This is a genomic window from Bacillus taeanensis, assembly GCF_003318295.1.
GTDB lineage: Bacteria > Bacillota > Bacilli > Bacillales > UBA6769 > Maribacillus > Maribacillus taeanensis.
Map to the genome: position 1 here is coordinate 1 of NZ_QOCW01000006.1, position 184,921 is coordinate 184,921.

Below are 184,921 nucleotides of genomic sequence, written 5' to 3' on the forward strand. Positions count from 1 at the left end.
GCGACAGCTTGAATCGTTTGGCTGTGCAGGGGATATAGACCTTTTACTTCCTTTTGAAGATCGCTTTTGGTGATCCATCCACCGCCAAGCCGGTAATAATAACGGGCGATTTGAACACAATCATTCCGAACAACGGCACAAAGACGGCGGATGTCAAACAACTTTTGAATGGCAGCAGCAGAAGCAGAAAACGGGACTTTCATCGTTCGATACATGGGTTTCACCTCCATGTCTTCATTTTATCATCAAGAACAAATGTTTGTATATGGGAAAATCTTATTATTTTTATTTCTGAATACCAAAACAAAAAAGCGCCATTCATCCCCCACCTAAAATTCCATCGAATTTTTGAGGAAGGGGACTTCTGGCTGAATTTCGTTAAACTGCACTAGTTGGTTGATGAATGGAGTTATTTTTGATCTACTTCTAAAAAAATAACAAGTCTTTTACGTAAAGCATTTATCTAACAAATTACTAACTTCATTTTTGGTTAATTTTTTTAAAAAAACAGATACTATATGTATGTTTTATGATTTCAAGGCTATAAAAGTCAGCATCTTCCCCATGCCCTTAGATTTACTTCAATCTACCTTTCTTCTTGAAACCATTACGAGTCAAAACAACAATCAACATCAACAAAGGAATGATCGCCATTAAAGGCAGGTGAATAGGGTATTGGACAATCTTTAAACCTTCTTCAATATGTTCCGAAAAATCTGAGGCAACTGTCATGGATGAAAAGAGAACAATAATACCGACTGGTAGCACAATTTGCTGATGATTTTTTAATTTGAACAAATCCGCTATTCCAATTACGGCACCATAAAACCAAATCGTTATTTTAAAAAACATGGTAATCAGAAAGGTAAGAACAACAATAGCATCAAGTCGCTGCAAAAACTCTGCGATATTTACCATACCCACCGTGGCTAACAACGGAAAGGTCGATCGCTCCACTCGATCGAGTCCAAGAACAGTAATATTTAAACTTGCTGTATAACTTAAGATAAGCCCACTTGAAAGAATGGCCGACAGCCCAACTTTTTTCACTAATTTAGACCGATTTAAATAAGGAAACAGCATGGTAAAAACAATCGCTTCCCCAAAAGGGTTAAAGGTAGTTAATGGGAAGACTGTCGTTAAGACAGGTTTCCATCCATCTTCAAGAAGTGGTTGCAAATTATGGAGATTAATATTACCTGAAAGATATACTAAAAGATTTCCTGAAAATCCTAAAAAGATCAAAATGACGATAAATACTTCTGCTGTCCTCGCTAATACTTCAATCCCTAGGTAAACTACATAACAAATAGCAAGAACCATCAAGGCATTGATCGCCAATAACGGTGTTTTGGGCATTGTCGATGCTAGCAGCAAATCGCCAAAATCACGTAATCCTCGGGCAGCATCGTATAAAAAAAATATGACGTATAATAGACCTATTATCCACCCAATGTATTTACCGAATATTTTCCGGACATATCCAGTCAACGGCAAGTTGGGATATTGGCGAAATAAAGCGTAATAAATGAAAAATAAAATGATTCCCCCACACATTCCTAAAAGAATCGCAAGCCAGGCATCTTTTTTGGCACCAATGCCATAGCTGACAACAAGCATCGTACCAAGTTCAAATAAAAACATCATAGCAAATAATTGAATAACACTAATCTTTGCTTTCTCCATCGTCTAGGTGTCTTCCCCCTTCACCTATTCTATATTTTTTATCCTACCCCACTTTCCTATTTTCAATACTTTTAAGGGAAGAGGAATGTATACTATATTCATATTTAGTTAACATAATCGCAACTATAAGAAAGCAGCAAAAACACAAAACCTATTAATAATCAAGCTAATAAAATAGACTGTCGAAATTTTCTCGACAGCCTAAGTATAGAGAGGTCATTTCCTCTACATAAATGTTTTTATGGTTTTTATGATGTCCTAAAGGTAAAACTCATTTTTCACAAAATCAACAACTTCTTCTTATTTCGTTTAATGCTTGTCCTTTCTTCCTTAATCGAACCGCTTTTTAAACAGTCGACTTAAAAAGCTTGCTTTAAACGTTCAATTAATTCGTCATATTTTGGACTTGCTAAGAAATTGTCCACTGAAATATGGTTTGCATTCGGCAGTTTTGCTTTCGCTCGGTCTGTTAAGTCTTTATGCGTAATAACGATATCCGCATCACTTGGGAGATTATTAATGGACGTGTTTGCTACCTCAATATCAAGTTCTGCTTTTTTCACTTTGTCTCGTAAGATCGATGCTCCCATTGCGCTTGAACCCATTCCTGCATCACACGCAAACACAATTTTATTTACCTCTGCTGCCGTTACGGTTTCAACAGCGGGAGCTGCTTCTTTATTGCCCATTAATGCGGAAGCTGCTTGGCTTTTCTTGCCTTTCATTTCCTGCATTTTTGCTGCTGCATCACTTAAATCTTCTTCTTCAGCTTTACTAGCTTTTAAAACCACTGCTGAAACTGCAAATGATACGGCTGTTGCAGCAACTACACCTGCAAGGACTGCAAAATAGCCGCCGCGCGGTGTCATCGCCATTAGTGCAAAAATACTTCCTGGTGACGGTGGTGCTACGAGTCCTGCCCCTAATAAGCTAAATGTAAATACCCCGCTTACACCTCCTGCAATAACAGCTAAAAGAAGAAACGGCTTCATTAAAATGTAAGGGAAGTAAATTTCATGAATTCCTCCAAAGAAATGAATGATTGCTGCACCTGATGATGACTGTTTCGCCATGCCTTTTCCAAAATACATATAAGCAAGTAAAACACCTAAACCAGGACCAGGATTTGATTCAAGTAAGAATAAAATCGACTTCCCTGCATTTGCTGCCTGTTCAATTCCTAGTGGACTTAAAATCCCGTGGTTAATCGCATTGTTTAAAAAGAGTATTTTCGCTGGTTCAATAAAGATGCTGGCTAATGGCAGCATACCCGCTCCAACAATCACTTCAACACCTGCTGCAAGTGTTTTGTTTAAACCAAGTACAACTGGACCAATTGCTTTGTATGCAAGTAATGTAAGAATACCAGCAATAATTCCTGCTGAAAAGTTGTTCACAAGCATTTCAAAGCCTTGACGAACTTTTCCTTGAACAGCTTGGTCAAACTTTTTAATTGCATAACCGCCAAGAGGTCCCATAATCATTGCCCCAAGAAACATTGGAATATCTGATCCAACAATTACACCCATTGTCGCTGTTGCACCAACAACCCCACCGCGAACATCATACAACATTTTCCCGCCTGTAAAACCAATTAATAATGGCAATAAGTACGTAATCATTGGACCAACTAATGCTGCTAAACTTTCATTGGGCAGCCAGCCTGTTGGAATGAAAAGAGCTGTAATAATCCCCCATGCGATAAACGCACCGATATTCGGCATGATCATGCCGCTTAAATAACTTCCGAAACGCTGTACTTTTACTTTAAAAACATTATTGTTAGCATTTTGAGCCATTTCATTTCCCCCATTTTAGTTTTAAAAAAAAAAAAAAAGAAAACCCTTACACTTTTATGATAGAACGCTTTCTTTCAGTGCTCAATAAAAGATAAATACAACTTTGTCCCTTGAGATGTTGACATCATTTAATAAGGGAAGATAACACTTCTCTTATTCGTACGCACCGCTTTTGGTATACTCACACAATGACTTTCATTTTGAATTTTCCTGTTTAACTAAATTTATGGTAATATGGATAAAGTTGAATCCTAGCTTATTTTGAATTATTTTATTTAAGAGGTGACATATGAAAAAAGCAACACAAGTATTCTGGTATGCTCTGGCTATTTCATTAATAGTTGTTATATGGGGAGCGGTTGCGCCAGAAAACTTAAACTCGTTTACATCTAACTTAACCAGCCAAATCTTAATGGATTTTGGATGGTTTTATTTACTGGTCGTTATTGCCATTCTTCTTTTCTGTGTTTACTTGATGTTCTCTCGCTTCGGCAATCTGAAATTGGGAAAGAAGGATGACGAGCCTGAATTCAGCCGGTCCTCATGGTTTGCCATGCTCTTTAGCGCTGGTATGGGAATGGGGTTGGTCTTTTGGACAACTGCTGAACCAATATCACACGCATTTATCAACAGCCCTTTAACTGAAGAAGGAACAGATGCGGCTATAAAAGAAGCATTGAAGTACTCATTTTTTCACTGGGGTATACACGCTTGGGCAATCTATGGAATTGTCGGATTGATCCTGGCCTATTTCAAGTTCAACCGCGGAGCTCCCGGCCTGATTAGCGCAACGTTGACGCCTTTGTTCGGTGAGGCACTCATGAGAGGAGCATTCGGCAAGTTGATCGATGTGTTGGCCGTGTTTGCAACTATAGTCGGTGTGGCTGCCACGCTCGGCTTTGGCTCCGCACAAATTACAGGTGGGCTCTCCTTTTTGTTTGGGACCCCAAATAGTTTCTCTATCCAACTGATCGTGCTCGCTGCTGCAACCATCCTGTTCATCTGGTCAGCCTGGTCTGGGATTGGACGAGGGATCAAATACTTGAGTAATATCAATATGGTATTGGCTATACTCTTGCTAATTCTCTTGTTATTTGCGGGGCCAACAATGTATATTCTTAACATGTTTACGCATACGCTCGGTAACTATATCTCTGACTTCTTTAAGATGAGTCTAAGATTAGCTCCTCTAAATGAAGAAAACCGGAGCTGGATTAACAGCTGGACAATTTTCTACTGGGCATGGTGGATCTCTTGGGCACCGTTCGTCGGGATTTTCATCGCCAGAATTTCAAAAGGACGGACAGTAAAAGAATTTTTGTTAGGCGTTTTGCTGCTCCCATCACTTGTTTGTTTCATCTTTTTTGCAGTATTCGGTGTTTCCGCATTGCATCTGGAGCAGCTTGGGATTGCGGCCATTTCCGAGTTCACACTGGAAACGTCAACGTTTGGCGTGTTGGCTGAGTATCCGCTCGGTACGTTTATGTCGATGTTGACTATCTTCGTCATTGCAATTTTCTTTATCACTTCTGCAGATTCTGCCACATTCGTGCTAGGTATGTTGAGCACAAACGGTCTTCTGAATCCTGGCAACTCAGTGAAAATAACATGGGGAATCATTCAGTCAACAATAGCAGCCGTCGTCGTTTATTTTGGTGGAACACAAGGCTTACAAAATATGCTCATTATCGCAGCGCTGCCTTTTGCTATTGTCATTATTCTAATGGCCATCTCCTTTTTGAAGAACATACAGTCAGAAGCCCGCTCTCGTCGCTAATAAAGAAAAGATAACGCGTATCTAATAAAAAAGCACTGTTTCCCTTACTCAATGGAAACAGTGCTTTTTTTGATATTAGCCTTATTCAACAAATTTTTTTATATTAAAGAGGGTAATAATTTCTTTTATACATCAACTTTTTGGCATCGAATTTTTCGCATTGATATAACCTGCTCTATATACGTTTTCATCTTTTTCTTCCCATAAATCAGCACTATTTTTAAATCGTTTTTTCACTTATAATTTTATCTGCTAACTAAAGTAGTTCCTCAATCGATTTATGCGAATCAGTGAAATGGTCTTCCAATATTACTTCAAGCTTTTCTAACTTTTTTGTTTGCAGTACTTCAATAATAAGAAAATGCTTTTCAATCAATATATCAATTTCTTCTCTTCTTTCGGAAAATCTTTTTTCCATTGTAATTAATAGAACAGTTTGTACGATATGCTTGATGTTGTTCCAAAGATACAGGATTCTTTTATGTTCAATGCTTCCAATCAGCAGGTTATGAAACGAAAAATCGAGCATCGCAAACTCAACAACATTTTCATACTTTGCGGCGAGCTTCATTTTATCAATAATTTGAAGCAGTGCTTTTATGACGTCATCAACATCCTGCCTAATAAGCTTTTTTAAAGTAAAATATTCAATTAAATGCCGCACTTCATATAATTCTTTTAAATCGTGTTCATCGAGTCCAGTTACAACCGCACCCATTCTTTCTAATTTAATTAATCCTTCATTTGCAAGCACTTTAAAGGCGTCTCGTACTGGAGAGCGGCTCGTTTTATACTCCTTGGCAATTTGATTTTCTGATAAGACAGTTCCCGGTGCATTCTCGCCGCTGATAATTTTTACTCGAAGTTCATTTGATATTTTTTCCCCTAACGTTTGCCCTTCTGATGACAAATTATATGTACTCATTATACTATTCACCTTTATGACGATAAGTTATTGTGAAGCGTCTCATTTACTATAGAAAAGCTCATTTATTTTGTCAACGCATTACTCTTTGAATTATCGCCCTAACCAGCCACCATCTACTGCTAACAAATGACCGTGAACATAATTTGAAGCATTAGATGCTAAATAAACAACCGCTCCGTTAAAATCAGCAGGATCTCCCCAACGCTCTGCTGGGATTCGATCAAGAATTTGTTTGCTTCTAATCTCATCGTTTATTAAAGCGGTATTCATATCTGTGGCAATATAACCGGGCACAATTGCATTGACATTCACGCGGTGTTTTGCCCACTCATTGGACAGTGCTTTTGTTAGCTGAGCAACCGCTCCTTTAGAAGACGCATAAGCAGGAACCGTAATGCCTCCTTGATAAGAAAGAAGAGATGCCATGTTAATAATTTTCCCGCCGCCTTTTTCTACCATATGACGACCTGCCTGCTGACAAAGAATCCATACCGCTTTCAAGTTTACCTGCATTACATCATCCCAATCTGCTTCACTAAAATCAACAGCAGGTGAACGACGCTGAATACCACCATTATTCACTAATATATCGATTGTACCAAGTTCAGCAATCACTTTAGGAATTGCTTCGTTTAACTGATCTTTATCTTCTAAATTACAAGAAACAATGAGACAGTTTCTTCCCAGCTTTTCAATTTCTTCTTTTACTCCGGTTTGCTCTGGTGACCGTTGTAAAAGCGCAATGTCTGCACCCGCTTCCGCTAATGCTAACGCCATTGAGCGACCAATTCCTCTCGTTGCCCCTGTTATCGCTGCAACTTTTCCATTTAAGCTGAATAAATCTTGTAACATAACTTTTCCCCCTCTACTTATATTGAAGTTTAAAACCGTTTATTCTGTCTTTTCACATTAGCTTTTTCCCTTAAAGAAAACGGTTTCTCTAAATTATATACTAGTCGACAAGTATACTGCAGTCAATCGTTAATATAAATTCTATTAGTTTATTCCATTAAAAAAAGAGACCTTCCATAAAGGAAAATCTCTCATTCACTTAATAAACTGCTTATGAAGCCTTTCGATGCTCTACTCCAGCACTCACTTTACGTTTCGCAAAAATATTAAAGAATAAATTAAGTATATAAGCATCTATTGAAATATCAATTAGCTTGTCTTCTTAACTACTTCTAAATTTCCAGACCGTTTCAATTTATTCCAACCAACTCGTACCCCTTTTAGTGCAGCTAAAAGAGATTTCCAAGAAATCCACAATAACAAGTAACGATAGAAAATTCTTTGCAGAAACAAAGGAATGAGCGGCTTAAGATTTAATTTCTCTAGTCTGAATGCAAATAAACAAATGAGAAAGTCCGTTATAAGATAACAACCATAAAATAATAATGATTGCTCGATATTGCCAGAGAATATTCCTAAAACAAACAAAATATCTATAAATGGCGCAAACAAAGGGAATACATATTGAAACAGAATCATATTAGGGAATGCAATAAAGCCTAATGATTTGCACTTGCTCCTACAAAAAGCTTTTTTATGCTTCCACAAACACTGCAGCGTTCCAAAGGTCCATCGATAACGTTGTTTAAGAAAGTCTCTATTGTTTTCCGGTGCCTCCGTATACGCATATGCTTGTTCATCAATCGTAATTTTATATCCCTCACGTAGTATTCTTAAAGACATGTCTGTATCCTCTGCCAATGTGTCAGCTGTGAAATAACCAAGCTTTTCAATAACGTGTTTACGCCAGGCACCGATCGCTCCTGGAACAACCGTCACACAATTAAGCATGGCATAAGCACGTTTTTCTAGATTAAAACCTGTTACATATTCAACATGCTGCCAAACCGTTAATAAATTGCGTATGTTCCCAACTTTAATATTTCCAGATACAGCAGCCACTTTTTCATCGATGAAATGGCGGACAAGCAATGAAATAGCTTCAGGTGCAATTAATGTATCTGCATCAATGGCAATGATGATATCTCCCTTTGCCCTCTTAATCCCCATATTAATTGCTGAAGATTTTCCGCCGTTTTCCTTACGTATAAGATGAAGCTTTTCATTATTAGAGAAGTTTTTAGAGACAATCATCGCAGTTTGATCGTTTGAACCATCGTCTACAACAATAACTTCAAAATTTTTATAAGTACTTTCTAGAACCGACCGTATAGTCCTGCTTATAACCTTTTCTTCATTGTAGGCAGCAACAACAACACTCACTAAAGGATTAAATGAACGATCTGCACTTACCATTTGAGTACGTACTTTATGTCTCAATGCTAAATAAACAAATATAGAAAGACGAAGAATAAAAATAACTAACACACTGTAAAACAAAATAAAAATAAGATTGTCCAAAACGAATATATTGCCTAAAACAACTTTAACACTCTGTATTAATGGTTTTTCCACGCTTGCAACAGCAGGCATAATGCTAGCTTTATTTTTATCCATCAATTCACTAATTGTTACAAATTTATATCCTTTATTTTGTAACTCTTCAATAATATCAGGCAGCGCTTGAACGGTTGCCGTCCTGTCCCCTCCACCGTCATGAAGTAAAATAATATCACCATTAGATACCTGTTTCGTCACATTGTTAACAATTTCTTTGCTATCAATTGATTTCCAATCCTTGGAGTCAATATCGTAATTGACGGTAATATATCCCATTTGAGCGATATCCATCATTCTTTGAAAATGAGATTTAACATACACATTCTGGTTATCGCCATCATACATATGCAGATCATCTCCATATGGAGGACGGTATAATAAAGGGGTACGTCCCGTAACACCTTGAATGATCCGTTCAGTAGTATTCAATTCCAGCTTTAATTGATTTTCAGAGACTTTGAACATATTTGAATGAGAAAATGTATGATTACCAATTTCATGGCCTTCTTTATAAATTTGCTTCACAAGATCTTGATTAAGCATCGCGTCTTTCCCAACGATAAAGAATGAAGCTTTTATGTGATGCTTCTTCAGAATCTCCAATATTTCTTTTGTATATTCAGGATCAGGTCCGTCATCAAATGTTAAGACAACCTCTTTCTCTTTATTAGACGGTTTGCTAAAACGTTCTATTTCAGATGCTTTTGGAATAGAGATGTATGATTCTCTTTTAATTAAACCCAAATCATCAAAAGCAAGACTGCGTTCTCCCGGGTGTTGATCTGCTTTAGTACGTAGAATACTTCCTTCTCCATAGTTATAGGTAGTATCTCCATTCTTTATAGTAAGTAATTGATTGAGTTTTTGACCTTCCACAACATCCCACACAGATGGATCTTCCGTACCTAACCTCCATAATGCAACTCCTTTAACTCCCTTTGATGCCGCTATTTTCCACTGATTGTAAAATGTCACACTATCTAAAAACCATAATTCATGCGCTCTGTTTTTCTCTCTATATGTAATATAAGGAGTTTTACTCAAATCATCCCACTGGACCTTTAAATTTGCTTTATTTGCCATTCTCATAATCTCTTCAAAGGACATTACTTTTCCAGCTTTGGTACTTTCCCAGTCCCAATCGTATCCGTAATTACCTATACTAACGATAAGCTTGTCGTTAGATATGTTTGATAGATTCTCTTCATACCATGATACCGAAGCAATCGGTCCTGGATTTTGGAAGCTTTCATCATACAGCATTAAAATCATACGATCACAATACTTTTCAAGACTCGTATAATCAAATGCCTCATTCGCCGTGGGGACATCGATTGTGACTAAAAGACCATCTTCATGAAAAGTGTGATAAAGCTCCTTCATAAAGTTTGTCAGTAAGTCTCTATCATTCTTCTTAATATTCTCAAAGTCTATGTTAATTCCATCATAGCCATGCTTTTTAATTTGTTCATGTAAGTTTTTTATTAATTTCGACTGTGCTTCAGGTGAATGTAATAAATTATGAATAACTTCTTGATTCCACTCCCCATTCACCACATTATTAATTAAAGGAAGTACTTTAGTATCATGCTTTTTTGCTAGATTACCTATATCCTTTTGAATCTCGCTTTTTAACTCTAGATTAGAATCTAAATGAAACCACCCTGGGATAAGAACATCTATCTTATCAATATTACGCCTTAATGAACGTTCACTATTTTTATCCCAATTAACATGAAAAGCATAAAAATCACTATTATTGATTAGTTTGTTTTGGGGAAATTTTTCATTTGAATGAGTATCTACAGATGAGATCGTATCCACATTCCTTATTTGTGATGGATGAATATTGGAAAACTCATTGATTTCCTTTGTTTTCCATGAAGGTAAAATGGGATTAAAATATACACTTAAACCTGAAACAAACATGAATAAGAGAGACAATACGATTAATAGAGAAAAAATACATACGAATATGCCCCACCTTTTGTTTGAATGATCTTCAAAAATAAAAGTGTTAACATGATCTTCAATGTATGGATTCGTTTTTTTATTCTTGCGTCTGTACACTTAACCACCTGCTTTATTTCATTTTATGCCGGAATAATTTGTAACCAAAAGTAAAAACAACCATGTAATCCGAGCTACCATCATTACTTTTATAAAAATTAACAATTTCTTTGCATTCTAGCTTTTTAACACAAGAATAGCAGAAGCATTTTTAGCCGTATATATGCTGATTTATCGAATTTTGTAGAATATCCTTGCATTGTAATCGCATTCAAAGAATTTTTTGCGATTTTTTTGATAATATTACCAATTAAGGGGTGCATTCAGTACATAGATTGATTTACTCATATTAGAGACTCGCTGCATTAGTTAGTATTATCTCTATCAAACTATGAGCGTAATTCACCTCACTTTAAATACATCTAATACATAAAAAGACTGCCCTTTTCGACAGCCTTTTCCTCAACCTATAGTTGTCGTTCCTACAATATCCTAGCTACTCTCTAAAACTAGTGCTACAAATTTAACAGGAAATTTCATAAATTTTCTTCCTAAACTATATCTTTCTTTTTTTCTCCTATTATATTACCGTTTTTTTTAGAAGTTATAAAAAGCAATTAAAATTTTCGAATTCTTTGATAAGATTGAGAAGAAATTATGTCCTTCATCACATAACAAAAGAGAAATCACAATCTCAAGCTAAAATTATTGTAAAGGGAGAGTAATATGAATCAAAAACCAAGGCATAAAGAACAGAAAAATAATAAGAAAAGAGGCTTTAAACTTATCATTGGTATTATTTCACTTCTTATTATTGGCGCAAGTATATATGGATTTTCAGTTTACAGATCATTAGAAAATACATTAAATCAGACACACGAACCCTTAGACCGTACAGTTTCAAAAAAGCGTGATGAAAAAGTTACTTTCAGTAAACAAAATCCTATTTCGATTTTATTACTAGGTGTTGACGAACGCGAGTCTGACCGTGGACGTTCAGACTCATTAATTTTATTGACAGTAAATCCTAATGATCAATCAACTAAAATGGTTAGTATTCCACGTGATACACGTACAGAAATTGCTAGTCAAGGAAAAGAGGATAAAATTAACCATGCCTATTCATTTGGCGGATTAGATTTAACCATTGAAACAGTAGAAAACTTCTTAGACATACCTATTGACTATTATATTCAAGTAAATATGGAGAGCTTTAAAGATATTGTAAATGCAGTTGGTGGAATAACCGTCAACAATTCTATTGACTTTACATATGAAGGTGAGCATTTTCCAAAAGGTCAGTTACAATTAGATGGAGTCAGTGCACTAAAATATTCTCGTATGCGATTTAAAGACCCACGCGGGGACTTCGGTCGTCAAGAGCGACAGCGTCAAGTCATTCAAGCGGTTATTAACAAAGGCGCAAATGTAAAATCCCTCGCAAACTATGGCCAAATTTTAGATGTAATCGGTAAAAATGTAAAAACAAACTTAACATTTGATGATATGAAAGAGATTCATACTAACTACAAAAACGCACGTCAGCATTTACAACAGGTACAAATCAATGGCAAAGGAACAGAAATAAACAGCGTCTACTATTACATCGTACCTGAATCAGAGCGTACAGAACTTTCTGCAATGTTGAAACAACATTTAAATATTAACTAAGGAGAAGGTTTAACAGCTTTAAAACTACGTAATAAATAAAAGGGAGTGAACATCTCACTCCCTTTTATTTATTCTTATTGAAAAATCCGGTCAATTTCTTGAATTTCTTCAGCTGTTAAATACACATCTAACGTTTTTAAATTGTCCAGCACCTGCTCTGTTTTCTTTGCGCCTGGTATTATTGCTTAAATCGAATCACATGTTAAATACCAAGCAAGCGCAAGGTGAGCGGTTTCCACATGTTTTGCATTGGCAATCTTACGAATCTCTTCTACTTTTTCTAAGTTTTTTGTAAAAACACCTTCTTGGAAGTATTAGCCTTCATTAATGTTTTACTGTCTTTATTCATGAAAAAACCTGATTACTCTAAAGAAACAATTTTAAATGAATATAACTGATTCTTCACAAAAAATTTAAATTAAAAGCGGTTGGATTAAATAAAATTCAACCGCTTTTCTGTGCTATTTCTATTGTTATTAGTTCGCTATTATCTCTGTAAATGCCGCTGTTATTTTACATTTTTTCTCAGCAATGAGACCCCTTAATAATGAAAGAATCAATTCTTATTTTGCTTCTGTTCCTGTTGAAGGTTCTACAGAAATTTGATTTTTTTCAACAAGCATCTCTTTAACTTCAGAGATTTCCGCTTGAATTTGCGCCATATACTGATCATCAAGCTTGTAAAATTTCATTGCGATTAACGATGCGATCCAGCCAAGCATTGGAATTCCAATGTGGAAGAATAAAGCAAGCACAAACAATCCAGTTGTTAGCGGTGTATCCACTTCCGGGAAAACCGTTTTAAAGCCAATCATTGCAAGCATTAATCCAACAATTGTCGAAGCTAAAGAGGAAATGATTTTATCAACAAATGAAAAGATTGTGGCAATCATACCTGGGACATAACGCCCTGTAATATGTGTTTCATAATCAGATGTATCCGCGATCATTGGAATAACTAAGTTACCAGTTAAGCCCATAAATGAATAACCTAACGTATAAAGAATTAGAAAAATGATTGTCGCTGCTCCTAAATTTGATAACGAGATTGCTGTCGGATCATCAATTACCAGGAAGAACACTAATAGTAGTGTAAAGGAAAGAAGCGCTCCCCATGTTCCTCCAACAAACGTCTTTTTTAGTCCTTTATTACGCGCAATTCCAACACCAATGAATGTAATAATTAATGTAGGAATAATTGTAATCATTGATACCGTACCACTTAATGCATAATCTCCAATTAAAATTCCAAAGAACATAACCGGTACCACAGGTTGTCTCAATACTTGTCCTGCTAATTTATCGGTTGCGGCTGCCACAACAAGCATTTGCAGCGGACGGTTTCGTTTAATAACCGGCCAGTAGTCGCGAAAACTTGTTTTTACTGTTTTTTGTGCAAAACCAAAATATTCTGTGCGATCTTTTTCCCATAATGCGATAACTGCAAGAACAGTAAAGATTGCTGAGGTAATCATCGCAACTGTATTAAATTCAGTAAAAAATCCTTGCGTAAAACCGCCATGTTTTGGTACAAGATAAGAAGCAACATAATACTGACCGCCAACAAATAAAATTGTATTATATGCTGCATCAAATGCTGAGAACACCGGGCGCTGTTTTGGATCATTTGTTAAAACAGTTTGAGCGGCTCTCGTACAAGCAGTTTGGAATGTATAACCAACAATATGAACAATATAAATGGCAATAATAAACGGTAAACGGTATGATTCTGGTACGAGATGAGTTACATTGAACATTAACAGAACCGATATTAATAAAATAATATTTCCAAGAATCATAAATGGTCTGAATTTACCAAACTTTGTATTTGTTTTGTCGATGACATACCCGATAATTGGATCTGTCACACCATCAAATATACGTGCTCCAGTTAAAATAGCACTAATTACAACTACTGCAACCCCTGCAATTCCTGTCGCATAATAGGAAATAAACATCATTGCGAACATGTACAGATTTGTTGCCGTATTATTTAAAGCAAAAAATCCAATTTGCCATAGTTTTGATCTGTTTACGAAGTTATTTTTTTCTACTTGTGCCGTCATAAAATCGCCTCTTTCTTTTGTTGTTTTGAATTTTTATATTAAGGAAGGCGCTTTCAAAATTAAGATTTTAATAATAATCTTTTACTTATTTATTCGCCTTTCTTACATTAATAATTATATTAATTAGTATACCAAACAAATTAAAAAGAAACATCTTCCTATCAACTTATTATATAATGAGTTTTTATAAGAAATCTAAATGAAGATAATCGCTGTGCAACCGTTTATCATTATAAGAAGCTGGTACGTCCATATTCATCGGATCTTTAAGCTTTTCTTCATACCATTTTTCCGTTAATCCATTACCATTATCAAGTTTAAATTTCCAAATTCCATTTAAGTCAATTATTGAGCGCGACTCTGTATAAATTGGATATAGCATCTTTAACACTCCTTTCTACCTCTTGTAAGGGTTTACAATTATGATTATACTTATATTGTCACAATATAAAAAGGATTATAATTGCATTATCATAACTAATTTAACATAGAAAGGATATCCAAAATGACAGCTCAATCCATCCAAGCAGCTTCCGCAAGCATAACAATGTTCCATCTTACCGGTCTTAATACCTTTTTATTAAAGGAGAACGGTTCAATAATGTTTGCATATGAACGTGATAGTTTGCCTGATTTTTTAGCTGAAAAACAGCAGGAAGATTTCCTATTTTTGATTCAGGAAGTGAAGAAACAGAAAAAAAATTGTATAATGTTTACGAACGAATGGGAACTTTCTTACTTGGCAAGCATGTTTGAAAATGCTGGGGAAGAAAAAACTGTTTTGATTCACGGTCCTTTTTTAAAGCAAACACCTGATACTGCTAAACTTTTTTACACATTTAATATCGATCAAAAAAAGCGAATTGTCCTCGGAGAATTTTTTCGTTCTTTAAAACTGCTCAGTACCGCTAAAATTCAAAGCATTGCAAATGTTCTCCAAAAAGTGAGCTCAATTGATACTGCTCCTCTTCACTTTATTGATTTAAATGAAATATCCACAACACAGCGCCAAGAAACAGCCATAAACAATAGGTTGAAGCAAACTGATGAAAAATATGTGGAGTTAATTAATTTACGATACGAAGTAGAAAAGGAAATGCTTCATGCGGTTGAAAAAGGAGATAAAGTAAAAATAAAAGATATTTTATCAAAACGAAATAATATGTTTGACTTTTCCGATCGTTTTCCAAATCAGCCAATAAGAGGAATGAAAAATAACTTAATTATTGTAAATACGCTTTTTCGAAATGCAGCGCGAAATGGAGGAGTTCCTCCCTTTTATCTGCACCACATCTCCGAAAAGTTTGCGATTCATATTGAACGTGTAGAAAATCTAAATGCTCTTAATAAATTAATAATGGTAATGGCTGAGGAATATTGCGATTTAGTACGAAAACGCTCGCATGCCGGTTATTCGTTATTAGTACAAAAAGCGTTAGATTATATGAGCGTCCACTTTAGCAAACCGTTAAACCTAGACAAACTCGCACAGCATTGCCTTGTGCATCCGGCGCATTTATCGAGGCAATTTAAAAAAGAAACAAACATAACGCTTACTGAGTATCTTCATAAGTTAAGAATAGAAGAAGCGAAACTGCTGTTAAAAAAAGAGCGTACCTCGATTGAATGGGTCGCCGGTTATGTTGGCTTTGAAGATGCAGCGTATTTCACCCGTGTATTTAAAAAATTAGAAGGTATCACACCAACTCATTATAGAAACTCTGAGACGGCGCATAATTAATATTTCGATACAAGGGGATCACGTCTCCCCTGCATTTTCCTTAAAGGGGGGTTCCCTTTGAAGGGCTCTCTAGTTAACAGCTATCATCCTTTATTTCAACCTTCTTCCCTTTAAAACCTGCGATTAATGTAATGATAAACAGAGGTAAAACAACAAATACAGCCATAACTAACGGAAAAGCAACAAATACGGCTTCTGAAAATTCAATTTCAGTCTTAAACATCGTGAGCGTAAGCAGCAAAGAGATAAACGTAACTGGAAAAATAATAATCCGCTTATCTTCCAGCTTTAACACTTTTGATAGTGCTTCTTTAAGGATAAACAGCATAATCGTTGTTTTCATAAAGGAACCGACAATTAAGGCGATTCCGATAAAAGACTCGATTCTCGTTACAATCTCTCTAATATTGATTAATCGTGCCAGCTGAAAGACAGAAAATTTAAAGGTACCTGCGATTGGTCCTAAAGCCATAATCGTGCAAAGAATCGAAAGTATTAACAATAACCCGTGTATTAAAAGAGCGGAAAACATATACTTTTTTAATGAGTTATCCTTTTCTTTGCGAACGAAGGGCAGTAAAAATGAAAAAAGAACTAGTTCACTATATGGGAAACCAAAAACCCGGTAAGCGCCGTGAAGAACTGGCTTCATTCCTTCTGGAAAGATAGGCAGGAGATTTCCTACTTCGTAATAGGGAAGAACTAATACTAATACTACAATTGAAAAAAGGAGCACATAACATAAAAGCAGGACAAACATTCTTGCCATTACTTCCATACCCGCTCTTACCGTTAGTGCTGCGACAAGCAAAATGAGAACATGAAAAATATAAACAGGGGTTTCTCTCATCATTGTATTTGTAAAAAAACCTCCGATATCAATAACAATATAAGAAAGATCTAAAAAGAGTACTAGTAAGATGGGAATGAAAAGACATAGAGTAATCCATTTTCCAAAGATTTTTTGACTATAATCAATTAAAGTAAAATTTGGATTTTTTCGATATAAATACAAGATACATATTAATAACAGCATTGCAAATCCATTTGCGATTACGATAGACAGCCATGCCCCGTTATTCGCTGCTTCTACTAAGGGATGCGGAATGTTGACAATGGCCGATCCAAGCATAAAAGAGAGAAATAAACATGTCATTTGCCCAGAGCTTATTGTTTCGTCTTTATACATTCCATTCTCTCCTTTTATTTAGACTTACATCGGAACTTTAACAGCTTCAACAATTTTCTGCCCTGGTTTTAAAAACAAGAAATCAAAAAGATCATTTAGTGTCGGCCATGCTGCACCCATCACATAGATGAGACTTAAATAAAAGACCGGAATCATCAGCATGCCATAAACAATACGTTCTCGACGATTTTTTTGTTTTAATTTTGGAGCATCATAACTTAACATTCCTAAAGATACGATAACTAGAAAAAAGATTTTTTCAAACAATGATTATTCCTCCGTTACTTTTTCACCAAGAACCATTCCTGTACTTTGAATATTAGCTTCAACATCAATGACAAATTTGGTCTCAGCAAAAATGTTCTCCCAATCCTTTTCCCACTCCTTCCATAAAGCAGGATCTTGTTTATAGAGTTTATTGCCAATGCCAAGTATATCTATCTTCTTTTCCTGCAAATGTTTAATGGTGTCTTCAATCTCTGTTTTTACTTTTTCACCAATACGTTCTTCCAATTTTTTTACTTCTTCTTCATTCGTTATAGAAGTACATTTTAGCTCCCCAATCTTTCCATCTATTTTAGTTAATAGATGAACAGTTGGCGGCTCATCGGAAAATTTAGGAGAGATCTTTGTTTGAACAGAGAGAGCCTCTAATGTTTCCTTTTTCTTTTCTTTATCCTCTTGATTCATACAAGGAAATTCAATAACACCTTTATTAAATTTATTCGTTAACATAAGAACTTTCTGAACTTCATCAGCTTTTAAATAATCTACCATCTCTCCTTTACTAATCAGAACAGTACCGCTGCTGTATGGAGCTTCTGGTTTTTCATCCGTTTTTTCAATATAAGGAATCATTGTCGTTTTTAACTTACTATTTAACCCCATCACGATATCTAACAGCATAATTTTTTTTGTTTTCCCAGAAATTTTAGCTGTCATTTGTTGAACCGTATTCAACTGCTGCCCCATTGTGCGTTCAATAAACGGCTTTAGCTCCCAATAGTCAGCAGCTTTTCCTTTCGTAATAATAACAATCGAAGTAAGGCGTGTTTCATGATCACGATAAAAAAAATCAAGAATTTCTCCAATATCATGTTCCTTAGCAAACTTCTCTCCAATTAAAATAACACGCATATGACTCCACTGTGGCTCACGTCCTAAATATTTTGTTAAGTCACGGACGGCATCAAAAATACTGTCATTAACTGTTGTAATATTGGTATACGGCGGTTTATCTCCACCACCTGAGCCTCCTATCGTTTCTATCGGTGAATAGACTTGTGCATTTACTTCCATACTTCCTTCTTCTGTTTGATCTAAGCTTACTCCCATTACAAAACCAAAATCGGTTAACTCTCTGCTGCTCCAGCATCCTGATAAAAAGATTAATAAAAAAATTATAGATAATGCTTTAATGAAAAGAGAATTCATCGTCTATCATACTTTCTGCATAATAAATTTAAAGCTTGCGCATATTTCTTCTTCGTGGAGAGTTCCACAAAGTTTTCAATGGAGCACGAACGAAGATATCAAGCAGCAGCTTTGGTCTAAATGGAGTTAATGGACTAAAGTACGGCTGTCCTAACGACCTTAAATGCGATAAATGCAGCATAATAAGCAGGAAACCAATCATAATTCCAAATCCGCCTAATACAGCAGCTAAAACCATCAGCGGGAATTGAAGAAGTCGAATACCGATCGCGATACTATATTGAGGCATCGCAAACGAAGCAATACCCGTTAATGCGACTAAAATAACAATCGATGGAGAAGCGATATTTGCATTAATGGCGGCATCCCCAATAATCAACGCTCCAACAATACTTACCGCAGATCCAACCGGTTTTGGTAAACGAATACCGGCTTCTCTTAGTAATTCAAAGAAAAAAATCATAATCAATGCTTCAATAAAAGCTGGGAAAGGGATTCCTTCCCGTGTATCAAGAATGGCCATTAAAAGATTTGTCGGTATTAATTCAGGATGAAAAGTCGTTAATGCAATAAAAACACTTGGTAATGTTAAAGCCATAAAAAATGCCGCAATCCTTAACAAGCGAATAAATGATGAGAATATTACGCGATGGTAATAATCTTCACTTGCTTGAAAAAATTCTGTAAAAAGGCCAGGACAAATTAAAATCGTTCCCGTCCCCTGTACCAGAACGATAATTTTCCCTTCTAATAAACTGGCAACAGCTACATCAGGACGTTCAGTAGATCGATGCTGCGGAAATGGTGAATAGGTTGAGTCTTCAATTAATTCTTCCACATATGCGGTTTCCAAAATATCTCCTTCTTTAGCAGCATCAACTCTTTTTTTTAATTCCGTTAAAGTTGCATCATCAACTGCTCCCTCAAGATAACCAACCGCGATCTCCGTCTTGGTAGTCCCTCCTGCTATAAATTTCTCAATTTTAAAATGCGGGTTTTGTAACCTTGCCCGGAGCAAGCCTATATTTCTTTGCAGCTGTTCAACTGTCCCTTCACGGGGCCCTTTAACAACTGATTCTGATAAAGGTTCACTAACCTGCCGCATTTCAACCTGACTCGCTTGAGCATAAGAGAGCACTTTGTCCCAACCATCAAAAAAGATCACAATATGTCCTTGTAAAATGTTATTGACAGCTTTGTCGAAACGATCAACAAGTTCAGCGTTTTGAGCTGATATGCCATGTTGACTGAAAAAAGCAATAACCTCTTTAGGGGTAATCGTTGTCGCGGGACCAACTTCATGTGGTACTAAATCCTGCATTGATTCTTTCATAAAATTTATTTTTTTTCCCTGTACTAATGTCTCGAAAAAAACTGAGCAAGCGGTATGTTTCAGGCTTGGCCCATATTGCCAAGGAAATACTTTTAAATCCTCACAATTAGAAAGAACATCTTCTAACCGCTCTCGATTTTCTGATAGTTTTTTTGAGATTGTTGTAGATTGCATAACAGTAACCTCATTTTTATTTTAGAAGCAGTATTGACAAGTTTTCATGAAGTTAAGCATTTCAAGGAGTGAAATTTCATTAATAAATAAAAGGATACATGCCATAAGCCCGGCTGTACCCTTTTATACTTTCACTATTTCACTTGAAAAGATATCTCTCCCATGCCCCCAAACTTTGCTGTAATATGATCTCCTTTATGCAGCAAGACCGCTTCTGTTATTGCGCCGGTTAAGATGATTGAACCTTTTCGAATTTTTCCTTTTCCACTGCCAGCCATCATATTAGCTAACATCGCTGCAGAAACTGCGGGATTTCCTAAAACGGCTGAGCTTACTCCATCTGCTGCTAAATCACCATTTATCTTCATCTTAACTTCCACAGCATCAACTTCAAAATCATGAGGATTAAACAACTTATCTCCAAAAACTACCCTAGATGCAGACGTATTATCTGCGACAACATCCGGAAGTGTAAATTTAAAATTTTCATAGCGACTATCGATAATTTCAAGCACTGGTAAAATTGATTTCGTCTTTTTCAACACCTGCTCACCAGTAATCCCCGGGCCTTCTATATCCTCACCAAGAATAAAGGCAATTTCAGCCTCCACTTTTGGATGAATCAACTCTTCTTTAATGATCTGACCTTGGTTAGGAACGTTCATATAATCAAACACATACCCGTAAATCGGTTCATTAACGTTCATTTGTTTCATTTTTGCCTGACTCGTTAATCCCATTTTATATGCAAAAATGTTATAACCTAATTCTTCTTTTATTTTGACTAATTCCTTTTGTACAGCGTATCCATTGGATAAATTAAAATTTGGATAGTTATCGGTAATACAAGATACCGGCTGCTTTCTCTCTTCAGCTTCTACTAAATATTCCGCAAGCGCTCTATAATTAAACACTATTTACTCCTCCTGTTCCTCTATCTCACTTTTTAGCTTATCTCCTACCGCAAAATGATTTTTCGGCACTTGATTTACAATAACGCGAACACTGGACAGCGGTACATGAAGCGACTCATGAACAGTATGTGCGACACGGCGGATACAGTGTTCAATTGTTTTCTGATCCCGTCCCTCAAGCATCGTAATTTGAATAATAGGCATTTTTTTCTTCCCTTCTGTAATTTTTCTTTTATTAAGAAGAAAAGAGGCTGACCCAAAAGTATCGAGCCAACCTCCCTATAACATAGTTTTTATTCTACTCTAAAAACTATTTTGCTAATGACGCACGGCCATTTTCCTGCTCTTTAAAAATCACTTGATCAACTGCATATGCTTTTGATCCATTTACTGCAATAAAGATTGCCATTGCTAAAAACGCCAGATCTAATTCATATCCTGCCATTTGACCATTTCCTAAAAAGCCGACAGCTAATTTTACTTTAAAGATTGCTCCAACCATTACGACAGCGAGTAAACCTGAAATAACTCTACTAAATAAACCAATAACCAACATAATTCCGCCAACTAATTCTATAAGTGCAACAGCATAAGCTAAAAATCCCGGTAGACCGATGCTTCCAAACCAACCAGCGATATTCTCAATTCCGCCTTGGAACTTTACCAATCCGTGAATAAAGAAACTAATTCCTAAAACCACTCTTAACAGTAATGTACTTGCTTCAAATTTGTTTACCATTTTTTCTTACCTCCAAAATAAATTTTTTATTTAAATAATTAATAATAAACTAAATTTAAGTGAGTATTACCCAAACTGCCAAACACTATGACTAAGGTTTCCATAGCGAAAACTGCGGTGAAGTAACTTCCCCGTTTGTTCTTTGTCTGCTGCCCCCATCGCATAGAAAATCGGAATAAAGTGTTCATTTCCATAGCGCGGTACAGCTAATTCAGCAGACGGAGCTAATGAGTTATACTTAAAAAGTGCGTCTAAATCCCAATGATTTAAACGGCTCTCCAGCCACTCATCAAATTCGAGTGCCCATTGATCAACTGCTCCATGGTCGTTCCCCATCTTTACAACTCTTAAGTTATGCACGGTTCCCCCGCTGCCGATTATTAAAATATCTTTTTCTCTTAATGCTGCTAACGACTTCCCAATGTTGTACTGCTCCTCAGGTGAAAGATTAGGATTGACTGACATTGAAATAACTGGAATATCAGCGTTCGGATAAAGCATTCTAAGCACTACCCAGGCACCATGATCAAGACCGCGGTTTGTATCTACTTCATATGAAACTCCTTGTTGGATAAATAATTCTTCAATTTCCCTTGAAATTTCCTTGCTGCCCTTTGCTCGATATTGAATGCGATATAAGGCTTCAGGAAATCCTCCAAAATCATAAATTGTTTTATATTCCTCAATATCACTCACTTTTTGAACGTTTGATTCCCAATGAGCTGAAAAGAGAACAATTGCTTTTGGCTTCGGCAATGTGCGCCCTAATTCTGATAAAAACTGTGTATATTCATTATCCTCAATCGCGAGCAGCGGTGCCCCATGTGCGATGAAAAAAGATGGTAACATGCGTTTGAAACCTCCTTATTTTTTCCATTTCCTTTACTTTTCCAAATTTTCTAACAACCAACTTGTAAAATTTTGTTGATTTTCTAATGAAACTGTATGTCCTTCTTGATAAGTTTGGAAGGTTACTTGTGCACCGAACTTTTCAAAGAATTCCTTGCTTTCTACTCCCCACTCAAATGGCAAAATGTTATCAAATTGACCATGAGAGATAAACAATGAAAGATGATCAACAGATTTCATCTTGTATTCTTCTTTAACGAACCTTGGAATATACCCACTAAGAGCTATAATTCCTTTGATTCGATTTCCTAATGTTAAGCCGAGCGTCATGGAAACAATCGCTCCTTGGCTAAATCCAAGCAAATACAAGCGATTATGATCTAATGAATATTCGTTAGATGCATAATCAATAAAGCTGGTTAGCTGTCTAATTCCCTGATCAAATACTTCTCTGTGTGGCTTTCCATATCCTTGAATCGTAAAATATGAAAAGCCCGGCGGTTGAGAGAGATGACCACGAACACTAAAAATAAAAAATTTATCTTCTAATCCTTCTACTAGTGAAAGCATATTTTGTTCATTACTGCCAATTCCATGCATCACAAATAGTGCTGGATATGTTTTATTAGGATCGATTTGAGACGGTTTACGGAGTTCATAAATCATCGGCGAACTCATAGCTGTATCCTCCATTCTTTTTTATCGTTAGTTATTTTATCTATATGAACCAAACTCATCAAATGTTTTCTAATATAAATAAAAAGTTCATATTATGAAACTAAAGGGCAAAAAAATATATTTTACCGCTTTATTTTTACATATGAATATTTGTTACTTATAAGATAACAAAGGGATTCTGGATTGTCAACAGTTTTTTTGCTAATATATAAACATGTTTCTTATTAGAAAACAACGAGGTGATTATACTGAATATCGGAACAAAAATTCGCGCGATCAGAAATCGAAAGAAATTTACAATAGCGCAAATGTGTGAAGCAACAGGACTTTCTAAAGGATTTATAAGCAATGTTGAAAATAATAATACGTCTCCATCAATTAATACTCTTCAAACAATTGCAGAATTTCTAGGAGTTCCTTTGCCTTATTTATTGTTAGAAAAAAAACAGCATATGCGTGTTGTTAGAAAAAATGCGAGAACAACTAGTTCGCATAATAACTTAAAAGTTGAGCATTTAACTTCAAAGGGCGGGCTAAGAATGATGATTGTTGAAATGCCCCCGGGAACTTCAATTGGAGAACCTCATACACATGAAGGTGAAGAATGTCATTTAGTATTGGAAGGAACAATTCTTGCTGAACAGGGAGAAGATTCCGCTATTCTCGAAGAAGGCGATTCTTTCAGCTGGAATGCGAGTGTCCCTCACTTCGTAAAAAATATCGGCGATGAAAAAGCGGTTGTGTTAATTTCCATTCATTCAGATACAGAATTAAATGACATTTTATAATCTGCTTCCTATTAAGCCAAATTCCAGTACCTAAAGGAATTTGGCTATTTTTAGTTTCTCGATTCATTTTAATTGCTGAATAATATAATCAGCCGTTCGAATGGCTAATGCTGTAGTTGTTAAGGTAGGATTAGCTCCAAGCGTTGGAAGTACGCTGTTATCTGCCACATAGAGCCCCTTGAGGCCATGGATTTGCCCGAAGCGATTGACAGCAGAGGTAGACGGATGATCGCCCATTCGGCATGTACCTGCTTCATGGTTATCATCTCCCGGAGACCTTAAATAAATGTTAGATGTTTCGATTACCTCTAGAGATTGCATAACCCGCCTCATCCCTGAAGCCATTTGTCTAATCACCGTTTGATCTTGTTGACTGTAGTTAAAATCGATCTTAATCTCCGGTATACCGTACGCGTCTTTTCGTTTAGGATCAAGCATGATTTTATTTTCAAAACGCGGTTCTACGTATCCATAGCCATGAAAAAGCATATTTACCTTCTCCTGAAGTTGATGTTCTAGGCTGCCAAATTCAAGTTGATACGGGCTTTCCTTCGTATTTGGAATAAAAACAATTGTCGGACCTAAATTTTCTGGAAGTTTTTTACGATTCAATGTTCCAATCGACCGTATAGCAGAGTGATCGATTAAATAATGACCGATAGCTTCCCCAGGAATATCGGAGTGCATCAGTAAGCGAGGCGTCTCAAACGTGCTTGCCGACAATATAATTGTTTTTGCCTTAATCCAGTATGTTTTCTTATCAGGACTCATTACCTTCACGCCAACTGCTTTTTCGTTTTCAACAAGCACCTGCACAGCACGAGCTTCAATGGCGAGATCAATTGACTTGTAATTCATCGCTTCTGCAACGAAAAGAATCGAGCTGAAAACAGCATTAGAATGAACGTTTCCATACTTAGTCTGTTTCATATCAATTGCCATCGGTATATTTGCTGCTTCATAAAATCCATCTTCCCACAGTCGATTTAAAAATATCGTATTAAGCGACCCCAAATAAGCAAACGATTTATTTACTTTCATAACTTGTTCAGCAATTTTATAATAAACATCCATCTCTTTTATTGTGACAGGCCATTTGGAAAGAAGGTACAACGGCATGCGCGGACAAGCCGCTGTCCATTGCAAAGTTCTTCCCCCTAAAGCGATAATTTGTTTTGCACCGGAAAATTCAGGGAGAAACTGTCCAATTCGCTTTGTAATCTTTGATATATATTGTTCGCCGCGCTCGCCTGATAATAAAGCTAGATTTTGTATATTTGTTGGCAGTGCTAGATTTCCCGCTTCAATCATGCCTACTTTTTTCCCGTTGTTCCGCCACTTCTCACACAACCGCCATAAGGCAGCCCCTCCCCCTGCGCCGCTTCCTACAATTAATACATCATAATCTGTTTGGGCCATTTTTTCCAGCGGAGTAAGCGGAATCCAAGAATCGACTGTTTCCGATGACGTATCTGTTGAACAGGAAGGAATGAGCATCTCTTTTATGATGTGATTAGATGAAGACTTTTTTTCTTCACTATTCATATGAGGATGTCCGCTCCACTTTAAGTCTTCTTCATCCAGCAATCTTTTTAATGCTCGTGCAGCTTCCCGGAAAAACATAGGATCAGTGAAGCCTGGTCTCCCCCTCGGTTCAATCATCATAAATCCCGCGTATTCCCTTTCTTTTAGTGCTGCCAGCAATTCTCGAAATTGACCGTCTCCTTCTCCAGCCGGAACGACTTCTCCTGTATTAATTCTCGCATCCTTAACAGAAATAGACGCAATATACGGGGCAACATATGGATAAGCATCTGTCATGGGCAGCACTTGTGATTGAATGAAATTTGCAGGATCAAACGAAAAACGCAGATGAGGAGAATCTATCGCCTGAAGAATATCTAAAGCGCGTTCTCCTGTATCAGCATACATCATCTTATCGTTTTCAAGCAGTAAAATGACATCTTCCTCTTCAGCAATTAAAGTGAACCTCTTAATCCGCTTTATTACTTCTTCTTTATAGAGATGAGGGGGTTTTCCTGGAGGGATAATAAAAGAAAAAATACGAATATAAGGCGTTCCAAAAAATTTCGCCAGCGAAACAGCACGCCTGAACGCTTTTAAGTGGGGTTCAAAAGGATCGGTTATCATAATTTGACCGATCGGTGAAGCGATTGAAGAAACAGCAAAACCTCGCGCATCCAGACGTTTCTTTCTGACCGCCGCCTCTTCATCGCTAAACTGCAGGACATTTTTCCCACCGACACTTCGAAGTTCTAAATAATAAATTCCTTCCGAAGCTAACACGTCCATTTGCCCTTCTAAATCCGAAGAAATTTCATCACCAAAACCTGATAATATTATCATAGCAGCTCACTCCTGAGAGATAATGTAGTCTGCTGTACGTATTGCTAAAGCAGCTGTGGTGAGAGTAAGATTTGCTGCACCAATAGAGGGTAATACACTGTTATCGGCTATATACAGTCCTTTTACACCGTGAACTTCCCCATATTTATTGACAACAGAAGTAGATGGATCCTCTCCCATCCGGCACGTTCCTGAATCATGATTAAGATCGCCAGGCGGCATCAGACAAACGGAAGATGCTTGAAAGTCGGAATTCAACTTTATCCCGCAGGACAAAGAAATTTGTTTAACAGCTGCCGCAATTTGACGAATAATTGCTTGATCTTTTTCACTAAAAGAAAAATCAACTGAAATTTCCGGTACTCCAAATTCATCCTTTCGATTAGTATCCAATGTAACTTTGTTTGCAAACCTCGGTTCTACTTCACCAAAACAAAGAAAATCTATTTCAAGTTCTTTCGTTAACGGTTGTACCTCATACGGATGATGCCAAAAATAGCCGTCTGGTCCTCTCAACTGTATTTGATAAGGCTTTTCAAGCGTTGATGGAATCAAAATACCAAGAGCCCCTAAAACCTCAGGAAATTCTCTGCGGCTTACTTTTCCGGAGGCTTTGACATAAGAATGATTCATTAAATAATGACCAATTGCTCTCCCTTTAATTCCAGAGTGAAGCAGTAAGCGCGGCGTTTCAAACGTACTTGCAGATACAACGATCTTCTTTGCTTTTATAAGATAAGCTTTCTTTTCTGAAGATATTACCTGTACCCCCGTTACGCGATCTTTATGAACAAGCAGTTGAACAGCGCGTGTTTTTACTGCTAAATCAACAGCACGATGATTTAAGGCTTCCGCAAAAAAGGAAACGGAACTGAAAAAAACATCTGACCCTTTATGACCATAAAGGGTTGGGCATAACTTTGCAGCTAGAGGAGTAGCTGAAGCTTCATAATAACCATTTTTGTGCAATCGTTTCAGCATAATATCTGTGAACGAAGAGCCTTCCGTATATTGTTTCGTAACGTTCATCACTCGTTCAGCCGTATTGTAATAAAATTCTATTTCTTGAAATGGAACAGGCCAATTTGAAATTTCAAATGCATTAAGACGTGGACTAACTGTATTCCAAAATAATGTTCGGCCGCCAAAAGCGAAAACTTGCTTCGCACCGCGAAAATCAGGAAGAGTTTCCCCTAACGGCTTTGCAATCGTCTCATGATACTTTTCCTCACGTTTACTCGTCATCGTCGGAATGTTAGCTGCTTGCGTTGGCAGCAAAAAATCCCCTGTTTCCACAACACCGATTTTTTTATTACTTTTTCCCCACTGTTCACAGAGCCTCCACGTAACGGCTCCCCCTCCTGCTCCTGTACCAATAATTAAAACATCATACTCGGTTTTAGCCATCTCCTCTACCGGAGTAACAGAAACCCAGTTATTCATAAGATGTTCTGGATACATCTTCATATTGTCACACCCTTTGCTTAATTCGTTACGCGTGAGGTTAACTTTCAAACAAAAAGATGTACGATTTTCTTTACTTTTACTTTTACTTTCATTTTTATTCTTTACACTAACGATCTATACCGAGAGCATATTCTTGGTGGCCTCCTTAAAAAATGCCAAACAGCCAAGAACTCTTCGAAAAAGAGACTTGGCTGTTTTAAAAGGATAAAAGTTTTCATTATTGTACCCACAATTTAAATAAATCTTCTGTTATTCCAAGGTTATACATGTAGTAAATTCCAAAAACAACACTTACTGTACCAGCTAGTTGAGTTAATAAACGATTTATCCCCATCCTTTTTTTACTGACAACAAAAGGAATTCCAATAAGTGTGGTAAATGCAAGCATTCCAATGATTGTCCCAACACCAAATACTAAAATATATAAAACGCCTTCCCATACTGTTGAAACGGTTGACATCGTAAGTAAAACCATTGCTGCACTTCCGGCAAGGCCATGAATAAACCCTATAAGCATCGATTTTAATAAAGCTGATTTTTCTCCGTTTCCTGCAGTGTCTTCTTGATGCGTATACTTGTTATAAAAATACATACTTGTTACACCTAAATAAACGAGCATCATTCCAACGAGAAATTCAAGTGACATCGACCAAATTTCAGATATTTCACCTTTCATCAAGATAACAATTAATCCAACAATAAATAACGTAATCGTATGACCAATTCCCCAATAAATTCCTGTTAATGTCGAACGGGATAATTTCTTACTTTTACTTGCAATGGCCGAAACAGTAATTACATGATCAGGCTCTAGTGAATGCTTAATTCCTAAAATTAAACCTAAAAATAGTACTGAAATAAAACTGACAATCACTTTAGGATTCCCCTCACTTATGATTTTCTGAGTTTCTTTACTTTTTACTTATTTATAATATTTAGCGACTTTCTTCCCCAATGATAACCCGAAGTACGTTTGGCTGGTTTTTAAACGTTTTTGTTCCAGCGCCATAACCAATTGCTTTTACTTTCATAGAAGGAAGCGTACAAAAATCTTCAGCAAGCACCGCTAAAATTGCTGCTCCTGTTGGTGTAGTGAGTTCCCCTTTAATCGTTGTCTGTTGAATCGGTATTTCTTTTAACATTTCTAATGCAGCAGGAGCCGGCACTGGATAAATGCCGTGATCAATATGAATGCTTCCTGAACCTACTGCAATAGGCGATGCTTTTACAATATCAATTTGTAACTGATCGATTAATACAGCTGCTCCGACAATATCAATAATCGAATCAACGGCTCCTACTTCATGAAAATGCACCTTTTCTAATGGCATACCATGAATATGTCCTTCTGCCTCACCAATTTTCTTAAAGATTTTCAAGGAAGTTTTCTTCACTTCATCTGATAACTCTGATGCCTCAATTAAGTGAACAATGTCCTGATACGTACGGTGATGGTGATCATAATGATGCTCGTGAGTATGTTCATGATCATCGTGGGAGTGATGGTCATGATCGTGTTCATGATTAGCTTGATCATGATTATGCACATGGTGATTCTCATGATGCCTGTGTTCATGAGAATAGTGTCCATGATCGTGTTCATCTTTATTTGTTAAAAGCACGTCAAACTTTGTGCTTGTAATGCCATTTTTAATAACCTTTTTCCAATTCAGTTTATATTCTTCCTCAATATGAAGCTTTTTTAATTCCTCTTCTAATCTTATTGGGTCTGCACCAGCGTCAATAAGAGTGCCAATGACCATATCCCCGCTCATACCGGAAAAACAATCAAAATAAAGTGTTTTCATTCTTTTTCTACTCCTTTTTGCGCTAACCGCTGAATTAAAGCCGCATTATAAGCCGCTCCAAAGCCATTATCAATATTTACTACACTAATTCCTGACGCACAGGAGTTTAACATTGTCAACAGTGCCGATAATCCATTAAAATTCGCTCCGTATCCAACACTTGTTGGCACAGCAAGAACCGGGTGAGAAACAAGCCCACCGACAACGCTCGGAAGCGCTCCTTCCATTCCGGCTACAACAATGGAAACAGTCGCCTTTTGAATGTCTTCAATATTATCTAACAGCCGGTGAATCCCCGCTACTCCTACATCATAAAAACGCCGAACCTGACAGCCCAGCACTTCTGCTGTAACAGCTGCTTCTTCTGCTACTTGTAAATCAGACGTTCCGGCACACACAACTGCAATATATCCATTAAGAGGATTGTTATGTTCCGGTTGATCCTTCCAATATAAGATGTGTGCCATTTCATTGTAAATCATATCAGGATAGTTTGTTAAAATAGCTTCTGCTTTTTCTTTTGAAACACGAGTCGCTAATACGTCGTTGTTTTTTGCTCTTAGCGATTGCATAATCGAAAGGATTTGTTCTGTCGATTTCCCTTCCCCATATATAATTTCCGGAAAGCCTTGACGTTTCGTTCGATGATGATCAACTTTTGCAAACCCTAAGTTTTCATAGGTTGCTAATTTTTCTTTTGCCTCTGCCGCGCTTAATGTTCCTTGTTGGACCTGCTCTAAAATCTCTTCCAGCATTTTTTCCGCACCTTTCTTTTCTGAAGATTGTCCATTATTATAAACCATTGCAAAGAAAAGACCCTGGATCTATCCTCCAAGGCTTTTTTAAAAAAGACACATTACGAAAGAACTTTATTCATACTGCCGCTCTTATATCCAATCAAATCTAACGTAATATATTGATAGCCGTACGACTGCAGTTCTTTTGAAATAGCTTCATGATTTTCTAAGACAATTTTCATATTTTGTGGCTCCACTTCAATTCTGGCAATTTCTCCATGGGTGCGAACCCGAACTTGACGAATATGAAGGGTCTTTAAATAAGCTTCTGCTTTTTCCACTTTTGTTAGCTTTTCTTGTGTAATTTTCTCACCGTACGCAATTCTTGAAGATAAGCAGGCAAACGAAGGTTTATCCCAAGTTGGTAAATCGAATTGACGGGAAAGCTCTCTTATTTCTTCCTTAAATAATGAAGCTTCCTGCAGAGGTCCTCTTACTCCTCTTTCCTTTGCTGCTTGAATACCGGGACGATATTCGTTTAAATCATCGGCAATCACACCGTAAATCACATTGTTAAATCCGCTCTTTTCCATAATTGGCACAAGATGTTGGAATAAACTGCTTTTACAAAAATAACAGCGGTTTTTATTGTTTTCTGTGTATCCCGGAATCGCTAATTCAGACGTTTCAATAACTGTATGCTTCACACCGATCTTTTGAGCTAATTGTTTTGCTTCTTCAAGTTCACTAGAAGGGTATGTTTCCGAGTCAGCTGTTACCGCCAGTACATTCTCATAACCTAATGCATCAACAGCTGCTTTTAATAAAAACGTACTATCCACTCCTCCTGAAAATGCTACAACAACGGTCCTCATCTCTTGGAGAATAGACGTTAACTTCTCATATTTTTCATTTATCATTTGTCCTTTCTCCCTTCTTAAGAAGTAACACACTATATTTATGTTTAGTTAATAAAAATAATGAAGCGATCTGATTCATTTAGAAATAAATGTTTACTCTTATGACGTTTTATACTCTTGTACAGCTAATCTTCTTCTTTTTATTTCCTTTTCTAATAATGAAATAAAATCCGGCTCAAGAGATAACTCTTTTGCTGTTTTATAACTAAAAATTAGCATAGAATCACTTAATCTCCGAATCATCATACCGTTCCGTTCACCTCATACATAAAGGATCTTTAAAATCTATTTTAAAACAATCTCTGTTTTTGTTATCATAGAGAGCTCTATTATTAAAATGAAAATTTGTGATCTTTTCTAGTTTTTTAGAGAAAGAAGTGTCTTAATGGGGTAAGATATTACTCCTTTCTCTAATAAAATTGTAATAATTAATTTGTTTATCAAACAAATTAATTATTACATGTAGAATATCATCTCCATTATTATTCGTCAATAGGAAACTGGGAATCTTATTTAAATGAAATAATTTATATATACCTCTTTTTTAAGTTCACCCTATAAATGATCCATTGCAGCATCTCAATGCGCTTTCGTACTAATAATTTCTGCAGCCTTTTATCAGTTTTATTTTGTATACATAAAATCAGCCGAGTACTTCCCTCAAAAGTATGACTAGGCATTAAGTTGAATTAATCCATCATTTGCTTGGACGCAGCCATCTTTGATAGGTTTAACATCTACGTATTCTTCGGTATTGGTGATGACAACAGGAGTTTTGATATCATAACCTGCAGCTTTTATTGCGTCTATGTCAAATTGAATCAGTAAATCACCCTTGTTCACTCTATCCCATTGTTTGACATGAGGAGTGAAAAATTCACCATTCAAGTTAATCGTATTAATGCCAACATAAATTAATATTTCAGCACCGTCATCTGATGTAATCCCAATGGCGTGCTTGCTTGGGAATAACGTAGTAATTACTCCATCTACTGGTGAAATGATTTCCCCGTCGGTTGGGTCAATTGCAATTCCTTTCCCTACCGTTTCCGTTGAGAAAAGTGGATCCGATATTTCGTTTAATGGAACAACATTCCCAGTTAATGGACTTAAGATCAGTTCATTTTTCACTTTTCCAATACCAAATTCTTTGCTCGTTTTTTCTGCTAATGCTTTATTACGTTTACTTTCATATCCAAATACAAGCGTAAGTACCATTGCCAAAACTAAAGATGTTAAAACACCAATTAAATATAAACCGACTGGTGTAAATACAGGAATCGACAAGAAACTTGGAAGCGCAAAGGCCATCCCTGAGACTCCTAATAATCCGTTAATTGCTCCCCCAATTGCCCCAGCTACCCCAACAATTATCATAGTCCGTTTGTAACGTACCAGAAAACCATAAGTGATAATTTCCGTTGTTCCAGCTAGCGCACTAGGCAGAAGACCTGAACCAGCAAGTGTTTTTAATTTCTTATCTTGTGTTTTAAAGAAAACGCCAAGACCCATTCCAATTTGAGCAAATGGTGCTGCGGCAACCATAGCACTTATTGGATCCAGACCAGTTGCAGCAAGATTGGCAAGGAATATTGGAATAACAGCCCAGTGTAGTCCTAAGATGGTGAGGAAGGACCAAGACGCGCCCATCACCGCACCTGTAATAAGTCCACTTTTATCACTTAAAAATTGGATAACAAACGATAATCCTTCACCTACATACGTACCAAATGGTCCAAAAATGAGGATTGTTAATGGTACGACTACTAGTAATGAAATCATTGGATTTACAAACATTTGCAATTCTTGATAGATTACTTTTTGTAAAAACTTATTTAATAGGGCATAAATCGATGCAGCAATTAATATTGGAAACACAGTAGAGGAATAAGTCGCCAACATAACTGGAATCCCTAAAAAAGATACATCTTGTGCCTGAGAAGCGATTAAACCTGTATAATTCGGTTCTAAAAGCGCAGCTCCAATCGCTCCTCCTACATATCCATTAGCTCCTAATTTATTTGCCATGGTAATGCCAAGGAAAACTGGGAAGAAGTAAAATACAGCATGTCCGGCTGAAGAAAGGATTGCGTAGGTACCACTTTCAGGAGATATCCATCCCAATGTCTTTAAAATGGATAATAACGCCGAAATCAATCCCGACCCGGCAAGCACCCCTAAAATTGGTACAAAGCTTCCGCTAATTGCCTCTAAAATTTTATTTACGATTGTTTCTTCTTGTTGTGTATTATTTTCTATTGTAGTATCATTGCTTTGCACTTTTCCATCCTCCAAGTTGAATTTTCTTTGCTTTGATGTATACTATTATGCTTCATTATCCTTTTATTTCTCCAATCATACAGATGACAATCATTGTAAAATTATTATTTCCCATAGGATAAGGCTTTCATCTTAAAAGCAAGTTAATAGTATAATAACAGAGAAAAGCATAAAAAAAATTGTGACTTTTGCTAAAAATATTGTATATATTGCTGTAGAAAAGGAGTATGTTATGAAAGAATCTACCTTTATGCCGGTGATAGATCAGGATTTTGAACTTTATTACTGGAGTAAAAAATATCAATCACACAAGTGGGGCAGGAAACCTGGAGAACCTTCTGAAAATTATTATGAAGTAGAGTCTTTATTTCGATTACACAGCCACGATGCAACGGAGATTCTTGTATTTTTAGGTGGGGCGTGTGAATTTTTTTGTGAAGGGAAAACATATTCTCTAACCAAGGGAGATGTTGTAATCATACCTCCATATGCGGTACATAAAGCATTTGTAAAAGATTTTAATAACTATGAGCGAATCATATCTACAATAAGTAAACCGTTAATGGCAGAATTTTTGTCGATTTCACCGTTTATGAAAGAAAGCATTATCTATCATAAGACACAGGGTTCTTATGTAATCCATTTGCATACCAATAAATTAAAAGAAGTTATTTCTATATTTCAAAAAATAAGCGATCGAACAAAAGCTGGAGATGAAACTCATTCCTTTGCATTGCATTACTTGTTATTTCAAGCACTTCAAATCATTTTAAACCCTGCCAGCAGTAAACCAACAAACGCCTTGAGGAATGCACAAGATCAGCGATTAAAGTCAATAATTGAATACATTGAATCCCATTTGACCGATCCGGATTTGAACTTAGAACGCATATCTAAACAGTTTCATTTAAACAAATATTATTTTTCCCATTATTTTAAAAATAATATGAACGTGCCATTTTATCGTTATGTCTTATTAAAGCGTCTCGCAAATGCCGTGACGATGATTAAGCAAAACCAAATTTCCATAGAGGAAATCGTCACGAAATGCGGTTTTCATGATTATTCGAGTTTTTATAGACTCTTTAAAAAGGAATATAATCTTTCTCCTAAAAACTTACAAAAAGAGTATAAAAAGTAGGGAACTTGTACAGGAGACATGCCTATCATGTTGCATGAATGTTAAATAATTTTCTATGCTAAAGTTTTATGCTTTCCCAACGTATAAAATAAATCCCTCCACTTAATCAAAATTGGAAGAGATTTATTGTGAGTACCCTATAGATAATCATTTTGTTTTTACCTTAAAATAGAATGATTTATTTTCCCCTGTAATTTTTCATAATAAAGCGCTGCATCAATCGGTAATTCTACTTTCTTGTTTAACCAAGAAGACAAGTAAATCGCATTTGCAATTTCTAGTGCTTTTATTCCCTCTTCACCTGGTGCGATTAACGGAGTACTATGTAAAATCGCATCTGTCCAGTTTTGGATAATCCCGATGTGGCCTAAGTTCTCACCAGTTATCGGAATGTTAATTTTCCAACATTCCGGCTGTCCAAAATCACCTTTATAAGAAGCATTAAATTCGCGTTCTGATTGCGTTAAACGGTAAAATGTCAGCTCTTCATTTTCAACAACGATTTTCCCGCGGTCGCCTGCAATTTCAAACCGATTTGTGCCGGGCGCTTCGCCTGTTGATGTAATAAACACACCGGTCGCTCCGTTTTCATATTCTGCGTACGCTGTTACTTCATCTTCCACTTCAATATTATGATATTTGCCAATGCTGCAAAATGCTTGAATTCGCTTTGGCATAATCCCTGTCGTCCACTGCCATAAATCTAATTGATGGGGAGCTTGATTTAATAATACACCACCGCCCTCCCCTTTCCATGTTGCTCGCCATTCACTTGAATCATAATAACTTTGTGAACGGTACCAATCTGTAATAATCCAATTTGTTCGTTTAATTTCACCTAATTCCCCTGATTGAATAAGACTGCGTACTTTTTGATAAAGGGGGTTTGTGCGCTGATTATACACAATCGAAAATACTTTCCCGCTTTCTTTTGCAGCCTGATTCATTTCAAGGACATTTTTCGTATAAACACCGGCTGGTTTTTCAACAAGAACATGCATATTTTTAGAAAAAGCGTTTACAGCGGTTTCTGGGTGAGTGTAATGTGGAGTCGCGATAATAACCGCATCAATATCTGCTTCATTAAAAAAGGCTTCTTCATCTTGAAACAACTTTATGGTGCCTGTTGTATGATTTTTTACCCATTCAAGCCGCTCTTTACTTCCGTCACAAACCGCTGTTACCTTTGCTCCGTTAATACGTCCTGTATTTAAATGAAGCACATGTAAGCTGCCCATATTGCCAATCCCTATAACGCCAACTTTCAGATCGTTCATTGTTCTTCGCCTCACAACTGTTATTGTCAATCATTAAACCATCAATTTAAACATTTAAAACCAATCTTCATATCCGATTTTTCTTAAGTTTTCAGCAGAAAGCTTTAAACAATCAAACGGATCTCGTCCGTACGTATCATCCTGCTCTACTAAAAAATACTCTGCACCACTCTCAAGTCCTTCTTCAATAATGGCTTTCATATTTAGATTACCTTCACCAACTTCTGCAAATTCAATCGTATTGGTAAAAACACTATAGAATTTACCCATATCTTTAAAGTCAATATCACTTAAGTCCATCTGTCCAATACGATAGTCTTTAAGGTGTAACAATGAAACACGACCTCTGTATTGTTTGACAAATTCAACTGGATTTTCGCCGGCTCTTTGGATCCAATGAACATCTAACTCAAAACCTAGCTTAGTAGTATTGTTTTTAATGATGTCCAATAAATATTCCCCGTCAAATTTTTGAAACTCAAGATGGTGAGTATGGTAATACAGCGCAATGCCATGCTCAGCTAATCGCTCTGCCATACCTTCTGCCCGATCGATAAATTCGATAATTTTCTCTTTATCATCCATAATGTTAAGGGGCATCATGCCGATACGCAGAAAATAACAATCCAATGTTTTGCAATCGCTCACAATTTTGTCAAAATCACTCGTTAACGTTTCACCCGGCGCACCAGGAAGGATAGGATCTAAACCTGCAGATAGAGCAGCAATTTTGATATTAAAATCTGTGCTGGCTCTTTTTAATTCAGCTACATTTTCTGCAGTCATGGGAATTTGTGAGACTTCAACCGCATGATAGCCAAGTTCATTTAGTTTTCTCATCGTTTCATAAACACCCAGCTCTTCAACTTTTCCTTTCAGCATCATCATTTGAACACCGATTTTACCTTTTTTCACGAACAAAACCTCCATTTTTTTGGATAACTGTAATCATAAAAAACACGTAGAGGCTGGTTTAATAGATTATGAGTCTATCAATTTTAGCCAGCCTCCAGTGAAATAGTTCACTTTACTTTTGAACAAGACTGCTTTTTTCTTCTGCAATTTTTTTATTTAATTCTGCTAAATATACCTCTTCATCAATTGGAAGCTCTACTTCTTTTCCTAACCAGCTTGATAGATGGATCGCGTTTGCTAGGGCAACACCGTGGATTCCGTCGCTTCCAGGTGCGATTAATGGTGTGCCATCAATGATATTGGCCGCAAAGTTTTCCAAAACAGCGAAATGCTGCGCGCCCCACACACTTTCAAATTCAAGCTCTTCTTTTGTGTATATATCAGATACATCGCCGCCCATGAAAATTTTCATCACATCCTGCATGCTCATCGAAGCGCTCATTTCAGATTCAGGCTTATGAAGACGTTTGATCGTAATTTTTTTGCTGTCTTCAACAATAATCTTTCCTTTATCTCCTAAAATTTCAAAACGATCTGTACCAAGCACGTCATGTGTCGCAGTAATAAATACACCTGTTGCGCCATTACCGTAATCAAGCAATGTTGTTACTTCATCCTCAACAGCGATATTTCGTTGATAACCATATTTAACATTTGAATACACTTTTTTAGGCATCCCGCAAATCCATTGCAGCAAATCAATTTGATGTGGTGCTTGGTTTACAAGGACACCACCGCCCTCACCTTCCCAAGTTGCCCGCCATGCACTTTGATCATAGTAACCTTGTGGTCTCCACCATGTTGTAATAATCCAGTTTGTACGGCGTATCGCCCCGATTTCACCTTTATCAATAAGCTCTTTTAATGTTTGATAAAGCGGATTTGTGCGCTGGTTAAAGAAGATAGCAAATGTTAATTCTGATTTTGATGCTGCAAATTCATTTAATTCTTTTACCTGTTTTGTATAAACACCAGCTGGTTTTTCAACCAATGCATGAATGTCTCTTTTTAACGCTTCTATTCCCATTTCTGGGTGCAGGTAATGCGGCACCGTTGTCACCACTGCGTCAATATGACCGCTCTCAAGCATATCGATATAATTATCATAAAAAGGAACATCCGGATACTTCTCTGCACATAGTTTCTTTTTAGCTGGATCAATGTCACAAATGGCGCCAATCTCCATGTTGTTTACTTTTCCTTCTGAAATAAATTCAGCATAAGTTCCACCTTGAGCACCAAACCCAATAATACCTAATCTCACTTTTTTCATGATTATTTCTCCTCACTTTCTATTCTTTCAATAATGTCGAGCAGAGCTTCATATTGAAGTTTATATCCGCCTGCACCATCAAGTCCTTTATTATCCCTAATCACTTCTTTGGCATCTTCAAGCTCTAAATCTTTTAAAGAGTCAAAGAGGACAAGATGCGGCTCTAGTGTTAAAAAGCCTTTGTAACCGGTTTTAATAAACTGTGAAAGAAGCTCTGGTATTTTTCCTTCTCCAGTTCCGCAAACAACATTTTGACTATCCGTTGAAACAGCATCTTTAATATGAAGATAAACAATCTCATTTCTTAATAGATAATAACAGCTTTGAGTATCTTCCCCGCACTGTACGAAGTTAGCGAAGTCAAAAATCCCTTTAAAGTTTGGCGAATTTACCTCTGTTAAGATTTCATAACAGCGTCTTGCAATATCGCCGTAGATATCTTTTTCATTTTCGTGCACTAAAATCACATTGTATGCTTGTGCAATTTCAGCAAATTGTTTCAATTTACTAATAACTTCATCTTTATAATGATCCGGATTTTCTCCCTTTGGAATATAAAAGCTGAAAATACGAATATAGTTACATGTTAATTCATTAGCAATTTGACAAAGCGTGTCCAACATTTCTTTTTGTTCTTGAAAACTTTCTTCATCATTAATAAAAATCTTACCGATCGGTGATCCAATTGAGGATACACTTACACCATATTGAGCTAATCGCGGTTGGACGTTTTCTTTAATTTCTTCTAAGGAAAAATCTCCAATATTCTTCCCGTCAATACCGCGCAGTGAAATGTAATTCATCCCAAGCTTTGATACTACTTCAAGCTGGGTATTAAAATCAGATGAAATTTCATCTGAGAATCCAGAAATCTTTAAATCCCTATTCATTAATTCAAAATCCTCCTTCAGCATACTTATTTACATATTTTCAAGACGTAAACGACGATACTCTTTTGCAGTCATGCCTACTTTTTCCCGAAAATAGCGGCTAAAATGAGCAGCGCTTTCAAACCCGCATTCGAAAGCAATATGATGTAAAGGCTTATCTGGCTCCATTTCAAGAGAATATTTAACTTGTGTTAACCGACAGGCCATCACATATTCCATAACCGTAAATCCTGTCATTTCCTTAAATACATGTGAAACATAAGATTTACTTAAATTAAGCGCTTCCGAAATAAACGATAACGTCAATTTTTCACTATAATTATGCTGAATGTAAGCCGCAATATTTTCAGCATGCTTTATTTTTTCTGTTTTTTGATTTGGAATTTTTATAGATGTTATTTGGCCCAAGCGATGAACACTAATTAATACTTGCAGGAGCAGTACTTTCATTTCTGTTTCTCGATGCAGATTTTCTAGTTGGGATGATCTACTTACTTCAGCGAGACGACAAATCAATTCTTCCAGCCGTTTTGATTCACCATTTTCATTCGTTCGAATTAAACAATGATGCAGTTTTTGAAAAGCTTCGATTAAATATAGACTATCTAATTCAACAAGAAGGCCTTTAATCCACTGCGGTGAAAAGTGAACAACACTTCGAATGTATTCACTATTTGGGTGAACGTTTGGCTTATGAAGCGTTAAACCATCCATCAACAAAAGATCACCCGGTTCTAAATCATAAATTTGATTATGAATTAAGTAGCGGCACGAACCAGCGTGAAAGAAATAAATTTCATATTCCTGATGTGAATGAAAATCAAAAGAGTATTCACCCTCTCCCTGCAGCCGGTAATTTACAAGCAAGGTGTCATTCAAATGACTCAATCCCTCCAATGAAACTATTATTAGTTTATAATAAAGAAGCATTAATTTCGTTACCTGAAACTGTCTATAATTTATTAAAAATTGACTGAGAGTGCTTTCGTATAAATGAGCTTTTCGAAATAATAGTTGTACTTCATTTCAATTCTCATACCTTTATAACGTTTTTGTATATGACTAAAATGAAAAAGTGACTCTTATATGATGAGTTTTTATAAAAATTCATCATATAAGAGTCACAATTTCCTTATCTAAGTTAATAATTAATTATTTCGCTTTTTTGTCAGATGTTGGATTGATTGAAATTTGATTTTTTTCAGCAAGCATTTGTTTTACTTCAGATATTTCAGCTTGAATTTGTGCCATATATTGATCATCAAGCTTATAAAATTTCATTGAAATTAACGTTGCAATCCAGCCAAGCATTGGTATTCCTAACATAAAGAATAAAGACATCGCAAATAAACTAGGTGTTAACGGTGTATCAACTTCTGGAAAGACTGTTTTAAATCCAATCATTGCGAGCATTAACCCTACAATTGTAGCTGCTAAAGATGAAATCATTTTATCAACAAACGAAAAAATTGTGCCAATCATCCCTGGTACATAACGACCGGTAATATGTGTTTCATAATCAGAAGTATCCGCTATCATTGGAATAACTAAATTAGTTGTAAGGCCCATAAATGAAAGGCCTAATGTATAAAGTATTAGAAAAGCCATTGTTGTCATTCCTAAATTTGATAATGAAATGACTGTCGGATCATTAATCACTAGGAAGAAAACAAGCAGCAGCGTAAAGGACAATAATGCTCCCCATGTTGCTCCAACAAACGTCTTTTTCAATCCTTTTTTTCGCGCAAAACCAACGCCTAAATAAGTGAAAATTAATGTAGGAATAATTGTAATCATCGATACAGTGCCGCTTAACGCATAATCACCTAATAAAATCCCGAAAAACATCACAGGTACAGCAGGCTGTCTTTGAACAGTTGATGCCAGTTTATCTGTTGCAGCTGCAATAACAAGCATTTGAAGAGGACGGTTTCTCTTAATAACCGGCCAATAATCACGCAAGCTTGTCTTCACCGATTTTTGCGCAAATCCGAAATATTCTGTTCGATCTTTTTCCCATAAAGCGATTACAGAAAGAGCGGTAAAAATCGCTCCTAAAATAATGATTACTGTCGTAAATTCACTAAAAAACCCTTCATTAAATCCGCCATATTTTGGCTGTAAATAGGACGCAACATAAAACTGGCCGCCTACAAATAAAATCGTATTGTATGTTGCATCAAATGCAGAGAAAATTGGACGCTGCTTTGGATCGTTTGTCAAAACCGTTTGAGCGGCTTTCGTACAAGCAGTCTGAAAAGTATACCCAATAATATGAATCGCATACATTAAAATAAAAAATGGAAGACGGAATGACTCTGGAAGTTGGTGTGTAACATGAAACAATAGAAGAACGGATACGATTAGAATAACATTTCCAAGAATCATAAATGGTCTAAATTTACCAAATTTCGTATTTGTTTTATCAATAATAAATCCAATTAGTGGATCTGTAAATCCATCTAATAAGCGCATTGCTGTTAATATAGCGCTAACCGTAACAACAGCTACTCCTGCAACACCTGTCGCGTAATACGAAATAAAAAACATGGCGAAAAAATAAAGATTACTTGCCGTGTTATTTAGAGCGAAAAAACCTATCTGCCATGTTTTTGATCTGTGTATGAAATCATTTTTTACTGGTTGTGCTGTCGACATACTATCGCCTCTTTCCTATTAAAATGTCACTTTTTATTAATCCAATCTTTAAAATGTTTACACCCATCTTGTTGAAAACGATATTATATTTCTTTTATTAGGTTTCCTTGTTTAAGTTTTTTTATCATATTAAGTATACGATTTCACAACAATGCTGTATGACCCCTCTCTTTCTCCTTTCATAAGTAAACCTTTTCAAAAAACAAGTATGAAATGTAATAGTAATTTTCTTGCTTTTATTAATTTGTTTACAAAACTAACTAATAGAACTTAGATTAACACCCCTTTTCTATTTCGTCAACAGGTGCTTTAATTTGTCATTGTCGCTCCCAATACTTACTTTTTATATCATAGAAGGAAAGAAAGCGTGTTATACCTCTTTCCCCCCTTAAATTCCTTTTGATCCTCTACTTTTCAATCATTTTTATTTTTCATGTATTGAGAAGGTGTTAATAATGTAAACTTTTTGAAAACCCTGCTAAAATAATTCAAGTCATTAAACCCAACCATAAAGGCAATGTCAGTAATCGATATATTTCCTCGTTGTAAATACAATTTTGCCTCTTCCACTCTTTTTTTATTAATATAATCAATCATAGTCATATCTGTATCTTGTTTAAATTTACGGGAAAGATGTGAAGCATTGACATGTAAGTGTGCTGCAATCTCATTCAATGTTAATGGATTTTCTAGATTATACTCAATATAATCAACAGCCTTTTTTACAAGAGAACTATAATGACGTGTAGAAAATTGTTGTACAGCATCACAATATTCATTCATTATCACTGTAACTAAATTTTTTAAATGCGGTAAATTCGGGGCTCTTTCAATTAAAATCGCAAATTTTTCTGAAATCTTATCAATATAAGCAGGATGAATGCCTCCTTTTTCTGCGGCTAACCTGCACAACGTATTTAGTACTAATAATAAGTTTTTAGCAGATCGGATCGGACTTTCTGGGATACGATCCGAAATGTTTATGATACTGTTTGCTTCTTTTGAAATACGCTCTACTTCCTCTTTATCTCCTTTTGAAATGGCGTTCATTAATTTTTTTTCATAGTGATATCTAATTTCAATTATATCTTTACTATCTGCAATATCTTTTTTTAACTGCTCTTTGTTTATGCTTGTTTGACTAATTTCAGAAGTAATTAATTGTGAATCAATATGCTTGTTAGAACACATATTAACAAGAAGATCACCGATACTGTTTGAATCATTGCTGCTTACAACTAATAAAGCTTTATAAAATTCTTGAAGCTGCTTACGTTCACTAATAGGAAGCTTGTTTTTAGAAATTACATCACTTATAAATTCAACGCTGGGTAAAGTTGAAAGAAAAGGACCCATTATAATAGAGCCGTAAAAAGCTTGATTTTTCCATATCCCTGCTGCCACATACTCAAGGCCATAAGAATTGATATAGTAATAATAGCTGTAGGGAACATTTTTTCTTAACGTATCATTTATTGCCGTAAACTCATGATTAAGATGTTTTAATACTGCCGGGAGAGTATGACTAACAATCTGCAAAACAGCCTTTCCATCTCTATTGATTAAACGAACGTCCATTTTCGTTATAGTACTCAATATATTACATATTTTATTAAAATCTTTAAGATCAACTTGTAATTTTTCAGCCATAAAATCATCTTTCTCCCTCTTTGTTTTTTCTTATGCTTATTTTAATTTTAACAAAAAGCAATATATGTACTAATTAGGTCAACATAGTACGATCTTTAATAGTACTACTATAATATAATCAAATTAAGCTTTCAAACAAACTTTACTAATTAAACTTGCAACCGCTTCATAAGCGAAAATATAACCTAGGAGGAGAACAATGAGAAAACTAATTAATATTAATACTTCATGGAAATTTAGTAAGCAAAATGAAGAAAACGCAAAAAACAAAACGTTTAACGACGAAAATTGGGAAAACGTTAATGTTCCTCATACATGGAATGCAATTGACGGCGCTAACGGATTTGATTTTTATAAAGGTGCCTGCTGGTATCGAAAAGAGTTTTCTATTGATACGTTAGAACAAGGAAATAAAGTATTTATTGAGTTTCAAGGTTCTAATAGTGTGACAGATGTGTATGTAAACGGTCAGCATATGGGCCAGCACCGCGGCGGCTATTCTACGTTTCGATTTGATATTAGCGATGTTGTTGAAATTGGTGCAAAAAATACGCTTTCAGTAAAAGTGGACAATACAGTTGTTGAGGATGTGTATCCTCAAATAGCCGATTTTACATTTTTCGGCGGAATTTATCGTGATGTAAACCTTGTGATTGCAAATACTGTTCATTTTGATTTAATGGATTACGGCTCGCAAGGTGTTTATATTATTCAAGATAAAGTAAATGAAGAAAAAGCTTCGTTAACAATTAAATCTAAACTTGTAAATGATCGTGAAGAAGAAACAAAAGTAAGAGTTTGGGCAGATATTTTAGATGCAGAAGGTCAGCCTGCCGCCTATGCAGCAAAAGAAGTTGTGCTCGCTGCAGGAGAAAAAGTGGATGTGGAAATGCCGGTTGTAATCAACAATCCGACATTATGGAACGGCAGAAAAAATGCGTATATGTACGAAGCGAACGTTTCTTTACAAAGCTTTAACGATACAGTGGACGAGCTGTCCATTCCTTTTGGAGTTCGATACTTTAAAGTGGATCCTGAAAAAGGCTTTTTCTTAAATGGCGAACATTTACGATTAAATGGCGTCTCAAGACACCAAGATCGTAAAGACATGGGCTGGGCAATTACAAAAAAAGAGCATGATGAAGATATGGAGCTAATTAAAGACGTTGGCGCTACTTCGATCCGCTTAGCACACTATCAGCATGATCAATATTTTTATGATTTATGTGATAAAGAAGGAATGGTCATTTGGGCTGAAATTCCGTTTATTTCGGTTATGTCAAAAACAGAGCTTGAAGGAATTAACGCAAAACAGCAGATGATCGAATTAATTCGCCAAAACTTTAACCATCCATCCATTATGTTTTGGGGTGTGCAAAATGAAATTCAAATCGGTGGTGACACACCAGCGCTTCGAAAGCTTGTAAAAGAATTAAATGAGTTAACGAAAAAAGAAGATCCAACTCGTTTAACAACAATGGCAAACGTGATGTTCGTTCCGGATGACGACGAATACAACTATACAACTGATACGGTCGGCTACAACAAATACTATGGCTGGTATCAAGGAAAAGCTGAAGATTTTGCGCCATGGCTTGATGGATTCCATAAGAAAAACCCGAACGTAAGCTTATGTATTTCAGAATACGGAGCAGAAGGAATTATTCAATACCATACGAATGATCCAAAAGTAAAAGATTATACAGAAGAATATCATACATTGTATCATGAAAAAGTTTGGAACATTTTTGCAGAGCGTCCGTTCCTTTGGGCAACATATGTATGGAATATGTTTGACTTCGGTGCAAATATCCGTGATGAAGGCGGCGTAAAAGGGCGCAATAACAAAGGCTTAATTACGTACGATCGCAAAATTAAAAAAGATGCTTTTTATATGTATAAAGCAAATTGGTCTGATGAAAAATTTGTTCATATTACAAGCAAACGCTTTGTCGACCGCGCTGACCGTACGATTTCAGTTAAAGCATACTCAAACTGTGAAGAATTAACGCTTTATGTAAACGGTAAAGAATATGAAACAAAAACAGGTTCGAAAGCTTTTACGTTTGAAAATGTTGAATTACAAGACGGCATTAATGAAATTAAAGTTGCGGCAAAACAAGATGGTGTGGAATTGCAAGATACTGCTTTCTTTAATAAAGTTGCTGAACCGAACAAAAGCTATGAAGCACCTGAAGAAGGTAAAGGCGGTGTTGTTGCGAACTGGTTCCAAATGCCGGAGCTTGGTGATGTGGAAGTTGAAGAAATTGAAATTACCGACGACGTTTATTCAACACGCAGCACATTTGGAGAACTAGTGGAAAATGATGAAACAAACGCCATTCTTGAAAAATATTTAGGGAACTTCTCAGAGCACCCAATGTTCGGCATGGCCCAAGCAATGACGATCGATATGATTGCTTCCATGGCAGATGATTTATTTGATGAAAAATTAATGTACTCTCTAAATAAAGAATTAACAAAAATTAAAAAAGCATAAATATCTATAAATGCTAACGAAGAAAGAGGCTAGTTAGAAGGAATTCCTTTTAACCAGCCTCTTTCGCTCTCATTTAGACTATTATAAAAATAAAAAAGGAGAGTACTAGTTTCCTCTCCTTTTAAGCTCTATTTACTAGTTTATTTATTAGCGTAATGTTTTTAATGCGCCGCTCCAAGCGTTTACTTGATCAAGCATTGCCTGAACATTATCAAGATGCAGGTCAGCCGGCTTGAAGACAGTTCCATTTTCAAAGTCTGTAAATAATGATAGTGTTGGATGAACACGAACGTCTGCAACCTGCAGTTCACCTAAAATGCCGCGTAAATGTTCAGCAGCGCGCGCTCCCCCTGTTGAACCGTAACTTACAATACCTGCTGCTTTATTGTTCCACTCGTCGCGTGCTAAATCAAGCGCATTTTTTAAAGCACCTGTGATGCTGTGGTTGTATTCCTGCACAATAAAAACAAATCCATCAAGACTTGCAAGCTTTTCAGACCAAGCTTTTAAGCCAGGTTCTTCCCCAGTTCCTTCTCCTAAAAACGGTAAGTTAAAGTCTGCAATATCAACGATTTCATAATCTGCATCATTTCGTTTGTCTGCAATACCTTTTACCCATTCTCCTACTTGCGGACTTACGCGGCCTTGACGAGTACTACCTAAAATAATCCCAATTTTTAAATTTGCCATCTTTTCTTCCTCCTTAGTTGGTTTTCCAAATAATTTTTCTAAAAAACCCATGTTGCGCACCACCAATCAGTTTCATTGTATATAAGATGAAAAATCATCATACAATCTTATTTACTTGTTGCTTTTCTAACAATTGGAGCAATTTCCGCAGCTAACAGCTCGATTCCTTGAGCGACTTTCTTAAACGGTAATCCTCCTATATCAATTTGAGCGATGAAACGCTGATGACCAAACAGTTCATATTGACGAAGAATTTTCTCGACAATTTGCTGTGGACTCCCTACGAACAATGCCGTCTCCGGTCCTGTCATTTGTTCAAAGTCTGCTTTTGACATGCTAAAATTCATGCCGCGCTGCTTGTTCACATATGACCAATAATTAGAATAGTAAGGATAAAATTCATCCTTCGCTTGCTGGGTTGTTTTAGCAATATATCCATGACCGGTAATACCTATCTTAAGATTTTCCAAGTCATGTCCTGCCTCAACACCCGTTTTACGATATAAATCAACTAACGGCTTAAAACGGGCTGGATCTCCCCCTAAAATGGCAATTGCCATTCCAACACCTAATCTTCCTGCACGGGCGGCACTTTCTAATGTACCGCCAACACCAACCCAAATTGGCAATTTCTCCTGTACAGGTCTGGGGGCAATTTCAGCATTATTTAATGAAGAGCGAAAGTGACCATTCCAGGAAACGAATTCGTTTTCATTAAGCTTTAAAAACAAATCAATATTTTCTGAAAACAAGGTATCATAGTCATCTGTGTTGTATCCGAAAAGCGGAAACGATTCTATAAACGCTCCTCGACCGGCAATGATTTCTGCGCGTCCGTCTGAAATTAAATCCAATGTTGCAAAATCTTCAAACAAACGAACAGGATCAATCGTGCTTAACACGGTTGTCGCACTTGTTAGCTTTATGCGTTTCGTTGCTTGAGCTACTGCTGCTAAAACAACAGCAGGTGAAGAGACTGCATAATCCAAACGGTGATGTTCCCCTACACCAAAAACATCAAGTCCTGCCTCATCAGCAAGCTTTGCCGCATTGATAATGTCTTTTAATCGCTGACCGGCACTAATCGTTTTTCCATTATGAGGATCTACTCCTATATCACCAAGTGTGTAGAGACCAATTTCTATTCCTTTATTTTTAACTTCTTTATCTTTCTGCATTGAGATTTATCCCCCAGTAAAGATGTTAACCATCTAAAAATTTATTTATCTTAGTGCCGGATGACTCATATTTTTTATATTTGCAGCAGCTCATACCACTATATTTATTAAAGTTATTTACTTTATGTAAGTTATTTTACTTTATATACTTCTTTTTGTAAAGTAGATAAACAAAAAAAATTCAAAAATAAGGGAAGCACTTGAAAGATATACTTATTATTGAAAAACACTTTTCAAGCACTTTCCCTCATGCATCAATGAGCAGTTAGAAATACTTTGCGATATCTTTTGCTAATCTTTCATATTTTTGATAGATTGATGCATACTTTTCATGGTTTTTCTCGTTAGGTACAATTGGAGCTCCCATTGGAATATTTCGTTTTATTTCTTCAAAGGATTCCACTTTCTTTAAACCTACCAGCGCTGTCCATGCCGCTCCCCATGCTGCGCTGTGATGACTTTCTGAAACATATACTTCTTTTCCAAACATATCAGCAAGAATTTGCAGCCATAAAGGTGATCGTGATAATCCGCCGTTCACATAAATCTTTTCCGGTTCACCGGCTAACTTTTCTAACGCTTGTCCAATTTGATAAAGATTAAAGGTAATGCCTTCTAAGACAGCACGAACAAAATGTTCCTTTTTATGGGTAACCGTCATGCCGTAAAAATTTCCTTTTGCTTGCTGATTCCAAAGCGGCGCTCTTTCACCATTAATATAAGGAAGAAACAGCATTCCCTCTGCTCCCGGTGCCACACTCTCTGCTTCAGCCGTAAATTCATCAAAGCTTCCTTCATAGTTCAAAAGATCTTTCAACCACTGCAGGGCAATACCACCATTATTTGTTGGTCCGCCAACAATCGAATACTCATCGGTAAAAGTATAGCAAAACGTTTCTTGGCTGCCGCTCACTTGAAATCCTTTTGTAAATTGGCGAATCGCGCCGCTCGTTCCAGCAGTTAAAGCGACCTCTCCTTTTGATATAGCGCCAATTCCTAAGTTCGCTAACTGTCCATCAGCTGCTCCTATTACAAAAGGAACATCATGAGAAATTCCCATCCTTTCAGCGACCTCTTTATTAATTTGAGGTAAAATTTCTGTCGGAGGTACAACTTTTGACAGCTGCTCACTCTTAATGCCGACAAGATTTAAAATGTCTTCATCCCAATCTAATGTCTTGGCGTTAAATAAACCTGAAGCGGCAGCCATTGAATAATCAATAACGCGCTGATTAAACCATTTTAGAAGAACATATTCTTTAATGGATAAAAAATAGTTGGCTTGTACATAAGGCTCATATTCCGTTTCTTTCATCCATAACAGTTTTGATAATGGTGACATCGGGTGGTTTGGCAAACCCGTTTTTGAATAAATTTCATATCCTTTTTCTTTCTTTAACTGCTCTGCCTGCTCAAGACTTCTGCCATCGGCCCAAATAAGAGCTTGAGACAGCGGTTCCCCTTTTTCATCTACACAAAGCAGTGAATGCATCGCTGAAGAAAAGCCGACTGCTGTTATTTCATCCTTTTGAATACCTGCTTTTTCTACAGCCGCTTTAACAGCTTGAACAGAAAATTGTTCGATTTCAATAGGATTTTGCTCTACCCATCCCTGCTCCGGATAGTCAGAGGGTATTAATTTTTCCGCTTCTGCAATTACACTGCCGTTTAAATTAAAAACGACTGCCTTCACACTTGTTGTTCCTATATCAACGCCGATCACAAATTCCTTGGCCATCATTTCATCTTCCTTTTCATTAAAATAGTTTTTTCTAAGCTGTCGGGATATTTGTTACAAAGAAAAAGCCTTGGAGACCTCCCCAAGCCTTTTTCTTTCTCTGTAAAAGAACGTTTATTAATACTGCTTTCTTTCCAATTAGATTGTCATGCTGCCAAAGCCGCCGTCTACGCGGATAAGCGCTCCTGTTACAAAGCTTGACGCTTTATCTGATGCAAGCCAAACAGCTGCTCCTTGTAATTCTTCCGCTTCACCAAAACGATTCATTGGTGTATGGTTCATAATGGACTGAATTCTTTCTTCACTTAATATTTTGCGGTTTTGCTCTGCCGGGAAGAAGCCTGGAATAATTGCATTAACACGAATGCCGTGCGGCGCAAATTCGCGCGCTAAAAATTGCGTCATGCTGTTAACGCCCGCTTTTGATACGGAATACGTAAATACTTTTGATAATGGCGTTGTCGAAGAAACGGATGAAATATTAATAATGCTTCCTTTTGTACCTTTATCAATCATTTTCTTTGCAAACACTTGATTTAAGACTACAAGTCCCTTTAAGTTAACATCCATAATGTCATCCCATTCGTCCATATCAAGCTCAAAAAATGGTGTTGCACTGTTTTTACCTGGTGCATTTAAAAGAATTTCAAAACTTCCTGACCACTTTTCAATTTCATTTGCCACATTTTCAATTGATTCGCGTGAGCTAACATCTGCTTGAAACGCTTTTGCACTTCCACCTTCTGCTTCAATTTCTTGTACAACTTGCTCTGCTTTTTCAAGGTTTCGTCCAACGATTGCAACTCTTGCTCCATGTGCTGCCAATCCTTTACAAATCGATGATCCTAATACACTGTTTCCGCCAATTGCCACTGCTGTTTTTCCAGTTAAATCAAATAAGTTCCCCATTTTATTTCCTCCTCTAAGTTTTGCTAAATATGCCGAATCGTAATTACTTGAAATTTAGTTCAAATCCTTTAATCCCCATTAAAGGATGCTAATTTCATGCCCCTTCTTACGTTTCTTTCTTTATGCTAAGTTTCCGTTCTCATTAAATTCCATTTCTTTCAGTTCTGAAATCTGTTCTAGATTTTCATGCTCGATAACATGTTCAAGCAGTGCTTCAGATACTTCAATTTCACTAATTTCTAACGTGTTTTTAATGCGGACCATTTTTACTTTTGTAAAATCTAAAATATTGCACGTTTTGATTGCCGCTTGAATCGCTTGATGATCATTTGGCAGCGTTGTGGCGATTTTTGTCGGCGCTACTACAGTTGACGTTAAGCCATTTGCATAAGTAAATTCTAAATTCATTTTGTCGACAAGACGCTGTGTAGTAAAATCAGCTGTCCCAACACCATTTGCATTTCCTTCTGTTTCCGGTGTTAAATCAAGTACAACCATTTTATTTACCTCTGGGCCGCCGTGAGCGTATGGTGTCGGATAACGTCCTGTAATATTCGGATCCATGCCGTCTCCACTAATGTTTTTTCCGATTTCATCAATAACAAGAACGTCGATTTGGTCAAAGAAAATCTTTGGCAGCAGCTGCTTTGCTTGAGCCTGTAAAGCTGGTTCTTTTTCTTCCACTTCTTCCGCTGCAAGTACTTCAACTTTGGCAACTTTATCAAATGCATTTTCAAGCGTTGCAAAGCCGAATAAAATCGGTGTTTTTTCCATCATCATTTTAGCCATGGCCGGTACGTTTTCCGCCATATATTTAAAACCGAGCTGATGGCAAGCTTCCGCACCTTTTTGCTTCCCTAAACCGATGCTGATCATTTTCATAATGCCGCTTTCGACTTGTCCGCGAAAGGCCGTATGAGGTTTAATCCGATTAATAACAACAATTCCGTCTGCTTTTGACGCATATTTATCGATATAAACAGGTAAGCCGTTCTCCAGTTGACCAAGCTTTATAACTTCCATCGAAGAGCGAATTTCAGCTTTTACACTTTCTTCTGTCACGCCAAGATGTGCTAATACTTCACGCTGCCCTTCAGCAGTCGCTCCGCCATGACTTCCCATGCTCGGTACAATAAAAGGCGTTGCTCCTAACTCTTTTAAAAACTGTACGGTTGCAGCGGTAATCTCTACAAGACGATCCATTCCGCGGCTGCCGACTGCAATTGCAATTTCCATACCCGGCTTTACTTTTTGCTGAATCGCATCCCGCTTTAGCTTTTCTGTTACCGCTTCTGTCACATTTTCAATTTTCGTATCATCAAAATGCTGTTTTACTTTTACCATCTTCGGTAAAGGAATATCTTTTAATAAATCTTGGAGAATACCCATAAGCTATTTTCCGCTCCTTTAATCTAAAAATCTTATCGCTGTAAAAAGTATTTCTTTGCATTATCAAAGCCGATATTTGTAATCATTCGTTCAAGAATTGCTTCATCATTCGGCACTTTTCCTTCTTCGACCCACTCGCCGATAATCTGGCATACAATTCTGCGGAAATACTCATGACGAACATAAGAAAGCAGGCTTCGTGAATCCGTTGTCATGCCGATAAAATGACTAAGAACACCTAAGTTTGCTAAGTCTGTCATTTGGCGCAGCATACCATCGTATTGATCGTTAAACCACCAGCCGGAACCGAACTGAACTTTACCCGGTACTCCTTCTTCAAAGAAGTTTCCGATCATTGTTCCTAACACATAATTGTCACGCGGATTTAAATTATAAAGAATCGTTTTTGGCAACGAATCAGCTGTGTCCAAAGTATCTAAGAAGCGGGACAATCCTTGTGCTAACAAATTATCACCAATCGAATCAAATCCACCGTCAGCGCCGATTAATTTTTTCATACGTGTATTATTATTTCTTATCGCGCCCATATGCAGCTGCATCACCCAGTTCTTTTGCGCATACATTTTTCCAAGTTCAACAAGAAGATAAGAACGATAACCAATCACTTCATCACTTGTTAGCTCTTCATTATTTAAACGCTTGGCAAATATCTTTTCGACTTCCTCTTTTGAAATCTCTTTATAAACCATGTTCGGAATATCATGATCAGATGCACAGCAGCCATGCTCCGTAAAGTAGTCCACTCTTTTCTGTAATCCTTCCACTAAGTCATCAAAAGAAGTAATCTTTGCATTGGAAGCTTCTTCTAATTTTCCAAGCCAATTTTGAAAGTTCGGCTTTTCAATAAATAGAGCTCCATCCGGACGGAATGTCGGGGCAACTTCGACCGAAAACGTTTCATCTTCTTTTAGTAATTGATGATATTCAAGGCTGTCAGTCGGATCGTCTGTTGTTCCTACAAATTGAACATGTGATCGTTCAATAAAACGGCGCGGCTTGAAATCAGCTGTTTGCAGCTTTTCATTACATTCTTCCCAAATTTCACGTGCAGTTTCCGGTGATAACAGCTTATTAATCCCAAAGTAAGTTCTTAATTCCATATGCGTCCAATGATATAGCGGGTTTCCAAACAAATGTGGAACTGTTTCCGCCCATGCCTCAAATTTCTCCCAATCACTTGCATCTCCTGTAATACAAGCTTCTTTTACGCCGTGAATACGCATAGCACGCCATTTATAATGATCTCCGGCAAGCCAAAGCTGCGTAATATTTTCAAATGAGTTGTTTTCATAAATTTCTTTCGGACTTAAATGACAGTGATAGTCAAAGATCGGTAATTCCTTCATTATATTGTGGTAAAGTTTTTCCGCTGTCGCATTCGTTAATAAAAAATCCTGATTTAAAAATGCTTTCATATTTTCCCCTCCAACTATTAGTATTATTGACGTTTTTTTTCAAAAAATAGCTATCTTTTATTTTTCTTTACTCGCTTTTTAAAAAGAAGGATCATTTTTTATCTTTTTTGAAACCCTTTTCACAAAAATACGATAACCTATGCTATAATGCTTTTAATTGTTTCTTTATCTTTTTCTATTAATTAGTTTACAAAACAAATTAATTTGTTAACAGTAGAATAACATTTCTCTTATCTTTCGTCAATATGAAGTCTTTTAATTATTATCCTGCATATTATCATTGTTTTTTCCATTGTGTTTAGAGATTAAATAAAAAGTGTGTATAATGGATTTATTAAAGAAATTATAAATTTTAACAGTTTCTATGGATAAAAGCACAATCAGTTCATTCATATACAAACTTAATAGAAGGGTGATTTTTATGGCTATTGGTGATGCTGCTTACATAAAAAAAATTAATAGAAGTTTAATCTTAAGTAAAATTATTGAAGAAGAGATGATTTCAAGAGCTGACCTCTCAAAAATAACAAAATTAACAAGAGCTACGATTTCTGTTCAAGCAGCTGATTTATTAGAGGAAGAATTAATTGTTGAATCCCAGCAGGAACATCACAGTGTGGGAAGAAAACCGATTATGCTTTCCATTAATCATAAAGCTGGATATGCGTTAGGCATTGATTTAGATTATGGACAAATTACTTTCACATTATCAGACTTAATGGGTAAGCCTGTTTGTTCTGATAATATTGAAATACAAACTTCTCATTACGAGGAAATATTAACTATTTTAATAACACAAATAAAAAGATATGAAGAAAAATGTTCCCATAGTCGTTTTGGTATTGTCGGAATTGTTATTGGTATTCACGGTATAGTGACAAAAGACGAGGTTATTAATTTTGTTCCTCGCCTTAAATGGAAGAATAAAGACTTAAAAGGTGATCTTGAAAAAGAATTTAACATCAAGATTTCAATTGAAAATAACGCTAACTTATGTTCTTTTGCAGAAAAAGTATTTCACCGTCATCAAAGCGAGAATTTGATAAGCATCAGCATGTACTCAGGAATCGGGCTTGGCATGTTAATAAACGGCGAGCTTCTGAAAGGCTACCATGGATATGCGGGAGAAATGGGGCATATGATTATAGTCCCTGATGGAAAGCCATGTAACTGCGGCAATTTAGGCTGTTGGGAACTGTACGCTTCTGAAAGCAGTTTCTTTAAACAATTAGCTGAAAAGCTTCAAAAACAAAACCTAACGTATGAAGAGATTCAAAAACTGATCAATGCGAAAGACCAAGTAACCTGTGAGCTGATGGACCAATTTATTAAATATTTATCAATCGGTTTAAATAATATTATTAATTTACTAAACCCTGAAACCATTGTACTTAATAGCGAACTATTGAAGCTATATCCCGAGGCGGGGAAGAAAATTGAAGACTCCCTCACCTCTTCCATTAGCCACTATCATGAAATATTAATATCTGAATTAGGTAAAAACGCTTGTGTTATGGGAGCATGCGCACTGGCAATTAAAAACTTTTTAGAAATACCGGATGTACGTTTTAATGTAACAGAAGAGCAACTTCCTTCTCATAGTAAAACGGTTGTTTAATAAAAACACAAAGCTCCTTCGCTCATGTTTAATTGAAGCGAAGGAGCTTTTATTAGTTCATTTGAAAACAGCAGCGGAATAAAGCGAGCCCATTTTGTAGATGGAAAAATTTTTTCTTTTTTTATTTTTAAGGCCAAACTATCATCCCGAATAAAAATAATTTTCTAACAACTCATTGACAACCCTCTCTTATCTTGTTATATAATAATAGTGAACTAACTTCTCTATTTTTATAATTTATAAAAGGGGGTCTATTTATTACTAAAGATATTTCTTGCATGCCATTACTTTGAAATAAATCAATCATTCAGTTATTTGAAAGCGTTTTAACAATATAAGGGGGAATTTTTATGAAAAAACAATTATTTTTTATGCTCAACATTTTGTTAGCGTTTACTTTATTACTGTCTGCCTGCAGCAGCAGCGGGGCAAACTCCGAAAGTTCAGGAGATTCAGATACGATTACATTTAAGGCAACACACGTTACACAGGAAACTCATATTTGGCACAAAACTGCTGAAAAGTTTGGCGAAGAGCTTGAGGCATTATCAGGTGGAAAAATGAAGCTTGAAATCTACCCTGCCGCACAATTAGGACAAGAAAAAGATATGGTACAGCAGTTAGAAACAGGCTCTCTTGATTTTGGATTTTTAACAAACGCTTACATGAGTACTCGTCAAGAATCATTAAATGCCTGGTTTATGCCGTTTGCTTTTAACAATCTAGCAGAAGCTGTTGAAATGAAAGATTCTGAACCAGCAAAAGAAATGCTAGCTGAGCTTGAAAGTCAAGGATTAGTAGGGTTAGACTATGTTTTCGCCGGAAATCGTCACGTCTTAATGAAAGAAAATCATGTTTCTTCACCTGAAGATCTTAAAGGGAAAAAGGTTAGAATCATCGGAAGTCCTGCTATCCAAGACTTTTGGGCAGAAACAGGTGCCGGTCCAACAGCAATGCCGCTTTCTGAAATTTATACATCATTACAAACAGGTGTTATTGACGGCATTGATATTGATTTAGATGCTTTAGTTACAGAGAAATATTACGAGAATGCGAATAAGTTAACATTAACAAATCACATGACATTCCCTGCTGTGATCGTAATGAGTCAGCAATCGTATGCAAATCTTTCAGAGGAAAATCAACAAATTGTTAAAGAGGCGCTTAAAAAAGCAGTTGAATGGGGAAATGCAGAAGCAATTAAACGCGAAGAAGAAAACCTGCAAACATTAAAAGACGCTGGAGTTGAAGTGCAAGAACTTTCAAATCCAGATTCATTTGATGAAATTAAAGCAAAAGTTATTGATCAATATAGTCAAAAATCTCCTGCAATTCAATCATTTATAGATGACGCAAAATAGGAGGTCTCACTATGATTTTTATTCATCGCTTAAGTGATTGGGTGTATAGCATCGAAAAGGTTTTTTCAATTGTTTTAAGCTCTCTAATGCTCATTTCACTTTTTGCCGGAGTAGTGTTTAGATATGTTTTTAACTCCCCTTTAATATGGTCTGATGAAACAGCTATTTTTTCTCTCATCTGGCTAACATTTATCGGGGGAAGCATGGGAATTAAACGGCAGGAGTCGGCTGCCGTTTCCCTTTTTATGGATAAACTAAAAGGTAAAGTAAAGACCATTCTTATGGCAGTAAGTTTGTTGGCTGTTATCTTATTTGTTTCATTGATTCTCTATTTATCTATTAAATGGCTTTCCGCCCCTACTATTTTAATACAGCAATCAAACTCAATGAAAATGCCAATGATTATTGCTTATTTAAGCGTGCCTGTTAGCTTTGTATTTATACTTATTCACTCACTAAATCTGTTTATATTAAATTTTCGAAGCAGTGAAAGCGAGGTTTAATCGATGCTATTAGCATTACTCTTCTTCATTATTTTGCTTTTAATTCAGGTACCAATTTCCTTTGTCCTTGGTATTACTACCATTCTCTATATTTTCTTTACCAGTAATCTTGGTTTGTTAGACACGGCCCCCCAACGGTTATACTCAGGTCTTGAAAGTTACGGATTACTTGCCATTCCATTATTTATGATGGCCGGAGAATTAATGAATTCAGGTGGAATTACAAAAAGATTAATTAACTTCTCAAAAACAGTTGTAGGGCATTATCGCGGCGGCTTAGCTTATGTAAACGTCATTTCAAATATGCTTCTTGCTTCGATTATCGGCTCGGCTACAGCGCAAATTGCCATGATGAGCCGAACAATGGTACCATCTATGGAAAAAGAAGGTTATACGAAGGAATTCAGTTCAGCAACAACGGCCGCTGCCGGTCTTCTCGGACCAATCATTCCACCGAGCATGATGTTTATCATTTATGGAGTTACTTCAGGCACTTCGATTGGATCAATGTTTTCAGCAGGAATATTGCCAGGTATCATTCTTGGTCTAAGTTTTATTCTATTAATTGCTTATACTGGAATGAAGCAGGAGTGGAAAGGAACTGAAAAGGCTGGCTTTAATGAAATTAGCCGCTCATTTGTAAGTGTGATTCCCGCTTTATTAGTACCCGGCATTATTATTATCGGCATACTTAGCGGTGTTTTCACAGCGACAGAATCAGCAGCCATCGCCTGTACAGTCGCTTTAATTGTTGGCTTCTTTTTTTATAAAGAGCTTAAAATAAAAGATTTCCCAAAAATTATGATTAACACTGCCGTTACAACAGCTACAATTACTTTATTAATTGCCATGGCTAATTTATTTGGCTGGATTATTACGTTTGAACGAATTCCGCAGTCCATTGCAAACTGGATGGTTTCTATTACTGAAAATCCATTAATCTTCCTTTTAATTGTAAACCTGTTTCTTCTCTTAGCAGGAATGGTACTGGATGGAATTGCAGCATTAATCATCCTCGTTCCAATCTTTACACCTTTATTAGCACAATTCGGAATTGACCCTGTTCATTTTGGCGTGATTATTTGTATCAACTTAACAATTGGCCTGCTTACTCCACCGGTAGGAGCCGGATTATATATCGCTTCCTCACTCGGTCAAGTTAAACTTGAAGTGCTGACAAAAGCGATCTGGCCGTTTTTAATTGCAGCTTTCTTAGCATTAGCGCTTATTACCTACTGGCCAAGCATGGTATTGTGGCTCCCTTCGGTGATGCAGTAAGAAAAGCAGCTTAAGTATAAAAATACTATTTAAAAGACAACTTTAATACTACAGCCACTCTTCAGAACTCTAACGAAGAATGGCTGTAGTATTTATTATATTGTCACACTCTTTACTTTTAAACCGAGAATGTTTCTAGCTTCATCAGGCGTTGCAACTTCTCGACCTAATGTGTGGGATAAATCTACAATTCTCTTTACAAACTGAGCATTCGTTTTCGCTAGTTCTCCTTTATTAAAATAAACGGCATCTTCCATTCCTACACGTACATGTCCACCAAGAAGAATGGACATCGTATTGATCATTAACTGATCTTTACTTGCTCCAATCGCAGACCAGATCGCCCCTTCTGGAAGGCTATTTTTCATGAACATGAGATTTTCTGTTGATGCTGGGATTCCGCCTTGTGCCCCTAATACAAATTGGAAGAAGAATGGTGGTTTAATCAATCCTTTTTTCGCCACACGTAAGGCATTATGAATCATTCCAACATCAAACACTTCAAGTTCTGGTTTCACGTCATTCTCCAGCATTTTCTCCGCTAATTGCTCCAGCATCGCAGGAGTATGAATAAAGACATTTGGTCCGATATTGAACGATCCTGCATCATAAGAGGCAAGTTCAGGCTGCAATTCAACAACTGGGAAACGTTTTGTTACATCTTTCAGTTCTCCGCCAGCCGTTGTAAAATTGATGATAATATCGCAGTTCTTTTCTTTTAATAGTCTCACTACTTCCTGATACTTAGCTGCTTCTAACGTTGGCTTTTCATCCTCATTTCGAACATGTATGTGAGCAATCGCAGCCCCTGCTTGCCATGATTCATAAATGGAATCGGCAATTTCCTGTGGTGTTGTTGGTAAATAAGGAGTATGTTCCTTTGTTGCAAAATCTCCTGTTGGCGCTACCGTAATAATTAACTTTTCCATTGATAAACTCCCACCTTTTTATTATTTTAATTAATAGAAAACGGTTTCATTTTAAGTTTTAATATATTGTAATTTTTAAATATAAGAGATTAAGAATTTTTTGCACACTCTAATATTTATTTTATAGGTGTACTTTGCACTAAAAAAACAGATAGTTGCAATTTGACACGGAGCCACTATGGACATGCTCTATTAGCCAAGAAATCAGCAGTTATAAGGCTTGTCTATACTGGACAGACCAGCATGCCCACCACTCCATGTAAAGCTAGAGTAAAATTTTATCTTTGAAAAACACTTAAAGCTTCCTTCTCTTAATAAACTCACTTGGTAGAGTACTGCTATTCATAGGACGTTAGCTATCTATTTTTTTGCATCAAATTTTATTTTTCACATTATTTTTTGCTTTACTTCTTCCGGGATTTCAATTGCTTTGGCCCCATCTTTAAAAGCAGCCCACGCTCGCAATTCATATCCTTCAGCAATTAGCTGTTCTCCCCTTGTAATAATATGAGCAGCTCTAAACACTTTACTTTTTACTAGTTCTATCGTAGTCGTTACACAAATTTCATCTTCAAAAAATAAAGGAGACTTATACTCACAATGTGTTTCTAATAAAGGAATACCAATTTGTTCGTCCATAAACAGCTTTGAAGTAGAATAACCTGCTGATGTAAAAAATTCATGTGTCGCTTCATCCATCCACTTATAAAAATTAGGATAATAAACAATTCCTGCTGCGTCTGTATCTCCCCAGCGTACTTTTACTTTATATTCTTTCTTCACTCTTAATCGCCTGCTTTCGTTTTGTTTCGTATTATTGATTAACGGCATCTTTCTTTATATTTTTAGTGACACCTGCAGCACTTACTACTTTTTGTCTTAAAGAAAAAATGACCCCGCTAGCAAGAATAACTAACATACTGAGTGTAAACATCCCGTTTGAAATCGCTAATCCTCCAAAAATCATCGGTCCAACAAATCCTCCTAAACTCGCAAATGCATTAACCATCGCAATGCCCGCCGGTGCAGTAGATTCCGTGAAAAATAGCGTCATAAAGGAGAAAAAGGCGCCTATAAATCCATACAATCCAATAGCTGCAAAAGCAATCCACATAATCATGACTGAGGCGCTGTCAGCAACTCCGCACATGATAAAACCTAGTCCTGCAATAAGGAGACTTACCATTAAATGTTTTCTATGTTCATTTCTTTTATCCGAACTCCATGCAAACAATAACATAGAAGGAATTCCAATAATTGATGGTATAATGGCTAACCAACCAATTTCCATATTACTTGAATTAGCTGCAAATGATTTAATAATGCTTGGAAGCCAAAAACCAAGCCCGTACATTGCTGTATAATCAGCAAAGAAAACGAAAGCTAATGTCCATATTCTCCAATCTTTAACCATTTCTAATTTCGATGCTTTATTTACGGCAAGACTTTGCGCTCTTTCTTTATCCAATTCACCTTCTAGCCAATTTTTCTCTTCATCTGTTAACCATTTCGCATCTTTTGGACGATTATTTAAATAAAACAGTGTAACAACTCCTAAAACAATCGCTGGTAATCCTTCAAGAATAAACATCCATCTCCAGCCAGCCATCCCATTCCATGCGATGTTATCCATAATCCAAGTTGATAACGGTGCTCCGATAATTGTACCGATTGGTAAAGCTAAGACGAGAGATGCGGAAGCACGTCCTCTTTCTTTACTGCGAAACCAATATGTAAAATATAAAATGATTCCTGGGAAAAATCCTGCCTCAGCAACGCCAAGTAAAAAACGAGCAATATACAAATGATTTGCCGATTGGACAAATGCCGTTAAAACCGTAATAATCCCCCAAGTAATCATAATGCGGGCAATCCAAACTTTAGCGCCAACTTTATGCATCAGTATATTACTCGGTACTTCAAATAAAAAATAGCCAATAAAGAAAATACCTGATAATAACCCAAAAACTTCACTTGACAATGCCAAATCTGCATTCATTTCCAAAGCTGCAAATCCTAAATTTACCCGATCTAAATAAGCAATAACGTAACATATAAAAGTAAATGGTAAAATACGCAGCATTGTTTTTTTAATTGCTGAACTCTGAATGGACTGGTTAATTGAATTCATTTAATAAATCTCCCTTCTCGCTTTAAGTGTTACAGAGAAAATTTTAATCATACTTCCAAACATGCCTGCTAAAAAACAGTTTAAGTAAACGTTTTCAAAAAGTTTTTTCTTCATTAATACATCTAAAGTAACTATGGTAGATTAAACTTTTCCAATGTAATGTCCCGATCGTTTCCATCATACCCCTCCTCCAAATAAGACCTTAAAATCATTAAGTGAAACGCTTTCAAAAATCAGAATTTTAAAACTATATAAAAAATTATTGCATATAATTTTAATTTTTTATAATACCATTTTAAGCATCTTATGTATAACTAAATTAGAATAATGTGTTCCACTTATTACTTAAGAAAAACGTAATTCTTATATGGTATACTAAATTTCTAATCATATAAAAACATTCACCTTCAAAAACAATGGTTTAATATAACTTCAAAATTATATTAAGGAGAATTTCTTATGGTAAAAGATCTTTCTGCAGATTATTTAAAAGCAATCGTAGAACACGGAAATATTTCCAATGCTGCCAGAGGGTTGTATATTTCTCAGCCATATCTTAGTAGATTTATTCGAAACTTAGAGGAGGAATTAGGTGTTGAGTTAATTAATCGTAACGTTTCCCCTCTAACGCTAACGTATGCCGGAGAGCGCTATTTATCGTATATAAAAGAAATTGAACAAATGTATTTAAAAATGCAGCATGAAATTGAATCTATTTCCAATATGAAAAAAGGGCGCCTAAAACTAGGAATAAATCCCATCTTAGGATCTCATACACTTTATAATTTATTACCGGAATTCATTAAGAACTATCCAGGTATTGAAATAGAATTAGTTGAAGAATCTGCTCATGAAATGGAAGCTTTATTGCTAGAACGAAAAATTGATATTTGTTTAAATTTACTGCCTATTTTTAATTCAGACATCGTCTATGAAAATCTTTATGATGAAAAAATATTTCTCGTTATACCTCCTGGTCATAAATATTATAACGCCAACCAAAAAACAATTTCTCACATTCCCTTCCATCCAAATCATCTGGATGGCGAGAAATTCATCTTGCTAAAAAACGGACTTGGGTTAAGAAGACTTACTGATGAAATATTTAACAAATATAGCATTCGCCCCAATATTGTAATTGAAACTCAAAATGTTGAAAGCGCCTTCCGTTTAGCAAATAATGGTGTCGGATTAACAATTATTCCCGAGTGCATTATTACAAGAGATAATCTTCAAACAGATTCAAATTGTTATACTATTGGAAATCCAATCTTTAAAAACAACGTTGTCGTTAGTTATAAAAAAGACGAAATATTATCTGCTCCGGCTCAAGCTTTTCTTAATATGGCAAAGGAGAAATATAAACAATATTAATAATTGAAGTGAAAAAAGTTGATTGTTCTTTCTTATCGAAAGAACAATCAACTTTTTAAATATGTCCCTCAAAAACGTTTATTTATTCATAATAATGTTAAAGATTGAAACAAGCCGTACAATAACTAGCCAAGTTTCTTCATTATATATGTTTATCAGAAAAATCTCCTATTTCATCATCCGCTGTGCGTACGTCTTTCATAAACAGCGCCTTTCACAGCACCTCGATGATGTCCATGAAGGAAATTATATAGTCCAATTCCAAAAAGAACAATAAATGAGCTGTAAAAATAAAGAGATTGCAAGCTCATTTGCGTCATCACAATACCAACTAGAAAAGTTCCGATCCCGATTCCAAGATCAAAAATAGATAAAAACGTTGATATTGCTAAACCGCTTCGTTCCGGAGTTACTTTTTGAACAGCAATCGTTTGAAAGGTAGGAAATAGAGTCCCCCATCCTAATCCAATAAGTGCAGCAGCTAACAGAAAAATAACTACTGAATTTGATGAGCTGAGAAGAAACATTCCTATGGCAAATAAAAAAATTGAAGGATAAACTATAGCATTTTCACCGTATCGATCGAGCCATCTTCCTGTTAACGGTCTTGAAAGCAGCATCACAGCTGCATAAACAACAAAGAAATAACTGGATACCTGCAGTAAACCTATATCTTCTGCGTATACAGGAACAAATGATAAAATAGAAGAATAAAGAATTGCAAAAAACGAAGCCACCACCGCTATTCTTACAGCTGATTTTTCAACGATATCAAACTTTCTTCTTTCTTTATCATTTGATGTTGATAGTGAAGCACTTCCCTTTGTGTTTGAAAGTAATAATCCTATTACAAGCGCTATTAAGCTGCATAAAATAACAATTCCAAATAATAGAACTTTATTTCCTTTATGAAGAGCAGTTAATCCTAAAAAGGGACCAAGAACAACAGCAAGGTTAAATGCCAACGCATAATAACCCATTCCTTCTCCTTTTCGTGAAGGAGGAATTACATTGGCTGCAATGCCGCCTGCTGCTGTTGTCGCAATTCCAAAACCTATCCCATGCAATAAACGAACCAACATCATTCCTAAAACAGTTTCTGGAAGGAAATATAAACTAGAACAAACAAGAAAAAGAAAAAGCCCTATGAATAACACCAATCGATTTCCAAATGTAATGGTCCACTTCCCTGCTAAAGGTCGAATAATAATTGCTGCAATTAGAAAGGAAGTAATCAGCAATCCAGCTTCTGCTTCACTGCCATTTAACTCCTGAAGTGCATAGATTGGTAATGTAACGACTAAATAATAAAAAGCAATAAACAGAAAAAGGTTGCAAAAAGTGATTAAAAGAAATTCTTTTGTCCACAGTGCTTCTTTACTCATCGTTATTCTCCTGCCCGCTTGGAATTTCTGCCATCCAACTTGAGATCAGTTCGTATAATTGTTTTTGCGAACTTTCAGGAAAATTTTCAAGAAACATTTCGTTTGTTTGTGTAATAGCCTCTTCCCATTTTGGAAATTCCTGATGAGCTTTTTCTGTTAGTTCAATTTTTTTCATTCTTTTATCCTTACCTTGCACTTTCTTTACATACCCTTGTTTAACGAGACGCTGAATGTTTCTTGTCATGGGAGGTGCTTCTACAGATAAATACTCACATAACTCTGTTTGTGTTAATGTCCCTTTCGTTTTCAATACATAAATAACAGACCACTGCGCACTATATAAACCAAATGGTTTTAATGCATTGTCCGCATGCTTTTTTAAGAGACGAGAGAGCTGGTGAATCGAGTGAAACAACGTATGATTAGCAACTATGATCATCACCTTCTTTATAATAATTACCTAGGTAAATAAATGTTTACCTAGGTAATTATATCAGAAGCTAAGACAGCTCTCAAGTTTTTATAATTATAATGAATACATTCAACTTATAGAGAACACTTTAGAAAAACCCGAAAAATACTTGCTCTCCCAGCTTTTCACTTTATTTCTTTAGATTTTATTAGTTAATTTCAGCTTTTTGTCTTCCTACATATTTTGCTGATGGGCGAAAAATTGTATTATCTAATGATTGTTCAATAACATGAGCAGTCCAGCCAACCATTCGACTTACTGTAAAAGTAGGTGTAAATAAGCTAGGAGACATATCAATTGCCCTCATTACAGCTGCCGCGTAAAACTCTACATTTGTATAAAGGTTTCTTCCAGGCTTATATTCGTTAAGAAGCTGAACAGCTAACTCCTCAACATAACTTGCTAAATCAAGCCACTGATCATTTTTTCCAATACGTTTTGTAATGGCGCTTAATGCTTCTGCTCTTGGGTCGCGCGTTTTATAAACACGATGACCAAATCCCATAAGATACTCATTTCTCTCTAATTTTTTGCGAATCCATGCTTCTGCATTTTCTTTTTCTTTAATTTCATTTAACATATCAATGACTCCTGTAGGGGCACCGCCATGCAGTGGTCCCTTCATCGCGCCAATTGCTCCTGAAACGGCAGATACTATATCCGATTCTGTAGAAGAAACGACTCTTGAAGTAAATGTTGAAGCATTCATGCCGTGTTCCATCGTTAAAATCATATATACTTCAAGAGCTTTAGCATGAGCAGCAGTAGGAAGTTCGCCGGTTAACATATATAAGTAGTTTTCAACGTGATTCAAGTCCATATTTGGCTGCACCATTTCTTTACAGCTTCCTTTTCGGTAAATCATTGCTGTAATTGTAGGAATAACTGCTGTTAATTTTATTGCTTGTTCAATCGTCGGTTTCCAACTAAACTCCTTTGTACCAAGTGCCGATACAGCAGTACGAATTTGGCTCATCATTTCCATATCGTTAGGTAAGGTTTGAAGTAATCGAACAACATAAGGAGGTAAGCTGCGATTTTTCTTTAATAATTCAGAAAGCTCTTGATGCTCCTTCTCGTTTGGCAAATTCCCATGCCACAATAAATATGTGATCTCTTCAAACGAAAAGTTTAATGCTAATTCTTTTGCTTGATATCCTCTATAAATTAATTGACCGTTTTCGCCATCCACTAAGCTGATTGCTGTTTCAGCGGCAACGACATTTTTTAATCCTCTTTGTACCATTTTTTATCTCCACCTTTTTTCTACGCCTCTGCATAGGCATTTTTGATTTTTATAGTTATTTTCCTTCCATAATAACGAAAGAAAGTCCCAAGGAAAAAGTCTAACCTTGGGATAACATGACACTTTAGTTCATCATTTACCTTTCCTGATCTACTTAATTGCTTACTTTTTCAGCTACCTTATTTTTATAGCCATATAACCAGTCGATCATTTCAAAGTCCTTTGCCTTTGTTTGCTCAAGAAGACTATTTCTTAACAAAATTGAAACAGGGTCTTCCGCGTGAATAATTTCTCCCCAAATGCGGGCGCTTTTTTGCACTTTTTCTGTACGAGGCATTCTTTCTTCTTGATAAGCTTGAAATGCTTTTTCAAAATTTTCACCATGAACTTTGATCATATCGGCTAAGCAGGAAGCATCTTCTAATGCTTGACAGCCTCCTTGCGCTAAATATTGAAGCATTGGGTGTGCGGCATCTCCAAGTAGAGCGAAATTGCCTTTTGTCCAGTTTGAAATCGGCTCGCGATCATACATTGGCCAACGGATTTGGCGCTGGATAAAAGATAAAGCGTTTTCAACAAGCGGGTGACAACCTTTAAATACTTCATCCATTTCTTCCGGTGTCCCCCAATCATCTGAATCTTCTTTGTAATTATTACTTTTAAATACAACGACTTGGTTATACAATTCACCTTTACGAACAGGATATTGTACAACGTGAAGATTAGGACCGATCCACATAATCACATCATCCATACTTGCATCAGAACTAATTTCTTCAATTGGCACCGTACCGCGGTATGCTACATAATGAGAGCAGATTGCTTCATCATCGGCAAAATACTTACGCGTTTTTGACCAAAGTCCGTCTGCACCAATAACAGCTTTTCCTGTAAACTTCTCGTTTCTTTGATTGGTAACGGTTACACTTGCTTCATTTTGTTCGACAGTCTCAATGATTTGATCATTAACAAGACTAATAAGCGGATTTTTTTCAGCTGCTTCTACCAGAACGCGGTGCAAATCTGAACGGTGCAGTACAATATACGGGAAGCCATACTTCTCTTTAAACTCTTCTCCTAAATCTAACGCTGTTAATTCTTTCGCTGTATAAACATCTTTTAAAACAAGCCTTTTTGGAAAAACAGCATGTTTGGAGATTTCATCAGCAACACCAAATCTATCTAAAACAGCCATCGCATTTGGACCCATTTGAATACCTGCGCCAATTTCACCGAACTGTGGTGCTTGTTCCAAAATTTTTGTTTTATGTCCCGCTTCAGCAGCGGCAAGAGCTGCCGCTACTCCTCCAATTCCTCCACCAACGATTAAAACTTCTTTTTCCGCATTACTCATTGTACCTTCCTCCTTGAAATAATATTTACAAACTTTTATTAGACTAATACCGGGTTAAATTCACGTTTCACTTCTTGATAGCCGTTATTGCTTTCATATGACTGTTCCTGTTCAAGATCGAACTTTTCCATAATTGGTAAATCATTAACAGAGAAGAAGTACGTATCTTCTTCGGCAACATGCTCATGCATTGCCCAGTTTGGAATAATAAAATAATCACCTTTTGACCAATCAAAGCGAACACCGTTAATAATGCTGTATCCCGAACCTTTAAATACTTGATAAATCGATGAATGCGTATGGCGGTGTGCCTTTGAATGATATCCTTTTGGAAGCTTTTGAATCCATGCACCAATATTCGGATTTGCCGTTTGCCCTGTTGATGGATTAATAAACTCTACTGCATACCCATCGTATGGATCTGGCTCAAAACGGGATAATCCTTCAATTGCTCTTAATGTTTGTGCCCATTTATACGCGCCAAGTGGGGCCTTTTTTGGATGACGATCAGAAATAGGTCGAACCATACCCCCTTCATAACGCTGAGCAGAATAGTTATCTGGAACTTTCGGTTGTTCGATTCTTTCAGGATAAGACTCGAAAAACGTGCCGCCCATCATATAAATCGTTGGAATATCGAGAACATCCATCCAAATCATCGGTTCCGTACCTTCATGGCCATGGCCATGCCAAAGATTTTTTGGTGTAATGACAAAATCTCCTTCTTCCATAAAAATCCGTTCGCCTTCAACAATGGAATAAGCGCCTTCTCCGTGCGTAATAAATCGAAGTGCATTTTGTGTATGGCGATGAGACGGTGCGACTTCTCCGGGCTGGAGAAGCTGCACTGCCGCATAAAGCGTCTGAGAAGTAGACGCCCACCCCCATGGCTGACGATAGTCCAGCCCCGGATTTTGAAGATAAATCGCTCTTCGTTCACCGCCGCGGTCCGGAGTGAAAATTTGGGCTGCTTCTCCTAGTTTCTTCTCAAGAAGATCCCATTTCCAAAGATAGGCCTGTGCATGCGGTTCAGGCTGTTTATGCATTAATTCAGGAATTGCTTCCCAAAGCGGTCCGAGATTGTATTGGCGAATATCTTTTGTAAAATCTTGGACCAGTTTACTTTTAAAAAAATCGTTTTTTTCGGCCATCCTGTTTTCCTCCAGTTCAATTAGTTATTTGCTTTGGATAAGTTACGTTCTATTTGACCTAAATGCTTTTCCGTATGCTCCACAAGTAAATGGTCCACAATAAATGAAATTGGCTTTGTACCAAAACGAGGATTTCGGCTCGGTGCTTCCATTGCCAGTTTTTCCTCATTTAATTTACTCAGCGTCTTCTCTACTTTTGGCTTAACCTCTTCTAATTCTTTTAAAACAACTGAGAGAGAAGTGCTGTCAACTTTCTCCTTACTTACTGCTGCCAAGCGGCCTTCATGCTGCAAACCGCGGCCCCATTCTTTTCCCGGTGCCTCTAAAAGCTGTTCAATTTCATCGAGCCAATAAGGAACCGCTTCCACGAGATGACAAAGAATTTGCATAATTGACCATTCTTCTTCAGCAGGATTCCAACGAAGAATCTCGTCAGAAAGCCCTGCTGTTTTTTGAATCACTTGATCAAGCGAATTTTGAACAGATTTAATAGATTCATTTACACTTAAAGTAGTCATAATTATTTCACCTCTGCTGCTTCTTTAACACTCGCGACACGGTTTTCCAAAGTACCAATTTTATCAATTTCAATTTTAACTACATCTCCATCTTTTAAGAAAACTTGAGGATCACGTGCTACCCCGACGCCTCCAGGTGTTCCTGTTAAAATCACATCTCCCGGTTCAAGTGTCATAAGGTTTGATAAAAATTCTACTAAATATTGAACAGAGAATACTAGATTTGCCGTATTAGAGCGTTGACGCTCTTCTCCGTTTACAGTTAAAACAACTTCTAAACCTGAAGGATCTTGAAGCTCATCCGAAGTTACAAGCCAAGGACCCATCGGTGCACTACCTTCTACTGTTTTACCCTGCAGCCATTGAAGTGTGCGGCGCTGAAGATCGCGGTATGTGACATCATTAACGATTGTGTATCCAGCCACATAATCAAGCGCATCTTCTTGTGAAACATTTCTTGCACGTTTACCAACAACAAAAGCAAACTCTGCTTCATAATCAAGCTGTTCTGAAATTGGATAAAACGGAATATCATCTTGCGGACCAATCACAGTGTTAGCAAATTTAGCAAATACAACCGGATATGGCGGAAGCTCGCGTTTCATTTCCAAAATATGTTCGCGATAATTATGACCAACACAAATGATTTTTCCTGGTGACGGAACTGCTGCTTCAACTTTTACTTCATTAAGTTCATATACAAGTCTGAAACCATCAGCCGATTTATTGTTTAATGCATAGTCAACTGCTTGTTTCGCAGGCTCCATGCTTTCTTTTCCACCTTGTAAAAAACCATTCATATCTGCCGGGATGAAAGCGTCCGCAATTTGCTGTGCGCGAATTTTCCCTTTTGATGCAAGTAAAGCTCGATATGAAGCATGAAGATCAATAACTTTTTCATTAAAAATTGCTCCGACACGTTGTGAAATTCCTTCGCGACTAAATGTAATTAGTTTCATAGTTAAAACTCCTTTAAAATTAATTTATTTTTTATCGTTTTAAATTTCATACAGCATTCCATTCTTTTACAGTGTAAACGGCTTCATTTTCTTGATTCATTGGGTCATGACTTGCAAGAATGTTTGCCTCATCTAAAGAAGCTGCTTGAAGAACATATGCCCCTCCCGTTTGATCCTCGAATCCTCCTCCAGTAACAAGTGTTTGATCATTCTTTAAACCCTGTAAAAATTCGCGGTGACCTTGAATGAAGTTTCCTGTAAATGATTCTTTTCTTTTAATAAGTACTAAAAATTTTTTCAATTCCTCACCCCAATTTCCAAGAAGAGTTTTAAGATAATTATCAAATTAGATAACTATGTTCTCTATTTATATAATAAACTTAAATTATTTTTTTAAAATTGTCAATAAAATTATCGAAAAAAGTTTCAGAAAATTTAATTCATTCGTTTTCTTTCCATATTATTATTGCTGTAATTTATTGAATGAAAAAATCTTTCTAATGATAAATAAGGTATTGTAATGTTAATATAATGCTTAAGGAGTTCAGACCGAATGTTAACCTTTAATATTGAAAAGGTTGATGAAAATGAATAAATGGGGGGAAGTTAATGGAAGCAGTAAAAAAAGGAACAACCATTCAGTCATTACAAGTTGGGATGAGTATTGTTGAATTAATTGCACAGCAGGGAAAACCGCTGAAATTTTCCGATATTCATGATCTAACAAAAATCACAAAAAGTAATTTGTATAAATACCTTAATACGTTTACTCAACTAGGAATTTTGTATCGCGATAAAGAATCCGGCTCCTATGTTCTTGGAAGCAAACTAATTGAATACGGAATGGCTGCCGCCGATCAAGAAAATGTGGTGGATCGCATCTCTCCTTATTTACAGGAAATTAATGAAAAAAGTTCGAGTACCGTTATCTATTCCCTTTGGACAAACAATGGTCCGATGATTGTTAAAGAATTTAACGCAAATCAGGGATATAATATCGGGGCACAAATGGGCACTTTGCTTCCTCTTCTTTCAGCAACAGGAAAAGTATTTGCAGCATTTATGGATGACCAAGTTGTTCATGAATGGAAGGAAAAAGAACTAAAACAAATTTCTGAAGAAAAAGTAAAGCAGTTTGAAGAAGAGTGTACATTCATACATGAAAAAGAAATTGCCTTTGCTAGAGAACCGCTCGTTCCTTCGGTATCCTCGGCTGCTTTTCCTGTATTTAATTACAAAAAAAGATTACTCGGGGTTGTTACAATTGTTGGCTTTTCAGATATAATTCCTCATAGTGAAGAAGAAGAGCTTAGCAAATATTTAATGGATATGAGTAAAGAAATCTCCGGAAGTTTTGGGTATCTCCCACATGCCAAATAAGAATGAATTGAGTAAGAAGCAGGGGTTTCCCTGCTTCTTTAACGTATTGAAAACATTCTCCTTCTGCTCTTACAAGCTAAAATTTTCTCCTTTCTTTATTTAAATGAAGTTCTTTATTTTTTATAAAATTAAAAATATTATCTTGAAAACGATAAATTAGGTGTCTATAATAACTATTAGAGAACATAGTTACCTAATATTATACACGTAGTTTTTTTCACAAGGAAAGTAAGCGTTAACATGAAGCGTTTTCAATCGGAGGAGGAAGAAATATGGATCAAATTAATACAACCGAGGTTATTGCTGAAAGTAAATTTAACCGTTTTCATCTAGGATTGCTTATTTGGGGGTTTCTTATTATTGCATTTGACGGGTATGATCTCGTTGTCTATGGAACTGCTGTACCGGTTTTAATTGAGAAGTGGAACCTCACTTCTGTGGAAGCCGGAGCAATGGGCAGCTATGGCTTATTCGGGATGATGTTCGGGGCAATCTTTTTTGGCACATTGGCTGACCGTATTGGAAGGAAAAATGTTGTTGCCATTACATTAATCTTTTTTAGTTTATTTACATTTTTGTGCGGATTTGCTGAAACACCAACGCTTTTCTCTACTTTTCGCTTTTTAGCAGGGGTAGGTCTTGGCGGTATTATGCCGAATATTATCGCTTTGTTAACAGATTACGCGCCTAAATCAATGAGAAGTTTAATCGTTTCGATTGTATTATGTGGCTATTCTGTTGGTGGAATACTTGCCCCTCTATTAGGAATCTTTTTAATGCCAACATTCGGCTGGGAATCGATCTTTTGGTTTGCTGGATTACCGTTATTAGCACTGCCTTTAATGTATAAACAATTACCGGAAACAGCAAGCTACTTAATTAAAACAGGGAAAAAAGAAGAACTTATTGCTGTTCTTTCCAAAGTAAGTCCTGAATCAACTTTTAATAAAGACGATGAGATTGTCGAATTAAAAACTTCAGAAAATAAAGTTCCTATTATCGGCTTATTTAAAGAGAACCGCGCATTAAGTACTGGTATGTTTTGGATTGCTTTTTTCAGCTGTTTATTAATGATATATGGACTGAACACTTGGCTTCCTAAGTTAATGGTTGAGGCTGGATATGGATTAAATTCAAGTTTAGGGTTTCTTATCGTCCTTCAAAGCGGCGCCATTATTGGCACACTAATTATCGGTCGACTTTGTGATAAATACGGCTCTAAAAAGATGCTTGTTCCGATGTACGCTTCAGGCGCAGTTGCCTTAACTTTGCTTGGATTTGGAGGGAATACTTTCGTCATTTACGCATTGGTAGCGGTTGCAGGCGCAGCTACAATCGGATCCCAAAATATCGTACAAGCTTATGTATCTCAGTACTATCCTGCATATATTCGATCAACAGCGTTAGGTACAGCATCTGGGATTGGGCGAGTTGGCGGCATGTTAGGACCGCTTTTAGGCGGATTTCTTTTATCGATTTCTTTACCAATTCACTTAAATTTCATGGCATTCGCCCTTCCAGGTTTAATAGCAGCTGCTGCACTAGCAATCATTCCTGAGAAGCATGCTGATTCTGACTTCTACCTCGTGGCAAGCCCACGAGGGTTCGAAAAACACTGAGCATTTCATATAGTTTCTCCCAAATCGTACACGTAAGAGGCGTGGTTTGACACAAAACACTCAAACGCTTTGGAATTGGGAACTCGCCATAGGGGAAACACTCGACGTACAAGTAGCCTTCTGACCACGTTAACGCACGTCTTCTCTCCTTGCGGAAAAGGAAGCAAAGTCAAACTCCCTGAATTGTTAGTTAAAACAAATTAACATGTATGATTAAACGGCTTTTTCAGCCGTTTTTTCTTTGTTAAATTTAATTCCACTATTCATGACAAGCTTTCTGTTCTGCTTGATTTCTTCAATACATTGGTTATGCATCATTAAAAAGTGATTAAAAAAAGTATCGCAATTTTGTTTATTTGGTTTCTGCAACTCATTTTCTGTACAATATATCAGGAAGGCTGAATATAAATCGCGTTGTATCCTAATACCGTTCGGAAGGAGATGCCAACGTTTTGACAATTGCTTTTTACTTGTATTATTAAGAACATGGTCATATTGAGAGGCCTTGAATGTCCATGTGTTGACTTCTTTTACTGTTCCACCAGTGATTTCAAAACGATATTTCGCTTGCTGAATGAAGTATCCGGGACTTCGTTTGCCAATACTTTTACCAAAGCGTTTACGACGATTAAACTTACCCGTTTTCTCATTAACCGTTACTTCTTTCGCTTTCTTTTGAAGTGATTTAATGTTCATTTGTTCAATGATTAATTCATCACCCATTGAACGCAAACGATTCACTTCTTCATTGTGTGCATATTTGCGGCTTTCTGCTGCTTTTCGGTGAAGTTCACGAAGTTTTTCTTGTGTTTTTAAATATCGTTTAGAAATCTTCCATTCTTTTTTACCTTTTTTAATGCGACCTTTTTCATCAAAATAATGGGGGTTCATCGTACGTCGGGAACGGTCTAAATAGCGTTGTAATAAATAAATTTTTCGTTCATAAGAAAACGTGTTTTCAGAACGTTCAGCTAAATTTTTTAAAATGACTTGATCTTTCGTTACAACGGCTAATGATTGAGTGCCGATATCCCCAGCTACTCGACCCATCCCATAATGATGACGAAAAGAACCCTCTTTTCTACGTTTTACAACAGGAAATCCTTCTAATACAATTTGGACAAAGTATCGAATTTTACCCCGAATTTTCTTTCTTACAATTCGATTGTTTCGAATGCGATAGGTTGAAAGGAGTGGTAGACCTGTTTGATTTCTTTCGACATTTTGTTTATCCATTTCTTCACCATTTTTTATGTAATAAACGATATGAGATAAGGTTTCCTGGATAAATAAATCGTCTTTTTTCACAATTAAAGGGAACTTCATATTATTAAAGCTAATATGAAAGGATTCTTCTTTTTCATTATGTTTTAAAATAATGCATCGGTCAGCTTGCTTTCCTTGAAATGTGATGAGGTCTGTTTGTTTATAAAAATTTGGTTTTTTAGAATCACCAAAAAGGATGTTTTCCATTGAATGCCATGCCATTTCACAAACAGATAAAACCGTTACAGCATCAGGTAGGGTAAATGTCGTTTCACGAATGTTTTCTCCATATTTTCGTGCAAAATCGAATGTAACACGATGAAGATTACGAAGTTTTTCAAAGTTTTCATTTAATTCTTTTTTTGTTTTTTTAAGCTGTTTAATGATCTTAGAATCCTTTTCTTTTTCAATTTTATCTGAAATCAAACGATAGGATTTTAGCGTCCTCTTGTATTCTTTTGTTCGAATCATTTGTTTGTAGTTTTTATACAATTCACCTAAAACCGTGTTTCGAATCAAACGAAGCTGTTTCCCAATTCGATGCATTTTTCAATGTTGAAAATCTAATACATCTAATTCAACTTCTACTACGTGAGAAGGAGAAACTTTACGGATTTGGTCTAGTTGTTTTTTGAGTTCTGTTTTAGGTTTGCGTTGACGTTTTTTAATTTGCGTTGACATTATAGTTTTCTCCTTTCTTCTTAGTTTGACGTTCGATTGATTAATTCTATTATATAAAAACATACGTTCGTTTTCAACTTGTTTTCAGAAAAGAATGAACATTATTTCTTTTTATCCCTTTTAATTTGTCGGTCAATTAAAAGGGCAAAAGCCATTCCTTGACCGAAGCCAATTCATCCCGAGAGCAAGCTCGTCGGGTTTTCTTGGCTAAAATTCTATAACAAAGCTTCTAATGAAGAAGCTGCGAGTCTGGGTGAGAACACAAGGAATATTAGTTAACATCTAATCCTTTCATCTCCCTAAATTGTTGTCTATATATTTTTAAAAACCCCTTGATTACCTGACAAGGGGTTTTTAATTCTTTATTTTGATATTTACATACCACCTGTTACAGGGATACTTTCACCTGTAATTGCTCCAGCTGCATCGGATGCTAGGAATACTGCAGTTTTGCCTATTTCAGATGGTTCAAGTAATCGCTTAATCCATTGTTTACCTAAAATATGGTGATCTAATGCCTCTTTTACCGTAGTTCCATCTTTTTCAGCTAAGACTGGTAATTGTTTTTCAATTAATTCTGTGCGTACCGGGCCTGGTTCAATGGCATTACACGTAATTCCTTCTACAGCATTTTCTAAAGCAACTACTTTCGTGAAGCCAGTTTGTCCTGCTTTAGCAGCACAATATGCTGATTTATATGCATCCGGAATTCTTCCATGAGCAGAAACAATGTTAATAATACGACCGAATTTTTGAGCTTTCATAGAAGGTAAAGAATGCTTCGTCATTAAGAAAGTGCCTTTTAATATAACATCGTTTAGAAGATCCCATTTTTCTACCGGGAAGTCCTCCACTTTAGAGATGAATTGTAAGCCAGCATTATTTACAACTACATCCACAGAACCACGCTCATCAATTACAGCATCGATCGCTACTTTTACACTTGTTTCGTCTGCTACGTTTACTTTGTATCCTTTTGCGTTTCCTAACTTTTCAGCTTGAGAAACTGCTGATTCTTCATTTAAATCAAAGATTGCAACAAAGTCACCATTAGCAATGAATTCTTGTGCGATAGCAAAACCTATCCCTTGAGCTGCTCCAGTAATAATGACTGTACGTTCTTTACTCATCATATATCTCCCCTAACTTAATATCTTGTTATATTTATATATTGGAGAAGAACTCTCATCTTCTCCAATATGGTTAATAGACTAAAATAGCAACGATTAATGCAGCCAATAATGCTAATGAAGTCGGTAATGTCATAACTAAGAATGAATATTTATATGCCTTTTTATGTGTTAATCCAGTTAACGCAAACGTAGAAAGAATGGCACCGGCATGCGGAAGCGCAGTAAATACAGCAGAGGCGATTGTTGAAATACGGTGCATCGCTTCAGGGTTTACACCCATGTCTAAATATGATTGTGCAAAAGCTTCCATTGTAATACCTAGTCCGCCGGAAGATGAACCTGTAATTGACCCAAGTGCAGCTGATGCAATGGTTAAACTAATAAGCGGATTACCAGGAATCCCTAATATAAAATTAGAAATTGCTTGAAATCCTGGTGCCAATGTAATAACAACTCCAAATCCTACGGAAGCTGCTGTAAAAAAGATTGGATGAATAGATCCATTTGCTCCTTGGCTTAATGCTTGTTTATGAGATGGAATATAGCGATGGAATTTCAACGCAGAGATAATTACCGCTGCCCCTAACCCAATTAGTACAATGTTTTCAATATCTAAGGCGCTGCCAATGAAGATAATAATAATTAATGCTAATAACGGTAAGATACTCGAGAAGAAAGAAGGTATCTTATCCTTAAGCTCAATTTGCTCATCAGACTTGTCATTTTCCTCAAATACTTCATTTCGTTCCAAACTTTGATTGAGTGTGTGACGCATATACCATAGACCCGCAATAATTGAAACAAGAGTTGCGACGATACCTATTAACGGTGCTGCCATTAAGGTAGTTCCTAAATATTTAGTTGGGACAACGTTTTGAATGGATGGAGTACCCGGCATCATTGTCATTGTAAAAGTACCAATTCCTAGAAAAAGAGGAATCACAATCATATTCCAAGCTATATTTAATTTTTTAAATAATGGCCTTGCCAGCGGAATAATAACGAATAAAACTACAAATAAGCTAATTCCACCAAATGTTAAAATAGAACTAATAGCAAAGATCGCTACTAAAACGGAAAAAGGTCTTTCTATCCCTGTAATAGATAACACTTTTTCAGAAATCGCTTGGGCTGCTCCGCTTTTCTCAATATACTGTGCTAAAATACCCCCTAATAGAAAGACTGCAAAATAATTAATAACAAAACCTGTAAGCCCTGTCATAAATGAGGCTTCTTTTCCTATTAAAGATGGGAAAAAGTCCTTCCCATTTGTTAGGATAACGATGATAGAAGCTGCAGGTGCTATAAATACAATACTGAACCCTCTCATCGCCATGATGACTATAATAATTATTGCTAAAATAATTCCTAATGTACCCATTTTAATCCCCCAGCTTGTCTTGTTGAAAATATGAATTTTTTGTTACCAATGGTGCAGCATGCTTAAGATTATGTCACAGATTTGTGAATAAATATAATACTTATTAAGCTATTGCATCTATAACAAGGAGGGTATTAATTGATAAGAAAAGTAAAAAAATAAGGAGTTAGAACTGAGGATCACAAGGAGCACTATTAAAGAAAATTGAATGTTTTAAAAAAGAATGAGCAAAGTATATCGATTACTATAATCATAAACCCATAAAAGCAAAACTAAATGGCCTGAGCCCGGTTCAATACCGAGTTCAGACCTTATAAGCTTCATAATGATTAAGACTAAGGTTTATTTCAAAAGAATTTTACTAAGTGGTTGAAAAACGGTCTCCAACATTTGGACTGGACTTGGCAAGTTGGGATAAAAAAGAAGAACGATCGCGAGCAACCACTCCATTACAACCAATATTATAAAGGTGGATTTCTCCCTTTTCCTGATTGATTTCATCCTTGGCCATTCATATAGAACCATAAGAGCTGCTAATAGTGTTATACCTATTATAAAAAACCATACCACGTGTCTTCACCTCGTTACGTCGTTCTTCCTACACCAGTCCTAAGAACATGGGCCTTAATATCAAATGTAACCTCAACCTTAGGGAATATCTCCTCCCAGTCACCTTTCACTTCATTCCATTTTTCTGGATATTTCCGCTCAAAGGCCTCTGCAAAGCCGAAAATATCTGCTTCCATTTCTTTTTGTACTTGATCGATCGTTACTTTTAAACGTCCTTCAATCTCTTTCTCTAACGCTTTTTCTAACACTTTGATATTTTTAGGCTCCTCTAACCTCAAGCTACTTTCATTTAGAATAACATCGTTTTCTGTTACTGCTTTAACTGTCATTTTCCACTTTCCATCCTTGATTTTCGGGATAAGTTCTGTACGCGCGCGAATAAGAGTCATAGAGACATATCCGTTTTCCTCCTCAGGTTTCACTGTGATGTAAGCCTCTTTGATTTCATCTCTTATCCAAAGCACTCCCCTTGTTACTTTATCATCTAATAATCCGATCATTTTGTCCTGTTTAAAAACAGCGGTGCGATTGATGTACGCAATCGTTTGTAATGGATCTTGCCCCTCTTCTGGCGGTAATCGTTCAATCATTGGTAAAGCTGCTGCATCTCCTTTTAACATTTGAAGCAGCTCAATTAACGTCACATTCATCAATACCTCAGATACGGCCAATTCCCGCAGCACTTCGGATGAGGCTTTTTCAATAGGAGGACGTAATGCTAACACATCCTTCGCGTTTCCCTTCGTAACAAACACATAAGATCTAAGCCGAGGCTCACGATAGCGTATAAAGAAATCAATTTGGTTACTAATTCCTTTCTCCGCAAGCTTCTCACCAATCACAATCACTTCTGAATGACCCCAAAATATTTTTCGGGGAATCCTTTCTTTTAGATGCTCTAAAGCATCCGCAATGGTAGTTCCCTGTCCCGTTCTGATCAGTACTCGCCCTTCGCCGCTGCTCCCCTCACCACTTTGCATTTGAGGAACAGATATTTCAACCGTCACTTCTATTAGGTTGTCTTTCTTTTGATCTAAACCAATTCCTCTTATTAGAGCCACATCATTTAGTTCCGTTCGATCCCAACAACCGGTAAGAAGAAATATACTTGTCCAAACGAAAATAAATTGGAGGATTCTCATCCTTTTTGTTCCTCCTTTTTCTGATGCTTTCCTTTTCGTATGTATGCAACGAGTAGAAGAAACATTGGGATACTTGTTTGAATGATTGGGTTTAAAAAAGGATCTACTGTTCGATTATAGCTGAAGTATGCCGCTGTAGTCGGAAATTGCCACGCAGCCAACAAGACCATTAGAAAGCCAAGTGGAAAAACGATCGGGCGGTAGTCTGAGAAATTTAGCCATTGGGCAGTTCCTAATACCACTACATAATAAAAGACACAGATTTTAATAAACGCACCTGCAATCCAAATCGCCATAACAAGAGCTTCGAGATGGGATAGAAAATCAGCAATACTAATATATTTAACAGCAGTCATTACCGGGGAATAAAAGCTGCCCGTGGCCTCTCCCAATACGAAAAGAGTTATTAGGTTCGTAACTACCATCGTCAGCAACACGACAAGTGCCGAAACTACTCCCCACTTTCCACCCTTTTTTTGGTCTGTTACAAAAGGAAGAAAAAAGGAAAGGAAAAGAAATTGACCAAACCAAATATTTACGAAGGCGGCTCCCTTAATCGAAGGAATTATTCCTTTCCCCATAATCGGAAATAGATGTTTCACTTCTGCGTCCGGAAGGAGAAGGATAATAATGAATAGAAAAAGCAGTAGAAAAATAGGAATAATCATTTCCGCAATCCTTCCCATCACTTCTATCCCACCGCGTACGGCAAATGCACAAGCCAATATCATACTTCCTAGAACAACAATCTGCGGGGTGTGAGGAAGAAAACTACTATTTATAAACTCCCCATATTGCCATATCGTGTTGCTGATCCCTTGCATATAAAAAAGTAAAATGGCAGCCCCAACGACTTTCCCTGGTATTACTCCTAGAATATCCGTACTGTATTGGATGATGGTATCTTTCGGGTAGAACTGACTCAACCGGTATACAATAAACACAGTCAGAAATCCTATAACAGATGCCAAAATGGGGGAAATCCACAAATCCCGTCCTGCATAGGAAAACGTAGTGGCTGGTAAAAACAGAATGCCTGTTGCGATGATCTCAAGATACATCATCATCGCCAATTGCAACGCAGATATTTTTCCTTTCTCAATCATTCTTTTCACCCCCATGTTTCGAACCTGGTTTTTGATTAGGTGCTTGTCGGTATTGATTGTACTCCCCAGTTAAATGGGGACGTGTATTCAACATCCACCAAGGAGCTCGTATCAGCACATCTTTCATGTCTTTTCCTTTCATCGGAGCTAATGGGGAAAGATAAGGAACACCGAACGAACGCAAGGTGCATAAGTGGGTAAGAATGATTAAAAGACCGAGCATCACGCCAAGTATTCCAAGTGCTCCGGCAAGAAAAATCATTGGAAAGCGTAACAACCTTATGGAAGCTCCAAAGTTATAACGCGGAATAGTAAAGGAAGCAATTCCCGTGAGCGCAACTACCATCACCATAGGAGCAGAAACTATACCAGCCTGAATGGCCGCTTGACCAATTACCAATGCTCCTACAATACTAACAGCAGCACCAATCTGTTTAGGAAGCCTGATCCCAGCTTCACGCAGTGCTTCAAAAATAACTTCCATAATTAATGCTTCTACAAGGGCAGGAAATGGAACAGCTTCCCGTGAAGCGGCCATACTAAGGATGAGTTTTGTTGGCACCATCTCCTGATGATAGCTTAAAACCGCCACATAGACCGAAGGAAGCAGAAGTGAAAACACCACAAATAGATAACGTAACCAACGGATAGCTGTACTTAACATAAAACGCTGATAGTAATCTTCACTTGATTGAAGCAATGAATAGAGTGTTGTTGGTGCAATCAACCCAAAAGGACTGCCATCAACGAGAATAACAACCCGACCTTCCAGTAAACTTGCTGCAGAAGTATCCGGCCGTTCGGTACTCATAATCTGGGGAAAAGGTGAATAAGGGTTGTCCTCTATCATTTCTTCTATATAGCCGCTGTCTAATATTCCATCAACCTCAATTTTTTGCAATCGATTCTCAACTTCTTCAATCAAAGTTTGATCTGCTATTCCTTCTATATAAGCAATAATAATTTCAGTTTGAGTATAACGTCCGATTTTCATTGATTTCATTTTTAATTTAGAGCTTCTTAGTCGTCTTCTGATTAAGGCTGTATTTACGCCTAATGTTTCCGTAAACCCTTCACGAGGTCCTTTTACAACTGATTCAGAAGTGGGTTCCTCAACCGATCGTTTCTCCCATTGAGCCAGTCCTAAAGCCACTCCTTGATTTTCTCGTTCCACTAATATGACTGGATTCCCTATTGATATGTGTTCAATACACTCGGTAAACGTCTTTACTTCCTTCACTCTTGAAACAGAAACTTTTTCTTTCGTCCATTTCCTAAGGTAACTTTCTTCCACTTCTGTCTCCCTCATCAAAGGGGAAAGCACATTTGCATCAATTTCTTGAATATTTGATAGACCTTCGATATAAATTAACTGCGCTTTTAGCTGTCCTCCGATTAAAAAAGGACGAAAAATCACATCAGAACAATCTTTATAAGATGAACTTAATATTTGAAGGTTTTCAGCCAAATCCATAGAAAGCAAATCTTGCTGTTTCTCACTGTGCTGATCGTGATTTATATGTTTTTTTTTAGACTTCCTAAAAATCATTTTCATACCTCTTCTTCTCTATAAGACCCGTAGTTACACTTCAATTCACCTATTGACTTGTGTACCATTATAGCCAAAGTAAAAGGGACTTAAACGGTGAGAGATTTTCATAACAACAAATTGTTTACTTACCGGGATTTAGTACAAAAAACACTTACTACAAGCATAAAAAAAACTAAGGCTAAAAAAGCGCTTAGCTAAACTGATTCAATCAAAAATAGCTAGTTTTGTTTTTATCTGCTCTTCATTTTAAGAGGCGGTCCGAAAAAAAGACAGTTCTATAGCCAACATAATTGGCTATAGAACTGATTTTATATACAACACTTAATCTTTCAAACATAAATGAATAAAAGTAATGTTATTTTCTACACTATTTTTTCACCTTCAAAAGCTTTCTTTAAAGGACTTTGACCATCTTCCCACTCATAATAAAAATAAGAAGAAACGTCCTCCTCAGAAACATCCTCAATTTCACTTGGGCTCCAATTCGGTTTATGATCTTTATCTACAAGCACGGACCGAATTCCTTCATACACCTCATTCTTACTAAAAAAATTCATCGCTAAATCCATTTCCATCACAAAGCATGCTTGAAGCGATTTTTGTTTTCCTTCTTGAAGCTGGCGAAGCGTCACTTTTAGGGATGTAGGGGACTTAGACAGCATCGTATTCACTGTTTCTAACGCCCATCCATCACCTTCTGCCGCCGCTAGTTTAAGAGATAAAATGATTTCTTCCAACGAATTAAAGCGAAAATGTTTGTTTATTTGTTCTTCATGACGTTCTATGTTTGAAGTGTCTTTAACAGGTGAACAATAATACTTTAATAACTCATTAATGTCTTCCCCTGAACTATGTAATGTCCATGGTTTTTCGTTAATCGCTCTTTTTAACTCCGGCCAATTGTGACGCTCGATATAATAATCAGCCGCACCAGTATAAAGGGTATCAGAAGCATCTATTGAGTTTGCTGTTAAAGCGAGGTATCGTCCAATACAGCCAGGCATGTTATTTAAAAAGGAACTAGAGCCGACATCAGGAAAAAAGCCGATCGTCATTTCCGGCATTGCCCATTTAGTTTTTTCAGTTACAATGCGATGAGAAGCACCAATAGAGAGGCCTACTCCTCCTCCCATCACAATGCCGTTCATATATACAAGAATTGGTTTTGGGTAATTGTGAATCTCATAATCCAGCGTATACTCTGCTGTAATGTAGCTCTTTGCATATGCTGCTGCATTTTTTTTTACATTATAAAAGGAACGAATATCGCCCCCAGCACAAAATGCTTTCTCTCCTTCTGAATGAAGACAGATGAAAGCAACTGTATCATCTTCCTTCCATTCTTTTAACGTCTTTAAAAGACTATCAATCATTTCTTTACTTAACGCATGTAACGCCTGCGGACGATTTAATTTAATCCAACCTGCACCATTTCGTGCTTTTGTTGCGATTACACTCTTTTCTTCCACTGTAAAATCACCGCCCTATCCATAAAAATCTATTATTTATTTAACTTCAGAATAGTAATGCCAAACACCATCTTTGAGCTCTTTAGTAACTTTTTGATGGTTCTCTAAATAATCTAAGTGTCCGATAATTTCTGACATCACTAACGAAAATTGGCTCTCATATTTATGTTTGTAATACGTTTGTGCTAACTCATTTGCGGTAGTGACACCTTTTTCAATTAGCTTTAACATTCGATCTGCTTTTTTCTGAATGCCGTTCAAGCGCTCAGTAATAAGTTTTTTATAATCAAAAATAAGCTCTCCATGTCCTGGAAATAAAACATCCGCCTCAAGAGCTAAGCATTTTTTAAGTGAATTTTCATGCTGAATTAACGTTAACAGCCGCTTACCATCTTCATCCGGTTCGACTAAAGCGTTGCTGGAAATATGCTGAATAAGAAGATCACCGCCAAAAATCCATTTTCGTTTCTCATCAAAAAAGATCATATGATCAGGAGAGTGACCTGGTGTTTGGATCGCTTGTAATCCTGCTATGAGATCAGCCTCAGTAAGCGGAATAATGTCTGCATCTACCCTTCGTTTTTCATGCTGATTTGCTGCTGCTATTAAACGCCCGACCTGCTTTTCCCCAAAAATTCCGCAGCCCATTTCTTCATATAACTGCTTAAAAAACGCAATACGCATCTTAAAAAATTGCGGATCTCGCTTTAAGCGATGAATTGCCTCTTTTGGTGCATAAATCGGGATATCTTTTTTAATAGAAGAAATCCGATTTACTAAGCCAACATGATCCTCATGGTTATGTGTAATAATAATTCTACTTACGTCTTCGAGACTAAAGCCAAAGTTATGTAACGTCCTGGTTAAATCGTTCCAATTTTCTTCGTTGTTCATTCCTGCATCAATAAGCGAAAGAGAATCTTCTTCTTGTAATAAATAAAAATTAAACGATTGTAAGCTATGTTTTGTCGGAACTGAAATCGGATAAACAGTATGTGAAGTTTTTGTTAATGCTGATTGCACTTTCAGCCACCTCCCCTATCCTAAAAATGGAATTCTCCTTAAGTGCCTTTTAAAATAATATGTGGTAGTATATAAGGGTCCACCTTTTTTGGAAATGAGAGAAAGCGCGAACTCACCAAATTTCCAAAAAAGGCGGATTTTTTATGCTTTTAAGCGAAATCTTTGAATTTTGCCTGTTGCTGTTTTTGGCAGTTCATCAATAAACTCTATTTTTCGTGGATATTTGTATGGTGCTAAATCTTGTTTTACAAATTGTTTAATTTCTTTCTTTAAGCTTTCAGAAGGAGCAACCCCGCTTTTTAAAACAATAAATGCCTTTGGCTTTACGAGATTATTTTCATTCTTTTCTGCAACAACAGCTGCTTCAAGAATGTAATCATGACGAAGCAGTGAATTTTCAATTTCAATAGGCGATACCCAGATGCCGCCTACTTTCATCATATCATCGGAGCGGCCGCAGTACCAAAAGTAACCGTTTTCATCCTTGTAGTATTTATCACCCGTATGAAACCATTCACCGTAAAACTTTCGTTTATTTTCTTCATGACGGTTCCAATACTTACTGCAAATACTGTCACCTTTAATTAATAAGTCGCCAACTTCATTATCAGGAACTTCGATGCCGAGATCGTTTACAATTTTTGCTTCATATCCCGGCACGACTTTACCAGAGCTTCCAGGCTTCACATCGCCTATATTATTTGATAAAAAAATATGAAGGACTTCTGTTGAACCGATGCCGTCTAATATATCAACGTTATAAAGTTTTTTCCATTTTTTAATAAATACTGACGGCAGTGCTTCACCAGCCGAAACGCATACTCTTAAAGAAGATAGATCATATTTCCTTTCCGATTTTTCCGCTAATTCGATCATTGAACCATACAGCGTTGGAACACCAAAGAAAATAGTCGGCTTATATTTCTCAATCATTTCAAATACTTTTTCAGGAAGCGGTCGGTCTGGCAGCAGTACGGTTGAGGCACCGGCACTAAGCGGGAAATACATACCGTTTCCAAGTCCGTATGCAAAGAAAAGCTTTGACACAGAAAACGTAATATCATCCGCTGTAATTTTCAATACTTTCTTAGCGTAATTTTGATAGGCGCATTCGATATCATGCTGAAGGTGGACAACTCCTTTTGGTTCACCGGTGCTGCCTGAGCTGTACAACCAAAACGCTTCATCGTTTGCGGTTGTATGTACAGCTTCAAGTTTAGTCGATTGACCGCTGAGAAGCATATGATAATCAAATGTATCCCCCTGAATGACAGCGTTTTCAGAAATGACGATAACTTGCTTTAAATAAAGAAAGCGATCTCTAATATGAGAAATTTTTTCCCAATGTTCTTCATGGATCACAAGAGCACGAGCGCGGCTGTTATTTAAAAAATATTCATAATCACTAGGCTGCATCATCGTATTAACAGGAATCGGAACGGCCCCCATTCGAATTGAGCCAAGAAAAGCACTAATAAATTCAGGTGAGTCGTTACAAACAAGCAAAATACGGTGCTCAGCTTCTAAGCCAAGCGTTTTAATGGCATTACCAAATTGATTAATTTTTTCTTCAAGCTGATGATAAGTAAGTGTTTGATCAAGATAATGAATGGCAGCCTTGTCACCAAGTCCATTCCTAATATTCTCTTCCATAATTCGATCAGCTACATTGTAGTAATTGCCAATGCCATTGATTTTCTGTACTGTTTGTTCCATCATATCCCCCTCGCTTTTTTATGACTATGTGGATTGAAGCATATATAAAGAGCAACACTGGTTAACAAAATTGTTAACCAGTATTGCTTTTTTGAAGTTGGGGTTACTGACCTTTCCACTCAGCAGGACGTTTTTCGATAAAAGAAGTTAATCCTTCCTTTGCATCTTGTGAACGGAACAATAAATTTTGCAGTTCACCTTCATAACGAATGGCCACATTTAACGGCATTTCTTTTCCGTTCATAATCGAAAGTTTAATATTGGAGGCAGCATATGCAGCACTGTTTGCAACTTTTCTTGCATATTCACGCGTTTTTTCCAATGTTTCTTCTTGAGGAAATACGCGATCAACTAAGCCAATTTCCAATGCTTCCTGCGGCGAAATCGTATCACCTGTAATATTTAAATCTAGAGCTTTTGAATGACCAACTTGACGCGCTAAACGCTGTGTACCGCCTGTTCCGGCAAGAACGCCTAAGCTGATTTCCGGAAGACCAATTTTTCCAGCTTGGTCGCCCATAAAGCGAAGATCACAGCCAAGCGCCATTTCAAGACCGCCGCCAACTGTATGTCCTTCAAGGCATGCAATCCAAATTTGCGGAGAACGGGCAATTTTATCAAGTGTTTCATTACAGAAAAGGCAGAATTGTGTTTTAAAGCGCGGCTCTGCAGCTTTTAAGAAGTTAATATCAGCACCGGCAGAGAAAAACTTCGGCATGTCACTCATGAGAATGGCCACTTTAATGTCGTTATCAAAACGAATATCATCAATTGCAGCATTTAATTCTTTATAAAACTCTAAGCTGTAAGAATTCGTTTTGTTCACGTGTAAATGTACTTCTGCCACTCCGTTTTCTTTTACTAATGTAAGCGTTTTAGTTTTTTCGGTAGTAGTTGACATTTATATGTCCTCCTTCAATTTATCTTAATTTTTTTTTTCTTTCAACATAATTTTTAACTTTTTTCTAAATGTTAAGAAATTTACCTATGAACATGTACCTAAAACTTACAGCCCAAAAATATTTAACGGACGGCTGCCAACATAGGAGACAACACTTTTTGTTTCTGAATAAAGATCCAGTGTTTCAACTGATAATTCACGGCCAAAACCTGATTGCTTATAACCGCCAAACGGTGCGCCAGGAAATGCCGAAATCGGACTGTTAATCATGACAATACCAGCGCGAATCGCAGAAGCAATTCGATGAGCGCGGCCATAATCCTTTGTCCAAACCGCAGATCCAAGACCAAAGATCGTATCATTTGCCTGACGAATCACATCTTTTTCATCATTAAATTTCATCACAACAACAACAGGACCAAATACTTCTTCTTGGGCAATGCGCATATCGTTTGTCACATTTCCAATAATTGTCGGCATATACCAGTGTCCTTTTTCAAATTCTGGACCTTCTGGACGCTTGCCGCCGTATAACACTTCGCCGCCTTCTTCAACAGCTAGCTTTACATAACCGTCAATAACTTTTTCATGGCTATCCGAAATAACAGCACCAACGTGAACTTCTTTATTAAACGGATCGCCAAGCTTTAAACGACTTGCTTTTTCAATAAATTTCTCCATAAATTCATCATAAATATTTTCGTGAACGAATAAGCGGGAACGCGCTTCACAAGATTGACCTGTATTGTAGAAAATTCCGAATAATGAACCGTCAACAGCACCGTCAATATCACAATCATCGAACACGATATTTGGCGACTTTCCGCCTAATTCAAGCGTCACACGCTTTAATGTTTGCGAAGCTCTTGCCATAATGTCTTTACCTGTTTCTGTTTCTCCTGTAAACGCTACTTTATCAACACCAGGATGTTCTGTAATATATGGACCAATTTCAGAACCGCTTCCAGTAATCACATTGACAACGCCTTCCGGAACACCTGCTTCGTGACAAATATCAGCCAGCATATACGCTGTAAGCGGTGTATAGCTTGCCGGTTTTAATACAATCGTACAACCTGCCGCAAGCGCCGGAGCTACTTTCCAAGCTGCCATCATTAACGGGTAATTCCAAGGAATAATTTGTCCGCAAACACCGACAGGCTCTTTTACTGTATAGTTAAAAAACCCGTTTGGCATTGGATTTGTTTGTCCGCCAGCCGTTTGGATCGTCCCTGCATAAAATTCAAAGTCTTCAATTGCCTGGGTAATTTGACCTTGGGCTGCGGCAACCGTTTTTCCTGTGTTTAACACTTCAACACGAACGAGATCATTAAAACGACTTCTCATAATCTCAGCAATTTTAATTAAAAGACGCGCACGCTTTGCAGCAGTCATTCTCGGCCATTTTCCGCTTTCAAATGCTGTTCGAGCAGCTTCAACTGCTTTATCTACATCTTCTTTTGTCCCTTTAGCAACTTTTGCTAATACTTCCCCTGTCGCCGGGTTATGCACATCAAAATAGGCGCCGTTTGCGCTTTCAATATATTCACCATTAATAAATAATGGATAAGCCTCTTTTACGAGTTCATCTTTTGTAAGCACTTGATTTGTTTCGTTTACCATATAAACCCCTCCTCATTACAATTTTTCAAATACTGCTGCGATTCCCTGCCCGACGCCCACACACATTGTCGCAAGTCCATAGCGGCAATCTCTTTTTGCCATTTCATGAACGAGCGTTGTTACAATACGAGCGCCGCTGCAGCCGAGCGGGTGCCCTAAAGCGATTGCTCCGCCGTTAACATTTACTTTGTTAAAATCAAAGCCAAGTTCTTTTATACAAGCAAGTGATTGCGAAGCAAATGCCTCATTCAGTTCAATCAAATCAAGCTGATTAACCGTGATGTTTGCTCGCTGCAGTACTTTTCTTACCGCTGGAATTGGTCCAATTCCCATATAAGATGGATCCACTCCGGCAACAGCTGAAGCAACTACTCGAGCAAGCGGCTTTAAGCCAAGATTTTCCGCTGTTTCCCGCTCCATAACGAGAAGAGCACTCGCCCCATCATTAATACCGGAAGAATTTCCTGCTGTAACAGAGCCTCCTTCTTTAAAAGCTGGAGGTAGTTTCGCTAATTTCTCTAATGTTGTACCTGGTCGAATATGTTCATCCCTATCAAAAGTAAGCGGATCAGCCTTCCTTTGCGGCACTGAAATTGGAACAATCTCATCTTTGAACCGTCCGCTTTCAATAGCCTGCTGCGCTTTTTGCTGACTCATAACCGCAAATTCATCTTGTTCTTCTCTCGACACGCCATACTTATTGGCAACATTTTCAGCTGTCTCACCTAAACTAATTGGCGGATACATTTCGACAAGCTTTGGATTGACTAAACGCCAGCCGATTGTTGTATCATGCAGGGTCTGATTTCCTCTTGCACTGACAAGATGCGGCTTCATCATTACGTAAGGAGCACGCGTCATATTTTCAGTTCCGCCGGCAATAAATACATCGCCCTGCTCTGCTTTAATCGCAAATGCAGCATTATTTACAGCTTCAAGACCTGAACCACACAATCGGTTTACCGTCACCCCAGGAACCGATTCAGGCAATCCTGCTAATAAAAGCGACATTCTTGCCACATCACGATTGTCTTCGCCGCCTTGATTTGTACAGCCAAAGATGACGTCTTCTACTAAACTAGGATCAATTGGGTTACGTTTTAATAGTTCTTTCAGTACATGTGCTCCAAGATCATCTGCCCGTACATTTGTTAATGAACCGTTAAATTTTCCAATCGGTGTACGAACGGCATCGACAATAACTGCTTCTCTCATCTAACGGTCTCCCTTTCTGTTTGCTCTATATAAGAATAAATCCCTTTTCCAACTCGCTTGCCGCTCCAACCGGCAAGCACCATTTTTCTTAGAAGTGGGGCCGGGCGATATCTCTCCTCACCTAAATCTCGGTGTAATCCCCTTAAAACGGCGTATACATCTTCAAGTCCAATATTATCCGCCCACTCAAGCGGTCCAAACGGGTAGTTCGTTCCTTTTTTCATCGCTTCATCAATATCTTCTGGTGATGCTGTCCCTTCCATCATTGCAAACATTGCTTCATTAATAATAAGTGCCACAATTCTCGGAAACACAAGACCAATTTCATCTGCGACGATTTCTACTTCTTTTCCGAGTAGATCCAGTACATCACATGCCTGATTTAAAAAGGTTTGATTTGATTGAAGCGCCGGCGCTATTTCAAGTAAGCCGCGCGCTTCTAAATTCGAAAATGTCGCAAACCCGATTAATCGCTCTGAATGTTTCAACCATGATGCCGCTTCTGTTGCACTAACCCCCAGTACGGTCGTAACAATTAATGTATCGCTGTCAACAATATTTTCAATGTGCTGCAGCCGCTGTTTTTTCTCGAGCAAATCAAAGTTTATTGTTTCAATAACAACATCAATTTTTGAATACAATGCTGGATCATTTAATGAAAGAAGTTCAACTTCTTCAGCTTGGGCGCATGCTCCGCGAATTTCTTTTGCTAAATTATTGTCACCGCTGACAGCTATTTTGCATTTACTTTTCATACTCAAAGTAGCCACCTCCTGCTTTGCGCCCAAGTCTTCCGGATTGAACCATTCTTTCTTGATAAAAATGTGGACGGAACCGGCTTTCTCCAAATGAACCTTTATATACGGAAGCGGTTGTCGCAAAATTAATGTCAATTCCGATTAAATCCTGCAGTTCAAATGGCCCCATTTTAAATTGACCTGCCTTTTTTAGAATGCGGTCAATTTGTTCCGGCGAAGCAATTTGATCTTTCATGATTCGAATTGCTTCATTATAAAACGGCCGGGCAACTCGGTTTACGATAAATCCTGGTGTATCTTCGCAAATGACCGGCGTTTTATTTAATTCCTTCGCTAACTTATACAGAGCATCAATTGTTTCTTGTGATGTTTGGATGCCTTTAATCACTTCCACTAACGGCATCAGTGGGGCCGGATTAAAAAAGTGCATTCCTGCCACACGCGCTGGTGAACCGATTTGACTCGCAATCTCTGTAACTGAAAAAGAAGAAGTGTTTGTTGCAAGCAGCGTCTCACTGGAACAATAGTTTTCGAGCTTCTCAAAAATCTCTTTTTTAATTTCAATTTTTTCAGGTGCCGCTTCAATGACAACCTGACAATCTTTCATTTCTGAAAGATTCGCTGTACAGACTAAACTGTTTTTTACCTGTTCACCATTTTCATTTGTTAATTTCCCTTTTTCAACGAGGCGGTCAATTCGAGCGAAAATTGTTTTCCTGGCCCGGCTGACAATCTCTTCGGTAATATCATATAAAACGGTTTTATATCCTTCTTGAATAAGTACTTGTGCAATTCCCGATCCCATCGTGCCGGATCCGACTACACCAACTGTTTCGATGTTCATTTAGAAGATTTCACCTCACAATTCGGCGCTTCAGTCTGCCATCTTACATATTCAAAAACAGTGCGGCATTTATTGCAGTAATATTGACGAACTAATTGAGCCGTACCAAACGGCGAGTATATAGAAACATCTGTGGAATCGCAAAATGAACAATGTGGTTTTTTCGTATTATCCAGCATTGACGACAGCCTCATGACTTCTCATGCTTGCCATCTCTTTTTTAAATGTTTCTGTAAGATTTTCATCTTTCATAAGATAACCGGCAGCCGTTAATGCACCATTTTTTTCAATCGATTCGAGCCATTTTTCCGCTTCCACATAGCTTTCATTTAATGCGTTTTGAAAACGCTTCGGAATGGATCCGCTTTCATTTAATAGTTTAGCAGCCCAGCTTTTTGAATAAATAATATGTTCGTTTTGTTCTTTTAACAGCTTCGTAAAATGAGAAACAACTTCCTGATGCTCTGTTCTTACGATCGCTTTCATAAGAATATCAAAGGAAACATTTACTGTGTAAAGACCTGCAATTAAAGAAATCCAGTTATTAATTTCGACTATTGATGAAAAAGCTTTACCCGTTTGCTCGCTTACTTCAGGTTTTTTCCCTTTATGACCTTTCATATCAAATGTCCAGTTGTAAAGAAGACGAGCATGGCCAAGTTCTGCTTGAGCCATCGCAATCGCTGAAAGAGAAGCTTCTAAATCCGGACCGCCGACACCAACTTCCACAAGTCGATCACCGATAATATATTTGTTGTCTGCGATTGCTTCAATAACAGTAATTAGTTCACTTTGTGTTTCTATATTAGCCATTTAGTCCCACCTCCGCTTTAAACAATCCTTCTACTTCACGAACACAAACCATGTTTTCACGTCTTACAACAAACATCTCCACCCATTTTTCTTCATCATATACATAGTTGGCATACACCTTTGCCAGTTCATCTGTACTCGCTTCAACCGTTCCGATATGAGTTAGGTCATCTCCTCGTTTGATGCGGGTAAATACATCATAATCTCTATTTTTTTCTTTCGCTTCTATCATCGCGAGCTAACCCCCCAGCGCTTCATTTTTTGTCTTCCTTCTTCTGTCATTCGGTCAACCGTCCACGGTGGATCCCAAACAACGGTAATGTTTACATCATTCACGTTGTCTTCTTGGAGAAGACGATTTTTGATATCGCTTTCAATCCATGCCATACAAGCACATGCTGTTGTTGTGTACGTCATCGTTACATCCACAACACCACCTTTTTCTTTAATGCCATAGATGAGCCCCATATCAACAACACTAATCGGAAACTCCGGATCGCTTACATCTTTTAAGATGTTCCAATAATGTTCTTCAATATGATAAACAGGTTCAGCGAGTTTTTCCACGATTACACCACCTCTTTTCTGAAGTCTTCTAACTCGTGATATCCTTTCTGAATACGTGCAACAAACTCTTCGTTTTGAGGACCGCGATTTCTAAAACGCTGAATAACGTTTTCCCATGTATCCGGCTCGTCGTATAACCATTTCTTATTTTCAATATCGAACTTACATGGAAACGGAACATCAATTTCATATCTTCCTGTTTCTTCATTTAAATGTGCAGGTACTTTCACACCGATTGACTCACAGAAAGGAACCGCTGATGATAACCACTTTTGACGAAGCTCATCATTTGTTCTTCCTTTTAATTTGTAATCAAGCTGCGCTGAACGACTTTTCAATCCATCTGATACTCCGAAAAACTCCAACGCCATTAAAAACATCCAATCAACAGCTCGCTGTACTTCTTTTGCCGTTTCTTCATTTTTCATTGCAGCTTTCATAATGATTTCACCGTTACGAAGATGGAAAAGCTCTTCTTTATCTACTTTTACTAACGCTCTTTTCCACGGTCCATATGATGTATGTTCATGCGCGTCTCCTAACAGTGTATAACCTGCTCTGTCAAACAACCCGTTAAAAACACCTAACTCAATCCAGTTATCTAATTTAAAATCAAATGCATATGGATTTTTCCATCTGTTTGCTTGACGGTCGTACAAAAGACCTTCAACATCTTCACCAAGATCTTTCAACAAACGATAGGCAATATGCGCATGACCTATTTCATCCTGCATGACCGCAAGCGCGGTAATTTTATAGTTTAAGTTTGGCGCTTGATCATAGACTGTTAACAGCGGAGGTACGCTTAGAAGTTCTGTATCCCCAACAATAACCAGCGTTTGTTTTAATGCTTTTAAGTATTCTTCATTCATATCCTCAGAACGTTCAACAGTAAATCCCTTTTGAAGTTTTTCTAATAGCACTTCTTTATTTTCCAACTTAACCACCTCTTTTTATATTATGTTTTTATGAACATCGTCTATAATATATAATATAGAATATTCTAAAAAATTAGTCAACACTTTTTGTTAATTTTTATTATGTTTTTTTAACTATCGCATAAAAAAGGAACTCTTAAGCATTTGATTTATACTTAAGAGCTCGAAAAAGCAGCATTATGATGTTAAGGCTAAATATTTACTTTTCACTTCACTGTCGAGCTTCAACTCTTCAGGCGTACCGTCAAACACGACATATCCTTTATTTAAAATATATACATGATCGGCAAGCGCTAACGCCATCGAGAGATTTTGTTCAACCATCAACATCGATAATCCTTCTTCTTTCAATTTTTTAATAATCATCATTACTTCTCTTACCATAATTGGCGAAAGTCCTTCAGAAGGTTCATCTAATAAAAGCACTTCTGGATTTGTCATAAGCGCGCGACCAATTGAAATCATCTGCTGTTCACCGCCGCTTAAATTACCGCCCATCGATTTTTCCCGTTCCTTTAAACGTGGAAATAGTTCATAAATCTTCTCAAGTGTCCAACTCCCGCTTTTCGAGCTTCTAGCCGTTGTAAGTAAATTTTCTTTTACCGTTAAATTTGAAAAAACTCTACGTCCTTGGGGCACAAGACCAATTCCTGATTTTGCGATTTGAAAGCTCGTTTTACTTTGGATTTCTCTATTATCCAATAAGATTTTGCCTGTTTTTGAAGGGGAAAAGCCGATGACAGAATGAATGGTCGTTGTTTTTCCCATTCCGTTTCTTCCAAGCAGTACAGACATCTTTCCTTTTTGCACCTTTAGTGACACCCCATGTAAAATGTGACTTTCACCATAATACGTATGAATATCCTGAAGCTCAAGCATTATATCACCTCTTCTTTCCCGATATACATTTCCGTAACACGAGGATCGGTTTTAATTAAGCTTGGTTCCCCCTGCACAAGCACTTCACCGTTATTTAAGACGATTACTTTATCAGATACACCGAAAATCACGTCCAAATCATGCTCAATAATTAAAATTGTTAAATCTTCCGGTAAGCGGTTCAGTAAATCCAAAATATACTTTGTTTCTGCATTTGACATTCCGGCTGTCGGTTCATCAAGCAGCAGTACGTTAGGTTCAAGTGCAACCCCAAGTAAAATTTCAATTTGGCGCTGTTCGCCATATGAAAGATTTTTAACGAGTGTGTCGCGCCGGTCTGTTAAGTTCCAACGCTCAAGCAGCGAAGAAGCGCTTTCATAAATTTCCGAAAAATGCGGCTTGCTTAGCGGCTTAAACCATGTATTTTCTACACCCGCTTTTCGCTGCAGTACTAGAAGCAGGTTATCAAGTACAGATAACTCATTTAATAAATTATTTTTTTGAAACGTCCGAACCATTCCTCTGCATACTCGTTTATAGTTCGGTACATTCATTACATTTTTACCTTGATAAAAAATATTGCCTTTACTCGCTTCTAAGTCTCCGGCAATAATATTAAAAAGCGTTGTTTTACCTGCGCCGTTTCCCCCGATAATGCCGATGCGCTCGCCTTTTTTTACATCAAAGGAAATATCTTTTAAAATTTCAAGCCCGCCAAAGCTTTTGCCGATTTTTTCAACGGTTAATACACTTTCCATTTCTTACACCCCACCTTCATTAATTTTCTCGTTTTAATTCTTTTATTTTTACGAGTGATGGATTAAGTTTTTTGCGAAAACTCTGCTGAGAAAATAAGCCCGATGTGATGCCAACAATCCCTTTTGGGGCAAAGATTACAAATAAAATGAAAATGGTTCCGATAATAAGCATCCACAAATCAATATAGGAGCTGATAATCGTTTCTAAAATAACAATAAAAGCAGCACCGAGAACAGGTCCAAGCATCGTACCCGCTCCGCCGACAAGTACCATGATTAATACAGAACCGGACATCGTCCAATACACATCACTCGGAGAAACAAAACTGTTAAAGTACGTATATAGACAGCCTGCCGCTCCGCCTAAACCTCCGGCAATAACAAACGCTAAGTTTTTGTAAAACATCGTATTATAGCCCATTGACTTCATTCTTGTTTCATTTTCACGAATGCCAACTAGTATTTTTCCCAACGGTGAAGAAAGAAATCTTTTTAAAGAGAAATAGATTAGTAGAAAGATAACGAGAATTAGAAAGTAAAGAGCGAAGGAGTTTGAGAAATCGATTCCCGCTATTAACGTTGGTTTTGAAATACCTGACAATCCGTTCGTTCCTCCTGTTACACTTGTCCACTGGTGCACGAGCGAATAAATCATTTGCGAGAATGCGAGTGTTAACATCAAGAAGTAAAAGCCGCTTAATTTCGTACAGAAAAAGCCGATGACTGCTGATACTAAAATTGCGGCTAGAATTGCAGCAGCGAATGTTAAAAAGAGATTCGTTGAAAATGTTTTAGAAATATAACCTGCTGTATATGCTCCTACTCCAAAAAAAGCGGCATGTCCGAGTGAGACGAGTCCTGTATAACCAACAAGAATGTTTAAACTTAGCGCAAAAATGCCTAAAATTAAAATCTCTGTTACGATACTCATATAAAAGCTTGAGAGCAAAAAAGGCAGTAAACAAAGGGCAGCAACTGCGGTTGTTATTTTTATAACTTGTCCTTTCACGATTACGCCACCTTCCCTAATAGACCTTTTGGTTTAACAACTAAAATGAGTGCCATGACAGCAAAAGGTAAAAATAAACTTAACTCCGGAAGTAAAAAGCGGCTGAACGTTTCAAGCAGCCCGATTAAAATACTTGCAATAAATGTTCCGGCGATCGAGCCAAGTCCTCCGATAACAAGGACAACAAGCGCTAAAATTAATGTTTGAAATTCCATGCCCGGGAAAATCCCAAGAATCGGTGCTGCAACAACACCGCCAAATCCTGCGAGTACACCGCCAAAAATAAAGACACTTGTAAATACAAGCTTAATGTTCACTCCTAAGCCGCTGATCATTTCTTTGTCGCTTAACCCCGCACGGATAATCGCACCCCATCTTGTTTTTTCTTGAATCACCCATAAAATAACGGCAATGATAAGACCGATTGCAATAACAGCTAAACGATAAACAGGAAATGTTTGATTAAATACAGATACTGATCCTGATAAAGAAGCCGGTACTGCCAATGACAGCACATTCGTCCCCCAGATCCAATGAGCAAGGTCGTGAAATACATAAGCAAGCCCGAACGTTAATAATACTTGCGAAAGATGTCCTAAATGATACGTTGTTCGCAGTAATCCAACCTCTACAATAAGACTGATTACCGCAACAAGTATAGGAGCAGCGATAAGGGCTAACCAAAAGTTTGAAAATGCGCTGTTTGTAATTGTAAAAGCAATATAAGCACCAAGCATATAAAGCGAACCGTGCGCTAAATTCAATACTCCCATTACACCAAAGACGAGAGCTAAACCGCTTGTTATAACAAATAACAATAAGCCGTATGATAATCCGTTAACAAGCTGAACACCAAGTATATCCATCGTATAACCTCCTCGAATACTAAGTTTCTTTCTAAAAAAAGAGGGTTGACTTCTTAGGGTCAACCCCCATTTTTTATTGCTTTACCTTTACTTTCCTGGATCTTGTACGTTTTCAATTGTTTCAATGACTTTGTTTTCTGTTTTACCGTCCTTTACTTCTGTTTCAATAATGTACATATTTTGGATAATATGATGTGTTTCTTGATCAAACTGAATCGGCCCGCGCGGACTTGTAAATGATACTTCAGAAATTGCTTTTACAATATTATCTGAGCTGGAAAGATCTCCTTTAAGCGATTTAACCGCCTCAACGATAATGCGCGCTGCATCATAGCCTTCTAACGACTCTAAGCTAGGTCTTTCATTGTATTTCGCTTCATAGGCTTTTACAAACTCTTGGTTTTCCGGCGTATCTAAATTGTAATCCCAGAAGATTGATGCATTAATTCCTTCTCCTGACGTTCCCTGCGAGCCTCGTACATCTTCAGATACTAACCATCCTGAACCAATTAAAGGAACTTTTCCTTTTAATCCGTACTGTTCATACTGCTGCACAAATCTTACCGCATCGCTTCCGGCGAAGAATGCATATACCCCATCAGCGTCCGCACTGTTCATTTTTGTAAGATATGACGCATAATCGTTGTTACCAAGCGGCGGGAATACTTCTTCAACAATTGTTCCGCCGGCACTTTCATAAGCTTCCTTAAAAGCATCTGCTACTTCATGACCGAATGCATAATCAGCAGCCGCTATGTAAAGCTTGTCCCCCACATTGTCATACGCCCACTGTCCTAAAGAGTGACCAATCTGCCAAGAAGAGAAAGAAGAGCGCCAAATATAATCGCTTCGTTTACTTCTCGTTAAATCATTTCCGCCTGCATGTGAAACAAGAAGCGGTACTTTTTTACTTTCTACTTCATCACGAATTGCATAAGCAACAGCCGTACTAACAGGACCTGTTAAAATATTTACTTTATCTTGATCCATTAATTTCCGAGCTTTCCGAAGAGCAACCTGCGGATCTACTTCAGTATCTTCATACACAATTTCGATTTTCTTTCCTTCCACTTCCCAATTCACACTTTCAAAATAAAGCTCCATTCCATTTGCAAGGTTTTTACCTAAAGAAGCATAAACACCCGAAGCTGGCAGGAGCGCGCCAATTTTAAGAGTCTCTCCATCTGATTCTGCCGCTGTTTCTGTGTCACTGACGCAAGCTGTCATTACAAACATTGAAAAAATAAGCAGTAAAGAAATTAATAGTTTAAATTTCATTATCATCACCTCAGCGCTCTTATTTTTTTATTTTTTGTTTTTAGGAAAACACCTCGCAAAAAGATAACGCTTTCATTTTTCCTGTTAAAACCTTCCCCCTTTACATCTCCTGCTCAGTTTTCTATTTCTCAACCTCCTTAAATCTAAATTTTCTTAACTTTTCAAATATTATTATATCTATTTTAGTGATAATTTTCAATCGTTTTTTTAACTAACGTTTAAAAAACATAATTATAATTCCATTACTTTTTACTTAGAATGTGTAAAAAAAGGAATCTATTAACCAATAATAGATTCCCATTCAAATAAAAAATTCTTATTTTTATTCTTATTAAACAACAATTTTATGTTTATTTCCTTCATAATAAACAACATTATCTTCGGTTTTTTTTCTTAATTTATCGCTTCTTACCAAGTATTCAAGGTGTGCCAACGTTTCAGCCATCGCAAAACGCCATTGATGAGCCGTCAATTTTTTTGCGTTAAATGTTTGCACAGCCACTTCATAAGCTGTACAACCTCGAGCAGCTAATAACTCCATCTTTTTTAACCTTTCGTCGTGATGACATAATAATTTATCAATGCGATCTTTTAAGTTAAGAATGATTTCTCCATGAGCCGGAAAGACTTCTTTAACGCTAAATTTTGATACAAGTTTAAGAGAATGAAAATAGTTTTTTAAAGGGTTGTCACTACCGCCAGGCCATAGGCTAATATTAGGAGTGATTTTATCAAGAATATGATCACCGGCAATTAACAGTTCTTCTTCAGGTTCATAAAAACAAACATGACCATCACTATGACCAGGAACTGCAATAACCTCCCATCTCTTATCTCCAAGCAGTATTTTCTTTTCTGTTAGCTCAGTGAAATTCGGAAGCGGTGCAATATGTTTCGTCAGCTCATTCATATGTTCAGCGATATTGTCTGCTAGCTTAATAGGAACCCCATTTTCTACAGCCATTTCACCTATTTGTTTTGCCTGATTGTTTCCGTTCATAAAAACATGGGTAAACATTGCCATATCCGTTTGACTCATATATACTTTTGCACCCGTTAACTGCTGCATCCATCCTGATAATCCGGAATGATCAGGATGAAAATGCGTTAAATAAATTTTAGTCACCTGTTTAGGATCAATGTTTAATTCAGAAAAGATATGAAGCCAAGCCTCTTTCGCAGGTTGGTCACTAAATCCTGTATCAATTAAAATGACTTCCTGCTCCATTTTAAATAAATAACAATACACATATTTCATCGGAAACGGTACAGGAATTGCAAGTCTGAATAAATTCTCCCTTAACTGCTTAATCATTATTTCACACCTCTTTTATGAATTTTTCCAAACAGGTTCCCGCTTTTCAAGAAATGAATGCAGCCCTTCCTGTGCATCATTTGTTCTAACAAGATCTTGTAAATAAATTTGCTCAACTTCTCCAATTGCACTGGAGAAACTTGATGTCATACTTTTTCGGATTGCTTTTTTCATTAATGAAAGCGCAAGCGGACTTTTACTGCGGAAATTGCTTAAAAGTTTTTCAATACTGCTGTCTAATTCTTCTCTCGCAACAATTCGATTTACAAGCCCATATTCGTAAGCTTTCTGTGCGTCAATTGTTTCACCGGTGAGCAGCAGCTCCATTGTACGATTTAAACCCATTAACCATGGGAAAGATACGACGGAAACAGGAGGGAATAACCCTAAATTAATTTCAGGTTGACCAAATTTAGCTTTTTCTGTTGCAATGACAATATCGCAAAACGTCGCTACTTCACAGCCGCCTCCTAATGCCGCGCCGTCAACAACAGCAATTGTCGGACATTGAACGCGTGCTAAAATATGAAACATTTTATGAAATAAATGAATCATCGGTTCTGTTTTGTCTCCTAAATGATCTTCAATCGCGACACCAGCTGAAAAAGCTTTTCCTTCTGCTTTAATTACTAAGGCAGTTAAACTATTATTCTTGCAAACTGTTTCAAGAGCATCTACGATTTCTTCCATCATCTCCATGTTTAATACATTCACAGGCGGTCTATTGAACGTTAACACTGCTGTACTGTTTTCAACATAAAATGAAATCGTCTCATATTGCTTCATTTTCAATTCCTCCTTAATTATCACTATTTCAAATTACTTCCCTTGGAACACCGGTGCTCGTTTCTCTTTAAATGCCTCCAATGCCTCAAGGCGGTCTTCTGTTGGAATAATGACTTCGTAAGCTTTCGCTTCAAGCGCAATGCCTGTGTGAAGATCAACACCACTGCCGTGATTGATCGCATATTTTGCCTGTCTTACCGCAAGCGGCCCATTTTTCATGATTTCAGCAGCTAACTCTTTTGCTTCTTCTAATAACGAGCTTTGCACGACTTTATTTAAAATACCCCAGTGTTCTGCTTGATTGGCGTTTATTTTTCTTGCTGTTAAAATTAATTCTTTTGCCCTTGATATTCCAATTAAGCGTGACAGTCTTTGGGTTCCTCCTGCACCGGGAATAATCGCCCAGCTTACTTCTGTTAGTCCCATTACAGCGCTTGGGGCGGCATAACGAAAATCACACGCTAATGCAAGTTCAAACCCTCCGCCAAGTGCGTAGCCGTTAATGGCCGCAATGGTAGGCTGCGGAAGCTCTTCAATTTTATTAAACACATCGCGGATTTTTGAAACATTTCGGCGTACTTCTTTTTCAGTTAAATGCTTTCTTTCTTTTAAATCAGCACCCGCACTAAACGCTTTTTCACCTGCCCCTGTAAAAATGATCGTACGCACTTCAACATCCAGCTTAAGTTCTTCTACTGCCTCTTCAAGCTGTACTAATGTTTCATAATCAAAACAATTTAGCTGCTCTGGACGATTTAATGTTACGACAGCTAAATGCTGATATTTTTCTACAGTAACCTTTTTCACGTTTTATTCACCCCGCAATTTCTGCATGATTATAAAAATTAACCATCTAATACAATACGTTTTTATTACGACCGTTGAAATTATGTAAATGAAACGGTATAAGAAAACGACTTACCTATATTTATAAGTCGTTCTATCTTTTGTTTATTTTCGTTTTCAGCGTTTTACTAATCATCAATTACTCATATAGACTTCAGAAAAGGGATTAATCGCTTTTTCACGATTTAGTTTATGATCTTGATCTGGTGCTTGCTCAAATAACGAATCAAAGTATCGAACCGCTCGTACCGAAATAAGCTGATGAATGTTCCAAAACAGCTCCCTTGCTTTTGTCCCATTCCAATCATCCGGTAATAAATCAACTGGAAAACCAGGATCTTTAAAAAGGAATTTTCGGTAATTATGAACAAGAGACGTTCGTTCAAGAAAACATTCTTTATCGGTTAATGTTTCATCCCAAGCCTTCTCTTTTAATACTTCATGAACTTGTTCGTACTGCTTAATAAACTGTAAATACTCTTCAGAAAGGGTTTCCAAATCCCAGCCTTTTTTAATAATATCTTCATTATCATGAGAAACGATCGAACTTGAACTAAATAAAACGGTGTTATTTTCTAATTCATATGTTTGAATCATTTCCATTACTTGCTTTTCAAGAGAATTAGGGCTTACCCATGTGCTGTTTGAAATCATCCCAAATCCTGTCCAGTTTAATTCTTTGCGAATTTGGTTACGCAGTGCACGTTTTTCTTCTGGAATCGAGTACGTCATAATTCGCCAATAGCCATCCCATTTTTGACTGCGAATGGAATAGACGCGCTGATGACCATCATCAATACGGCGTTTTCCCTTTTCGGTCATGGAATAATAGCTGCGGTTTCCAATTTTTCGAACCTGCATCAAATCCTGCTGCACCATTCGTAAGATCGCACCACGCACAGACGATTCAGAAATTCCAAACTCCTTCATCATTTTAATTAAGCTGCCAACCCACACTTCTCCGCCATAAAATTGAATATAATCCCCATAAAGTGTAAACATCAATGATCTTGGTTTCATAATTTTCACCTTCAATTATTATTTCAACTTGTACCTTTTAGGGTATTGCAATTATTCGATTTTTGCAACAACTTATTCCCTTTACAGCAGGAAGAGCAGCAATTAATTTTTAGGCGCTTAACCACGGATTTTTTTGCGTAAACTCTACTTCCACTTTTTCTTGTAACACTTCTCTTATTTCATCCGGAATGAGAACAGCTTTATACTTCCCTTCAACCTCTTTTACCCAGCCGCGTACTTCATAACCGTGTCCTGTTCTCGTGTCTCCTCTATATACTTCATGCTTAAGCTTAATCGTTTTTCGGTTAATTTCTTCGACCACCGTTTTAATCGTAATAATATCATCATATAAAAGCGGTTCTTCAAATGAACATCTTGCATCTAGTAAAGGAATAATGACATTATGCTTTTCCTCAAGCTCGGACGGGGCAAGACCGATACTGCGAAAAAATTGGTGGCCGGCAATGTCAAACCACTTAAAATAATTCGGATAATAGACGATTCCAGCTTTGTCAGTGTCTCCCCAATTGATTCGTAATTGAAACTTATTTTCTCTCATACTGCTTTTTCCCCCTTCCTCCTGTCCAAAAGCCTTCCGGATCCATTGAACGGATCGCCTCCAGTTCCTCAGGAGATGGTATTGGTGTTTCGATTAAATTGTCACTTACTTTCAGCTCCCACCCTGTGTTTTCCTGTACTTCTTCTATTGAAACATTTGGGTGAATTGAAGCAAGCTCAAGCTCTTTCGTTTCAGGATTAGGCGTCATTAAACCTAAATTTGTAATTAATGTTCCGACACCGCCGCGCGGCAAACCTACTTCTTCACGCCAATTATAGCCGCTCCCGTAGCCAGGCGATGTAATATAATCGACTTTATCTTTCAATCTTCTTTTTTCGTGATTCATAATCACTAATAACCGCTCTGAAAGGGAAGCAAAATCAGCACCGCCGCCGCTTCCCGGCAGCTTTACTTTTGTTTCTTTGTAGTCACCAATATATGAAGTGTTAATGTTGCCGAATTTATCCACTTCCGCTCCGCCGATAAAACCGACATTCACTAAGCCCTGCTGTAGGAGAAACATCAGATTATTTGTTGTTGTACACCACTGTGATCCCGTAAGATTCGGTGTATCACCCATCGTATATAAAAACTCCTTTGACGGGGAATCTCTCACAATGCCGCAGTCATAAAAACCGACAGCGTTCGGTGCATGCGTCATTTTCGCCAGCGAAAAGGCAAGAATCGGGAGCCTCGTTCCAACAATAACAACTTCATGATCTTTAATCTCTCTTGAGGCGGCAACAACCATTAATTCCTCAGCTGTATAATCCATTTCACTCCCCCCCTTTTTTTATTTATTGATGCGCATAATTCACTTTTTCAGCATGTACTTCACTTTTTATTTTAAGTTCTTCAAATTCTTGAATTAATGCAACATACTCTTCATGAGAACCGACGCTGTACACCCATTTATTTAACCAATTTTTAAACCCAGTCTCGTCTTTTGTTTCCTTCCCATAGTCATGGAAAAACTCATGATGGCGCTTATAATACCCCTGCATTGGCGATGGATGACAAAATGCCGGACAGTGAACAACAGATGTGACTTTGAAGTTTGGAGCGAGTACACGGTTGGGATCGCTTTCAATCGTCCTTTTAGAAACAATTTCATCAGCAAGCAAAATAACCTTTTTACTTGCGAGCGCCGCATCTTGGGAGACACCGATATTTCCCCAAAGATGAGCCCCTCCTGTTTCGTCTGCACGCTGTACGCCTAGAATTGCAACATTTGGATTTAAAGCCGGGACATAGACAAGTGTTTCTTCCCCAATCGGTGATTTTCCAACTTGTAATTTCGGATTACTTTTTAAAATATCTGTCCCGAGTAATGACTTTGTCGGTAAAAACGGTACCCCCATTGCACCTGCTAATAACGATAGTCCAAATGTAAAATTGCTGTGATCTTCTATTTCAATTTTGTGAGGAATTCCTTTTTCAACAGCCCGGCGATAATTATAGCCAAGCCCTGCACTGACGTTGCCTGTCCATGCCGTAACCACTTTTTGAACAGCACCGGCGCCAATCATCATATCTAGTAAAATATCGGAAATAGGCGCTAATAATGTAAGATTTTTCTTTTCCTGACGCAATATTTCGTACGCTCCGGCAAAAGGAATAATCGGCTCAAGACAGGCTCCCATTAAAACGGAATCACCATCCTGTACATGCTCAGAAATGGCTTCACTTAATGTTTGCAATTTTGTACTCATAACTGACCACATCCATTTTCCTCTATATTTCTAATATAAATGGTTTCTATTCGATCGTTATAAAAGCGTTCTGTTTATTTCGCAGTGAAATTACACTAATTCCCTGTCCTTTAAAGTGGGAAAGAGCAATACCGATTGTTTCTTTTCATCGATATTGCTTTCCCATTTTTCATGCTATTATTGACCTTTCCACTCTGCAGGACGTTTTTCAATGAAAGAGCTTAATCCTTCTTTTGCATCTTGTGAGCGGAATAATAGATTTTGCAGTTCACCTTCATAACGGATGGCCACGTTTAACGGCATTTCTTTTCCATTCATGATTGAAAGCTTAATGTTAGAAGCAGCGTATGCAGCGCTGTTTGCAACTTTTCTTGCATATTCACGCGTTTTTTCCAATGTTTCTTCTTGAGGGAATACGCGATCAACTAAGCCGATTTCTAATGCTTCCTGCGGTGAAATCGTATCACCTGTAATATTTAAGTCTAGAGCTTTTGAGTGACCAACTTGACGCGCTAAACGCTGTGTACCACCTGTTCCGGCAAGAACACCTAAGCTGATTTCCGGAAGACCAATTTTTCCAGCTTGATCACCCATGAAGCGAAGATCACATCCAAGCGCCATTTCAAGACCGCCGCCAACTGTATGTCCTTCAAGGCATGCAATCCAAATTTGCGGTGAACGGGCAATTTTATCAAGTGTTTCATTACAGAAAAGACAGAATTGCGTTTTAAAGCGCGGCTCTGCAGCTTTTAAGAAATTAATATCAGCACCTGCAGAAAAGAACTTCGGCATATCGCTCATTAGAATAACTACTTTAATCTCATTATCAAAGCGAATATCATCAATTGCAGCATTTAATTCTTTATAAAACTCCAAGCTGTAAGAATTTGTTTTGTTAACGTGTAAATGAACTTCTGCTACTCCGTTTTCTTTTACTACTGTAAGCGTTTTTGTTTTTTCAGTTGTTGTTGTCATTTGTAAATCCCTCCTGAATTTTTTATTATGGTTTTTTTACTTACGTTTATAATACATAATATAAATAACATCTCTTCTTTTTACAAATCTCATTTTCCGTCAATTTACCGATTTTATTATGAAAATGCTTTCATTTACTCTTTTTTCCTTTAAATACCTCATTTATTTGTTTTTTATGATTTTTCAGAAAATAAAAAGCAGCTAAAACGCATATACACGTTTAACTGCTTTTCCAATCTAAACATTTATCTAAATTTATCTACATCACCATCAAAAGGCTCATCGGAAATTTGAATAGAATCTGTTGGACATCCTTCATACGCATCCTCCATATCATCTTCTGCAAATCCCGGCACTTCTATAATTCCTTGATTATTATCAAGCACAACAAAAGCAATGCCTTCTTCATTGTAATCATAAACATCTGGTGCAGAAGCGCCGCACGCACCGCACGCAATGCATGTTTCCTGATCAATGATTGTATATTTAGCCATGCTAACTCCTCCCATATACTTTTAAAGATTAAACTAAATTCATAGATTAAGTCGGAATTTTTTCCCCGCTTTTTTCTTTTGAACCCATAATACTTGTACTGTGAAGCGGCTGCACTTTCGCATTCGGATTAATATAAGCTTTCGCATTATTAACAGCAGTCGGTGCTTCTCCAAACCCCGCCGCAATTAATTTTACTTTTCCAGGATATGTTGAAATATCACCTGCCGCATAAATACCCGGAATGCTTGTTTCCATTTTTGAATTCACAACAATTGAATTTTTCTCCAACTCCAATCCCCACTCTTTAATAGGACCTACTGAAGAAACAAAACCATAATTAACAATAAGCTCATCAATTTCAAGCGTTTCTTCCCTGTCCGCTTTCTCTTCTGCAATTACAATTGAGTTAATGTTTACCCCATCACCAATAACCTCTGTTATATTGAACGGCGTTTTAATTCGCACACTCGAATTTATAAGCTGTTCCACACTATGTTCGTGTGCTCTAAATTTATTGCGTCGATGAATAAGCGTCACTTCTTCTGCAATTGGCTCAAGCATTAATGCCCAGTCAATAGCCGAATCACCGCCGCCGCAAATCGCTACCTTTTTTCCTATAAAACCGCTCATATCATTTACAAAATAATGAAGGTTTTGATTTTCATATTGTTCTGCTTTGTTAAGATTGAGACGACGCAGCTCAAATGCTCCCGCTCCTGCTGTAATAATGATTGTTTTTGTATAATGCTTTTCACCCGTATTGCTTGTGAGTTCAAAAACATCATCCTTTTTGTCAACCGTTACAACAGACTGCTCTAAAACAATTGTTGGATCAAATTGAAATGCCTGCTCTTTCAAATTATCTACTAACTCCTGCGCCTTTACTTTTGGAAATCCTGCAATATCATAAATATGCTTTTCTGGATACAGGGCCGCTAATTGACCTCCTAACTGCGGCATGCTCTCAATAATTTTGACTTTTAACTGGCGCATTCCGCTATAAAACGCTGTAAATAATCCGACAGGTCCCCCGCCAATAACGGTTACATCATATAATTTATTTTCTTTTACCACATTTACCATCTCCTTAAATTTACAATATAGGGTTATAAATAAACTTCCAATTCTCCTATACAGCCTGATTTTAGTGCATCACACTCCTGTTATTACGTTTTTAAAACTACCGCATTTATAATATAATATAAAATAATCTGAAAATTTAGTCAAGAAAAATCTGGTCAATATTCCCTTTTTAGATACAAAACAAAAAAACACGGATAACAGCTAATGCCGCTCCGTGTTAAAACTTTAATATTTCCCCTATTCGCTTTTGATACTGTTCCGTTAATTCCTTGTTATATTCGTCTGCTCCCTCAATATTCCCACTTAAAAGCACCGGTGGCTTTACTCCTTTATTCGCCATCATGTTAACTGCCTCAACAATGATACTATTTAAAATAGCAGCACCAATAATCGTGGAACCGGGTCCAAACTTTACAGGGAGTGCTTGATGCTCCATACATGCATCTCCCTTTTCGACATGATTATGAATTACTAGATCGACAACTTCAGATAAATGTTTTCCTGATTTATGACGTGATGAAACGCTTTCTGCATAATGAAGAGAGGTTAAACCAATAACGAAAGCACCTTTTTGTTTTGCAATTTGTGCTGCATCAATTGGGACAGGATTAATACCTGAGTTTGAAATAACAATCAGGATATCACCCGGCTCAATCGGCTGTGAGTTCATAAAGTTTTTTGCATAGTCATTTTGCCGTTCTAACTGAGAGGACCGAACTGCATCTTTATGGAGCATTAACTCTTCTACAAAGATCGGATGAATCGGCACTAAGCCTCCCGCCCGGTAGAAGACCTCTTCTGTAAGCATATGTGAATGGCCGCAGCCAAATAAATGAACAATGCCGCCGTTTTCTATACAACGTGCAATTTCCTCAGCAGCTTTTTTTAATGTCTCTTTTTCATGCTGCTGCACGTTTTGAATAAGCAATGTTATTTTATTAAGATAATCATTTAACACAAGCATTTCCTCATTTCAAATGTTAAGATTGTCGGTTCATTTCAATTGTAAATTTATAGCGATCCGCTCGATAAGCTGATTTTACAACTTCTAATGGTACACCATCTTCTAAAAATGTATGACGTTCCATCACAAGAATCGGTGCACCCTTTTCAACCTTTAAATATTTCTCTTCCATGTCATGCGCAATCGTTGATTCAAGCGATTGAACGGCACGACCAATTTTTAAATTCATTTGTCCCTCAATATATTGATAAAGAGAAGCATTCACAATCTCTTCAGTTAATCCTTTCACAAGGTTTGCTGAAATATAGACCGTTTCAAGTGCCATCGGAACATCATCAGCAAGCCGCACACGCTTAATTTCGTATACTGGAGCATACTTTTTAATACTTAATCGATTTGCAATTTGTTCTGGAGCCGGAATGATCTCAAAACTAATTAACTGACTGCTTGGCTGAAGTCCTCTTGCTTTCATATCTTCAGTAAAACTTGTCAGGCCAACAAGGTTTTGTTCAAGTTTCTTTTCCGCGACAAATGTTCCTCTTCCTTTTTGCCTAAATAAATAACCTTCACTGACTAAATTATTAATGGCCTGCCGCACTGTCATTCTGCTAATTCCAATTTGCTCTGCATATTCTCGTTCAGATGGAAGTGCGTCCCCTGGATGCAACTCACCATTGTCTATTTTCTGTTTAATTTGTTCTTCTATTTGATAATAAATAGGAAGAGGTGAGCTTTTATCAATCATTTCTTTTTCTCCTTTCAAGGAGTTATCAACACGCGAGATAACGCCTTTTGATCTGCTATTATTGTAACACGAGGATGTTTTTGCAGAATCGATGCTGGAAACTCTTCCGTGACTTCTCCATGCATTAATTTTCCCATCGCCTCTTGCTTTGCTTCACCTGATACAAGTAAAAGAATTTCTTTACTTTTCATAATTGAAGCAATCCCCATTGTAATCGCATGTGTTGGTACATCATCAATTGTATCAAAGTAACGCGCGTTGGCCTCTCGAGTAGATTCTGCTAATTTTACGACATGAGTATTTGATTTAAAAGACGTTCCAGGCTCATTAAACCCGATATGCCCGTTTTGTCCAATTCCCAACACTTGAAGGTCAATGCCGCCGTTTTCCGCAATCATTTTATCATATTCAGAACACTCTTTTTCTAGATGTTCTGAGATGCCTTTTGGAAGATGTGTATTGGACTTTAAAATATCGATATGCTTAAATAAGGATTCATTCATGTAATAATGATAACTATTCGGATCCTCTTCGCTAAGTCCTGCATATTCATCCAAGTTAAATGTTGTCACATTCTTATAGCTTATACCGTTTTTTTGATGGTCTTCAATCATTTTTTCATATAAGCCTTTTGGCGTTCCTCCTGTTGCTAAGCCAAAGTTAATTTTTTCTGATCCTTTTACTTTTCCGATTAAAATCTCAGCTGCCTTTTGACTCATTTCATTATAATCACGTACTTTAATCAATTCCATTATAATTCCTCCCTTTTATATGCAAGCTCGCCGCGGCAAAATGTCATCACAACATTGAAATCTTTATCTAACACAACAAGATCTGCGTCTTTTCCTTCTTTAATGCTTCCTTTACGATCAAATACATGTAACTGCTTTGCTGGATTAACAGCTGTCATTTTAATGATACTTTCCAATGAACAGCTCGTATAATGTAAGACATTTTTACAAGCATCATTCATTTTTAATATACTTCCCGCTAATGTTCCGTTACTAAGTGTCGCTTGCTGCTCATCAACATGCACTTCTTGTCCGCCTAAATCATATACCCCGTTTTTTAAGCACTTTGCACGCATCGCATCTGTAATTAAAATCATACGGTCACTCGTTTTTTGTTTATAAGTTAACTGAATCATTTCCGGACGAACATGGATGCCATCAGCAATTAGTTCTACCATTAATTCATCGCGAAGCAGTGCTGCCCCAGCAACACCCGGCTCACGATGATGAAGTCCGCGCATGCCATTAAATAAATGGGTAACATGAGAAGCACCTGCTTTGATCGCTTCATCGACCTCCTCATAAATCGCATCTGAATGACCAATTGATGCTGTCACACCTGTTTTCTTTAAATAGCGAATAAGCTCAAGTCCGCCTTTTTCTTCGGGCGCTATTGTTACTAACTTAATGTTTCCTTCTGATAAATCCTGCCACTTTTTAAATAAAGCAAGAGACGGTTCAATCACATAATCAACAGGCTGTGCGCCAACACGTTTTTTTGAAATAAATGGCCCTTCTAAATGAACTCCTATAACTTCCGCTTTTCCAGCTGTTTGCTCTTCACTGATAAATTTCCCAACATTTTTTAATGCTTTTTCAATTGCTTCTTCACTTTGGGTCATCGTTGTTGCTAAAAAGCTTGTTGTTCCTTCTTTTGGAAGGGCATTTGCAATTGTATGAAGTGCTTCTATTGAGCCATCCATCGTGTCAGCACCTGCCGCGCCGTGAATGTGGACATCAATCATGCCGGGAATAACAGCAGTATTCTTTGGAAGTTCAATCACTTGATAGCCTTCTATATCTGACAGTTGTTGATCATTAGCTCCAATTTCAGCGATCTTTCCGTTCACAACTTTAATATAGCCGTTTTTATACGTATTCTCTTCTGCATACAAGGTCATATTTTTAATAATGAATGATTTCAAAATCTCAACTCCTTTACACATCATCTTTATTTCTCTATTTTCTACTATTAGCTTAACACTTTTTAATATAGTTGTCTATACCAATATTGGTTGTATTAAATGAAGAACCCTTTAAATTAGTATTATTAATATTAAATTGGTATAGACAACTATATTTTATTGTGATAGGATGAATTCACAGAAGGCGATTTCAGCATTTCATAAAGGAGATGAATTCATATGTTAAATTTTTTACAACGAATTGGTAAGGCATTAATGCTTCCAATTGCAGTTTTACCTGCAGCCGCATTACTGCTAAGATTAGGTCAGCCAGATTTACTTAATATTGCATTTGTTGCAAAAGCAGGAGACGCTATTTTCGCAAACTTAGCCCTTCTTTTTGCAATTGGTGTTGCAATCGGATTTGCAGAAGATAATAATGGTGCTGCAGGTCTTGCAGGTGCAATTGGTTATTTTGTATTAACGAATGCTACACAAGCGATTAATGAAAACATTAATATGGCTGTACTTGGAGGAATTTTATCAGGAGTTATTGCTGGATTACTTTATAACCGCTTTCATAATATAACTCTTCCTGATTGGCTCGGCTTTTTTAGCGGCAGACGCTTTGTTCCTATTGTAACTGCTGCCATGATGGTTATATTAGCTGGATTATTTGGAGTTGTATGGCCGCCAATCCAAGAAGGAATCAATGCAGTTGGTGAATGGATTATTAGTGCTGGTGCAGTTGGTGTTGGTGTATTTGGTTTGTTAAATCGTCTCTTAATTCCAATTGGACTTCATCACGTCTTAAACAGTCTTGTTTGGTTTGTATTCGGGGAGTATAACGGTGCAACAGGCGACTTAAACCGCTTCTTTGCCGGCGATCCATCAGCTGGTATGTTTATGACAGGTTTCTTCCCAATTATGATGTTTGGACTTCCGGCTGCGGCGCTTGCGATGATTGCCACAGCGAAGAAAGAACGCCGCAAAGAAGTTTCCGGACTCGTGATTGGAATTGCCTTCACATCATTTTTAACCGGTATTACAGAACCGCTTGAGTTTTCATTTATGTTTTTATCACCGCTATTATACGGTGTACATGCTTTATTAACAGCAAGTTCAATGGTTATTACCTATTTACTAGATATTCACCATGGCTTTGGTTTTTCAGCCGGCGCAATTGACTATATATTAAACTTTGGAATTGCTCAAAAACCGTTATACCTCCTTCCAATCGGTTTAATCTATGGAGGCATTTATTTTGCAGTCTTTTATTTCTTAATTAAAGCATTGGATTTAAAAACACCTGGTCGTGAAGATGACATTGATGAAGAGAGTGAAGGAAATGAGTTTGTTCCAACAGGCGATAAAAATGAAGTGATGGCTTCTTACTTTATCCAAGATCTTGGCGGAAAAGATAACCTGACATCTGTCGATAATTGTGCAACACGTCTTCGCTTAACAGTTGCCGATATGAAAAAAGTAAATGAAAGCAGCTTGAAGAAACACGGAGCACGCGGTGTCATTAAATTACAAAAAACAGGGTTACAAATCATTGTTGGAACAAATGTTGAGTTTGTCGCAAATGCGATGAAATATCAAATTAAAAATGGACCAATTAGCTTAGGAAAGGCTGAAAATGAAGCAGCATCAGCTGTATCCGAGTCCACTATTTCAGCAAATAATATGGAATTTATCCTTCCTTTCTCAGGAAAAGTAATGCCATTAAGCGATGTACCAGATCAAGTTTTTTCAGCGAAAATGATGGGTGACGGATTTGCAATTGAGCCAACAAACGATACTCTCGTTTCACCTGTAGATGGAGAAATTGTATCCATCTTTCCTACTAAACACGCAATCGGTCTTAAAACACGAGACAATTTAGAAATCCTTATTCACATTGGCCTTGACACTGTAAAATTAAACGGAAAAGGTTTTACAACACTTGTAAATGAAGGAGATTCTATTAAAAAAGGCCAAGAGTTAATCAAAATTGACCTGAATTATTTAAAAGAGCATGCGCCTTCTGTTGTAACACCGGTTATTTTTACAAACTTACAAGACGGACAAGAAGTGCATGTAAAAAAAGTAGGAAACTATCATCAAGGTGAACAAGATATCATTAAAGTTCAATAATATCCAAAAGCCAAAACGCCTAACGAATAAGGTGTTTTGGCTTTTGTTAATTGTTTACATTTTTCCACTGTATTATTTCTGCAAGTTTTAAGAGAAAATCAACCAATCCTCCTTATATACGAAAACATAATAACAGCCATTCTATATTACGATAGTGTATTCCACTTATAAATATTGTATTATTCAGTAAATTTTGATTTAATCAAGATATAACTATAAAAAGTAACAGTACTGCTCAGAAAGGAGGATTTACTTTCATTTGTTCTGATGTACGGACATCAGGATATGTTAATCTTTTTTGATAGCGCTTACGTTTTGTGACTGGACTGTTTTATCACTCTATCTAAATGAGGGGGAAAAGTAATGGAACAGCGTACGGAATTAAAGAAGACGTTAAAGCCGCATTGGGTTTGGGCAATTGCATTTGGGTCAGCTGTCGGTTGGGGAGCTTTTGTTTTACCAGTAGATTGGATGGGAATGGCAGGTCCGCTTGGAGTTATTACAGGCTTTAGCATCGGAGCCGTTTTAATGATTATTATCGGTGTCAGCTACGGGTTTCTGATTGAAAAGCTTCCCGTGTCCGGTGGAGAATTTGCTTATGCTTATTTTGGTTTTGGAAGGCATCACGCTTATTTCTCAGGGTGGTTTCTAGCTCTCGGCTATATGTGTATTGTTGCACTCAACGCCTCAGCACTCGCACTTTTAGCAAAGTTCGTCCTTCCCGGTATCGCAAAGCAGGGGCTTTTATACAATATTGCCGGCTGGGATGTTTATGCAGGTGAAGTGGCGATTGCTTGTACTGCTCTTGTTGTATTTGCCTATTTAAATATTCGCGGCACAAGTTTATCAGGACTTGCTCAATTTATTTTTTGCATGACGTTAATTGTAGGAGTTATTTTATTAACAATTGGAATGTTTCTGCATCCAACAAGCTCTGTTACAAACATTCAACCTTACTTTAAACCAGGAGTGAGCACCATTTCCGCAATCATTGCCATTGTTGCCATTTCACCTTGGGCATATGTTGGTTTTGATAATATTCCACAGGCAGCTGAAGAGTTTGATTTCCCTCCGAAAAAAGCATTTACACTAATCGTTTTAGCCTTAATTTGTGCAGGTATTACATATTCACTTACCGTTCTAGCAACAGCTGTTGCGATGCCTTGGCAAAGCCTCATCGAGCAGCAATCCATTTGGGGAACCGGTGAAGTTGTAGAAAGCGCTTATGGTAAAATTGGTATTAGCTTACTTGCAATCTCTTTATGTATGGGAATCTTTACTGGTTTAAATGGCTTTTATGTATCAACAAGCCGGCTGTTATTTGCGATGGGACGCGCTAAAATTCTTCCTAAAGCTTTTGCAACATTGCATTCAAAATATGAAACACCGTATGTTGGAATTATCTTCACCTGCATGATTTGTTTATTTGCCCCATTCTTTGGCAGACAAGTACTGCTTTGGATTGTTGATATGTCCGCTATTGGTGTTACAATTGCTTATTTTTATTGCTGCGCGGTTGCTTTCAAGTTTTTCAGCTGGTCAGCAACGGCATCTCTTTCACAAGATTCAGCTGTTACCGTTTCACCGCTTAGAAAATTTATCTCGTTATTAGGACTTTTAAGCAGTTTAGGATTTTTCTTATTACTCGTCGTTCCTGGTTCTCCTGGCTTTTTAGGAACACCATCTTGGATTGCATTGTTTGCTTGGGTCGTTATCGGAATCGCCTTTTACACTGTTAAACAAAAAGAATTCAATGCCATTCCAAAAGCAACGTTGGATTATTATATTTTAGGTATAGAAAATGAAACAAGCAAAGCCACTGCCGCTGCAAGAGAAGAGGATGAAGTTGCACTTACTAAAACGCCCCCTGAAGTCGAAAATCTTCATTAATAGATCAATTTTTGGAATCGGGTAGGTTACCATATCTGCCCGATTAGTTTTATTCACCTGTAGAACAGCCTCAGTTTCATATTGAAAATCGTATAAAATAAGCAAAAATACTATTCAAATATCATAATCTTCTTCAACAATTTCATATTTCTCATTGAAAGCAGAACATACCTACCTCTCATCTTGTTTATCGAACACTCTTTAATTGTTAAAACAATGAAGCGGCTAACAAGCTTTATTTAAAAGCTTGTTAGCCGCTTATTTTATTCTTTTTCATGTTAATGATAGATTATCCCTCTGTTAATCACCTGCATCGCAGTAATAATTGATAGCTTGTAAACATCATCTGCACTACACCCTCGTGATAAATCATTTACTGGTTTATTTAATCCTTGCAAAATAGGTCCAATTGCTTCATATCCGCCTAAACGCTGCACTAATTTATAACCGATGTTTCCCGATTCTAAACTCGGAAACACAAACACATTCGCTTCTCCTTTTAACGGGGAATCCGGTGCTTTTTTCATTGCCACTTCGGGAACAAATGCCGCATCAAACTGAAGTTCACCATCTAGTAAAAGCTGAGGATCCCGCTCTTTTGCAAGACGTGCCGCTTCTGCTGCTTTCTCTGTTTCAGGTAATTTGGCAGAGCCTTTCGTTGAAAAACTTAACATCGCAATTTTAGGATCAATGCCAAACATTCGCGCTGTTTCTGCACTTACTATTGCAGTCTCTGCTAAATCGCTGCTGCTTGGTGCAATGTTAATCGCACAATCTGAGAAAATGTATTTCTCCTCACCTTTCACCATTAAAAGCGCTCCAGAAGTCTTTTTAATACCCTCTTTTGTTTTAATAATTTGAAGGGCCGGCCGAACAGTCTCACCTGTTGAATAAACTGCACCGCTTACTAAACCGTCTGCTTTCCCTGTATACACCAGCATTGTCCCAAAATAATTACCATCTTTCAAAATCCTTCGTGCCTCTTCTTCTGTCTCTTTTCCTTTTCGCCTCTCAACAAATGCTTGGACCAGTTCTTCAAATCCTTCATATGTATAAGGATTGATAATTTCTATCCCTTCTATTGAAGAGCCTAGTTCCTCAGCTTTTGCTTTCACAATTCGTTCTTCTCCAATAACAATTGGCTGTAATACTTTTTCATGGACAAGACGGCTTACCGCTTCTAAAATCCGTTCATCTAATCCTTCTGGAAAGACAATAGTCGGTTGAGCGCTTTTCACTTTTGCAGTTAAATCAGCAAATAAATTGCTCATTAAAAAACCTCCCCTACTTTTAATGCCTATCAATATTTACATAAATGAAAAAATGCTGTCGCTTTCCCACAAATAACTATAATGAATCCTTATTTAATAATAAAAGAGGGGAAATAATCCCCTCTTCTCTCTCCTTACCAATTGCGGTGATCTAAATGCGCGTATTTCGGAAGCAAGCGTGTTGGCATTTTTAGCGCATCTTTTCTAAACGGCGGTGCTAAACGAGTGCCATCAATACGAATATCAAGAACGGTTGGTCGGTCTGCTTTTAACGCTTCTTGAAAAGCTGCTTTTAAATCTTCCGTATTATCAACGCGAACACCAATCGCTCCCATGCTTTCTGCTACTTCAGCAAAGTTTGGCCCTTCAATATCGGCACCTACGAAGCGATTGTTGTAGAAGTCAACTTGGTTTTTCTTTTCAGCGCACCATGCTTCGTTATTAAATACACACGCAATAACAGGCAGTTTTTGTTCAACAGCTGTACTAATTTCATGTAAACTCATCCCCCATGCACCATCTCCAACGATTGCAATAGACGGGCAGTCCGGGCGTGCAATTTTTGCACCGATTGCAGCTGGATACGCAAATCCGCAGTTACCAAAAGTTAGGGCTGCAATATGCTTACGGCTTTCATTGAATTTCAAATATGAATTTGATGTAGACGCTGTATTTCCAATATCCGATGTAACGATCGCATTGTCCGGCAGCAATCGAGAAATTTCAAGAAGCGCGCGGCGTGGATGCATCGGCTCTGCTTCTTCCATCGCGAGCTCGACAAGCTCTCTGTCCCATTTTTCTCGTTCTTCTGCAATTTGGGCAAGACGCTCTTCATTTGGCTGAATATTTGGTGCGACATTTTTTAATCGTTTTAAAATTTCATCACTCGCATCTTTCGCATCTCCTAATACTCCAACTTCAACAGGGTGGGTACGCGCAATGTTGCGGTGATTAATATCAATTTGAATGATTTTTGCATTTTTCGGGAAATAATCAATATCATAGCACGGTAATGTACCAAAAACAGATAAGCGCGTTCCGATCGCAAGCAGCACATCTGCACCTTTTAAACAATTCATTGCGGCTTTTGAACCCATATAACCGATCGGTCCAACTGAATGCTCATGGTTTGCCGGGAATGCATCATTGTGCATGTAAGATACGGCAACAGGTGCTGATAAATATTCAGCAATTTCTTTTACTGTTCCAATCGCATCTGCATCAACAACACCGCGTCCTGAAATAATTGCCGGCTTTTTCGCTGAAGCTAATAACTCAACGGCGCGATCAATCGCTGCTGAATCACCGTAGCCTTTTTTCTCAACACGATATTGATGCGGCTGTAGGATATAATCTTCAATTTCACCGTAGAAGTAATCACGCGGAATGTCATATAATACAGGACCACGTTCAGCATATGCGAGACGGAAGGCTGTACGTAAACAGTCAGCAACACGACTTGGATGTGTCACTTGAACCGTTGCTTTTGTAACCGATTCAAACACAGACACTTGATCACATTCTTGGAAGCCGTCCCAACCAATTGTCGGTGTACCTGCTGAAGGCGAAATAACGACCATTGGTGTATGCGCCATATTTGCTGCCGCAACAGATGTTACCATGTTTGTAATACCAGGACCGTTTTGTCCGATTACAACGCCCGCTTTACCTGTCACACGCGTATACGCATCTGCCATATGTGCTGCACTTTGTTCATGACGAACTGGGATAAATTCAATTCCTGCTGTTGGCAGAAGATCAAGCATATCCATAAATGCTGAACCTAAAATACCTGAAATATGATCGACACCTTCTGCAAGAAGTGTTTCAACAATTGCCTCACTCGGTGTCATTTTTACCTTTTTTGTTTGTGCTTGTTGTAATTCAGTTTCTACTTTTGCCATTTTTCAAAACCTCCTATAGTGTTAACAACTTCTGATCATGATATACGGATGTTCGTACCAGTTAATATAATGGCTTCTCTCTTTTATCTCTATAATGACTTTCTAAACATATTACATCATAAACAGTATTAACATTCAATATTTTCTAAATAAATACATTTATTATAATTTTTAATAACTCTCATTTGTTATTTCAATGATTTTAAATAAATGTTTAATGGGTGGGTTTAAAGTTTGTTACTTTACCTTATTAATTCACTTCAAAAAGCACACTTGATACGGTTTCCACAACAAAGCGTAAATCTTCCTCTGTAGATGTTAATGGCGGTGCAATAATTAATACGTTGTTAAAACCAGGCACTGTATCACCATTACGGCCAATGATCAGTCCTTTTTCCTTGCATCTTCCAACAATTTTATTCATCATTTCATCTGCTGCCGGTTCTTTCGATTCTTTATCCTTTACCATTTCAATGCCGTATAAAAAGCCTGCATGACGAACTTCCCCAACGTTCGGATGCTCAATCAATCCTTTTAAAGTGCCAAGAATCGATTCTCCAAGTTCAGCAACACGATCCACAATCCTTTCCCGTTCAATAATTTCAATGTTTTTCAGCGCAACCGCACACGCTGCCGGATGTCCTCCATATGTGGAAATATGACGGAAATGATTGTCTGCTCCCTGCTCTTTAAATTTTTCATAGATTTTTGAGCTAACAGCTGTCGCACCTAATGGTAAATAACCGCTCGTTAAACCTTTTGCCATTGTAACAATATCTGGCTGCACACCTTCAGAATGCATAAAGCCAAACATTTTTCCAGTGCGTCCAAACCCCGAAACAACTTCATCGATAATAAGCAGGACATCATGCTTTTTACAAATTTCAGAGACGCGCTGTAAATATTTTGGAGATGGCACAATAACGCCCCCGCCTGAAATAAACGGTTCCATAATAACCGCCGCAACTGTTTCAGAGCCTTCCCACGTAATCATTTGGTCAATCATTTCTGCAGCGATTAAATCACTTTTTTCGGCGTCATCCCCAAATAAACTGCGGTAGCTGTATGGCGGTACAACATGTAGGAAGCCCGGCATACCAGGGTCATATTTGACGCGGCGGTTAGCCTGTGCCGTTGCACTTAATGCTCCTAATGTGGAACCATGATAAGCGCGATATCGCGAAATAAATTTATATTTACCGGGGTTTCCGTTTTGAATGTGATACTGACGCGCTAATTTAAATGCTGATTCATTTGCTTCTGAACCGCTGTTTGCAAAAAAGGTTGTGTACGGAGCGCCAAGAAGCTCGCTAATTTTTGCTGACAGTTCAATGGCTGGTGCGTGGCTCATGGTGAGCGGAAAGTAAGAAAGCTTTCGCATTTGTTCTGCCGCGGCTTGGACAACTTCTTCCTGCCCGTGACCAATGTTTAGGCACCATAATCCTGAAACTCCATCTAAATATTTATTGCCATCCACATCTGTAAACCATGCTCCTTCACCCGAAACACCAATCATCGGAGACGTTCCTTCTACATGACGGCGCATCGCATGCCATAAATGATCATGATCTTTTTGAACTAACGCATCTTTTTCAAAACTTACTTCCATTCCACAAACCTCCCTTTTTATAATAAATGAAGACGTTAAAACAGTTATTTATGTGATTGTAAGGGCATCTCTATTTAGTACTTCTTCAACGGCTGTATAATCAAAGCCGTGTGTTTCAGCGACTGCTTGATATGTGACACACCCATTAATCGTATTAAATCCTTTTCTGAGTGCAGCATCTTCAATACCAGCCTGCTTGTAACCTTTATTTGCTATAAAGACACCATATTGACTTGTCACATTTGTAAGTGCAATCGTTGAGGTACGCGGTACTGCTCCGGGCATATTGGCAACGGCATAATGAAGCACATCATGTTTTAAATAGGTTGGATCGTCATGTGTTGTAATTCTGTCAATCGTTTCAATCGAGCCTCCTTGGTCAATCGCAACGTCCACAATAACAGAACCTGGCTCCATTTTACTTACCATCTCTTCTGTTACGAGCTGCGGTGCGCGTGCTCCCGGAATTAATACGGCCCCAACTAATAAATCAGCCCCTTTTACTGCTTCTGCAATATTGTAGCTGTTTGACATCACCGTTCTTAAACGCCCTGCAAATTGGTCATCAAGCTGACGAAGCCGCCCTGCGTTAATGTCTAAAATCGTAACATTTGCTCCTAATCCAAGCGCCATTTTTGCGGCATTTGTTCCAACAATGCCTCCTCCTAAAATGACAACATTTCCTGGTCGAACTCCCGGTACTCCGCCAAGCAGAACACCTTTTCCGCCTTTACGTTTTTCTAGAAACTGTGCACCAATTTGAATTGACATTCTGCCGGCTACTTCACTCATCGGCATTAGTAAAGGCAAACCGTTGTTATCGAGCTGAATCGTCTCATAAGCAATCGAGATTACTTTTTTTTCAACAAGCGCTTCTGTTAAAGAAGGCTCTGCCGCTAAGTGAAGGTATGTAAATAAAATTAACCCTTCACGAAAATATTGAAATTCTTCAGGCTGGGGCTCTTTTACCTTTACTACCATTTCAGCGGACCATGCATCAGCAGCTGACGAAACAATTTTTGCTCCCGCTTTTTCATATTCAGTATCTAAAAAGCCGCTTCCAAGTCCTGCCCCTTGTTCTACCAACACTTCATGACCGGCATTGACAAACGCCGCAACTCCCGATGGTGCCATCGCAACACGATTTTCGTTATTTTTAATCTCCTTTGGTACCCCAATAATCATAAACAGCCACTTCCTCTCTATCCGTTTTTTTAATCCATTCAACTGGCCATAATTGTGAAGAGTTCAATAAAGGATCTCCCCGCACTGCTTTTCCCCTTCTAAACCTCAGCCAACTAACCCCTTCTTTAGAAAACGGTTTCATTTTAATAGAAATCGCCCTCCCTTCTCCCTATTACACCTTTCTAATACTGACGTTCTGACGTCCGTACCAGTTAGGCGCATAAAGTTATAACGAGATTCAATGCTGGATTTTGCTTCTAGCTGTTGATGATTGAAGTGTTTATGCTCTCTACATTTATTTAAACATTATCTTTTTAAATTTTCAATATTTTTAAATAATTTTATTTATTACGTTATTTGATTAATCTTATTTAAAACTAAAATACATTTTCTGCTCAATAGGAATACTCTTTGAAATTCTGTTGAGAGTTTGCATAAAACTGAGCAGATGTAGATGGGGACAATGTAATGCTGTAACGTTGGCCGAGCTCCTGCTGCATTTGTTTTGTTAACAAAATTCCCCATAAGTTATGCTGCCTCTCAAGCTCCAACCCATTTTTTAATAAATAGTCACGTTCCCAATCAATCCACTCGCCATATTTTAAAGCCCACTGCACAAGTTCATTTTTTAGCTGTGGTGACAAAGCTAACTCATCAAGATAAAGATTTGCATTGCAGGTTAAACACCAAATTGGTCCAGCGCATAGATCCGCTTCAAGCTTTAATTTTGTACAAAAGCACGCCATCTAGTCCACCACCCTTTGTATATTAAATCATTGACTTAAATCCATAGTAGAAAGAATTGAATAAAGAAAACTTGTTCGCTTCTCCTATCCAATTCTTCCTTTGCTACCTAATAACTCGATTTTCGCGATAGCTTAATTGTAAAAGAATACATGTCAGAGCGATAATAGGCCTCAAAATACTCTACAACATTGTTTTCCAAATCCGTAATTACGCGATCTGTAATTAAAATGCTCGTTTGATCTGTTACTTCTAAAAACGCTGCATCTTCCTCACTGACATACCCACTGGTAATCACCTGCTCTGCTTCCGCAAATGTGATGCCAAGTTCTTTCTCAAGCAAATCATAAATGGTAGCCTTGTCTAAGTCATACTTTGCCAGCTTTTTACCTATTTCAATTGGATAATAGTGTTTTTCAATCGAAATAGGTGTATCATCTGCATAACGCAATCGTTTAATAAAGTAAGCTTTTTCAAGACCTGTGGCATCAACCACGTTTTCTGGAGCAGCAACAATGCCGTGTGAAATTAATTTTGCTCCCGGCTTCATTCCCATTTTTCGAACGGTTTCCGTTGTACTGCTGAGGCTTCCAAGCCAATCCTGCACAGGTTTTAACGATACAAATGTTCCTTTTCCATGCCGTTTTTCTAAAACCCCTTCTCGAACTAAATGAGCAATTGCTTCTCGAACTGTGCTTCTGCTAACTGAATATGTTTCCATAAATTCACGTTCACTCGGTATTTTTTCTTTATAACGTCCATCAATAATTTGCTTTTCTAATTTATTTTTTAACTGAATATGAAGTGGGATTGGATTATTATGATCAAGTGCCATCTTTTCTTTCACCTCTTTTCTTTTTATTATAGTAATGTCCGTACCAGTGTAACAAATATAACCTCTTTCATATGAATGTACCCTTATTAAAACAAAACTTTACTGAAAATTCAATGAAATCGACTTCTTTTATGTTATTACAAATAATGATAATTCTCATAAAAGATCTAAATGATTCCACCTACCTTTTCTGTGTTATGGTTTCAGTAACAATAATAAAGGAGAGGATGACAATGGCATTACAGCAGGTTCAGCAGGAAAAACATGTAACAGCTGCGAATAGTACTACTGTAGAAGGACTTTCACATTCAAAGGGGTTTGTACGAGGATTACTTTTAACACTCGTTCTTGCAATTATTGCCGGGCAGCTTGCAAAACTGCCATTTCTTTCAATTATGGGAATTATGATTTTATCAATTTTGTTAGGGATGTCTTGGAAAAGCGTCATGTCTGTTCCAACCGGCGCAGCACCTGGAATTACATTCAGCAGTAAGATTTTACTTCGCGCAGGCATTATTTTAATGGGACTTCGCTTAAATCTTGAACAAATAGTAAACGCTGGATTATCTGTATTTTTAATCGATGTTATCGTAATCGCTTTCACTCTTGTTGTGATGATGAGTCTTGGAAAAGCTCTTTCTATTGATAAACACTTATCAGCATTAATTGCTGTTGGAACAGCCGTTTGTGGGGCTGCAGCGATTGTTGCCGTCGCTCCGCTTATTAAAGGAAAAAAGGAATACACAGCACTTGCGGTTGCCTGTATTGCGATTTTAGGAACAGTTGGGGCGATTCTTTACATTTTGTTATACCCGCTTCTTGGTCTTAATTCCTATTCATACGGTGTATTAGTAGGTGCCACCCTTCATGAGCTTGCCCATGTAATTGCCGCTGCGATTCCCGGTGGAGAAGTAAGCAGTGAAACAGCTCTTCTTGTAAAACTGGGCAGAGTCGCCCTGTTAATTCCTGTTGCCCTTATTTTAGGCTTTATCTTTTCACGAAACGATGGAACGAAAACCGCTGAGAAAAAATCATTTAAAGATCTTCCTGTTCCATGGTTTATTTTTGGATTTTTAGCCATGAGTGTTGTGAATACACTCCAATTGTTAAGTGCTTCTGTTACAAATGCTCTCATTTTTATAAGCATCTATTTGTTATCAATGGCAATGGCTGGACTTGGACTAAGCATTAACTTTGGTGATTTTAAAAAAGTCGGAATTAAACCGGTTATTGTTGGCATACTTGGATTTATGGCTCTTTCACTATTAAGTCCGTTCTTACTGTACCTGCTTTAACAAACTTTAAAGAGGGGGAAGCTTATGAACATTGAACATTTAAAAGTCTTTTATACAGCTGCAAAAACAAAAAATTTCTCTGAAACGGCGAGGGCGCTTCACCTTTCACAACCGACTGTAAGCTCGCAAATTCGTCAGCTGGAAGAACATTTAAACACAAAGTTATTCCATCGTACAACTAAAAAAATTGAGTTAACGACTTCTGGAAAAATGCTTTTTCAATACACCGATCAAATTCTATCATTAATTTACGAAGCAGAAAAAGATATTAACCTGCTTTCTAATACGATTCATGGTGATTTAACGATTGGCGCCAGCTTAACAATTGGCGAGTATATTTTACCTTCTATTCTTGGAAAGTTTAAAAGAAAGCATCCTCATATTAATCTCATTATGAAAACATTTAATTCGGAACAAATTATTTCAAATCTTCATCACGGCGAAATTGAAGTTGGTTTTATTGAATCAACATTGTTTTACCCGCACTTAGAACAGCAGGCATTTCTTGAAGATGAATTAGTGATTATTACATCAACACATCCGTCTCATTCGATTATTGGAGATCGGACACATATTACCCATGAAGAACTCTTTCAGCTTCCGATTATCTTACGTGAACAAGGATCCGGCACAAGACAGGTGATCGAAGAAAACTTCCAAAAACACCATCTCGATCCAAATAAATTGAATGTCATGTTAGAACTTCCGAATACTGAAGCAATTAAATCGACTGTGGAATCTGGGATGGGAATTTCGATTATTTCAAAATCATCGATTAAAAAAGAACTACAAATCGGCTCCCTAAGAACGGTTGCCATTGAAGGAATTCAAATGAAAAGATACTTTTATACAGTTCATAATAAACAGCAGTTAACACCAGCTGCAGAGTTATTTTTAACATTTACTCACGAACATTTTCAATACGAACAGCTCTCATTACGTATATCTTAATTGGTACGAACATCCGGATGTTCGTAATACTAAAAGGAGACACTTATCCCGCTATTGGATAAGTGTCTCCTTTTTAAAACAGGTTTCCCAACTTTTTCTCTACCACATGTAAATATATATCAAGATTGACAAATTTCAAAAATCAGATTATAGTATCTTCATAAGTGATAATGATTATCAATACTATTTACATATTGATTAAAAATTGGAGGTTACAGCATGGTTCACCTTTACACAAAAGATTTACACATTAGCTATGGTGAACGGACAATTGTAAAGGATCTCACGATTGACATACCTGATAAAAAAATTACAACAATTATCGGTTCCAATGGCTGCGGAAAATCGACGCTTTTAATTAAAAAGAGTCATCTCAATTAGTCAATAATGTTAACCAATTGAGACGACCATTCAACATACACTTAAACTATTCAATTGAATAAGCGTTCTGCATTTATTCTTACTATTCCATCATGCTTTTTCACTTTTAAAATTATACAAACTGTTTTTGAATACTGGCTCCATATACTTCCTTCGCATCATGCACCGTAATAAAGGCGCGAGGATCCACTTCAAAAATAAACTTTTTCAGCAGCGAAAAGTCTTTATTATTTAAAATCGTTGTAATCACTTGCTTTTCGCTGTTTGAATAACCGCCAACCGCAGCATGCATAGTCGTTCCTTTACCAAGACCTTTCACAATGTAATTACGAATTTCCTCGCTTTGTTCGCTAATAATCACAATTTCTTTATGATTATTAAACTGCTGCAGCACATAATCAATAATAAAACCGTTTAAAAAGACGCCAAACACTCCGTACATCGCCTTTTCAACTCCAAAAATAAATGCCGCAGAGACTGCAATAAAAATATCGCACATTAACACAGCTTTTCCAATATTAATTGACACATACTTATTTAAAATCATCGCCAAAATATCCGTTCCCCCGGTTGAAGTGCCTTGGCTAAATACAAGTGCCATTCCAAATGCGCCAATTGAAAAACCAATCAAAAGCTGAATCAGAATATCTTCTCCCAGCGGCTGAGCGACTGGAAAAAGGAAATCTAGTAGATAAACAAAACCCGAAAGCACAAAACTAGCATAAATCGTTTTTGCCCCAAAGCTAAATCCTAAAAAAATAAAACCAACAATAAACAAAACAAGGTTAATACAAATCATAATTAAACCAATCGATATATCAGGAAGCAGTTTGTTCGTTAGTACGGAAAGACCGGTCACCCCTCCAGCTGCTAAAGAGTTAGGAACTAGAAAATAGTGAACATTCATCGCAATTAACAACAAACCTGCATGTATAAGTAAAATTTCTTTTAATTTCATGAAAAACCCTCCATAATTCCACGTACATTATTACGTCACAAGCGCAAATTATAACGCTGCTTATGTTATTTGTAAATAGCTTTATTTAAAAAGATTCGGAGGTTATTTTTTGATTCTAAAGTTCGCTAAAGAAATCTTTCAATTGTTGCACATCTTCCTTTATTGCTAATACGATTATTACCACTTAAGTTGACGATGAGAAAACAGAACCATTTCAAAGTTCAAAAAGATTCACACCTCCAAATCACTTAACTCCTAATAAAAAAACAATTACTATTGATAAAAAAGCACTTATTAACAGCGACATAAGCCAATGACCTTTTTTTGTCGTTTTTAAAACAATATTTAAAATTGAACTAATGCAAAATAAAAGTAAAAAAACGAATAAAATCATATATAACTCCAAATAATCTCCTCTTTTCAATAAGTTGAATAATCTAAGCTATTGCAGTCAATTGGAAAAATCACTTCTTAAAGCCATCGATGTTCCAATTCCAATTTGGATTAATAACTTCCATGAATTCTTTAATCTGTTCTTCCTTTAAATCCCTCTCACCTGCTGCATTATTACAGTACGATTTAAGCTCCCAAGTATCATCATAAGGCTTTTTTGGATCTTTCCGCTTTACACCGAACGTATAATCTTTATCTTCAATTTCAACTTGAACCGATAATATATCACCATAAAGCACAAAATTTCGCATCTGCATTATTTCTACCTCTAATTTTTCGCGAAAATCATAGTCATATATTACATACGAAATTTTCCGATAAAATGTTTCAAATTTCCCTCTTTCTGCTGAATGTGTTAAGGTTAAATGATAATAATACATACATGCCAAAATAAAAAACACCTCCTTGTGACAGAAGATGCACCTTTATTTCCTACTAAAGTACCTATAATAGCTATTCAGAAAACAAAAGCAGAGTCCCCCTAAGAAGATTCTGCTTTTGTTCATTGTACCTATTCTACTGCTGCATCATGCTTCCCTGTTCAGGTCGAGCCGGTCGTTCGCCGGAAAATCCTTCAGGTGATCCACCTTCAGGACGCTGGCCGCCTCCTTGAAAGTTTCCTCCAGGACCGGAACTTCTTCCTGTCGTTACACCTGATTCATTTAACCATGTAACAGAATCAGTAATTGTAAAATCAATTAGCTTTGTTCCGTTTGTATATTCTCCTTCTGTAGAAAGACCGTTTGTGCTGCTTCCTGAAAACGAGCCGCCTGAATAAAGCGTGTAATCTGTATCCTTTTTAAGGTTAGGTGAGCTAATAAAAACAGATTGATAGCTTTTCGCTGGTGTGAATGCTGCAACCGTATTACCTTCACTGTCTTCTAGATAGACTAACGTTCCAGCCTCTTGTGTTTGCGGATATGTCATTAAAATAGAAGACTGTGTTGATTGCTCAGAAGCCGCCTGCGCCATCCCTGCACTTCCAGCTGCGATGATTAGTCCTCCGCTTATTTCAAAAGTGCCATCATAATCAAGCGGACCATTGCCATTGTCGGTTGGACCATTTACAATGACAGTTCCATCCGTCATATAAATCGAACCATTAGAATCCAAACCGTCACCAGACGCATTTACAGTCACATTTCCACCATTGATCGTAAGCGTACCACTTCCTGAAGACATCATGTCCATTCCTGAACCGTCATTTCCACCGCCAACGTTAATGCCATCATCACTAGCAGTAACATTAATTGTGCCTGCTGCAATTGTAATTTGCTGACTTTCAATGCCTTCATAGCTTTTCGTAATCGTAATGTTTCCACCGGCTGTTTCAATCAATGCATCAGCATGAATGCCGTCATCTCCGCTCGCGATTGTAAATTCTCCACCGCCAATCGTAAGCGTATCATTGCTGTGAAGCGCATCATCAGCCGCGTCAATCGTGAAAGTTCCGCCTAGAATCGCAAGTTCTCCCGCCGCTTTCAATCCTTTTCCGCTGTCTGTATCGCTTACTGCAGTTGTTTCATTTGTCCATGAACCTCTTTGATTCCCTCTATTTGCGATGCTGTCAGGACTGCCGCCGCCTGAAGTAATATCATACGATCCCCCTACAGCGTATAGAGAAGTTTCTGCCTGCATCCCGTCACTGCTAGCTGTTATATTCATACTTCCGCCTTCAAGCATAATAAATCCTTTTGAAGCATCTTCGTCATTTGACGATTTCATCCCATCACCGCCAGCATCAATTGTGACCTTTCCTTCCTTCAGCGCAACGAAATCGCGGCCCAATACGCCATCATCAACAGCTGTAATGTTAATCGTGCCTTCCATCATTCTTAATTCGTCTTTACTCGTTATACCATTATTGTAATTTCCCTGTACTGTTAACTGACCAGATCCGTTAATCGTAAGGTCGTCCTTACTAAAAACAGCTGCATTCGGCTCATCCTCAGAATCAGTGTTCACATACTGCGTTCCGTCAGAAACCGTATTTTCTGTACCTTCTGCTAAAGTGAGAATGGTTTTCTGCGCATTTTTTACATAAATCGCTGAGCTTTCACTGCTGTTAATTTCTGCGCCATTTAAAACTAACTGCACTGTACCTTTATCTTCAGCATCAATAACGACTTGACCGTTTTCTAATTCACCGCTTAACGCATAAACGCCTGCTGCTTTAATCGTAATCGTACTATTTGAAACGATCACAGCCGCTGATGAATTAACATTTGCACTGCTGCCTGTTAATTCAATAACCGTAGGATTTTTATCTTCCCAGCTGCTGTCATAATCCTCTTCATTGTACGTAACCTTCTGACTAATCTCACTGCTTATTTCTTCTACAGTTTCGGTGTTTACTGTTTCGGTTTGTGTGCTGTTTTCCTTTACAGATTCAGCATCTGGACTGCACGCAAACAACATTGTTGAACATAACAGCGCTGCTGCCGCTTTTGAGTATTTTGTTTTTCGTTTCATATTTATAAACTCCTTTTCTCTATTTTAAGATTTCTTATCTTTTTTTAAGTATTGCTTCTGTTCCGTACTCACATTATTGAAAACGAACCTTAACAAAACCTTAAAAACGTGAAGAAATCATTTGCATTTATTTTAATTCGCTCTATAATCGAACTTAAACAAATGAGGCGAAAAAAAGGAGTCTATGTATGAAGTTGTTAATTATTGAAGATGATAAGCATCTTTCAGGAACAATTCAAGAAACAACAAAAGAGCTTTTTGAAACGGTACAAGCTTTCGATGGCGAAGAAGGACTATTTTTAGCAGAACAAAATATTTTTGATGTCATTATTTTAGACATTATGCTTCCTTATATGAATGGCTATGAAGTATTATCTGAACTGCGAAAGAAAAAGGTTACAACACCCGTTATTATGCTGACTGCTAAAGACGGCATTGATGATAAAATTCAAGGATTTAAAGTAGGTGCGGATGATTATTTAGTAAAACCTTTTCACCGCGAAGAGCTTCTCTTACGGTTAGAAGCAATGGTAAGGAGATCTGGAGGCATGCTGAAAGAAAATGTTCTTACATTTAAAGAACTAGAACTTAATTTAAAAAACAAAACCGCTTCGATCGGAGAAAATCTTGTAAAGTTAAACGGAAAACAATTTGATTTACTTGAGTATCTTATAAACAATAAAAATACAATTTTAACGAAAGAACAAATTTTTGACCGCATTTGGGGATTTGAATCTGACACATCAACTACAGTTGTTGAAGTGTATGCGAGCAATTTACGAAAAAGTTTAAAACCGTATCAATATGATCAATACATTAAAACATTCCGCGGCTTAGGTTATATGCTGACGGACAGCGGTGAAAACAATGATTAAAGAAAAAATCTTTCGAAAACAGCAGCTGAAATTTATGCTGTTTAACTTGATCGCGTTTACGGTTATTTTTACGATTTTCGGCGTAATTATTTTTACACAAGTTCAAAACACATTATTTTCAAAAGCTGACGAGGAGTTGTTAAGCTTCAAAGAAATGATTATGGATGATGAACGAGAATTTGACGATCGTCCCCAAAGAGATGAAAATGATTTTCCTCCTCGTCAAGACGGACCAAAAGATGGGCCAAATCCGAGAATTACCGTTATAGATTGGAATGAAGACGGTGAAATTGTTAACGAAGATCAAATTGGTTCCCTCTTTTATGACTATTATTTACAAGATTACGAGCTTAATAAAGACAACTTAAATACAATTACTAGTATGACAATTCATGATCTTTACAGTTTTCGCTATCTTCTTTTTGAAGATACTAATCCAAGCGATAATATTGCCTATACGCAGTTGATGATCAACGTTGACGCTGAAGAAACAATTTTAACTAATTTTCAAAAACTTATTATTCTTTTCTCAACAATTTTTACGATTCTATCCATTGCAGCAAGCTACATTTTATCGAAAAAAATGATGGAACCGATCATTCAGTCATGGAAAAAGCAAACAGAATTCGTAGAAAATGCTTCCCATGAGCTGAGAACGCCGTTAACGATCATTCAAAATAAATTAGAACTGCTGCTGACTACACCGCAGGAAAAAATTGCAAACAAGTTTAAAAATATCGCGCTCAGTCTTTCTGAAACACGAAGACTGTCAAAGCTTACGTCTGATTTATTAACATTAGCGCGAGCAGATTCAGCTGAAACACAGTTAATGAAAAAATCCTTTCATGTTGATTCGTTCGTTCAAAAGGTTTGTGCTCCTTATATTGAAATTGCCGAATCACAAGAGAAGCACTTTTGGCTGAATTTAAACTGTGATTTCACTATAGAGGCAGATGAAGTTCGTCTTCATCAGCTTTTAGTTATTTTGCTTGATAATGCTTTAAAATACACGAGTGAATATGACAGCATTGGCATAAAAACATACAGTGAAGATCACAAAATTGTCTTTGAATTAAGTGATACCGGGATTGGTATTAAAGAAGAAAACATGAAGCATATTTTTGACCGCTTTTACCGGGAAGACAAAGCGCGCTCTAGAGATAGCGGCGGCGTTGGTTTAGGACTTGCAATTGCGCAGTGGATTGTATCAAAACATGACGGCTCCATCAAAGTAAGTCAAAATCAAAATAAAGGGACAACATTTAAAGTTAAGCTTCCAAAGTAGGAGATCACCGCTGTGTGATCTCTTTTTTATATACTTAAAAATCCTTTAAAATTTTTAAGGTTCAGTTAAGGTTTGTCTTTCATAATGTGGTCATGGAACTGGTAAACAAAAAGGAGCATGATGAACATGAAGGCAGTGAGCTTAAACGGCGTAAAGGGCCGCCGAGAATTAAAACATGAAATGACGAAAATGGATTGCTTTCTTCTTCGCAATAAACTAAAGCATTATATGCAGAGTGACCCTCATGCGAAGAATGACGGAAAATATTTAATTCGAAGTGTTTATTTTGATAACTTTGATAATAAAGTGTTAATTCAAAAGAAAGAAGGACTATATGAGCGAGATAAGTTTCGCGTCAGGCTGTATGACTACAACACAAATTATATTAATTTAGAAAAAAAGAGCAAGCGCAATAATTTAACATATAAACAAAAATGCGCGTTAACAGCTGATGAATATGAACGAATTCGTCAAGGAGACATTAAGTGGATGGAAAATGACTCACGATTGCTGCTTCAAGAGTTATTCATCCAGATGACGATTTTTCAATTAAAGCCGTTAACAGTCGTTGATTATGAGCGAGAAGTATTTATTTTTGAATATGGCAATGTGCGCGTTACCTTTGATAGCTCAATTAAAACGAGCTTTCGAAATAATGATGTGTTAAATCCAAATTTACCGATGGTTGAAACAAACCCAGATATTGTGATTCTTGAAGTGAAATTTGATGAGTTTTTACCCGACGTGATCAAACATTTACTTCAAATTCATGACAGACGGAAAGGCACCTATTCTAAATATCAAATTAGCAGAATGTATGGTTAAAAACTAACAGTATAACAAACTAAATTTTCAGGAGGAAAAATAAAATGGAAAGTATTAATTTTAGTGATGTATTTAAATCAAGTATTTTAGAAAAAACAAGCAGCTTTTCAATAATTGATTCGATTATTGGCTTAACAGCTGCGTTTATAATTGGCTTATTCATTTACATGGTGTACAAAAAAACATTTACTGGTGTAATTTATTCCCACTCATTTAACATTTCACTTATCGTGATGTCAATGGCAACGGCACTTATTATAATCGGTATTTCATCAAATGTCTTATTGTCGCTCGGAATGGTAGGCGCGCTTTCAATTGTCCGCTTTCGTACACCAATTAAAGATCCAATGGATATTGTCTATATTTTCTGGGCAATTATTGCCGGCATTCTATGCGGCGCAGGCTTTATTCTTATTGCAGCAGTTGGCTCAATCTTAATCGGAGCAGTCATTGTAACGTTTATTAACCGTATTAAAGTAGAAAATCCTTATTTATTAGTCGTTCGATACAATGAAGCTTCTATCGAGAAATCATTAGAGCATGTAATCGCTGAACATGTGAAAAAGCACTGTGTGAAATCAAAGTCAATTATGCCAGGAAATGATCATGAAGTAACATATGAAATTCGCGTAAATGACAATAACACAAGTTTTATGAACAACATCTCAAACCTTGATGGTGTAAAATCAGCAATCATGTTAAGTTATGACGGAAACTTTACAGCATAATAAATTCCAAAAACTGTGCAAACAGAGCTGCAGCTATGTTTTGCACGGTTTTTGAATATATGGATGTTAAAAACATAACCGACTTTTACCGAATAACTGCTAACTCCGATAAAAGCCGCCATCTAAATGATAATTATGTGCTCGTATAAGTCATCACAAAATGCAAAACTGTTTCAGAAAGAGTTGGATTAATATAAGCATGCACTCGATCACCGTTAAACTGTATCGAATCATACTGATACAGGTGATAAATCTCATTTTCTACCTTGATTTTTACTTCACCTTCCATTACTGTTACATATTCAATTACTCCGACTTGGTGAGCGCCTGCATTGTATTCACTGTTCGGTTTTAAAAATGCTCTGTGCACTTCTAATAAACCATAACTAGAAGAGTTAAACATCGGCTCTAACGTAAGAGCTTCATTTGCACTTAATACTTTGTTTCCTTCATTTTTTCTTGAAATTAACACTTCTCTCTTTTCATTAAGCAGGGCTGAAATGGGGATAGCCAGCCCATTTGCGATCTTCCAAATCACGGTTAAGGACGGATTTGCTTCTCCTCTTTCAATCTTCCCTAGAGTTAACTTACTAACCGCTGTAAGATCAGCAAGTTCCTGCAGACTAAACCCTCTTTCATTCCTAATTGTTCTCAGTGTTGCACCAACTTGTTTTGCTAACTTTTCCGCTTCAATTAATTTATCGTTGTCACTCATAAAAAACACCGCCTAAATAATTTTTGATTAGAAATTTAACTACCTCTTTTTGATATATTATATTATACTTAAAATTAATTATAATTTACTTAAAACTTGAATGGAAAGGTGTGTAGTATTTTAATGAAGGAAATTACCATTGGCATATTTGCTTCAATGTTTTTCGCTGTAACCTTTATTTTAAATCGTTCAATGGAATTATCGGGAGGAAGCTGGATGTGGAGCTCCTCTTTACGATTCCTTTTTATGTTACCTTTTTTATTTTTCATTGTCATGCTGAGAAGCAGTCTTAAACAAGTATGGAATGAAATACTAAAACACCCGATTCAATGGATCGTTTGGAGTTTCATAGGCTTTGTCTTATTTTATGCGCCAATAACTTATGCCGCTTCCTATGGACCAGGTTGGTTAGTTGCCGGTACTTGGCAGATCACCATTGTGGCAGGGATTTTATTAACACCTCTATTTTTTGAAACGATTCAAACGAAAAGTGGTGTTATCAAAAGAAGGCATACCATCCAAAAGAAGGCTCTTTATATTTCGTTACTTATTTTACTCGGTGTCGTGCTTATTCAACTTCAAAAAGCAGAACATTTCTCTTTAAATGATCTAGTTTTTGGAGTAATCCCAGTTATGATTGCCGCATTCGCTTATCCATTAGGAAACCGAAAGATGATGGAGCTTTGCGGCGGCAGGCTTGATACATTTCAACGAGTATTCGGTATGACATTGGCAAGTCTGCCATTTTGGTTGCTAATAAGTGGAGCTGCTTTTATAAAGGTTGGCAGTCCTTCTTCAGAGCAAGTCCTTCAATCGTTTATCGTAGCAATCTGTTCAGGAGTAATTGCTACTAGTTTATTTTTCATTGCTACTGATCGAGCAAGAGAGCATCAAGGTAAGCTCGCAGCAGTAGAAGCGACTCAGTCTACACAAGTGCTGTTTGTGATTGGCGGTGAAGCTTTCCTTTTATCAAGTCCTGTACCTAGTGAAGCTGCAGCTGCTGGAATTCTTATCATTATTTTAGGAATAGTGCTGCACAGCTTCAGCATGAAAAAAATAAATAAAATTCACACTAAAAACATAAGCTTGTCTAACAGCAAAGAAAAACAGGTGTAACCAAAAACACTTACAGAAACAAAACAGCATTACTTCTAATTGAAGTAAAGCTGTTCATTAGTTGAAATACAAAGAAAACGAGAATAGCGTTTTCTTTGTATACTATTATTAAGCTTTCATTTTTCTATTAAACTCTTTCTTTATAACTTCAACTGGTTTTTCTTGAGGCTTTGAAAAATAATAGCCTTGAAACAGATCATAGCCTATTTCAATTAAGAAATGGAAGTCCGCTTCGGTTTCCACTCCTTCAGCAAGAGCTAAAGCGTTCATATCATGGGCAATCGTTAATACAGATTTTGCAGCCTCTTGTTTAGCTTTATCTTCACTCACGCCGTTCGTAAATTCGAATGCTAACTTCACAATATCAGGTTCCATTTCTGATAGCTTCTTCAAGTTATTATGTCCTGTACCAACATCATCTAGAGCATACTTAAAGCCGTGAGCTTGATAATAATTTAAAATTGATTTTAAGTGATCAAGATCGTTCACTTCATCTGTTTCCACAACTTCAAACACTACTTGTTCTGGTTTGATATTCATTTTCTTAATGATTTCAAATGTAGTCGATAAGCAGTGTTCAGGTGAATAAATAGCGGTTGGGATAAAGTTAATAAAAATTAGTTTATCCTTTATCATGCCGGCATTTCGAACAGACTGCATACGGCACGCTCGATCGAGAGAAAAAACACGCCCTCTTACTCTCGCTGCTTCAAACATTTTAAATGGAGGGATAATCCCCCCCCCGCTTTCATCAAGACCTCTTGATAAGAGTTCATGGCCAACTACATTTATCTTTCCATCCGCAGCACTTACAATCGGCTGGTAGTAAGTAGAAAGTAAGTTTTTTTCAATGAGGGTATCAATCCAGCTCGCTTCACGTTCGATTTTAAAAGACTCGACTTGTTTTAACTCATTTAAATTCGCTAAAGGATCAGAGACACAGGATAAAACTGCATATATATTATTGAGATTCAAAGTGAGCTTGTGCATAATCAATTAGATCAAAAAAAACAGGCTCCTTTACCCAAAACATTCTATTATTTATAAAATTCCATGACTCCTCGGGGGAGTTCTGGAAATAATCATTTAACGTTTTAGCACTTTCATTTTCTGCAAAATAAACGGTATAGCCTTTTACAGACGGCAGGCATACTTCACATCCCATTTATCCTTCTCCTTTATCATTCATTTTTCCTTCACTTAAAGTGCTAGTATATCACTTTTTTCCTTTTTTCTAAGTAAAACTGCTTATAATGCAGCTGCTATTTATAAAAAGAAGCTGAAAACAGTGCCTAACACTATTTTCAGCTTCTTAACGCTCTTTATTTTGTTCTCGATTTTCCCAAGCACTTACCTTATCGTCTTCATCAAACTCCACGATGACGTCTGTCACACCTTTTTCTTTTAATATTTTCTCTTCGATACGATCTTTAATATCATCTGCTTCTGCTAATGTGATTTGTGGATCAACTTCAATTTTGATTTCAACATGAAGCTCATCGCCTTCTTTTAAAACAGCAATTTCTTGGACATCTCTTACATCAGGATCTTCTAAAACTGCGCTGCCAATTTTATTTTGCATCACTTCATCAGCTTCTCCTAATACACCTGCTGCATTATCAAGAAATATCTTTCCAACAACATAAAACATTAACAGTCCGATAATAATAGATGCAATACCTTCTGCTTGATGAAATGGAGTAAACTGTGAAATTAAAACAGCTGCTAAAGCTAATAGCCCGCCAAGAGTGGCAACTAAATCTTCAAGAAAAACAAGTTTTGTTGCTGGTTTTGCTTTATTTACATTTGCAAAGCTTTTCGGTACAATACCCATTCCTTTTGCTTCAAGTCCAACATCATGAAGTGTTTCTTTCATTGCTTTAAACAAGACGAAAGCTTCTAAAATAATCGCAACTGCAAGCACACCTACATTAATAAGAAGTCCTTCCGATTCTGTTGGATGAAGAATATGATGATACCCTTCAATAATCGTTTCATAAGCCATAATCCCAACAACGAGTACAGCACCGAGAAGGACTAAATTCACAAGTCTCCCAAATCCGTTTGGAAAGCGCGCAGTAGGTGCTTTTTTACTGAGGGCAGAACCAATAAAAACGAAAAATTGATTGGCCGCATCTCCTAAGCTGTGCATGGTCTCCGCAAACATCGCTACATTTCCAGTTAGCATATAGGCAAATCCTTTTATAATTGAAATAATTGTGTTAATTATAGCTGCTAATAAAGCTGATTTACTACCCTTTTTTAGCAAAATAAATAGTTCGTTCATTTTATTCTTCCTTTTTAAGTAAGTATTATCTAGAAATATGCGAAAGTAAACGAATAATATAGACAACTTGCCTACTTTCTTATCCATATACTCTTCCCTTACGTTTTCATATTTAAACAAAATAAACTCATTCTCTCTATTGTAATTTCGTTAAAATTAAAAGAGAGAACCTAAAGCAGCTTTAGGTTCTCTCTTTTTTATAGGTGTTCGTTTCCTCTTCTTAATAACGGTTATCTAAAGAATTGTTAATTGCGTGATTTGTTTCTCTCACATTCTCATTGCTTAAACGACCTTCAGCCATTTCATCGCCTGTCCGAATTTCATCATTTAAATCATTAACGCCAGGATCCTTATCAAGTGCTACAAGATATTTCCCCTGTTCTAAGTCCTCATAATACGTGTTCAATTCATTTTCAGGGAGATCCATATTTGTTAAGCGCCCTTTAGGATTATGATGATCCATTGAAAAAAAGTCTTTTATTTTTTCCCACATTGTTTCAGAATGACTATTCGTATTGTTCGTATTCATCGTATTTTCCGGCTGTTCAACTGAAGCGGCAGTCCAATCATCTAAATAATTAGAATCATCTCGATTTGTAATCACTGTAATTTGAGAAGTAGGATATCCTCAATCACGTAAATCATCAATTGCACGTACCGTTTCCTCTAATGTATTGTATACACCAATAATATTTTTAGCCATTTCGTATTCCTCCTTAAGTTTAAGTGTTTTCATGCTGTTTACACTTACCATTTACCCGCTTCATGTCTTGATAAACCAAAGCGAAAGAAAATAAACCGAATGCCCTAAGGAAGATGACCTTTCAATTCGCTTCACCATATCACTCTACTTCCCTCTTCTTTCTAGAAAGTTCAATGTGTAAAAACAATTAGATTAGGGAATCAACCCTTAGAAGGTTTTTAGAGGAGGAAAAGCTAATGTGGATCCAAAATCGATTTTTTAAATACGCGTTCGGAGCTTTACTTGTTGTCCTTATTCTTTTCTTTTTAGGAAAAGTTGATTACCTCTTTACCCCTATTCAACAATTAATTACGATACTATTCTTTCCAATTATTATTGCCGGTCTTTTCTACTATATTTTACGAACACCAGTAGATTTCCTTGATAAACACATGCCGAAAACACTTGCAATCTTACTTATGTTCGCTGTGATTATCGGATTATTTTACGGGTTATGGTATTTTGCCGGCAGTATGATTGCAAGTCAAACGAATAATTTAGCAGCAGAACTACCGCAAAAGATCGAACAGACGGTTAAATTCGCAAAAGAATTTATTCGAAGCAGTAACTTTGAAATGATATCTGTTCATGAAGTGGAAAATAAGATCGCTGATTATTTACAGAGCTTATTTGATAGTGTCAGCCAAAATGTGATGACCGTTCTCTCTGCCATCACAAGTGTCATTACCGTTTTATTAGTTGTTCCGTTTATTATCTTTTTCTTTCTTCGAGATGGTGATAAGTTTCTTCCTTATTTGCTTCATTTTTTACCAAGGAAACATAAGGATGAAGGAAAACGTCTCCTAAAAGATATTGATAAAACATTGTTCACTTATATTGTTGGGCAATTTTTCGTTGCCTCTGTTAACGGTGCTTTCATGTATATTGGCTATTTAATCATCGGTCTTGATTTTGCGATTGTATTAGCACTGTTTGTTGTAATTACAAACATGGTGCCAATCATTGGTCCGGCAATTGGCGTAATCCCGGCGATCATTATCGGCATTAGTCAAGATCCATTTATGGTTGTAAAAATACTCATTGTTCTAACGATTGTACAGCAGTTAGAAGGAAATCTTGTCTCACCTTATATCCTTGGAAACAAGCTTCACCTTCATCCGCTAACTGTCCTGCTTCTTCTCTTAGCAGCCGGGTCTTTATACGGATTTGTAGGAATTTTAATCGTCATTCCGCTTTATGCGATCTTAAAGGTAACCGTGAAAAACCTTTATCGTTTTTACAAACTAAGATATAGTGAATGAATAAAAACTTCGGCATCTTTTGCCGAAGTTCTCTTTCGCTTCCTATAATTAAGGAACAAATGTAAAATTTACATACTTTTATTATTTTTGGGTATAACATACAACAGGACATGTTTATTAATTTTAACACTAAAAAATAGATGGAAAGGAAGAGTTAGAGATGGAAGATATGACAGTTTATATAAAAGAAGCAACTAAGGAAAAACCCATTCAAACACTAGAAGAAATTCTTATAGGAATGAATGGTGTTGAAAGAGCATTAGTGGATATAGAGGATGGAGAAGTAAAGATCACCTATAACGAAAACGAGATTGCTCAAGATCACATTTTAAACAGAATAAAAAACCACGGACTTCACATTCAATAACCGCTTCTTATATCCAGCATTTGAACCCCCTACTGTCTAAAAAGCACAGTAGGGGGTTTGTAACATCAAGCACCTTTTATGGAAGTCTCGCATAACGAACAACATTACTCATTGTTTCTGTATTTGGATAATTAACCCTTTTGTATTTTTCAATAACTTTTTCAAGGTCATACTCTACTCGTTCAATCGATGTCCGCACGCTCCCTTCATACACTTCAACAATCGCGTATGAAGCTTTCGGAAGACCATCAAACGGCAAACCAACACTTCCCATATTAATGAGACATTTTCCGTTTATGTAACGAACAAAAGCACGGTGTATATGACCATAAATATAAATAGAAGCATCTTTTGCCGCCATCATTTTTTGTTCAACTACGTTATCTTGTTCATTTGGGAGGACCACCTCAAATAAACTGTTTGGTGTCGCATGAAAGGCATGAATGTTTATTTCTTCTGTTAACTTTACTGTTAATTCTAATGGTAGATTTTTAAGAAATGCAACATCTTCCTTCTCTAGTTGAGAAACCGTCCAATCACGTTCTTTGTTCATCATTTCGAGAACTTTATCTGGCACTTCATCTTTTTCAACACCTCTTACAACCCACTCATCCGCATTTCCTTTTACAACTTCTGCGTTTAAACTTTTTACTAATTCCAGCGCTCGTTTTGGCTCAGGACCACGGTAACAAATGTCACCAAGAACAACAATTTTATCAACCTGTTTTGCCTCGATATCTCGAATAACTGCTTCAAGTGCATCCGCATTACCGTGAATATCGGATAAAAAAGCTATTTTCATTCCTACCTCTCCTCTCTAAATACTTTCATTTCCATTTTATATTGAAATGTTTTGCTTCACAAATCAATAAATGCTTATTCAACAAGAAAAAGTAGATTATATTTTATAAAAAATTATTTGTTAACCATTTATATTTATAAGTTGACATATTAATAGTTATAAATTACTCTTAAACTATGAAAATATGGAAATGAATGGGGGGATTACCTTGAATCAGTGGTTAGAATTAGCCGAACGTGTTATAAATGGCTATGAATTAAACGAGGATGAAGCACTTTCCATTTTAGACTGCTCTGATGATGATCTTTTATTGCTGCTTCATGGCGCTTTTCATATCCGAAAGCATTACTACGGAAAAAAAGTAAAATTAAATATGATTATTAATGCAAAATCAGGATTATGTCCTGAAAACTGCGGCTATTGTTCACAATCAGCGATTTCTTCTGCACCGATTAATTCCTATGCGATGATGAATAAAGAAACGTTATTAAAAGGTGCTGAGCAGGCGGCTAAATTAAATGTTGGTACGTATTGTATTGTCGCAAGCGGCCGCGGTCCGAGTAATCGTGAAGTTGATACCGTTGTTTCTGCGGTAACAGAAATTAAAGAAAAGTACGGTCTAAAAATTTGTGCTTGTCTTGGCATTTTAAAAAGTAATCAAGCGGCCCGCTTAAAAGAAGCAGGCGTTGATCGCTATAATCATAATATTAATACATCTTCTGATCATCATAGAAACATTACAACGTCTCACAGCTTTGAAGACCGTGTGAATACAGTGGAAATGGCAAAAGATGCAGGCATTTCACCATGTTCTGGCGTTATCATTGGCATGAAGGAAACAAAACAGGACGTGATTGACATGGCTCGAACGCTAAAAGCGCTTGATGCAGATTCGATCCCAGTAAACTTTTTACATGCCATTGACGGCACACCGCTTGAAGGAACAAATGAATTAGATCCACGCTACTGTTTAAAAGTGTTAACATTGTTTCGCTATACCAATCCTACAAAAGAAATTCGCATTTCAGGCGGCCGCGAAGTGAACCTTCGCAGTTTACAGCCGCTCGGACTTTATGCAGCGAACTCAATTTTTGTTGGCGACTATTTAACAACGGCTGGTCAAGAAAGTACAGCAGACCATCAAATGCTTAAAGATCTTGGCTTTGAAGTTGAATACGCTGAGCCAACACCAAAATCTACACATTAAGTCTCACTTACATCTTATTTATCTATTTTCAAGTTTTAAGGACATACCCTGCCTGCCCTTAAAACTTGAAACATCTAATTTTATTGCTCTTCATTCTTCTCTGGTTTAATCGCTTTAAAGGTTAACAAAGCGGCGGCGAGACTAAGTCCTGCTAAAAAATAAAACATTGTTTGTTGATTACCTTTCATCCAAATTGCGATAATTGGAGGACCAGCTGCAACACCGATAAAACGCATCGAGCTGTAAAGCGATGTAATAGCACCGCGTTCTTCTTTTTCAATTCCTTCTGTAATCATGGCATCTAAACATGGCAAAGACATACCAATGCCAATTCCACTAATAAAAAAGACAGCTAACATAAAAACCAAGTTATCAGAAAATCGTAAGGCAAAAATTGCTGCTGCAGCTAGCAGCGCTCCAATCAACGTAATCCACTTCATTAAAACAAGATTTTCTTTAATCACTTTGCCGCTAATAAAAGAAGCTGTACATAATGCTCCTAAAGGCAGTGCGAGAACTAGGCCTTTTTTTACGTTTTTAATGTTGTATGTATCTTCTAACATACTTGATAAATAAAAAAGCACCCCAAAGAGAACAAACATAAAAACGGCACCGATCGCAAAGATTGCTAAAAGCCAGCGGCCATTTGCACGAAAAATTTGCTTAACATCTTTCATGAAATCTTTAAAAGGTTTAGGCTCTTCCTTTGATTTTGGAGAATGAACTAAAAAAATAATTAAGATAATGGATACTGCACAAAAAACTGGAATCGAAAAAAACGGTAAAAACCAAATAACTCCGGCGAGAAAGGCTCCTAAAATAGGACTAAGCACCTTTCCAAGCGTATTACTCGTTTCAATCACTCCAAGAGTAGAGCTTACATCACTTTCTTTTTGAAACATATCTCCAACGAGCGGCAGCACAATCGGAGCCGCCCCCGCTGCACCTATTCCCTGCAAAACGCGGCCGATTAAAATCATCGTATAAGGATCTCCCACTTTCCATGACGCCCATCCGGATACAGTCCCGCCAACTGCGGCAATTGCAAGACTAGGTATAATAATAAGCTTTCTGCCAAATCGATCACTTAAATAGCCGGCAATTGGGATTAAAATAATTGCAACAATTGAATAAACGGTAATAATCATGCTTGATTGAAACGATGAAATACCTAATTTTTTCTCAATTGCCGGCAGTACCGGGATTAACATCGAATTTCCTAACGTCATAATCAGCGGAATGGATGCAAGAGAAACAATTGCCCATTTTTGACTTTTAATGTCTTTCTTCTTTTCACCCTGTTCCGATAATTTGGACAGGTTTTCTGTAAATTCCATTTTAATTTCACCTCTGAAAATTAACATTAAAAGCTTAAATAAGAATCCCTAAAACTTATTATGAGCTTTTTGCTTATTTTCAGTTATTCAAAATTATGGAAACATTTCTTTACACACTACCTTAAACTATTATTTGTATTGAGTTCGATTAATATATTTCCTATGAAGAAAGCATTTACTATAAAGATCCCAAAATAAAATAGAGAGCCTATCATTAACAAATAGCAAAATAAATTATTCAAAATTTCTGAACAGCTTCCATATTGTCATTTTTCTTGTTAAAATGCTTTTATACATAATAGGAGGTGGAACACATATGGCATTTGATGTGAAAGATTTAGGTCTTCCTTATCACAGCTTAGATGCAGCAGCTGTTGATAAAAGTCCAAGTGAGGTAGTTATTACAGATAGCAGTGAAAACGCGTATTATATCATTGAAGAAGATGCATTTGAAAATGGACCAAAACAAGAAGGATATAAAATTGTTGTAAATGCGGGAGAGTAAGCGATACTCTCTCTTTTTTATGCAATTTCAACTTTCATGAACTTCTGCTTCCAGCCAAGCATGTAAATGTCGTAGGATTCATTTCACTAAGCTGTTGATTACTTCGTATATCAAGGCTTGTTCAATGAATCCTACGATGATTTAAGTTTTACACAAAAAAGATTTTATTTAATACTTCCGCCAAGTGACAGATTCTTTTCCTAACAGCTCCCGTCTTGCAAATTGATGAGCTCGGGAAATCATTTTTTCGATGCTTCCTGTATTTTTTGCAAGAATACGTAGAATGACGCCGCTTTGCGGTAAAGTCGAGACCCCAAAGCGAACATCAGCAGAAAGGCTCGCCATTTCTTCATAAAACTGATCAAGAAATGCTTTGCCCGCCTTTTCATGAAGAATGACAAACATCCCAACATGTGTATAGCCTTCCATCTGTAAAAGACCGCTCATCTCGTCATCCGGCTCAAGCAGTAAATGATCAAATACAACAAGTTTTTCACCTTTATATACTTTTAACTTCGAGCGAATCCACTCATAGCGAAAATAACTTCCATCTGCTGCCCAACCTGGAGTCATGCTGTCGCTGTAAAAAAGACTTGCTTCATCTTCCATATGAACGACTGTTTCTTGAAGAAACCGTGCTCCCTCATAAGCAATAAGCGGATCCGGCAAATATTCAAGCACACTTCCTTTTTTCAGCGTTATATTTGTTACTTGTTCAACAGGCTTTTTCGGCGTTTTATACACTTTTGTTGAAGATTGTGTTGTAACTGCTAATTCTGCGCCTTCTTCGACAGTGAGATTCGTTAAATAAGTATCACCATCGACATAGCCGCCGCCAACATGAATAAGGTAAACAGACGGCAAATTTTCTTCAAGATAAACAGGGCGGGTAATCTTTAACGCCCCTTCATAATAAAGATTCGAAAGGTTTGTTTTCGATTGTTTTTTTGCGGCGGAAAGCTCTAATACGCCTGTATAGTTCATGATTCCAATCCGATTAAAAGAGCCTGCTTTTTAATCCAGTCAATCACTTCATCAAGACCTGTTTCATCTTTTAAGTTTGTAAAAATAAACGGCTTATCTCCTCTTGCTGAAATCGTATCGCGCTTCATAATTTCTAGGCTTGCGCCAACGTGCGGTGCTAAATCAATTTTATTAATTACAAAAAGGTCAGACTTAATCATTCCTTGTCCACCTTTTCTAGGAATCTTCTCTCCCTGCGCGACGTCGATAATATAAATTGAAAAATCAACGAGCTCCGGACTGAATGTCGCCGCTAAATTATCACCGCCGCTTTCAACAAAGATTAAGTCAAGATCTTCATGACGCTCTTTTAATTCATCAATTGCCGCAAAGTTCATTGATGCATCTTCACGAATTGCTGTATGCGGACATCCCCCTGTTTCAACACCAATAACACGATCTTCAGGAAGTACACCGTTTTTCATTAAAAACATTGCATCTTCTTTTGTATAAATATCATTCGTTACAACTGCCATACTTAATTCGTTATGCAGTGCCCTCGTTAATTTTTCAACAAGCATTGTTTTTCCTGCGCCAACAGGACCTCCAATTCCAATACGTACTGGTTCCATTTCAACCTCTCCTTTTTCTTAAAGTTATGACATAAATAAACGAACATGTAAGCGTTCGTGACGCATTTGTGCAATTTCAAGCCCTGGACTTACCGCTCCTAAGTCGTCCTTAGAAAGCTGTAAAATTGTTTTGACCGCCTGATCTAAAAGCGGCTGAATTTCAACTAAAATTTTTTGCCCGTCTGTTTGTCCGAGCGGAATACCTCGTACCGCATTCTGTACGAGCGAAGAAACAGCAGTAAATAAATGTGTAGCAAGTGCTGTTTCTTTTGGCACATTTAAATAATAGGCAACTGCCGCAAACACTAATGCTGAATGCCCGTAAGCTTGCTTGTCTTTTATTTGTTTTACATAGTTTATAAGAATAGACGACGAATAAAGATCAATGCAAAGTTTTGCCATTCGCTCTCCAATTCGCTTGTTACCCATTCTCGTTTCCTCAGCAAGACTTGACGCAAATAAAATATGATCAAGTTCTAAAAATTCCTCGGTTTTGTTTTGTTGGAGTGCTTCATAAGCAAGACGGCAAGCAAGGCCGTCCACAAACACGAGCTGCTTCTCTACATAAACAGAAAGAGCTTTTGCAAAACTTTCTTTATCGGTAATCACCTGCTCTTGAATATATGTTTCTAATCCAAAAGAATGTGAAAACGCGCCTGACGGAAAATTCGAATCACTAAACTGCAAAAGCGGAAACAGCGAATTAGTCATGAGTGTGCCCGATATGGCGAAACGCCTGCTTCACCTTGCGTTTTTCTCGTTTATACGGAATTTCTAACTGCTGCAGAAGCTCTTCGACTAAATAATCATACTGAACGAGCATTTCATTCCCTTCAAACTGTGCCGGCAAATGACGATTGCCAAGCTGGTGGGCAATCTCACCCATTTCTTTAATTGACGTTGGCATAATCGTTAATAAATCATCTTCTTTTACGGAGATGACAATCATATTTTTATCATCCATATATAACACATCACCATCGACTAAGTCGCGGTTTTCTTTTAAACGAATACCAATCTCATTGCCGTGATCTGTCACAACTCGCTGAATTCGCTTTACTAAATGGTCACTTTCTAAATAAACGCGCTCCACATGGGGTGCTCTTTTTTCTAATGTCGCAACATTTCCAACTACTTTTTCAATAATCATCTTTTTTCACCTCAAAATAAGAAATAGCGCTGTGCCATCGGAACGACTTCGGCCGGCTCACACGTAATTAATTCACCATCGACTTTTACTTCATATGTTTGCGGATCTACATCTATTTCTGGTGTCTCCCCGTTTAATATCATTGATTTTTTTGTCAGTTTGCGAATATTCGAAACAGGCTTCACTGTCTTTTTAAGCCCTAATTCTTCGTGAACGCCGCTTTCATAAGCTGCTTTTGATACAAATGTCATTGATGTGTTATATTTTGCGCTTCCAAAGCTTGCAAACATCGGCCGGTATAACACAGGCTGTGGTGTTGGAATACTCGCATTTGGATCACCCATTACGCTGTGAGCAATCATGCCTCCTTTTAAAATCAACTCCGGTTTTACCCCAAAAAAGGCTGGATCCCACACAACTAAATCTGCAAGTTTCCCAACTTCAATTGAGCCAACATAGTCAGAAATACCGTGAACAATAGCAGGATTAATCGTATATTTTGCAATATAACGCTTTACCCTAAAATTATCTCCTGTTCCTTGATCGTCTCCTAATTTCCCGCGCTGTTTTTTCATTTTATCAGCCGTTTGCCACGTACGACTGATCACTTCACCAACACGGCCCATTGCTTGGGAATCAGACGAAATCATGCTGAATACGCCTAAATCATGTAAAATATCTTCTGCGGCAATCGTTTCTTTACGGATTCGTGAATCGGCAAACGCAATGTCTTCTGGGACACTTGGATCTAAATGGTGACAAACCATCAACATATCTAAATGCTCTTCTAATGTATTGACCGTATAAGGACGGGTTGGATTTGTAGACGACGGCAGGATATTTGAATAGCTTGCCGCTTTAATAATATCTGGTGCATGTCCGCCTCCAGCGCCTTCTGTATGGTACGTATGGATAACACGACCACCAATTGCCGCGAGCGTATGTTCAACAAATCCGCCTTCATTTAATGTATCGGTATGAATTGCCACCTGTACATCATATTGATCAGCAACTGTTAAGCACGTATCAATTGATGCTGCTGTTGTGCCCCAATCTTCATGAAGCTTTAAACCAATCGCACCTGCTTCAATTTGCTCTTGTAACGGCTTTTCATCAGAAGCATTTCCTTTTCCTAAAAAGCCAAGATTCATTGGGAACTCTTCTGCTGATTGGAGCATTTGATGAATATTCCAAGCACCAGGCGTACACGTTGTTGCATTCGTACCTGTTGCAGGACCCGTTCCTCCACCAATCATCGTTGTTACACCAGAGGAGAGCGCTGTTTCAATTTGCTGTGGGCAAATAAAATGAATATGCGCGTCAATCCCTCCTGCTGTTACGATCATTCCTTCCGCAGCAATTACTTCTGTTGCCGCACCGACAACAATATTAACGCCATCCATTAAGAGAGGATTTCCTGCTTTTCCAATTGCCGCAATGATACCATCTTTTACACCGATATCCGCTTTAAAGATGCCTGTATGATCAACAATAATTGCATTTGTCAAGACTAAATCAACTGTTTCATCTCTGCCAGCAAGCGGATGCTGACCCATGCCGTCACGAATTACTTTACCGCCGCCAAATTTTACTTCATCGCCGTATATTGTATAATCTTTTTCAATTTCAATAAATAACTCTGTGTCCGCTAATCGAACCGCATCCCCAACAGTCGGACCAAACATATCTGCATACTGTTTGCGAGACATTTTAAAACTCATTTATTTTCCCTCCTTCTTAACAGGTCCATTTGTTAAATTATTCAAACCATACACTTTCTGCTCTCCAGAAAACGCAACAAGCTCTACTTCTTTTTCATCGCCAGGCTCAAAACGTACTGCGGTACCCGCCGGAATATTTAAATGCATACCAAGCACTTCTTCACGATTAAACTGCAGAAATTCATTTACTTCATAAAAATGAAAATGCGACCCAATTTGAATCGGCCGATCGCCGCGGTTTAAAACGTTCACGCTAATTGACTGCTTGTTTTCATTACAAACGATTGGGTCTTTTTTTAAAATGTACTCTCCTGGAATCATGCTTTTCCCTCCTTATTTATCGAATTGGTTCGTGAACAGTAACAAGTTTTGTCCCATCCGGAAAAGTTGCCTCAACTTGAATATCGGAAATCATTTCAGGGACGCCTTCCATCACATCTTCTCTTTTTAAAATTGTTGTGCCGTACTGCATAAGTTCTGCGACTGTTTTGCCGTCGCGCGCGCCTTCTAATACTTCATATGTAATAATCGCGATCGCTTCAGGATAATTGAGCTTTAACCCTCTTCCTTGGCGTCGGCGCGCAAGATCAGCAGCAACGACAACCATAAGCTTTTCCATTTCTCGTGACGTTAGCTTCATTAACATCCTTCCTTCCCAATTTCAAATAAAGTATGGTTTTATTTATAAGCATTTCACTAGTTTGGAGTTCGACTTCCCTGTCAAGTTTCCTTTTTTCTTTCCTATAAAGAAAACGCCGAAAATAAATAAAATAAGATACCCAATACTTGACATTATGATCCTCCATTCATATATCCCTATGTAAATAATTATAACAATATATGTATAAAACACTTACTCAACATGTTAATAAATATAACATGTTATTAAAATAGCATATTTTCCTATATTTAACAAGAGATTATTTCCAAAAAATGAATAAAAGAGCCAAAAAATGTTCTAATTTTCATGCATTTTTGGATTTTCCGAACAAAATGTAAACTTTTTTATCAAGCGTTTTTTTAAAACTCAACATTGTATGTTAGGTTTTTGGAAAACTAATCCTTATAAAGATCATTCTCTTAAACTAATTAACACACTAACCACGAGTTAGATTTCTAGTAAAGCTGAGAAATTGTAACAAAATATTTCTAAACTCTAATTGCAGAAACATTAAAAAGGCAAGCCAACACAATGTGCTGAGCTTGCCTTTTTAATGTTTTGGAAATAGAAGAGAATTCGTATATTATGTAATTTATTCGTTAAATTTATCTAATAAACCAAATGGCTGATTAAGAAAGCTATGACGATAAAACTTTAACCTCTTTTGTTTTCTAACATCATGTTTCAGCTTTCTTTCACGAAGAAATAAGAGATCTGATTTTGTTTCCTGAAACTGCTCAATCCAATCTTGAGCATCATCATAACGATTTAATAAAAACGAAAGACGAGCGCGATGCAAACAGTAATAACAATGATGATGTAAATCTTTGGCGAGCGTTACATCTTCCTCTAACACATAACCTTTCATTTCGTTCACCTCTTCGTTTAGTTAACTGCGCTTTTTTAAGGAGATATAAATATGAAGGAGCTCTCAACCTACCTTATAATACAAAACGATACCTTTATTTAGGGAATTCGAAACCTAGAGTTTTATTAGAACATATGAGAAAAAAATGATTAAAATTCTACTTTAGTGGGTAAATAAAAAGAAATGCTTCGTATAAACCCTATGAGCTTGCCCCGGAGGCAGAAGTCAGTTATGTATAATATTCTTAATTTCTTTTATCTCTTTTAAAATTTTAACGAAGGTCAGACAACTTTTACATTTCAAAAACCACTTAAACAAATGAAATGTTCAAGTGGTTTGATGTTTCTTCCGTTATATATAAACCGCTTTCAAGTCATCTGCTGAAATTAAGATCCTGCAGCGCCTGCTGAAGGTCAGACTTTGTTTTTAACTCACTATCAATCTCAATCCCAAGTTCAATCATTGTATCAGCAATTTCCGCACTAATCCCTGTTAAAATCGTCGAACAGCCCAGCAGTTTAATTCCTTTTACAATCTTAAACAAGTGATTTACAACGGCTGTATCCACAAATGGAACACCCGAGATATCAATAATTAATTTTTGTGCTTTTAATTCTTTTACCCTTGATAATGTTTTTTCACGAATTTTCTTCGCCCGATACGTATCCACGTTTCCAACAATCGGAAGAATGCAAACATGGTCAGCAATTGGAATAACCGGCACAGATAGTTCATCAACTGTTTCTCGATGGCTTTTTAATAGTTCATTTTTATACTGCACATAATACGCTGTAAACGAATCAATAAACATATCAATAATATTGTTTACTTTTCGTTCTAACATAAAAAATTCATCCATATCAAGCGTGCTCTCGGATTCTTTATAAAAAGATTGAATCGCATTCCAAATGATACCGCGGCTTGATTGAAAGATTTCCCATGATAGATTAACAGGAAAATCCATTTTCGCACGCCGTGTTCCAATTTCCTTTGCCCAATCCATAATTTCTTCTGTTTTTATTTCTTTAATACTTCGGGCAAGAATGGTCATTAAAGGCTTGACACTTTTATAAAGCAGCTCCTCTTTATCTTCAAAATGAGTCGTAATATAGCTTTTATGTTCTTTAATATATTGAAACCATTCTTTTGAAAAAAAGTCAGCATTTCGCTCTAAATAGTCAGCTAAACTTGTTTCTGAAGTAATAACAGTTGACATCAAATCCCCCCCTAAATGTTGAGCAGCACGCATACTGCTTTTCGAAAAGTGAAGAGAAAAACTTGTTCCATTCCCTTCCTCACTATGAACTTTTACCTTTGCGTTATTGTTCTGCATCGCATTAAATACCTGTGCAACGCCCATTCCTTTTCCATCATCTTTTAATGAGAAAAAAGGTGTACCAAGTAAGCGCAGTTTGTCTTTCGGAATGCCAACCCCAGTATCTGAAATTGTAATATGAACACCTTCATGATCTTCATAAAGTTTGACTGTAAGCGTACCTCCATTTGACATCGCTTCAATTGCATTTTTAATAAGATTAAAAAAAGCCTTTTTAATCTGATCTTTTCTCCCCGTAACCATTGCGCCTTTACTTTCAATCGTTTTATCAACAGTGATATGATAGAGTTGATTTTGGAACAAAAGTAAAATAGCCTCAAGTTCAGCAGCAATATTAAAAGAGATGACTTTTTCTTGGGCAAATTCCGGCTTTGATACACTCATTAAATCATTTAAAATCGTGATCGCACGTTCTAGTTCTGTTTGAGCAATGTTTATGTAATGAGCATCATAGCCTTGATTTAATAACTGCAAAAAACCTTTTACCGCTGTTAATGGATTTCTCACTTCATGAGCAATTCCAGCCGACATCTCCCCTACAGAAGACAGGAGACGTGTATTCCAATTATTTTGTTCATTAAAACTGTTCAACTGATCGATATTAAATACATATAGATGAATTTTGTCGATAATTTTTTGCAGCAAAAAGAAATACTGCTGCGAATTCATGCTCACCATAAACTGATTGGATTTCCCCATGAAACATTCATGGAGCTTTGTTTTTATTTCATTGTTATCAATGCGTTTAAAAAGATTATTTGTTTCATCCTCTTTTAAAAGAAGCAATTGCTTTACTTCTTTATTCATCTGTTCAATCGTGCCATCTGAAGCAAGCTCAATAAATCCGTAGTTAATCTTTTGAGAATCCAGCAGCATATTCACCCTGTTTCACCTCCCTTTTATCAAACCATTTTACAGCTCGAACTCGTGTTCCAACAGCTTCTTCACTAGTAATTTCAAATTCATCCATTAACCGGCTTACCCCTGATAACCCTAAACCAAGCCCTTTAGTGGAAGGGCTTTCATTATTGAGCGCCTTTTTAATATCTCGAATACCTGGTCCTTCATCAACAGCAAGTACTTCAATACCGTAAGCTTTAATCGGAGTAATAAAAATCGCTCCTTTTGAAGCATAGTACACAATGTTGCGAGACAACTCCATAATTGATACAACAAGTTTAGTTTGTTCACATTTTGTCAGACCCCACTCTTCTGCTACTTTCTTGCCAATCGTGCTTGCCATGTAAACATCATCTTCTCGTTCAATGCCAATTCTGTACACCCTTTTCATCAGTTCCCTTACGTAAGATTAAAATAAAATGAATCTATTCACGCCTACTTTCTATTTTACCAAATTTTTTTAATTTTCGTTCTGTTTTTTAAAAAGATCTTTTAATTCTTTTTTATTTATGTTTACTAACATCAAGTACATTGTCCACAAATTAAAGGTATATATTTTCCTTACTTCTTCATTGTTGTATGCTTACAAATTTTATAAATCTTCTGTATTGAAGTTTTATTTTTCATTTAATGTGAAATTTAATAAAGTAAGAGTTTTTTAAGAAACAAAAAAGGAGAGTGATAGCGATGAAGATAAAAACAGTAGAAATTGAGCAGTTAATTAAAGATAAAAAAGCAATTATAGACCTAAAAAAAGTAATTTGTCAAAACACCTATGATGTTTTTGCTTGTATTAAAAATTCATTTAAAGAGCTTCTTGATCAAGAAAGCGAGGATATATCGCTTAACGAAGAAAACGACCATAATATTATTTTCAAAGTTTACAATACAACTATTGGCTGCGCAATTGTGGACGGTGTTTCGATGTTAAATGACAGCAAGCTTATTTCTGAGGAAATGATTGAACAAATTAACGCTAAAAATTTGCGCGAAATTGTGTATGATACGGATTATAATAAATTCTTAACGGGAATGATTGCTGTTTATGTAAAAGAAGAAGGCTCTAAAAATGTGACAGCAAGTAAATTTTATGTAAACCATAATAAAACAACAATGTATAAATCTGAAATTGGATTAACGACGATTCATCATGTTGAGGCGGACAGATTAGAAGAGATGCTGCCCGCTATCATCCATTCAAATATAGAAAACGCCCTATTCCAAGGTTTTTCACAATGGGATGATTCTTCTCAAGCTTTTAAAGATCCTTCAGAGTTAAAAAAATCAAAAAAAATTGGCTTCTAGTTTGTGCTTCATGAATAACTTAAAAAGGAGGGTGATCGAAAAAATAAAGATACACACCTCCTTAAATTCTTTCTATTCCCCTTTACAAAAAACGCTATTCTTCTCCTAACTGTACTAAATAGTCTTTTAATACAGCTAAGCGATCTTCTCTACCAAACTGCTCTACTAATTGATGTGCTGTATAATGGGTGATGTTAAGTCCAATTGTTGAGTAAGGGTTTAACTCTTTCAATTCTTCATTTAATAAAATATCACATAATTCTGCTCGATCTGTTAATAAAACGAGGTTTTGCGTGTCTTCATTAAACATCAATTCCCCGCCGGTTTCTTTGTTTATATTAATCGCCATCGCAAAATTTAAATGCTTTTGCTCAGCATTTTCAGTAAAATTCATTTCAATATCAAGAAGACTAAACGCATCTTTCGTTAATAACTTCGCAAAATACATATCATCTCCTACCGCATATACGTTTCCAATAATCAAAAAATCAGCTCCTTATGCTCGTTATTTCCCGCTGTGCAGAGCAGGAAACCCTCTTAATGTTTTATTGTTGTTTTCAATTTTCCAGCTCTTAACTATCTTCGCTCTTTAGAAGTGTTTTCCCTTTTCAGGTGCTTTCTAATAATCTTTTCACATCACAAAAACAGCACACTTTTTCACATTGAAGGTGTGCTGCTTTTTGCTTTTATCTACTCCATTTATTGGTTTCTATTCAAGAATTCACTTACAATCTCAAGAGAACGAAGGACGTCTCCTTTAAATTTTTAAGTTGAATTTATCCATATTTTAACACCCGATCATTTCAATTCGATTAAGTTTATTACAATATTCCCTCTTTCTGTCTCACAATTGAAACAGAAATGAAATCCTCAACAAAAAAAGACTTTGTTACACTGTTAAGATAGAGACTATTATAATATGAAGTGAACACCTCTTTTGTAAACACATCACTTATTATAAAACTTCGGAGGATTATGATGCCATTAGATAATCAGTTTATAAAAAAAAACTATTATGTAACATTGATAGAAAACAATAAAACCGCTGCCCCTGTTGAAATACTTGGAGAAATGCTTTTAGAAGAACAAAACAGCGGCGGAGATGATTTTTCATCAATTCGCTTTGCACAAGGTGAACTATATTTTCATTTTAAAGATTTTGAAACAGCGATTTTCAAATGGGAAAAAGTAAAGAATGAGCTTAAACCATGGGCAAAAAAGAATATTGCCGATGCTTATTTTGAACTGCATTTCTTATCAAAAGCAGAAGAAATTTACACATCGATCTCTTCAGAAAACCCTTCTTTAAATACAGAAACAGCTCTGCAGCTGTTTACACTTTACATAGAACAAAACAAGATTGATATGGCTGCCAGAGTCATAAAAAATACGGTTGCCGAAAATCCAGATTACCCCAATGTAACCGATCTTGCGCGTGCTTTTTTTGAAGAACATCGTGATTGGAACAGCGCCGTCGAGCTTGCTGTGAGTGAAACAACTCGCACAGAATCCATGAAGTGGTTTGATGTTTTAAGAGCTTATGTTGAAAAAAGTGTTACAAAAAATATTGAACCAGATTATTTTTCTAACGTATTAATAACCCTTTATCGAAACGATAAAAACCGATTTGAAGAACTGACAGCAGCATTTTGGGATAGTTATAAAAATGAAGAAATGTTTTTATTATGGATTGATACAATCAATAATCTTTTCAAAGAGGTAGGAATAAACGAATCAGACTCTTGGCGAAAAATTTCTGCTCTTTATCAAGAAACCTATTTATACTTAATTAATGGTAAGTATTTTGTTAAAGAAATTGCTCATCTCGTCCCTTCCCTACTAACAAACTGGGTAAAATTAACCGATTCTTCTCATGCGCTGTTCGCTTCTGCCGCTTTGTTGGCTTGGAATCAAATTTTCCCTTCAACGATTAGTGAAGAAGCGGCGGCAGCGGCAGAGAAAAAAATCGGACAATCATCAAGTAAATACAATTGGCTTGATGACATTCTAGCGCTATTTGATACAATTGAAAATTGGGCAAAACAGCATGGTATTGAAGTTGGTCATCGCTTTCAGTGGATTGTTGGGGAAATGATAGATTTAGAGAATCATCATCTGCTCGTTGCTGGAAGTGCAGGAAGCGGAAAATCTTCCTTTATTAATTCAATGTTAGGGGAAAATATTTCAAGTTCTCCTACCTCTGCTTTGATGATGTTTAAAAATCATGAAGAAGTTGAAATTAACGAGATTACAGATACAGAAATCACTTCTATTGAAGATGTAACTGAATTTCATGAGCGCACATCAAAAAGACGCCAAAAAAACGATAGTGAAATTTGTATTGATTTTAGACTTCCTAATCAAATTTTACAAAAAAACAGGCTTTCCTTTATTGATTCGCCTGCCTTAAATAGAAGTGTGAATAAACATGAGCTGTTTACTTATTTGCATTTAGCTGACAGTTTACTATTTGTATTAAATGCAAGTGATCCTTTAACAGACGAAGAGCTTCAAATTCTTTTAAAAATAAAAAAACAAGCTCCACATCTTCCTGTTCATTTTCTATTAAATAAAGTAGATACGGTTTATAACGAACAAGAAGCGCTAAGAATACTTGATGAAACAGAAGCAAAAGTTAACACATATTTCCCAAATGCGCAAGTATTTGCTTATTCATCTCATTATAAAAATCAGCAGCAAACAAGCGATTTTGAAGCATTTTTATCATCAAAACTTAACAACTTACATCTAAAAAAGCATCGTACTGAAAAACTACTATCTTTTACTGAAGAAACGATCACTTATTTGTTAGAAAAGCGAATTGAAATGGAAAACAGCTTAACTGAATCGATTCATTGGAATGAAGATATGGTCTTAAAACTCACTGCTGCCCTTCATCAATTAAATGATTTACAAACTGAAAAGGCAGAGAATATTCAGCATTCTTACCATGTAATTATGAAGGAAATACAAGAGGAAATAACAAAGGCCATTCCAGCCCTGATTCGAAGCTGTTCCGATATGATTAAGGAAGATAGCGATTTTCGTAAAATTCACTTTCAATTAAATGAAGAAATTAATAAACGCATTCAAGATTATTTACAAAACACAATTTTACCTAAACTTTACTCTTCCATTCAAGATTGGATTTCAGACGCGCAGGAAGAACTTGTTCAAAGTAAAATCTATTTAGATGAAATGAGTGAAGGTTTTAACGCTTTATATGGAGAAGAACGAATACAATTAGAATGTGATTTTAGAATACTCGATGATTGGCTCCGTGATGCAGGCAGGATGACAAGCGGCATTCGCATGGAAACAGTAAATGTATTTCTAAGATCGACACCGTCTCAACTCGTTTTAAAAAGTGTTGGTAAGCTATTTGGTTCGATCCCGCAAAATAAAACAATGCTTTATAACAAATATAAGCAGTTTATTGAAAACGGTGAGTATGATGAACTAACAGAATCAATTGCAAATAAATTTTTTATGCAGTTTGAATTGTTTGAAACTTCTCTAGAACGAGATATTCACATGTTCTTTAAAAATTCATTTACAGTTCTTACTAACACGGTAGAAGAAACCGAAATCGAAATTCAAGAAAAAGAAACTACCTTAACAAACATGAAAACAAAACCTGAACACTATCACGATCCACTTACATTGTTTAAATTAAAGCTGCGTCAATATGAATGGATGACACTTGTAGGCGGAAACTCATTTCAACTTCAATAGATTGTATAAAGGGATGGCTCAATAGCGAGCGGTCCCTTTATTATATTACAAACTATTATCTCTTCTTTTGTATGTTTTTGATATGAGCAAATCTCTATTTGTCAATACTAATAAATGATATATTATACGTAAATAAAGCAGCGCTAAAAATGCTTGAAAGGAGTTTTACATGTGAGTAACGCGAAACAAAAAGAAGAATTAGAAAAACGCCTGACACCGATGCAGTATGAAGTCACTCAAAATAACGGCACAGAGCCTCCGTTTCGAAATGAATTTTGGAATCATAAAGAAGAAGGAATCTATGTAGATATCGTCTCAGGTGAACCGCTTTTCAGCTCATTCGATAAATTTGATTCAGGCTGCGGTTGGCCATCATTTACAAAACCTTTAAAAAATGACAATGTCAGTGAACATGTTGATACTACCCACAACATGATTCGCACAGAAGTACGCAGTAAAAATGCGGACTCCCACCTTGGTCATGTATTTGAAGACGGCCCCATTGAAAAAGGTGGTTTGCGCTACTGCATTAATTCTGCCGCACTGAGATTTATTCCAAAAGAAAAATTAGAAAAAGAAGGATATGGTAAATATCTTTCATTGTTTGAAAAGTAGATATTGTAGATAAAATGAAGTATCTCCGTGTATAACACACACTGGGATACTTTTTTTATTGGATAACAACGAATTCCGGATTGCATCCACTCTCCAAAATTCGTTGTTGCTGTTTAACTTTCAAAAAAATAGTCATTTATCTTTTTGCTAAATAATACAATGTCTTGCTGTCACATTTTTTAGTTTTATTTATTTTATTCAAGCTTTTTCATTTAATATTAAATTATATAGTTTATTTAATTAAAATAATTATAATTTAGTATTGATTTTTTATTGATAAGTGTTATCATTATTAGTGTAAGTTAATTTATAATGAGGTGATGCGAAAATGAGTAATCAAAAAAACAACCTTACTACAAGCTGGGGAGCTCCTGTTGGGGATAATCAAAATTCAATGACAGCTGGTTCAAGAGGTCCCACTTTAATTCAAGATGTCCATTTACTAGAAAAATTAGCTCATTTTAATAGAGAACGTGTTCCTGAGCGTGTTGTTCACGCAAAAGGTGCAGGTACACACGGTTATTTTGAAGTAACAAATGATGTAACAAAGTATACAAAAGCGAATTTTCTATCAGAAGTAGGAAAACGCACACCGCTATTCGTTCGTTTCTCTACTGTAGCTGGTGAAAATGGTTCTGCCGATTCTGTTCGTGATCCACGCGGCTTTGCGGTAAAGTTTTACACTGAAGAAGGAAACTATGATTTAGTTGGTAACAATACACCTGTTTTCTTCATTCGTGATGCGATTAAATTCCCGGACTTTATTCATACACAAAAGCGTCATCCACAAACACACTTAAAAAACCCAAATGCGATTTGGGATTTCTGGTCTTTATCACCTGAATCACTTCATCAAGTGACAATTCTTATGTCTGACCGCGGTATTCCGGCTACATACCGCCACATGAACGGCTACGGCAGTCATACATTTAAATGGGTAAATGCTGATGGTGATGGTGTATGGGTGAAATACCACTTTAAAACAGCGCAGGGAATTAAAAACTTAACAGAAGAAGTTGGTACACGTATTGCGGGTGAAAATCCAGATTATCATACAGAAGATTTGTTTAACGCGATTGAAAACGGTGATTTCCCTGAATGGAAAGTGTACGTTCAAATTATGCCTCTAAAAGATGCCAATACGTATCGTTTCGATCCATTTGATGTAACAAAAGTATGGTCACAAAAAGACTATCCATTAGTAGAAGTAGGACGCATGGTGTTAAACCGCAATCCGGAAAACTACTTTGCAGAAGTAGAACAAGCAACCTTCTCTCCTGGAACACTTGTGCCCGGTATTGATGTCTCACCGGATAAAATGCTGCAAGGACGCTTGTTTGCTTATAGTGACGCACACCGCTATCGTGTTGGCGCAAACCACCAAGCACTGCCAATAAACCGTCCGCGTAATGAAGTGAAAAACTATCAGCGCGATGGTCAAATGCGCTTTGATAATAACGGCGGCAGCTCTGTTTACTATGAACCAAACAGCTATGGCGGTCCAACAGAAGCACCTGAAAATAAGCAAGCTGCATTCCCTGTTTCTGGTGTGGCTGACAGCGTTGGTTATGATCACAACGATCATTACACACAAGCTGGTGATTTATACCGCTTAATGAGCAATGATGAACGTACTCGTCTAATTGAAAACATCGTAAACGCCATGAAACCAGTGAAAAGCGATGAAATTAAACTTCGTCAAATCGGTCACTTCTATAAAGCAGATCCAGAGTACGGCACTCGTATTGCCGAAGGACTAGGTTTATCTGTTCCACAAGAAGTTAAATAATAAATTTAAAACAAATGGTATCCGCTTAATGCGGGTACCTTTCTTAACCTCACTATAATAAAAAAGAAGGCGAAAAAATAATGATGAATCAGAAAGTATTATGCCCGAAATGTCAATCAGAAGTAAAACAGCTGAAGCACAGCATCTTATGCGACTGCGGCACGAAGTTTAAAACCATAAACCAAAGATTCTAGAAAAAGGTTATTCTCTTCAAGTGCACAATATAAATGACTGGGTGCTGTTCGCTTTAAGAAGATAATAACTCTTTCCTCTTCCCTTTTTATAAAAGAAATCCCGACTCTAACCTTAGAGTCGGGATTTCTTTTATAATTAATTGATGTGGTAAAAATAATTAGATTCGCTTAATTTTTTTTTCTGTTTCTGCTGCCGGTATCGGTTTGCTAAAATAATAGCCCTGCCCAAAATGACAAAGATGCTTTCTTAAAAAGGTTAACTGTTCTTCTGTTTCAATTCCTTCTGCAATTAAATGAAACGTTAAATGATGGGCCATATCCATAATTGCTTTTATAATCGCTTTATCATCTGTATGAATATCATCTACAAATGATTTATCAATTTTTAATTTTTTATTGGTAAATATTTCAATACACTTAATGAAGAATAGCCTGTCCCAAAATCATCAATGGCAAGCTGAACACCTAATTCGTTTAATTTATTCATAACAAGTGATGATTTCTCCAAATTTTGCATCACACTTTCAGTTATTTCCAAATCCAAATAATTTGGCTGTAAGTTTGTTTCTTGTAAAGCTGTCATGACGGTTTCTACAAAATTTTTAGTATAAAACTGCTGCACTGAAACATTTACCGCCATATTTATTGACGAAAAGCCCATCTCATGCCAATTTTTTAACTGCCTGCAGGCTGTGTTTATGACCCACTCTCCTATCGGGACAATAAGCCCTGTTTCTTCCGCTAATGGGATAAACTCTCCTGGTGAAATAAGTCCAAGCTCTGGATGGGACCAGCGAATTAATGCCTCAACACCGCTAATATGACCAGTGCTTATATTTATTTGTGTTTGATAAAAGAGCTGAAATTCTTGATTTTCTAATGCGTTTCGCAGTTCATTTTCTAATTTTAATTTCCGTGAAATCGCGGCGTTTAGTTCTGTTGTATTAAATTGATAATTATCTCTTCCTTCTGCTTTGGCATATTCCATCGCAGTATCGGCCTTTTGAATTAAATTTTCTGCTTTAATTTTTAATGTTTCTTTATTATCAATGAGGTGTTGATCAATCTTATAAAAACTAATGCCAATACTAACCGTTTAAAAAAAGCTTTCCTTATTTATTAAGAATGGATGAGCGCAAGTTTTTATAAAAGCTTCTGCTGCTTTCTCGATTTCTTTTCTCCTTTTATTTTTTATTACTACAACAAATTTATCACCGCCATATCGAGCAGTAAACTGAGAATCTCTTCGACAATGTTGAATTCTCTCAGAAACTTGTTTTAATAAAAAATCTCCGTAACGATGCCCCCTTGAGTCATTTACCATCTTAAAGCGATCTAAGCCAATTAACATAACAGCGACCGTCTTATTCTTTTCTTCATAGTTTAACGCTTCCTTTAAATAATCTTCTGCCAAGTATCGATTTGGAAGACCTGTTAACCTATCATAATAAGCCATATAGTTCAAATCTGCTTTTCTTTTCTTAGATTCTTCAAAATAAAATTCAGCTTTATCATATTGTTTTCCAGCCCACCAAGCAGGGAAAAGAAGAAGTATAGAAATAATAATTTCACCCATTCTTAACGGCACATCATTTAAAAAGTGGTAATAAATCATCCACCCGAACGAAATAATACGATGAATATAACAGCAAATATTCTCCCAGTATATTTCATATTTATTGACAGTCCTTTACACTATAATTATTGAACATGCTACCAGTTGTTATATTTCTTTCCAACCACTTTGTAAGTTTTTGTGCCAGGAAAATTCGTGATATTTTATTACAATTAGAAAGCTGAATTTTTCTCTGCAAGTCTAAACCCATATATTCTCTTATCACTTCGAACAATTTTGGATACAATGGTAGTAGAAACGAGGGATAACATAGTGATACGATTACTTCTTTTTGGATTGCTTTTATTTGGTTCCTGGTATGCCTATGAGGAATATATAGATAAAGAAAATAGTCAATCATTTCTGAAAACAGTAAAAACTGAAATTGATACGATGATTGAAAGCCCTGAATTTAAAAACACCATTGAGGAATTAGCTGGTGGAATTAGTGATTTAGCAGAAGGTTTAGAAGAAAGATTAAAAGATTTTTCACAGAATGAACAGCAAACCGTGCCGAGTGACGTGGAGAAGCCTGATTTAGAAACGCCCACTGAACAAACATTTTCCATTCATAATATTGAAGTTGGCGATTCAAAAGAAGAAGTTGAGGAAGTTCTCGGCACCGCAAAGCGCAGTTCTTTTAACGAATACGACATTGAATGGCACGCTTATCATGAAAACTATCAAAATTTCGTGATGGTCGCCTATGATGAAAACAATACTGCTGCAGCGTTGTATACGAACCAAGATTTACTATCTTCAACAAAGAATATCACATTTAAAAGTGACAAACAAGCTGTTCGAAACCAGCTCGGGGAACCTATTACAAAAATTAGAAAAGGGTTAACTTATTATCAATTTCAAGAAAATAGTGATTATGACGTTTTTTTCATAGATCACAACTATGTAACCGTCTTTTACGATAAACATGAAAACAATACCGTGACCGCAATTCAAATTATTAGTGAAGCGCTGGAACAATCAAAACGAAGCTTTTATACGGATGGAAGTGAATCATTAAAGATAGGCTTTGAATATCAACTGTTTGATTTAACAAATGCAGCACGAGTCCAGCATGGTTTAAACATTTTAACGTGGGATGAAGCTGTAAAAGAAACGGCACGTAAACATAGTAAAGATATGGCAGAAAACAACTATTTCGATCATACAAACCTTGAAGGACAATCGCCATTTGATCGTATGAAAGAAGACAATATACGCTATATTGCAGCAGGAGAAAACCTTGCTGCTGGGCAATTCAGCTCAATCTTTGCCCATGAAGGTCTTATGAATTCACTTGGACATCGGAAAAATATTTTACACGATGATTTTGAGTTTTTAGGGGTTGGTGTCGCCTTTAACGAAAATGCCCAACCTTATTACACTGAAAACTTTTTTGCGAAATAATTACTATACAAATAAACAAGCACGATTTCTCATCTGTAGAAATCGTGCTTTTCTTTCAACTGTTTCTCCAATTCCTCAATAGGCAAAGGTTCACTAAAGAAATAACCTTGTCCAATATGACAATGATTTTTCTTTGAAAATGTGACTTGTTCTTCATATTCTACACCTTCAGCAACTAAAATGAAGTTTAAATTACGGCCCATTTGAATAATTGTTTTCACAAGCGCTTCACCATTTTCATTGCTTTCCTTTATAAAAGATTTATCAATTTTCAAGTTATCAATTGGCAATTGATTTAATACACTTAATGAAGAATAACCCGTTCCAAAATCATCAATGGCAATCTTAATGCCTAATGCTTTTAATTTGTTAATAATAACAATGGATTCTTCAATATCCTGGACAATACTTTCCGTAATTTCCAATTCTAAATAATATGGATCAAGTTCTGTCTCAATTAATACTTCATTTACCATTTCTAAAAACTTATGATCGCGAAACTGTTTAACTGAAACATTCACCGCCAATTTTATAGAAGGAAATCCCTTTCTGTGCAGCTCCTTTATTTCTTTACAAGCTGTTTTTAAAATCCACTCACCAATTCGGACAATCTAACCTGTTTCTTCTGCAATTGGAATAAATTCAAGCGGTGAAATAAATCCAAGCTCTTTTTGATGCCAGCGAACTAATGCTTCTATTCCAACAAACTTCCCTGTACTCAAATCGACTTGCGGCTGATAATACAGCGTTAATTCATTATGTTCTACCGCCTTTCTTAAGCTTTGCTCTAACTGCATTTTCCGTTGATTTTTTTTATGAAGCTTTAAATCATAAAAATGGTAACTGTTCCTTCCTTCTCCCTTAGCAGCATACATTGCTGTATCCGCATTTTTTATTAATGCATCAATACTTGCTCCATCTTTAGGATATACGCTTATGCCAATGCTCGGTGTCATATACATTTCATTTCCTTTGATATGAAATGGAGATGAAAGCTCATCAATCATTTTTTCAACCGTTTGAGAGATTGCTTTCTGTTCAACACTTTCTAAAACAATAACGTATTCATCCTCCCCATAACGGGAGAGAAAGCTTTCTTTATCTGTACATTGATTTAAACGTTCTGATACTTGAGCTAACAAAAGATCACCAATATCGTGCCCAAAATTATCATTAATCACTTTAAAACGGTCTAAATCTAAAAGCATTACGGAAAAACTTTTGGAATGTTTTATTTTATTCTTTAAATATTCATTTAACTGATTGCGATTCGGCAACCCAGTGGTTGTATCATAATAAGCTAACTGTTTTATTTTTTCTGCTGATTGTTTCCGTTCCGTAATGTCCCTGACAATTACTTGTACGGCACTTTTCCCTTGATATGTAGTCTGAAAAGCTCTTATTTCTACCGGCACATAACGCCCATTAGGTAACATAATATTTTGCTCCCTTAACTCGCTCTCACCTTCTTCTTGCACTTTATTCATACGCATAATTGTATAATTATACTCTTTAGGGGGAACAAAATCTAAAATATGTTTTCCAATTAAGTCTTCCGCATTTTTTGCTTCCGTAATATTTACACCAGCTTCATTTATATAGACAATTTCTCCTTCGATATGGACAAGTACAACCTCTGGCAAACTCTCGACCAACTTACGATAACGTTCTTCGCTCTCTTGAATGGCTCGAAAATTTCGATCAATTAATTTATAAAACAACCATCCCGTTAACATAACAAAGAAAATCCCTTTCAAAACAGCAAGAAGATCGATTCCTAAAAATAGTAGTTCATTTATAAAGTTCTCTAACACCCAATCGCTTCCAAATATCCATAATCCGCTCATAACGATATAAATGATAATAATTCGGATGGAGGGATTTTTAAATGTATTGATCAAGGTTTTCATTTCAGCCCCTACTCTGCTTAATCAACTCATTCATAAAAATAAGCTTATTTTATATTTCTTAACTACATTTTAAAGAATTGCTTTAATGTAGTAAACCTAAAAACGTCCTCATTAGCTAGTGGAAGCCGTTCTTTTTAAACATGTGTAAAAATAAGTAAATATATAAACGTAATAATTAATTATCTTTTAATTAAGTTACTTATAATAATGATTCCCCGAGACTTCACATTCAAACACCTAACAGATATTTAAAGATCTAGAAAAAAGAATAAGTACTCTCGGAAATCGAAAATCAACTAATAAAACTAGTAGTAGGTTCCTATATGGGTTCACCTCTAGTTTTAAATATTACCCCGCCTTCTTCTATAAACTTCACTTTAAAGCTAAGTGTCTAAAGAAATAGCCCTCTCAATAGAGTGAATAAGACGTTTTTCTACATCCATTGCAATTTCATTTAACGATTGATCATCGGCAAGGTTAATTAATGCCGTTGGTTTTGGCATACCAACTTTTGTTTGACCGCTATCTTCATATACAACAATTTTACACGGTAAAAAATAGCCTACCATTTTATTTTCTTTTAAAATCCGATCTGCTTCTTTAGGATTACAAACTTCTAATATGCGAAACGGCGTATTAAAATCCATTCCTTTTTCTTGAAGCTTTCCGGTTAAATCAAAGTCCCATAAAACACCAAACCCATCTTGTTGCAATGCTTCTTCAAGAGAGCTTACTACTTCGTCAATATCCCTAGACGTTTCTACAGTAAAATCAAATTCCATTCTTATAATCCCCTTTCTTAAAAATTCTTTTAACACAACAGTCAGTTTCTCTTTATTCAATGATTTTAAGATGAACAACTTACTGCCTGTTTATTCTTTATTAAAACAGATTAATGCACCCACATACATATACCCTGTTGTGTATACAAATAAACTTAATTTACTTCTCTTATATGTAAAGGCGCATGATCCCCCCTATAAAGGACTTATAACACAGGTAATATGACCCGTAAAATGTGAAGTTTTTATGGAGTTTTATTTAAAAACTAAGTGGTATACATAGTTGTATCGAGTGGAGGTGGAATTCAGTCATGGAAAATTACAAAGAAAATAGTTTAACATTACGAGGTGCAGTTGGATTAGGAACCGGTGTTATGATTAGTGCGGGCATCTTCGCACTTTTAGGACAAGTTGCTGAATTAGCAGGGAACTGGTTTCCCCTTGCCTTTATTATCGGAGGAATCGTAACAGGATTTAGTGCTTATTCTTACGTTAAAATGAGTAATGTTTATCCCTCTGCTGGTGGGATTGGGATGTATTTCGTAAAAGCGTACGGGAAAGGAACGATTACAGGTGCCGCTTCCTTGTTAATGGCCTTTTCAATGGTTATTAACCAAAGTCTTGTTGCACGGACTTTTGGCACATATACGCTGCAGCTTTTTAATTATGAAGAAGGCAGCTATCTTATTCCGGTACTCGGCGTTGCGCTTCTTGCTGTTGCTTTTATTATTAACATTATGAGCAATAAGTTTATTGAGTCACTTACTTTAATTATGTCTCTTATCAAAATTTTGGGTCTTGCCGCATTTGCGATTGTCGGTCTTTGGATTTCAAATTTTTCGGTTGACAGCATCACTGCAGGCGGATCTACAGAGCAAACACCGGTTGGATATTTCGCAGCAATAGCTTTAACAATTCTTGCCTTTAAAGGGTTTACAACAATTACAAACAGCGGCTCTGAAATTGTAAAACCGCATAAAAATATCACCCGGGCAATCGTCATTTCGATTTTAATTTGTACCGTTCTTTATGCCCTGTTAGCTTGGGCAGTTGCGAGTAACCTTTCGCTAGAAGAAATTATTAAAGCGAAAGATTATGCATTAGCAGAGGCTGCAAGACCTGTGTTTGGTCATTATGCGCTTTGGTTTACCGTAGCGATTGCAATTATTGCAACGATTACTGGAATTATTGCCAGCATTTTTGCGGTATCACGAATGCTTGCGATGCTAACTGATATGCATTTAATTCCTCATAAACACTTCGGGATGCCGGGAAGTATTCAGAAGCATACGCTCGTTTATACAGTTGTCCTTGCGATGATTTTAACGATCTTTTTTGATTTAAGCCGGATTGCTTCAATGGGTGCCATTTTTTATCTTGTCATGGATATTCTTTTCCATTGGGGGATTTTAAAAAATCTTCGTAAGAAAATCGAAGCAAAGCCTTATATTGTCATCATGGCAATCATATTTGATGTCATTGTTTTAGGGGCGTTTATATGGGAAAAGAGTTCTTCTGATCTTTGGGTAGTTCTTCTTTCAATTGCTTTAATTGTACTTATTTTTATTGGAGAAAAGTTCTTTTTAAAAAGAGTGGATACAGAGGAGGGTGAAAAGGAATAAATAACCATAAAGGAAGGGCGGCTGGAATAGCCGCCCTTCCTTTATGTTCTTATAAGATTAAACCACATCATAGCCCTGATCTTCTACCGCTTCTTTCATGCTTTCTTCAGATACCTTGCCTTCTTCATATTCAACGTTTGCTTTTCCTGCCTGTAAATCAACCTCCACATTTTTTACACCTTCTAATTCTTTTAACGCATTTGTAACTGCTGATTTACAATGTCCGCATGTCATTCCTTGTACATTCAGTGTTGTTTGTGCCATTTTAAATTTCCCCTTTCTTTTATCAGTGTTTCATAAGATTCTTCATAAAGTACTAAACCGCTTCTGAGGGATGTTAGTAAACTCTCGATCATCACGGTTTGGTTAATGAAATAGACAACCTGTTATAGTTTCACGCGTTTTAAACGAAGCGCATTTGCAACAACAGATACTGAACTAAACGCCATTGCCGCACCTGCAATCCATGGCGCTAAGAGGCCAAGCGCGGCAACCGGTATCCCAATAGAATTGTAAAACAATGCCCAAAATAAATTTTGACGAATGTTGCGCATCGTTTTCCGACTTAGTTCAATCGCTTTTGGAATATTTAATAGATCACCGCCAACAAGTGTAACGTCAGCTGTTTCAATCGCGACATCTGTTCCCGTTCCAATTGCAATTCCGATATCCGCTAATGCAAGCGCCGGAGCGTCGTTAATTCCATCACCGACCATTGCCACCTTTTTCCCTGCTTCCTGCAGCTCTTTTACTTTTGCTGCTTTCTCTTTAGGAAGTACCTCTGCAAATACCCCGTCAATACCAACTTCAGAACCGATTGCTTTGGCGGTACGCTCGTTATCACCAGTAATCATAAAAACCTCAACGCCAAGCTCTTTTAAATTTCGAATTGCTTCTTTGGAAGACCCTTTGACCGTATCGGCAACTGCAATAATTCCAGCTGGCATACCGTTAACAGCTAAAAGCATTGCTGTTTTTCCTTCTGTTTCTAAATGAGTTAGCTGCCTTTTCTGGTTTTCATAAATGATTTTTTCCTTTTCCATTAACTTGCGCGTACCAACAACAACTGTTTTTCCTTCCACAACCGCTTTTATACCATGACCAGGTATTGCTTCAAAGCTTTCCACTTCTTTTACTGCTGCATTTTTTTCTTTTCCATACTGGACAATTGCTTCTGCGAGCGGATGTTCAGAAGACTTTTCAGCTGCGATTAAATATGGAAGCACGCCTTCTTGAAGTTCAATCCAGTTCGTTACTTCGGGCTTTCCTTTTGTAATCGTACCTGTTTTATCCAGAAGAATTGCATCAATTTTATGTGTGCCTTCTAAATATTCGCCGCCTTTAAAAAGAATCCCCTGCTCAGCGCCTTTACCGGTACCAACCATAATCGATGTTGGTGTTGCAAGTCCGAGTGCGCAGGGACATGCAATAACAAGAACGGCAATTGCGGCTTCTAAGGCAGCCGGTAAATCTCCCGGTGCAGCAAATGCGTACCAAGCAATAAACGTAATAATTGAAATCCCCACAACAATCGGAACAAAGATACCGGAAATGATATCAGCCATTCGCTGAATCGGTGCTTTTGACCCTTGAGCTTCTTCAACAATTTTAATAATCCCCGCAAGTGCAGTATCTTTTCCGACCTTTGTTGCTTCTATAACAAGCCGGCCGTTTTTATTTATCGTTGAGCCGATTACAAGATCTTCAGCCGTTTTTTCAACTGGAATCGATTCACCGGTAATCATCGACTCATCAACGGAAGATTTTCCTGAAACGACCATACCATCAACTGGTATTTTTTCACCAGGCTTTACAACAAGCTGATCGCCAACCTGAACCTGTTCAACGGGAATCTTCACTTCTTCCCCTTCACGAAGAACGGTTGCTTCTTTTGCCTGTAAGCTTAATAACTTTGAAATTGCCAGTGTGGTGCGGCCTTTTGCCAGTGCTTCAAACAATTTGCCGACTAAAATTAGGGTAATGAGAACGGCACTCGTTTCAAAGTATAAATGCGGCATATAGTTTGGATTATTTAATGTACGAAATGCTTCAACTAAACTGTAAAAATAAGCCGCCGATGTGCCAAGCGCAACAAGTACGTCCATATTTGCACTTTTATTTGCTAATGCCCGGAATGCCCCAACATAAAACTGCCAGCCGATATAAAACTGAACGGGGGTCGCAAAAATAAACTGCACCCACGGATTCATAAGAAAATCCGGTACTGGAATTCCTAAATCCCACGGCATATGAGCGACCATCGTATATAAGAGCGGCAGCGATAAAAGAATGGATATAACGAGTTTGATCTTTTTATTTTTGATTTCTTCTTCTTTTGCATCTTTTTTCGCGCTGCGATCCTGCTTGATAACAACGGTATAACCAAGCTTTTTCACTTTTTCAAGCATCTCGTCGACAGAAACAAGTCCGCTTTCATATTCAACCGTTCCGGATTCGGTGGCAAGGTTAATATTGGCCGCTTTCACACCGTCCATTTTGTTGAGTACTTTTTCAATACGAGTCGAGCAGGCAGCACAGGTCATCCCTTCAATATCCAGTTCAACTTTTTCGGTTTGAACACCGTAGCCGAGCTTTTCAATTTTATTAACAATCTCCTGCTTGTTAACGCGTTCCGGATCGTATGCTACACTTGCTTTTTCCATTGATAAGTTAACGTTAGCTTCAACGCCGTCCATTTTGTTAAGTACTTTTTCAATACGAGTCGAGCACGCGGCACAGGTCATGCCGGTAATGCCAACATTCATTTTTTCTTGATTAGCAGCCACCTCTATCACCTCCTAAGACTTCGAAAACTGTTTAATTACTTTCATTAATTCTTCGATATGTTCTTCACCATTCCCGGATTTTATCGCACTTGAAACACAGCTGTTTGTGTGACTTTCTAATAAGTTAAAGCCTACTTTTTTTAATGCTGCATTAATCGCGGAAATTTGCACAATAATATCAACACAATAACGGTCTTCTTCAATCATCTTTTGAATACCGCGCACTTGACCTTCAATTCGCTTTAAACGATTCACAAGCTGCTGCTTCTCATCATGACAGCGCTCATGGGTCGGCTGACTTTGTAAATACTCATTCGCATTGTTTTCCATTTTCTTCACCTCTTAAATATAATATACCCCTGTATGGTATATTATGCAAACAAAAAGAAAATGGCTTTATTTTAAACTCAAATGATATAACAATATTTGTACACCCTTGTACATGCTCATTGAAAACTGAACATATAAGTATGTAATAAAAAACTTTATTAAATTACCTCTTTAACTTTCACCTTTTTAAATTAGGATATCTCTTCCTTTTTTGTACAAACTATTTTTAAGATTATTTTTAATGGAGGATCAAAATGGGAGGAGAACAAGTTTTACAGAGTGATGATCTACGCATCATTATTACAGCAATTATTGTCGGTACCTTTGCACGCTTTTTTACATTAAAGGAAGATTATCGTCAATACCCAAGCTATCCAAACGGCTATATTATTCACATTATCACCGGTTTTGTTGCTGCAGCGCTGGGAGCTGTTGCAGTGCCGGCCTTAATGAGTAAAAACTTTGTTGCTGTGACATTTTTAACACTCGCTATTCAGCAATTTCGTGATGTGCGGAAAATGGAGAAAGAAAGCTTGAACGACCTTGAACAAACGGAATACACCTTTCGCGGCAGTGCTTATATAGACGGTATTGCTAAAACATTTGAAGTACGCAATTATTTTTCTTTAATTACGGCTCTTATTACATCGATTACAATGACAGTCGTACCTTTAAATATGTGGGGGGAAATTGCCGCAGGTGTAGGGGCAGGAATTATCGTACTGCTGTTATTAAAACGTTTCTCAAAAGGAAAAACTATTGGGGATATCGCTCAAGTAGAACAAGCAGAAATTGAAGTGAAAGATTCTGAGCTTTTTGTCGATGGAATCTATGTAAGCAACCTTTTAGGAACTGACAACGCTGCAAAGTTATTCCAAGAAGAAGGGATGGCTGTTGTGATTACTCCGAACGAAAATCATTTTCGAATTAATCTCGATAATTTCGGACAGCGGCAGGCAGCATTATTTGAAGCTACTCGTGCATTAGGTATTAAACGCTACCATTTTACTCGAAAAGACTATCAAGATGGCAGAGTGGTCATTGCGCTCGTCCCTCTTAAACGAGATCAAGATGCAATGATTGAAGCAGTGAAAAAATGCCCATTAATTGAAAGCGCCAAAAAAGATCACGCTGTAATGGGTAATTCATTGAAAGGAAGAGAATAATGGGACGCGAAGCATCGATGAAACCAAATTATGAAATTCTTGCCTATCTTACATTAGAGAAAAACCGTGTACTGACAGGAAAACCACTCGTCCTGCATGCGAAAAATGAAGAAGAATTGAAAGAAATGACGGCTGATATTGCGAAAGCATTAAAAGGAGATGTGGTTCGATTAAAAAATAAAGACTACATGGTTATACGAGTTTAATATGAAATGCCCCTCTTATCCATTATAGAGGAGCGTTTCATATTTATAGGAAAATTTTATAAAACAATTAATGTTCCGTGCATTCCTGCTTCTTTATGACCAGGAATTGTGCAAACAAAATGATACGTGCCTGCTTCTTCAAATACAAACGTTTTGCTGCTTTCTTTTCCCGGCAGCGCATGAAGATGAACTGCTTTTCCACTCTTTCTTAAAATCTCAATTTCGAAATCATGATCAACCTTTCCATTATTTAATAACAAAATTTTTACTTCTTTCCCTTTTGGAACTTTTATTGAAGCTGGCGTATATCTGAAGTCTTCTGCTGTTACTTTTATGGTCTCCGTATTTATATTCGATTGCTTCATACTATCATGGTCATGTGTTTTTGCTTCTGCCGTAAAGCCTGTTTGTCCATTATGAACTTCAACAATGTTTCCGAGTTGTTCATAGCTGTAAAAGAAGATGATCAAAATAGTTACAATAATAATCGGATTACCGAGCCACCTGTTCTTTTTTTCTAGTTCACTGTTTATCATATAAATTAATGTAAACGTAAGACATATAAATAGAACAAACATAATTTTTAGAAATGCATTTGGATGATCCATCGCAAGCATTTCGCCAAGCATCGCTCCCATCATCCCACCCATTAGTCCAGAAAGCATACCGTCTAAAACAGCCATTAAACTAACTGCTACCCCTGCGAAAAAACCAACCGTTAACCCAATAATCATGCTAATTAAAGTAGAAGCCATTAACTGTCCGGATAGTAAAATGCCAAGTAGTGTACCGATTATTAACCCAACCATCATTCCTAATGCCATGGCCACCATCATCCCGGTCATACAGGTGATTTTTTTTCGATTCACCATCACAATACCAATCACCCAAAAAGATAGAAAAGAAATTACAACCAATGTTACGAGTAAGGCTGGCGTCATCATGTTCCTTCCTTCCCATAAGCAAGTTTGTCCGTCTCTAAAATATATCCTCTTTATAATAGACTCATGAATGATTTTTTATCTTTATTAATGATTAGCGCTTTTTCTTTTTCTAAAGACGAGCATTAAAATATAAATGGCCGCTAGGAACAAAATAACTTTCCCCTGCCATGTCAAATTTGTCACTTGATAGACTGAATATGCCTCAATGAACATTGCCGGCACTTTACCGAGTGAGCTTGCTAGAACAAATATACTGATTGAAACACTTCCAATTGCCGCAAAAAATGTTACAACACCTGAAGGTATAAATGGAAGAAGTCGAAACGCTAAAATAAGATAAAATGCATTCCTCCCTCTTACTTCCATTAATTCTCTTCCTTTTTTAAAACGAGACAGCTCCTTTTGAGAAATTTTCTTAAATCCTTTTCGATACAGCCAAAATGCTGCAGCAGCTCCAATGGATTCCCCGATAAATGAAAGAAGTGCCCCTTCCCAAAATCCAAATACGGCAATGTTTGCTGATGTTATAAAAACAGTGGGAACGACTCCTAATATCGCAATTAGAATATTGATACAAATACTAATAAAAATAGCCGCTTCTTTATAAGACGATAATAGTTCTGTTATTTGTTTTTCCATATATTTTTCACCTTTGAGTTTTTTGAAGTAAGAGCCAATTGTATCATTATTTTAATTATAGAGTGCTTACATGTGATATTAATGGACTTATTAACTTAAAAATATTCTACCTTATTTTACTAAAAATTTTAAACTCTCTCTAAAAAAACACACAAATTTATTTAGTAAAGAATAAATTGATTATAAGAGGTGATAATATGCCTGTTTTTATTGGAGCAGTTAAAATAGGCGGTGTCCAATCAGGGGCATCGGTTAATGCTGGTGAAATACCAATTACATCTACTCATAGTAAAATGAATATGCAAGCACAAGCAGGTTCCTTTACTGTAGGGGATGCAAACCTTATCAATAATGCCGGAAGCGGAAATTTATCATGTCCAGTTGTAAATGATCCTGATGCACTTGAAGTAGCTAATTAAAGGAGAGGGGGAGGGGTAAGTTGTGAATAACTTTTATCATTGGAGATATAATCAATTGGTTAATGAATATCAATTGTTAAAACAACTTACCTATTCCAATCAACAGAAGTCCAAGAAGCTTAAACATGAAATGAAGCAACTAGAAAAAGAACGAAAAAAATTGGAAGAACTAATTAATAAATTTTTGTCAACAAATCAACATTCTCCTTCGGTGGACTTTACAATTAATAACGTAAAAATTAATCAAATACAATCTGGTGCAGCCTTTAATCTTGGAGAAAAAATCTTTAATTATACAAACAGTGATATGGACATGGATTTAGGTCCAAACTCAATGAATGTCGGTGATTATAATCAAATGAAGCATTGTGCAGATGATAATATAAAAGTTAAACTTCCTCCTCCATCAATGGATGAGGAAGTTTAGCTTTTAAAATCATAATGACAGTCCAACTTCTTTAATATAACTATCCTTATATTCGGATGAATACTCCCTCACTTCCTTATATTTACTTTAATAATTATCCTATGTAAAAAAGAACTAACTTTGATTATCTTTAAAAAGTCACAGACACAAATACCTAAAATGTAAATTTTTTACTAATAGTAAAAAATCAAATTTGTTAGGCATAGTTTTCATTTATGTAAGACAAATTAAAGACGTACCATTTATAAAAAGGAGGCATTTTTATGGGAGTTTTACCTTCATCACCAACTACAATGGATCAATGTATCGAGGATTGTTTAAAATGTTTGCGAGCTTGTGAAGAATGTTTAACTGCCTGCTTACAAGAAGCAGATGTACAGGCACGCACAAAATGTATTCAAACATTAAACGATTGTGCCGAAATTTGTGCACAAGCTGTTTCTTACATGTCACGCAACAGCCGTTTTTCCCAACAATTATGTAACCTTTGTGCACAAATTTGTGAAGCATGTGCAGCAGAGTGTGAAATGTTTCAAGATGAACACTGCAAACAATGTGCGCAAATTTGTCGTACTTGTGCTGAGTCCTGTAAACAGATGAGCTCTGCAGCAGTATAAAGAAATTTTTCAAAAAACAGTACTAATTCAATGTTCAACAAGCAGCGGGAACTTCCCGCTGCTTGTTGAACATTGAAAGAAATCACTAACCAATCATCTTATAATGCTTGATAACATCTTTACCAAAAAAAGAATGGTAAAAAGGCTAAAGCCGCAATAGATGCTAAAGCAATGCCATATCCATAGCCGTAACCAAATCCATATAAATAAGTACCGAAGTCATTACTATCATTTAAGTATCCTTCTTCGATTGGTCTAAGATGTACCGATTCATTATTTACTCGTTCAATAATTCCTCTATGAACACTGCCATCATAACAGGTAATTTCAACAGCTCTTCCAACATTTTCATTACAAACACCGTAATAATGTTCAGCAGACACCTGTATTCCTCCTTTCTCCCAATTTAAATGAGAAAAAGGAGAGAAAATCCCCCCTTTTTACTCTTAATAGCCAACAAACGCAGCTCCAACAATAATTAATAGGATAAACAGAACTACAATTAAAGCAAAGCCTGCTCCGTAGCCGTATCCATATCCTCCTTTAACACCCATTTGTTGTCCTCCTTCCATCAAATATTTCTAATCAGTCTCTTATCCATCTAAACATAATCTGTAAATGGTGTAATTAGCATAATGAGCGATTGATAGTTTCCAGTACTTTTAACAACATCATTCATTAAAAAATGAAAAGCTTAGAAAACCTTTATCACTAACAGCATATGTAAATAAGAAAAAATGGAATGGTTTTATGTGGAGAGCAAATGCGGAATTTTATTTTAATAAAACAAAAAAGTTTGCTCCCTATCTAAAAAGAAACAAACTTAGGTTATAATTAACTCAATAAAATTTATAGAAACGTGCTAACCTAATACAAAGGTAGACAGGATAAATAATAAAATTAAATCACCGTTAAAACGAAAGTTTACTCCTAAGAAGCTTGAATCATTAGAGACAAAATTAAAATTGGAATGGTAACTGCTAAAGAGACATAAAAGCGCTTCTTAAAGTCTTCGATCATATGACCACGGTGTTCACTATGATGATGACCCTCTTCTTTATGTTCCTTATCCATATGGTGATGATTACCTTCATGATGTTTATGATGATGTGCATGTTCCATTAAAACATCCTTCCTTCATTACATACACTTACCCGGTATATGTAAATAATTAACGTAAAAAAAAGAAAACGAACACTTTCTTCCTGTATGACTTTCTCTACTTACTTTTTAATGCTAATTTAACTGAAAAATAAACAACTACACCTATTACAAGTAAATGAAGAAGCCACATTATTAAACCGTACCCCATCATTCCAAAGCCATAGCCTCCCATCATATGTCCAAACCCCCATTCTCCTTTTTCACCGCTATATGCCGCTGCAAGATTACTCATACCAACTAATAAGATCATTGTTAAAATACCAATCCGTTTTTTCATGATTTTTTCCTCCCTTTATAAAATAAGGTTTTTCTTACCACTATTATATAGCCGCAAAATACATATTCCTGTGACCTTTATCACCATTCTTATAAAAATTGAACCATATAAAAAGAGGTTGTCTCAATAGGGTCTGCCCCCCCCCCACAACCTCGCACAAGATGTAGATGTGTTTTATAAATCACATCCTATATATGAGGCGGGGAGGGTCTGACTCTACGCTTTTGAGACAACCCCTTCAAATACAAGAGATTGCTATTGAAAAAGTAAGAATAGGAAGTTTTTAGGCATTAAAGCATCCACAATGTTTATAAAACCCATGGCACTGCAAGAAATAGCACTGCTGCAAGGGATGCAGCTGCGAAGTTATAAGGTGACATTGCTTTTACATATTTCATATGGTCAGCTTCAGCAATGCCCGCAGACATGGCGGTCATACCTGAAACCGGTGAAGTGACGTCATCAAAGGTCCCTCCAGAAAGTACTGCCGCAATCACAATCGGAACGGAGCCTCCTGTTGTCACAGCAAGTGTCATACCAATCGGCATCATCAATGCCCAGCTTCCCCAAGATGAACCAATAAAATAAGCAACAGCCCCGGTCACTATAAACAGCAGCACTGGTACAAGATTAGAACTAAGGTTTTCACCTAATGTGGTTTCAATCAGACGACCAAGATCCTGTGAAACGTCTGAAAGGGGCCAAGCAACTGCCAAAATTGTAATCGTTACAATTAATTTGTTTCCCCCTTTGAAAAAGCGGTCCATCAATGTTTTTAATTTAATGCCCTGGAATCGATAAATAAAAGCCGTTGCTAAACTCGTTACAGCAAGTGCTACTAACATGGAACGAGCCGGTTCATCACTTCCCATCATTAAAAAGAAGCTTAATGGAATAAGAACTGCTAGCGGAAAAATGAGATTGACTAACCGTGGTTTAAGAACAGACTTTTCATCCATGTCGTGATCATGCTCCATACTTCCTTTCATCGCATTTCCTGTTTGATCTTTTGCTGTATGGGCTTTTTCTTTATGGTCGAATTCTTCAGAAAACTCTACACCAAAGGCTTCTTTCCTATGACTAGTTGTACTTTTTTGTAAAAGGCTTTTCATTTTCCCAAAGTTGAACATAGGAACAATTGAAAGAAGGGCAATTAGAATAGACAAATAACTAAAAAAGTTAAATGGAAGCGAACGGATGAAAAGTGAAAAAGCAGATCCCTCAATCCCTGCAACCTGCACTCCCTTTTCGATTACTCCGAGGACGTAACCAACAAATGTTGTCGCAAACGGAATTAAAATGATTACGGGACTTGCCGAATTATTAAGCATATAAGCCATTCGTTCTTTTGATATGTTCTGCTTTTCAGCAATCGGTTTAATAATAGATCCTGTCGCCACTACACGGAACCCGCAATCAATAAATGTAATAGGAAGCAATCCCCAAAGAGCTGCAAGTGTTCTTTTACTATTTGTTAAATATTTTGCCATCAGTTTTGCAAAAGCTTGAATTCCTCCAGAAACTTGAATCAAAGATACAAATCCGCTAAAGATATATAAAAATAAAAGCACATTCATATTATTAGGATCGGTTAGCACTCCGATAACATAGCTAATCGTTTGATTAAATGATTGCAAAAAAGAATCCGCCACAATCCAACTTCCAAACCATAATCCAGCTAATAAAGAAGGAATCACCTGCTTTGTCCAAATAGCAAGGATAATAGCGATAATCGATGGTAAAATTGAAAACCAAATCTCCATAATATCACATTTCTTGAAATACTATTTGTACTTATTTTGATAATTGGTAGTAGGGATTATTCAAAAATAGGAGAACAGCTAGTTTTTCAGCATACTAGCATCATCACTTTAAGCATTTAGAAATTTTCATTATAATTAAATTAAGTAGAAAACTCACTTTAATGAAGCTCTTTGTCTAAAAAACTGTAAATCCTTCAAAAAAAAAAACGATTTGATAAAAATGAGGCCAAATGTGTCATCCACCTAAAATACCAATATGTAGGCAATTTGTACAAAAAAGATTACCTCCATTTATAACCAATTCCCCACACAGTTGTTAAATGAGTATCAATATCAAACCCTTCTTTTCGGCATTTTTCACGAATATGGCGAACATGAGAATCGACTGTACGACCTTCTGTTTCTGAGTCAAATCCCCATAACATTTCAATTAATTGATCTCGGCTGAATACCTTTTTTGGGTTTTTCAAAAAGAGACCGAGCATTTCAAACTCTTTCCGTGTTAACGGAATGAGTTTATCTTCATAAGAAACAATATATTGCTCGCTATCCCACACTAATTCATTAAATTCTATCCGATTTTCTTGACTTCTGCCCGCTCTCCTCAACAATGCTTCAATCCTTGCGAGTAGTACGTCTTCATCAAACGGCTTCGTAATATAATCATCGGCGCCAAGCTTTAATCCTTTTATCATATCTATTTTTTGATCTCGGGCTGTCAGCATAATAATTGGAACCGTAGAAAATTCTCTAATTTCTCTACACGTCTCCCAGCCGTCCATTTTAGGCATCATTACATCAAGAAGAATTAAATCAAACGATTCCTGCTCAAGTATGTTTAAAGCCTCCTGTCCAGAAAGTGATTGGACGCATTTAAAACGATAAGGAGTTAAATACAAAGAAATTAAATTAGCCATTCGCTGCTCATCATCAACAATTAATAGTTTCCGCACCCTTCATCCCTCTTTCTTTAAACGAATCGTCATTGTTGTCCCGACACCGAGTTCACTTATTGCTTCAATCATTCCCCCGTGCTTTTCGACGATTTCCTTTACAATCGATAAGCCAAGTCCAGTACCGCCAAGTTTTCGAGAGCGAGATTTATCAACACGGTACAACCGCTCCCAAATAAACGGTAACTCTTCTTTCGGAATTCCTTCTCCTTGATCTCTAACTAAAATAATGATCCGATCTTCCTCTTCACTTACCTCTACGCTTACTTTTTTTCCCTTTTCTGTATAGAGAAGTGAATTATCTAATAAATTTAAAATCACTTGCGAAAAACGATCTTCATCCAGTTCTACAAAAGCTTGATTCTCACCTTTTAGTTCCAATCGCACGCCTTTTTCCATATAAGCAGGCTTTACCTTTATAATTAGTTCATTAAGAAGTTTTACGATGTCTACCTTTTGTTTATGTATAGGAAAAGAATGCTGATCCATTTTAGCTAAATGAAATAAATCGGATACTAACTTCGCAGCATGAGTTGCCTCTTCTGTAATAATTTTTAAATATTCTTTTCGTTCTTTGCTGCTGATCGTTTCGCGCTGCGCAATATCGGCATACCCTTTTAAATATGTTAACGGTGTGCGCAGTTCATGAGCGATATTTGCGAGAAAATCAGTTCGTTCCTTTTTTAAACGATTTAAGTTACTCGATAAAAATTGAATGGACTTCGCTAATTCGCCAAGTTCATCCTGCCGCTCAGTATCCAAAGAGTTTGTTTGATTGCCTTGAATGATTTGTTCTGTTGCTTTCTTCATCCGAATTAAAGGCTGTGTAATAAACTTTGTTAGAAAAAAGACAGTAACAGCTGTGAGAAAAAAGGAGAAAATCCCGACTAAACCAAATTGAAAGGTGAGGCGATCATTTACTTTCCGCATCTTTTCCGTGCTTGTAAACATATACACATATCCTTCTAAGCTGTTATTTATTAAAATAGGTGAGGCTGAAGCCAAATATGGTGTTGTGCGCCACCTTGATTCAAGCAAGACCCCTTCTGCTGCAATATCTTTATTTTGGTTCATAATTGTTTTCATTGTGAAGTCAATATAATCAGAGTTCACAAGAATACTTTTATCATTATCGGTAATAACAACAATCGTTGACGCTTCAGATTCCATTAAGGCAACATGCTTTAATGTCAACATATCAAAGTGTTTTTCTAATACGTTACTGTGACTGTTCCCCCGAGTAAGCAATGCCTTCGTTTCATCTTCTATTCGGTTGCCAAGCAGCTCATAGTAAAGAAAAATAAACAGCACAACTTCAATAAAAAGCATGGATATAAAAAAAAGTATACTTAACTTAATCGAAATCCTCTTCATACTTGCCTCCCTTCTTACAAAAGATTATATCCTAACTACTATGATTAGTAACAATTAATGCAATCCACTTCTAAGAAAAAGGCCAATTAACAATGGCTTAAAATAAAAAAATAAGAAACGAGCGTTTGATTGCTCGCTTCTTTTGTAAATTAAAGAAGGAATTCACTTTGATGATCAATCACTAGATGCAATAAATTAATTAGCAAGGTGCTTCTCTTTTTAGAACCCTGTAAATCCACCAAAAAAAACGGCTTGATAAGAATGAAGTTAAGCGGGTCATCCAACCAAAATATAAAAATACCCCCATAAAAATCATTAAATATCCGCCAATTTTAATAATTTTGCGATTGTATTTCTTTATCCAATTCATTTTTCCAATAAAAAATGCCATTAAAAAAAATGGAACTGAAAAACCTAGTATATAGGCAATCATATAAAATAGTCCAGCGCTTGGATTTGAAATACCTAATGCGATCACAGCAGCTAAGATCGGGCCTGTACAAGGGGTCCATCCAGCCGCAAATCCCATTCCAATTAAGCTTGATCCAACATAACCGGACGGTCGATTTTTAAAGGTGATTTTATGATCCTTCATAAAAAAACGCGGTTGAAAGACTCCAATGACGACCAGCCCGAAAACAACAATTAAAATCGCACCTATTTGGCGAATTAAACCACTATATCTTATAAAAAAGCTTCCAATTAACGACGTTGAAAAACCTAAAACAATAAAAATAATTGAAAATCCCAGCAGAAAAAACATTGTATGAAGCATTGCCCGCCGCTTTAGTATCCCATTATTTTCTTTTAATTCATCAACAGAAACTCCTGTAATGTAAGATAAAAATGCTGGATAAAGCGGCAGGCAGCACGGTGATATAAACGATAACACGCCTGCACCGAACGCTAAAAATAAATTAAGATCTCCCATCGTATATCATCCTTTTCTATCATTTTTGGAAAGAGTACCCCTTCCTCAAGGAATGTGAAGGGCGATAGCCCAATCAGTAGGGAGGGGGTGAATTTCCATCATTTATTACGAACACAAGTACGTAATAAATGATATAATAATCGTTGTACATCCTTGTACATGCTCATTGAAAACTGAACATATAAGGTTGTAGCAGAAAAAGACGATCTGCTGCGTAAAATGTTCAAGCCTAGAGAAGCCGAAGATGCGTGATACATGACTAGCACAACGTGTGAAAATGGTGCAGTAGGCTTATTAAAAGAAGTCCCAAAGGCAAGACCGATGGGATAGAGGAGTTGGGCGTATTTAGACCGCCAATGTGTCAACTCCACTAACGTTAAGTGTTCAGAAATGTTCGATACGTTAGAAACCCCCACTTCAAATTTTCGCTAGAAAATTAAGTGGCGGGAGTATTCATTGTATCAATCATAATGTCCAGTATGTGAATGTATCAAGTATCCCAAGAACAACAAGTACTCCGCCGCCAATTCTCTGGATCACAAAACCAACCTTTTTTCATAAATACTCCATTTAAGCCGTAATACCAAATTAAAAACATCGCAATTAAAAACGGAACTGAAGTACCAACCGCAAATACACTTGGCAGTATAACACCGTAAGAACTTGATAATACAAGCGGCATTAATAAAATGAAAAACAACGAAAACATGGTTGGGCAAAATCCTAACGAAAAGCTGCTGCCCATTAAGAACGCCCCTGTTTTTCCATTTTTAAAATGTTTTTCTGGTACTTTCCCTAAAGAAAAATTCCAGTTTAGTTTCAGCCAACCGAGTAAATATACACCAATTACAATAAGCATTGGACCTAAAAACTTACGAATCCACGACAGATAACTTGTTAACTGCCTTTGAAACTCATTTCCGAGCAGCCAAACAATAATCCCTAACCCTGAAAAGACAACAATTTTACCTAAAATGAAAAAGAAAACCGTCGACCATGAAATTCCTTTTTGAAAATAACGATTCCCATAAAACGTTATCGCACCAATGTTGGCTGTAAACTGACAAGGCGCCAACGCTCCTAAAAGTCCTAAAATAAAGGCAGTTAATAATGGAATGTTTTGTGTGCTGTAGGCAAGGGATGTTAACGGATCGTTAAATACCTGGCTAATTATATTAAATATTTTATACATTGTTATTCCTCCAGGTTGTTAATTAGAAGAGTTCAATATTAAGCAAACTCACTGTTATTAAACTAATAACTTTACCTACTTCAAATTTAACTCGATTATATGATTTTTCATACTTTTTATCATAGCCAATAAATGTGAGGATTCTGTGAAGATAAAAGATTCATCTTAATACTTTACTATACAATGCGTGAAACATAGAAAGACCGAACCATTAAGATTCGGTCTAATTTCATCTATTCAGGTTTATTATGTGCATGAGGATCTGGAGTGAAATCTGATTTATAATCTTCATAGTTTACGTGGGAAACCATTCCGGCTGCTGCATGGTGAAGATCATGGCAGTGGAACATCCAATTTCCTGGATTGTCTGCTTTAAAGGCAACCACATATTCTTCGCCAGGCTTCACATTTAACGTATCTTTTATAAGCGGTGAACCTTGTATTGGCTCTCCATTTTTACTTAACACTTGGAAGAAATGACCGTGCAGATGCATTGGATGATCATCAGTTTTAGAATTATTGACAAACTTCACTTTTACAAGATCGCCTTCTTTTACTTTAACACCTTCTGTTTCAGGATAAGCTTTTCCATTAATCGTAAAGACCATTTCCTTTTGCTTCATTTCCGTATTTAGATTCATCGTATATTCAACATCGTAGCTTTGATCTAACGTAAACTCTGCATCTTTACTTTCCCCATACTTTGTTAAGTCAAATACCGATAATTCTTCTTCATCGTTCTCTTGATCTTTCATTTCACTATCATCGTTATACTGAATCAACGCTTTCATACCTTTTGTGCCTTCCATATCGCCATGACATTCGATATACCACTGCCCTTCACTGCCTGCTTCAAACACAACATCATAACGCTCTCCTGGCGCAATCGAAATAAGCTGGTCTTTAAATAAAGCAGGGTTTACGATTTCCTGTCCATCTGAGCTAATCACCTTGATATCATGACCATGAACATGAATCTTATGAGACATAAATCCTGCGTTTATAAAGCGAAGACGAACTTTGTCTCCATTTTCTACAAGAAGAGGCTCCACACTGCTGCCGCTTTTTCCGTTAATCGTAAATAGGTCATACATACGCATATCATGACCCATTTCACCAGGTTCAGAGTGTCCCTCTTCTTGATCCATACTCATTCCTTCATGTCCTTCCGATGATTCCATATTCATACCCGAATGATCCATTGAACTCATATCAGATGAAGATGTTTCTTCACTCATCCACTCATCCAGCATTAGCACGTAGTCTTTATCATAGACTTCTTCAGAATTTTTAGGTTCTACAATAAATGAGCCATACAACCCTTTATCCACTTGATTTACTCCGTCTTGATGAGAGTGATACCAATATGTTCCTGGCTCTTCTGCTGTAAAGTTATACGTAAACGTTTCACCAGGCTGGACAGCATTCATTGTTACACCAGGAATTCCATCTATATTATTTGGAACAGGAACGCCGTGCCAATGAATTGTGACAGGCTCTGGCAGCTCATTTTTCAGATGAATTGTCAGCTCCTCACCTTCCTGTACTCTTATTTCAGAGCCTGGCACAGACCCATCAAATGTCCAAACAGGAAGTGTCACATTTTCATTATTTTCATTAATTTGCAGTGTTCCTTCTTGCGCTGTAATCGTAAACTCATTGTCTGTAATAACTTTTCTGCTCTGCGATCCCGCTTCTGTTGGTGATGATTTTTCTTCACTTTCCTTCATCTCACTCATATCATGGCCTTCATGATTACTTACATTGTTTGTGCACGCTGTCAATACAAACAGTAAACCAATTAATATCCCTATATACCCAAGCTTTTTCATGCTGCTCACCTTCTTGTTTAAAAGTTATGACTTTCTACGTGATTATATATAATATTTGTGGAGAAATTGTGCAAAAAATGATTAAAGATTTTATTGAATATCGATCGAGTAATAACAAGAAGATATTATTTCTTATATCTTGCTCTGAAACCAGCATTTCTTTTTATTCTAACGCTCTCCATTTGTTCATAGTTTTAACTATAATTCCTCTTACAAGTGAGTGAAGCTCTCATGAAAAAAACAATGTTGTTTCTTGATGGTGATAAGAGGGCCACATTATCAATCATTCGCTCAATCGGAAAAATGAATACTTATCACATCCTATCAGCAGGTAAAAGTAAGACTGATTTATGCAGATTTTCAAAGTATTGCGAGAAACATTATAAATATGATGATCCAGAAAAAAGCATTATTTCTTTTATTCACAGCTTAAAAGAAATAATCAAGATTTCTAAACCTGACTATATATTTCCCTGCAGCGATATTTCGTTATTTTCAATTTATACTTCCTCTTTTTATGATGAAATAAAAGAAAAGCTTATTGCACCAAATAAAGAAACATATCTCCTTTCATTTGATAAAGATAAAATGCAAAAAATCACTGCATCGTGCGGAGTGAAAATAATTGAAGAAGCTTCTTTTAATGAATGTGAGTTTCCTATAGTTGTAAAACCGAGACAATCACGGACTATTATAGAGGATAGAATGATTTATGGATTTCGAAAGATTGTTCACAATAAAAAAGGGTTAGAAAAAGCATTATTCGAAGTCAATCAATACGATAAAAAGCCGCTATTACAAAAAATGATTAAAGGAAAGGCTTTGGTGTATTTGCAGCCGCAAAAGATGGCGAACTATTTGCCGCATTTGCTCATGAACGAGTAAGAGAAGTTCCTCCAGGCGGCGGGGTAAGTACACTTCGTAAATCTATAGAAGTTCACCCTTCACTTCTTGAAGCTTCAAAAAAAAATTGTGCAGGCTCTTGATTGGACAGGAATTTTAATGATCGAATTTAAAGGAATCACAGAAGAAGACGCCTATTTTATGGAGGTTAATGGAAGACCGTGGGGATCAATGGATTTAGCTATCTCTTCAGGAGTAGAATTTCCACGTATGATGCTTGATTTATTTGTTCATAATCTCAGCTATCAAAAACTCCAAAAAAACTATCAGCAAGACTATGAGTTAGACGCTTATTCAAAATGGATTGTTGGAGAGTTAAATTTTATTCGTTATTTATTAAAAGAAAGCCTTCCTTTTAAACAGAAAATGAAACTGTTAATTGAAGTCTTATTTCACAAACCGAAAAAAGTTACCTATGATACCTTTCACGCTAATGATCCGCTTCCTTTTTTTATGGAGTTTTTAACCATATTAAAGAGTGGACTTATGAAAGCTCTATTAAAACTTAAAACTAAACTCATGCTTTCTCTCAAAAAAATCAAAAAGAGACAGCAAACATGAACTGCCTCCTTCCATTCTACTATACTGTTATTTGACCAACCATTCCTGCTTCTTCATGACCAGGTATACTGCAGTACAACTCGAATGTACCTGTTTCTTTTGGAATAAATTTAATACGAACAGTTTGGTCTGCCTTAGCATTCATATGAAAGGTTGTTATATTCAAGCTGATCTCCACTAACCTTATCTTGCGTAAGCGTTTCAAACGTATCTAGTATCTTATTTTCAAACTTATCATGTGTCTGTGCGGCTAAATTATAACTTCTATTTACATAATCATAAACCATCAATCCACTATAATCACTGGAAAGAAGTTTGTTAATATCCAGCAAAATCTCTTTTCTTTTGAAGGAGGCTAATTGAATAAAAGGAAGAGGCTGGGACATAACTAGCTTCAAATAATGAAAAAAGAGAAATTGCGGACGCAATTTCTCTTTTTTCATTATTATGCCTTATATCAGTTGTTGTTGGCTGTGAATTTTCTTAAATTCACAGCCATT

At 36.8% G+C, this 184,921-nt stretch carries 168 protein-coding genes and 10 pseudogenes; 41 read left to right on the forward strand and 137 right to left on the reverse strand.

Annotated elements, in window-relative coordinates; all coding sequences use genetic code 11:
* The 3 genes and pseudogenes from DS031_RS07475 to DS031_RS07485 form a co-directional block, all read right to left on the reverse strand.
* Nucleotides 1–215: pseudogene (locus DS031_RS07475) on the reverse strand (RNA-guided endonuclease InsQ/TnpB family protein); the annotation flags it as partial.
* A gap of 361 nt (nucleotides 216–576) precedes the next feature.
* The gene (locus tag DS031_RS07480; RefSeq protein ID WP_113805320.1) at nucleotides 577–1,686 is read right to left on the reverse strand and encodes a GerAB/ArcD/ProY family transporter; all 1,110 of its coding nucleotides are present in this window, start codon (nucleotides 1,684–1,686) and stop codon (nucleotides 577–579) included.
* Between the two features lie 359 nt (nucleotides 1,687–2,045).
* Nucleotides 2,046–3,485, reverse strand: coding sequence for a PTS mannitol transporter subunit IIBC (locus DS031_RS07485; protein WP_113805321.1), 1,440 nt, complete (start codon nucleotides 3,483–3,485; stop codon nucleotides 2,046–2,048).
* A gap of 289 nt (nucleotides 3,486–3,774) precedes the next feature.
* Here DS031_RS07485 and DS031_RS07490 point away from each other — a divergent pair, with 289 nt between their 5' ends.
* The gene (locus tag DS031_RS07490) at nucleotides 3,775–5,262 is read left to right on the forward strand and encodes a BCCT family transporter (protein WP_113805322.1); all 1,488 of its coding nucleotides are present in this window, start codon (nucleotides 3,775–3,777) and stop codon (nucleotides 5,260–5,262) included.
* Nucleotides 5,263–5,518: 256 nt separating this feature from the next.
* On the opposite strand, the gene DS031_RS07495 is transcribed toward DS031_RS07490, so the two are convergent.
* The 3 genes from DS031_RS07495 to DS031_RS07505 form a co-directional block, all read right to left on the reverse strand.
* Nucleotides 5,519–6,187 carry a GntR family transcriptional regulator gene (locus DS031_RS07495; protein ID WP_113805323.1) on the reverse strand — a complete coding sequence of 223 codons (669 nt, stop codon included), beginning with the start codon at nucleotides 6,185–6,187 and terminating at the stop codon, nucleotides 5,519–5,521.
* A gap of 93 nt (nucleotides 6,188–6,280) precedes the next feature.
* On the reverse strand, nucleotides 6,281–7,042 hold the full coding sequence (locus tag DS031_RS07500) for an SDR family oxidoreductase (RefSeq protein ID WP_113805324.1): 762 nt from the start codon (nucleotides 7,040–7,042) through the stop codon (nucleotides 6,281–6,283).
* Nucleotides 7,043–7,351: 309 nt separating this feature from the next.
* Nucleotides 7,352–10,426: a trifunctional glycoside hydrolase family 18/polysaccharide deacetylase/glycosyltransferase family 2 protein gene (locus tag DS031_RS07505; protein ID WP_181833061.1), complete on the reverse strand. Its 3,075-nt coding sequence runs from the start codon at nucleotides 10,424–10,426 to the stop codon at nucleotides 7,352–7,354.
* Between the two features lie 912 nt (nucleotides 10,427–11,338).
* On the opposite strand from DS031_RS07505, the gene tagU reads away from it, so the two are divergent.
* Nucleotides 11,339–12,283: a polyisoprenyl-teichoic acid--peptidoglycan teichoic acid transferase TagU gene (tagU, locus tag DS031_RS07510; RefSeq protein WP_113805326.1), complete on the forward strand. Its 945-nt coding sequence runs from the start codon at nucleotides 11,339–11,341 to the stop codon at nucleotides 12,281–12,283.
* 74 nt (nucleotides 12,284–12,357) lie between these two features.
* Here the strand turns inward: tagU and DS031_RS24075 are convergent.
* The 3 genes and pseudogenes from DS031_RS24075 to DS031_RS07525 form a co-directional block, all read right to left on the reverse strand.
* Nucleotides 12,358–12,594: pseudogene (locus tag DS031_RS24075) on the reverse strand (aldo/keto reductase); the annotation flags it as partial.
* Between the two features lie 252 nt (nucleotides 12,595–12,846).
* A complete protein-coding gene (locus tag DS031_RS07520; RefSeq protein ID WP_113805327.1) occupies nucleotides 12,847–14,349 on the reverse strand; it encodes an MFS transporter in 1,503 nt (500 codons plus the stop codon).
* A gap of 184 nt (nucleotides 14,350–14,533) precedes the next feature.
* Nucleotides 14,534–14,731: a hypothetical protein gene (locus DS031_RS07525; protein WP_113805328.1), complete on the reverse strand. Its 198-nt coding sequence runs from the start codon at nucleotides 14,729–14,731 to the stop codon at nucleotides 14,534–14,536.
* 123 nt (nucleotides 14,732–14,854) lie between these two features.
* Here DS031_RS07525 and DS031_RS07530 point away from each other — a divergent pair, with 123 nt between their 5' ends.
* The gene (locus DS031_RS07530; RefSeq protein WP_113805329.1) at nucleotides 14,855–16,090 is read left to right on the forward strand and encodes an AraC family transcriptional regulator; all 1,236 of its coding nucleotides are present in this window, start codon (nucleotides 14,855–14,857) and stop codon (nucleotides 16,088–16,090) included.
* A gap of 73 nt (nucleotides 16,091–16,163) precedes the next feature.
* On the opposite strand, the gene DS031_RS07535 is transcribed toward DS031_RS07530, so the two are convergent.
* The 9 genes from DS031_RS07535 to DS031_RS07575 form a co-directional block, all read right to left on the reverse strand.
* Entirely contained in the window at nucleotides 16,164–17,279 is a 1,116-nt protein-coding gene (locus tag DS031_RS07535; RefSeq protein WP_113805330.1) for a GerAB/ArcD/ProY family transporter, read from the reverse strand.
* 24 nt (nucleotides 17,280–17,303) lie between these two features.
* Nucleotides 17,304–17,546: a hypothetical protein gene (locus DS031_RS07540; protein WP_113805331.1), complete on the reverse strand. Its 243-nt coding sequence runs from the start codon at nucleotides 17,544–17,546 to the stop codon at nucleotides 17,304–17,306.
* A 3-nt stretch (nucleotides 17,547–17,549) separates the two neighbouring features.
* On the reverse strand, nucleotides 17,550–18,713 hold the full coding sequence (locus DS031_RS07545) for a Ger(x)C family spore germination protein (RefSeq protein WP_113805332.1): 1,164 nt from the start codon (nucleotides 18,711–18,713) through the stop codon (nucleotides 17,550–17,552).
* A 28-nt stretch (nucleotides 18,714–18,741) separates the two neighbouring features.
* A complete protein-coding gene (locus DS031_RS07550) occupies nucleotides 18,742–20,220 on the reverse strand; it encodes a spore germination protein (protein ID WP_113805333.1) in 1,479 nt (492 codons plus the stop codon).
* Nucleotides 20,221–20,354: 134 nt separating this feature from the next.
* Nucleotides 20,355–21,134, reverse strand: coding sequence for a 2-keto-4-pentenoate hydratase (locus DS031_RS07555; RefSeq protein WP_245947268.1), 780 nt, complete (start codon nucleotides 21,132–21,134; stop codon nucleotides 20,355–20,357).
* A 3-nt stretch (nucleotides 21,135–21,137) separates the two neighbouring features.
* Nucleotides 21,138–21,338: a tautomerase family protein gene (locus DS031_RS07560; RefSeq protein ID WP_113805335.1), complete on the reverse strand. Its 201-nt coding sequence runs from the start codon at nucleotides 21,336–21,338 to the stop codon at nucleotides 21,138–21,140.
* A 106-nt stretch (nucleotides 21,339–21,444) separates the two neighbouring features.
* Entirely contained in the window at nucleotides 21,445–21,873 is a 429-nt protein-coding gene (locus tag DS031_RS07565; protein WP_113805336.1) for a DoxX family protein, read from the reverse strand.
* A 66-nt stretch (nucleotides 21,874–21,939) separates the two neighbouring features.
* Nucleotides 21,940–22,722 carry a dioxygenase family protein gene (locus DS031_RS07570; protein WP_113805337.1) on the reverse strand — a complete coding sequence of 261 codons (783 nt, stop codon included), beginning with the start codon at nucleotides 22,720–22,722 and terminating at the stop codon, nucleotides 21,940–21,942.
* 33 nt (nucleotides 22,723–22,755) lie between these two features.
* Entirely contained in the window at nucleotides 22,756–23,400 is a 645-nt protein-coding gene (locus tag DS031_RS07575; RefSeq protein ID WP_113805338.1) for an alpha/beta hydrolase, read from the reverse strand.
* Nucleotides 23,401–23,648: 248 nt separating this feature from the next.
* Here DS031_RS07575 and DS031_RS07580 point away from each other — a divergent pair, with 248 nt between their 5' ends.
* A complete protein-coding gene (locus tag DS031_RS07580; protein WP_113805516.1) occupies nucleotides 23,649–24,188 on the forward strand; it encodes a helix-turn-helix domain-containing protein in 540 nt (179 codons plus the stop codon).
* Between the two features lie 63 nt (nucleotides 24,189–24,251).
* Here the strand turns inward: DS031_RS07580 and DS031_RS24080 are convergent, their stop codons facing one another.
* The 8 genes from DS031_RS24080 to DS031_RS07625 form a co-directional block, all read right to left on the reverse strand.
* The gene (locus tag DS031_RS24080; protein ID WP_245947269.1) at nucleotides 24,252–26,555 is read right to left on the reverse strand and encodes a TIM barrel protein; all 2,304 of its coding nucleotides are present in this window, start codon (nucleotides 26,553–26,555) and stop codon (nucleotides 24,252–24,254) included.
* A gap of 6 nt (nucleotides 26,556–26,561) precedes the next feature.
* Nucleotides 26,562–28,022 (reverse strand): GMC oxidoreductase, encoded by a 1,461-nt coding sequence (locus DS031_RS07595; RefSeq protein ID WP_113805339.1) that lies wholly within the window; start codon nucleotides 28,020–28,022, stop codon nucleotides 26,562–26,564.
* Between the two features lie 217 nt (nucleotides 28,023–28,239).
* Entirely contained in the window at nucleotides 28,240–28,896 is a 657-nt protein-coding gene (locus DS031_RS07600) for an urease accessory protein UreH domain-containing protein (protein WP_113805340.1), read from the reverse strand.
* A 61-nt stretch (nucleotides 28,897–28,957) separates the two neighbouring features.
* A complete protein-coding gene (gene larC, locus DS031_RS07605) occupies nucleotides 28,958–29,830 on the reverse strand; it encodes a nickel pincer cofactor biosynthesis protein LarC (protein ID WP_113805341.1) in 873 nt (290 codons plus the stop codon).
* A complete protein-coding gene (larB, locus tag DS031_RS07610) occupies nucleotides 29,827–30,585 on the reverse strand; it encodes a nickel pincer cofactor biosynthesis protein LarB (RefSeq protein ID WP_113805520.1) in 759 nt (252 codons plus the stop codon). Before larB ends, larC begins: the two co-directional genes overlap by 4 nt.
* Nucleotides 30,586–30,686: 101 nt before the next feature.
* Nucleotides 30,687–31,487, reverse strand: coding sequence for an ATP-dependent sacrificial sulfur transferase LarE (larE, locus tag DS031_RS07615; protein ID WP_113805342.1), 801 nt, complete (start codon nucleotides 31,485–31,487; stop codon nucleotides 30,687–30,689).
* Nucleotides 31,488–31,586: 99 nt separating this feature from the next.
* Nucleotides 31,587–31,733, reverse strand: coding sequence for a sporulation histidine kinase inhibitor Sda (gene sda / locus DS031_RS07620; protein WP_220182077.1), 147 nt, complete (start codon nucleotides 31,731–31,733; stop codon nucleotides 31,587–31,589).
* 426 nt (nucleotides 31,734–32,159) lie between these two features.
* Nucleotides 32,160–33,767, reverse strand: coding sequence for a glucose PTS transporter subunit IIA (locus DS031_RS07625; RefSeq protein WP_113805343.1), 1,608 nt, complete (start codon nucleotides 33,765–33,767; stop codon nucleotides 32,160–32,162).
* A 181-nt stretch (nucleotides 33,768–33,948) separates the two neighbouring features.
* Between DS031_RS07625 and DS031_RS07630 the strand changes: the two genes are divergently transcribed.
* Nucleotides 33,949–34,908 carry an AraC family transcriptional regulator gene (locus tag DS031_RS07630; RefSeq protein WP_245947271.1) on the forward strand — a complete coding sequence of 320 codons (960 nt, stop codon included), beginning with the start codon at nucleotides 33,949–33,951 and terminating at the stop codon, nucleotides 34,906–34,908.
* Nucleotides 34,909–35,066: 158 nt separating this feature from the next.
* Here the strand turns inward: DS031_RS07630 and DS031_RS07635 are convergent, their stop codons facing one another.
* From DS031_RS07635 to DS031_RS07665, 7 genes are all read right to left on the reverse strand, one after another.
* Complete coding sequence (locus DS031_RS07635) at nucleotides 35,067–36,185, reverse strand: Gfo/Idh/MocA family protein (protein ID WP_113805345.1); 1,119 nt, start codon at nucleotides 36,183–36,185, stop codon at nucleotides 35,067–35,069.
* Between the two features lie 54 nt (nucleotides 36,186–36,239).
* The gene (locus DS031_RS07640) at nucleotides 36,240–37,100 is read right to left on the reverse strand and encodes a sugar phosphate isomerase/epimerase family protein (protein WP_113805346.1); all 861 of its coding nucleotides are present in this window, start codon (nucleotides 37,098–37,100) and stop codon (nucleotides 36,240–36,242) included.
* A gap of 112 nt (nucleotides 37,101–37,212) precedes the next feature.
* Complete coding sequence (locus DS031_RS07645) at nucleotides 37,213–38,373, reverse strand: Gfo/Idh/MocA family protein (protein ID WP_181833062.1); 1,161 nt, start codon at nucleotides 38,371–38,373, stop codon at nucleotides 37,213–37,215.
* A gap of 2 nt (nucleotides 38,374–38,375) precedes the next feature.
* A complete protein-coding gene (locus tag DS031_RS07650; RefSeq protein ID WP_113805348.1) occupies nucleotides 38,376–39,263 on the reverse strand; it encodes a sugar phosphate isomerase/epimerase family protein in 888 nt (295 codons plus the stop codon).
* A 30-nt stretch (nucleotides 39,264–39,293) separates the two neighbouring features.
* A complete protein-coding gene (locus tag DS031_RS07655; protein WP_181833063.1) occupies nucleotides 39,294–40,142 on the reverse strand; it encodes a helix-turn-helix transcriptional regulator in 849 nt (282 codons plus the stop codon).
* A 273-nt stretch (nucleotides 40,143–40,415) separates the two neighbouring features.
* Entirely contained in the window at nucleotides 40,416–41,921 is a 1,506-nt protein-coding gene (locus tag DS031_RS07660; protein WP_113805350.1) for an MFS transporter, read from the reverse strand.
* 414 nt (nucleotides 41,922–42,335) lie between these two features.
* Nucleotides 42,336–43,571, reverse strand: a complete 1,236-nt coding sequence (locus DS031_RS07665; protein WP_113805351.1) for a helix-turn-helix domain-containing protein — start codon at nucleotides 43,569–43,571, stop codon at nucleotides 42,336–42,338.
* Nucleotides 43,572–43,770: 199 nt separating this feature from the next.
* Here DS031_RS07665 and DS031_RS07670 point away from each other — a divergent pair, with 199 nt between their 5' ends.
* The gene (locus DS031_RS07670) at nucleotides 43,771–46,071 is read left to right on the forward strand and encodes a glycoside hydrolase family 2 protein (protein WP_113805352.1); all 2,301 of its coding nucleotides are present in this window, start codon (nucleotides 43,771–43,773) and stop codon (nucleotides 46,069–46,071) included.
* 147 nt (nucleotides 46,072–46,218) lie between these two features.
* Here DS031_RS07670 and DS031_RS07675 read toward each other — a convergent pair whose 3' ends face one another.
* The 6 genes from DS031_RS07675 to uxaC form a co-directional block, all read right to left on the reverse strand.
* Nucleotides 46,219–46,812, reverse strand: a complete 594-nt coding sequence (locus DS031_RS07675) for an NADPH-dependent FMN reductase (RefSeq protein WP_113805353.1) — start codon at nucleotides 46,810–46,812, stop codon at nucleotides 46,219–46,221.
* Nucleotides 46,813–46,868: 56 nt separating this feature from the next.
* Nucleotides 46,869–47,939, reverse strand: coding sequence for an LLM class flavin-dependent oxidoreductase (locus DS031_RS07680; RefSeq protein WP_113805354.1), 1,071 nt, complete (start codon nucleotides 47,937–47,939; stop codon nucleotides 46,869–46,871).
* A gap of 265 nt (nucleotides 47,940–48,204) precedes the next feature.
* Nucleotides 48,205–49,677, reverse strand: coding sequence for a gluconokinase (locus DS031_RS07685; RefSeq protein ID WP_113805355.1), 1,473 nt, complete (start codon nucleotides 49,675–49,677; stop codon nucleotides 48,205–48,207).
* A 138-nt stretch (nucleotides 49,678–49,815) separates the two neighbouring features.
* Nucleotides 49,816–50,586, reverse strand: a complete 771-nt coding sequence (locus tag DS031_RS07690; RefSeq protein WP_113805356.1) for an SDR family oxidoreductase — start codon at nucleotides 50,584–50,586, stop codon at nucleotides 49,816–49,818.
* Nucleotides 50,587–50,706: 120 nt separating this feature from the next.
* Nucleotides 50,707–51,975 (reverse strand): nickel pincer cofactor-dependent isomerase, group 22, encoded by a 1,269-nt coding sequence (locus DS031_RS07695; RefSeq protein ID WP_113805357.1) that lies wholly within the window; start codon nucleotides 51,973–51,975, stop codon nucleotides 50,707–50,709.
* A 32-nt stretch (nucleotides 51,976–52,007) separates the two neighbouring features.
* Complete coding sequence (gene uxaC, locus DS031_RS07700; protein ID WP_113805358.1) at nucleotides 52,008–53,411, reverse strand: glucuronate isomerase; 1,404 nt, start codon at nucleotides 53,409–53,411, stop codon at nucleotides 52,008–52,010.
* A gap of 421 nt (nucleotides 53,412–53,832) precedes the next feature.
* Between uxaC and DS031_RS07705 the strand changes: the two genes are divergently transcribed.
* The 4 genes from DS031_RS07705 (at nucleotide 53,833) to DS031_RS07720 (ending at nucleotide 58,171) form a co-directional block, all read left to right on the forward strand.
* Nucleotides 53,833–55,029: an ROK family protein gene (locus DS031_RS07705; protein WP_113805359.1), complete on the forward strand. Its 1,197-nt coding sequence runs from the start codon at nucleotides 53,833–53,835 to the stop codon at nucleotides 55,027–55,029.
* A 350-nt stretch (nucleotides 55,030–55,379) separates the two neighbouring features.
* Nucleotides 55,380–56,390: a TRAP transporter substrate-binding protein gene (locus DS031_RS07710; RefSeq protein WP_113805360.1), complete on the forward strand. Its 1,011-nt coding sequence runs from the start codon at nucleotides 55,380–55,382 to the stop codon at nucleotides 56,388–56,390.
* A gap of 11 nt (nucleotides 56,391–56,401) precedes the next feature.
* Nucleotides 56,402–56,893 carry a TRAP transporter small permease gene (locus tag DS031_RS07715; protein ID WP_113805361.1) on the forward strand — a complete coding sequence of 164 codons (492 nt, stop codon included), beginning with the start codon at nucleotides 56,402–56,404 and terminating at the stop codon, nucleotides 56,891–56,893.
* A 3-nt stretch (nucleotides 56,894–56,896) separates the two neighbouring features.
* On the forward strand, nucleotides 56,897–58,171 hold the full coding sequence (locus tag DS031_RS07720; protein WP_113805362.1) for a TRAP transporter large permease: 1,275 nt from the start codon (nucleotides 56,897–56,899) through the stop codon (nucleotides 58,169–58,171).
* Between the two features lie 95 nt (nucleotides 58,172–58,266).
* On the opposite strand, the gene DS031_RS07725 is transcribed toward DS031_RS07720, so the two are convergent.
* The 3 genes from DS031_RS07725 to DS031_RS07735 all read right to left on the reverse strand — a co-directional run bounded on the left by DS031_RS07725 (nucleotide 58,267) and on the right by DS031_RS07735 (nucleotide 61,231).
* The gene (locus DS031_RS07725) at nucleotides 58,267–59,100 is read right to left on the reverse strand and encodes a beta-keto acid cleavage family enzyme (RefSeq protein WP_113805363.1); all 834 of its coding nucleotides are present in this window, start codon (nucleotides 59,098–59,100) and stop codon (nucleotides 58,267–58,269) included.
* 387 nt (nucleotides 59,101–59,487) lie between these two features.
* Nucleotides 59,488–59,883 carry an acyl-CoA thioesterase gene (locus tag DS031_RS07730; RefSeq protein WP_425451944.1) on the reverse strand — a complete coding sequence of 132 codons (396 nt, stop codon included), beginning with the start codon at nucleotides 59,881–59,883 and terminating at the stop codon, nucleotides 59,488–59,490.
* 31 nt (nucleotides 59,884–59,914) lie between these two features.
* Nucleotides 59,915–61,231 (reverse strand): MFS transporter, encoded by a 1,317-nt coding sequence (locus DS031_RS07735; protein ID WP_113805365.1) that lies wholly within the window; start codon nucleotides 61,229–61,231, stop codon nucleotides 59,915–59,917.
* Between the two features lie 459 nt (nucleotides 61,232–61,690).
* Here DS031_RS07735 and DS031_RS07740 point away from each other — a divergent pair, with 459 nt between their 5' ends.
* Entirely contained in the window at nucleotides 61,691–62,605 is a 915-nt protein-coding gene (locus DS031_RS07740; protein ID WP_113805366.1) for a LysR family transcriptional regulator, read from the forward strand.
* 176 nt (nucleotides 62,606–62,781) lie between these two features.
* On the opposite strand, the gene DS031_RS07745 is transcribed toward DS031_RS07740, so the two are convergent.
* The 8 genes from DS031_RS07745 to DS031_RS07780 form a co-directional block, all read right to left on the reverse strand.
* Nucleotides 62,782–63,990 carry an MFS transporter gene (locus DS031_RS07745; protein ID WP_113805367.1) on the reverse strand — a complete coding sequence of 403 codons (1,209 nt, stop codon included), beginning with the start codon at nucleotides 63,988–63,990 and terminating at the stop codon, nucleotides 62,782–62,784.
* A complete protein-coding gene (locus DS031_RS07750; RefSeq protein ID WP_113805368.1) occupies nucleotides 63,983–64,429 on the reverse strand; it encodes a MarR family winged helix-turn-helix transcriptional regulator in 447 nt (148 codons plus the stop codon). Before DS031_RS07750 ends, DS031_RS07745 begins: the two co-directional genes overlap by 8 nt.
* Before the next feature lie 181 nt (nucleotides 64,430–64,610).
* Nucleotides 64,611–65,708: a citrate synthase/methylcitrate synthase gene (locus DS031_RS07755; protein ID WP_113805369.1), complete on the reverse strand. Its 1,098-nt coding sequence runs from the start codon at nucleotides 65,706–65,708 to the stop codon at nucleotides 64,611–64,613.
* Nucleotides 65,709–65,862: 154 nt separating this feature from the next.
* Complete coding sequence (locus tag DS031_RS07760) at nucleotides 65,863–67,062, reverse strand: FAD-dependent monooxygenase (RefSeq protein ID WP_113805370.1); 1,200 nt, start codon at nucleotides 67,060–67,062, stop codon at nucleotides 65,863–65,865.
* A 38-nt stretch (nucleotides 67,063–67,100) separates the two neighbouring features.
* Entirely contained in the window at nucleotides 67,101–68,213 is a 1,113-nt protein-coding gene (locus DS031_RS07765) for a cupin domain-containing protein (RefSeq protein ID WP_113805371.1), read from the reverse strand.
* Nucleotides 68,214–68,233: 20 nt separating this feature from the next.
* Complete coding sequence (locus DS031_RS07770; protein ID WP_113805372.1) at nucleotides 68,234–68,731, reverse strand: DinB family protein; 498 nt, start codon at nucleotides 68,729–68,731, stop codon at nucleotides 68,234–68,236.
* Between the two features lie 2 nt (nucleotides 68,732–68,733).
* A complete protein-coding gene (locus DS031_RS07775; RefSeq protein ID WP_113805373.1) occupies nucleotides 68,734–69,690 on the reverse strand; it encodes a fumarylacetoacetate hydrolase family protein in 957 nt (318 codons plus the stop codon).
* Nucleotides 69,691–69,736: 46 nt separating this feature from the next.
* A complete protein-coding gene (locus DS031_RS07780) occupies nucleotides 69,737–69,991 on the reverse strand; it encodes a YciI family protein (protein WP_113805374.1) in 255 nt (84 codons plus the stop codon).
* A 308-nt stretch (nucleotides 69,992–70,299) separates the two neighbouring features.
* Here DS031_RS07780 and DS031_RS07785 point away from each other — a divergent pair, with 308 nt between their 5' ends.
* On the forward strand, nucleotides 70,300–71,070 hold the full coding sequence (locus DS031_RS07785) for an IclR family transcriptional regulator (RefSeq protein WP_113805375.1): 771 nt from the start codon (nucleotides 70,300–70,302) through the stop codon (nucleotides 71,068–71,070).
* Nucleotides 71,071–71,342: 272 nt separating this feature from the next.
* The gene (locus tag DS031_RS07790) at nucleotides 71,343–72,689 is read left to right on the forward strand and encodes an MFS transporter (protein ID WP_113805376.1); all 1,347 of its coding nucleotides are present in this window, start codon (nucleotides 71,343–71,345) and stop codon (nucleotides 72,687–72,689) included.
* Between the two features lie 213 nt (nucleotides 72,690–72,902).
* Here DS031_RS07790 and DS031_RS07795 read toward each other — a convergent pair whose 3' ends face one another.
* The 4 genes from DS031_RS07795 to DS031_RS07805 all read right to left on the reverse strand — a co-directional run bounded on the left by DS031_RS07795 (nucleotide 72,903) and on the right by DS031_RS07805 (nucleotide 77,150).
* On the reverse strand, nucleotides 72,903–74,474 hold the full coding sequence (locus tag DS031_RS07795; protein ID WP_113805377.1) for a hypothetical protein: 1,572 nt from the start codon (nucleotides 74,472–74,474) through the stop codon (nucleotides 72,903–72,905).
* A 30-nt stretch (nucleotides 74,475–74,504) separates the two neighbouring features.
* Entirely contained in the window at nucleotides 74,505–74,636 is a 132-nt protein-coding gene (locus DS031_RS24415; protein ID WP_281269107.1) for a hypothetical protein, read from the reverse strand.
* A gap of 374 nt (nucleotides 74,637–75,010) precedes the next feature.
* Nucleotides 75,011–75,766, reverse strand: a complete 756-nt coding sequence (locus DS031_RS07800; RefSeq protein ID WP_245947273.1) for a 3-hydroxybutyrate dehydrogenase — start codon at nucleotides 75,764–75,766, stop codon at nucleotides 75,011–75,013.
* A 73-nt stretch (nucleotides 75,767–75,839) separates the two neighbouring features.
* Nucleotides 75,840–77,150, reverse strand: a complete 1,311-nt coding sequence (locus tag DS031_RS07805) for a GntP family permease (protein WP_113805379.1) — start codon at nucleotides 77,148–77,150, stop codon at nucleotides 75,840–75,842.
* 227 nt (nucleotides 77,151–77,377) lie between these two features.
* Here DS031_RS07805 and DS031_RS07810 point away from each other — a divergent pair.
* A pseudogene (locus tag DS031_RS07810) lies at nucleotides 77,378–77,467 on the forward strand (IS3 family transposase); the annotation flags it as partial.
* 267 nt (nucleotides 77,468–77,734) lie between these two features.
* Here DS031_RS07810 and DS031_RS07820 read toward each other — a convergent pair.
* The 35 genes from DS031_RS07820 to nagA all read right to left on the reverse strand — a co-directional run bounded on the left by DS031_RS07820 (nucleotide 77,735) and on the right by nagA (nucleotide 110,634).
* The gene (locus tag DS031_RS07820; RefSeq protein WP_113805381.1) at nucleotides 77,735–78,862 is read right to left on the reverse strand and encodes a Ger(x)C family spore germination protein; all 1,128 of its coding nucleotides are present in this window, start codon (nucleotides 78,860–78,862) and stop codon (nucleotides 77,735–77,737) included.
* The gene (locus DS031_RS07825; RefSeq protein ID WP_181833064.1) at nucleotides 78,859–79,968 is read right to left on the reverse strand and encodes a GerAB/ArcD/ProY family transporter; all 1,110 of its coding nucleotides are present in this window, start codon (nucleotides 79,966–79,968) and stop codon (nucleotides 78,859–78,861) included. The genes DS031_RS07820 and DS031_RS07825 overlap by 4 nt, the downstream gene beginning before the upstream one ends.
* Nucleotides 79,961–81,517, reverse strand: a complete 1,557-nt coding sequence (locus tag DS031_RS07830) for a spore germination protein (protein ID WP_113805382.1) — start codon at nucleotides 81,515–81,517, stop codon at nucleotides 79,961–79,963. Before DS031_RS07830 ends, DS031_RS07825 begins: the two co-directional genes overlap by 8 nt.
* Nucleotides 81,518–81,882: 365 nt before the next feature.
* Nucleotides 81,883–82,989, reverse strand: coding sequence for an enoyl-CoA hydratase/isomerase family protein (locus tag DS031_RS07835; RefSeq protein WP_113805383.1), 1,107 nt, complete (start codon nucleotides 82,987–82,989; stop codon nucleotides 81,883–81,885).
* Between the two features lie 36 nt (nucleotides 82,990–83,025).
* Nucleotides 83,026–84,012 (reverse strand): MBL fold metallo-hydrolase, encoded by a 987-nt coding sequence (locus tag DS031_RS07840; protein ID WP_113805384.1) that lies wholly within the window; start codon nucleotides 84,010–84,012, stop codon nucleotides 83,026–83,028.
* 141 nt (nucleotides 84,013–84,153) lie between these two features.
* A complete protein-coding gene (locus DS031_RS07845; RefSeq protein ID WP_113805385.1) occupies nucleotides 84,154–85,728 on the reverse strand; it encodes a benzoate-CoA ligase family protein in 1,575 nt (524 codons plus the stop codon).
* Nucleotides 85,729–85,831: 103 nt separating this feature from the next.
* Nucleotides 85,832–86,629, reverse strand: a complete 798-nt coding sequence (locus tag DS031_RS07850; RefSeq protein WP_113805386.1) for an enoyl-CoA hydratase/isomerase family protein — start codon at nucleotides 86,627–86,629, stop codon at nucleotides 85,832–85,834.
* 105 nt (nucleotides 86,630–86,734) lie between these two features.
* Entirely contained in the window at nucleotides 86,735–88,252 is a 1,518-nt protein-coding gene (locus DS031_RS07855) for an aldehyde dehydrogenase family protein (RefSeq protein WP_113805387.1), read from the reverse strand.
* Nucleotides 88,253–88,267: 15 nt separating this feature from the next.
* Nucleotides 88,268–89,467, reverse strand: a complete 1,200-nt coding sequence (locus DS031_RS07860; RefSeq protein WP_113805388.1) for a thiolase family protein — start codon at nucleotides 89,465–89,467, stop codon at nucleotides 88,268–88,270.
* Nucleotides 89,464–90,222, reverse strand: coding sequence for a 3-hydroxyacyl-CoA dehydrogenase family protein (locus tag DS031_RS07865; protein ID WP_113805389.1), 759 nt, complete (start codon nucleotides 90,220–90,222; stop codon nucleotides 89,464–89,466). The genes DS031_RS07860 and DS031_RS07865 overlap by 4 nt, the downstream gene beginning before the upstream one ends.
* Nucleotides 90,212–91,069 (reverse strand): 3-hydroxyacyl-CoA dehydrogenase NAD-binding domain-containing protein, encoded by an 858-nt coding sequence (locus DS031_RS07870; RefSeq protein ID WP_113805390.1) that lies wholly within the window; start codon nucleotides 91,067–91,069, stop codon nucleotides 90,212–90,214. The genes DS031_RS07865 and DS031_RS07870 overlap by 11 nt, the downstream gene beginning before the upstream one ends.
* Nucleotides 91,066–91,248 (reverse strand): PaaD-like zinc ribbon domain-containing protein, encoded by a 183-nt coding sequence (locus DS031_RS07875; protein WP_113805391.1) that lies wholly within the window; start codon nucleotides 91,246–91,248, stop codon nucleotides 91,066–91,068. The genes DS031_RS07870 and DS031_RS07875 overlap by 4 nt, the downstream gene beginning before the upstream one ends.
* Complete coding sequence (locus DS031_RS07880) at nucleotides 91,238–91,882, reverse strand: Phenylacetic acid catabolic protein (RefSeq protein WP_113805392.1); 645 nt, start codon at nucleotides 91,880–91,882, stop codon at nucleotides 91,238–91,240. Before DS031_RS07880 ends, DS031_RS07875 begins: the two co-directional genes overlap by 11 nt.
* Complete coding sequence (locus DS031_RS07885) at nucleotides 91,875–92,114, reverse strand: hypothetical protein (protein WP_181833065.1); 240 nt, start codon at nucleotides 92,112–92,114, stop codon at nucleotides 91,875–91,877. The genes DS031_RS07880 and DS031_RS07885 overlap by 8 nt, the downstream gene beginning before the upstream one ends.
* Nucleotides 92,111–92,449, reverse strand: coding sequence for a metal-sulfur cluster assembly factor (locus DS031_RS07890; protein ID WP_113805393.1), 339 nt, complete (start codon nucleotides 92,447–92,449; stop codon nucleotides 92,111–92,113). Before DS031_RS07890 ends, DS031_RS07885 begins: the two co-directional genes overlap by 4 nt.
* 2 nt (nucleotides 92,450–92,451) lie before the next feature.
* Complete coding sequence (locus DS031_RS07895) at nucleotides 92,452–93,387, reverse strand: Phenylacetic acid catabolic protein (RefSeq protein ID WP_113805394.1); 936 nt, start codon at nucleotides 93,385–93,387, stop codon at nucleotides 92,452–92,454.
* Nucleotides 93,388–93,564: 177 nt separating this feature from the next.
* A complete protein-coding gene (locus tag DS031_RS07900) occupies nucleotides 93,565–94,266 on the reverse strand; it encodes an ABC transporter ATP-binding protein (protein ID WP_113805395.1) in 702 nt (233 codons plus the stop codon).
* Nucleotides 94,266–95,024: an ABC transporter ATP-binding protein gene (locus DS031_RS07905; protein ID WP_113805396.1), complete on the reverse strand. Its 759-nt coding sequence runs from the start codon at nucleotides 95,022–95,024 to the stop codon at nucleotides 94,266–94,268. The genes DS031_RS07900 and DS031_RS07905 overlap by 1 nt, the downstream gene beginning before the upstream one ends.
* A gap of 19 nt (nucleotides 95,025–95,043) precedes the next feature.
* Nucleotides 95,044–96,033 (reverse strand): branched-chain amino acid ABC transporter permease, encoded by a 990-nt coding sequence (locus DS031_RS07910; protein WP_245947275.1) that lies wholly within the window; start codon nucleotides 96,031–96,033, stop codon nucleotides 95,044–95,046.
* Nucleotides 96,034–96,035: 2 nt separating this feature from the next.
* Nucleotides 96,036–96,899, reverse strand: coding sequence for a branched-chain amino acid ABC transporter permease (locus tag DS031_RS07915; protein ID WP_113805397.1), 864 nt, complete (start codon nucleotides 96,897–96,899; stop codon nucleotides 96,036–96,038).
* Nucleotides 96,900–96,986: 87 nt separating this feature from the next.
* Nucleotides 96,987–98,177, reverse strand: a complete 1,191-nt coding sequence (locus DS031_RS07920) for an ABC transporter substrate-binding protein (protein ID WP_425451945.1) — start codon at nucleotides 98,175–98,177, stop codon at nucleotides 96,987–96,989.
* A gap of 331 nt (nucleotides 98,178–98,508) precedes the next feature.
* Nucleotides 98,509–99,492, reverse strand: coding sequence for an MBL fold metallo-hydrolase (locus tag DS031_RS07925; RefSeq protein ID WP_113805399.1), 984 nt, complete (start codon nucleotides 99,490–99,492; stop codon nucleotides 98,509–98,511).
* Nucleotides 99,493–99,507: 15 nt separating this feature from the next.
* Nucleotides 99,508–100,278: an enoyl-CoA hydratase/isomerase family protein gene (locus DS031_RS07930; protein ID WP_113805400.1), complete on the reverse strand. Its 771-nt coding sequence runs from the start codon at nucleotides 100,276–100,278 to the stop codon at nucleotides 99,508–99,510.
* A gap of 33 nt (nucleotides 100,279–100,311) precedes the next feature.
* Complete coding sequence (locus DS031_RS07935) at nucleotides 100,312–101,085, reverse strand: enoyl-CoA hydratase-related protein (RefSeq protein WP_113805401.1); 774 nt, start codon at nucleotides 101,083–101,085, stop codon at nucleotides 100,312–100,314.
* 174 nt (nucleotides 101,086–101,259) lie between these two features.
* Complete coding sequence (gene paaX, locus DS031_RS07940) at nucleotides 101,260–102,144, reverse strand: phenylacetic acid degradation operon negative regulatory protein PaaX (RefSeq protein ID WP_113805402.1); 885 nt, start codon at nucleotides 102,142–102,144, stop codon at nucleotides 101,260–101,262.
* A gap of 109 nt (nucleotides 102,145–102,253) precedes the next feature.
* Nucleotides 102,254–102,703, reverse strand: coding sequence for an acyl-CoA thioesterase (locus DS031_RS07945; RefSeq protein WP_113805403.1), 450 nt, complete (start codon nucleotides 102,701–102,703; stop codon nucleotides 102,254–102,256).
* The gene (locus DS031_RS07950) at nucleotides 102,690–103,478 is read right to left on the reverse strand and encodes a CoA-transferase subunit beta (RefSeq protein ID WP_113805404.1); all 789 of its coding nucleotides are present in this window, start codon (nucleotides 103,476–103,478) and stop codon (nucleotides 102,690–102,692) included. Before DS031_RS07950 ends, DS031_RS07945 begins: the two co-directional genes overlap by 14 nt.
* 22 nt (nucleotides 103,479–103,500) lie before the next feature.
* A complete protein-coding gene (locus DS031_RS07955; RefSeq protein WP_113805529.1) occupies nucleotides 103,501–104,415 on the reverse strand; it encodes a CoA transferase subunit A in 915 nt (304 codons plus the stop codon).
* Between the two features lie 177 nt (nucleotides 104,416–104,592).
* Nucleotides 104,593–105,390 (reverse strand): enoyl-CoA hydratase/isomerase family protein, encoded by a 798-nt coding sequence (locus DS031_RS07960; RefSeq protein WP_113805405.1) that lies wholly within the window; start codon nucleotides 105,388–105,390, stop codon nucleotides 104,593–104,595.
* A gap of 245 nt (nucleotides 105,391–105,635) precedes the next feature.
* A complete protein-coding gene (locus tag DS031_RS07965) occupies nucleotides 105,636–105,884 on the reverse strand; it encodes a ferredoxin (RefSeq protein WP_113805406.1) in 249 nt (82 codons plus the stop codon).
* A gap of 46 nt (nucleotides 105,885–105,930) precedes the next feature.
* Nucleotides 105,931–106,959, reverse strand: a complete 1,029-nt coding sequence (locus DS031_RS07970; protein WP_113805407.1) for an NAD(P)/FAD-dependent oxidoreductase — start codon at nucleotides 106,957–106,959, stop codon at nucleotides 105,931–105,933.
* Nucleotides 106,960–107,185: 226 nt separating this feature from the next.
* Nucleotides 107,186–107,926, reverse strand: coding sequence for an SIS domain-containing protein (locus tag DS031_RS07975; protein WP_113805408.1), 741 nt, complete (start codon nucleotides 107,924–107,926; stop codon nucleotides 107,186–107,188).
* Nucleotides 107,927–107,948: 22 nt separating this feature from the next.
* Nucleotides 107,949–108,677, reverse strand: coding sequence for a GntR family transcriptional regulator (locus DS031_RS07980; protein WP_113805409.1), 729 nt, complete (start codon nucleotides 108,675–108,677; stop codon nucleotides 107,949–107,951).
* A 14-nt stretch (nucleotides 108,678–108,691) separates the two neighbouring features.
* Nucleotides 108,692–109,429, reverse strand: coding sequence for a glucosamine-6-phosphate deaminase (nagB, locus tag DS031_RS07985; protein WP_113805410.1), 738 nt, complete (start codon nucleotides 109,427–109,429; stop codon nucleotides 108,692–108,694).
* Complete coding sequence (gene nagA, locus DS031_RS07990; protein WP_113805531.1) at nucleotides 109,429–110,634, reverse strand: N-acetylglucosamine-6-phosphate deacetylase; 1,206 nt, start codon at nucleotides 110,632–110,634, stop codon at nucleotides 109,429–109,431. The genes nagB and nagA overlap by 1 nt, the downstream gene beginning before the upstream one ends.
* A gap of 198 nt (nucleotides 110,635–110,832) precedes the next feature.
* On the opposite strand from nagA, the gene nagE reads away from it, so the two are divergent.
* Together nagE and DS031_RS08000 are read left to right on the forward strand one after the other, a co-directional pair.
* Complete coding sequence (gene nagE, locus DS031_RS07995; RefSeq protein WP_113805411.1) at nucleotides 110,833–112,731, forward strand: N-acetylglucosamine-specific PTS transporter subunit IIBC; 1,899 nt, start codon at nucleotides 110,833–110,835, stop codon at nucleotides 112,729–112,731.
* A gap of 363 nt (nucleotides 112,732–113,094) precedes the next feature.
* Entirely contained in the window at nucleotides 113,095–114,621 is a 1,527-nt protein-coding gene (locus tag DS031_RS08000; RefSeq protein ID WP_113805412.1) for an APC family permease, read from the forward strand.
* 278 nt (nucleotides 114,622–114,899) lie between these two features.
* Here the strand turns inward: DS031_RS08000 and pta are convergent, their stop codons facing one another.
* The 6 genes from pta to DS031_RS08030 form a co-directional block, all read right to left on the reverse strand.
* Complete coding sequence (pta, locus tag DS031_RS08005; RefSeq protein ID WP_113805413.1) at nucleotides 114,900–115,892, reverse strand: phosphate acetyltransferase; 993 nt, start codon at nucleotides 115,890–115,892, stop codon at nucleotides 114,900–114,902.
* Nucleotides 115,893–116,026: 134 nt separating this feature from the next.
* On the reverse strand, nucleotides 116,027–117,796 hold the full coding sequence (gene xsc, locus DS031_RS08010) for a sulfoacetaldehyde acetyltransferase (RefSeq protein WP_113805414.1): 1,770 nt from the start codon (nucleotides 117,794–117,796) through the stop codon (nucleotides 116,027–116,029).
* A gap of 250 nt (nucleotides 117,797–118,046) precedes the next feature.
* Nucleotides 118,047–119,405 carry an aminotransferase gene (locus DS031_RS08015; protein ID WP_113805415.1) on the reverse strand — a complete coding sequence of 453 codons (1,359 nt, stop codon included), beginning with the start codon at nucleotides 119,403–119,405 and terminating at the stop codon, nucleotides 118,047–118,049.
* A gap of 48 nt (nucleotides 119,406–119,453) precedes the next feature.
* Entirely contained in the window at nucleotides 119,454–120,590 is a 1,137-nt protein-coding gene (gene ald, locus DS031_RS08020; RefSeq protein ID WP_113805416.1) for an alanine dehydrogenase, read from the reverse strand.
* Nucleotides 120,591–120,985: 395 nt separating this feature from the next.
* Nucleotides 120,986–121,336 carry a hypothetical protein gene (locus DS031_RS08025; protein ID WP_113805417.1) on the reverse strand — a complete coding sequence of 117 codons (351 nt, stop codon included), beginning with the start codon at nucleotides 121,334–121,336 and terminating at the stop codon, nucleotides 120,986–120,988.
* Nucleotides 121,337–121,443: 107 nt separating this feature from the next.
* The gene (locus DS031_RS08030) at nucleotides 121,444–122,169 is read right to left on the reverse strand and encodes a GntR family transcriptional regulator (protein ID WP_113805418.1); all 726 of its coding nucleotides are present in this window, start codon (nucleotides 122,167–122,169) and stop codon (nucleotides 121,444–121,446) included.
* Nucleotides 122,170–122,402: 233 nt separating this feature from the next.
* On the opposite strand from DS031_RS08030, the gene DS031_RS08035 reads away from it, so the two are divergent.
* From DS031_RS08035 to DS031_RS08045, 3 genes and pseudogenes are all read left to right on the forward strand, one after another.
* Nucleotides 122,403–123,464, forward strand: a complete 1,062-nt coding sequence (locus DS031_RS08035; protein ID WP_113805419.1) for a YeiH family protein — start codon at nucleotides 122,403–122,405, stop codon at nucleotides 123,462–123,464.
* A 24-nt stretch (nucleotides 123,465–123,488) separates the two neighbouring features.
* Complete coding sequence (locus DS031_RS08040) at nucleotides 123,489–124,415, forward strand: selenium metabolism-associated LysR family transcriptional regulator (protein WP_113805420.1); 927 nt, start codon at nucleotides 123,489–123,491, stop codon at nucleotides 124,413–124,415.
* Nucleotides 124,416–124,634: 219 nt separating this feature from the next.
* Nucleotides 124,635–124,772 (forward strand): annotated as a pseudogene (locus DS031_RS08045) (ATP-binding cassette domain-containing protein); the annotation flags it as partial.
* Between the two features lie 136 nt (nucleotides 124,773–124,908).
* On the opposite strand, the gene DS031_RS08050 reads toward DS031_RS08045, so the two are convergent.
* The 3 genes from DS031_RS08050 to DS031_RS08060 form a co-directional block, all read right to left on the reverse strand.
* Entirely contained in the window at nucleotides 124,909–125,754 is an 846-nt protein-coding gene (locus DS031_RS08050; RefSeq protein ID WP_113805421.1) for a YitT family protein, read from the reverse strand.
* A 464-nt stretch (nucleotides 125,755–126,218) separates the two neighbouring features.
* The gene (locus DS031_RS08055) at nucleotides 126,219–126,596 is read right to left on the reverse strand and encodes a hypothetical protein (protein ID WP_245947277.1); all 378 of its coding nucleotides are present in this window, start codon (nucleotides 126,594–126,596) and stop codon (nucleotides 126,219–126,221) included.
* Nucleotides 126,597–126,723: 127 nt separating this feature from the next.
* Nucleotides 126,724–128,679, reverse strand: a complete 1,956-nt coding sequence (locus tag DS031_RS08060) for a carbohydrate-binding domain-containing protein (RefSeq protein ID WP_113805422.1) — start codon at nucleotides 128,677–128,679, stop codon at nucleotides 126,724–126,726.
* Nucleotides 128,680–128,867: 188 nt separating this feature from the next.
* On the opposite strand from DS031_RS08060, the gene DS031_RS08065 reads away from it, so the two are divergent.
* The 4 genes from DS031_RS08065 to DS031_RS08080 all read left to right on the forward strand — a co-directional run bounded on the left by DS031_RS08065 (nucleotide 128,868) and on the right by DS031_RS08080 (nucleotide 132,392).
* Nucleotides 128,868–129,554 (forward strand): response regulator transcription factor, encoded by a 687-nt coding sequence (locus DS031_RS08065; RefSeq protein WP_113805423.1) that lies wholly within the window; start codon nucleotides 128,868–128,870, stop codon nucleotides 129,552–129,554.
* Nucleotides 129,547–130,839 (forward strand): sensor histidine kinase, encoded by a 1,293-nt coding sequence (locus DS031_RS08070; RefSeq protein ID WP_113805424.1) that lies wholly within the window; start codon nucleotides 129,547–129,549, stop codon nucleotides 130,837–130,839. The genes DS031_RS08065 and DS031_RS08070 overlap by 8 nt, the downstream gene beginning before the upstream one ends.
* A 126-nt stretch (nucleotides 130,840–130,965) precedes the next feature.
* Entirely contained in the window at nucleotides 130,966–131,664 is a 699-nt protein-coding gene (locus DS031_RS08075; RefSeq protein ID WP_113805425.1) for a polyphosphate polymerase domain-containing protein, read from the forward strand.
* Nucleotides 131,665–131,708: 44 nt separating this feature from the next.
* Nucleotides 131,709–132,392, forward strand: a complete 684-nt coding sequence (locus DS031_RS08080) for a DUF4956 domain-containing protein (protein WP_113805426.1) — start codon at nucleotides 131,709–131,711, stop codon at nucleotides 132,390–132,392.
* A 133-nt stretch (nucleotides 132,393–132,525) separates the two neighbouring features.
* On the opposite strand, the gene DS031_RS08085 is transcribed toward DS031_RS08080, so the two are convergent.
* On the reverse strand, nucleotides 132,526–133,107 hold the full coding sequence (locus DS031_RS08085) for a helix-turn-helix domain-containing protein (protein WP_113805427.1): 582 nt from the start codon (nucleotides 133,105–133,107) through the stop codon (nucleotides 132,526–132,528).
* A gap of 123 nt (nucleotides 133,108–133,230) precedes the next feature.
* Between DS031_RS08085 and DS031_RS08090 the strand changes: the two genes are divergently transcribed.
* Nucleotides 133,231–134,223: a DMT family transporter gene (locus tag DS031_RS08090; RefSeq protein ID WP_113805428.1), complete on the forward strand. Its 993-nt coding sequence runs from the start codon at nucleotides 133,231–133,233 to the stop codon at nucleotides 134,221–134,223.
* Nucleotides 134,224–134,331: 108 nt separating this feature from the next.
* Here DS031_RS08090 and DS031_RS08095 read toward each other — a convergent pair whose 3' ends face one another.
* The 4 genes and pseudogenes from DS031_RS08095 to DS031_RS08105 form a co-directional block, all read right to left on the reverse strand.
* Nucleotides 134,332–135,198, reverse strand: coding sequence for an EAL domain-containing protein (locus DS031_RS08095; RefSeq protein ID WP_245947279.1), 867 nt, complete (start codon nucleotides 135,196–135,198; stop codon nucleotides 134,332–134,334).
* Nucleotides 135,185–135,388, reverse strand: a complete 204-nt coding sequence (locus DS031_RS24085) for a hypothetical protein (protein WP_245947281.1) — start codon at nucleotides 135,386–135,388, stop codon at nucleotides 135,185–135,187. Before DS031_RS24085 ends, DS031_RS08095 begins: the two co-directional genes overlap by 14 nt.
* Nucleotides 135,389–135,535: 147 nt before the next feature.
* Nucleotides 135,536–136,510 (reverse strand): cation diffusion facilitator family transporter, encoded by a 975-nt coding sequence (locus tag DS031_RS08100; protein ID WP_113805429.1) that lies wholly within the window; start codon nucleotides 136,508–136,510, stop codon nucleotides 135,536–135,538.
* 220 nt (nucleotides 136,511–136,730) lie between these two features.
* Nucleotides 136,731–137,126, reverse strand: a pseudogene (locus tag DS031_RS08105) (hypothetical protein); the annotation flags it as partial.
* Between the two features lie 323 nt (nucleotides 137,127–137,449).
* Between DS031_RS08105 and DS031_RS08110 the strand changes: the two are divergent.
* On the forward strand, nucleotides 137,450–138,514 hold the full coding sequence (locus DS031_RS08110; protein ID WP_113805431.1) for an AI-2E family transporter: 1,065 nt from the start codon (nucleotides 137,450–137,452) through the stop codon (nucleotides 138,512–138,514).
* A 160-nt stretch (nucleotides 138,515–138,674) separates the two neighbouring features.
* Nucleotides 138,675–138,881 (forward strand): hypothetical protein, encoded by a 207-nt coding sequence (locus DS031_RS08115; protein ID WP_113805432.1) that lies wholly within the window; start codon nucleotides 138,675–138,677, stop codon nucleotides 138,879–138,881.
* Between the two features lie 76 nt (nucleotides 138,882–138,957).
* Here the strand turns inward: DS031_RS08115 and DS031_RS08120 are convergent, their stop codons facing one another.
* Nucleotides 138,958–139,683, reverse strand: coding sequence for a metallophosphoesterase family protein (locus DS031_RS08120; protein WP_113805433.1), 726 nt, complete (start codon nucleotides 139,681–139,683; stop codon nucleotides 138,958–138,960).
* 208 nt (nucleotides 139,684–139,891) lie between these two features.
* Between DS031_RS08120 and bioB the strand changes: the two genes are divergently transcribed.
* Nucleotides 139,892–140,890 carry a biotin synthase BioB gene (bioB, locus tag DS031_RS08125; protein WP_113805434.1) on the forward strand — a complete coding sequence of 333 codons (999 nt, stop codon included), beginning with the start codon at nucleotides 139,892–139,894 and terminating at the stop codon, nucleotides 140,888–140,890.
* 80 nt (nucleotides 140,891–140,970) lie between these two features.
* Here bioB and bcbE read toward each other — a convergent pair whose 3' ends face one another.
* Nucleotides 140,971–142,227 carry a bacillibactin exporter BcbE gene (bcbE, locus tag DS031_RS08130; RefSeq protein ID WP_113805435.1) on the reverse strand — a complete coding sequence of 419 codons (1,257 nt, stop codon included), beginning with the start codon at nucleotides 142,225–142,227 and terminating at the stop codon, nucleotides 140,971–140,973.
* A gap of 316 nt (nucleotides 142,228–142,543) precedes the next feature.
* Here bcbE and DS031_RS08135 point away from each other — a divergent pair, with 316 nt between their 5' ends.
* Nucleotides 142,544–142,732, forward strand: a complete 189-nt coding sequence (locus DS031_RS08135) for a hypothetical protein (protein ID WP_113805436.1) — start codon at nucleotides 142,544–142,546, stop codon at nucleotides 142,730–142,732.
* Nucleotides 142,733–142,900: 168 nt separating this feature from the next.
* Here DS031_RS08135 and DS031_RS08140 read toward each other — a convergent pair whose 3' ends face one another.
* The 10 genes from DS031_RS08140 to DS031_RS08185 all read right to left on the reverse strand — a co-directional run bounded on the left by DS031_RS08140 (nucleotide 142,901) and on the right by DS031_RS08185 (nucleotide 151,354).
* Nucleotides 142,901–143,716, reverse strand: coding sequence for an urease accessory protein UreD (locus DS031_RS08140; protein WP_113805437.1), 816 nt, complete (start codon nucleotides 143,714–143,716; stop codon nucleotides 142,901–142,903).
* Nucleotides 143,713–144,327, reverse strand: a complete 615-nt coding sequence (gene ureG / locus DS031_RS08145; RefSeq protein ID WP_113805438.1) for an urease accessory protein UreG — start codon at nucleotides 144,325–144,327, stop codon at nucleotides 143,713–143,715. The genes DS031_RS08140 and ureG overlap by 4 nt, the downstream gene beginning before the upstream one ends.
* 24 nt (nucleotides 144,328–144,351) lie before the next feature.
* Nucleotides 144,352–145,038, reverse strand: a complete 687-nt coding sequence (locus tag DS031_RS08150) for an urease accessory protein UreF (RefSeq protein WP_113805439.1) — start codon at nucleotides 145,036–145,038, stop codon at nucleotides 144,352–144,354.
* Nucleotides 145,031–145,477: an urease accessory protein UreE gene (gene ureE / locus DS031_RS08155; protein ID WP_113805441.1), complete on the reverse strand. Its 447-nt coding sequence runs from the start codon at nucleotides 145,475–145,477 to the stop codon at nucleotides 145,031–145,033. Before ureE ends, DS031_RS08150 begins: the two co-directional genes overlap by 8 nt.
* Before the next feature lie 11 nt (nucleotides 145,478–145,488).
* Nucleotides 145,489–147,198: an urease subunit alpha gene (ureC, locus tag DS031_RS08160; protein ID WP_113805442.1), complete on the reverse strand. Its 1,710-nt coding sequence runs from the start codon at nucleotides 147,196–147,198 to the stop codon at nucleotides 145,489–145,491.
* Complete coding sequence (locus tag DS031_RS08165) at nucleotides 147,199–147,519, reverse strand: urease subunit beta (RefSeq protein WP_113805444.1); 321 nt, start codon at nucleotides 147,517–147,519, stop codon at nucleotides 147,199–147,201.
* A gap of 16 nt (nucleotides 147,520–147,535) precedes the next feature.
* Nucleotides 147,536–147,838 carry an urease subunit gamma gene (locus DS031_RS08170; RefSeq protein WP_113805446.1) on the reverse strand — a complete coding sequence of 101 codons (303 nt, stop codon included), beginning with the start codon at nucleotides 147,836–147,838 and terminating at the stop codon, nucleotides 147,536–147,538.
* Between the two features lie 613 nt (nucleotides 147,839–148,451).
* Nucleotides 148,452–148,727 (reverse strand): hypothetical protein, encoded by a 276-nt coding sequence (locus DS031_RS08175; protein ID WP_113805447.1) that lies wholly within the window; start codon nucleotides 148,725–148,727, stop codon nucleotides 148,452–148,454.
* A 373-nt stretch (nucleotides 148,728–149,100) separates the two neighbouring features.
* Nucleotides 149,101–150,939, reverse strand: a complete 1,839-nt coding sequence (locus DS031_RS08180) for an ATP-binding protein (RefSeq protein WP_113805535.1) — start codon at nucleotides 150,937–150,939, stop codon at nucleotides 149,101–149,103.
* Nucleotides 150,914–151,354, reverse strand: a complete 441-nt coding sequence (locus tag DS031_RS08185) for an ATP-binding protein (RefSeq protein ID WP_245947282.1) — start codon at nucleotides 151,352–151,354, stop codon at nucleotides 150,914–150,916. Before DS031_RS08185 ends, DS031_RS08180 begins: the two co-directional genes overlap by 26 nt.
* Before the next feature lie 296 nt (nucleotides 151,355–151,650).
* On the opposite strand from DS031_RS08185, the gene DS031_RS08190 reads away from it, so the two are divergent.
* On the forward strand, nucleotides 151,651–152,268 hold the full coding sequence (locus tag DS031_RS08190; RefSeq protein WP_113805449.1) for a hypothetical protein: 618 nt from the start codon (nucleotides 151,651–151,653) through the stop codon (nucleotides 152,266–152,268).
* Between the two features lie 94 nt (nucleotides 152,269–152,362).
* Here DS031_RS08190 and DS031_RS08195 read toward each other — a convergent pair whose 3' ends face one another.
* Nucleotides 152,363–152,752: a hypothetical protein gene (locus DS031_RS08195; protein WP_113805451.1), complete on the reverse strand. Its 390-nt coding sequence runs from the start codon at nucleotides 152,750–152,752 to the stop codon at nucleotides 152,363–152,365.
* Between the two features lie 494 nt (nucleotides 152,753–153,246).
* Between DS031_RS08195 and DS031_RS08200 the strand changes: the two genes are divergently transcribed.
* The 3 genes and pseudogenes from DS031_RS08200 to katA all read left to right on the forward strand — a co-directional run bounded on the left by DS031_RS08200 (nucleotide 153,247) and on the right by katA (nucleotide 158,407).
* Nucleotides 153,247–156,003: a dynamin family protein gene (locus tag DS031_RS08200; protein WP_113805453.1), complete on the forward strand. Its 2,757-nt coding sequence runs from the start codon at nucleotides 153,247–153,249 to the stop codon at nucleotides 156,001–156,003.
* A 186-nt stretch (nucleotides 156,004–156,189) separates the two neighbouring features.
* Nucleotides 156,190–156,618 (forward strand): annotated as a pseudogene (gene msrB / locus DS031_RS08205) (peptide-methionine (R)-S-oxide reductase MsrB); the annotation flags it as partial.
* Between the two features lie 328 nt (nucleotides 156,619–156,946).
* Nucleotides 156,947–158,407: a catalase KatA gene (gene katA / locus DS031_RS08210; RefSeq protein ID WP_113805457.1), complete on the forward strand. Its 1,461-nt coding sequence runs from the start codon at nucleotides 156,947–156,949 to the stop codon at nucleotides 158,405–158,407.
* A gap of 352 nt (nucleotides 158,408–158,759) precedes the next feature.
* On the opposite strand, the pseudogene DS031_RS08220 reads toward katA, so the two are convergent.
* Together DS031_RS08220 and DS031_RS08225 are read right to left on the reverse strand one after the other, a co-directional pair.
* A pseudogene (locus DS031_RS08220) lies at nucleotides 158,760–159,589 on the reverse strand (putative bifunctional diguanylate cyclase/phosphodiesterase).
* A gap of 108 nt (nucleotides 159,590–159,697) precedes the next feature.
* Nucleotides 159,698–160,216, reverse strand: coding sequence for a diguanylate cyclase domain-containing protein (locus DS031_RS08225; RefSeq protein WP_113805463.1), 519 nt, complete (start codon nucleotides 160,214–160,216; stop codon nucleotides 159,698–159,700).
* A gap of 273 nt (nucleotides 160,217–160,489) precedes the next feature.
* Between DS031_RS08225 and DS031_RS08230 the strand changes: the two genes are divergently transcribed.
* Nucleotides 160,490–161,623, forward strand: a complete 1,134-nt coding sequence (locus DS031_RS08230; RefSeq protein WP_245947284.1) for a CAP domain-containing protein — start codon at nucleotides 160,490–160,492, stop codon at nucleotides 161,621–161,623.
* Between the two features lie 29 nt (nucleotides 161,624–161,652).
* On the opposite strand, the pseudogene DS031_RS24090 reads toward DS031_RS08230, so the two are convergent.
* Nucleotides 161,653–163,533, reverse strand: a pseudogene (locus tag DS031_RS24090) (putative bifunctional diguanylate cyclase/phosphodiesterase).
* A 383-nt stretch (nucleotides 163,534–163,916) separates the two neighbouring features.
* Nucleotides 163,917–164,315 carry a DUF302 domain-containing protein gene (locus tag DS031_RS08245; protein WP_113805471.1) on the reverse strand — a complete coding sequence of 133 codons (399 nt, stop codon included), beginning with the start codon at nucleotides 164,313–164,315 and terminating at the stop codon, nucleotides 163,917–163,919.
* 311 nt (nucleotides 164,316–164,626) lie between these two features.
* Here DS031_RS08245 and DS031_RS08250 point away from each other — a divergent pair, with 311 nt between their 5' ends.
* Complete coding sequence (locus DS031_RS08250; RefSeq protein WP_113805473.1) at nucleotides 164,627–165,937, forward strand: APC family permease; 1,311 nt, start codon at nucleotides 164,627–164,629, stop codon at nucleotides 165,935–165,937.
* Nucleotides 165,938–165,994: 57 nt separating this feature from the next.
* Here the strand turns inward: DS031_RS08250 and copZ are convergent, their stop codons facing one another.
* From copZ to DS031_RS08265, 3 genes are all read right to left on the reverse strand, one after another.
* Nucleotides 165,995–166,201: a copper chaperone CopZ gene (copZ, locus tag DS031_RS08255; RefSeq protein ID WP_113805475.1), complete on the reverse strand. Its 207-nt coding sequence runs from the start codon at nucleotides 166,199–166,201 to the stop codon at nucleotides 165,995–165,997.
* 122 nt (nucleotides 166,202–166,323) lie between these two features.
* Nucleotides 166,324–168,702, reverse strand: coding sequence for a heavy metal translocating P-type ATPase (locus tag DS031_RS08260; RefSeq protein ID WP_113805539.1), 2,379 nt, complete (start codon nucleotides 168,700–168,702; stop codon nucleotides 166,324–166,326).
* Between the two features lie 33 nt (nucleotides 168,703–168,735).
* Entirely contained in the window at nucleotides 168,736–169,053 is a 318-nt protein-coding gene (locus DS031_RS08265) for a metal-sensing transcriptional repressor (RefSeq protein WP_113805477.1), read from the reverse strand.
* 254 nt (nucleotides 169,054–169,307) lie between these two features.
* Between DS031_RS08265 and DS031_RS08270 the strand changes: the two genes are divergently transcribed.
* Nucleotides 169,308–170,219: a YIEGIA domain-containing protein gene (locus DS031_RS08270; protein ID WP_113805478.1), complete on the forward strand. Its 912-nt coding sequence runs from the start codon at nucleotides 169,308–169,310 to the stop codon at nucleotides 170,217–170,219.
* Nucleotides 170,219–170,425 carry a capping complex subunit for YIEGIA gene (locus tag DS031_RS08275; RefSeq protein ID WP_113805480.1) on the forward strand — a complete coding sequence of 69 codons (207 nt, stop codon included), beginning with the start codon at nucleotides 170,219–170,221 and terminating at the stop codon, nucleotides 170,423–170,425. The genes DS031_RS08270 and DS031_RS08275 overlap by 1 nt, the downstream gene beginning before the upstream one ends.
* Before the next feature lie 56 nt (nucleotides 170,426–170,481).
* On the opposite strand, the gene DS031_RS08280 is transcribed toward DS031_RS08275, so the two are convergent.
* The gene (locus DS031_RS08280; protein WP_181833067.1) at nucleotides 170,482–171,366 is read right to left on the reverse strand and encodes a cupredoxin domain-containing protein; all 885 of its coding nucleotides are present in this window, start codon (nucleotides 171,364–171,366) and stop codon (nucleotides 170,482–170,484) included.
* Between the two features lie 87 nt (nucleotides 171,367–171,453).
* Entirely contained in the window at nucleotides 171,454–172,008 is a 555-nt protein-coding gene (locus DS031_RS08285; protein WP_113805484.1) for a TVP38/TMEM64 family protein, read from the reverse strand.
* A 197-nt stretch (nucleotides 172,009–172,205) separates the two neighbouring features.
* On the opposite strand from DS031_RS08285, the gene DS031_RS08290 reads away from it, so the two are divergent.
* The 3 genes from DS031_RS08290 (at nucleotide 172,206) to DS031_RS08300 (ending at nucleotide 173,471) form a co-directional block, all read left to right on the forward strand.
* Nucleotides 172,206–172,427 carry a spore germination protein gene (locus tag DS031_RS08290; RefSeq protein WP_113805486.1) on the forward strand — a complete coding sequence of 74 codons (222 nt, stop codon included), beginning with the start codon at nucleotides 172,206–172,208 and terminating at the stop codon, nucleotides 172,425–172,427.
* A gap of 22 nt (nucleotides 172,428–172,449) precedes the next feature.
* Nucleotides 172,450–172,854, forward strand: a complete 405-nt coding sequence (locus tag DS031_RS08295; RefSeq protein WP_113805488.1) for a hypothetical protein — start codon at nucleotides 172,450–172,452, stop codon at nucleotides 172,852–172,854.
* Between the two features lie 263 nt (nucleotides 172,855–173,117).
* A complete protein-coding gene (locus tag DS031_RS08300; RefSeq protein ID WP_113805490.1) occupies nucleotides 173,118–173,471 on the forward strand; it encodes a four-helix bundle copper-binding protein in 354 nt (117 codons plus the stop codon).
* Nucleotides 173,472–173,590: 119 nt separating this feature from the next.
* Here DS031_RS08300 and DS031_RS08305 read toward each other — a convergent pair whose 3' ends face one another.
* From DS031_RS08305 to DS031_RS08350, 10 genes and pseudogenes are all read right to left on the reverse strand, one after another.
* Nucleotides 173,591–173,854, reverse strand: coding sequence for a hypothetical protein (locus DS031_RS08305; protein WP_113805492.1), 264 nt, complete (start codon nucleotides 173,852–173,854; stop codon nucleotides 173,591–173,593).
* 63 nt (nucleotides 173,855–173,917) lie between these two features.
* Nucleotides 173,918–174,025: a YjcZ family sporulation protein gene (locus DS031_RS08310; protein WP_113805494.1), complete on the reverse strand. Its 108-nt coding sequence runs from the start codon at nucleotides 174,023–174,025 to the stop codon at nucleotides 173,918–173,920.
* A gap of 376 nt (nucleotides 174,026–174,401) precedes the next feature.
* Complete coding sequence (locus DS031_RS08315; RefSeq protein WP_113805495.1) at nucleotides 174,402–174,593, reverse strand: hypothetical protein; 192 nt, start codon at nucleotides 174,591–174,593, stop codon at nucleotides 174,402–174,404.
* A gap of 97 nt (nucleotides 174,594–174,690) precedes the next feature.
* Nucleotides 174,691–174,912, reverse strand: coding sequence for a hypothetical protein (locus DS031_RS08320; RefSeq protein WP_113805497.1), 222 nt, complete (start codon nucleotides 174,910–174,912; stop codon nucleotides 174,691–174,693).
* 308 nt (nucleotides 174,913–175,220) lie between these two features.
* Complete coding sequence (locus DS031_RS08325; protein ID WP_113805499.1) at nucleotides 175,221–176,675, reverse strand: Na+/H+ antiporter NhaC family protein; 1,455 nt, start codon at nucleotides 176,673–176,675, stop codon at nucleotides 175,221–175,223.
* Between the two features lie 281 nt (nucleotides 176,676–176,956).
* Nucleotides 176,957–177,628 carry a response regulator transcription factor gene (locus tag DS031_RS08330; RefSeq protein WP_113805501.1) on the reverse strand — a complete coding sequence of 224 codons (672 nt, stop codon included), beginning with the start codon at nucleotides 177,626–177,628 and terminating at the stop codon, nucleotides 176,957–176,959.
* A gap of 3 nt (nucleotides 177,629–177,631) precedes the next feature.
* The gene (locus tag DS031_RS08335; protein WP_113805503.1) at nucleotides 177,632–179,002 is read right to left on the reverse strand and encodes a sensor histidine kinase; all 1,371 of its coding nucleotides are present in this window, start codon (nucleotides 179,000–179,002) and stop codon (nucleotides 177,632–177,634) included.
* Nucleotides 179,003–179,221: 219 nt separating this feature from the next.
* A pseudogene (locus tag DS031_RS08340) lies at nucleotides 179,222–179,933 on the reverse strand (cytochrome c biogenesis CcdA family protein).
* Between the two features lie 465 nt (nucleotides 179,934–180,398).
* Nucleotides 180,399–181,125: pseudogene (locus tag DS031_RS08345) on the reverse strand (urease accessory protein UreH domain-containing protein).
* 233 nt (nucleotides 181,126–181,358) lie between these two features.
* Nucleotides 181,359–182,957 carry a multicopper oxidase family protein gene (locus tag DS031_RS08350; protein ID WP_113805507.1) on the reverse strand — a complete coding sequence of 533 codons (1,599 nt, stop codon included), beginning with the start codon at nucleotides 182,955–182,957 and terminating at the stop codon, nucleotides 181,359–181,361.
* 231 nt (nucleotides 182,958–183,188) lie between these two features.
* On the opposite strand from DS031_RS08350, the gene DS031_RS08355 reads away from it, so the two are divergent.
* Both DS031_RS08355 and DS031_RS08360 read left to right on the forward strand, forming a co-directional pair.
* Nucleotides 183,189–183,842, forward strand: a complete 654-nt coding sequence (locus tag DS031_RS08355; RefSeq protein ID WP_113805509.1) for an ATP-grasp domain-containing protein — start codon at nucleotides 183,189–183,191, stop codon at nucleotides 183,840–183,842.
* Nucleotides 183,843–183,908: 66 nt separating this feature from the next.
* Nucleotides 183,909–184,421, forward strand: a complete 513-nt coding sequence (locus DS031_RS08360) for an ATP-grasp domain-containing protein (protein WP_113805510.1) — start codon at nucleotides 183,909–183,911, stop codon at nucleotides 184,419–184,421.
* A 19-nt stretch (nucleotides 184,422–184,440) separates the two neighbouring features.
* On the opposite strand, the gene DS031_RS08365 is transcribed toward DS031_RS08360, so the two are convergent.
* Complete coding sequence (locus tag DS031_RS08365; protein ID WP_245947286.1) at nucleotides 184,441–184,587, reverse strand: plastocyanin/azurin family copper-binding protein; 147 nt, start codon at nucleotides 184,585–184,587, stop codon at nucleotides 184,441–184,443.
* Nucleotides 184,556–184,864, reverse strand: coding sequence for a hypothetical protein (locus tag DS031_RS08370; RefSeq protein WP_113805514.1), 309 nt, complete (start codon nucleotides 184,862–184,864; stop codon nucleotides 184,556–184,558). The genes DS031_RS08365 and DS031_RS08370 overlap by 32 nt, the downstream gene beginning before the upstream one ends.
* Between the last annotated feature and the right edge of the window lie 57 nt (nucleotides 184,865–184,921).

What these genes read in the sequence shown, in the direction of transcription:
- DS031_RS07480 (WP_113805320.1), bottom strand. Translation starts at nt 1,686, where the DNA reads ATGGAGAAAGCAAAGATTAGTGTTATTCAATTATTTGCTATGATGTTT.
- DS031_RS07485 (WP_113805321.1), bottom strand. Translation starts at nt 3,485, where the DNA reads ATGGCTCAAAATGCTAACAATAATGTTTTTAAAGTAAAAGTACAGCGT.
- DS031_RS07490 (WP_113805322.1), top strand. Translation starts at nt 3,775, where the DNA reads ATGAAAAAAGCAACACAAGTATTCTGGTATGCTCTGGCTATTTCATTA.
- DS031_RS07495 (WP_113805323.1), bottom strand. Translation starts at nt 6,187, where the DNA reads ATGAGTACATATAATTTGTCATCAGAAGGGCAAACGTTAGGGGAAAAA.
- DS031_RS07500 (WP_113805324.1), bottom strand. Translation starts at nt 7,042, where the DNA reads ATGTTACAAGATTTATTCAGCTTAAATGGAAAAGTTGCAGCGATAACA.
- tagU (WP_113805326.1), top strand. Translation starts at nt 11,339, where the DNA reads ATGAATCAAAAACCAAGGCATAAAGAACAGAAAAATAATAAGAAAAGA.
- DS031_RS07520 (WP_113805327.1), bottom strand. Translation starts at nt 14,349, where the DNA reads ATGACGGCACAAGTAGAAAAAAATAACTTCGTAAACAGATCAAAACTA.
- DS031_RS07525 (WP_113805328.1), bottom strand. Translation starts at nt 14,731, where the DNA reads ATGCTATATCCAATTTATACAGAGTCGCGCTCAATAATTGACTTAAAT.
- DS031_RS07530 (WP_113805329.1), top strand. Translation starts at nt 14,855, where the DNA reads ATGACAGCTCAATCCATCCAAGCAGCTTCCGCAAGCATAACAATGTTC.
- DS031_RS07535 (WP_113805330.1), bottom strand. Translation starts at nt 17,279, where the DNA reads ATGTATAAAGACGAAACAATAAGCTCTGGGCAAATGACATGTTTATTT.
- DS031_RS07545 (WP_113805332.1), bottom strand. Translation starts at nt 18,713, where the DNA reads ATGAATTCTCTTTTCATTAAAGCATTATCTATAATTTTTTTATTAATC.
- DS031_RS07550 (WP_113805333.1), bottom strand. Translation starts at nt 20,220, where the DNA reads ATGCAATCTACAACAATCTCAAAAAAACTATCAGAAAATCGAGAGCGG.
- DS031_RS07560 (WP_113805335.1), bottom strand. Translation starts at nt 21,338, where the DNA reads ATGCCTATTATTCAAATTACGATGCTTGAGGGACGGGATCAGAAAACA.
- DS031_RS07565 (WP_113805336.1), bottom strand. Translation starts at nt 21,873, where the DNA reads ATGGTAAACAAATTTGAAGCAAGTACATTACTGTTAAGAGTGGTTTTA.
- DS031_RS07570 (WP_113805337.1), bottom strand. Translation starts at nt 22,722, where the DNA reads ATGTTACCATCTTTTTTCATCGCACATGGGGCACCGCTGCTCGCGATT.
- DS031_RS07575 (WP_113805338.1), bottom strand. Translation starts at nt 23,400, where the DNA reads ATGAGTTCGCCGATGATTTATGAACTCCGTAAACCGTCTCAAATCGAT.
- DS031_RS24080 (WP_245947269.1), bottom strand. Translation starts at nt 26,555, where the DNA reads ATGATAATATTATCAGGTTTTGGTGATGAAATTTCTTCGGATTTAGAA.
- DS031_RS07595 (WP_113805339.1), bottom strand. Translation starts at nt 28,022, where the DNA reads ATGAAGATGTATCCAGAACATCTTATGAATAACTGGGTTTCTGTTACT.
- larC (WP_113805341.1), bottom strand. Translation starts at nt 29,830, where the DNA reads ATGAAAACACTTTATTTTGATTGTTTTTCCGGTATGAGCGGGGATATG.
- larB (WP_113805520.1), bottom strand. Translation starts at nt 30,585, where the DNA reads ATGCTGGAAGAGATTTTAGAGCAGGTCCAACAAGGAACATTAAGCGCG.
- larE (WP_113805342.1), bottom strand. Translation starts at nt 31,487, where the DNA reads ATGATAAATGAAAAATATGAGAAGTTAACGTCTATTCTCCAAGAGATG.
- sda (WP_220182077.1), bottom strand. Translation starts at nt 31,733, where the DNA reads ATGATGATTCGGAGATTAAGTGATTCTATGCTAATTTTTAGTTATAAA.
- DS031_RS07635 (WP_113805345.1), bottom strand. Translation starts at nt 36,185, where the DNA reads ATGAACGATCTGAAAGTTGGCGTTATAGGGATTGGCAATATGGGCAGC.
- DS031_RS07645 (WP_181833062.1), bottom strand. Translation starts at nt 38,373, where the DNA reads ATGAAAAAAGTGAGATTAGGTATTATTGGGTTTGGTGCTCAAGGTGGA.
- DS031_RS07650 (WP_113805348.1), bottom strand. Translation starts at nt 39,263, where the DNA reads ATGAATAGGGATTTAAAGATTTCTGGATTCTCAGATGAAATTTCATCT.
- DS031_RS07660 (WP_113805350.1), bottom strand. Translation starts at nt 41,921, where the DNA reads ATGTCGACAGCACAACCAGTAAAAAATGATTTCATACACAGATCAAAA.
- DS031_RS07665 (WP_113805351.1), bottom strand. Translation starts at nt 43,571, where the DNA reads ATGGCTGAAAAATTACAAGTTGATCTTAAAGATTTTAATAAAATATGT.
- DS031_RS07670 (WP_113805352.1), top strand. Translation starts at nt 43,771, where the DNA reads ATGAGAAAACTAATTAATATTAATACTTCATGGAAATTTAGTAAGCAA.
- DS031_RS07675 (WP_113805353.1), bottom strand. Translation starts at nt 46,812, where the DNA reads ATGGGTTTTTTAGAAAAATTATTTGGAAAACCAACTAAGGAGGAAGAA.
- DS031_RS07680 (WP_113805354.1), bottom strand. Translation starts at nt 47,939, where the DNA reads ATGCAGAAAGATAAAGAAGTTAAAAATAAAGGAATAGAAATTGGTCTC.
- DS031_RS07685 (WP_113805355.1), bottom strand. Translation starts at nt 49,677, where the DNA reads ATGGCCAAGGAATTTGTGATCGGCGTTGATATAGGAACAACAAGTGTG.
- DS031_RS07690 (WP_113805356.1), bottom strand. Translation starts at nt 50,586, where the DNA reads ATGGGGAACTTATTTGATTTAACTGGAAAAACAGCAGTGGCAATTGGC.
- DS031_RS07695 (WP_113805357.1), bottom strand. Translation starts at nt 51,975, where the DNA reads ATGGGTATTCTCCAAGATTTATTAAAAGATATTCCTTTACCGAAGATG.
- uxaC (WP_113805358.1), bottom strand. Translation starts at nt 53,411, where the DNA reads ATGAAAGCATTTTTAAATCAGGATTTTTTATTAACGAATGCGACAGCG.
- DS031_RS07705 (WP_113805359.1), top strand. Translation starts at nt 53,833, where the DNA reads ATGGCTATTGGTGATGCTGCTTACATAAAAAAAATTAATAGAAGTTTA.
- DS031_RS07710 (WP_113805360.1), top strand. Translation starts at nt 55,380, where the DNA reads ATGAAAAAACAATTATTTTTTATGCTCAACATTTTGTTAGCGTTTACT.
- DS031_RS07715 (WP_113805361.1), top strand. Translation starts at nt 56,402, where the DNA reads ATGATTTTTATTCATCGCTTAAGTGATTGGGTGTATAGCATCGAAAAG.
- DS031_RS07720 (WP_113805362.1), top strand. Translation starts at nt 56,897, where the DNA reads ATGCTATTAGCATTACTCTTCTTCATTATTTTGCTTTTAATTCAGGTA.
- DS031_RS07725 (WP_113805363.1), bottom strand. Translation starts at nt 59,100, where the DNA reads ATGGAAAAGTTAATTATTACGGTAGCGCCAACAGGAGATTTTGCAACA.
- DS031_RS07735 (WP_113805365.1), bottom strand. Translation starts at nt 61,231, where the DNA reads ATGAATTCAATTAACCAGTCCATTCAGAGTTCAGCAATTAAAAAAACA.
- DS031_RS07740 (WP_113805366.1), top strand. Translation starts at nt 61,691, where the DNA reads ATGGTAAAAGATCTTTCTGCAGATTATTTAAAAGCAATCGTAGAACAC.
- DS031_RS07745 (WP_113805367.1), bottom strand. Translation starts at nt 63,990, where the DNA reads ATGAGTAAAGAAGCACTGTGGACAAAAGAATTTCTTTTAATCACTTTT.
- DS031_RS07750 (WP_113805368.1), bottom strand. Translation starts at nt 64,429, where the DNA reads ATGATCATAGTTGCTAATCATACGTTGTTTCACTCGATTCACCAGCTC.
- DS031_RS07755 (WP_113805369.1), bottom strand. Translation starts at nt 65,708, where the DNA reads ATGGTACAAAGAGGATTAAAAAATGTCGTTGCCGCTGAAACAGCAATC.
- DS031_RS07760 (WP_113805370.1), bottom strand. Translation starts at nt 67,062, where the DNA reads ATGAGTAATGCGGAAAAAGAAGTTTTAATCGTTGGTGGAGGAATTGGA.
- DS031_RS07765 (WP_113805371.1), bottom strand. Translation starts at nt 68,213, where the DNA reads ATGGCCGAAAAAAACGATTTTTTTAAAAGTAAACTGGTCCAAGATTTT.
- DS031_RS07770 (WP_113805372.1), bottom strand. Translation starts at nt 68,731, where the DNA reads ATGACTACTTTAAGTGTAAATGAATCTATTAAATCTGTTCAAAATTCG.
- DS031_RS07775 (WP_113805373.1), bottom strand. Translation starts at nt 69,690, where the DNA reads ATGAAACTAATTACATTTAGTCGCGAAGGAATTTCACAACGTGTCGGA.
- DS031_RS07785 (WP_113805375.1), top strand. Translation starts at nt 70,300, where the DNA reads ATGGAAGCAGTAAAAAAAGGAACAACCATTCAGTCATTACAAGTTGGG.
- DS031_RS07790 (WP_113805376.1), top strand. Translation starts at nt 71,343, where the DNA reads ATGGATCAAATTAATACAACCGAGGTTATTGCTGAAAGTAAATTTAAC.
- DS031_RS24415 (WP_281269107.1), bottom strand. Translation starts at nt 74,636, where the DNA reads ATGTCAACGCAAATTAAAAAACGTCAACGCAAACCTAAAACAGAACTC.
- DS031_RS07800 (WP_245947273.1), bottom strand. Translation starts at nt 75,766, where the DNA reads ATGAGTAAAGAACGTACAGTCATTATTACTGGAGCAGCTCAAGGGATA.
- DS031_RS07805 (WP_113805379.1), bottom strand. Translation starts at nt 77,150, where the DNA reads ATGGGTACATTAGGAATTATTTTAGCAATAATTATTATAGTCATCATG.
- DS031_RS07820 (WP_113805381.1), bottom strand. Translation starts at nt 78,862, where the DNA reads ATGAGAATCCTCCAATTTATTTTCGTTTGGACAAGTATATTTCTTCTT.
- DS031_RS07825 (WP_181833064.1), bottom strand. Translation starts at nt 79,968, where the DNA reads ATGATTGAGAAAGGAAAAATATCTGCGTTGCAATTGGCGATGATGATG.
- DS031_RS07830 (WP_113805382.1), bottom strand. Translation starts at nt 81,517, where the DNA reads ATGATTTTTAGGAAGTCTAAAAAAAAACATATAAATCACGATCAGCAC.
- DS031_RS07845 (WP_113805385.1), bottom strand. Translation starts at nt 85,728, where the DNA reads ATGGAACAAACAGTACAGAAAATCAATGGCATTGGCAATTACTACAAT.
- DS031_RS07850 (WP_113805386.1), bottom strand. Translation starts at nt 86,629, where the DNA reads ATGTCAACTACTACCGAAAAAACTAAAACGCTTACATTAGTAAAAGAA.
- DS031_RS07855 (WP_113805387.1), bottom strand. Translation starts at nt 88,252, where the DNA reads ATGGTAAACGAAACAAATCAAGTGCTTACAAAAGATGAACTCGTAAAA.
- DS031_RS07860 (WP_113805388.1), bottom strand. Translation starts at nt 89,467, where the DNA reads ATGAGAGAAGCAGTTATTGTCGATGCCGTTCGTACACCGATTGGAAAA.
- DS031_RS07865 (WP_113805389.1), bottom strand. Translation starts at nt 90,222, where the DNA reads ATGAAAAGTAAATGCAAAATAGCTGTCAGCGGTGACAATAATTTAGCA.
- DS031_RS07870 (WP_113805390.1), bottom strand. Translation starts at nt 91,069, where the DNA reads ATGAACATCGAAACAGTTGGTGTAGTCGGATCCGGCACGATGGGATCG.
- DS031_RS07875 (WP_113805391.1), bottom strand. Translation starts at nt 91,248, where the DNA reads ATGCTGGATAATACGAAAAAACCACATTGTTCATTTTGCGATTCCACA.
- DS031_RS07880 (WP_113805392.1), bottom strand. Translation starts at nt 91,882, where the DNA reads ATGGCTAATATAGAAACACAAAGTGAACTAATTACTGTTATTGAAGCA.
- DS031_RS07885 (WP_181833065.1), bottom strand. Translation starts at nt 92,114, where the DNA reads ATGATAGAAGCGAAAGAAAAAAATAGAGATTATGATGTATTTACCCGC.
- DS031_RS07900 (WP_113805395.1), bottom strand. Translation starts at nt 94,266, where the DNA reads ATGCTTGAGCTTCAGGATATTCATACGTATTATGGTGAAAGTCACATT.
- DS031_RS07905 (WP_113805396.1), bottom strand. Translation starts at nt 95,024, where the DNA reads ATGGAAAGTGTATTAACCGTTGAAAAAATCGGCAAAAGCTTTGGCGGG.
- DS031_RS07915 (WP_113805397.1), bottom strand. Translation starts at nt 96,899, where the DNA reads ATGGATATACTTGGTGTTCAGCTTGTTAACGGATTATCATACGGCTTA.
- DS031_RS07920 (WP_425451945.1), bottom strand. Translation starts at nt 98,177, where the DNA reads ATGAAATTTAAACTATTAATTTCTTTACTGCTTATTTTTTCAATGTTT.
- DS031_RS07925 (WP_113805399.1), bottom strand. Translation starts at nt 99,492, where the DNA reads ATGATTAAGCAGTTAAGGGAGAATTTATTCAGACTTGCAATTCCTGTA.
- DS031_RS07930 (WP_113805400.1), bottom strand. Translation starts at nt 100,278, where the DNA reads ATGAAGCAATATGAGACGATTTCATTTTATGTTGAAAACAGTACAGCA.
- paaX (WP_113805402.1), bottom strand. Translation starts at nt 102,144, where the DNA reads ATGAAACCAAGATCATTGATGTTTACACTTTATGGGGATTATATTCAA.
- DS031_RS07945 (WP_113805403.1), bottom strand. Translation starts at nt 102,703, where the DNA reads ATGAGAGAAAATAAGTTTCAATTACGAATCAATTGGGGAGACACTGAC.
- DS031_RS07950 (WP_113805404.1), bottom strand. Translation starts at nt 103,478, where the DNA reads ATGGATTATACAGCTGAGGAATTAATGGTTGTTGCCGCCTCAAGAGAG.
- DS031_RS07955 (WP_113805529.1), bottom strand. Translation starts at nt 104,415, where the DNA reads ATGAGTACAAAATTGCAAACATTAAGTGAAGCCATTTCTGAGCATGTA.
- DS031_RS07960 (WP_113805405.1), bottom strand. Translation starts at nt 105,390, where the DNA reads ATGACAACAACAACTGAAAAAACAAAAACGCTTACAGTAGTAAAAGAA.
- DS031_RS07965 (WP_113805406.1), bottom strand. Translation starts at nt 105,884, where the DNA reads ATGGCTAAATATACAATCATTGATCAGGAAACATGCATTGCGTGCGGT.
- DS031_RS07980 (WP_113805409.1), bottom strand. Translation starts at nt 108,677, where the DNA reads ATGATTGATAAAAGCTCACCTCTTCCTATTTATTATCAAATAGAAGAA.
- nagB (WP_113805410.1), bottom strand. Translation starts at nt 109,429, where the DNA reads ATGGAATTGATTAAAGTACGTGATTATAATGAAATGAGTCAAAAGGCA.
- nagA (WP_113805531.1), bottom strand. Translation starts at nt 110,634, where the DNA reads ATGTGTAAAGGAGTTGAGATTTTGAAATCATTCATTATTAAAAATATG.
- nagE (WP_113805411.1), top strand. Translation starts at nt 110,833, where the DNA reads ATGTTAAATTTTTTACAACGAATTGGTAAGGCATTAATGCTTCCAATT.
- DS031_RS08000 (WP_113805412.1), top strand. Translation starts at nt 113,095, where the DNA reads ATGGAACAGCGTACGGAATTAAAGAAGACGTTAAAGCCGCATTGGGTT.
- pta (WP_113805413.1), bottom strand. Translation starts at nt 115,892, where the DNA reads ATGAGCAATTTATTTGCTGATTTAACTGCAAAAGTGAAAAGCGCTCAA.
- xsc (WP_113805414.1), bottom strand. Translation starts at nt 117,796, where the DNA reads ATGGCAAAAGTAGAAACTGAATTACAACAAGCACAAACAAAAAAGGTA.
- DS031_RS08015 (WP_113805415.1), bottom strand. Translation starts at nt 119,405, where the DNA reads ATGGAAGTAAGTTTTGAAAAAGATGCGTTAGTTCAAAAAGATCATGAT.
- ald (WP_113805416.1), bottom strand. Translation starts at nt 120,590, where the DNA reads ATGATTATTGGGGTACCAAAGGAGATTAAAAATAACGAAAATCGTGTT.
- DS031_RS08025 (WP_113805417.1), bottom strand. Translation starts at nt 121,336, where the DNA reads ATGGCGTGCTTTTGTACAAAATTAAAGCTTGAAGCGGATCTATGCGCT.
- DS031_RS08030 (WP_113805418.1), bottom strand. Translation starts at nt 122,169, where the DNA reads ATGGCACTTGATCATAATAATCCAATCCCACTTCATATTCAGTTAAAA.
- DS031_RS08035 (WP_113805419.1), top strand. Translation starts at nt 122,403, where the DNA reads ATGGCATTACAGCAGGTTCAGCAGGAAAAACATGTAACAGCTGCGAAT.
- DS031_RS08040 (WP_113805420.1), top strand. Translation starts at nt 123,489, where the DNA reads ATGAACATTGAACATTTAAAAGTCTTTTATACAGCTGCAAAAACAAAA.
- DS031_RS08050 (WP_113805421.1), bottom strand. Translation starts at nt 125,754, where the DNA reads ATGAAATTAAAAGAAATTTTACTTATACATGCAGGTTTGTTGTTAATT.
- DS031_RS08060 (WP_113805422.1), bottom strand. Translation starts at nt 128,679, where the DNA reads ATGAAACGAAAAACAAAATACTCAAAAGCGGCAGCAGCGCTGTTATGT.
- DS031_RS08065 (WP_113805423.1), top strand. Translation starts at nt 128,868, where the DNA reads ATGAAGTTGTTAATTATTGAAGATGATAAGCATCTTTCAGGAACAATT.
- DS031_RS08070 (WP_113805424.1), top strand. Translation starts at nt 129,547, where the DNA reads ATGATTAAAGAAAAAATCTTTCGAAAACAGCAGCTGAAATTTATGCTG.
- DS031_RS08075 (WP_113805425.1), top strand. Translation starts at nt 130,966, where the DNA reads ATGAAGGCAGTGAGCTTAAACGGCGTAAAGGGCCGCCGAGAATTAAAA.
- DS031_RS08080 (WP_113805426.1), top strand. Translation starts at nt 131,709, where the DNA reads ATGGAAAGTATTAATTTTAGTGATGTATTTAAATCAAGTATTTTAGAA.
- DS031_RS08085 (WP_113805427.1), bottom strand. Translation starts at nt 133,107, where the DNA reads ATGAGTGACAACGATAAATTAATTGAAGCGGAAAAGTTAGCAAAACAA.
- DS031_RS08090 (WP_113805428.1), top strand. Translation starts at nt 133,231, where the DNA reads ATGAAGGAAATTACCATTGGCATATTTGCTTCAATGTTTTTCGCTGTA.
- DS031_RS24085 (WP_245947281.1), bottom strand. Translation starts at nt 135,388, where the DNA reads ATGGGATGTGAAGTATGCCTGCCGTCTGTAAAAGGCTATACCGTTTAT.
- DS031_RS08100 (WP_113805429.1), bottom strand. Translation starts at nt 136,510, where the DNA reads ATGAACGAACTATTTATTTTGCTAAAAAAGGGTAGTAAATCAGCTTTA.
- DS031_RS08110 (WP_113805431.1), top strand. Translation starts at nt 137,450, where the DNA reads ATGTGGATCCAAAATCGATTTTTTAAATACGCGTTCGGAGCTTTACTT.
- DS031_RS08115 (WP_113805432.1), top strand. Translation starts at nt 138,675, where the DNA reads ATGGAAGATATGACAGTTTATATAAAAGAAGCAACTAAGGAAAAACCC.
- DS031_RS08120 (WP_113805433.1), bottom strand. Translation starts at nt 139,683, where the DNA reads ATGAAAATAGCTTTTTTATCCGATATTCACGGTAATGCGGATGCACTT.
- bcbE (WP_113805435.1), bottom strand. Translation starts at nt 142,227, where the DNA reads ATGGAATTTACAGAAAACCTGTCCAAATTATCGGAACAGGGTGAAAAG.
- DS031_RS08135 (WP_113805436.1), top strand. Translation starts at nt 142,544, where the DNA reads ATGGCATTTGATGTGAAAGATTTAGGTCTTCCTTATCACAGCTTAGAT.
- DS031_RS08140 (WP_113805437.1), bottom strand. Translation starts at nt 143,716, where the DNA reads ATGAACTATACAGGCGTATTAGAGCTTTCCGCCGCAAAAAAACAATCG.
- ureG (WP_113805438.1), bottom strand. Translation starts at nt 144,327, where the DNA reads ATGGAACCAGTACGTATTGGAATTGGAGGTCCTGTTGGCGCAGGAAAA.
- DS031_RS08150 (WP_113805439.1), bottom strand. Translation starts at nt 145,038, where the DNA reads ATGACTAATTCGCTGTTTCCGCTTTTGCAGTTTAGTGATTCGAATTTT.
- ureE (WP_113805441.1), bottom strand. Translation starts at nt 145,477, where the DNA reads ATGATTATTGAAAAAGTAGTTGGAAATGTTGCGACATTAGAAAAAAGA.
- ureC (WP_113805442.1), bottom strand. Translation starts at nt 147,198, where the DNA reads ATGAGTTTTAAAATGTCTCGCAAACAGTATGCAGATATGTTTGGTCCG.
- DS031_RS08165 (WP_113805444.1), bottom strand. Translation starts at nt 147,519, where the DNA reads ATGATTCCAGGAGAGTACATTTTAAAAAAAGACCCAATCGTTTGTAAT.
- DS031_RS08170 (WP_113805446.1), bottom strand. Translation starts at nt 147,838, where the DNA reads ATGAAGCTAACGTCACGAGAAATGGAAAAGCTTATGGTTGTCGTTGCT.
- DS031_RS08175 (WP_113805447.1), bottom strand. Translation starts at nt 148,727, where the DNA reads ATGAAAGGTTATGTGTTAGAGGAAGATGTAACGCTCGCCAAAGATTTA.
- DS031_RS08180 (WP_113805535.1), bottom strand. Translation starts at nt 150,939, where the DNA reads ATGCTGCTGGATTCTCAAAAGATTAACTACGGATTTATTGAGCTTGCT.
- DS031_RS08185 (WP_245947282.1), bottom strand. Translation starts at nt 151,354, where the DNA reads ATGAAAAGGGTGTACAGAATTGGCATTGAACGAGAAGATGATGTTTAC.
- DS031_RS08190 (WP_113805449.1), top strand. Translation starts at nt 151,651, where the DNA reads ATGAAGATAAAAACAGTAGAAATTGAGCAGTTAATTAAAGATAAAAAA.
- DS031_RS08200 (WP_113805453.1), top strand. Translation starts at nt 153,247, where the DNA reads ATGCCATTAGATAATCAGTTTATAAAAAAAAACTATTATGTAACATTG.
- katA (WP_113805457.1), top strand. Translation starts at nt 156,947, where the DNA reads ATGAGTAATCAAAAAAACAACCTTACTACAAGCTGGGGAGCTCCTGTT.
- DS031_RS08225 (WP_113805463.1), bottom strand. Translation starts at nt 160,216, where the DNA reads ATGATTTATTACCACTTTTTAAATGATGTGCCGTTAAGAATGGGTGAA.
- DS031_RS08245 (WP_113805471.1), bottom strand. Translation starts at nt 164,315, where the DNA reads ATGGAATTTGATTTTACTGTAGAAACGTCTAGGGATATTGACGAAGTA.
- DS031_RS08250 (WP_113805473.1), top strand. Translation starts at nt 164,627, where the DNA reads ATGGAAAATTACAAAGAAAATAGTTTAACATTACGAGGTGCAGTTGGA.
- copZ (WP_113805475.1), bottom strand. Translation starts at nt 166,201, where the DNA reads ATGGCACAAACAACACTGAATGTACAAGGAATGACATGCGGACATTGT.
- DS031_RS08260 (WP_113805539.1), bottom strand. Translation starts at nt 168,702, where the DNA reads ATGAATGTTGGCATTACCGGCATGACCTGTGCCGCGTGCTCGACTCGT.
- DS031_RS08265 (WP_113805477.1), bottom strand. Translation starts at nt 169,053, where the DNA reads ATGGAAAACAATGCGAATGAGTATTTACAAAGTCAGCCGACCCATGAG.
- DS031_RS08270 (WP_113805478.1), top strand. Translation starts at nt 169,308, where the DNA reads ATGGGAGGAGAACAAGTTTTACAGAGTGATGATCTACGCATCATTATT.
- DS031_RS08275 (WP_113805480.1), top strand. Translation starts at nt 170,219, where the DNA reads ATGGGACGCGAAGCATCGATGAAACCAAATTATGAAATTCTTGCCTAT.
- DS031_RS08280 (WP_181833067.1), bottom strand. Translation starts at nt 171,366, where the DNA reads ATGACGCCAGCCTTACTCGTAACATTGGTTGTAATTTCTTTTCTATCT.
- DS031_RS08285 (WP_113805484.1), bottom strand. Translation starts at nt 172,008, where the DNA reads ATGGAAAAACAAATAACAGAACTATTATCGTCTTATAAAGAAGCGGCT.
- DS031_RS08290 (WP_113805486.1), top strand. Translation starts at nt 172,206, where the DNA reads ATGCCTGTTTTTATTGGAGCAGTTAAAATAGGCGGTGTCCAATCAGGG.
- DS031_RS08300 (WP_113805490.1), top strand. Translation starts at nt 173,118, where the DNA reads ATGGGAGTTTTACCTTCATCACCAACTACAATGGATCAATGTATCGAG.
- DS031_RS08310 (WP_113805494.1), bottom strand. Translation starts at nt 174,025, where the DNA reads ATGGGTGTTAAAGGAGGATATGGATACGGCTACGGAGCAGGCTTTGCT.
- DS031_RS08315 (WP_113805495.1), bottom strand. Translation starts at nt 174,593, where the DNA reads ATGGAACATGCACATCATCATAAACATCATGAAGGTAATCATCACCAT.
- DS031_RS08320 (WP_113805497.1), bottom strand. Translation starts at nt 174,912, where the DNA reads ATGAAAAAACGGATTGGTATTTTAACAATGATCTTATTAGTTGGTATG.
- DS031_RS08325 (WP_113805499.1), bottom strand. Translation starts at nt 176,675, where the DNA reads ATGGAGATTTGGTTTTCAATTTTACCATCGATTATCGCTATTATCCTT.
- DS031_RS08335 (WP_113805503.1), bottom strand. Translation starts at nt 179,002, where the DNA reads ATGAAGAGGATTTCGATTAAGTTAAGTATACTTTTTTTTATATCCATG.
- DS031_RS08350 (WP_113805507.1), bottom strand. Translation starts at nt 182,957, where the DNA reads ATGAAAAAGCTTGGGTATATAGGGATATTAATTGGTTTACTGTTTGTA.
- DS031_RS08355 (WP_113805509.1), top strand. Translation starts at nt 183,189, where the DNA reads ATGAAAAAAACAATGTTGTTTCTTGATGGTGATAAGAGGGCCACATTA.
- DS031_RS08370 (WP_113805514.1), bottom strand. Translation starts at nt 184,864, where the DNA reads ATGAAAAAAGAGAAATTGCGTCCGCAATTTCTCTTTTTTCATTATTTG.